Genomic DNA, 230,686 nt, shown 5'->3' with positions numbered 1-230,686 from the left:
CTGAAGGGGGACTACACACAGGCCCTGGACACGCAGACGCCGGTCGCGGGGGAGCTCCGTTCCTGGTTGGGGCCGGACAACCCGTACACGTTGGAAGCCGAGCACGAACTCGCGCTCTGCGAGCTGCGCTGCGACCGCGTGACCGCCGGCCTCGACCGGCTCCGGGCAGCGCACAAGGGAGCGGAGAAACTGCTGGGCCGCCACGCACCGATCACCCTCATGGCCCTGGCCAACCGGGCGGCGGCGGAGAAGACGTACGCGGATCGGCAGGGCGCGGAAGGACTGACCTTGCGGGCGGTGGACGGCTACCGCGCCGCCCTCGGGGCGGGCCACCCGTACACGGTCGGGGTGACCGCGAACCACGAGAACCCGCTGCGCCCCACCTTCGAGGCGCTGCCCTTCTGAGCCCGGCCCCCGTACGCCGGAAGGCCCGGCCCGCGCGATGCGGGGCCGGGCCTTCCGTACGCCGTATGCCGTGGCGTCAGCGGACTCAGATCTCGAAGACCTCGTTGACCAGCGCCTGCTGCTCCACCTGGTGCCGCTTGTTCGAGCCGACCGCCGGAGACGACGAGTGCGGCCGCGAGACCCGCACCAGGCGCTCCGCCGGGGGCAGGTCGGCGCCCACCGACAGGTCCAGGTGGTCGATCAGGTTGAGCGCGATGAACGGCCAGGCACCCTGGTTCGCCGGCTCCTCCTGGGCCCACACGAACTTCGCCGCGTTCGGGTACTTGGCGATCTCGGCCTGGAGCTCCGCACCCGGCAGCGGGTAGAGGCGCTCCAGCCGGATGATCGCGGTGTCCGTGGCGCCGCGCTTCTCGCGCTCCGCCTCCAGGTCGTAGTAGACCTTGCCGGAGGTGAAGACGATCTTGCGGACCGCCGAGGCGTCGACCTTGTCGTCACCGATGACCGGCCGGAACCCGCCCGTGGTGAACTCCTCCGCCTTCGACGCCGCCGCCTTGAGCCGGAGCATCGACTTCGGGGTGAAGACGATCAGCGGCTTGTGGTGCGGGTTGTGGACCTGCCAGCGCAGCAGGTGGAAGTAGTTCGACGGCAGGGTCGGCATGGCGACCGTCATGTTGTCCTGCGCGCACAGCTGGAGGAAGCGCTCCGGGCGGGCGGACGAGTGGTCCGGGCCCTGGCCCTCGTAGCCGTGGGGGAGGAGCAGCGTCACACCGCTCGTCTGGCCCCACTTCTGCTCGGCCGAGGAGATGAACTCGTCCACGACGGTCTGCGCGCCGTTGACGAAGTCACCGAACTGGGCCTCCCACATCACCAGCGCGTTCGGGCGGGCCAGCGAGTAGCCGTACTCGAAGCCCATCGCCGCGTACTCGCTGAGCAGCGAGTCGTAGACGTTGTAGCGCGCCTGGTCCTCCGACAGGTAGAGCAGCGGGGTGTAGTCCTCGCCGGTCTCGCGGTCCACCAGCACCGCGTGGCGCTGGCCGAAGGTGCCGCGGCGGGAGTCCTGGCCCGCCAGGCGGACCGGGGTGCCCTCCATCAGCAGCGAGCCGATGGCGAGGGTCTCGCCCATGCCCCAGTCGATGGTGCCGTCCTCGACCATGGCCGCGCGGCGCTGCAGCTGCGGCAGCAGACGCGGGTGGACGGTGACCCGCTCGGGGATGTTGACCTGCGACTCGGCGATCCGCTTGACGACCTCCTGGCTGACCGCGGTCTGCACGGTCACCGGGAACTCGGGCTGCGGCTCGGGCACCTCGGCCGGGGCCGGCTGCGAGGCGACCTCGCGGACCTCGGTGAAGACCTTCTCCAGCTGGCCCTGGAAGTCCTGCAGCGCCTGCTCGGCCTCTTCCAGCGTGATGTCGCCCCGGCCGATCAGCGACTCGGTGTACAGCTTGCGCACCGAGCGCTTCTTGTCGATCAGGTCGTACATCAGCGGCTGGGTGAAGCCCGGGTTGTCGGTCTCGTTGTGACCGCGGCGCCGGTAGCAGATCAGGTCGATGACCACGTCCTTGTTGAACGCCTGGCGGAACTCGAAGGCGAGCCGCGCGACGCGGACCACGGCCTCCGGGTCGTCGCCGTTCACGTGGAAGATCGGCGCCTCGATCATGCGCGCGACGTCCGTGGCGTACATCGAGGAACGGGACGCGGCCGGGGCGGCGGTGAAGCCGACCTGGTTGTTGATGACGATGTGCACGGTGCCGCCGGTGCGGTAGCCGCGCAGCTGCGACATGTTCAGCGTCTCGGCCACGACGCCCTGGCCGGCGAAGGCCGCGTCGCCGTGCAGCGCCACCGGCAGCACGGTGAAGTCGGTGCCCGCCTTGCCGATGATGTCCTGCTTGGCGCGCGCGACACCCTCCACGACCGGGTCCACCGCCTCCAGGTGGGAGGGGTTGGCGGTCAGCGAGACCTGGATCTGCTCGCCGTCCAGACCGGTGAAGGTGCCCTCGGCGCCCAGGTGGTACTTCACGTCGCCGGAGCCGTGCATCGACTTCGGGTCGAGGTTGCCCTCGAACTCGCGGAAGATCTGCGCGTACGACTTGCCGACGATGTTGGCGAGCACGTTCAGCCGGCCGCGGTGGGCCATGCCGATGACGACCTCGTCCAGCCGCGACTCGGCGGCCGCGTCCAGCACCGCGTCCAGCAGCGGGATGACGGACTCGCCGCCCTCCAGCGAGAAGCGCTTCTGGCCGACGTACTTCGTCTGCAGGAAGGTCTCGAACGCCTCGGCGGAGTTCAGCCGGCGCAGGATCCGCAGCTGCTCCTCGCGCTCCGGCTTGGCGTGCGGCCGCTCCACGCGGTCCTGGATCCACTTGCGCTGCTTCGGGTCCTGGATGTGCATGAACTCGATGCCGGTGGTGCGGCAGTACGAGTCGCGCAGCACGCCCAGGATGTCGCGCAGCTTCATCATCGACTTGCCCGAGAAGCCGCCGACGGCGAACTCGCGCTCCAGGTCCCACAGGGTGAGGCCGTGCTCGACGATGTCCAGGTCGGGGTGCTTGCGCTGGCGGTACTCCAGCGGGTCGGTGTCGGCCATGACGTGGCCGCGGACCCGGTAGGAGTGGATCAGGTCGAAGACGCGGGCGGCCTTGGTGACGTCGTCGTCGTGGCTGACGTCGATGTCGCGGAGCCAGCGGACCGGCTCGTACGGGATGCGCAGCGCCTCGAAGATGTCGTCATAGAAGCCGTCCTCGCCGAGGAGCAGGTTCGAGACGATCCGCAGGAACTCGCCGGAGGCGGCGCCCTGGATGGTGCGGTGGTCGTACGTCGAGGTCAGCGTCATGACCTTGGAGACGCCCAGCTTGTTCAGGGTGTCCTGAGAGGTGCCCTGGAACTCGGCCGGGTACTCCATCGCGCCGACGCCCATGATCACCGACTGGCCGGGCATCAGGCGGGGCACGGAGTGCACGGTGCCGATGCCGCCCGGGTTGGTCAGCGAGACCGTGACCCCGGTGAAGTCGTCCATCGTGAGCTTGTTGGCGCGGGCGCGGCGGACGATGTCCTCGTACGCCTGCCAGAACTCGAAGAAGTTGAGCGTCTCGGCCTTCTTGATGGCCGCGACGACGAGCTGCCGGTCACCGTTGGGCTTGACCAGGTCGATGGCCAGGCCCAGGTTGACGTGCGGCGGCTTGACCAGCGTCGGCTTGCCGTCCTTCTCCGCGAAGGACCAGTTCATCGACGGCATCGCCTTGATCGCCCGCACCATGGCGTAGCCGATGAGGTGGGTGAAGGAGACCTTCCCGCCCCGGGCGCGCTTGAGGTGGTTGTTGATCACGATGCGGTTGTCGAAGAGCAGCTTCACCGGGACGGCGCGGACGGACGTGGCCGTCGGCAGCTCCAGCGAGGCGTTCATGTTCTTCGCGACGGCGGCGGACGGGCCGCGCAGCGTGACGAACTCCGGGCCCGCGGGTGCGGTGGCCGGCTCGGCCGCCTTGGCGGCGGCGGGCGCGGCGGCCGCGGGCTTGGCGGGTGCGGCCGGCTTGGCGGCGGCCGGGGCCTGCGCGGCGGGCTTCGCCGGCGCGGCGGGCGCCGGTGCCGCGGGGGCGGCCGGGGCGGCGGGTGCCTGCGCGGCGGGCTTCGCCGGGGCCGCGGGGGCCTGCGCGGCGGGCGCCGCGGACGTCCCGGTCACGGCCTGCGGGGGCGTGGCCACCGCAGAGCTCGTGTCCTGGCCCGGCTTGTAGTCGGCGAAGAAGTCCCACCAGGCTCGGTCGACCGAGTTCGGGTCCTGGAGGTACTGCTGGTAGATCTCGTCGACGAGCCACTCATTGGGACCGAAGGCGTCGGCAGGGCTCTTACCCTGCCCGTCCTGGTCGGTCGAGACGCTCGAGGTGTTGGGGGACTGTGGCGACACGGCGGCAACCGCCCTCTTCCGCTTCCTAAGGTGGTGGACAGCGGGAATAAAGGCTACGCCTCTTAGCCCCTTACGTGCAGGCCGCACAGGTCATCGTCGCGCAAGTCACATTGATCGGCGGGTTTCGGCGCATGACATGGCGGGAAACACCCGTGGTTCGGCCTGTCGGTGGGTACGTCGAGACGCGCCCACACCGCTGCGATGTGTGCTTCCGCAGTCGACCCTACGTCAACCGCGTCAACCCTGATCCCGAGCGGTCCCCGGAAGGGTGACCTTGATCCGGCAGCCGCGGGGTGATTCGGCCACACCGATCCGCCCGCCGTGCAGATCGACCGCCCAGCGGGCGATCGCGAGCCCCAGTCCCGTACCGCCGTCGCCGCCCGGGCCGGTCGGCTTCGGACCGCCCCGGTTGAACCGCTCGAAGACCCGGTACCGCTCGGGCTCCGGGATGCCGGGGCCCTCGTCCAGCACCTCCAGCTCCAGGCTCTGCGGGCCGTCGCCGCGCCGGGCGCGCACGGTGACCCGGCCGTGCAGCGGGCTGTGCTTGACCGCGTTGTCGATCAGATTGGCGACCACCTGGTGCAGCCGCTCTGCGTCGGCGTGGGCGGTCAGGTCGGACGGGAAGACGTCGAGGTTGAGGTGGACGTCCTTGCGGGAGTGGGTGCCCGAGCGGGAGTCGGCAGTGGCGCTGCGGGCCATGCTCGCCTCCTTGAGGATCCCGGCCAGGTACGGCCACACCTCGAAGCGCCGGGAGTGCAGCGGCACCACGCCGTTGTCCAGCCGGGACAGGTCCAGCAGCTGCTCGACCAGCCGGCCCAGCCGCTGGGTCTGGCGCAGCGCGACCCGCATCGTCTCCGGATCGGCCTCGGAGACCCCGTCGACCACGTTCTCCAGGACGGCCCGCAGCGCCGCGATGGGGGTGCGCAGCTCGTGCGAGACGTTGGCGACCAGCTCCTTGCGGTGGGTGTCCACCGCCTCCAGATCGGCCGCCATCCGGTTGAACGAGGCCGCCAGGTCGCCGAACTCGTCGCGGCGCTCGGCCGCGCTCACCCGGCGGCTGTAGTCGCCGTCGGCCATCGCCTGGGTGACCTCGGTCATCTCGTCCAGCGGGGCGGACAGCCCGTGCGCGACGAACTGGGTGATCAGCAGCGAGGCGATGATCGAGAAGATGGTGATGATGCGCCACTCGGTGTCCGAGTGCACCGCCACGAACACCAGCAGCGTCGTGATGATCACCGAGCCGATCACGAGCGCGCCGAGCGCGGCCTTCACCGAGCGGTACGGGTCGAACGGCCGCAGTGCCTCCCACAGGCGGTTCCAGGCCGCCCGCCCGGGGAACGGCCTCATGGCGCGGGGCATGGCGTCCGCCTCATGCGGCCGGGGTCTCCAGGGCGTAGCCGACCCCGTGGACCGTGCGGATGCGCTCGGCGCCGATCTTGCGGCGCAGCGCCTTGATGTGGCTGTCGACGGTGCGGGTGCCCGAGGCGTCCGCCCAGTCCCACACCTCCGCGAGCAGCTGCTCGCGGGAGAGGACCGCGCGCGGGGTGTTGGCCAGGCACACCAGGAGGTCGAACTCGGTGGGGGTGAGGTGCACGTCGCTGCCGCGGACCCGCACCCGGCGCTGCGCGTGGTCGATCTCCAGCTCGCCCAGCCGCAGGATGCCGCTGCGCGGGGTGTGGGCGGCCAGCGCGGCCCGCTCCACCCGGCGCAGCAGCACATGGACCCGGGCCGCCAGCTCGCGCATCGAGAACGGCTTGGTCATGTAGTCGTCGGCGCCGACCCCGAGCCCGACCAGCATGTCGGTCTCGTCGTCCCGCGCCGTGAGCATCAGCACCGGGACCGGGCGTCTGGCCTGCACCCGCCGGCACACTTCCAGGCCGTCGAAGCCCGGCAGCATCACGTCGAGGACCAGCAGGTCGGGCTGCCACGCCTCGGCGGTGTCCACGGCCGCGGGGCCGTCTCCCGCGGTCTGCACCTGGAAGCCCTCGGCGCGCAGCCGGGCCGCGATGGCGTCCACGATCGTCGGATCGTCCTCGACGACCAGCACGCGGCGCTGCGCCCCCGGCGTGGCCGCGGCGCCGCCGCCCTGGGTGGTGTGTGTCTGTTCCATACGCCCGCCCCTGCGTCGTCCTCGTACCCGCGGTCCCGTGCCTGGTCATGCGCGGCCGCCCTTACCGACAAGCAGCGTAAAGGCACGGTACGTAGCTCGGCTACGCACCCCGAACCGCGAGGTGGACCACGTCGGGGACACCGCGGGCAACGGGGATCTCTTCGGTCCGTACGCCGCTGAATCCGGCATTCCGGAGAGCGTCCTCGAAACCGGACGAGGGTCGCGCCGACCACACGGCGAGCACGCCGCCGGGGCTCAGCCGGGCGGCGCAGGCGGCCAGCCCGGCCGGGGCGTACAGCCCGCCGTTGTCCTCGGTGACGGTCCAGTCGGGGCCGTTGTCGATGTCCAGGCACAGCGCGTCGTACTCCGCCTGCGCGCCGTGCAGGTGGGCGATCAGGTCGGTGTGCGCGATCCGGGTACGGGGATCGGCCAGCGCCCGCGCGGAGACGGCCGACAGCGGCCCGGCACGGTGCCAGTCGATCACCGCCTGCTCGCGCTCGACCACCGTGATCCGGCCCCAGCGGGGCTCTGCGGCCGCCTCGGCGAGGGAGAAGCCGACCCCCAGCCCGCCGATCAGCAGGACAGGGGCGGGCCGGTCGGCGGGCAGCGCGTCGAGGGCGGCGCGGACCAGCAGCCGTTCGGAGCGGCCGTCGGAGGTGTCCATGAGGAAGCACCCGTTGGCGATGATCTCGTAGACCGGCGGGTCCGTGAGCGTGGGGCCCGCGCCCCGCCGCCGCAGCACCACCTCGCCGTACGGGCCGTCGCGGCGGTCGAGGACCACCGGCTGCTCGTCGGTGGCGATGGCGATGTCGTGCAGCGGCTGCATACGGGCCTCCATCGGTGGGGTGCGACGGCCTTGGCGCCGGACGGGTTGCGTGATGTGATGACCATCACAACGATCATGCGCCCGTCGCACAGGTTCATGGTCGATTGTTGTTCCTGTTCAGTGTGAGGGAGGTGCCGCGCGATGATCGGAACGCGTACGGCGGGCAGGTCGGACCAGGACGCTCCCGCGACGGCCTCGGCGCCCGCCTCGGCGCGGCCCCCGTGGTGGGCCGAGCCCACGAGCGGCCGCGGCGGACGCGTCCGCACCGCGGATGCCTGCGCGGCGGTCGTTGCGGCACCCCCGGTCGTGGTGGCACCTCCCATCGCAGCCGCGTCCTTGGTCGTGGCGGCGCCCCCGGCCGTGGCCGCGTCCTCGGCCGTGGCGCACCCGGCCGCAGCCGCGCCCTCCGCCGTGGCCGCGCCCGGCCTCGTCGCTCCCGGCGTCAGTACGCCGCAGCTCGGGGCCGCGGCCCGCACGCCGGGCGTGCGCTCCCGGCGCGCGCGGGTTCTGCGCGTGCCCGCGTGGGCCCGGGTGCCCTTCACCCTGGGCTACGCGCTCGTGCTGATCGCCACCAGCGTCTTCGCCGACCTCGGCGACCCCGGCACCGTGGACACCCTGCTGGCCGAGTCCAGCACGGACGTCTCCCACCTCGCCGAGCGGCCGCTGCTCGTCCTGGCCGCCAGCTGCGTCTGGGTCGCGGGCGGGCTGCTGTCGCCGTACCTCCTGCTGTTCCTGCTGGTCATCGGCTCTTTGGAGCGCCGCCTCGGCTGGCTGCGCACGGCCGGGGTCTTCCTGCTCGGCCACGTCATGGCGACCATGGTCACGGAGGCGTCGGTCGCCGTCTCCGTCGCTGTCGGCCACCTCCCCGGCAGCTCGCTGCGCCGGATGGACTACGGCATCAGTTACGGCCTGCTCGCCAGCGTCGCCGCGCTCGCCGGCCTGCTGCGCTTCCGCGCCCGGCTCCCGCTGCTCGCCGTCACCGGTGCCATGCTCGCGTACGCCCTGGTGCGGATGGACGACCCGCTCACCGACTGGGGTCACGTCCTCGCGCTCCTGACGGGGCTCGCCTGCTGGCCCTGGGTGCGGCAGGCGGCCCGGAGCCGCTCGTCGAAGGACGGTACGGTCACGCGCCGCACGGTCCCGCGCGGCGCGGGCTGAGACCGTCGCGGCCACCGGTGCGCGAGCGCGGGCCGGCGGCGCGGGTCAGCCGGTACCGCCCTCGCGGACCTCGCCGTGCCACTGCCATCCGCCGCGGCGGCCCAGGCCCGGCAGCGCCGCCCGGCCCGTGGCCCACAGCAGCGTCGCCGCCGCCCCGTGACCGGCGGGCGCGTCCGGGAAGAGCCGCTCGACGGCGGGCGCGCACAGGTGGTCCGGCGGAGTCCAGTCCAGCCCGAGGGTCCGCGCGATGTCGTGGCTGTGCATGGTCATCTCGACCACGCCCATGGCGGCGAACCCCGCCCCGTCGGAGTGGCCCCAGGGGTGCCAGGCCCGGACGTCCGGCGCCGCCTCGCGCACCGTGCCGGCCAGCAGGGTCGCCGCGATCCGGATGCCCTCCAGGCGGACGGGTACCGGCGCCTGCGCGTCGAGTGAGGCGAAGAGGGAGATGTAGCGGTCGGTGGGCCGGGCGATGAGCAGCCCGGCGTAGCCGACGACCCCCAGGGCGATGTGGTCAAGGGTGGCGCGGCAGCTCCAGTCGAGGTCTCCGGCGGCACGCGACCAGACCTCGTCGCCGCGGTCGGCGGTGCCCCTCTCCAGGACGGCGGTGCACTCGGCGGCGGCCGCGACCAGCAGATCGGGCCAGGAGGCCGGTGCGGCCGGCATGGTCGGCGCGACCGGTACGGCCGGCGCGGTCGTCATGGCGGTCACCGCCGTCCCTCCCCGGCGAGCACCCGGATCACCGCGGCGTAGCTGTCCGCCCCGTGTCCCGCGTCAACCGCCCGCCGGATCTGGTCGCGGAGGAGCTCCGGCAGCGCGGTGTCGACGCCCCGGGCCTCGGCGGCGTGCACCAGGTGCTCGATGGCCGCGGCCTGGACGTCGAGGGTGGCGTCGTCGCCCGGGTAGCGGCCCTCGTCGACCTGGGGCGCGTAGGTGGTCATGAAGCCCGCCACGGCGGTGAGCCACCGCACCGCGACCGGTGTGAAGGCCGTGGCGTCGACCTTTTCCGCGCCGACCAGGGCGGCGCCGTGCAGCCAGGCGCTCAGGGTGGACCACATCATGCCGAGCAGGGCCGTGTCGTACAGGGACGCGAGCCCCGGCTCCGCGCCGATGTCGAGGGGGTCGCCCAGGGCCGCGAGCGTCCGGCGGTGACGGGTGAACGCGGACCGCGAGCCGCTGTAGAAGATCATCGACTCGGGGTTCCCGATCCCGGGCGGGGTGATCATGATCGCCCCGTCGAGGTACTCGGCGCCCCGCTCCGCCGCCCAGGCGGCCATCTCACCGGCCTGCTCGGGGGAGCCGGAGGTGAGGTTCACCAGCACCCGGCCGGAGAGATCCCCGGCGCAGGGGGCGAGGACCTCGTACAGGGCGGGGTAGTCCAGGACGCAGGCCACCACCAGCTCGCTCGCCGCGACCGCCTCGGCGGGCGTGGCGGCCGGCCGGGCGCCCCGCGCGACCAGGTCCTCGGCCTTGTGCGGCGAGCGGTTCCAGACGGTGGTCGGGTGGCCGGCCGCCAGGAACGCCGCCGCCAGGGCCCGGCCCATCGAACCGAGGCCGATGACGGTCACGGGCGGGCGGGTGTCGTCGCTCATCTGCTGTCTCCTCGTGCGCGTGCGTCGTGTCGATCACGTTTGTGTCGATCGCGTTCGTGCTGGTCACGTTCGTGTTGATCACGTTCGTGTTGATCAAGTGCGCACCACGCTCGCAAACAAGTTCGGCGTGGGACAGCGGCACCGGTGCCGTTCTCCGCACCATTCGTGCCACCCCGGATCCGGACACCTTCTAGGCTCGCGATCATGAATCCCGGGTCCGTGGCCGTAGCCGTCGTCGACGACACCGACATACCCCTGTGGGATCTGTACGAGCTGGGCATCGCGTGCGCCGTGTTCGGCCGGCCGCAGCCCGATCTCGCCGACCCCTGGTACGAGCTGCGGCTGTGCGGCACCCGGCCCGGCGCCGACCGGGGCGGCCCCGGCTTCGGCGTCCGCGTCGACCACGGGCTGGCGGAACTGGCCCGCGCCGACACCGTGATCGTCACCTCCGTCCCCGAGGCGTTCGTCGAGGGTGCCGCGGACCTGCCGCCGGAGCTGATCACGGCGCTGCGCGAGGCCGCCGACGCCGGGGCGCGCATGGTCTCCCTGTGCAACGGCGCGTTCGCGCTCGCCGCCGCGGGCATCCTCGACGGCCGCCGGGCCACCGCCCACTGGATGCACACCGGCGACCTGGCCCGCCGCTACCCGCGGGTCCGGGTGGACGACTCCGTCCTGTACGTCGACGACGGCGACGTGCTCACCAGCGCCGGGATGACCGCCGGGCTGGACCTGTGCCTGCATCTGGTCCGCAGCGACCTGGGCGCGCATGTGGCCAACCAGCTGGCCCGGCGGCTGGTGGTGCCCGCGCACCGCCCCGGCGGGCAGGCGCAGTTCGTCGACCTGTCCGTCCCCGAGACCGACGACGGCGGCCTCGGCCCCGTACTCCAGTGGGTCAGGGAACACCTCCACGAGCCGCTGACCATCGACGACCTGGCCCGGCGGGCCGCGCTGAGCCGCCGCACCCTGTACCGGCGGCTCCAGGCGGCCACCGGCACCACCCCGCTGCGCTGGCTGCTCCATCAGCGGCTCGCCCGCGCCCAGACGCTGCTGGAGACCACGTCGCTGCCCGTCGAGAAGGTCGGCGAACTCAGCGGTCTGGGTACCGCCGCCAATCTGCGCCGCCACTTCACCCGGCACGTCGGCGTCTCCCCGACCGACTACCGGCGGTCGTTCTCGCGCTCCATCGCCCCCTGATCGCTCAGAGCGAACACCCCTCGGGGAACATCGGAGGCCGCGGCTGCATTGAGCCCATATAGCTCAACTTGCCTGCCGAAGGGGAGATCATGGCTTCGACGTCCACACCGCTCACCCTGCCCGTGCTGCCGCTCGACGACGAGGTGGTGCTGCCCGGCATGGTGGTGCCGCTGGACCTGTCCGATCCGGAGGTGCGGGCCGCGGTGGAGGCCGCCCAGGCCGCCGCCGGGTCGGCGGGCGCCCCTCCGGCCGACGGGAGCGGCGACCGCGGCGGAAAGCCGCGCGTACTGCTGGTGCCGCGGATCGAGGGCACGTACGCGGCGGTCGGCACGCTCGGCACCGTCGAGCAGGTCGGCCGGCTCTCCGACGGCGACCCGGGCGCGCTGATCCGCGGTGTGCGCCGGGTGCGGATCGGCGCGGGCACCACGGGACCCGGCGGCGCGCTGTGGGTGGAGGGCACCGCGGTCGAGGAGGTCGCGCCGGATCCCCTCCCCGGTTCCGTCGCCGAGCTGATGAACCAGTACAAGGCCCTGGCCACCAGCTGGCTGCGCAAGCGCGGCGCCTGGCAGGTCGTGGACCGCGTGCAGCAGATCGACGACGTCGCCCAGCTCGCCGACAACTCCGGCTACTCGCCGTTCCTGACCCTCGCCCAGCGCGTCGAGCTGCTGGAGACCGCCGACCCGGTCGCCCGGCTCAAGCTCGCCGTCACCCGGCTCAGCGACCACCTCGCCGAACAGGACGTCGCCGAGTCCATCGCCAAGGACGTCCAGGAGGGCGTCGACAAGCAGCAGCGCGAGTTCCTGCTGCGCCGTCAGCTGGAGGCCGTGCGCAAGGAGCTGGCAGAGCTCAACGGCGACCCGGAAGGCGAGTCCGACGACTACCGGGCGCGCGTCGAGGCCGCCGACCTGCCCGAGAAGGTGCGGGAGGCCGCCCTCAAGGAGGTCGACAAGCTGGAGCGGTCCTCCGACCAGAGCCCTGAGGGCAGCTGGATCCGCACCTGGCTGGACACGGTCCTGGAGCTGCCGTGGAACGAGCGCACCGAGGACGCGTACGACGTCCAGGGTGCGAAGGGTGTGCTGGATGCCGAGCACGCCGGTCTGGAGGACGTGAAGGAGCGGATCACCGAGTACCTGGCGGTTCGCAAGCGCCGCACCGATCGGGGCCTGGGTGTCGTCAGCGGGCGGCGCGGCGGTGCCGTGCTGGCGCTCGTTGGGCCCCCTGGTGTCGGAAAGACCAGCTTGGGACAGAGCGTCGCCCACGCCATGGGCCGCAAGTTCGTCCGAGTCGCCCTCGGCGGCGTCCGTGACGAGGCCGAGATCCGCGGCCACCGCCGTACGTACGTCGGCGCGCTGCCCGGCCGGATCGTGCGGGCCATCAAGGAGGCCGGTTCCATGAACCCGGTCATCCTGCTCGACGAGATCGACAAGGTCGGCTCCGACTTCCGGGGCGACCCGGCCGCCGCGCTGCTGGAAGTGCTGGACCCGGCGCAGAACCACACCTTCCGGGACCACTACCTGGAGGTGGAGCTGGACCTGTCCGACGTGGTCTTCCTCGCCACCGCCAACGTGCTGGAGGCCATCCCCGCGGCGCTGCTGGACCGTATGGAACTGGTGCGCCTCGACGGCTACACCGAGGACGAGAAGGTCGCCATCGCCCGCGACCACCTGCTCCCGCGCCAGCTGGAGCGGGCCGGCCTGGAGCCCGGCGAGGTGTCCCTCACCGACGACGCGCTGCGCAAGCTCGCCGGCGAGTACACCCGGGAGGCGGGGGTGCGGACCCTGGAGCGCGCCATCGCGCGGCTGCTGCGCAAGGTGGCCGCCCAGCACGAACTGGGCGAGCGCGAGCTGCCCTTCGGCATCGGCGTACCCGAGCTGCGGCCGCTGATCGGGCGCCCGCACCACACGCCCGAGTCCGCCCAGGACCCGGCCGAGCGGCGCACCGCCGTCCCCGGCGTGGCCACCGGGCTCGCGGTCACCGGCGCGGGCGGCGACGTCCTGTTCGTCGAGGCGTCGCTGGCCGATCCCGAGACGGGCGGCGCTGGGCTGGCCCTCACCGGCCAGCTGGGCGATGTGATGAAGGAGTCGGCGCAGATCGCACTGTCCTTCCTCCGCTCCCACGGCGCCGAACTGGAGCTGCCGGTCGGCGACCTGAAGGAGCGCGGCGTCCACCTGCACGTGCCGGCCGGGGCGGTGCCCAAGGACGGTCCGAGCGCGGGCATCACCATGACCACCGCTCTCGCCTCTCTGCTGTCGGGCCGTCAGGTGCGGCCGGAGGTGGCCATGACCGGTGAGGTCTCGCTGACCGGCCGGGTGCTGCCGATCGGCGGCGTCAAGCAGAAGCTGCTGGCCGCGCACCGGGCCGGGATCACGACGGTGATCATCCCCAAGCGCAACGAGCCGGACCTGGACGACGTCCCGGCCGAGGTGCTGGAGAAGCTGGAGGTGCACCCGGTCTCGGACGTGCGCACGGTCCTGGAACTGGCGCTCCAGCCCGCCGCCACCGAAGCGGTCGGCCGGGTCCCGGTCGCGGCGGCCTGACGGAGGCGGGCCGGACGCCCTTCAGCGGCGGGCCGAGGCCGGCACCCGCTCCATTGACAGGCAGACAGGTCTGTCTGGTACGTTCCTGACACCGCACCAGACAGACCTGTCTGCATGAAGCTCACGAGGAGACACCGTGTCCACCCTGGTCGTACTCGCCCACCCCGACCTCGCCGCATCGCGAATCAACGCCGCCCTGGCCAAGACCGCCGAGGGCGTCGAGGGCGTGACGCTTCACGATCTGTACGCCGCCTACCCCGACGGCCGCATCGACGTCGCCCACGAGCAGCGGCTGCTCGTGGAGCACGACCGCATCGTGCTCCAGTTCCCCTTCTACTGGTACTCGGGCACGCCGCTGCTCAAGCAGTGGCTCGACGAGGTCTTCGCGTACGGCTTCGCGTACGGCTCGAAGGGCACCGCGCTGCACGGGAAGTCCCTGCGGGTGGCGACCTCGGCGGGCGCCCCGGAGGCCGCGTACCGGCCCGACGGGTTCAAGCGCTACGCCGTGGCCGAGCTGCTGCGGCCCTTCGACGCCACCGCCCACTTCAGCGGCATGCGCTATGAGGAGCCCCTGGTCGTCTACGGCACCCACGAGCTCGATGACGCGGGCCTCGCCGCGCACCAGGACCGCTACCGCGAGCTGCTGGGATCCGAGGCGCAGGGGGATCCCGAGGCGCAGGCGGACCCGGACCTCGCCGTCGCCTGAGCACGCCCGGTCGACCGCCCGGCCCGCCGCCCGATCCACCGCGCGTCCCGCCGCCCGTCCTCCTGCCCGGCCCGCCGTCCTGACCCCGCCACCGGCGTCAGGCGCGGGCCGGGCACGCCTGTTCCACCAGGCCGCGCGCGGCCTCGCGCGCGGCCCTGGCGATGGCGGGGACCGGCTCCAGCGCGGCGGCCGCCATGCAGCCGTCGATGAGAACGGAGAGCTGGCACGCGAGCAGTTCCGGGTCGGCCGCCCCGGCCGCCGTGGCGAGACCGGTCAGCCACGCGCGGACCGCCTGCTTGTGCTCGACCGTCGCGGCGTGCGGGGCGGTGCCCGGCGCAGTCTCGCCGGCGGTGTTGGTGAACGCGCAGCCGCGGAAGCCGTCGCGGACGGTCGTCTCGTGCAGCGCGTCGAAGACCCCGACGAGCTGATCCCGCGGGGCGTCCCCGGCGGCCGTCGCCGCGTCCCGCAGCGCGCCGCGCCAGTGCTCGTCCGCGCCCTGGAGATACGCGACGACCAGGTCGTCCTTGGAGCGGAAGTGGGCGTACAGCGTCGCCTTGGCCACGCCGGACTCGGCGATGATCCGGTCGACGCCGACGCCGCGCACGCCGTGGGCGGCGAACAGCTCGGTGGCGGTGGACAGGATGCGCTCGCGGGCAGAGGGGCGGGCGGATCGCGCGGTGGTCGTGGCCATGCCCCCCAGCGTAGCGACAGGTGGACAGACCTGTCCGTACGCTGGAGGGCGGGAAGCTCGACGGTTGTCGATCGGTCGTTGCCGATCAGTTGTTGTCGATCAGCCGTTGGCGAGCGCCTGGAGCCGGTCGTAGGCGCCGTTGAAGCGGTTGTGGTCACCGACGATCGGGCCGGTGGAGGTGTACTGCCAGATCGTGTGGAAGGACCAGCCCGCCGGGAGCTCGCCGACGGACGAGCCGTAACGCGGGAGCCACAGCGGATTGACGCTGCCGAAGGCGGAGCTGTTGCCCGTGCACGCCTTCCACCAGTTGGTGGAGGTGTAGATCACGGGGTCGCGGCCGGTGCGGGCCTTGTAGGTGCTGGTGAAGTCCTTGATCCAGCTGACCATGGCGCTCTGGCTCTTGCCGTAGCAGGACGAGCCGTAGGGGTTGTACTCGATGTCGAGCGCGCCGGGCAGCGTCTTGCCGTCCCGCGACCAGCCGCCGCCGCTGCTGACGAAGTAGTTGGCCTGGGTGGCGCCGCTGGAGACGTCGGGCAGCGCGAAGTGGTACGCCCCGCGGATCATGCCGACGCCGTACGAACCGGTGTACTGCTGCGTGAAGTACGGGTTCTTGTACGTCGTGCCTTCCGTCGACTTGACGTAGGCGAAGCGGACGCCGCTGCTCCACAGGCTCGACCAGGCGACGTTCCCCTGGTGGCTGCTGACGTCGACGCCTTCGACGGACGCGAGGGACGGCGGAGGGTCGCCCTGGCCGCCGGGAGCGGCGGCGCCGCCCTCGTGCTTGAGGATCTGGGAGCCCGCCCAGTGGTCCGCGCCGGGGCGGGGGGAGGGGTGCCGGTCGGCGGCCGATGCCGTACCGGACAGTGCGGCGGTCATGGCGAGGAGCGCGGCGAGCGCGCCGGCGATCGCGATCAGCGTGCGCCGGAGCGAGCCAGGTCTGTGAACGAGCATGGGATGCCTCCGAAAGCCTCGGGGCGGTTTGGGTGGGGGGAACCGCTCGGGTGGGGGGCGGAGTCGGCATGGCGTTGGTGTGGCCATGTCATATCTATGACGCTACGGGCGTAGACCACGCCGCGATAGGGGGCCCGGGTGCTGCCGTTGGTCTAATCCTGCGAAATACTGTCGGAGCTGCGGCGACGGGCGCGGCTGAAGGAAAGTTTCATCCAGATGAAAATCCGGAGAGGCGCTGACGTGCACAATACCGGGGCCGAGCCGCCCGCGAACGGGGCTTCCCAGGCCGAGGGCGCGATGGGTGTGGACCAGGCGTTCCTGGCTCTCGAACGCGAATTGGCCGTGTTTCTCCGCCGGGCCCGCGCCACCTCGGGGGATATGGCGCGCGAGGTGCACCCGGACCTGGAGCCCGCCGCGTACGGCCTGCTGGTCCGGCTGGCGGACGCGGGGCGGCAGCGGGCGACGGACCTGGCGGGCTACTTCGGCGTCGGCAAGGCGACGATGAGCCGCCAGCTGCGCGCCCTCGAAACGCTGGGGCTGGTGACACGGGCCCAGGATCCCGCCGACGGACGTGCCTTCCTGGTGCAGCTGACCGACGAGGGCAGGGAGCGGTTCCGCCGGGTGCGGAGCGCGCGTCGTGCGCAGTACGCGTGTCGGCTCGCGGCGTGGGAGCGCAGCGAGGTCGCCGAACTGGCCCGGCTGCTCCACCGGCTGAATGGTTCGCAGGACGTCGAGGAGTAATGCGCGCCGCTCCCGGATTCGTTGGTTCACCCGGTTTCTTTTGATCACCCGGTCATTACGCCATACAAATGCGACAGGGCCCGGGATCCCCGGCGCGCCTTTCTCAGAGTTCCGCGAGAATCGCCGCCGCGTCGTCATGCACCTTTCCTCCCCCAGCGCGGCCGCTGGGAGGTGCCCCCAGCTCCCCCGCCAGCTCCGGGTCCGCGTCCTCCGCCGCCCGCACCCGGTCGATCAGCCCCTGCGGCCCGTCCTTGCGCAGTACCGCGAGCGCCTCGGTCCAATCGCCCTCGCGGAACACCTCCACCCACCGCGTGGCCCCGTCGGTGAGCGCCGCCAGGGCGCGGACCTCCGCGCGCGGGGCGGAACCGGTGACCGCCCTGTCCGCGACGGCGGGGTCGGCGGCGGCGGTGAAGAAGCCGCCCGGCGCGTTGCGCAGCGGGGCCAGCTGGTGGCCCGCCGCGCGCAGCCGCTCGATCCGGTCGTCCAGTACGGGCGTCACGGTTCCGTCGGCACCCTCGATGAGCAGGACGGAGTCGGACAGGACCAGGTATTCGACGCGGTCGTCGTCCCAGCGGGCCGCGACGACGGTGGCCTGCGGAGTGCGTACGTGAGAAAGGTCACAGGCTTGACAATGTGCGTCGGCCGTTCTTTCAATCGCGGCCGCGAGGCAGGCCGTCAGCGACATATCGCGGCGCGAACCGGACAGTTCGAGAACGGCCCCGCCGAGCCGGGCGGTGAACCACGGCACCCCGTGGACGCAGCCGTCGTCACCCTCGGGTGGGGTCACCCCGTCCAGGAGTACCAGGGCCCCGCCCTGCCCCGATGCTGGTAGCGCTACTGACGCGTAGTCCTCGTTGGGTCGTTGGGGATCCCCGGGGGCGGTCGCGAGTTCGATGCGCATTCGGCCAGTCTGCCGGACCGCGGCGCGCGGTGGCCGGTTCGGGGGTGGCGGGCGCCGAGGGGTCCACCCCAGAGCGTCAGATGTCGGATTGAGGTCGGAATTGGCACTTCCGTGCAGTTGTGGGTGCGAATACTGCCAGGACCGGGAAGTGTTTTCCAACTGCGGGGGACTTTCTGGCCGCTGTGGACGACAAGCGGAAGTTGATGGTCAACTTCGCAATGATGTTCACTCGTTCAGGTGGCCGGGCAAGTGTTGCGCGTCCGCTTCACAGAGGTACTGGAATGGTCGGATTCCGTGCCAGGAGTGAGGTCAGACAATTGTTGAACCGCCGTCACCTCCTGGTTCCCCAGTGGGTCGGGCGAGAATAGATTGTGAGCACCGGTGCGGAAGAAGCGGCTTCGGGGCAGCAACAGCGAGCACAGCACACAGGACGGGCACCGCGAGCAGGACGCCGCACCGCGGCGCCGGATCGCCCGGGTCCGTAACCGGCTGGTCATCTCCGTCGCGGTGGTCGCCATCGCGATCGCCGGGGCCGGCGCCCCCGGTATCGCCGCGGCCATCGACGACACCCATGACTCGCAGCGGCTCGTCGACCTCGCCGGGACCAACCGCGAGGCCGTCGTGCTCGCCCACTCCCTCGCCGACGAACGCGACGCCATGACGGAGTTCGTGGCCGCGGGGCGCACCACCGCCTCCGGTGCCGGGGTCTCCGAGGACCAGCGGGCCCGCGTCGACCGCCAGATCAACGAGCTGCGCCCCGACGCGCCCGGCTCGGTGGGCCGGCTGCTGGACTCGCTCCCCAAGCTGCGGCAGCGGGCCCTCACCGGCCACGGCTCCGCCCTGGACGTCTTCCAGGACTACACCGCGACCATCCAGGCGCTCCAGGGGCTCGCCGACACCCTGGCCCGCCGGCTGCCCGAGCGCGCCGACACCGGCAGCACCGGGGCGCTCGCCACCCTCGGCCGCGTCACCGAGCAGGCGTCCGCCACCCGCGGTCTGCTGCTCGGCGCGCTCACCGCCGACGGCGGCCGGTCGGCCCTGGTCTCCACCGCTCAGCGGACGAACGTCCGCGAGCAGTCCGCGGTCGCCGACTTCAGCCAGCTCGCCCCCGCCGCCGTGCGCGAGCGCTACATCAGCACCGTCAACGGCACCGAGGTGACCTCCGCCGAGCGCTATCTGGGCCGGCTCACGGACAGCTCGCAGCTCTCCGCCGGCGACCTGCTGCTGGACAAGGGCCGCGTCGCGGCGGCCCTGACCGCCCGGATCGACCGGATGCGCGGCGTGGAGTCGGCGCTGGCCACCGCGGAGGTGGCCCGGCTGGAGGAGCTGCGCGACGAGGACGTCACCGCCCTGGAGATCCGCTTCGGGCTGGTGGGCCTGTGCCTGCTGCTCGCCCTCGGCGCCGGGATCTCCGGCGCCCGGTCGATGACCCGCCCGCTGGCCGTACTGCGGCTGGGTACGCAGCGGATCTCCCAGGACCCGGTGGCGCAGGAGCCGATCACGTACCGGGGGCGGAACGACGAGTTCGCCGCCACCGTCCGCGGCGTCAACGAGCTCCAGCGCTCCGCCCGCTGCGAGCACGAGCGCGCCGCCAAGCTCGACGCCGACCGCACCCGGCTGGTCGAGGAGCGCCGCCGACTGGCCGAGGAGCGCGCCGACCTGCGCCGCGACGGGGACGACCTGCGCCGCGAGCGGGACGAGCTGTGCCGTGAGCGGGACGGCGCGATCCGCGAGCGGGACGAGGCCGCCGCCCGGCTGGAGGGGATGCGGGCCCGCGTCAACGGCGGCTTCGTCAGCCTCGCGCTGCGCAACCTGGGGCTGATCGAGCGGCAGCTCGCCGTCATCGAGGGCCTGGAGGAGCGCGAGACGGACCCGGACCGGCTGGAGACCCTCTTCCAGCTCGACCACCTCGCCACCGGCATGCGCCGCTACAGCGAGAACCTCCTGGTGATCGCGGGTTCGGAGAACAAGGCCACGCACCAGGGGCCGGTGCCGCTGCTGGACGTGCTCCGCGCCTCCATCAGCGAGGTCGAGCGGTACGACCGGGTGCGGATCCAGTCCCTGCCGCCGCACTCCTACGTCGCCGGGTACGCGGCCGACAGCGTCAGCCACCTGATCGCCGAGCTGATGGAGAACGCCACCTCCTTCTCCCCGCCCGAGGCCCCGGTCGAGGTCTCCGCCTGGCTGGTGGAGAACGGCGAACTGATGCTCTCCGTCCAGGACGAGGGCATCGGGATGACCCCCGCCCGCCTGGAGGAGCTGAACAACCGGCTGGCCGAGCCGGTGCCCGAACACTGCCAGGGCCCGAACGCGGAGGACCCGCTGGGCCTCGGCCTCTACGTGGTGACGAGGCTGGCCGCCCGGCACGGTGTCCGCGTCCAGCTGCGCGAGCAGCCGCAGGGCGGCGTCGCAGCCGTGGTGATCCTGCCGGCGAAGATCCTGCCCGCCGTGCCCGCCGAGGCGGGCCCGGGGCCCGACCCGGTGGCCCCCGGCCCCGGAACCTCCGACACCGGAACCTCCGGCGCGGGGACTTTCGTCGCGAGCCACGCATTCCCCGGCCAGACGGCCGAGGCCAACTCCCACACGCTGCCCGGCCAGGACCGCGCGGCCGCGGCCGGCTCAGTACCGGGCGTCCCCGGGCACGACGCCGCGGAGGCGGCCCGGATCGGCGGCCACGCGCTCCCCGACGACGGCCTCCCACTGGACCGCGACCCGCTGTACACGGGTGAGGCCGCCCCGGAGGGGCCGGACTTCGGCGCGGGCGACCTGGACTTCGTCGCGGACATCGAGGTGGACGTCGCACCGGGCGTGGACCCGCTGGTAGCCGCCGCGGAGCGGACCATCCAGCTCGCGGCCATCCGCGGCGACCTCAAGCCGTCGCAGCACCCGGACCGGGACCGGGGCCGGACCCCGGACCGGGAAGCGCCCACCTCCGCCCCCGCCGATCGGGACGTCTCCGGCGAGGAGCACTCCGGCGCGCCGGATGTGTCGTACGCCGACGACGACGCCCTGTCGGGCACCGGCCCGGCCACGTTGCCGCTGCTCCCGTCCCGTCGGAAGCGGAGCTCCGACGACGGCGACGCCCAGGCGGAGCTTGGGGCGGGCCCCCTCGGCGACGCGCTTGACGGGCCGTATGCCGACGAGGTCTCGGCGGGTACCGGTACGGCCGACGGGGCGTACGCCGACGCGGTACATCACGGCGACCACCCCACGGATACCCCGAGCGGCGGTGTGCCGATCGCCGGTCCGCCGGCTCCCGGGCACGCGTGGGCCACGGGTACCGCGCCGGAGCCGGGACCGGAGCAGGGAGTGGACGGCGCCGCCCGGTCCGGCGCGCCCGTCGGCCCCACGGCCGGACCGGTCGCCGGATTCATGGCCGAGCCGTCCGTCTCCGACGGGACCCCCGCCAGGGGCGTCGCCTGGCGATCGGCCCCCGCATCCGCCGGGACCGGCGCGCCGGACGGGCCGCACGGGCCGGACTCCGGTCCGCACGCGGCCGGCGCCGACGAGTACGAGCTTGTCGCCCCCCTGTGCCCTGGGGGCGTGGGGGAGGACGAGGTACCGCCGCCGCTGCCGTCCCGGCGCACGCCGGGGCGCGACGGCGACGCCGTCCGCCAGGTCGACCACCTGGCGGACTCTCCCCCTACCCCCGCGAGTGGGGGGACCCCCACTCGCGGCGGTGTGCCCGTCGGCGCACCGTCCCTCGGCCGCCCGGGCGGTGAACCGTCGCCCCCCGGCGGGCCGGTCTCCGAACGGCCGCTCACCGGCAAGGGGCTGCCCAAGCGCACCCCGAAGACGGTGTCCCTCCCCCTGGGCCCCGGGGGCGTGGGGGGACCACCGGCACCCGCCGCGCGGCGGAGGGCCCGCGGTGTCAACGCCGACGAACTGCGCCGCAGGTTGGGCGGGTTCCAGCAGGGTGCGCGGGACGGCCGGCGCGACGCCGCGGCGGAGATCGTGGAACAGAGCGGCCCGCAAGGACCGACGGGGGTGCAGGACGAGGGTGGCACTGTTGAGGAGGCACGCGAGTGAACGCGCCCAGTAGTACCTATGGACTGAGTACCGAAGCCCGCAATCTGCATTGGCTGCTCGCCAATCTGGTGGAGGAGGTGCCGGGCGTCCGTTCGGTGGCCGTGGTCTCGTCCGACGGCCTGCTGCTGCTCTCCTCCGATCCGCAGGCCAGGGCTTCGGCGGTGGGCGACCCGACGGCCCAGGACGGGCCGAAAGGTTCCAGCGCCGACCTGGCCACCATCGTCTCGGGCCTGGGCAGTCTGACCCTCGGCGCCTCCCAGCTGATGGACGGCGGCGGGGTGAAGCAGACCATGGTCGCGATGGACGAGGGCAGCCTCTTCGTCATGTCGATCAGCGACGGCTCGCTGCTGGGCGTGCACGCCACCCCGGACTGCGACATGAGCGTGATCGCCTATCACATGGCGCTCTTCGTCGGCCGGGCCGGGCATGTGCTCACCCCCGAACTCCGGAGCGAGCTGCGCAGATCGCTGGAGTCGGGGCAGTGACCGCGAGCCCCGTACTGCCGATACGCGGCGCGCTCGGCCGCAAGCCGGGCCGGGTGCGCCCGTACTCGCTGACCGGCGGCCGCACCCGGTTCGGCCATGTGCTGCTGGTGGAGACCTTCGTGGCCGCGCTGGACGGCCCGGACGACCTCCGGGGACCGGCGGCGGCCGACCGGACGCGTGTCCCGCGGGTACTGCCCGAGATCCGGGCGATCGTCCAGCTGTGCCGTCGCATGCGGTCGGTCGCCGAGATCTCCGCGCTGCTCAAGATCCCACTGGGCGTGGTGCGGGTCCTGCTCAGCGACTTGGCCGACCAGGGGAAGATACGCGTCTACGGCACCGGGCGGGGCCCGGGGCAGCCGGACCGCGCACTGCTCGAAAGGGTGCTCGTTGGACTTCGCGGACTCTGAGGCGAACGGCGCGGCGGCGGCGAAGGACACCACCACCGTGGCGGCAACCAAGGACACCGCCACCGCGGTGGCGGCGACGGCGGTGGCGGAGCCGGACGCCGAAGAGGGGCTCCAGGGCTGGCAGACGGACCGTTCGCGCGCGCCGATCGCGACCAAGATCGTGATCGCGGGCGGCTTCGGCGTCGGCAAGACGACCTCCGTCGGCTCGGTCTCGGAGATCACTCCGCTGCGGACCGAGGCGCTGATGACGCAGGCCGGCGAGGACGTCGACGACACCGCCGCGATCCCGGAGAAGCTGACCACGACCGTCGCGATGGACTTTGGCCGGATCACCCTCGATTCCGACCTGGTGCTCCATCTGTTCGGCACCCCCGGCCAGCAGCGGTTCTGGTTCATGTGGGACGACCTGGTGCGCGGGGCGATCGGCGCCGCGGTGATGGCCGACACCCGGCGGCTGGAGGACTGCTTCCCCGCGCTCGACTACTTCGAGAGCTGCGGACTGCCGTATGTGGTGGCGGTCAACCACTTCGAGGGGACGCCGCGTTACGAGGCGGAGGACGTGCGCGAGGCGCTCTCGGTGCCCGCGGACGTCCCCGTGGTGATCATGGACGCGCGCAAGCGGGACACGGTGATCGAGGCGCTGCTCGCTCTGGTGGCCCACGCCCTTGACCTCACCCCCGAGTGACGTAACGTCTGGCTCACCCCTGATACGGAACTTCTCGTTCCTCTTGATGTCTTGAGCTGGAAGGCAGTCGTCATGCGGAAGATCCTCATCGTCGGAGCCGGGCAAGCCGGCCTCCAACTCGCCCTGGGCCTACAGGCCCAGGGATACGAGATCACCCTGATGTCCAACCGCACCGCCGACGAGATCCGCACCGGGCGGGTGATGTCGACCCAGTGCATGTTCGCCACCGCGCTCCGGCACGAGCGCGATCTGCGGATCAACTTCTGGGAGAGCCAGGCGCCGCGGATCGAGGGCCTGGGCGTCTCGGTGACCGGGCCGGAGAGCGCCCGCGTCATCGACTGGGTCGGCCGGCTCGCGGGCGGCTACGCCCAGTCCGTCGACCAGCGGCTGAAGATGGCCGGTTGGGTGGACACCTTCACCCAGCGCGGCGGCCAGCTCGTCATCCACGGCGCGACCGTCTCCGACCTGGACTTCTTCGCCGACCGGTACGACCTGGTGCTGGTGGCCGCGGGCAAGGGCGAACTGGTGTCGATGTTCGGCCGGGACGCCGCCCGCTCCCCGTACGACAGCCCGCAGCGCGCGCTGGCCGTCAGTTACGTCCACGGGCTGGGCCCGCGCCCGGAGCACCCCGAGTTCGACGCGGTGCGCTGCAACCTGGTGCCGGGCGTCGGCGAACTCTTCATCATGCCCACCCTCACCACGTCCGGCCGCGCCGACATCCTGTTCTGGGAGGGCGTGCCCGGCGGCCCGCTCGACGTCTTCCAGGGCATCAAGGACCCGGCCCAGCACCTGGCCACGACGCTGGAGCTGATGAAGACCTTCACGCCCTGGGAGTACGACCGGGCCGCCAAGGTGGAGCTGACCGACGCGGGCGGCACCCTGGCCGGCCGCTACGCCCCGACCGTACGGAACCCGATCGGCAGGCTGCCCGGCGGCGGCCTGGCGCTGGGTGTCGCGGACGTCGTCGTCGCTAACGACCCGATCACCGGGCAGGGCTCCAACTCCGCGGCCAAGTGCGCGGCTTCCTACCTCGCCAGCATCGTCGAGCACGGCGACAGGCCCTTCGACGCCGACTGGATGCAGACCACGTTCGACCGCTACTGGGCCACCGCCCAGCACGTCACCAAGTGGACGAACGCGATGCTGGCCCCGCCGCCGGAGCACGTGGTGGGCCTGCTCGGCGCGGCCGGCGAACTGCCGCCGGTGGCCGAGCGCTTCGCGAACGGCTTCGACGACCCTTCGGACTTCGAGGACTTCTTCTACGACCCGGAGAAGACGGCGGCGTACCTGGCGGAGGTCACCTCCGGCCTGTCCTGACCTTGAGGGCCGGGGCCGGGGCCGCGGGCGGCTCCCCCGGGGCGGGAAGGGGCTTCGCGGGGTCGGGGACCTTCGCGGGTTCGGGCTTGTCCGGGGCCGGTTTCTCCGGTGCGGGCTTGTCCGGGGCGGGGTTCTCGGGTGCGGGCTTGTCCTGAGCGGGCTTCTCGGAGACCGGCTTCTCGGGCGCGGGCTTCTCAAGAGAGGGCTTCTCGGGGACGGGTACGGGCATCCCCGGGTCGGCGGCGGGCTTCCCGGTGTCGGGGAGGGGCGGTGCGGCGTCCGGCCGCACCACACCCCGGATCGGGTACGTGGCCAGCGGGGCCATCCGCACCCGGTTGCCCGGTCGCGGCGCCTCCACCATCACTCCGTCGCCCGCGTACAGCGCCACATGCGTCGCCTTCGGGTAGTAGACCACCACGTCGCCGGGGCGCAGCTCGCTCAGCGGCACGCGCGGCACGGTCCGCCACTGCTCCTGGCTGGTGCGCGGGATGATGTGCCCGGCTCGCAGCCACGCCTGCTGGGTCAGCCCCGAGCAGTCGAAGGCGTCCGGCCCCTCGGCGCCCCACGCGTACGGCTTGCCGATCTGCCGCATGGCGTAGCGCAGGGCCCGCGCGCCCTTCTTGGACGGCCTGCGCTCGGGTGCGGCGAGGGCCCGGGTGGAGAGCAGCGTGCGCTGGGCGGCGGCCGTCTCCCGCTTCTCGCGCTTGCGCAATGCGGCGAGCTGGTCGGTGCTCAGCGAGGCGAGGGCGCGTTCGATGTCGGCGAGCCGTCCGGTGACCTTCTCGTGCTGCTCGCGGCGCTCGTCGGCCAGGTCCCGCCGCTTGTCCAGCGCGGCGTCGGCCCGGGCGGCGACGGCGTCCGCCCGCCGCTCGCCGCGCTCCAGCCGCCCGATGATCAGAGCCTGCCGGTCGGCGGCCCGGCGCAGCTCGTGGCGCTCGTCGGCGACCCGCCGCAGATCACCGCTGAGCAGCGTGTGTACGGAGTCGGACAGGCCGCCGGCGCCGCCCCGGTACTGCTGCCCGGCCAGCAGCGCGGCCCGGGCCCGATGTCCGGCGAGCGCCCGCCGGACCCTGGCGAGCTCGCGGTTCAGCCGCTCGGTCCGGGCCTGCTGCTTGTCGAGTTTCGCCTCGGTGTCGTTGTACGCCTCGGTGGCTTCCTCCGCCTTGACGTAGAGCGTCTGCAGCCGGGTCAGCAGCTCGGCCACGGAGGGATCGGCCGCGGCTCCCGTCGGGGGCAGGGCCACGGCGGCAGCGGCCAGGGACAGCGTGCAGACCGTACGGACCGTGCGGCCGAAGCGCCGTGACACGCACACCACCTCCGGCGGGATCGCGGGGGCCTCAAGGGCCTCGGGAGGATCGTGACACGTGTAGTCGGACTATTGGTTTATATGCGCGCGTATGGGGCGCGGGGTCACCCGTCCGGGCTGCCGGTGTTCTTGGGGCCGTCCGGGGTGTCGGTGTTCTTCGGGGCGTCCGGGTTGCCCGGGCGGTCTGGGTCGCCCTGGTCATCCGGGGCGCCCGGGCCGTCCGGGTTGCGCGGGCTGTCCGAGGTGCGCGGGCCGTTCGGCGCGCTCGGCTTGCTCCACGGCCACTTGGGGCCGCCCCACGGCTTCGCGTCCGGCGCGTACTCGTACCGCCAGCCCCGCACCAGCCCCAGCCGCTTCGACGTCGCGGCGGGCACCCGGTGGTAGACGTACACCGTCGGCGGGCCGCCGTCGTCGTCGGGCACCGGGACCTCGTACGTCTTCGGAGGGTGCCCGGTCACCCCCAGCAGCACCGGCAGCACCCGGCCGTCCAGCGGGCCGCCGGTGAACAGTACGTCTTCGCTTCTCACGCCCTCAGTCTCGCGTGCCGTCGCCGGAGCCGCCCGCCCGGGTGGCCGAGGCCGAGGCGGCGGGCGGTGCCGGCGACGGCCGCGGGCCGGCCAGCAGCCGCGGCGCGTCCAGCAGCAGCGGCGCCAGCCGGCGCGCCAGCTCGCCGACCGGCCCGTCCGCCGGTTCCAGGGGAAGCGCCCGGCGCAGCACCTCGGCGGCCTGCGGCTCGGTCGCCGACGTGGCCGCCAGCAGGGCGACGAAGTGGTCGACCATCCAGCCGCGCAGCTCGGCCGCCGGTTGCTGCTTCTGCTCGTCCAGCCAGATCAGCGAGGCGGCCTCGACCGCCGCGATCCAGGTGCGCACCATCATCCGCAGCCGGGGGCCCGGATCGGCCACGTCCAGGTGCCGCAGGATCTGCTCGGCGGCGGCCCGGCGCACCCCGTCCACGATCGCGCTCGTACGGGAGGTCTCGGCCACACTGCCGCCCTGCAGCAGCGCGCTGAACCCGGTGCTGTGCTCGGCCACGAACGCCAGATAGCGGTCCAGCGCGCGGGTCAGCCGCCGGGTGAGCGGACCGGTCTGCGGCTCGGCGAAGCACAGCTCCAGCTCGTCGACCGCGCTGCGCAGCGCGGCCTCGTACAACTGCTGCTTGCCGCCGGGGAAGTAGCGGTAGACCAGTGGCCGGGAGGCCCCGGCGGCGGTGGCCACGTCGTCCAACGACACGTCCTCGGGGGCGCGCTCGGCGAAGAGCGTGAGCGCCACGGAGATCAGCTGCGCGCGCCGCTCCTCGACGCTGAGCCTGCGGTACGCGCCGCGCCGCGCGGCTGCCGGGACGCTGCCTGTCGTCATGCCAGGCAGCGTAACCGCCCCCACAACAGGGCCCGCGCCCCAGGGCCCGGGACCACGCGAGCAGCCCGGAACGCTTGGCGCGCGGGTCAGGCGAGCAGCCCGGAGCGCTTCCACAGTCTGCGCCCGACACCCCGCAGCACCCCGATGTCGTCCAGGAAATCCGTCAGTCGCTTCGCGCCGGACTGCATGACCTCGCGCCGGTGCCCGCTCGCCCTGACCTGTGCCACGGCCTCCCGCCGGTCCAGGCCCACGTTCTCGTACACCTGCGGATTGACGAACGCGACCGCGAAGACCCGTGCGGCCTGGCCGGAGCTGACCCGGGTCAGCTCCGCCTCCCAGCGCGGGCAGGTGGCCATCTGGCGGCGGAGCTCCTCGCGCGCGTACCGGACATGGCGAGCCTCCTCCACCACATGGATCCGGGTGACGCCGCGCACCAGCGGCTGGACGCGCTCGTCCGGGAACGTCAGCCGCTGCATCCAGTCCAGGATCTCCTCGCCGAGCAGCGTCGCCGCGAACGAACCGGGCGTGGTGGAGACGGTCTTCAGCACGCGCGCGAGGTTGTGGTGCAGCGGCGAGACCGGGTATGTGGGCGTGCCGCCCTTCTGTATCAGCCGCGCGAACATCTTGGAGTGCCGGCACTCGTCGGCAATCTCCGTCAGTGCGTACCGCACATGCGCGCTGGTCACCGGCCGGTCGTAGATGTGCCGTACCAACAGCTGCATCAGGATGATCTCGAACCAGATGCCGAGCGAGGCCAGCGCGGCGGCCTCGTGCCGCGCCAGGTCCAGCCGCTGCTCCTCCGGCATGCGCCTCCACAGCGGGGTGTCGTACAGCGAGACCAGCTCCGGCGGCCAGAACCACTTGCCGTCCTCGTACGGGGCGTCCCAGTCCAGTTCCGTGTCGGGGTCGAAGGAGTGCTTGGCCGAGGACTCCAGCAGCCGCTCGGCCACCTGCTCGCGATCCTTGAGCAGACCGAGCGCGTCCCGGAGCGCCGCCGGTTCGATCGTGGACGTCATGGCTGAGAACACCTCGCGTGTGGGCAGTCCGGGCCACCGTTACCCGGGGTCTCCCCCTTATGAGACTCCGCGTCAGCAAGCTCGTCAATCCCTTGCGCGGAATGTTGACCCTTCAAGTCGGGAGTGTGAGCCTGCCCGTGCCGCCCGTGTGACAGGAACCGGGATGGCAGACCAGCGAAGGAGGCGTCGGTGGGGACGGCAGAACTCTACGCACGGCAGCCCGAAGAGCCGATCTGGCAGGTGCCCGCCGCCGGGGCGGCCCGGTTCACCTGGGAGTACGACGACCACCGCGAACGGCTTTTGGCCCTGTACCAGAAGGGCAAGGACAAGCAGTGGGATGCGGCCAAGCGGATCGACTGGGACCTGGAGGTGGACCCGGACGACCCGCTGGGCACCCCTGACGAGTCGCTCGTCCTCCACGGCACCCCGCACTGGGCGAAGATGACGGCGAAGGACAAGGCCGAGCAGCGCAGGCACTTCACGGCCTGGCAGTTCAGCCAGTTCCTCCATGGTGAGCAGGGCGCGATGGTCTGCGCCTCCCGGATCGTCGAGGCCGTCCCCGACCTCGACGCCAAGTTCTACTCCGCCACCCAGGTCATGGACGAGGCCCGGCACGCCGAGATCTACAGCCGGTTCCTGCACGAGAAGCTCGGGATGCTCTACCCCGTCAACACCGATCTCCAGGCCCTCCTCGGCGACACCCTCCGCGACTCCCGCTGGGACATGCCCTACCTGGGCATGCAGGTGCTCATCGAGGGCCTGGCGCTCGCCGCGTTCGGCATGATCCGCGACACCACCGACAAGCCCTTGCCCAAGCAGATCCTCACGTACGTGATGCAGGACGAGGCCCGCCACGTCGCCTTCGGCCGGATGGCGCTGCGCGACTACTACCGCGAACTGTCCGATGGCGAGCGGCGCGAGCGCGAGGAGTTCGTCATAGAGGGCTGCTATCTGATGCGCGACCGGCTGCGCGGGGTCGAGGTGCTGGAGAACTTCGGCATCCCGAAGGCCGAGGCGGCGGAGTACACGGAGCGGTCGGATTTCCTGCACCTGTTCCGCAAGCTGCTGTTCAGCCGCATCGTGCCGTGCGTGAAGGACATCGGGCTGTGGGGGGAGCGCTTGCAGCGGGCGTACGTGGACATGGGCGTACTGGAGTTGGGCGACAGCAACCTGGACCTGCTGATGGCGGCGGACGAGGAGCAGGCGGAGCGGCTGGACGCGGAACGCTTCGCGGCGGAGGAGGCGGCGCGGAGGGCGGAGGTGGCGGAGACGGTGGCCGCCGCCGAGGGCTGACCGGCTGGACCCTGCGGTCGGCCGGACCCTCCGGTCGGCTAGGCGAGTTGGCGTGCGCCGAGTTCGAACCACGTGGCCTTGACGTGCCCCGGCCCGTGCTCGCAGACGCCCCACGCGTCGGCACCCCCGGAGATGAGCGCCATGCCGCGCCCGCACTCGTCGTCGGGGGTCACGGTTGTCCGGCAGGCCGGGCGTCCCGGGGCCTCGTCGTGCACGAGTACGCGGAGGTAGTCGGCCTCGGCGTGCGCCGCCCACTCGGCGAAGAGGGTTACGGGTGTTGAACAGCCGCTGTTCAGGCACGCGTTGACGGAGTTGGTGACGGCCTCGGAGGTGAGTAAGAGGGCGGTGTCGGTGAGGTCGCCGCGGTCGGCGGCGAGGAGCAGGGATCGCACGGTTTCCCTGGCGGCGCGGACCCAGACGGGTTCGGGCGGGAAGACGAGGGAGACGAGCATGGCGGACCTCCCGGGTAGGGGCTTGCCGATGGCGCCCCGACGCTATGAGCACGCGTGAAGCGGTAGCAACCGTGAACGGCGAGGTTCCCTCGTGTGGGTGATGTGCAGCCCAGTTGGTGGACCCGCGTTTAGGCGGCGCGACACACTGCGGGTATACGAGGAGGAGTCGCATGCCGCCGAGGGTCAACCCAAGCGAACGCCAGCGCCGATTGGGCGCCGAACTGCGCAGGCTGCGAACCCGTGCACGGATGTCCGGCGACGACGTTGGGGCGCTGCTCGATGCCGACCGCACCCGGGTCAGCCACATCGAGGCGGGGCGCGTTGACGTCCCGCGCAACGGTTTGTACAAGTTGCTACGCGCGTTCGGTTGCGATGACGGGCCGCTCTTCGACGCGCTGATGGACATGGCGCACGATCGAGGCAAGGGCTGGTGGGACGAGTTCCGGGATGTGGTCGCGCCTGTGGGGTGCGACCTGGCGGAGTTGGAGTTCCGGTCGACCGACATCCGGATGCATGAGCCCTTGTTCGTGCCCGGGCTGTTGCAGACGGCGGACTACGCCCGCGCTGTGATCGCGGAGTCGGAAGGCGATGCCCGGCGCGTTGACCGCTTCGTGGCGTTTCGGCTCGCACGGCAACGCGTCCTTACGGCGGAGCTTCCGGTCACCTTCCGTGTGATTGTCCATGAGGCGGCGTTGCACGCCCAGATCGGCGGCCCCAGAACCATGCGCAGGCAGCTGCTTCGGTTGATTGAGGCGGCTCGGCTACCCAATGTCACCGTGCAGGTATTTCCGTTCGAAGCCGGTGCGTACTCGTCGTACAGCAGTTCCTTCGGCATCTTTGCAGGTGCCGTGCCCGAACTGGCCACCGTGATCCTGGAACAGCCGCTGGACTCCGTGTTCCTCCGGGATGGCGGTCACATCGACGAGTACGCCAGAATGTTTGAACGGCTGTCCGAATTGGCGCTGGCTCCTGTTGATCCGGAGGCCCCACCGGAGTCTCACGACTCCCGCGACTCGCTGAGTCTCATCCAGCACGTGATGTACAAGCTGTGAGAGGGAGTGAAATGTCCCAGCTCGTGTGGCGCAAGTCTTCGTTCAGCGGCGGTGGCAACGGCAACTGCGTCGAGGTGGCGACCGGCTCCGACGGGCTGATCCGCTTCCGCGAGAGCGACGACCCCGACGTCGTCGCGGTCACCGCCCCCGCGTCGCTGCGGGCCTTCCTCAGGGGCGCCAAGGCCGGGGCGTTCGACCACGTCACGTACAAGCCTTGAGGAGGGCGCGATGTCCCGGCTCGCGTGGCGCAAGTCTTCGTTCAGCGGCGGTGGCAACGGCAGCTGCGTCGAGCTGGCCACCAGCGCCAACGGGCTGATCCGCTTCCGCGAGAGCGACGACCCCGACGTCGTCGCGGCCACCGCCCCCGCGACGTTGCGCGCCTTCATAAGGGGCGCCAAGGCCGGGCGGTTCGACCGCATCGTGTGACCCGCCCTGCCGGGCGGACGGGCTGACCGGGTGGTGCGGCGACGTTCGCGGCGCGCGGCGAGTTGGATGGCCTCGCGCATGATCTCGGCCTCAGGCACACCTCGCCGTGCGGCGGCCTCCTTGATCGTGGAGAGGTCTGCGGGGTCTGCGTAGATCACCGTTCGTTTCAGGGGCACGCGTCTATGTTGCTGCACGCGTACCCGTGAAGGACTCCTTCGGCTACACCAAGCCGAGCCGGTCCTTGTCGAGGAGGGGGAACCTCTCCTGGGCCTCACGCAGGGCCCGCTCGCGCGCGTACTCCGCCCCCGACTCCGTGGGCTTGCCCCAGGCTTCGGGGTGGAGATATGTACCGCGCTCCGCCTCCGGCTTGGGCTCCTCCGCCGTGAAGGGGTTGGCCCGTGCGAAGTGGTCCCGGCGGACGCCGGTGACCTGCCAGGAGACCTTCGTTTCGGGGCGGTCGGTGGCGATGGTGAAGCGGTTGTCGCGGACCTCTTCGGAGACCGCCGCCTGGGTGAGGGCGCCGATGACCGTCAACTGGTAGCGGAAGTCCTCGTTCAGCTCCTCGAAGTACTCGGGGAGGGTGACGACGGCCGAGCCGTCCGCGTCCGTCACGACCGTGCCGCTGTAGACGTTCAGCTGCTGGTCGGACTCGACGAAGGAATGGCGCAGGAAGCGGTTCTCCGGGTCGAGGGGGTGGTCGATCTGGAAGCCGCCGCCGGACTTGTACAGGAAGCCGCTGACGTAGACCGGGCCGCTGAAATAGCCGGCGTACCCCTGGGCCGCCTTGCCCCAGACGCCGATGGCGGCGGTGCCGTTGTTCGCCTCGCCGACGACGCCCACGCTGTCCGTGCCGGAGGCCGTCCCGCACACCGCGCTGACGGCGGGGCCGTCGCGGTCGGTCAGGCCCCGTACGCCGAAGACGCCATGGGACCAGCCGTTCGTGCCGGTTCCCTCGTCGCTGCCGCCGATCACCCCGTGACCGGCGTAACCCCACAGGCCCACATTCCCGTCCGCTTGCGAGGCGATACCGAAGGCCCCGACCCCTTTGACCCCGGTCGCCTCGGCCATGATCCCGATCAACCCCGCCGCGGTAACGGCGAGCGTCTCCTTGGGCGCCGAGGATTTCAGCTCGGTCTTGTCCGCCCCGGCGTCGTTGGTGGAGCCGAGCTTCATCGGTTGTCCTGAGGCCATGCCACGTCCCTCCGTGCAGAGTCGTCACGGCCATGGAACCGCGTGACCCGGGCCACGTCGCGCGGGAGCGGGCTGATCGGCGTACTGCCCGTGAGCCGTTCCACAGCCCCCGAATCCGGCGTAAAACGGAACCGCGCCATGATCCCGCCCCTCTACAGGGGCATGGCACGACTGACCGACTCGCAGCGGCGCATCGCGATCGCCTTCTCCTCCGTCCTGGCGCTGATAGCGGTGATCGCGGGGACCCTCGCCCTCACCGGGGGGCGCGACGACGACCGGGCCCAGCGGGACGGGCAGGCGAACGAACGGCCGGCGGGGGAGCGCGGCAAGCCGCACGGCGGCTCCGAGGACGACGCCGCGGGCCGTGTGCCGCGCGACATCGTCCACGCCACCGAGTCCGGCGGCAAGGCCGTGAACGTCACCATCGACGACGGGCCCGACCCGGTGTGGACCCCGCAGGTGCTGGACGTTCTCCGCACCTACGGCGTCAAGGCCACCTTCTGCATGATCGGCCCGCAGGCCCAGGCGCACCCGGACCTCGTCAAGAAGGTGGTCGCGGCCGGGCACCGGCTGTGCGACCACACGGTGAGCCACGACGTCACCATGGACCACAAGCCGGTCGCGTACCAGGAGAAGGAGATCCTGGACGCGAAGAAGATGATCGAGGACGCGGCGGGCGGCGCGAAGGTGCAGTACTACCGGGCGCCCGGTGGCGCCTTCACCCCCGACAGCCGCCGGATCGCCGCCGATCACGGCATGCGGCCGCTCGGCTGGAACGTCGACACCAAGGACTTCGAGCTGCCCGGCGCCGCCGGGATCGTCGCGGCCGTCAAGAACGAGCTGGCGAACGGGCCGACCATCCTCTTCCACGACGGGGGCGGGCCGCGCGGCGAGACCGTCGCGGCGCTCCGCGAGGTGCTGCCGTGGCTGAAGAGCCAGGGGTACGGGTTCAGCTTCCCGCAGATCACGCAGCCGAGCCGGTAGGCCGGAACTCCCAGCCGGGCGGGTACGCCGGTCCCCGGCGGTACGCCGGATTCCCGGCCGGGGGCAAGCCAGCCCGAGTCGGCCGTCCCACGGGGCGGCCGACACGGCGGGCGGTTGGCGTGACCACCTCGGCTCCGCTGCTACGCGAAGAACTCGACGGCGACGTCGTACAGGCCCGGGCTTGACGTGATCGGCGTTTGCGGGTCCTCGCCCGCCGCTCGGGTGCGCTCCCGGAACTCGGTGTCCGCAGTGGCGGCCTCCCACGCCTCCCGGCTTTCCCAGTGGGACACATTGACGAGCTGGAACCGGGTCTCCGACGAACGGGCCCGGTGCAGCCGGGAGTCGAGGAATCCGGGCTTGGTGCTCATGAGTGCGGCGCGCTGCTCCCATTGGGCGATGAACGCATCGAGGTGCTCGGCGGCTACTTCGAAGATGTTGATGAACGTGACGGACGAGCCCGGCGCGTTCACCGGCTGGCTCTCTATGGTCATGGGGACTCCAAGATCGGGTGGCGCGGCCTGGCCCGCTCGGCGCGGGCCGGGTAGCGGTGGGTCAGGTCGTGCCGCGCAGTGCGGCGAGTTGCAGGACGGTGAACACCGAGACGGGGACGGCTTGCAGGATCGTCCACGCCGTGCCGGCGGCGTTGGGGTCCCACCAGTCGAGGACGAGGGAGGCGACGCTCGCCGCCACCCACGCGACTCCGATCGCGACGACAAGCCGCACCCATGCGGCGGGCGGACGAGCGCGGCCCGCCAGCACAGCGACGCCCATGCCGATCGTCAGCATCAGGCCGCCGGAGGTGAGTACCAGCTCGCCGCCGACGCCGAGCAGCCGGGCGAGGGGGCCGGAGGCGAAGACGTAGACCAGCCCGAACACGATCATTCCGGCCGCGTCCATGGCGAGGATCCGGCGCAGCGGAGTATGCGCCGACAGGTGGGGATCGGTCGGGGCGACGTCCGCGGATGACGGTGTCATGAGGTCTCCAAGCGGTCGACGTCACCGGGTGGTGCGCGGCGGGATGTTGTAGTTGAGGCGGAAGACGTTCCGGGGGTCGTAGTCGGCCTTCAGCGCGGTCAGCCGCCTGTGGTCGTCCGCGGTGTAGGCGGTGCGTATCCGTTCCTGATCGGCGGTGTCGCCGTGGCCCATGAAGTTGAGGAACCGGCCGCTGGTCCAGGGCTCCAGGTCCTTGAACACGCGCTCCAGGAACGCGTGCGCGTCGGTGGCGGAGACGCCGATCAAGGGGGTGAGGACCGCCAGCATGAAGCGTGCGTCGCGATGGCCGACGGCGTTCGGGTGTACGGGCCGGCGGGCCAGCGCACCGCCCAGGTGGCGCAGTTCCACGATGGCCGGCAGCGCCGTGCCGGGGCCGGTGTGGTCGAGGAGCGTACGGACCGTGTCGCCGTCCAGGTCCGCCAGGAAGGCGTTGTCGGCGGCCCACGGCATCGGGACCGGGGGATCGTCGTGGATGTCGGCGCTCTGCTCGTAGGGCATGTCGCGCAGGTTCTCCAGCAGCCGGGGACCGGCCTGGCGGAGCGGTTCGACCATCCGCTCGCCGGCCTCGGGGGAGCCGGTGAAGGCGATCCGCACGTGGCAGACGTGGCGTCCGCGCATCGGCTCGGGCACTTGGGGGTCGTCCGGGAAGGGAATCAGTGCGACCGACGAGTTCATCTCATCGGGCACCGTGGCGGTCCACTGCCGGTACGCCTCCAGGATCCCGGGGTTCTGCTCGACGTCGAAGAAGAGCCCGCCGCCGTACAGCCGGGCCACCGGGACCAGGCCGAACTCCATGCCGGTGACGATGCCGAAGTTGTCCCGCCCGCCCAGCAGCGCCCAGTACAGCTCCGGGTCGGCGTACGGGGTGACGTGGCGCAGCCGCCCGTCGGCGGTCACCACGTCCATGGCCAGCACCTGGTCGGCCGCCCAGCCGTGGCTGCGTCCGAGCAGCGGGAGCCCTCCGCCCAGGGTGTAGGAGACTACGCCCACGTGCGGGGCGGAGCCGTTCAGCGGTGCCAGGCCGTGCCGTGCCGCCTCGGGGATCACCTGCTCGAAGCGGGCGCCGGCCGCGACGTGCGCGCTGCGGGTCTCGGGGCCGACGCGGACAGCGGCCATGCGCCGGGTGGTGACCAGCAGTCCGCCCTCGGCGGCCACCGAGAAGCCGTGCCCGGTGTTCTGTACGGCTACCGGCAGGCCGTGCGCCGCGGCGAAGGCGACGGCCGCCGCCACGTCCTCCGCCCGCGCGGCGCCGACGATCACCTCCGGACGGTGCCGCGCGGCGAAGTTGAAGCCCGTCCGCTCCTCGTCGAAGCCCTCCTGGCCGGGCAACAGCACAGGTCCCTCGATACGGGCGGCCAGGGTCTCGATGTCGTGACGCTCCACGATCCTGCTCCTTCGTCGGTGCCAACGGGAGCGATCTTGACGGGCTTATATGACATCCGCCGTCATATTCTGCGCGGGTGAAATTCGACCGCCTGCTCTCGATCGTGCTGCTGCTCCAGCACCGTGACCTGGTCCCGGCCAAGGAGCTCGCCGAGCGCCTGGAGGTGTCGCGGCGCACCATCTACCGCGATGTCGAAGCGCTGTCGGCGGCCGGCGTCCCGGTGTACGCCGAGCGTGGCCAGGACGGCGGCATCGGGCTCTTGGACGGCTTCCGCACCGACGTCACAGGCCTGACCACCGACGAGGCGCGCGCTCTGTTCGTGCTGGCGTCGCAGAGCGCCCACTCGGCGCTCGGCCTCGACCAGGCCCTCGGCTCCGCGCTGCGCAAGGTGATGGCCGCGCTGCCCGCCCCGCACCGCCCGGCGGCCGAGTCGACCAGCCGCCGCATCCTCGTCGAACCCGACCGCTGGCATGCCGCACCCCGCCCCGAGAGCGACCTGGAGGCCCTGTACGCCGCGGTCCTCAGCGACCGCCGGCTGCGCGTCCGCTACCGCCACAGCGGCCAGACCGCGCTGCGCACCTACACCGTCGACCCCTACGGGCTGGTGGCCAAGGCCGGCACCTGGTATCTGGTCGCCGACCACAGGGGCAAGCCGCGGCTCTTCCGCGCGGACCGGCTGTCGCAGGTCAGCGTCGTCGAGGCCGCAGCGCGCCGCCGACCCGGCGCGGAGCTGACCCAGGTCTGGTACGACCTGCGCCGCGAGGTGGAAGACCGCAGCGGCGGCGTCACGATCGCCGTCCGGATGCGCCGGGAACGGCTGGACATGGTGACCCGCATCGCCGGCGGCTACTTCACCGGGCCACCTGTCCCCGAGGCCGGCACCGACGAGTGGCTGCGGGTGGAGGTCGTCTACCCCGTCGTGGAGGCGGTCCGCCACCTGCTGCAGTTCGGCGCCGACGTCCAGGTCGTCGGCCCTTCCGAGGCGCGCGAGGAGATGACCCGCGCCATCGCCGAGTTGGCCGGACTCTACGGCACTGCCTGAACCACGGCTTCGGGGTTCGCCCTGTTGAGGACGGTCAGCCGGTGTCGGTGCCCGGCTGCGGGCACGGTGCCCTGCTACGGGCGTGTTCCGCGCACCGCCGCCCGCAGCACCGGTCCCGCCACCCGTGCCGCCTCCGTCGCCCCGTCGGTCTCCCGGTCCGCCGCCGGGGCCTCCACCACCGCCGCCATCGCCACCGCGGGCAGCGGCGCGCCCTCCTTCTGCGCCCAGCCGATGAACCAGGCGTACGGCGTGCCCCCGTCCCGTGCCCCGTCCCGTGCCCCGCGCCGCGTCCCGTCCCGCGCCGTGCCGGTCGTGCCGCCCACCGTGGCCCCGGGCACCGCGGCCGGCCCGGCCGTGCCGTCGGTGACCGCGCCGACCATCATCCGCCTGAGCTCCGCCGCCGTCCGCCGGCTGATCGGCTGGTGCGCGACGGCGTGCGGGGTGACCGCCACCGTCGCGCCGTCTCCGTCCGTCAACCGGTCCACCAGGTGCGGCCGCGGCACATTGCCGCCGCCCGCGACCGCGGCGGCGACCATCGCCATCTGGAGTGGAGTGGCGGCGACGCCCGCGTGCCCGATGGCGGACAGCGCCAGCCGCCCCGGGGGCGTCCGCCGGTCGAACGTGCTCGTGGCCACCGGCGACGGAACCGCCGGACCGGGCTCGTTGAAGCCGAAGCGTTCGGCGGTGGCCACCATCGCGGCCGGCCCGGTCCGCACGCCCAGCGCGGCGAAGACGCTGTCGCAGGAGACGGCCAGGGCGCGGCGCAGCGAGGCGTGGGCGCACTCGCGCGGCCGGTCGCGGACCATGAGGCGGGTACCCGGCAGGTGGTACGGGTTGGGGGTGCCGGTGCGCGCGTCGGCGTCGGCGGCGGTGCCGTGTTCCAGCGCCGCCGCGGCCGTGACGACGTTGAACGTGGAGCCGGGCGGATACGTCCGGCCCAGGGCCCGGTTGAGCATCGGCCGGTCGGGATCGGCGGTCAGCCGCTGCCACGCGCGGGTCACGGCCGCCCCGTTGCCCGACAGCCGGCCCGGATCGTAGGAGGGGGTGCTGACCAGGGCGAGGATCCGTCCGGTGCCCGGATCGAGGGCGGCGACCGCGCCCTTCCGCCGGCCCAGCACGGCGAACGCGGCGCGCTGGAGGGCGGGGTCGATGGTGGTGGCCACGGCGCCGCCGGGCTGCCGGGCCCGGGTGAGGTCGTCCCACAGCGGCAGCAGGGCCAGCCGCGGATCGGTGCCGGTGAGGACGGCGTCCTCGGCGTGTTCCAGGAGCGAGGCGCCGTAGCTCTGGGAGGCGTAGCCGGTGACGGGCGCGTAGAGGGGTCCTTCGCGGTAGGTGCGCTCGTACCGCAGCCGCTGGCCGGTGTCCGTGGAGCCGGTGACGGGTACGCCGCCGACCAGGATGTCGCCGCGCGGCTGGCTGTAGCGGGCGATGGTCCGGCGGCGGTTGGCCGGGTTGTCGTCGTACTCGTCCGCTTTGAGGGCCTGGATCCGGGCGGCGTTGACCAGGGGCGCGAGCAGCAGCAGAAGGCAGAAGACGGCGGTGTGCCGGACGCAGCGGGTCACGCGGCGGCCCCCGACACGCGGCGGGTCACGCGGGGCCCGCCGACTGCCGCGGCTCCGCCGACAGTCCGGAGCGGCCCGGGCGTCCCGGCCGCCCCGGCTCCTCGGGCCGTCCGGGCTGTCCGCGGGCGCTGTCGCTGAGCCGCATGAGCAGCGCGATGATGATCCAGTTGGTGATCACCGAGGAGCCGCCCTGGGCGAGGAACGGCATCGGCATCCCCGTCAGCGGGATCAGGCCGGTCACCCCGCCCGCGATGACGAAGACCTGGAGCGCGAGGATGGCGGCGAGACCGGCGGCGAGCAGCCTGCCGAACGGGTCGCGGAGGACAAGCGCGGTTCGGAAGCCGCAGGCGATCAGCAGCGCGTACAGCAGGAACAGCGCCGTCAGACCGGCCAGCCCCAGCTCCTCGCCGACCGTCGCCAGGATGAAGTCGGACTTCATGGCGAAGCCGATGAGGGAGGAGTGGCCCTCGCCCAGACCGGTGCCGAGCACGCCGCCCGCGGCGAACGCGAAGAGGGACTGGGCGAGCTGGTTCGCGCCGCCGGCACCGGACTCGGTGCCCGCGAACGGGTGCAGCCAGTCCCGTACCCGTTCGTTGACATGCGGTTCCACGGACGCGACGGCCGCCGCCCCGGCCGCCACCAGCAGCAGGCCGACCGCGATCCACCCGAGGCGGCCGGTGGCGACGTACAGCAGGACGACGAAGAGCCCGAAGAACAGGATCGAGGTGCCCAGGTCCCGCTCCAGGACCAGTACGCCCACGCTGACCAGCCAGATCGCGACGACCGGGCCGAGCACCCGGCCGGGCGGCAGCCGCAGCGGGCCGATCGTGCGGCCGAGATGCGCCAGCGCGTGCCGCCCCGCCGCGAGATAGGCCGCGAAGAACACCGCGAGCAGGACCTTGGCGAACTCGCCCGGCTGGAACGACAGCCCGGCGACCCGCACCCAGATCTTGGCGCCGTTGATCGCGGGGAAGAAGACCGGCAGCGTGAGCAGGGCCAGGGCGGTGGCGACGCACACGTACGCGTAGGCCTGGAGGGCCCGGTGGTCCCGGAGGCTCAGCACGGCGGCCATGAACAGCGCCATGCCGAGGGTGGACCAGACGAGCTGGGTCGGGGCGGCGGGGTCACCGGGCGTGGCGAGATCCAGCCGGTAGATGAGGACCAGCCCGAGGCCGTTGAGGAGGAAGGCGATGGGGAGGAGGAGCGGATCGGCGTACGGGGCGCGGAGCCGGACGGTGAGATGGGCGGCGAGCGCGAGCACACCGAGCCCGGAGCCGTACCGGGCCGCGTCGGGCGGGAAGGCACCGCGGACGGCGAAGCCGACGGTCATATAGCCGAAGACGCAGATCAGGACGGCGCCGACGAGGAGCGCGAGCTCCGTGCCACGGCGCTTGGGGGGCCGGAGCAGCACCGGGGGAGCGGTGGTGGTCGGTGCTGCGGCGGCGGTCATGGCGGGGAATGTAGCGGCTCGGCTCCGGCGAGGGCCTCAGACGCGCGCGCCCGCCCCCACGCCGCGACCACCCGGCGGAACGCTGCCCGCGCCATGCGGCGGAACGCCGTCCGCTCCGCGTGATGGGAGGGCGTCCTCGCGGCGCGGTGGAAGGCTGACCTCGCCATGGGGCGCCACGGCGTCCGTATGACGCGGCCCTGTGGCGTCCGCGTCACGCGGCCCTACGGCGTTCGCGCTACCGGGTGGATCGGCGTCCGTATGACGCGGCCGAACGGCGTCCGCGAGCGTCCGGCTGAACGTCCGTATTCGCTCGGTCTCGTGGGAACGCCGCCACACCAGGCCCAGGACCGAGTCCGGCGCGCCGGTGACCGGCACGAACGCGACATCCCTGCGCCCCTGGTGCAGCGCGGTCGGGGCGCAGCACAGCATCGTGCCCCGGTCCGCCGCGACGTACGTCAGCCCCTCCTGGAGTGTGCGCACCTGAGGCCCGCGCGGGATCGGCCGCCCGCCCGGCGTCACGGTGGGGGCCATGGCCTCCCGCCAGTAGTCCGGCGCGGGCGCCGTCGGGCCGATCAGCCGGGAGTCCGCCAGCTCCTCCACGGACACCGACGCCCGCGCCGCGAACGGGTGCCGCACCGAGACGGCCAGGGTCTGCGGCTGCCGTGAGAAGGCCGGACCCGGTATCAGGTCCGGCTCGGCGACCGGCAGCAGGACGATGGCCGCGTCCACCGCGCCGGAGCGCACCGCGCCGAACGGGTCGCCCAGCGGGATCTCGACCGTCTCCACCTCGCAGCCCGGGTGCCGGTCGCGGAAGTCGGCGATCACCCCCATGACGCACTCGTCCGCCGTGCCCAGGAAGCCCAGGCGCAGCGGCTCCTCAAGGCCGCGGGCCGCCGCCCGCGCGGAGTCCACCGCGCCGCGCAGGGCGGCGTACGCGGGCCGCAACTCGGCCAGGAAGCGCTCGCCGAGCGGGGTCAGCCGGACACGGCGGCTGGTGCGGTCCAGCAGCCGGGCGCCGATCCGCCGCTCCAGCGAGCGAAGGAGCTGGCTCACCCGGCTCTGTGTGACGTACAGCCGCTCGGCGGCGCGCCCGAAGTGCAACTCCTCGCTGAGGGCGAGGAAGCACTCCAGCTCGCGCGTCTCCAGGCCGCCGCCGCTCCGGTCGGTGGCTGCCACCCCTGAGTTCCCCTCCCTCCGCGCCTGCGTGAAACAGATCGATGACTCTCACTCATAGAAGGCTGAGCGGTTGGCCGTTGTTCCCGGACAGGCACGGTTGTTCGCTGGAGACATGTCCGAAGCTACGGAAATCACCCTCGCGGCGTCGCGTTCCGACGACGCGTCACGCCGGTCCCGAACGGCGTGGCTCGCCGTCGGCACGGTCGCCGTCGGCATCTTCTCCGTCGTCACCACCGAGATGCTGCCGGTCGGCCTGCTCACCTCCATCGGCGCCACCCTCGGGACCTCCGACGGCACGGTCGGGCTGGCCCTGACCGTCCCCGGCCTGGTCGCCGCGGTCGCCGCCCCGCTGCTGGCCGTCGCCGTCGGCCGACTGGACCGGCGGCTGGTGCTGTGCGGACTGATGGGCCTGCTGGCCGTCGCCAATCTGGTGTCGGCCCTCGCGCCGACCTTCCCCGTTCTGCTCGCCGCCCGGGTCATGGTCGGCGTCAGCATCGGCGGCGTATGGGCCATCGCGGGCGGTCTGGCCGCCCGGCTGGTGCCCGAGCGGTCCGCGGGCGCCGCCACCTCCCTGATCTTCAGCGGCGTCGCCGTCGCCTCGGTGCTCGGGGTGCCCGCCGGGACGCTGATCGGCGACCTGGCCGGCTGGCGGGCGGCGTTCGGATGCGTCTGCGCGCTGGCGCTGGCCGTCACGGTCGCCATGGCCGTCCTGCTGCCTCCGCTGCCCGCCGACCGCCCGGTCCGGCTCGGCGAGGTGTCCGCGCTGTTCCGCAACGCCCGCCTCCGGGCCGGGCTGGTCACCACCGGGCTGCTGGTGGTGGCGCACTTCGGCGCGTACACGTACGTGCGGCCGGTGCTGGAGGACGTGTCCGGCGTCGGGGCGGGCCTGATCAGCACGCTGCTGCTGGTGTACGGAGTGGCGGGCGTCGCCGGGAACTTCCTGGCCGGTTCGGTGGCCCACCGCGACCCGCGCCGGACGCTGATGGTCCTGTGCGCGTTGCTGGCCGCGGCCGAGCTGCTGGTCCCGCTCCTGGGCCGGACCACCGCCGGGGCCGTCGTGCTGCTGGTGCTGTGGGGTCTGGCGTACGGAGGCGTCTCCGTCACCGCCCAGAACTGGGTGCTGCGCTCCGCACCGGAGGCGCCCGAGGCGGCCTCGGCCCTGTTCGTCGCGGTCTTCAACCTGGCCATCTCACTCGGCGCGCTGCTCGGCGGCCGGGCCGCCGACCAGATCGCGCTCTCCAGCGTGATGTGGTGCGGAGGAGCGCTGGCGGTGCTGGCGCTGGTCAGCGCGGGGGTACTGGGCCGGGTGGGGCGTGCGGAGCGCGGGTGACACCGTCGGTACCGGAACGCCTACGTTCCGGTACCCGGATCCGCCCGTATGGCGCAGACGGCGGGAGGCCGCCCCCCATCGGTGGGATCATGAAGGACAGGGGACCTTCAGGGGACTCTTCTTCGGGGAGTGAGCCCGATGACAGCGAGCATGTACGTGGTCTGGAGCGCGGTGGAGCCAGGGCGCGTCGTTTACGAGACGCACTCGATCGAGGCGATCACGGACACCGCGGGCGTGCACGCGGAGGTCAAGAGCGAGACCCATGAGGTCGCGCTCCGCAGCCGGGCGCACGCGCGGTCGATCGCGGAAGCGGGAGGCTACGAGCTACGGGCCGAGGGCGAGGCGTGGGAGAGCCTGCCCGAGGAGGGCCCCCCGGAGGACGGCCTCCCCGAGGAGAGCCCCCCACAGGAGTGATGTCCCACCCGGGAAAGTCCGACGCCCGAGGCGTCCGGCGCCGCAGGGGGGAAGTGCGGGCCGGAAGCCTCGGGCGTGGGTCTTGTGACGACGCGGGAGCGCTGTCTGATCGACGTCGGCTGGTGCCGGGAGGATCAGATGCTGACGCCGTGCGCGCGCAGGTAGGCGATCGGGTCGACGTCCGAGCCGTAGCCGGCGGCGGTGCGGATCTCGAAGTGCAGGTGCGGGCCGCTGCTGTTGCCGGTGGTGCCGGACAGGCCGATCTGCTCGCCGCCGTTCACGGTCTCGCCGACCGTGACGGACAGGGACGACAGGTGCGCGTACTGGCTGTACTTGCCGTCCTCGTGCCGGATGACGACCTGGTTGCCGTAGGCGCCACCCCAGCCGGCGGAGACGACCGTGCCGGAGCCGACGGCCTTGATGCCGGTTCCGGTGCCGACGGGGAAGTCGACGCCGGTGTGGTAGCCGCTGGACCAGGCGCTGCCGGCCTGGTGGTACGGGGTGCCCATCGCGGCGTCGACCGGGGCGGTCCAGCCGGTGGCGGCCGGGGCCTCGGTGTGCGCCGGGGCGGGCTTGGGGGCCGTGGGCTTCGGGGCGGCCGGCTTCGGCGCGGCGTGCTTCGGGGCGCGCGGCTCGGCGGCCTGCTCGGTCAGGGACAGGTCCTGACCCGGGAAGATGAGGTTCGGGTTGCCGCCGACGACCTCGCGGTTGGCCTCGTAGACGGCCTGCCAGCCACCCTCGACGCCGTGCGTCTGGGCGATCTTGTACAGCGTGTCGCCGCTGACGACGGTGTAGGTCTCGTCCTGCGCCGGCGCGGCGGGCTTCGCGTGCTTCGGGCCGGCCTTGGGCGCCGCCTTAGGCGCCTCGGCCTTCGGAGCCGCGGCCTTCGGGGCAGCCGCGGGGGCGGCCTTCGCACCGTCGGGGGAGATCGCCGGGGCGGGACCGCCCTGGGCCAGCCCGGCCTTGGCGGAGCACACCGGCCAGGCGCCCGGGCCCTGCTCGGCGAGGACCTTCTCGGCGATGGCGATCTGCTGGTCCTTGGTGGCCAGGTCGGCGCGCGGCGCGTACTTGGTGCCGCCGAAGGCCTCCCAGGTGGACTGCGTGAACTGCAGGCCGCCGAAGAAGCCGTTACCGGTGTTGATGCTCCAGTTGCCGGTGCTTTCGCAGTCCGCGACCTTGTCCCAGGTCTCTACGGAGGCGGCGTTGGCCGACGTGGCGCCGACGAGGGGAAGGGCCACACCGGCACCGCTCGCGGCGAGCGCGAGCGAGACCTTGGCGATTCGGCCGGGGTTATAGCGACGGTGACGTCCGCGAGCAGACATAGGGGTGTTCCTCTCCTACGCCTGCGAGGTGAGCTGTCGGGTTCGGGCTGGAGTTGCCCGGCCGCGTCATCGGGCGGCATTCACCGCCACCGCAACGCGTCTTCACCCCAAGCCGGTTCGCGGGTTGTCCGCGACTCGGCACTTACCTGGTTCCCCCGCTCCTGCCGTGATGCGTCGTCGTTTCTCCTTGGCCGGCGGCAGGATTCGGCGCTCCGGCTTCGGGTCTCCCGAGCCTCTATGGCTGCGGGAGCGGCGGCCACCGTAAGCGGAAGAATTTCGCGGTCACAAGCCGCGTGACATGCGCCGGTGATCCATTTCCGATTTGACTCGGTATTTATGTCACGCTGCGCTTTGGATCTCTTTCGCAGCGAAATGGAGATCTTGCACAATGGCGTGACGGAAAAGCATGGGGTAACCGAACTGACGCAATGCTTATGCGGCGCCACGATGTGGTCACCGGTTCATCGCTATTCCTGTGACCTCGGCCACGGCGGCCCGCTATAACGGCATGAGGTGTTAAAAGTCCGGTTTGAGCTGCGGGTTGGGGATCCGGCCCGCGGTGGCCGGCCGTGTCGCCGGTCGCCGCGCCGCTCGGCCGGTCCTGGTCGCCGTGGCGCACGTGGTGCCACTATGGCTCGCCATGGCGCCACGACTGTGCCATGATGGCGGCATGGACCTCACGCCGTACGCCGGCTGTCTCCGCCCGGCCCAACCACGAGGATGAGGCAGCCGTGCCCATGTTTGACACCCCAGAACCGATCAGCGCCACGGTCCATATCGAGGTCGGCGCCGCCCGGATCACGGCGGGGGACCGCGCGGAGACCGTCGTCGAGGTGTACCCGGGCTCAGATGACAGCAAGGCCGACACGCGGGCCGCGGAGCTGACCCGGGTCGAGTACGCGGGCGGCAGGCTGCTGGTCAAGGCCCCGAAGGGGCCGACACCGCTCAGCGACCCCGGCGCCGTCCACGTGGAGATCGCGCTGCCGCGCGGCTCGCGGCTGGACGGCACCGCCGGCAGGGGCGACTTCACCTGCGAGGGGCCGTTGGGCGAGTGCAGCCTCAAGGTCACGGCCGGTGACATCGTGCTCGACGAGGCGGGCGCGGTGCGGCTGCGCACCCAGCACGGGGACATCACCGTGGGCCGTGCCGCGGGCGACGCCGAGGTCACCACCGGTTCCGGCGAGGTGCGGATCGGGGAGATCGTCGGCACCGCGGAGATCAAGAGCTCCAACGGGAACGCCTGGATCGACGACGTCGCCGGCGAACTGCGGCTGCGGGTGGCCAACGGGAACGTCTTCGTCGGCCGCGCCCACGGCGCCGTCTCCTCGAAGGCCGCCAACGGCAGCACCCGGATCCACGAGGTGATCCGGGGCACCGTCGAACTCCAGACCCAGGCCGGCGACTTCGAGGTCGGCATCCACCCGGGCACCGCCGCCTGGCTCGACATCAACTCCCGGGCGGGCTCGGTGCACACCTCGCTCGGCGCCGCCGACGGGCCGGGCGAGTGCGCCGAGACCGTCGAGGTGCGCGCCCGCACCGTACTCGGCGACATCGTGATCCGCCGCGCGTACCGCTCATGACTTCCAGAGAACGACCTTCGCAACAGTTACGAAAAGGAGGGGCGCGATGACCGCCACCAGCACCATGACCGCACAGACCAAGGGGATCAGCGCCGTCGGACTGCGCAAGGCGTACGGCGAGAAGGTCGTACTCGACGGGGTCGACCTGGAGGTGCCCGAGGCGACCATCTTCTCGCTGCTCGGCCCCAACGGGGCCGGGAAGACCACCACCGTGCAGATCCTGTCCACGCTCATCGCCGCGGACGGCGGTCAGGCACAGGTCGCGGGGCACGTTGTGGACCGGAACCCGGACGCGGTGCGCGCCGAGATCGGCGTCACCGGGCAGTTCGCCGCGGTGGACGGCCTGCTGACCGCCGAGGAGAACATGCTCCTGATCTCGGACCTGCTCCACCTGCCGCGCCAGGAGGGCAGGCGGCGCACCGCCGAGCTGCTCGAGCGCTTCGAACTGACCAAGGCGGCCAACAAGCCCGCCTCCACCTTCTCCGGCGGCATGCGGCGCAAGCTCGACCTCGCCATGACCCTGGTCGGCAAGCCGAGCATCATCTTCCTCGACGAGCCGACGACCGGCCTCGACCCGCGCAGCCGCCGCAACCTGTGGCAGATCACCCGCGACCTCGTCACCGACGACGGCACCACCATCTTCCTCACCACCCAGTACCTGGAGGAGGCCGACGTGCTCGCCGACCGGATCGCCGTCCTCGACGGCGGGAAGATCGTGGCCGAGGGCACCGCCGACGAGCTCAAGCGCCGCGTCCCCGGCGGGCACATCCGCCTCCAGTTCACCGACGCGCACCGCCTCGATGCCGCCGCCCGCGCCCTGGGCCAGCCCATGCGCGACGACGAGGCGCTCACCCTCCAGATCCCCAGCGACGGCAGCATCCCCGCGCTGCGCGCCGTGCTCGACCGGCTGGAGGACGCCGCGGTCGAGGCCGAGGCGCTCACGGTGCACACCCCCGACCTCGACGACGTCTTCCTGGCCCTGACCGGCAGCAGCATTCCCGGCCAGGCGCGGGTCACGGAGCCCGCGCGATGAGCTGACTCGCCGCGACCGTCCCGTCAGCGGGACACCCAAGGGTGGGGCCCGGTGCTGGAAACAGCACCGGGCCCCACCCTTTTCCCGGCTCGCGGAACGCGGTGTCGTCGGCGATGAGTTGACGCGGGACTCGATCGCCGAGGAAGGTGCACTTCGACCTGGTGGAGTACGCGGAGGCAATTCACTGCCCGCAGGTCGGCGAATCCTCAATGACGTGAATTGGAGTGGACGATGAGCAGCAATCCGTTCGACGACGCCGATGGCCGCTTCTACGTTCTGGTGAACGAGGAGGAGCAGCACTCCCTGTGGCCGTCGTTCGTCGAGGTTCCCGACGGCTGGCGGATCGTGTTCGGCGAGGATGGCAGGCAGGAGTGCCTGGACTACGTGGAGCGGAACTGGAGCGATCTGCGGCCGAAGAGCCTGCGCGAGGCGATGGCCGCGGACGCGGCCGCCGCCGGCACGGCGTGAGACCGCGGGGCGCGCGCCGTACGGCGTGAGAGCGCACGCCGTGGGACTCCTGGCGTCAGAGACCGTGCGCCGTCAGACCGCACGACTGAGGGCCTCGTCGGTCCGCCGGTTTCGGCGGTCCGACGAGGCCCTCGCGCCACGTCCGCAGCCCGGAGCCCGAAGGCTCCGGGTGTCCTCTCTCAGCGCTTGACCGCGCGGCTGAACGTCGCCTGGGCCCACACGTAGCCGACCACGATCAGGCCGACGCACCAGGCCAGGGCGGCCCAGCCGTCGTTGCCGATCTCCGTGCCGAGGAGCAGCCCGCGGAGCGTCTCGTTGATCGGGGTGAAGGGCTGGTACTCGGCGAACCAGCGCAGCCCGGTCGGCATGGAGTCGGGGGTGACCACGGCGCTGCCGAGGAAGGGCAGGAACGTCATCGGCAGCGGGGCGTTGCTCGCGGTCTCGATGGTCTGGGCGTGCAGGCCCATGGCGGCCGAGAGCCAGCTGAGGGCGAAGGCGAGCAGCACCAGCAGGCCCGCGGCGGCGACCCATTCGACGGGCGAGGCGTTGGGCCGGAAGCCGATCGCGACGGCGATGCCGATGACCAGGAGGAGGCTGATCACCGTCTGGATGACGTTGCCGACCACATGGCCCGTCAGGATCGAGGGCCGGAAGATCGCCATGGTGCGAAAGCGGTTGATGATGCCTTCGGTCATGTCGATGCACACGGACACGGCGGTCGTGATGGCCGCGGAGGTGACGGCCATCAGGATGATGCCGGGCGTCACGTAGTTGGTGTACTCATCGCGGTCGTTCTGGAGTCCGATGCCATTGCCGAGCGCTCCGCCGAAGACGTATACGAACAGCAGCAGCATCAGGATCGGCATCGCGACGAGCGCGACCGTCTGGGACGGATAGCGCGCCGCGTGCTTGAGGTTGCGGCGCAGCATCGTCATCGAATCGCGCATCGCATACGTAGGGGTGCTCATCGGAGGCTCTCCTTCTGCGGATGGACGGGAACCGTCGGGTTGGACTGGCCGGTGAGGGCAGGGAAGACACCGTCGGGAATCGGGGTGTGCACCCTCGGCGACCCGGCCTCACCCGAAGCCCCATGCCGCCATGATGGCACAGCTACGGCGCCATGGCGAGCCGCAATGGCGCCATGCGTGGCACATCGGTGGTCGATCCGCTGGTCAGCCGGGATTTCCGCGGCTGCGGCGACTTTTCGGCGCCGTAGTAGGAGGTGCTCGTGCACCGCCAAGGGTGTAGGGTGGCGCCGCGTCGGCGAGCCGGTGACGGCACAGGCGCCAGAGTGGCGCACCATGGCTGGCCAGGTGCGCGGCCCGCGGGTGCGGGTGTTTCGGCGCGGATCTCGCGGCTTGTCCGCCGCCGCGTCCCCGGGACGCTCCGGGGCCACGCGGAGCAGGCCGCCCGGCCGCCGGGCGGCTATCGCCAATGCGCTGGAGCGGCTATTCGCAATTCCGTTCCATCGCGGGCGTGGCTGTCCTGTCAACGGGACGGCGGCGCGGTGGGCGGGGCAATGCAGGATCGCACGCACCACAGGCCTCTCAAATGGCTTGAATAAGTAGCCGGATGAGCGGTCCCGCCTCTAATCTTCGCAGCGATGCCCGTAGTTTTTCCGGGTGTTGCGGGTGCGCGCCCGAGTGCGGCGAGAATATTGCTCCACTTTTCGGCCGCGGCGGTTCCGGACGTCATGTTCGCCGGGTTTCGACGTCGGCTCCTGAACGACCTTGCACCCCGTACTCACCGAAAGACCCAAGGAGAGGACGACCATGTCTCGGCCTGCCGTTGAACTGACCCCCGAGCAAGTGAGTGACCCGATCCACGGCTATACCGCCCTGCGCGAGGAGGGCCCGCTCGCCCGCGTCGTCCTCCCCGGCACCGAGACTCCGGTCTGGCTGGCCACGCGTTATGAGGACGTCAAGGCGCTGACGAACGACCCCCGGTTCGTCCGGGATGTGAGCAAGCTGAACCTCGAGGGCCCGAACCCCCACGAGGAGATGGTCAAGGCGTACGGCCTGCCCCTGGAGTACCGGGAGTACCTGACCAGCCTGGTCATCCTCGACGGTCCCGAGCACGCCCGGATGCGGTCCAAGGTGACGCGGACCTTCACGGTGCGCCGCGTCAACGCGCTGCGCGCGGGCGTCGAGGAGACCGCCGACGAGCTGCTCAACAGCCTCGCCGGAGGCGAGCAGTTCGACCTGATGCACGACTTCGGCTACCTGCTGGCGAACCGGGCCATCTGCGACCTGATCGGTGTCGAGCGGGCCGACCAGGACCAGATGCGCACCTGGATCCTGCAGTACGCGTTCGGAAGCGATCCGGCCGAGTGCCTCGCCGGCCTCGAAGGCATCATCGGGTACACCAAGGAGCTGATCAAGCGGCGCCGGGCCGAGCCCGCCGACGACATCATCTCCACGATGATCGCCGATGAGGACCCGACCACCGACGCGGAGATGGTCGCCATGGTCATCCTGCTGATCAACACCGGGCACACCCCGCCGGTGACGTATCTGTGCGAGTCCCTCCTCACCCTGCTCGACCACCCGGACCAGCTGGAACTGCTGCGGTCCCAGCCGGAGCTGCTGCCGAACGCCATCCACGAGCTGCTGCGCTACACCACCCCGGTGAACATCGGCGCGACCGTGTACGCGACCGAGGACCTCGAGTTCGCCGGTGTCAAGATCAGCCGCGGCGAGGCCGTCACCAGCGCCCTGCTCGCGGGCAACCACGACCCCGACGAGTTCCAGAAGCCCGAGGAGCTCGACATCAGCCGGGCGCCCAAGCACGGCGAGCACCACGTCGCGTTCGGCGGCGGCGCGCACTACTGCCTCGGTGCCGCGCTCGGCCGGATGGAGGCCGAGGTGGTCTTCGACCGGCTGCTCATCAAGCGGGACACCCTCCGCCTCGCGGTGGGCCGCGACGAGCTCCAGTTCGGCGCCTGGCCGGGCGAGGGCAACCACCTGATGAGCTTCCCGGTCCGGCTCTGAACGGTCCGGCCCTGAGCGGCCCGGTGCAACGGGCCGCTCCGTGCTCTCGCGAACCCGCCATCACGACAGACTCTAAGGACGCACCATGACCGAACAGACCGCACCGGCCGAGGAGACGATCCCGTTCCGCCGGGAGTGCCCCTTCTCCGCGCCCTCCTCCTACATGAAGATGCTGGCCGACGACCCGGTCTCCAAGGTCCGGATGCCCAACGGCGACCACATCTGGGCGGTGACCCGATACGAGGACGTCCGGGCCGTTCTCACGGACAAGCGCTTCAGCTCGGACAACACCCAGCCGGGATACCCGGTGTTCACGGTGGAACGGCCGGCCGAGCAGCCCACCAGGACCATGATCAACCTGGATGGCGAGGAGCACGCCGAGTCCCGGCGCGACGTGATGGCGGAGTACACCGTCAAGCGGGTCAAGGACCTGCGGCCGCAGATCCAGCAGATCGTCGACGAGCGGATCGACGCGCTGCTGGCCGGTCCGCGCCCGGTCGACCTGGTGCAGGAGTTCGCCATCCAGATCCCCGCGCTGGTGATGTCCAAGCAGCTCGGCGTCCCGATGGACGAGACCGACTTCTTCCTGTCCCAGGCCGCCCCGCTGGTCGACGTCAAGACCTCGGAGACCGACCGGGCCCAGCACATGGGCCAGCTCGCCGGGTACCTGATGAACCTGATCGCGCAGAAGGAGGAGAACCCGGGCGACGACCTGCTCAGCCGGCAGATCGCCAAGGGCCGTGAGAACGGCACGTACAACCAGGAAGCACTGGTGTACATGGCCTTCCTGCTCCTGGTGGCCGGGCACGACACCTCGACCAGCATGATCTCGCTCGGCACCCTGGCGCTGCTCCAGCACCCCGAGGAGCTGGCCAAGGTCACCGCCGACCCCGCCAAGGCCCCGGCCATGGTCGAGGAACTGCTGCGCATGTTCACCGTCGGCGAGCTGGCGGGAGCCCGCGTCGCCACCGAGGACGTCGAGATCGGCGGCAAGGTCATCCGCGCCGGTGAGGGCCTCCTCGCCCTGAGCAACGCGGGCAACCACGACCCCGAGGTGTACCCGGAGCCGGAGAAGTTCGACATCGACCGGCCGGCCCGCAGCCACCTCGCCTTCGGCCACGGCGCACACCAGTGCATCGGCCAGAGCCTCGCGCGCCTGGAGCTCGAGATCGTCTACACCACGCTCTTCTCCCGCATCCCGGGCCTGAAGCTGGCGGTGCCGTTCGACGAGCTGAAGTTCAAGGACTACTCGCCCGGCTACGGCCTCGAGGAGCTTCCGGTCACCTGGTGACCCGACCGCCGTCCTCGTGAGTGAGCCGCCGTCCCCACCGGGGCGGCGGCTCTCGCGTCTGCCGCGGTCGCGCACCGCTCACTCGGCTTCCGGCTTCACTCCCCGCCGGTCACCCGTTCTCGGTCCTCCTGCGCAACGCGGGGCGGGCCTTGCGCTGCGCCGTCGCGGGCCGCAGCTGGCCGGAGAGCTCCGCGATCGTCGAGTACTGGAAGACCGTCCGGATCGACGCCTCGATCCCCAGCGTCCTGCGCATCCGGCCGATGAGCCGGGTCGCCTTCAGCGAATTGACGCCCAGGGAGAAGAAGTTGTCGTCGATGCCGACCCGGTCGACACCGAGGACCTCCGCGAACAGGGCGCAGAGCGCCTCCTCCTGCGGCGTGCGGCCCGGCCGGTACCCGCCGGCGGATCCGGATCCGGACCCGGCCATGGACCCGGCCTCGGCGAGCGCGCCCCGGTCCACGGCCCCGTCCGCCGTCCACGGCAGCTCCTCCAGCGTCACGAAGGCGGCCGGCGCCATGTACTCCGGCAGCCGCCCCGCCAGATACGCCCGCAGCTCCTCGGCGTCCGCGCCGCCACCGGTGCGCAGCGGTACGACATGGGCGACGAGCTGGTCCTCGCCGTCCGTGCCGCCGCTCTGCCGGACCACGACCGCGGCCTGGGAGACCCCGGGGTGCTCGGCCAGGACGGCCTCGACGCCGGCCGCCCGGACCCGGTGGCCGCGGATCCGCGCCAGCGGGCCCTCCTGTCCCACGTACTCGACGCGGCCGTCACCGTGCCACCGGGCCAGCTCGCCGGTGCGGTACATCCGCGTCCCGGGCGGGCCGTAGGGGGCGGCGACGAACCGCCGCGCGGTCAGGGCGGTGCTGCCGTGGCAGCCGCGGGCCGGCTCTTCGGAGACGTACAACTCGCCGGTGACGCCGGCCGGTACGGGGCGCAGCGCCGGGTCGAGGATCCGGACCCGGGAGGTGCCCAGCGGAGCGCCGCCCGCTTCCGTTCCGTCCGGGTCGGCGGCGAGTACGACGGCTCCGGCCGTCGCGGCGGGCCCGTGGAGGCCGATCACGCGGGCGCCCGGCACGGCCTCGCTCACCCGCCGCGCGAGCGACGCGGGCAGCGTGCCGCCGGTGCTCACCACGGTGGCCGCCCGGATCGGGCCGGCCGACCGGTTCAGCAGATCGGCGAGGAGCGGGGCAGGGGCGCAGATCACCTCGCCCGTCCAGCCGTCCCGCTCGGCGAGGGCCCGGGCGTCCGGGACCACCTCGACGGCGGCGCCGGCGCACAGCGCGGCGAGGATCTCAAAGGCCGCCGCGTCCGCCCCGGGCGAGGCCGCCAGCAGCCGGGCGCCGGGCGTCACGCCCGCGTCGGCCGCCAGCCTCGACACCCGCTTGGCCAGATCCTGGTGGCCGACCGCCAGCTCCCCCTGGACGCAGGCCAGATGCCGCGGCAGCAGCGGCGCGACACGGTCCGCGTCGCCGGGGTTCGCCTCCCCGGCCCCGGTGGGCTCCAGCGCCTCCACGGTCGCCTGGGTGACCACCGACGCCCACCCGGGTGCGCGTTCCTCGGCGGACGCCGGGTCGGCGAGCGCGTACGCGGCCCCCGACTTCAGCGTCCCGAGCAGCGCCACCGCCAGGTGCGCCCCGCGCGGCACGGCGAGTCCGACCACGGACTCAGGGCCGGCGCCGCCGCGGATCAGCTCGTACGCGAGCTGGTTGGCCCGGGAGTTGAGCTCCCGGTACGTCAGCGACGCGTCCCCGAATGCCACCGCGACCGCGTCCGGCGTCGCCGCCGCCCGCCGCTCGAAGAGGGCGGGGAGGGTCTGCTCGGAGAGTGCCCCGGCCTCCGTGCCGTCCGGTGCGCCGGTCAGCCGGTCGCGTTCGGCCGGCAGCAGGACGTCGACCGCGCCGATGCGCCCGGCGGCGTCGTCGGCCAGCTGGCCCAGGACCGAGCGGAACCGGGCGGCGACGGACTCGGCCGCGCCCTGGCCGAACACGTGCCGGTGGTACTGGAGGGTCAGCCGGTCGGCCTCGACGATCAGCGTCAGCGGGTAGTTGGCGGCGCCGAGGGAGTCGACGCCGGTCACCGCGATCCCGGCGGCCGCGGCCGCCTCGGCGTCGCCCTCGTGGTCCGCGGGGTAGGACTGGAACACCACCAGGGTGTCGAAGAGCGCGTCGACCCCGGCGGCCTGGTGGATGTCGGCCAGGCTGTGGTGGTGGTGGTCCAGCAGGTCGGTCTGCCGGCTCTGCAAGCGCGTCAGCAGCTCGGCCCGGGTGTCGCCGGGCGCGCACCGGGCGCGTACCGGAACGGTGTTGATGAACAGCCCCACCATCGACTCCACCCCCGCCAGGGCGGCGGACCGGCCGGAGACGGTGGCGCCGAAGACCACGTCCGTGCGGCCGGTCAGCGCGGAGAGCAGCACCGCCCAGGCGCCCTGTACCAGCGTGTTCGAGGTGACGCCCAACGCCGAGCAGCAGCGCGCCAGCCGCGCGGACTCCTCGGCCGACAAGGTCAGCACGACCTCGCCGGTGCCGGTGACCTCGGCGCGGGAGGCGCCGACGGGTGCCACGACGGTCGGCTCGTCCACACCGGACAGTTCCTCGGCCCAGGCACGGGAGCTCTCCGCGGCGTCCTGCCGCGCCAGCCACGCCAGGAAGTCCCGGTAGCCGCGCACCGGTGCCAGGTCCGGTGCCCCGCCTTCGGCGGCGTACAGGCGCAGCAGATCGCGCGCGATGATCTGCTCCGACCAGCCGTCGATGAGCGCGTGGTGGGCGGTGAGGACGAGGACGGAGCGGTCGGGGCCGAGGCCGACCAGGGTCAGGCGCAGCAGCGGCGGTTCGGCCAGGTCGAACCGCTCGGCCTGGTCCTCGGCGAGGAACCGCCGCAGCGCCTCCTCGCGTTCGGCGTCGGGCACGCCGCCGAGGTCGGCCTCCCGCCACGGCAGCTCGACGCCGTCCACCACGAGCTGCACGAGCTGCCCGGCGGCGTCGGGCACGAAGGCCGTGCGCAGGTTGGCGTACCGGTCGAGGAGCGCCTGGCCCGCCGCCCGCATCCGGGCAGCGTCGACCGGGCCGGACAGGTGGAACAGCGTCTGCATCCGGTATGCGTCGTAGCCGGTGCCGCTGAGCATCGACTCGAAGAGCATCCCGGACTGCATCGGGGTCAGCGGCCAGACATCCGCCAGCCCCGGGTACCGCTGCCGCCAGGCCGCCAGGTCGTCCTGCCCCGCGGTCACCAGCGGCGCCGAGGTGTCCTCCGCGGCATCCGCCGTCGCGTCCGCGCGGGTCGCGGCCAGGGCGAGTTCGGCGACGGTGCGCGCCCGCAGGATGTGCCGCGGGGTGATCTCGATCCCGCGGGTCCGGGCACGGGTCACCACCTGGATGGAGCGGATGCTGTCGCCGCCGAGGACGATGAAGTCGTCGTCGAGGCCGATCCGGTCCCGGCCGAGCACCTCCGCGTAGACCTCGGCCAGGGCCCGCTCCTCGGCGGTCCGCGGCGCCCGGTACGCGGGTCCTTCGACGTCCGGCTCCGGCAGTCCCTTGCGGTCCAGCTTGCCGTTCGGCGTGAGCGGCAGCTTCGGCAGCGCCACGAGCGAGTTGGGCACCATGTACTCCGGCAGCCGCTCCACCGCGAGCGAGCGCAGCTCGTCGAGGTCGAGGTCGTCGGCCTGGACGCCGTCCACCGGGACGACGTAGGCGACGAGCCGCCCCGAGCGGGCGACGACCGCGGTCTGCTGCACCTTGGGGTGGGAGCGCAGGACGGACTCGATCTCGCCGAGCTCCACGCGCATGCCGTTGATCTTGACCTGGAAGTCCCTGCGGCCGATCAGCTCGATCAGGCCGTCCGCGCCGAACCGGGCCATGTCGCCGGTGCGGTAGAGGCGTTCGGACACCTCGCCGTGCGACCACTGGAGGAACCGCTCGGCGGTGCGCTCCGGCTGGTCCAGATAGCCGCGGCCGAGGCCGACTCCGGCGTAGTACAGCTCGCCGGTGACGCCCTGCGGCACCGGCTGGAGGGCGTCGTCGAGGATGTAGGCGCGCTGGTTGGCCATCGGACGGCCGTACGGGATGCTCGTCCATTCCGGATCGACTTCTTCCACTTCGAAGAACGTCGAGTGGATGGAGACCTCGGCGGCTCCGCCGAGCGGGATGAAGCGCAGCGCGGGCGAGGCCTTGCGGATGCGGTCGAACAGCGTCACCGGCACCCAGTCGCCGCCGAGGATCGCCACCCGCAGGGTCGGCAGCGGCCCGGCGCCGGTCTGCTCCAGGTGGTCGACGAGCAGGTCGAGCAGGGCCGGGGCGGAGTTCCAGACGGTGACGCCCTCGGCGAGGAGCAGCTCGGTCCAGTGCGCGGGGTCCATCGTCCGGTCCCGGTCCGGGACCACCACGGTGGCCCCGGCGGTCGTCATGCCGAGGAACTCGTAGGCGGACATGTCGAAGCTCGGCGAGGAGATGGCGAGGACCGAGTCCCCCGGACCCACCTGGAAGCGGGTGTTGAGGTCCGCGATGTTGTTCATGACGCCGCGGTGGCAGAGCGCGATCGGCTTGGGCGTGCCGGTGGAGCCGGAGGTGTGGATGATGTAGAGGAGGTTCTCCGGCCCGGCGACGGCCTCGGGGTTGTGCTCGGGCTGGGCGGCCAGGAGGTCGGCGTCGCGATCGATCAGCACCAGGGGCGCGCCCCCGTCGGTGTCCGCGTCCGGCAGGTTCCCGGTCAGCCCCTCGCGGCTGATCATCGCGGCGCACGAGGTGCCCTCGACCATGGTGGCGATCCGCTGCGTGGGGTACGCCGGGTCGATCGGCACATAGGCGCCACCGGCCTTCAGGATGCCGAGGGCACAGACCAGCAGCTCGGGCGAGCGGTCGAGGCACAGGCCGACCCGCACGTCCGGGCCGACCCCGAGGGACCGCAGGTGGTGGGCGAGGCGGTTGGCCGCGGCGTTGACCCGGCCGTAGGTCCAGCGCTCGGCGCCGTGGACCACGGCGACGGCCTCCGGGGACCGGTCGGCCCAGGTCTCGAACGCCTCGTGCAGGCAGACGTCGTGCGGCAGGTCGGCCTCGGTGCGGTTCCACTCCACGAGCATCCGCCGCAGCTCCGCGTCGGTCAGCAGCCTCAGCCGAGCCACCTCGCGGTCCGGATGCCGCGTCCCGTCCTCCAGGAGCGTCACGTAGTGGTCGAGCATGCGCGCGGCCGTGTCGGCGTCGAAGAGCCCGGCGTCGTAGTGGAGTTCGAGGCCCGCGGGTCCCTCGTCGCCGGCCCGTACCACCAGCCGCAGCTCACCGGGGAGCTCCGCCTCGGCGGGCGCTCCCGGAGCCGGGAAGGAGATGCCGACGGGAGAGGGCCCGTCGGTGCCGGCCACCCGGTCGGCCGCGGCGTCGCGCGCCAGCTCCCGCAGCGTCCGCGCACCGGTCACCGGCAGGCGCGCCTGCCGGGTCGCGTCCGTGCGGTCCACCACGTCGAGGACGATGCGGTCCTGTTCCGTGTAGCGGTGCAGCAGCGCCGCGAAGCCGGCGAGCAGCACCTCCTCGCGCGGCCGGTCGAAAGGCTGGGCGGGCACGTCGAGTTCGGCACGCGCCACAGCCGTGCACCGGGGCGGCGTCCCCGGTCGGCGCGGCCGGTCCGTCGGCATCAGCGCCGGCGGCCAGGTGGCGGAGGCAGTGCCCTGGGGAAGGGCGTGGTTCACAGTCCGGCTCCCATCGGGACGTCGTGGTTGCTGTCGCGGCCGTCGAAGGGCAGCGGGTACCGGGCGCACAGGGTCCTGACGGCCTCACGGACCTCCGCGGCCGCGCCGGGCTCCATGCGGTACTCGGTGTCGCCCAGCGCGGTGGTGATGGCGAGCGCCGCGTGCAGCAGGCGCGCGCACTCCCGCATCTGCTCCGGGCCCATGCCGCGCTGCGCGAGGATGTTGGTCCCCAGGCGGAGGCCGCTGGTGACCAGCGGCGGCTTGTCGTCCCCGGGTATGCGGTTGCGGTTGGCGAGGATCCCGCACTCCTCCAGGGCGCGCTCGGCGACCACCCCGGTCATGCCGCGGTTCTTGATGTCCACGAGGACCATGTGGTTGTCGGTGCCGCCGGTCAGGATCCGGAAGCCGAGTTCGGACAGCTCGGAGGCGAGCGCCTTGGCGTTGTCGACGATCAGCCGCGTCGTCTGCTTGAACTCCGGGGCGGCCGCCAGCGTGAAGGCCCGTGCCTTCGCGGCGATCGTCGCCGGGCTGGGGGTCCCCTGCGACTGCGGGAAGACCGCCCGCTGGATGAGCCGGCTCAGCGGGGTACGGCCGTCCGGGCCCAGGGTGCGGTGTTCCTGCCCGCTGAGGATCAGCCCGCCTCGGGGGCCGCCGAGCTGCTTGTACGTACTGGTCGTGGTGATGTGGGCCAGGTCGATCGGGCTCGGGTGCTCGCCGGTGGCGACCAGGCCCGCGATGTGCGAGATGTCCGCGATCAGGTACGCGCCGACGGAGTCGGCGATGGCCCGGAACCGGGCGAAGTCCAGGGTGCGGGGGTAGGCGCTGGCCCCGGCGATCAGGACCTTGGGCCGGTGCTCCTGGGCGAGCTGCGCGACCTGCGCGTAGTCGATCCGGCCGACGTGGTCCAGGCCGTAGTGGACCGCGCGGTAGTGGCGCCCGGTCACCGACGCCGGAGAGCCGTGGGTGAGGTGGCCGCCGCTGTCGAGGTCGAGGCCGAGCAGGGTGCCGCCCGGCGGGACCAGCGCGGCGAGGACCGCGAGGTTGGCCGAGGAGCACGAGTGCGGCTGCACGTTCGCGTACCGCGCGCCGAACAGTTCCTTGGCCCGCTCCACGGCCAGCCGCTCGACATGGTCGAACTGCTCGGCGCCAGGGTGGTATCGCGCCCCCGGATAGCCCTCGGCGGTCACGTTCGACAGCGCCGCGCCGCCGGCGGCCAGGACCGACGGATCGGCGATGCTCGCCGACGCGACCATCGCGAGGGTCGTCTCCTGCTGGCGCACCTCGGCGTCCAGCAGGGCGGTGAGCTCGGGATCGGCGCGGCGCAGGGCGTCCATGCCCAGGCGCAGCAGCTCCGTCTGCGCGCCCGGCGCTTCCCGACCCTGCGTCTCGTGCGCGCCGTCGGTGGTACCGCTGAGCGTCGCCGCCACCGCAGCGGGGGTTCTCGACTGACCGGCCATCTCCTGCACCTCAATCTCTGGCTTGATACAGCTGACTCAGACTGGAAGGACGGATTCCGCCTGTCGGCCCGTGACCACCACGGGTGCCAGGCCGGACCAGTGGCGCGTCATCGGGCCGAAGGGCGGCGGCCGGGGCACGGGCGGAACGTGGCGACCGAGACACGGGGTCCGCGGTCCGGACGTGGCCGGACCGCGGACCCCTGGGACGCGTCTCAGTCGGTGGTGATGGTGGCCGCCAGGGAGGCGACCGTGGGGTTCTGGTAGAGCTCGTGCGTGGAGAGCCGGACGGACAGCTCGTCGCTGACCCGGGCGAGCAGCCGGGTCGCGCGCAGCGAGTTGCCGCCGAGTTCGAAGAACGAGTCCTCACGCCCGACCGACTCGCGGCCCAGCACGTCCGACCAGATCGCCGCGATCTGGCGTTCGAGATCGTTGGCCGGGGCGATGTACTCCGTACGCCGGTGGCGCTTGGGGGCCCCGTCGAGCAGCAGCTGCGCGAGGTCGACGCGGCCACTGGCGTCCCTGGGGATGTCGGCCACCTCGGCCAGCCGTACCGGGACCGGGCAGCGTCGGATGGCGGGCTCCAGCGCCTTGCGGACCGCCGCCACGTCGGTGCCGTCGGCCGTGTAGGCCACCAGGACCTCCTGCGCGCGCAGCTCCTCCGCGTCGAGTTCGCTCACGATGAGCGGGTTGGCCAGGTCGAGGCCGATGAGGAGGTAGCCGTGCGGCAGCGCGGTCGCGGTGAGGAACGACCGCAGGCCCTCCTCAGGGCTGATGGGCAGGAACCCGCGGCGGCGGGCCGGCTCGGTCGACTGGCCCTGGTTCATGCCGACGTTGGTCCACTGGCTCCACGCGAGGCAGCGGACGTCGCGGCCGCGCTCGTGCCGCCAGTGATCGGCGAAGCCCACCAGGAAGGTGTTGGCCGCCGAGTAGGCGCCGAACGAGTGGCCGCCGAACTCGCCGTTGACCGAGCCGAACAGCACCAGCGACGCCTTGGGCCGGCTCTCGAGGACCTCGGCGATGGCGAGCGTGCCCGCCACCTTGGCCCGGTACAGGTCGGCGAAGGTCTCCGCGGTCTCGCGGGCCAGGGTGTGCCGCTCCAGCTCCGCCCACTGCCCGCTGGGGTCGCCCCCGGCCAGGTGCAGGACGCCGTCGAGCGGGCCTCCCCAGGCCTCCTCCGCCTCGGCGACCGCCGCGGCGAGGGCGCGCGCGTCCGCCACATCGACCTGCTGGTACCGCACCTGGCCGAGGTCGGCCAGCTCCGCCAGGCGGTCGGCCTTCTCCCCGGTCGCGGGCGAGCGGCCGACGAGGAGCAGCCGGGCCCCGTACGCCGCCAGCAGATAGCCGGCGAGGTCGTGCGCGATGCCGCCGAGACCGCCGGTCACCAGGTAGGTCCCGCCCGCGGTCACCGGCGCCTCCGGGCCCGCGTCCGCCTCGGCCACCGGCCGCAGCCGGGGCTGCCAGCGCGAGCCCTCGCGGACGGCGAGGACCCCGGTGCTCGTCCGGTCGGCCACCTCGGTGCGCACGGCGGCCGCCCACTGGGAGCGGTCGTCCGGCAGGTCGGCCTGCCGGATCACGGAGTGCGGGTCCTCGGTGACCGCGGTCCGGATGAGGCCGGGCAGCGCGCAGACGGCCAGGTCGATCCGGTCCCCGGGGCGCGTGTGGACCGCGCCGGTGCTCAGCGCCAGCAGCAGCGGACGGCCGAACTCCCCGTCGGCGAGCGCCTGGACCAGGGAGGACAGCTCCGCCGAGACCGCGGTGAGCCGCTCCGCCGGATCGCCCGCGGCGGCGGCCGCGGGCAGCGGCCAGCCGAACACCACCGTGCCGATCGGGCCGTAGACGGCGCTGACCCGGGCGAGGACCCGGCGGACGTGGTCGGGGTCGCCCGCGACGACCCGGAACCTGTCCGGCGCCTCCTCGGCGAACTCCGCACCCCGGCCGACGGCGACGACCGTCCCGTCCAAGCCCAGGTGCGGCAGCACCTCGTCCTCGGCGAACACCACCCTGACACCGGCGTCACCGGCGTCACCGGCGTCCCCGGGCTGCTCGGGCAGGCGGGCCCACCGGCGCTCGAAGAACCAAGTGGCGGGCTCCGCCGCCGCGTCGTCGGCGGCGGCGAGCCGGTCGGCGAACCGCCCGGCGCGCAGGTCGGCGACCAGGATGCCGCGCTGGATCTTGCCGCTGCCCGTCTTGGGGAACTCGTTCGCGGTGACCGGCACGATCAGGTCGGGGGCGAGGCCGACTTCGCGCACCAGCGTGGAGCGCACGTCCTGGACGATCCCGGCGAGGTCGTCGGCCTCCCAGCGCAGCGGTACGAAGAAGATGGCCAGGCGGTCGGAGCCCTCGCCGGGCTCGCGCAGGCCCGCCGCGGCCACGTGCGTCAGGCGGACCCCGTCGACCTGCTCCACCACGCTCTCGATCTCGTGCGCGATGTAGTTGATCCCGCGGACCACGATCTGGTCCTTCTTGCGGCCGGCGATCACCACACCCCGCTCGTGCACGAACGCGAGGTCTCCGGTGCGGAACCACCCCTCGGAGTCGTACGACTCCTCGTTGGCCTTGGCGTTGTTGTGGTAGCCGCGCATCATCGTCACGCCGCGGATCTGCAGCTCGCCCATGCGGTCCTCGGGCAGCACCGCCCCGTCCTCGTCGACGATCCGCATCTCGACACCGGGAGTGGGCGGGCCCACGGAGGAGAACGGCACCGCGTCGGTGTCGTCGGCGGCCTCCGCGGGATCGACGAAGCGGATGTCGGCGCCGAGGGACGACTGCGCCACGACGACGGTGGCCGCGGCGGGGTCGTCGCGGTGCTGGCACGCGCACGTCACCGCGGAGCAGGTCTCGGACATGCCCCAGGCCGGCCACATCGCGTCCGCCGGCAGCCGGTGCGGGGCCAGCACCTCGAGGAACCGGCGGCTGGTCGCGGCGACGACCGGCTCGGCGGCGTTGCAGATGTCGCGCACGCACGACAGGTCCCAGCTCCGCCCGGCGATCTCCTCGGCGCGGTCATTGATCATCGCGCAGGCGAAGTTGGGGGCCAGGGTGTTGGTCCCGCGGTAGGTGTCCATCCAGTCGAGCAGCGCCAGCGGATCGGCCAGGAAGTGGTCGGTCCGGGCGTTCACGTGCAGACAGCGCAGGAAGGTGTCGCGGACGTTGTACATGATGATCGCGACATGGTCGAGCGGCATCCAGTTGACGGTGACGTCGTCCTCGGTGTACTCGCGGGCCTGCGCCCACGACCAGGTCCGGGCCGCCACGCTCGCGTTGGTGTGCTGCACGCACTTGGGCACGCCGGTGCTGCCGGAGGTGAGCAGGTGGACCACCGGGGTGTCGGGGGCCGTCGGGAACCAGTCGCCGTCCGGCGCGTGCTCGGCCAGCTCCTCCAGGACCAGCAGCCGCACGTCCGGCTCGTCCCACAGCGTGCGCACCTCGGCGAGGGCGGGAGCGGTGGCGCGGGTGGTCAGCATCGCCGGGTGATCGAGGAGCTTCCAGGCGTTGTACAGCCGGCGGTTGATGGCGTTGTCCGACTCGTACGTGGCCGCCACCGCCACCGGCGTCGGGACGAAGCCGCCCAGAACACAGGCCCAGAACGCGGTGAGGTAGGCCTGGTTGTCGTCGAACTGGAACAGCACCGCGTCACCGGGGCGCAGCCCCGCGGCCCGTAGCCCGCCGAGCACCCGCTCGGCCTCCGCGAGCAGCTCGGGGTAGGTCTGCAGGACGGCGTCGCTGTCCCGGCTGACGAAGACCGTCCCCTTGTCCGGGGCCAGTTCGGCCGCCTGGCGCAGGGCCTCCTGGAGCGTCATGGGCGCGCCGTCCGGTATGCGCAGCTCACCGCCGACGACGTGGGAGGACGGCTTTCCCGTGTCCGCCGGCGCGGCCGGCTCGGGAGCCCGCGCCGGCTGCGCGGCGACGGAGGCGTCCGCCCGGGCGCCGTGCCGGACCACGGCGACGGCGTCCCGTACACCCGGTACGGCGCGGGTCGCGTCGGCGAGCTCGGTGACCAGTGCGGGGTCTACTGTTTCCGGATTTGTCATCAGATCCTCCCCGCCAGTTCGGGCGCCTGCACTGTGCTGCCGAGGAACTCGACGACCTCGGCCTCGCGCTCGCCGACGAAGTAGAAGTGCCCGCCGGGGTAGAGGCGGGTCTGGAAGGGGGCGGTGGTCTGCTCGCGCCAGGCGTCGAGAGAGGCCAGCGGCGCCCGCGGATCGTCCGTCCCGGAGACCACGGTGATCGGGGTGTCGAGCCGGTGCTTCGGCTCCATCCGATGGCGCTCCCACAGCACGAAGTCGGCCCGCAGCGTGTACAGCAGGGCCTCCATCACGTCCTCGTCCTCGGCGACTTCCTCGTCGACGCCGCCGAGCGCGAGCACCTCGGTGGCGAACTCGTCATCCGGCAGCTCGTGCAGGTGCCGGATGGTGTGGGACTGGCCCGGCGCCGGCTGCCCGGAGAGGATCAGGTGGTCCGGTCGCGGCCCGCCGCGCGCGTGCAGCGCCTGGGCGACCTCGAACGCCAGGATCGCGCCCCCGGAGTGGCCGAAGAAGGAGAAGGAACCAGTGAGCACCGGCCGCAGCGCCTGCGTCAACACCTTGACCAGGGGCCCCACTTCGGTGGCCGGGTCCTCGGCTATGCGGTTCTGCCGGCCGGGCAGCTGGACCGCGGCCACCTCGATCTCGGGCGGCAGCAGGGAGGGCCACGCGGTGAACGCGGCGGCGCCCGCGCCCGCGTGCGGAAAACAGATCAGCCGGTGTCGGGGGTTGTCGCGCCTGGCCCGCCAAAGATACGGGGTCTCGACTGCCAGATCCGCGCTGTCGACGGTCATACGCTCACTACCTCACTGAGGGTCGGATCGGTGCACCACTCGTCATCAACGAGCGTCTGCGACGGCGCACGGGTGAAGGTGGAAACTCGCATTCGGCCAGCCTGCCGCAAAGGCATCCCGTGCCGCCTGTGGAACACTCACGAGGGGGCTCTGCGGGGGGAATGCGGGGTTTTCCAGGAATTCTTCGATCGCTTTATACCGTACTGGTCGGCGGTGACCAACAGGTTCTGCTGGTGTCCCGTCGACGGGACGGGCAGGGCCGCGCGGACGCCGTCGCGCCAGGGCGTGCGGAGGTCCGGCCCGCCGGTGCGGTGGGCGCCACGAATCGGCTTGACCCTGTCGCCGGGAGACCGGAAGCTGGCAAAGGTGCTTGGGTCAGCGGCGAATTCCGACGTCATAGCTTCCCGTTACAGGGTTTTTCTGTGTTTCCGGTACAACGACTGACGTCCGGCACGCATGCCGCTCTTCGGTATCGGTTTCCTGACGTCAATTGTCAAGGCACGGCCGCGTCAAGCCGGTCCCCTCTACGAGAGATGACCTAAGGAAGTAGAGACGAAATGATCCAGTTGTCGTTCGCGCAGCGCCGGTTGTGGTTCCTGCACCGTTTCGAGGGGCCGTCCGCCACCTACAACATCCCGGTGACGGTGCGGCTGACCGGTGCGCTGGACGCGGACGCGCTGGCGGCGGCCGTGCGGGACGTGGTGGTCCGGCACGAGGCCCTGCGCACGCTGGTCGATGTGGACGACGACGGCGTGCCCTTCCAGCAGGTGGTCCCGGTCGCCGAGATGGACTTCGGCGTGCCGGTGGCCGACGTCGCGCCGGACGCGGTCGCCGACGCGGTGTCCGCGCTGGGCGCCTACGCGTTCGAGCTGTCGGCGGAGATCCCCCTCCGCGCGGAGCTGCTGCGGTGTGCCCCCGACAGCCACGTCCTGGTCCTGGTGGTGCACCACATCGCGGCCGACGGCGAGTCGATGGTGCCGCTGGTGCGCGACCTGTCGCAGGCGTACGAGGCCCGCAGCGCCGGCCGGGCGCCCGAATGGGACGAACTGCCCGTGCAGTACGCCGACTACACCCTGTGGCAGCGGGATTCCCTGGGCGAGGAGAGCGACCCGGACAGCGAACTCTCGGCCCAACTTTCCTACTGGACAACAGAGTTGGCCGACACGCCGCAGCAGATCCAGCTGCCGGTGGACCGCTCCAGGCCGGCTGTGGCCAGCCACAAGGGCGGCCTCGTGGAGTTCGCGGTCGAGCCGGCCGACTGGGCCGCGGTGCAGGCACTGGCCGAGGCCAGCGGCGCCTCGGCGCCGATGGTGCTCCAGTCGGCCCTCGCGGTGCTCCTCAACCAGCTGGGCGGCGGCGACGACATCTCGATCGGCTCTCCGATCGCCGGGCGCACCGACGAGGCCCTCGCCGACCTGATCGGCTTCTTCGTCAACACCTGGGTGCTCCGCGCCGACCTGTCCGGCGACCCGACCTTCGCCCAGGTTCTCGACCGGGTGCGGGACAAGGCGTTCGCGGCCTACGACAACCAGGACGCCCCGTTCGAACGCCTGGTGGAGCTGCTGAAGCCGGAGCGGTCCCGGGCCTACCACCCGCTGTTCCAGGTGATGTTCGCCTGGCAGGACAAGACCGTCCACATCGACTTCGAGCTGCCCGGCGTGCGGGCGACGCTGGAGATCCCGTCGACCTTCACGGCCAAGTTCGACCTGGAGTTCAGCCTCGGCCTCGACGCCTCCGGCGAGGGCGTCGCCGGCGTCCTGGAGTACGCCACCGACCTGTTCGACCAGAGCACCGCCGAGGCGATCACGGACCGCTTCGTCCGGGTCCTGAAGCAGGTGGTGGCCGACCCCGGCGGCCGGATCGGCACGGTCGACGTGCTCTCCGCCGCCGAGCGCGAGCAGCTGCTGTACGGGGCCAACGACACCGCCGCACCGACGCCGGAGCTGACCGTGGCGGGCCTGGTGGAGCGGCAGGTGGCCGCCACCCCGGACGCGGTCGCGGTCGAATGCGGCCCGGTGACGTGGACGTACCGGGAGGTCAACGAGCGGGCCAACCGGCTCGCGCGCGAACTGGTCCGGCGCGGCGCGGGACCGGAGTCCCTGGTGGCGCTGGCGCTGCCGCGCTCCGCCGACCTGGTCGTGGGGCTGCTCGGCATCCTGAAGTCGGGCGCGGGCTATCTGCCGATCGACCCGCGCTACCCGAGCCAGCGCCTCGACCTCATCCTGTCCGAGGCGCGCCCCGAGCTGGTCCTGACCGATGCCGAGACGGTGGGCGCCCTGTCGGTCGGTGACACCCCGCGGCTCCTCCTGGACGAGGTGGACCTCACCGCCGGCGACGGCACCGACCTGGCCGACGCCGAGCGGGCGGCGGCGCTGCGCCCGGACAACGTGGCGTACGTGATGTACACCTCCGGCTCCACCGGTACGCCCAAGGGCGTGGCCATCACGCACCACGGAGTCGTCAACGGCGTGCTGCGCCTGGCGAAGTCGGTCGAGGTCTCGGCCGGTTCGCGCATGCTGGGCGGCACGTCGATCAACTTCGACGTCTCGGTGTTCGAGATCTTCACCGCGCTGTCGCACGGCGCTTCGGTCGAGGTGGTCCGGGACGTCCTGGAGCTGGGGGAGCGGGACGCCTGGAACGGCGCCGTGATCAGCTCGGTGCCGTCGGTGTTCGCGGAACTGGTCGACGAGATCGCCGACCACACCGAGGTCGGCACGTTGATCTTCGCCGGTGAGACGCTGTCCGCGGCCCTGGTGGAGCGGGTACGCACGGCGATGCCCGGCGTCCGCGTCGTGAACGGCTACGGCCAGAGCGAGAGCTTCTACGCGTCGACGTTCGAGCTGGCGGCCGACGAGTCGTGGGACGGCACCGGCAACGCGCCGATCGGCCGGCCGCTGGGCAACATGCGGACCTACGTCCTCGGCCCGAACCTCGCTCCGGTCGCGCCCGGTGTGGTGGGCGAGCTCTACGTCGCGGGCGCGGTGGGCCGGGGCTACCACAGCCGCGCCGGGCTGACCGCCGAGCGCTTCGTGGCCGACCCGTACGGGCCCGCGGGCGACCGGATGTACCGCACCGGCGACCTGGCGCGGTGGACCGCCGCCGGGGTCCTCGAGTGCGTCGGGCGCGACGACACCCAGGTCAAGGTGCGGGGCTTCCGCATCGAACCGGCGGAGATCGAGACGGCGCTGGCCGCCCACCCGAGCGTGGCGCAGGCCGTCGTGCTGGTCCGGGAGGCGGCCGGCACGGGCGGCAAGCAGCTCGTCGGCTACATCGTGCCCGCCTTCGAGGGCGTCGGCGCCGTGGAGACGGACTTCCGGGCCGGAGTCGACGTGGCCGAGCTGCGCCGGTTCGCGGCCGCGCGGCTGCCCGAGTACATGGTGCCCGCGGCCCTGGTCGTCATCGACCGGCTGCCGCTCGCGCCCAACGGCAAGCTGGACCGGCGTGCGCTGCCGGAGCCGGAGTTCACCGGCGGCGAGTACCGCGCGCCGCGGTCGCCGGAGGAGGAGGTCCTCGCGTCGGTGTACGCCGAGGTCCTCGGTCTCGACCGGGTGGGCATCGACGACGACTTCTTCGCCGTCGGCGGCGACAGCATCCGGTCGATCCAGGTGGTGACGCGGGCCCGGGCGCAGGGCGTCGAGGTCAGCCCCCGCGAGGTCTTCGAGCGCCGCACCGTCGCCGAACTGGCGGAGGCCGCCGTCGCCCGCGGGCTCGCCGGTGGCGGCGTGGTACTGGAGGAGTTCGAGGGCGGTGGCGTCGGCCCGATGCCGCTGCTCCCGGTCGGCGCGTACCTGATGGAACTCGGCGGCGGGATCGGCCGGTTCACGATGGCGACCGGCCTCGACCTGCCCCTGGGCATCGACGAGGCGGGCCTGACGGCCACCCTCTCGGCGGTCACGGACCGGCACGACATGCTGCGCTCGCGCCTGGTGGCCGACGGCGGCGACGCGTCCGGGCGGCGCCTTGAGGTGGCGGAGCCCGGCGCGGTCCCGGTCGAGGCGCTGATCCGGCGGGTGGAGTGCACCGGCCGCTGGGACACCAAGCGCTGGCGCGCCCTGGCCGCATCCGAACTCGACGCCGCGATGGACCGGCTGGACCCGGCCGCCGGTGTCATGGCGCAGTACGTGTGGTTCGACGCCGGCGCCAAGGCGGCGGGCCGCCTCTTCGTGGTGCTCCACCACTTCGTCGTGGACGGGGTGTCGTGGCGCATCCTGCTGCCGGACTTCGCGGCGGCGTGGGCGGCGGTACGCGACGGCCGCCGGCCGGAGCTGCCCGAGGTGGCGACCTCCGCGCGGCGCTGGACGCACGCGCTGGTGGACGAGGCGTCGGCCGAGGCCAGGATCGCCGAACTCCCGCTCTGGCAGGGCATGCTGGAGGGGCCGGACCCCGTCCTCGGCAGCCGCCCGCTGGACCCGGCCGTCGACACCATGTCCACCATGGAGACGGTGCGCCTCGAGGTGCCGGTGGAGGTCACCGAGGCGCTGCTGACGGCGGTGCCCGCGGCCTTCCGCGGCGGGGTGAACGACGGCCTCCTCGCCGGGTTCGCGATGGCGGTGGCGCGCTGGCGCGAGAGCCGCGGCGTGAGCGCGTCCTCGACGCTGGTGCGCCTTGAGGGGCACGGGCGTGAGGAGGAGGTCGTGCCGGGCGCGGACCTGTCGCGCACGGTGGGCTGGTTCACCAGCATGTTCCCGGTGCGCCTGGACGTGGCGGGCTTCGAGCTCGCGGAGGCCTTCGCCGGTGGTGCGGCCGCCGGCGGTGTGGTCAAGGCGGTCAAGGAGCAGCTCCTCTCCGTGCCCGACAAGGGCCTCGGCTTCGGTCTGCTGCGGTACCTCAACGAGCGGACGGCGCCGGTCCTCTCCGGCTACGCGGACCCGCAGATCGGCTTCAACTACCTGGGCCGGTTCTCCTCCACGGACATGCCCGAGGACCTGCGGGGCCTGGGCTGGACCCAGGTGATGGACACCGACGACCTGGAGGTGGGCCTCGACGCGGACATGCCGACCCTGTCGGCCCTGGAGGTCAACTCGTTCGTGACGGACACGGCGTCCGGGCCGCGCCTCGACGCGCAGTTCTCCTTCCCCGGCGGGGTCCTGAGCCGCGACGAGGTGCGGGAGCTGGCGGACCTGTGGTGCGCCGCGCTCACCGCGCTCGCCCGCCACGTCGCGGAGCCGGACGCGGGCGGGCTGACGCCCTCCGACCTGCCGCTGGTCTCGGTCGGGCAGCGGGAGATCGAGCTCTGGGAGCAGCGCTACCCCGGCCTGTCGGACGTATGGCCGCTCACGGCCCTCCAGTCCGGCCTGCTCTTCCAGTCCCTGCTCACCGAGTCCGACCTGGACATCTACCAGGTCCAGCTGGCCTTCCACGTCGACGGACAGGTGCGTCCCGAGCGGATGCGGGCGGCGGGCCAGGCCCTGCTCGACCGCCACGCCAACCTGCGCACGGCCTTCGTCGCGGACGCGGACGGCGACTGGGTGCAGCTCGTACTCGACGGCGTCCAACTGCCGTGGCGCGAACTCGACCTGCGCGCCCTGCCCGAGCGGGAGCGCGACGAGGCCTTCGAGCGGTTCCTCGCCGAGGACCACACCGACCACTTCGACGCGGCCGCGCCGCCGCTGCTGCGCCTCGCGCTGGTGCGGATGGAGGACGAGCGCTCCGAGCTCGTCATGACCGCCCACCACGTGCTCTTCGACGGCTGGTCCATCCCGCTGCTCATGCAGGACCTGCTGCGCCTGTACGGCTCCCACGGCGACGGCACCGCGCTGCCCAAGGTGCGCGGCTACCGCGACTTCCTGGGCTGGCTCTCCGCCCAGGACCGGGACGCCGCAGGTCAGGCCTGGCGGGCCGAACTCGCCGGCATCGACGAGCCGACCCTGCTGGCGTCCTCGGCGCCCGCCGCGCCGACCACCGACGCGACCGGCTTCGACCAGGTCGAGATCGCCCTCAGCGTGGACGAGACCCGCGAGCTGGTCCGCCGGGCCGGTGAGCTCGGCGTCACCGTCAACACCGTCGTCCAGGGCGCCTGGGCGCTCCTGCTCGGCCAGTTGACCGGACGCCAGGACGTGGTGTTCGGCACGACCGTCTCCGGCCGCCCGCCCGCGGTGTCCGGCGTGGACTCGATGGTCGGCCTGTTCATCAACACCCTGCCCGTGCGGGTGCCCCTCACCGGCGCGGACACCCTGGCCTCCCTGGTGTCCGGGATGCAGGAGCGGCAGACCGCGCTGCTCGACCACCACCACTACGGCCTCGCGGACATCCAGCGGGCCACCGGACTCCCGACGCTCTTCGACACCCTCTTCGTCTACGAGTCCTACCCGGTCGACCAGACGGGCCTGGCCGAGGCCAACACCGAGGCCGGGATCGTCTTCACCGGCATCCGGCCGTTCTCCGCCACCAACTACCCGCTGACGGTGGCCATCGACGTCGGCCAGCGGGCCCAGCTGTCCCTCCAGTACCAGGACGACGTCTTCGACCGCGCGTACATCGAGGACACCGCGCAGCGGCTGCTGCGGATCCTGCGGCAGCTGACGGCGGAGCCCGGGCGGGTGCTCGGCACCCTGGACGTGCTGACGCCCGAGGAGCGCGAGAACCTCCTGAACGGCCTCAACGACACGGCGGAGGAGGTGCCCGGCACCACCGTGCCGCAGCTGTTCGAGCGCCAGGTCGCGGCCGCCCCGGACGCCCTCGCGATGATCGCCGGCGAGCAGTCCCTGTCGTACCGGGAGCTGAACGCCCGGGCGAACCGGCTCGCGCACTGGCTGATCGGGCGCGGCGTGGGCCCGGAGACCGTGGTCGGCGTGGCACTGCCCCGCTCGGGCGATGTGATCGTCGCCCTGCTCGCGGTGATGAAGGCCGGCGGCGTGCACCTGCCGATCGACCCCGCCTACCCCGCCGAGCGGATCTCCTTCCTGCTCGAGGACGCCCTGCCCACGCTGGTCCTGACCCGCGCCGAGTTCGCCGCCGGCCTGCCGGCGGACGCCGAGATCGTCGAGCTCGACGACCCCGCCGTCCTCGCGCACCTGGCGGAGCGGCCCGACCACGACCCGACGGACGCGGACCGGGTCGGCCCCCTCGACCCCCGCAACCCGGCGTACGTCATCTTCACCTCCGGCTCGACCGGCCGGCCCAAGGGCGTGGTCATCCCGCACAGCGGCCTGCCCAGCCTCGCGCGCAAGGAGGTGGAGCACTTCCGGGCGACGGCGCGGTCGCGGGTGCTCGCCTGTGTGTCGCCGAGCTTCGACGTCTCGGTGATGGAGTGGCTGGTGGCCTTCGCCGCCGGCGGCACCCTCGTGGTGCCGTCCGAGCAGCAGCTGGGCGAGGCGCTGGGCGCGACGCTCGCCGAGTCGAAGATCAACATCGCCCTGCTGCCCACGGCCATCCTCGCCACCGTGCCGCCGGACAACCTGGAGCACCTGCACACGCTCGGCGTCGGCACCGAATCCGTCCCGACCGGCATCGTGGAGACCTGGTCGCCGGGCCGCAGGCTGATCAACGGCTACGGGCCCACGGAGACCACCTGCGTCGCGACCCTGAGCGACCCGATGACCGCCGACGGCACGGCGCCGCCGATCGGCCGGCCGGTGCTCAACGCCCGCCTGTACGTCCTGGACGAGTGCCTGCGCCTGGCGCCCCCCGGCGTCGCGGGCGAGCTGTACATCTCCGGCGCCGGCGTCGGCCGCGGCTATCTGAACCGCCCCGGACTGACCGCCGACCGCTTCGTCGCGGACCCGTTCGGCGAGCCGGGCGCGCGCATGTACCGCAGCGGCGACCAGGTGCGCTGGCGCGCCGACGGCCAGCTCGAGTACCTCGGCCGGATCGACGACCAGGTGAAGATCCGCGGCTTCCGGGTCGAGCCCGGCGAGGTCGAGACCGTCCTGGACGCCCACCCCGGCGTGGCTCAGGTCGCGGTGGTCGCCCGCACCGGTCGCGGCGCCGCGGGCAAGCAGCTGGTGGCCTACGTCGTGCAGGGCGCCGACGCACCCGGCGTCGAGGAACTGCGCGCCCACGTGGCCCGGAACCTGCCCGAGCACATGGTCCCGGCCGCCTTCGTCCTCATGGACCGGCTGCCGATCTCGACCAACGGCAAGCTGGACCGCAAGGCCCTGCCGGAGCCGGAGTTCACCGCGGCGGAGTACCGGGCGCCCCGCACCGAGCAGGAGCAGCGGCTCGCCGAGCTGTTCGCCGACATCCTGGGCGCCGAGCGGGTCGGCATCGACGACAACTTCTTCACCCTCGGCGGTCACTCGCTGCTGGTGACCCGGCTCGTCAGCCGCGTCCGCGAGGCCCTCGGCGTCGAGCTGAAGCCCCGTGCCGTCTTCGACGCGCCGAGCGTCGCCGAGCTGTCCGCGCGGCTGGACGAGGGCGGCCGGCCGCGGCCCGCGCTGCGCCGCCGCGACGACGGCACGGGCGTGGTGCCGCTGTCGTTCGCACAGCGCCGGCTGTGGTTCATCCACCGCTTCGAGGGCGCCTCCGCCACCTACAACATCCCGGTGGCGCTGCGGCTGACCGGCGACCTGGACGCGGACGCCCTGGCGGCGGCCGTGCGGGACGTGGTCCACAGGCACGAGAGCCTGCGCACCCTGATGGACGAGGACGCCGCCGGAGTGCCCTTCCAGCGGATCGTCCCCGCCGACGAGGTCGCACTCGACCTGCCGGTGACCGACGTGGCGCCGGACGCCGTCGCCGAGGCGGTGTCCGCCGTGATGGGCCACGCCTTCGAGCTGGCGACGGACATCCCCGTGCACGCGGAACTACTGCGCTGCGCGCCCGACGAGCACGTCCTCGCCCTGGTGCTGCACCACATCGCGGCCGACGGCGAGTCGATGGGCCCGCTGGTGCGCGACCTGTCGCAGGCCTACGCGGCCCGCCGCGAGGGCCGGGCGCCCGAGTGGGACGAACTGCCGGTGCAGTACGCCGACTACACCCTGTGGCAGCGCGAACTCCTCGGCGAGGAGGACGACTCCGAGAGCCTCGTCGCCGCGCAGCTCGACTACTGGCGTGCCGAGCTCGACGGCGCCCCGCAGCCGCTGCGACTGGTCACGGACCGGCCGCGGCCGCCCGCCGCCAGCTACCGCGGCGAGATGCTGGAGTTCCCCGTCGCACCGGAACTCGTCGCCTCCGTAAGGGAGCTGGCCCGCAGGCACGACGTCACGATGAACATGGCCCTGCAGGCCGTGTTCGCCGTGCTCCTGAACCAGCTGGGCGGCGACGAGGACATCTCGATCGGCACCCCGATCGCCGGGCGCACCGACGAGGCCCTCGACGACCTGGTCGGCTTCTTCGTCAACACCTGGGTGCTCCGCGTCGACCTGTCCGGGAACCCGTCCTTCGAGGACCTCCTCGGCCGGGTGCGGGACAAGGCCATCGCGGCGTACGAGAACCAGGACGCTCCGTTCGAGCTCCTGGTGGAGCTCCTGAAGCCGGAGCGGTCCCGCTCCTACCACCCGCTGTTCCAGGTGATGTGCGCCTGGGACGACAACGCGGCGCTCGGCTTCGACCTGCCCGGGGTGCGCACGGAGCTGGAGATCGTCCCGACCCGCACCGCGAAGTTCGACATGTATCTGACCCTGGCCGCCGACCAGGAGGGCGACGGCGCCCGCGGCTACCTCGAGTACGCCACCGACCTGTTCGACCCGGGCACCGCCGAAACCATCGCGGACCGCTTCGTGCGCGCCCTGGAGCGGCTGGTGGCCGACCCCGGCGGCCGGATCGGCACGGTCGACGTGCTCTCCGCCGCCGAGCGCGCGCGGCTCCTGTACGACATCAACGACACCGCCGCTCCCACGCCCGACACGACGCTGGTGGGGCTGGTCGAACAGCAGGTTGCCGCGACTCCGGACGCGGTCGCCGTGGTGCACGGCGATGTGTCGTGGACGTACCGGGAGCTCAACGAGCGGGCCAACCGGCTCGCACGCGAACTGGTCCGGCGCGGCGCCGGCCCCGAGTCGCTGGTCGGCATCTCGCTGCACCCCTCGGCCGAGCTGGTGGCCGGACTCGTCGGGATCCTGAAGTCGGGCGCGGGCTACCTGCCGATCGACCCGCGCTACCCGAGCCGCCGCCTCGACTTCATCCTGTCCGAGTCCCGTCCCGGGCTGGTGCTCACCGACGCCGCGACGGCGGGGGTGCTGCCGGAGGGGGACACCCCGCTGCTGCTCCTGGAGGAGCTGGACCTCACCGTCGGCGACGGCACGGACCTGACCGACGCCGAGCGCTCCGCGCCGCTGCGGTCGGACAACCTCGCATACGTGATGTACACCTCCGGCTCCACCGGAAACCCGAAGGGCGTGGCCATCCACCACGGCAACCTGGTCAACGGCGTCCTGCGGCTCGGGGCCGTGGTGGACGTGGTGCCGGGTCAGCGGGTGCTCGGCGCCACCTCGATCAACTTCGACGTCTCGGTGTTCGAGGTGTTCACCTCGCTGAGCCGGGGCGCCGAGGTCGAGATGGTCCGCGACGTCCTGGAGCTGGCCGAGCGCGGCGGGTGGACCGGCGGCGTGATCCACGCGGTTCCGTCCGTGTTCGCCGAGATCCTCGACCAGGTCGCCGGGAAGATCGACGTGGACGCGGTGGTCCTCGGCGGCGACGGACTGTCCGCGGCGCTCCTGGAGAGGGTGCGGACCGCGATCCCGGACACCCGGATCTTCCAGGCCTACGGGCAGACGGAGGACTTCTACGCCACGACCTACCCCGTCCCCGACGACTGGTCGGGCACGGGCAACGTCCCGATCGGCATGCCGCTGGGCAACATGCGGACCTACGTCCTGGGGGCGGGCCTGTCCCCGGTCCCGGTCGGCGTCGTGGGTGAGCTGTACGTCGCGGGTGCGATCGGCCGTGCCTACAACCAGCGGCCCGGCCTGACCGCCGAGCGGTTCGTGGCGGACCCGTTCGGGCCCGCGGGCGACCGCATGTACCGCACCGGCGACCTGGTCCGCTGGACCCCCGAGGGCGCCATCGAGTACGTCGGCCGCGGTGACTCGCAGATGAAGATCCGCGGGTTCCGCGTCGAGCCCAGCGAGGTCGAGGCCGCGATCGTCGCGCACCCCGCCGTGGAGAAGGCGCTCGTGCTCGTCCGCGAGGGACGCGGAGGGGGCGGCAAGCAGCTCGTCGGCTACGTGGTGCCGGTCGGGGCCGACGAGGTCCTCGGCGGAGACGACGTCGACTTCAACGCCCAGCTCGACGTGGCCGAGCTGCGCCGGTTCGTGGCCGCGCGGCTGCCCGAGTTCCTGGTGCCCGGCGCGTTCGTCGTGCTGGACCGCTACCCCCTGGACCCCAACGGCAAGGTCGACCGGAAGGCGCTGCCGGACCCGGACTTCGCCGGAGGCGAGTACCGGGCCCCGCGGTCGCCGGAGGAGGAGATCCTGGCGTCGGTCTACGCCGAGGTGCTGGGTGTGGACCGGGTGGGCATCGACGACGACTTCTTCGCCGTCGGCGGTGACAGCATCCGGTCGATCCAGGTGGTGACGCGGGCCCGGGCGCAGGGCGTCGAGGTGAGCCCGCGGCAGGTCTTCGAGTGCCGCACCGTCGCCGAACTGGCGGCGAACGCCCGGATCGGCACCAGCGTGGTCCTCGAGGAGCTGGAGGGCGGCGGCGTCGGCACGATGCCGCTGCTGCCCGTCGGCGCCTACCTCATGGAGCTGGGCGGCGGTATCGGCCAGTTCTCCATGTCCACCGTCCTGGACCTGCCGGTGGGCATCGACGAGGCGGGCCTGACGGCGACGCTGTCGGCGGTGGTGGACCGGCACGACATGCTGCGGTCGCGGCTGGTGGCCGGGGACGGCGATGGTGCCGGCTGGAGCATCGAGGTGGCCGCGCCGGGCGCCGTCCGGGTCGGCGGGGCGATCCGCCGGGTGGAGTGCACCGGCCGTTGGAACACGAAGAAGTGGCGCGCCCAGGCCACGGCCGAACTCGGCGCCGCGATGGACCGGTTGGATCCGGCCGCCGGGGCGATGGCGCAGTTCGTGTGGTTCGACGCGGGCCCCAAGACCGCGGGCCGGTTGTTCGTGGTGCTGCACCACTTCGTCGTGGACGGGGTGTCGTGGCGGATCCTGCTGCCGGACTTCGCGGCCGCCTGGGCCGCGGTGCGGGAAGGCCGCGATCCGGAGCTGCCGGAGGTGTCCACCTCCGCCCGCCGCTGGACGTACGCCATGGCCGACGAGGCGTCGAGCGAGCGGCGTACGGCCGAGCTGCCGCTGTGGAAGGGCATGCTGGAGGGCCCCGACCCGGTCCTCGGCAGCCGTGCGCTGGATCCGAAGGTCGACACCATGTCCACCCTGGAGACGGTGCGCCTCGAACTCCCCGTGGAGGTGACGGAGGCGCTGCTGACGGCGGTGCCCGCGGCCTTCCGCGGCGGTGTGAACGACGGCCTCCTGGCGGGCTTCGCGATGGCGGTGGCGCGCTGGCGCGAGAGCCGCGGCGTGAGCGCGTCCTCGACGCTGGTGCGCCTTGAGGGGCACGGGCGTGAGGAGGAGGTCGTGCCGGGCGCGGATCTGTCGCGCACGGTGGGCTGGTTCACGAGCATGTTCCCGGTGCGCCTGGACGTGGCCGGGTTCGACCTGGCGGAGGCGCTCGCCGGTGGCGCGGCGGCCGGTGGTGTGGTCAAGGCGGTCAAGGAGCAGTTGCTGGCCGTACCGGACAAGGGCCTCGGCTTCGGGCTGCTGCGCTATCTGAACGAGCGGACGGCTCCGGAGCTGTCCGGTTACGCGGATCCGCAGATCGGCTTCAACTACCTGGGCCGGTTCTCCTCCTCCGACATGCCCGAAGAGCTGCGCGGCCTGGGCTGGACCCAGGCCACGGACGCCGACGACCTCGACCTCTCCGTGGAGACGGACATGCCGGCGATGTCGGCGCTCGAAGTCAACTCGTTCGTGACGGACACGGCCTCCGGGCCGCGGCTGGACGCGATGCTCTCCTTCCCGGCCGGTGTACTGGGCCGCGACGAGGTGCAGGAGCTGGCCGACCTGTGGGCCACCGCCCTGACCGGGCTGGCGCGGCATGCGGGCGAGCCGGACGCGGGCGGTCTGACACCGTCGGACCTGCCGCTGGTGTCGGTGAGCCAGCGGGAGATCGAGGGCTGGGAGCAGCGGTACCCGGGCCTGACGGACGTGTGGCCGCTGACCGCGCTCCAGTCCGGCCTGCTCTTCCAGTCCCTGGTCGCCGACAGCGACTCGGACTTCGACGCGTACCAGATGCAGTTCGTCTTCCACCTCTCCGGGCACGTGGAGCCGGAGCGGATGCGGGCGGCGGGCCAGGCCCTGCTGGACCGGTACGCCAACCTGCGTACGGCGTTCGTGCCGGACGCGGACGGCGGCTGGGTGCAGCTGGTGCTGAGCGGCGTCGAGCTGCCCTGGCGGGACCTCGACCTGCGCGGGCTGTCCGAGGAGGAGCGGACCGAGGCGTTCGAGCGGTTCCTCGCCGAGGACCACACCGACCACTTCGACCCGATCGCGCCGCCGCTGCTGCGGCTGGCCCTGGTGCGGATGGAGGGCGAGCGGTCCGAACTGGTCCTCACCGCCCACCACGTCCTCTTCGACGGCTGGTCCGGGCCCCTGCTCATGCAGGACCTGCTGCGCCTGTACGGCTCCCACGGCGACGCCACCGCCCTGCCCAAGGTGCGCGGCTACCGTGACTTCCTGACCTGGCTCTCCGCCCAGGACCGGGACGCCGCCGCCCAGGCGTGGCAGGCCGAACTCGACGACGTCGACGAGCCCACGATGCTGGCGCCGGCCATGGTCTCCGCCGACGGCGAGGCAGCCGAGATCGGCCACGCCGAGGTCGCGCTCAGCCTGGAGGAGAGCCGGGAGCTGGCCCGCCGGGCCGGTGAGCTCGGCGTCACGGTCAACACCGTCGTCCAGGGCGCCTGGGCACTCCTGCTGGGGCAGTTGACCGGACGCCAGGACGTGGTGTTCGGCGCCACCGTCTCCGGCCGCCCGCCCGCGGTCACCGGCGTGGACTCGATGGTCGGGCTCTTCATCAACACCCTGCCCGTCCGCGTGGGGCACCGGCACGGGGAGACCCTGGCCGAGCTGCTCACGGAGCTCCAGCGGCGCCAGACGGCGCTGCTCGACCACCACCACTACGGCCTGACCGAGATCCAGCAGGCCACCGGACTCCCGACGCTCTTCGACACCCTGGTCGTCTACGAGTCCTACCCGGTCGACCGGATCGGGCTGGCCGAGGCCAACACGGCCGCGGGCCTGACCTGCACCGGCATCCGGCCGTTCTCCGGCACGCACTACCCGCTGACCCTGATGGCGGTGGGCGAACCCCAGCTGCTGTTCTCGCTCGACTACCGGCGCGACGTGTTCGGACACGACACCGTGGCGGGTATCGGCGCCCGGCTGCTGCGCGTCCTGCGGCAGCTGATCGCCGATCCGGGGCAGCCGGCCGACACGGTCGACGTCACCGACGAGGCCGAACGCACCTGGCTGCTGGAGGAACTGACGGCCACCGCGACCGGCGCACCCGAGCTGACCGTGCCGGAGCTGGTCGAGCGGCAGGTCTCGCTGACCCCGGACGCCGTCGCCGTCGAGTCCGACGGCGTGTCGTGGAGCTACCGGGAGCTGAACGAGCGGGCCAACCGGCTCGCCCACGAGCTGATCCGGCGCGGCGCCGGCCCGGAGACCGTGGTCGGCCTCGCGCTGCCGCGGTCGGCGGACCTGGTGGCGGCGATGCTCGGCATCCTCAAGTCCGGGGCGGCGTACCTGCCGGTCGACCCGGCCTATCCGGGCCACCGCCTCGGGTTCGTCATGGCGGAGGCGCGTCCGCTGCTGGTCCTGACCGACAGCCGGACCGCCGAGGGGCTGCCGCTGGGCGATCTGCCGCGGTTGCACCTCGACGAACTCGACCTCACCACGGGCGCTGACGGCGACCCCCGCGACGAGGACCGGAGCTGCCCGCTGCTGCCGCGGCACCTGGCGTACGTGATGTACACCTCCGGCTCCACCGGGACGCCCAAGGGCGTGGCCATCACCCAGCACGGCGTCACCAACGGCGTGACCGAGCTGGTCAAGGCCCTGGGCGTGCCGGCGGGCTCCCGGACGCTCGCGGGGACATCGGTCAACTTCGATGTCTCGGTGTTCGAGATCTTCACGACGCTGGGCACCGGCGGCACGGTCGAGGTCGTGCGGGACGTGCTCGCCCTGGGCGACCGGGAGCGCTGGAGCGGCGGCGTGATCAGCGCCGTGCCGTCGGCCTTCGCCGAGCTCGTGGACCGCGTCGCCGGGAGGGTCGACGTCCACACGGTGATCTTCGCCGGCGAGGCCCTGCCCGCGCAGCTCGTCCGACGGGTGCGCGAGGCGCTGCCCGGCGTGCAGGTCGCCAACGGCTACGGGCAGAGCGAGAGCTTCTACGCCAGCGCGTTCGCGCTGCCCGCCGCGCAGGAGTGGACCGGCACCGACAGCGCGCCCATCGGCACCCCCCTGGGCAACATGCGGGCGTACGTGCTCGGGCCCGGTCTGACCCCGGTCCCGCCGGGCGTGGTCGGCGAGTTGTACGTCGCCGGGGCCATCGGCCGCGGCTACCACGGCCGCACCGGGCTGACCGCGGACCGGTTCGTCGCCGATCCGTTCGGGCGGCCGGGCGAGCGGATGTACCGCACCGGAGACCTGGCCCGGTGGAGCCCCGAGGGGCGCCTGGAGTACGCGGGCCGGGCCGATGCCCAGGTGAAGGTGCGCGGCTTCCGCATCGAGCCCGGGGAGATCGAGGCGGCGCTCGCCGGCCACCCGGGCGTCGGTCGGGCGGTGGTCATCGCCCGCGACGCCGCCGGCTCCAGCAAGCAACTGGTCGGCTACGCGGTGCCCGCCGCGGACGGCGCCGAGCTCGTCGGCACCGAGCTGCGGGCGTATCTGGCGGAGAAGCTGCCGGAATACATGGTTCCGGCGGCGGTCGTCCCGGTGGAGCGGCTTCCGCTGATGCCGAACGGCAAGCTCAACCGGGCGGCCCTGCCGGAGCCGGAGTTCCTCGGCACCGAGTACCGGGCGCCGCGCACCGAGCAGGAGGAGCGGCTCGCCGAGCTGTTCGCCGACGTGCTCGGCCTGGAGCGGGTGGGGATCGACGACAACTTCTTCACCCTGGGCGGGCATTCGCTCCTCGCGGCCCAATTGGTCGGCCGGATCGGCAAGGACCTGGGGGTCGACCTCCCGATCCGCACGGTGTTCCAGTACGGCACCGTCGCCGAGCTGGCCGAGCAGCTGAGCACCGGTGAGGCGCCGCGCGTCGAGGATCCGTACGCGCGGGTGCTCCAGATCCGGACAGGCGGGTCCAAGGAACCGCTGTGGTTCATCCAGCCCGGCTTCGGCCTCAGCTGGCTGTACCTCAACTTCGCCCCGCACCTGCGGGACCGGCCGGTCTACGCCTTCCAGGCCCAGGCCTACAGCGGGGCGCCCAACCCCGAGTCACTCGAGGAGATGGTCGACGACTACATCGAGCGGATGCGCGCCGTACAGCCGGAGGGGCCGTACCACCTGCTCGGCTACTCCTTCGGCGGCACCGCGGCGCACGCCATCGCCGCCGAACTGGAGCGCCGCGGGCACCAGGTGGCGCTGCTCGGACTGCTCGACTGCGCACCGGCCGCCTTCTTCGAGGACGCCGAGTCCGCATCGCAGGAGGATGTCGAGCGCCAGATGGAGGACTACATCGGCCACCTGGTCGGTGCGGACGACTACCAGAGGGTGCTGGAGACATCGGCCTCGGTGGTGATCAACCACGTGGGGATCCTGAAGAAGTTCAGCACGCCGGACTTCTCCGGGGACGCGCTGTTCTTCAACGCGACGCAGAACCCGACCGATTCGTACGCCGGACAGTGGAAGCAGCACATCCGCGGCTCCATCGAGGAGTACGACATCGAGACCGGCCACACCGAGCTGTGCAGCCCGGTCCACGCCGCGGAGATCAGCAGGATCATCAACGAGAAGCTGGGGGAGGGGCGGTAGACGGAAGGCCCCGGCCGTGAGGCCGGGGCCACGCATCCCCATGGCCGGAAGCGGCCATGGGGATGCCTCTGGTGCGCCGCTGCGCGGAACGGCGGTGTGGAGGATCAGTCCTCGGTCGCCGCCAGCGCCTGGACCGGACAGAGCTTGACGGCCTCGCGCACGTCACGGTGCAGCTCCTCGGGCGGCTGCTCATCGAGGAGTACGACCAGGCCGGACTCGTCGTCCTGGTCGAAGACCTCAGGGGCGGACAGCACGCACTGGCCGGCCCCGACGCAGGCCTCTTGGTCGACGGCGATGTGCACGTCTTTTCTCCGTTCCGTATCTGACCCAATGGACAAGGGGATTCGCCCCGAGGCTGTCCGAGCATGGTGCGCGTCGTCAACGCGAAAGCGATCAGGCGGCCGTGGGAGACTCTTCTCGAACTCCATTCCATGTCGGTCCTGTTGACAGGACAGGAAACTACGCAGGACGAACAAGGAGTAGGCACGCATGATCCCGTTGTCGTTTGCGCAGCGCCGGCTGTGGCTCATCCAACGGATAGAGGGCCCGTCGGCGACGTACAACATTCCGCTGGTATTGCGGATGGCCGGGGCATTGGACGTGCCCGCTCTGGCGGAGGCCGTATCCGACGTCGTGGCCCGGCACGACAGCCTGCGCGCGATATGCGCCGAGGACGATGCGGGATTGCCGCACCAGCGGGTCGTGGCCATGCGGAACACCGGTTTCGAGGTGCCGGTGATCGAGTCGGCGCCACACGAGGTGCCGGCCGTGGTCCAGGAAGTGACCCGCCGCCCCTTCGACCTGACCGCGGATATTCCGGTACGGGCCTGTGTGGTGAAGTGCGCGCCCGAGGAACACGTCATGGTGATGGTGGTGCACGGCATCGCGGCCGACGAGGAATCACTGATTCCGCTGACCCGTGATCTCGCGACCGCCTATGCCGCACGGCAGACGGGCGAGGCGCCCGAATGGCGCGATGTGCCGGCCCCCTATGTGGATTTCGCCCGCTGGCAGCTGAAGGCCGTGGGCGAGGAGAACGGCCCGGACAGCGCGCCCGCCCGGCAGGAGGCGTACTGGCGGTCGGAGCTGGCGGGCGTGCCCACCCCGCTGGCGCTGCCGGCGGACCGGCCCCGGCCGCCGGAGGCGAGCCACCGGGGCGACGGCGTGGAGCTGGCCCTGGAGCCCGCCCTGATGGACGCGGTGCGGGGCCTGGCCGAGGACCAGGACGCGACGCCGGCCATGGTGCTGCAGTCCGCGCTCGCCGTGCTGCTGCACCAGTTGGGCAGCGGCGCCGACATCCCCCTCGGGGTGCCGGTCGCGGGCCGGCCCGGCCAGGCGTGGGCCGACACCGTGGGGCTCTTCGACGACACCTGGGTGCTGCGGGCGGACCTGGCGGGCAACCCGCCGTTCACGGAACTGCTCCGCCGCGTACGGAGCAGGACGCTGACGGCCCAGGACCATCGCGACGTGCCGTTCGCCCGCCTGGTCGAGGCACTCGACCCCGAACGCTCCCTGGCCCACCACCCGCTGATCCAGGTGATGCTCGACTGGCGGGACGGCACCGCGCCCGGCGTCGAGCTGCCCGGCCTGACGGTGACCGCCGCGCGGACGGGCTCGGCGGGCGCTCCACTGGATCTGCTCGTCCGCCTCCGGGACACCGCGGTTCCGGCCGGGCGGGCCGCGGTGGGCGAACTCGCCTACGCCACCGACCTGTTCGACCGGGCGACCGCGGAGCGGCTGGCCGCGTGCTTCGTACGGGTGGTGCGGCAGGTGACGGCCGACCCCGGAGTGCGCGTGGGCGGGGTCGACGTCCTGGACTCCGCCGAGCGGCGGCGGCTGCTGGTGGAGCTGGTGGACACGGCGGCGCCGACGCCCGAGCTGACCATCCCCGAGCTGGTGCGGCGGCAGGTCCTGGCGACCCCGGACGCGGAGGCGGTGGTCTGCGGCGACGTCTGCCTGACCTACCGCGACCTCGACGCGCGGGCCGACCGGCTGGCCCACGCGCTGGTGCGCGCCGGGCTCGGGCCGGAGGCCGTGGTGGGCCTGGCGCTGCCGCGCTCGGCCGATCTGGTGGTGGCCCTGCTGGGCATCCTGAAGTCCGGCGCCGGCTATCTGCCGATCGACCCCCGCTACCCCAGCCAGCGCCTGGGGTTCCTGCTCTCGGATGCCGCTCCCGGGCTGATCCTCACCGACGCGGAGACCGCGAAGACCCTGCCGGAGCACGACGTTCCGTGCTGCCTCATCGAGTCGCTCGACCTCGACGGCCCCGGTACGGGCGGAGAAGACGGCTCCGGAAGCGCTCCTGCGGTGCCGCCGCGGCCGGAGAACCTCGCCTACCTGATGTACACCTCCGGTTCGACGGGGACACCGAAGGGCGTGGCGATCACCCACGCGAACGTGGTCAACGGGGTGACCCGGCTGGCGTCCGTGGTCGGCATGAGGCCCGGGGCCCGGATGCTGGCGAGCACGTCGGTCAACTTCGACGTGTCGGTCTTCGAGGCGTTCACCGCGCTCAGCACCGGCGCCACCGTCGAGGTGGTGCGCGACGTGCTGGTCTTGGGCGAGCGCGGCGGCTGGACCGGCAGCGTGGTGCACACCGTGCCGTCGGTCTTCGCCGAGATGCTCGACCAGGTCGCGGGGCGGATCGACGCGGAGACCGCGGTGTTCGCCGGCGAGAAGCTGTCGGCCGCGCTGGCCGAGCAGGTCCGCGCGGCGATCCCGGGAATCCGGCTCGTCAACGCCTACGGCCAGACGGAGAGCTTCTACGCCACGACGTTCACCGTCCCCGACGGCTGGCACGGCGAGGGGGGCGTGCCCATCGGCCGCCCACTGGGCAACATGCGCACCTATGTGCTGGGGCCGGGACTGACCCCGGTTCCGCCGGGCGTGACGGGCGAGTTGTACGTCGCGGGCGCGGTGGGCCGGGGCTATCACGCCCGGCCGGGGCTGACCGCCGAGCGGTTCGTGGCCGACCCGTTCGCCGGCGCGGGGGAGCGGATGTACCGCACCGGTGACGTGGCCCGGTGGAACGCGGACGGACAGCTGGAGCTGCTCGGCCGCGGCGACACCCAGATGAAGCTGCGCGGGATCCGCATCGAGCCCGCCGAGATCGAGACCGCCCTGACCGGCCACCCCGGCATCGCCCATGCCGTGGTCTCCCTGCGCCCCGGAGCGGGCGGGAGCGGACAGCGCCTCGTCGCCCATGTCGTCCCCGCCGAACCGGGCGGCGCCGAGGCGGACGCCGAGATCACCCCGCGCCGACTCCGCCGCTTCGTGGCCGACCGGCTGCCCAACTTCATGATCCCCTCCGCGTTCGTCGTGCTCGACCGGCTCCCGCTGACCCCCAACGGAAAGCTCGACCGCGCCGCGCTCCCCGAGCCCCGGCAGACCACGGGCGCCCACCGGGAGCCCCGCACCGAGCAGGAGCGCGCCCTTGCCGAGCTGTTCGCCGGCGTACTCGACCGCGACCGCGTCGGCATCGACGACAACTTCTTCGACCTCGGCGGGGACTCGCTCCGCGCGCTTCGGCTCAGCAGGCGCGCGACGGCCGAACTCGGCATCGAGCTGTCCGTCCGCGCACTGTTCCGCGCGCCCACCGTCGCGCATCTGACCGACCATCTGCGCACCCGCCCGCAGACGGCGGCCCGCCTGGGCGCCGGAGCCGTGGCGCCGGACGGGGCGGCGGTTCTCTGACGGCACCGGCCACCGGACAAGCGGCGGGCCCCGGTCTCCCAGGAGGGAGGCCGGGGCCCGCCGCACTTGCCCGCGCGTACGCCTTCCTACGAGGGCGACCCGGCGAGCTCCCGCTCCCGCTCGTGCTCCGCCGTGGTCTTCGGGATCTGCCGCGTGGCGTGCCGCAGGAACGGCGGAGCCATCATCGAGGTGGCCACCGCGATCAGCACGACGATGGTGTACGTGGCCGTGGTGAGCACACCGAGGTTGAGCCCGACCGTGGCGATCACGATCTCGACGACGCCGCGGGCGTTCAGGCCGGCGCCGATGGCCAGCCCCTCGCCGTGGCCGAGCCGGCCCATCCGGGCCCCGAGGTATCCGCCGGCGAACTTCGCCAGGGTGGCCACCAGCAGCGTGACCACCGCGGCGAGCAGCACCGTGGGCTTGCCCAGGGCGGACAGGTCGACCTGGAGTCCGGCGGTGGCGAAGAACAGCGGGGCCAGCGTCGACATCACGAAGGACCGCATGGAGTCGAGCGACCGCCGGCTCGCCGGGCCCAGCGAGCTGATCACGATGCCGCACAGGAACGTGCCCAGGATGGGCTCCATGTCGAGCGCCAGCGTGCCCGCTCCGGCCAGGACGATCATGGCGGCGATCGCGGTGACACTGACCTCGGGCTGCGAGGACCGCTCGGTGAGCCGCAGCACCTGCCGGGCCACCGGCCGGGCCACCAGGGCGGCGAAGGCGAGGACGAGGACCAGGTAGCCGACGGACTCCAGGACCATGCCGGTGTCCAGACCCTTGGTCACCATCGCGGAGACGATCGACAGCAGCATCCAGCCGACGATGTCGCTGATCGCGGCCGCGCCGATGATGAGCTGGCCGACGTTGCGGTGCAGCAGCTTCATGTCGAGGAGCGTCTTGGCGATCACGGGAAGCGCGCTCACCGCGATCGCGACCCCGACGAACAGGGCGAAGGTGCCGCGGTCGGCGCCCGCCGCCATCATCGAGTCCGGCATCACGTACCCGAGCCCGAAGCCGAGGGCGAGCGGCAGCAGCACGCTCGCCGTGCTGACGTAGCCGATGACCTTGCCCTTGCTGCGGATCAGGCGCAGGTCGATGTGCGCGCCCGTGATACCGACCAGGAGCAGTACGCCGAGCTGGGCCACCGCGCTGAGCAGATGCATCTGCGCGGCGTCGTGGGGCAGCAGCCAGTCCCGCACGTCCGGCAGGGCGTTGCCGAACACCGACGGTCCGAGCAGCACGCCCGCGCTGAGTTCACCGACCACGGGAGGCAGCCGCAGTCGTACGGCGAGCCGGCCGAGCAGCACGGCGACGCCGAGCAGCAGGCCTATCTGCAGCAGGAAGACGAGCATCTGATGGTGGCTGATCGCGGGGACGGGTGCTTGGGACAGCACCATCGTGATTCCTTTCCAGTACGGACTTGGGGACAGGTTCGCGGCCGCTCGGCACAGCGCTCAAGCGGCTCGCGGACGGTTGCTCTTTCGGTGGACGGGGGAGGGGATGCCCCCCGTCACCTCGCGGAACGCTCAGGGGTCGCCGACCACCGGGCCAGGGATTCCAGGACCACGCCGGCGACGCCTGAGGGGTTGCTGGAAGAAAGGAGGTGCCCGCCCGGCAGGCGCGCCACCTCGCAGCGCCCCGTGGTGTGGTCCGCCCAGGACTCGAGTCGCGTCAGCGCGGTGTCGGCGTCCCCGGCCACGACCTGGATGTCCCCGGCCACCGTCGCGCCGCGCACCAGGTCGATGCACGACTGGGACAGGAGCAGGTCGGCACGGATCAGCGGATAGGCGCGATCGGCCAGTTCCGGGTCGCTGACCACCTCGGCGGGGATCTCGCCGCCCATCTCGGTGAGCGCGGCGACCGCGGTCTCGATGGAGCGCACCTCCTCCGTCCTGATCCGCTGCCGGACCGAGGGCGGTGAGTTGGAGGCGGCGAGCAGCAGCGGGTGGCGGGACTGCCCGAGGGCCGCGGCCACGCCCAGGCCGAGATAGGCGCCGAGGCTCTCGCCGTAGAGGGCGTCCACCGGCCCGTCGAGCTGCCGGACGATGTCGTCGACGGCGGGCCCGGCCTCGGTGAGGAAGGGCTCCTGATAGCGGCGGCCGTGGCCCGGCAGCTCGACGGCGCGGAACGAGACCCGGTCGCCGAGCGCCCGCCGCAGTCGGCGGAAGTATCCGGCTCCGCAGCAGGACGGCGGTATGAACGCGACCACCGGTCGGTCGTGATGAGGTGTCACAGGGCCTCGGGCTCTCTTGCTCGTGCTGCTCACCGGGATCGCGCAGGCGTCACCAACTCGCCATCGCTGACGGCGAGTTCGGCATCTTAGTGGTAGCGGGAACGCCGCCGCGCCCTGCCGGGCGTCGGACGCACGGCTCGGCAGGGCGCGGCGGCACCGGACTCACGCCGTACGGAACTCGGTCCCGCGCAGCGTCTCCGTGGTGATCTTGTTGTGGCCGTAGGTGTCGCGGCCGCGGGCCAGGACGGCGGACCACTTCTCCAGCGAGATGTTCCCGCCGTACTCCTCGATGTGGTCCGTGTCCGGGTAGATCCGCACCTTGGTCGGCACGTAACGGGTGGCGAAGCCCATGCGGTAGTTCTTGCCCGTGCTGATGTTCGGCAAGGAGGCGTGCATCAGCGTGGACCAGAAGATGATGCACTGGCCCTTCTCCATCACGAAGGAGACGGCGTCCTCTTCGTTGGGCTTCCAGTTCGGGTCCTTCTGCAGCTGGCGGTAGTCGTACCCGAAGAAGCCGCGCGGAACGCCGTCCTTGACCTCGGAGTTGATGCGCTCCTCGTTGTAGTCCATCTGCTTGGTCTCGTCATAGTTCATCTTGTTCTGGGTGCCCGGAATGACCTGCAGGCACCCGTTCTCACGGGTGGACTCCGTGAACGCGGTCCACACCGTGATGGTGCCGGCGCCGAAGTCGGTCTCGGACTCGCCGGGCCACAGCAGCTGCGGCTTGCCGCTGGCGTTGGCGAACGTGTCGGCCTGGTGCCAGTCGGTGCCCTCGTCGCCCGGGTACTTGGGGAAGAACTCGGAGCGCCAGCACAGCAGGTCCGGGCCGAGAATCGAGGCCACCCGGTCGACGATCGCCTGGTTGCACACGTGCGTGGCGAGGGCGTCGATGTCCAGGTGCCGGTCGTAGTTGAAGATGTTCGGCGCGCCGACGCCCTTGTCGACCTCGGGGTACGCGGCGTATGACCGGTCCAGCGCCTCGCGCTGAACGGCCTTCCACATCTGGTCCATCTCTTCGGGGGTGTAGATGGTCAGCGGACCGATGTAGCCGTTCTTGTGGAAGAACGCGAGTTCCTCGTCCGAGAGCGCGAAGTCCGTGCGCTCGGGGCTGCTGGTCATGTGGTGACTCCCTTACTTGCTGGTCGACTTGGAGTTGTCGAGTGGCTGCTGGGCGGCCACTGCCGCACTGAGCGACTCCCCGTACGTGGTCTTCATGTCGAGGATGATTCCGAAGGAATCACCGAGGAACTGGTTCAGCTTCGAGAAGGTCAGTGAGTGGCCGCCGACGTCAAGGAAATTGTCGGCACCGGTGATCTCCGGGTCGTCCAGCTCGGTGCGCAGCCACTCGAGAGCCGATTTCTCCACGTCCGCTGTGCTCACTTCGCGAGCTGCCTCTTCGTTTGTCGCTGAATCCTGCATGGGAGCGCCCTTCTCTTGATCTTTCTGTGTGGCGTGAGCGGTCCTTAGCCGCGAGGAGCCGGAAACAGCAATCGCAGAGACAATGTCTGGGAGAAGTGCATGACTGATTCCGGTACATCTGAGCCTGTCCCCGAATTTCCAACCGCAGGCGCAAATGGCGCTTCGCCGAAGAACACGGCGTGGCCACGCTAGACCGGCGAGCGGAATCTGTTCAAGACCTTGCGAGCGACACCGCGAGAGTGCTGACGTGCCGTTTCCGTGGCCGAGAATTGTCCTGTTGACGGGACGGCATGGGCGGGTGTGCCCTAGCTTCGGTCCCCTGTGACGCGACGTCAGGTCACCCGCTGGTCCCGCGGGTGACGCCGGGTGCGGACGACCAGGTGGCATTCCCTTCGTCCGGCCGGCCCCGAGGCGGCCTCGCCGCCCCCCTGACCTGCAACAAGAAGCCTTCGAAAATCACTGCGCGAGGCGAAGACGGCAGGAAGCGGTCACCCTTCTTACACGCCCGGAACACAGATGGTGTGATGTGCGCGGTGAACCTAGACTCATCGACTGGCACCCGCCGCTAGGGATGTCTGGGAGGGACTGCAACATGGTTGCGACCTGCGCGTTTGCCACATCGGCCCCGGTCGACGTGGTGCCCGTCAACGATATTCATTCGCCCTTGAAGGACTTCACCGAAACGCTCTTCGGAAACCTGCGGCGAGCCGACCAGCGCAGGTGGGCACAGGCCTATCTCGCGGCGCTGCTCATCACCCCCGGCAAGAAGTCCGTCCGCCGCCTGGCCGACGCCGTCTCGGCCTCTCCCACCGCGGTGCAGTCACTGCGCCAGTTCGTGAGCCTCAGTCCCTGGGACTGGGATCCGGTCCTGCACGAACTCACCCGCTGGGCCGACGGACACGGCCCCGCCCCCACGTGGACGCTCGGCCGCGCGGTGCTGCCCAAACGCGGCCAGCGATCGGTCGGCGTGCACCGCTGCTTCGACCCCTCCTCGGGCCGCACCCTCAACTGCCAGCTGGGGCTCGGCGCGTTCCTGAGCATCGGCGCCGTACAGGTCCCCGTCGACTGGCGCCTGTTCCTGCCCGCGCCATGGACCGACGACGTACAACTACGCAAACGCGCACGCATCCCGGACACCGTTCAGTACCGCCCCCTGTGGGCACACGCCCTCGATCTGATCGACACGCTGACGGCCCGAACCGCCTCCACCAGTGCCCCGATCGTGGCCGACATGAGTGACGATCCGGATGTCGGACTCCTCCTGCGCGGACTCAGCCAGCGGGGGCGTGACTTCGTGGTTGCCGTACCGCAACACCTGAAGGTACTTCCCGCCGGGGAACGGATCTCAAACGTCCCGGCGGTCATCAGTGCCAAGGACTGCGCGTCGTCCGGCAGCGCCCCCGAGACCGTGCTGATCGGCCTGCCGGACGGTCAACAGCAGCGCGTTCGCGTGCAGTCCGCGCTGGTCCATCTCCCCGGGGTACGGACGGGACCGGCCGCGGAGTACCCCTACCGGCTCTTCACCGAGGTGCTCCCGGACAACCGCACCGGCGCCATGTGGGTCACCAGCCTGACCCATCGGCGCCTGGACAACGTTGCCTCACTCGCCGCGTTGCGGACCTGCACCGGCACCGCGGTCGCCGCCATGGAGCGCGACTTCGGGCTCCTCGACTTCGAGGGCCGCTCCTTCCCCGGCTGGTACCACCACATGACTCTCGTCTCCGCGGCGTACACCTACCAGAGCCTGTCCCAGAGAGCGCTCTCCCAGCCCTACCCGTGCTGCTCGCCCGACATCTCCGGCAGCGCGTCGCAACGGCCTGACCGGGCCGCGCTGAGGGGGTGAGGATGCGGGCCCCGGAAAACCGCCGGGGGAACAGTCCCCGGGGCCCGCGGTGTCGGCGCCGGTGCGCGGCTGAGCCGCGGTGCACCGGGCCGTGGCCTTCGGCGCCGTGCGAGGCCGTTTCTCGCCGGCGGCCGCGGTCAGGCTCTGCGGATCACGACGTCGCCGGCCGTGGTGCTGGCACGCACCTCGACGGTCTCGTCGAACGACCCGGGGCCTTCGGCCGCCGACATCAGGTTGCGGACGTTGCCCGACCTGGTGCGCACGTCGAGCAGTGCGGCGGTACCGGGGCTGATGCCGACCTCGACCTGACCGGTCGCGGTGCCGAGCACGATCGAGTCGCGCACGACCTCGCCGATCCGGATGTCGCCGTTGGCGGTCTTGGCTTCCACCGCCGTGTGCGCCTTGTCGACGGAGATGGCGCCGTTGGCCGCGTTGACCCGCAGCCGTCCGGTCACCTCGCCGACCCAGCTGTCGCCGTTGGAGTTCTTGATCAGTCCCGGGCCCGCCAGCTCGCGGATCCGTACCGTGCCGGAGCCGGTCGCCACCTCGGCCGGGCCCTCCACCCGTTCCACCGCGATGTCCCCGTAGGAGGTGGCCAGATGGACCGGGCCGGTCTCCTCCAGCTGGATGTCGCCGGTGGAGGTCTTGAGTCGGCACTCGCCCAGCCGGCCGCTGCCGCGGAAGGTCACCCGCTGTGAGAGCCCCCCGCCCCGGACGTCCGAGCCCGACGGCAGGTCGATCGACACGTCGACCGATCCGTGGCCGAAGGGGCCGCGGCGCGGCCCCTTGATGAGCAGCTTGCCGTTCGCGTACTCCACACGGGTACGCTCGGCGGCCTTGGCGTCCGCGTCGTTGTCCGGGTCGCTCGGGCGCACCTCGACGACGGTTTCGGTGCGTTGGTCCGCGTCGAGACGGGCGTCCCCGACCGCGAGGTCGATGGTCAGGGAGATGGGTTTTGGCGTCTCGAAGGCCGGCATGTCTGCCCTTCCTGATGGACCGGTTGAGCGTCCCCGCTGGTAGGGCGGAGGGTGGGGCTGTGGCGCCCGGTGCAGGATACGGGTCAGGTCACCCAGCCCGTGTAGCGCTGACTGCTCCGCTGCGGAGCGCGCTGTTCGGGGCGGCGGCCGCGGTCGTCGAACTCGAGCATCGCGGAGACGGCTCGGACCAGCCAGGCGTTGACCGACAGCCGTTCCCGGCCGGCGGCCTCCTCGATCCGGGCCTTCAGGTGCTCCGGGGGGCGGAAGTTGATGCGGGAGGTCGCGCCCTCCTCTCCGGTGACCGGCACCGACGCCATGGCGGACAGCGATGGCGCGACGCCGTTGCGTGAGCCGTCGAAGCCGCCTCCGGCCTCGTCGTCGAAGGTGTGGTCCGAGGGGGGTAGCGTCACCACGAAGGTCGGGTCGAGCCCGCGCAGCCGGATCTCGACCGACCCCGGTGCCAGCTCCTGGGTGATCTCGGCGGCGGCAGCCGACAACGCGTCCAGCAGAACCAGCCGGACGGCGGAGGAGAGCGGTGTCACGAGGCGTTCGGCGAGTTCGCGTGCTTCCTCGTCGCCCGCCTCGACCGCGACCGACAGCTCTTGTCGGAGGTTGTCGACGTACCGCATGAGTTCCATGGCGCCATTCTCGCACCACTATGGCGCCATGTGCAAGTGTGACGGCCGCCGTGTTGCATCCGGGTGGCCGCGAGGCGTCCGGCCCGCGGCCCCCTCGGGAACGGAATCGCCGGGCACCTGATCGGCCCGCCCGTCGCCGCGGTCGTCCTTTCCGCATTCTGGCGAACTGGGACCGTCCCGTTGACAGGACAGCCGTGCCCGGTCCGGCTTTCAGCGGGTGCCTTCCGGTTCACCGTTTCCCGGGCGGAGGGTATGTTCGGGCTCAGCCAGAAAGAGAAACCTCCTCGGTGCGGACCAGCAGGGGTTTTCCGCCGGCTGACCCGGCTTGGGTACGGGGCGTTCGAGGTGAAAGCGGGGGGCTTACGCCATGTTCGAAACCGTGCGGCCGTATCGCGCTTGCGATCGAGGCGGTCGGTATCGATATCGTCGGGACTGAGCTGGTCAGCTCGTCCAGTAATGGAATTCGACCACGTGTGGACCACGGCGATCTGATGGCGAGACCCGCCTTCTACCAGGAATAGCGGACGGGCTCCTTGAGTCACTCGGGTACCCGTCCGTCGCCGATGCGCTCACCGACTACGTGAAACCGGCCGCCAGTTCGCGCCTCCGCGCCACTTCCGCTCCATGCGCCCCGGGGCGTTCCGGAGGGCTCACCCATGCCCGACGGGCGCCGGCGGAGCTCGGCCACGTGGCACCAAGCGACTCGCCCGGCTCGATTAGGGCACTTCGAAGGACCCACCAGCAGGAGGATCGGACATGACGCACTCTCCGGGCCACAGGTCTCCCGTCTCGGCACGGGCGGCACAGTTGTCGGGCACCGGCCTGCTCGAACTGTTCTTGCTGGCGCGCGCCCGCGGCGCCGTCGACCTCGCGGTCGGCACTCCCGGCTACCCGGAGACCTCCGGGGACATGATCGAGGAGGCGGTCCGCGCACTGCGGGACGGGCACAACCAGTACGAGCACCCCGCGGGTCACGCGCCGCTGCGGCAGCGGATCGCCGAGTCGCTCGGCACCCCCACCGACCCCGACACCGAGATCACCATCACCGCGGGGGCCACCGAGGCCCTGTACGTCGCGCTCATGGCGACCGTCGACCCCGGTGACGAGGTCGTCCTCCTCACCCCCGGTTTCGAGCAGTTCACGTCCGCGGTCGGGCTGGTCGGCGCCACCGCGCGGTTCGTCCCCCTGCACGGGCCCGACTGGCGTTACGACCCCGCCGAGCTGGCGGCCGCCTTCGGTCCGAGGACGCGGGCGATCGTCCTGAACACGCCGGGCAACCCGACCGGCCGGGTCCTCACCCGCCAGGAGCTCGACGAGATCGCCGAGTTGTGCGAGCGGTGGAACGTCACGGCCATCTGCGACGAGGTGTACCGCGAGTACGTCTTCGACGGGCGCCGCCACATCTCGGTCGCCGACGTGCCCGGGCTCGCCGAGCGCAGCGTCGTGGTCGGCTCGCTGTCCAAGAGCCACGCGGTCAGCGGCTGGCGCCTGGGGTTCCTGCGGGCCGACCGGACGCGTACGGAGGCGTTCCGGCGCGTACACGAGCTGACCACACTGGGCGCAGCGGTTCCGCTGCAGGTGGCCGCCGGCCGGGCGGCGCTGTCGGTGGACCTGGGGACCGCGGCGGCGGAGATGGGCAAGCGGCGCGATCTGGCGCAGGACATCTTCTCCCGTATGGGGATGAAGTTCGCCCCCGTGGAGGGTGGTTGCTTCCTGTTCGCGGACATCAGCCCGCTCACCGGAGGCCGGCAGGACGGCATGGCGTTCGTCCGCGAACTCCTTGACCGCTCGGGGGTGCTGCTCGTCCCCGGCGCCGACTTCTTCTCCGACCCCGCCCGCGGGGAGCAGTTCGTCCGTGTCGCGTTCAACCGGCAGGCCGAGGTGCTTCGCGAGGCCGAGCGCCGACTTCTGGCCGCCTGACAACCGCCTACCAGGGGAGGGAATACGTCCATGAGTCAGTGCCCCGTCCAACGGTTGGGCCCGCTCCCGGAGTTCATGGAACAGGGACCCGAGGACGTCGTACGGATCGTCACGCCGGCGGGCGACAAGATGTGGCTCGTGCGCGACTACGCGCTGGGGCGCATGGTCCTCGCGGACAAGCGGTTCAGCAGGGCCGACGCGGTCAGGCCGAACGCCCCGCAGTTCACCGACGCCCAGCCCGTACCGGACTCGATGATGAGCATGGACGGCGCGGAGCACGCGCGGCTGCGGCGCATCGTGACCGGGGCGTTCACCAACCGCCGGGTCGCCGCGATGGCCCCGGACATCGAGCGCCTCGCCGACCAGTACCTCGACGCCATCGCCGCGGAAGGGCCCGGCACGGACCTCGTCGAGGGACTCGCGGCCCCGCTGCCGCTCGTCGTCCTGTGCTCGCTGCTCGGCGTCCCGCTGGAGGACAGCGCCCGGTTCCGCGACTGGGTCGAGGTGCTGTTCGACATCTCCGCCAGCTCGCCGCGGGAGAAGGGCCGCCGCCGTCTCGAACTCGCCGACTACATGGCCGACCTGATCGACCGCAAGCGCCGCCGCCCGGGGGACGACCTGCTCTCCTCCCTGATCAAGGCGCACGACCAGGGTGACCTCTCCATGGGAGAGCTGATCACCCTGGGGCTCACCCTGCTGATGGCGGGGTACGAGACCACCGTCGGCCAGATCGGCCTGTCCGTCCTCGTCCTGCTGTCGGACCCCCCGGCGTACGAAGAGCTGGTCCGGCAGCCCGAGGGGGTGGACGCCGCGGTCGAGGAGCTGCTGCGGGTGACTCCCACCACCCCGCTGAGCTTCTCGCGGGTCGCGACGGAGCCGGTGCCGCTCGGCAGCGTCACGATCCAGGCCGGAGAGGGCGTCATGGTCTCGCTGCTGCACGGGAACCGGGACGGCAACGTGTTCGCGGAGCCCGAGCACCTGGCGTCGGACGGCCGCGACGCCGTCCACCTGACCTTCGGCCACGGTCTGCACCGCTGCCTGGGTGCCCCGCTGGCCCGGCTCCAGTTGCAGATCGTCCTGCACCGTCTGCTGCGCCGGTTCCCGACGCTGCGCCTGGCCGCCGTCCCCGAGCCGGTGGTCTGGAAGGACGGCATGGGCACCCGCGGGCTGTCCCGGCTCCTCGTGGAGTGGTAGTCCGCCGCCGGCCGGTCCCGGCCCGTGTCCCGCCCCTGGAAGTAGAGCTCCGAAGAACGCCTCTGATCTGAAGTGAGGAACCGCGTGTCGCCCGTTGAGAACACCCGCAACGATGCAGGTCCCGCCGGGGAGCCCATCGCCGTCATCGGGCTGTCGTGCCGCTTCCCGGGCGCCCGGGACCCGCAGGCGTACTGGCAGTTGCTCGCAGGTGGACGGAACGCCGTGACCGGGATGCCCGCCGCCCGCGCGGAGCTGGTCCCGGGCGCGGAGCGCGACGCGGTCCGCAAGGGCGCCTTCCTCGACGACATCGACCGCTTCGACCCCGGCTTCTTCGGCATCGCGCCGCGCGAGGCCGCGACGATGGACCCGCAGCAGCGGCTGATCCTCGAACTGAGCTGGGAGGCGCTGGAGGAGGCCGGTATCGTCCCGGCCGACCTGCGCGACGGCGACACGGGGGTGTTCCTCGGCGCGGCGGCGGGCGACTACGCCGACCTCGTACACCGGGCGTCCGGTGGCGCCGGCGTGACCCACCACTCCTTCACCGGCCTGGACCGCAGCCTGATCGCCAACCGCGTCAGCTACGTGCTCGGCCTGCGCGGCCCGAGCCTGACCGTGGACGCCGGGCAGGCCGCCTCCCTGGTGGCCGTGCACATGGCATGCCAGAGCCTGCGCAACGGGGAGTCCGAGGTCGCGCTGGCGGGCGGTGTCGAGCTCAACCTCGCGCCCGAGAAGGCCGCCGTGGCCGAGCAGTTCGGCGGGCTCTCCCCGGACGGGCAGTGCTTCACCTTCGACGCCCGCGCCAACGGCTACGTACGCGGCGAGGGCGGAGCCGTCATCGTCCTGAAGACCCTCGCCCGGGCCCTGGCCGACGGCGATCGCGTGCACGCCGTGCTGCGCGGCAGCGCGGTCAACAACGACGGGGGCGGCGCGGGCCTGACCGTGCCGCACGAGGAGGCGCAGCGCGACCTCCTGCGGCGCGCCTACCAGCGGGCCGGGACCGACCCGGCCGACGTCGGCTACGTGGAGCTGCACGGCACCGGGACCCCGGTCGGCGACCCCGTCGAGGCCGCCGCGCTGGGCGCGGTGCTCGGCGCCGCCCGTCCGTCGGACGCGCCGCTGCTCGTCGGTTCGGCCAAGACGAACGTCGGGCACCTGGGAGCCGCGGCGGGCATGGCCGGGCTGCTCAAGGTCCTGCTGTCCCTCACCCACGGCCAGCTCCCGCCGAGCCTCAACTACGCCACTGCCAACCCCCGCATCCCGATGTCCGAGCTGAACCTGCGGGTGCACGACACGCTGGGGGCCTGGCCGCGGCCGGACCAGCCGCTGGCCGGCGTCTCCTCGTTCAGCGTCGGCGGCACGAACTGTCACGTCGTGGTCGCCGCGGCGCCGCAGGACGCGCGGAAGCGGCGGGAGGCGGGGACGGACGGCCGGACCGCCTTCCGTACCGCCACGACTCCGTGGGTCCTCTCCGGGCGCACCGCGACGGCCCTGCGCGCGCAGGCGGAGCGGCTGCTCACGCACCTCGACGACCGCGCGGACGGCGCCGGCACGGTCGCCGACCTCGGCCTCTCCCTGGCCGTGACGCGTACCGCGTTCCGGAACCGGTCGGTCGTGCTGGCCGAGACCCGCGAGGAGTTCACCGCCGAGCTGACCGCGCTGGCCGCCGGACGGCGGACCGCGGGCCAGATCGGCGGGGTGTCCGCGGCGCGTGAGCGCGTCGTGTTCGTCTTCCCCGGGCAGGGCTCCCAGTGGGCGGGCATGACGGCCGACCTGCTGGACAGCTCGGATGTCTTCCGAGCCGCCATCGACGCCTGCGCCCAGGCCCTGGCCCCGTACATCGACTGGTCCCTGGAGGACGTGCTGCGCGCGGCGCCCGGGGCGGCGTCGCTGGACCGCGACGACGTCGTACAGCCGGCGCTGTTCGCGGTCATGGTGGGCCTCACCGACCTGTGGAAGTCCTTCGGCGTCGAGCCCGCGGCGGTGGTCGGGCACAGCAACGGCGAGCTCGCCGCCGCCGTGGTGTCGGGCGCCCTGTCCCTGGACGACGGCGCCCGCGTGGTGGCGCTGTGGAGCAAGGCGCAGGCCCGGCTCGCCGGGCAGGGCGGGATGATCTCGGTTCCGCTGCCGGTGGCGGAGGTCGAGGCGCGCCTCGCGGCCTGGGACGGGAAGCTGACCGTCGCGGCGGTCAACGGGCCGCGGTCGGTGGTGGTCTCCGGCGACCGGGACGCCATCGACACCCTGCTGGAGCAGTTCGCCGCCGAAGAGGTCCGGGCGAAGCGGATTCCCGTGGACGTGGCGGCCCACTCCGCGCACATTGACCCGTTGCTGGAGGAGCTGCTGGAGGAGCTGGCGCCCGTGGCGCCGCGCCCGGCGACCGTGCCCTTCCACTCGACCGTGGCGGGTGAACCGGCGGACGGGCCCCACGTGCTGGACGCCGGGTACTGGGTCCGCAACCTGCGCGGGACCGTCGACTTCGAAGGGGCCGTGCGCGCGCTCGCGGACCACGACGCCTTCATCGAGATCAGCTCCCACCCGGTGCTGACCTACGCCCTCCAGCAGACGCTGGACGACACGGACTCGGACGCGGTCGTGGTCGGTTCGCTGCGCCGCAGGGAGGACGGCCCGCGCCGCTTCCTGACCTCGCTGGCCGAAGCGCACACCAGCGGTGTCGCGGTCGACTGGCGCCCCGCCTTCCCGCACGACGCCTCGGTGGTCGGGCTGCCCACGTACGCGTTCCAGCGCCGCGCCCACTGGCTGGACGGGGCAACGACCGGAGCCGATGACTCCGCGGAGCGGAACGGGACCGACGCGACCGGCACTGTGGCCCAGCCGGCCGCCCCCGACGCCCCGGACGCCGCCGGGGAGCGGGAGCCGTCCGGCCAGGACCGGGAGGAGACGGTCCGCGAGCTCACCGAGCTCGTGCGCGCCGAGATCGCCCTGGTCCTGGGCCACGACACGGACAGCGCCGACGACGAGCTCGACCTCGCGGGCTCGTTCAAGGACCTGGGCTTCGAGTCCGTGACCGCGGTCGAACTGCGCAACCGGCTCGTCGCCGCCACCGGCCTGCGGCTGCCGGCCACGGTGGTCTTCGACCACCCCACCATGGAGCGGCTCGTCGGCCACCTCGCCGACAAGACGCTCGGCACCGAGTCCGCCCCGGTGGCCTCGCGCAGGGCGGCCTCCGCGGCCGCCTCCGAGGAGCCCGTGGCGATCGTCTCCATGGCGTGCCGCTTCCCGGGCGACGTGGCCTCGCCCGAGGACCTGTGGCAGCTCCTGGTCGACGAGCGGGACGTCATCTCCCCCTTCCCCGACAACCGCGGCTGGTCCCTGGACGACCTCTTCGACGGCGGCTCGCAGGGTACGGGCCGCTCCGCCACCCGCGAGGGCGGATTCCTGCACGACGCCGACCAGTTCGACGCCGAGTTCTTCGGCATCAGCCCGCGCGAGGCCCTGGGCATGGACCCGCAGCAGCGGGTGATCATGGAGACCGTGTGGGAGGCCATCGAGCGGGCCGGCCTCGACCCGGCCGCGCTGCACGGCAGCGCCACCGGCGTGTACCTCGGGGCGATCGGGCAGGACTACGGCCCGCGGCTGCACGAGGGGGACGACGCGGTCGCCGGATACCTGCTCACCGGCAACTTCACCAGCGTGCTGTCCGGCCGCGCCGCCTACACCTTCGGCCTGCGGGGCCCGGCCGTCACCGTCGACACCGCGTGCTCCTCCTCGCTGGTGGCCCTGCACATGGCCGCGCAGGCGCTGCGCAACGGCGAGTGCGACCTGGCCCTGGCCGGCGGCGTCACCGTGATGTCCAGCCCCGGCATCTTCGTGGAGTTCAGCCGCCAGGGCGGGCTGTCCTCCGACGGCCGCTGCAAGGCCTTCTCCGACGACGCCGACGGCACCGGCTGGGCCGAGGGCGCGGGCGTCCTGATGCTGGAGCGGCTCTCCGACGCGCGCCGCAACGGCCACGAGGTGCTGGCCGTCATCCGCGGCACGGCGCTCAACCAGGACGGGGCCAGCAACGGACTCTCCGCTCCCAACGGCCCCGCCCAGGAGCAGGTGATCCTGGATGCCCTGGCCGCCGCGGGCCTGACCACCGCCGACGTCGACGCCGTCGAGGCGCACGGCACGGGCACCAGGCTCGGCGACCCCATCGAGGCCCACGCCATCCTCGCCACGTACGGACAGGGCCGGGACGCCGAACGGCCGCTGTACCTGGGGTCGTTGAAGTCCAACATCGGGCACAGCCAGGCCGCCGCCGGCGTGGGCGGCGTGATCAAGATGGTGATGGCGATGCGGCACGGTCTGCTGCCGCGCACCCTCCACGCCGGCACGCCGTCCTCGCACATCGACTGGAGCGCGGGGGAGGTGTCGCTGCTGACCGAGGCGAGGCCGTGGCCCGAAGGCGGCCACCCCCGCCGGGCGGGTGTCTCCTCCTTCGGCGTCAGCGGCACCAACGCCCACGTCGTTCTCGAGCAGGCCCCCGCCGAGCGGCCCGCGGAGCCGCGGGCCGCGGCCGCCGCGCCCGCGGGCGTACCGATGGCGCCCTGGCTGCTCTCCGCGCGCACGGAGGACGCCGTACGCGCGCGGGCCGAGCGCCTGCGGGCCTTCGTGGCCGAGCACCCCGAGCACGAGCTGTCCGACATCGGCCTGTCCCTGGCCTCGGCGCCCGCGACCTTCGCGCACACGGCGGCCGTGGTCGCGCCGGACCGGGACGGGTATCTGAGCGCGCTCGCCGCACTGGCGGCGGGCGAGGACTCCGCCGACGTGGTCCATGGCCCGACCGCCGGGACCGGGGCCGCGGGCAGGACCGCGTTCCTGTTCACCGGGCAGGGCAGCCAGCGCCTGGGCATGGGCCGCGAACTGTACGAGAGCTGCCCGCCGTTCACCGAGGCGTTCGACGCCGCCTGCGCCCACCTGGACAAGCACCTCCCGCGCTCCGTCAAGGACGTGGTCTTCGCAGCCGAGGCGGAAGACACCGACAGCGCCGAGACGGACGGCGCGCCGCTGCACCAGACGATGTACACCCAGGCGGCGCTGTTCGCCGTCGAGGTCGCGCTCTTCCGGCTCCTGGAGCACTGCGGGCTGACCCCCGACTACCTCCTGGGCCACTCGGTCGGCGAACTGGCCGCCGCCCACGTCGCGGGCGTCCTCACCCTGGAGGACGCCTGCACCCTGGTGGCCAACCGGGGACGGCTCATGCAGTCCGCCCCCGCCGGCGGCGCGATGGTCGCCCTCGAAGGCGGTGAGGAAGAGATCCGCGAGGCCCTGGCCGGCCACCCGGGGCTCGCCGTCGCCGGGATCAACGGACCGGCCTCGGTGGTCGTCTCCGGTGACGAGGACGCCGCCCTCGAACTGGCCGCCCTCTGGAAGGAGAAGGGCCGCAGGACCTCCCGCCTGAAGGTCAGCCACGCCTTCCACTCGCCGCACATGGACGGTGTCCTCGACGAGTTCCGCCAGGTGGCGGCGAGCTTGACCTATGCCGCCCCGCGCATCCCCGTCGTCTCCAACCTCACGGGGAAGATCGCCACTGCCGAGGAGCTGGCGTCCCCCGACTACTGGACGCAGCACCTGCGGCAGGCCGTCCGGTTCGCCGACGGCGTCCGCACCCTCGAGGGCGAGAACGTCACCACGTACGTGGAACTGGGCCCCGATCCCGTGCTGTCGGCCATGACGCGTGCCTGCCTCGGCGAGGAGCGCGCCGTGGCGGCGGCGCCGGTCGCCGTGCTGCGCAAGGGCCGCTCCGAGACGCACACCCTCGCGACCGCCCTCGCCACCGCCGCCGTGCGCGGCGCGGCGCTGGACGACGCGCGGCTCTTCCCCGGCGCGCGGCGGATCACCCTGCCCACCTACGCCTTCCAGCGCCGCCGCTACTGGCTCGACACCCCGGTCGCGACCGGCGACGCGACCGGCCTCGGCCTCACCTCCGCCGACCACCCGCTGCTCGGCGGCATGACCACCCTGGCCGACGGCGACGGGCTGCTGCTCACCGGCCGCCTCTCCCGCCGCACCCACCCCTGGCTCGCCGACCACGCGGTCGCCGGTACCGTGCTCCTGCCCGGCGCCGCGATCGTGGAGGTCGCGGTGGCCGCCGGGGACCGGGTCGGCTGTGACCGGCTGCGCGAAGTCGTCCTCGAAGAGCCGCTGACCATCCCCGACGACGGCGGCGTGCGCCTCCAGGTGACGGTCGGCCCCGCCGACGCCTCCGGCGAGCGCCCCGTGGCCGTCCACTCGCGCCGCGAGACGGCCGAGGGCGGGGAGCCGTGGGAGGACGGGCAGTGGACCCGGCACGCCGCGGGCGTCCTCGCCGTCGGCGGCCACCCGGCGCCCGCCGGTCAGGAGGCCTGGCCGCCACCGGGGGCCGCGCCGCTGCCGGCGGACGGTCTCTACGAGCGTCTGACCGACCTCGGCTACGCCTACGGACCGGCCTTCCAAGGCCTCGGCAGCGCCTGGCAGTCGGGCGAGGAGCGGTACGCGGAGGTGTCGCTGCCCGAGCCGCACCACGCCGACGCCGCCGGGTACGGCATCCACCCCGCCCTCCTCGACGCCGCCCTCCACCTCTTCCTGATCGAGGGGCCCGACGGCGCGGTGGGGGCATCTTCTGAGGGAGAGCCCGCGCGGCTCCGCCTGCCGTTCTCCTTCGACGGCGTCACCCTGCACGCCTCGGGCGCCACGGCACTGCGCGTACGGTGGACCCCCGCCGGCCGCGACAGCGCCACGCTGACCGCCACCGACCTCAGCGGCGAACCGGTCCTGTCCATCGACTCCGTGGTGCTGCGGCCGCTCCCCGCCGACCGAGTGGGCGGGCGCCCCACCGCGCACCACGACGGCCTCTACCGCTACGGCTGGAAGCCGGTCCAGGCCGCCGACGCCGCTCCCGCCCCGGCCGACGCCGGCCGGTGGGCCGTACTCGGCGCCGACCCGCTCGGCCTCGCGGCGGCCCTGGCCGCCGCCGGCGTGCCCGTCGACAGCCACCGGGACGCCGACGCCCTGGACGCCGCGCTCGGCGCGGGCGGGCCGGTCCCCGACGTCCTGGCCCTCGCGTCCGTGGCACCCGACGGGCACCGCACCGGCCCGACCGCGGCCCACACCGCCGTCCTGCAAGCCCTCGACGCGGCCCAGCGCTGCCTCGCCGACGAGCGCCTGGCCGCGGCCCGCGTCCTGCTGCTGACGCACGGCGCGGTGGCCGTCGCCCCCGACGAGGAGGTCCGGGACCTGCCGGGCGCCGCGGCACGGGGCATGCTGCGCACCGCGCAGAGCGAACACCCCGGCCGTTTCGCGCTCGTGGACAGCGACGGCGGCGACGGCCACCAGCTGGCCGCGGCGGTCCTCGCCGCGTTCGCCGGCGAGGGGCAACTGGCCCTGCGTGACGGGCAGACGTACGCACCGCACCTGGACCGCGTCCCCGTCGCCGCCGGCTCCCCGGAGCGCACGTCGGCGCAGGAGGACGCTGTCCGGGAGGGCGCCCCCCTGGAGGAAGAGCCGTCCGCTCTCGACCCGGACGGCACCGTGCTGATCACCGGCGGGACCGGCTCCATCGGCCGGCTGCTCGCCCACCACCTGGTCGCCCGGCACGGCGTACGGCACCTGCTCCTCACCAGCCGCCGCGGCAGGGACGCCGAGGGCGCGGACGAACTCGCCGCCGCCCTGGCCGAGTCCGGTGCCCACGTCACCATCGCCGCCTGCGACGTCGGCGACCGCGCCGCCCTCGCCGAACTGCTGGCCACCGTCCCGGCGCGGCACCCGCTGACCGCCGTGATCCACACCGCCGGGGTACTGGCCGACGCCACCGTGGCGAACATCGCCCCCGAGAGCGTGGCCAAGGTGCTGCGCCCGAAGGCGGACGCCGCCTGGCACCTGCACGAGCTCACCGAAGGAGCACCGCTCGCGGCCTTCGTGCTGTTCTCGTCCATCGCGGGCCTCATCGGCAACCCGGGCCAGGGCGGCTACGCCGCGGCCAACGCCTTCCTGGACGCCCTGGCGCAGCACCGCCGCGCCCGCGGGCTGCCCGCCGCCTCCCTGGCCTGGGGGATGTGGGACGCCTCGGACGGCAGCATGGCCGCCCAGCTGAGCGGCGCCGACCTCGCGCGGTGGGCCCGCAACGGTGTCCTGCCGCTCTCCGCCGAACGCGGCATGGAGCTGTTCGACGCGGCACTCACCACGGGAGAGCCGCTGCTCGTACCGGCCGAGTTGGACCTGGCCGTACTGCGCGACCCGGACCGGTCGGCGTCCGCGCCCGCGCTGCTGCGCGGCCTGGTGCGCGCCCCGCGCCGCCGCGCGGCGGCCGCCGCGGCGGGCACCGACGCGTCCTCGTGGGCACGGCGCACGGCCGCACTGCCCGAGGCCGAACGCCGCAGGGCGGTCGCGGACCTGGTCCGCACCACGGTGGCCGCGGTCCTCGGCCTCCCGTCCCCGTCGGCGGTGCCCGACGACGGGGCGTTCAAGGTCCTCGGCATGGACTCGCTGACGGGCCTGGAGCTGCGGAGCCGCCTAGGATCGGCGACCGGTGTCCAGCTGCCGGCCACCGTCGTCTTCGACCACCCCAGCCCGTCCGCCCTCGTCGACCACCTCCTGGCGGAGCTCTCCCGGATGTCCGGGGACGACCCCGCCGAACAGCAGCGCGCCGCCTCCAGCACGGCCACACACGACGACGACCCGATCGTCATCATCGGCATGGCGTGCCGCTACCCGGGCGACACCCGGTCCCCGGAGGACCTGTGGCGCCTGGTCAGCACCGGCACCGACGCGATCGGCCCCTTCCCCGAGAACCGCGGCTGGGACACCGAGGACCTCTACGACCCCGACCCCGACCGGGCCGGGAAGTCGTACAGCCGGCACGGCGGCTTCCTCTACGACGCCGACCGGTTCGACGCCGAGTTCTTCGGCATCAGCCCCCGCGAGGCCATCGGCATGGACCCACAGCAGCGGCTGCTGCTGGAGACCAGCTGGGAGGCCGTGGAGAGCGCGGGCATCGCCCCGACGGCGCTGCGCTCCACCCGCACCGGCGTCTTCTCCGGCGTGATGTACAGCGACTACACGTCGCGGCTCCAGACCACCCCGGAGAGCGTGGAGGCCTACCGCTTCATCGGGAACTCCCCGAGCGTGGTCTCCGGCCGGGTCTCCTACACCCTCGGTCTGCAGGGGCCCGCCATCACGGTCGACACCGCGTGCTCCTCGTCCCTGGTCTCCCTGCACCTGGCCGCGCAGGCGCTGCGCGGCGGCGAGTGCGACTACGCGCTCGCCGGCGGCGTCACGGTCATGTCCGCGCCCCAGACGTTCATCGAGTTCAGCCGGCAGCGCGGGCTCGCCCCGGACGGACGCTGCAAGTCGTTCTCGGACTCGGCGGACGGCACCTCGTGGAGCGAGGGCGTGGGCGTGCTGCTGCTGGCGCGGCTGTCCGACGCGCGCCGCAACGGACACCGGGTGCTGGCCGTCGTCCGCGGCTCCGCCGTCAACCAGGACGGCGCCAGCAACGGCCTCACCGCCCCCAACGGCCCGTCCCAGGAACGCGTGATCCGCAGCGCGCTGGCCGACGCGGGCCTGACCGCCGCCGACGTCGACGCCGTCGAGGCGCACGGCACCGGCACCAAGCTCGGCGACCCGATCGAGGCGCAGGCCCTCATCGCCACCTACGGACAGGGCCGCGACCCCGAGCAGCCGCTCCACCTGGGCTCGTTCAAGTCCAACATCGGACACGCCCAGGCGGCCGCCGGAGTGGGCGGCGTCATCAAGATGGTCATGGCGATGCGCCACGCCACCCTGCCGCGCACCCTCCACATCGACGAGCCCTCCAGCCACGTCGACTGGACCGCGGGCGCCGTCTCCCTGCTCACCGAGGAGACGGCATGGCCCGACCGCGGCCGGCCGCGCCGCGCCGCCGTCTCCTCCTTCGGCATCAGCGGCACCAACGCCCACGTCATCCTCGAACAGCCCACCGAGGCCAAGGCCGAGCCCGCCGCGGCCCCCGCTCCGGCGATACCCGGCCTGCTGCCGTGGCCGGTCTCCGGCCGTGGCGCCGAGGGGCTGCGCGCCCAGGCGGCGCGGCTGCGGCCGCTCGCCGCCGGCACGGACTTCGAGCGCGCGCACGTCGACACCGGCTTCTCCCTGGCCACGACCCGTTCGGCACTCACGGACCGAGCGGTCGTCCTCGGCTCGGGCCCCGAGGAGCTGCGCGCCGGTCTGGACGCGCTGGCCCGCGGGGAGTCGGCGGCGAACGTGGTGACGGGTCAGGCCGGCGGCCCCGGCGGGACCGCCTTCCTCTTCACCGGCCAGGGCGCCCAGCGCCCCGGCATGGGCGGCGAACTGTACGCGGCCCACCCGGCGTTCGCCGAGGCGCTCGACGCCGTCTGCGAACGGATGGACCCGCACCTCGACGTGCCGCTGAAGGACCTGGTCTTCGCCGAGGAGGGGACCGAGCACGCGGCCCTGCTCCACGAGACCCGCTACACCCAGCCCGCCCTGTTCGCCGTGGAGGTCGCCCTCTTCCGGCTCCTGGAGAGCCACGGAGTGCTCCCGGACCACCTCCTCGGCCACTCCGTCGGCGAACTGGCCGCGGCCCATGTGGCGGGCGTCCTCACCCTCGACGACGCCTGCGCGCTGGTGGCGGCCCGCGGACGGCTGATGCAGTCCGCGCCGCAGGGCGGTGCGATGGTGGCGATCGAGGCCACCGAGGCCGAGGTCCTGCCGACCCTGGAAGGCCGGGCGGGGCAGGCCGTCATCGCCGCGGTCAACGGTCCGCAGTCGGTCGTGGTCTCCGGCGACGAACAGGCCGTGCTCGAGGTGGCGTCGCACTGGCGGGACGCCGGACGGCAGACCAAGCGCCTCCGCGTCAGCCACGCCTTCCACTCGCCGCACATGGACGGCATCCTCGACGAGTTCCGCCAGGTGGCGGCCGGGATGGCCTTCAACGCCCCGGCCATCCCGATCGTCTCCGACCTCACCGGACGGCTCGCCACCGCCGAGGAGCTGGCCGACCCGGAGTACTGGGTGCGCCAACTGCGCGAGGCGGTGCGCTTCTTCGACGGCGTGCGCTTCCTCCAGGACAGCGGCACCGCCGCCTACCTCGAACTCGGCCCGGACGGCGCGCTCACCGCCATGGTCCGCACCAGCCTGTCCGACCAGGACGCCGAGGCGCCGGTCGCCGCCGCCCCGCTGCTGCGCCGCGGCCACAGCGAGGCCCGCACCTTCGCCGCGGCGCTGGCCCAGGCGTACGTGCGCGCAGCGGCGGTCGACTGGAGCGGGTTCTTCCCCGGCGGCCGCGCCGTGCCCCTTCCCACGTACGCCTACCAGCGCGAGAGCTACTGGCTGAGCGCACCGGCCGCGCCCGCCCCCGCCCCCGCCACGGACGCGGACGGGCACCCGCTGCTGGACCGCGGCGTCGAACTGGCCGGCGGCCAGGGGTGGCTGTTCACCGGGCGGCTCGATCCGCGCGCCCACCCGTGGCTGAACGAGCACACGGTCATGGGCCGCCCGCTGCTGCCCGGCGCGGCCGTCGCGGAACTCGCGCTGTGCGCCGCCCGGCGCACGGGCGCGGGGCAGGTGGCCGACCTGACCCTGGAACAGCCGCTGTTCCTCGGGGAGCCCGTCGGCGTCCAGCTCATGGTGGGCGCCCCCGGCGACGGCGGCACCCGCCCAGTCACCCTCTACTCCCGGCCCGAGAGCGCGCCCGCGGGGGAGTGGACCCGGCACGCCACCGGCGTACTGGGCACGGACGGACCGGCGGCGGCCGGTGCCCCCGGCGAGCCCGCGGACGCCACCGCCCTGACCGTCTGGCCGCCCCGGGAGGCGACCGCCGTCCCCGTCGACGGCCTCTATCCCCGGCTGGCCGACCGCGGCTACGCGTACGGGCCCGCCTTCCAGGGGCTGCGCGCCGTGTGGCGCGACGGAGCGGACCTGTACGCGGAGGTCGCCCTCCCCGAGGACGCCCGAGCAGACGGCGACGGCTTCCTGTTGCACCCCGCCGCGCTGGACGCCGCGCTGCACGCCCTGCTCACCGGCGGCGGCGACAGCGACGGTGACGACAGCCGGATGCTCGTGCCGTTCGCGTGGAGCGGCCTGACCCTGCGTACGCCCGGCGCCACCGCGCTGCGCGTACGCCTCCGCCGCGGCGAAGGCGACACCTTCTCCCTGCTCGCCGCCGACGACACCGGTACGCCGGTGCTCGGCGCGGACGCCCTCGCGCTGCGCGAGATCCCGGCGGACGCGGCACTCGCGGCCGGCTCGCCCCACAGCGACGCGCTGTTCACGCTGGACTGGGCGGAGCGGGAGACCGCGGGAGCGGCACCGGCGGACCCGTGGGCCGTCGTGGGCCGCGACGGCGACGGCGTGGCGGACGCGGTACGCGCCGTCGGCGTGGCCGTACGCGCCTACCCCGACTTGGACGCTCTGCTCCACGCGGTCGACGACGGCGCGCCGGTGCCCGCCGTCGTCATCGCCACCGAACCCGGTGGGCCCACCGCACCCCAAGGGCCCATCGCACCCGGCGAGCCCACCGCACCCGGTGGCGCCGCCACGCCCGGTGGGTCCACCGAACCCGGTGGGCCCACCGAGGCGGCAACCCGTGCCGGCGACGCGGTCCTGGACCTCGCCCAGCGCTGGCTCGCGGACGAGCGTTTCGGCGGCTCCCGGCTCGCCCTGGTCACGCGGGGCGCCGTCGCGGTCGCCGACGCCGAGCGGCCGGACCTCGCCGGGGCACCGGCGTGGGGCCTGATCCGCTCCGCCCAGTCCGAGCACCCCGGGCGCTTCACGCTGATCGACACCGACGGCCGGCCGGAGTCCGTCCGCGGGCTCGTCCAGGCCGTCGCCTCGGCAGAGCCGCAACTGGCCATCCGGGCCGGGCGGACCTCGGTGCCGACGCTGCGCCGGCACCGGCCCGCCCCGGGCGGCACCGCCCCGTTCGACGAGCACAGCCATGTACTGATCACCGGCGGACTGGGCACGCTGGGCCGCCTGGTGGCCCGGCATCTGGCGGACGAACACGGCGTACGGCGGCTGCTGCTGACCGGTCGCCGCGGCATGCGGACGCCGGGCGCCGAGCAGTTCACCGCCGAGCTGGCGGCCACGGGCGTCCAGGTGACCGTCGCGGCCTGCGACGCCGCCGACCGCGAGGCCCTGGCCGCCGTCCTGGCCTCCGTACCCCAAGCGCATCCGCTGACCGGCGTGGTGCACACGGCCGGGGTGCTGGACGACGCCGTCGTCGAACGGCTCACCCCCGCCCACATGGACCGGGTCCTGCGGCCCAAGGCGCACGCCGCCGTCCACCTCCACGAGCTCACCCGGGACCTGGACCTCTCGGCGTTCGTGCTGTTCTCCTCGTTCGCCGGCATGCTGGGCACCGCGGGCCAGGGCAACTACGCCGCGGCCAACGCCTTCCTGGACGGCCTGGCCCAGGTACGCCGCGCCGAGGGGCGGCCCGCGCTGTCCCTGGCGTGGGGCCTGTGGGCGGGCGAGGGCGCGATGACGGGAGACCTGGGCGAGGCGGACCTGCGCCGCCTGTCCCGCTCCGGTGTCGCGGCCATGACCGCCGAAGAGGGACTGGCGCTGTTCGACCTGAGCGTCGCCGACCCGGCTCCGGTCCTCGCGGCCGCCCGCCTCGACCTGAGCGCGCTGGACGCGGCGACGGCCCCGGCCATCCTGCGCGACCTGGCCCCGGCGCCGCGCGCCGCCGCTGCCGCGCCGCCCAAGGACCTGGCCGCCGAGCTGCGCGCCCGACTGGCCCGGGCACCCCGGCACGAGCACCGCCACCTGCTCCTCGAAGCCGTGCGGGCCGAGGTGGCGGCCGTCCTGGGGCACACCGGCCACGACCGGGTGACGGCCGACCGCCGGTTCCAGGACCTCGGCTTCGACTCGCTGACGGCGGTCGAGCTGCGCAACCGCCTGGCCGCGGCGACCGGCGTCAAGCTGCCGCCCACGCTGGTCTTCGACCACCCGAGCCCGGGGGCGCTGGCGGACCGGCTGCGCGCCGAACTCGCCCCCGAGCCCGAGGAGCACGAGCCGCACGGCACGCCCCAGGACGCCATGGACGGCACTGACCTGCCCGACGGCGACAGCCTTCTGGACACGATGACCACCGACGATCTGGTCCGCCTGGCACTAGGCGACAGCGAGTCCTGACCCAGCCCTAGCAGGGAAGTACGGAGAGAGACACGATGGCGTCCACAACCCCCCAGCAAGTCGTCGACGCGTTGCGGGCCGCGCTGAAGGAGAACGAGCGGCTCAAAGCCGTCAACGCCCGCCTCTCGGAACGCGAGGACGAACCGATCGCGATCGTCGCGATGGCCTGCCGCTACCCCGGTGGAGTCGGCTCCCCGCAGGACCTGTGGCGGCTGGTCGCCGACGAGGTGGACGCGGTCGGCCCGTTCCCCGCCGACCGCGGCTGGGACCTTGCGGGCCTGTACGACCCGGACCCCGACGTCCCGGGCACCTCGTACGCCAAGGAAGGCGGTTTCCTGCACGACGCCGCCCGGTTCGACGCCGAGTTCTTCGGCGTCTCGCCGCGCGAGGCGTACGCGATCGACCCCCAGCAGCGGCTGCTGCTGGAGACCGCCTGGGAGGCCTTCGAGTACGCCGGCCTCGACCCGGCGTCCCTGCGCGGCAGCCGCACCGGCGTCTTCGTGGGCACCATGTACGACGACTACGCCTCGCGGCTGTCGCCCGCCCCGGAGGGCTACGAGGGATATCTGGGCACCGGGAGCGCCGGCAGCGTGGCGTCCGGGCGCGTCGCCTACACCTTCGGTCTCGAGGGCCCCGCCATCACCGTCGACACGGCCTGCTCCTCGTCGCTGGTGGCCCTGCACCTGGCCTGCGCGTCGCTGCGGCGGGGCGAGTGCTCGCTGGCCCTGGCGGGCGGCGCGACGGTCATGGCGACCCCGACGCCCTTCGTGGAGTTCAGCCGCCAGCGCGGGCTGGCCTCGGACGGCCGCTGCAAGTCCTTCGCGGCGTCCGCGGACGGCACCGGCTGGTCCGAGGGCGCGGGGCTGCTGCTGGTGGAGCGCCTCTCGGACGCCCGCCGCCTCGGCCACCCCGTACTGGCGGTGATCCGCGGCAGCGCCGTCAACCAGGACGGTGCCAGCAACGGCCTGACCTCGCCCAACGGCCCCGCCCAGGAACACCTGATCAAGGCGGCGCTGGCCGCGGCCAAGATCACCGCCGCCGACGTCGACGCGGTGGAGGCGCACGGCACGGGCACCCCCCTGGGCGACCCCATCGAGGCCCAGGCGCTGCTGGCCACCTACGGGCGCGGCCGCGACACCGAACGACCGCTGTACCTGGGGTCGTTGAAGTCCAACATCGGGCACACCCAGGCGGCGGCCGGAGCCGGCGGCATCATCAAGATGGTGATGGCGATGCGGCACGGCGTCCTCCCCAAGACCCTGCACGCGGACGAGGCCACCCCGCACGTGGACTGGTCGAGCGGCGCGCTGGCGCTCCTGACCGAGGCGACGCCGTGGCCCGCCGGCGACCGGCCGCGGCGGGCCGCCGTGTCCTCGTTCGGCATCAGCGGCACCAACGCCCACGTCATCCTGGAGCAGGCCCCCGAGCTCGAACCCCCGGCCGTGGTGGAGCCGTCGGCGCCGCTGCCGGCCGTACCGCAGGTGCTGTCCGCGAGCAGCGAGCCCGCCCTGCGCGAGCAGGCCGACCGGCTCCACCGCCACCTGACCGCCGAGGAGTCCGCCGCCCCCGCGAGCCCCGCCGACCTCGGCCTCTCCCTGGCCACCACCCGCGGCCACCTCGCGCACCGCGCGGTGCTGCTCGCCGCGGACCGGGAGGGTCTCCTGGAGGGCCTGCGCGCGTTGGCCGACGGCACCCCGGGCCCGGACGTGGTCCGTGGCACGGCGGCCGAGGGCAGGACCGCGTTCCTCTTCGCCGGGCAGGGCTCACAGCGGCCCGGAATGGGACGGGAGCTGTACGGGGCGTTCCCCGCGTACGCCTCGGCCTTCGACGCCGTGTGCGCGGCCGTGGACGCCCACCTGGACAGGCCGCTGCGGGAGGTGGTCTTCGCGCCCGAGGACTCGGCCGAGGCCGAGCTCCTGAACCGTACCGAGTACACCCAGCCCGCGCTCTTCGCGTGCGAAGTCGCCCTGTACCGCCTCTTCGAGTCCTGGGGAATCCGGCCCGACGCGGTTCTCGGGCACTCCGTCGGAGCCCTGGCCGCCGTACACGTCGCGGGGGTCCTCTCGCTCGAGGACGCCGCCGCGCTGGCCGCGACCCGGGGCCGGGTCATGCAGCAACTGCCGTCCGGCGGCGCGATGGTGGCGCTGCGCGCCTCCGAGGAGGAGGCCGCCGGGCTGCTGGCCGGTTACGAGGACCGGATCTCGCTGGCCGCTGTCAACGGGCCCGCCGCCACCGTGCTCTCCGGCGACCGGGACGCGCTCGCCGCCGCCGTCGAAGGATTCGAGGCGGCCGGCGGGAAGGCCACCTGGCTGCGGGTCAGCCACGCCTTCCACTCGCCGCTGATGGAGCCCGCGCTCAAGGAGCTGCGAGCCGTCGCGGCCAGCCTGACCTTCCACGAGCCCCGGCTCACGGTGGTCTCGGACCTGACCGGGCGGCCCGTGGAGCCGGCGGAGCTCGCCGACCCCGCGTACTGGGTCCGCCACGCGCGCGAAGCGGTCCGCTTCCAGGACGGCGTGCACAGCCTCGCGGAGCTGGGCTGCGTCCGGTTCCTGGAGATGGGGCCCGCCGGCGACCTCACCGCGATGGCCGCCGACTGCCTCGCCGATGAGGCGGGCCGCGGGCGTCTCCCCCGCGCAGGCCACCAGCTGATCCCGGCGCTGCGGCGGCGGACCCCGGAGCCCGAGGCGCTGCTGACCGCCCTCTCCCGGACGCACGCCTGCGGCGGCGACGTCGACTGGGCCGCGGTCTTCGCGGGCCAGGGCGCCCGGCGGATCGAGCTGCCGACCTACGCGTTCCAGCACCGCGCCTACTGGCTGGAGCGCCCGCGGTCCTCCGGCGACGTGCGCGCGGCCGGGCTCGGCGCGCTGGACCACCCGACCCTGACGGCGGTCGCCGAACTGCCGGAGCCGGAGGGGCTGCTGCTGACCGGGCGGCTGTCCCTCGCGACGCACCCGTGGCTCGCCGACCACCGGGTGGCGGGCCAGGTGCTGGTGCCGGGCACCGCCCTGCTGGACCTGGCGGCGCGCGCCGCCCGCGAGGCGGGCTGCGACCTGGTGGAGGAGCTCGTCCTGGAGGCCCCGCTGGCCGTTCCGGAGGACACCGAGATCCAGCTGCGGGTGTTCGTCGCGGCCGCCGACGCCTCCGGCGGCCGGGCCGTCACCGTCCACTCCCGTCGCGCGGACGGCACCGAGCCGCAGGACTGGACACGCAACGCCCACGGCACGGCCGCGCGGGAGGGCGCCGACCCGGCGGCCGACCTGGCGACCTGGCCGCCCCGGGACGCCGAACCCGTCTCCGTGGCCACCGCCGACCTCTACACCGGCCTCGCCGCGAAGGGACTCGTCTACGGACCGGTGTTCCGCGGCGTCCAGGCGGTGTGGCGGCGCGGACAGGAGCTCTTCGCCGAGGTGGCGCTGCCCGCCGAGGGGCAGCCGGGCACCGGCGGCTACCCGCTGCACCCGGCGCTGCTGGACGCGGCGCTGCACCCGATCGACCTGGGCGGTCCGACCGGTGACGGCGGCGAGAGCGGCCGGGGGATGCTGCCGTACGCCTGGTCCCGGGCGCGCACTCACGGCACCGCCGGCACCGGCGTCCGTGTCCGCCTCGCGCCCGCGGGCCCGAACGCGGTGGCCGTGGACGTGGCGGACCTCACGGGCAAGCCGGTGGCCTCGATCGGCTCGCTGGCGCTGCGCCCGATCCCCGCCGGCGGCACCGCCGGCGACGAGCGTGACGGCCTGTACCTGCCGTCCTGGGAGCCGATGCCCGAACTGCCCGCGCCGGCGACCGGCCGCTGGGCGCTGCTCGGCCGGCACGGCGACGAGGCGTCGGCGGACCCGGGCCAGGAGCTCCTCGGCACGGCCGCGCACTCCTACCGCGACCAGGCCGCTCTCACCGACGCGCTCGAGGTGGGCGAGGAAGCGCCCGACGCCGTCCTGCTGTCCTGCCCGGTCCCGCCGCCGGGAGCCGGGACGGACGCCGACGCCGTGCGCGAGGCCCTGCGGCACGTCCTGACCGCCGCCCAGTTCCTCCTGGCCGACGAGCGGTTGGCGCGCACCCGGCTCGTGGTGCTCACCCGCGACGCGGTCGCCGTGGACGGCGAGCAGCACACCGCCGAGCTCTCCCACCGCGCCGTATGGGGCCTGCTGCGCGCCGCCCTGGCGGAGCACTCGGACCGCTTCGCGCTGATCGACGTCGACGGTACGCCCGGCTCCCGCGACGCCCTGGCGGCCGCGCTGGCCACCGGAGAGCCGCAGCTCGTCCTGCGCGGCGGCACCGCGTACCGCCCGGTCCTCACCGCGTCGAACCCGGACGCGACGCTGCGCCCGCCGGCCGACGCCCCGCACTGGCGGCTGGACTACGTCGCCAAGGAGTCCTTCGCGAACCTGTCCCTGGAGCCCTGGCCGGAGGCGGACGCACCCCTGGCGCCCGGTCAGATCCGGGTGCGGATGCGGGCGGCGGGGCTGAACTTCCGCGACGTCCTGCTCGCCCTCGGTGTGATCCCGCCCTCGGTGGACGCCAACGCGGCCGAGGCGGGGCAGGGCGGCGAGGGCGCCGGCGTCGTCCTCGAGGTCGGCCCCGGCGTGACCGACCTGCGGCCCGGCGACCGCGTGATGGGCCTGTTCTCCGGTATCGGACCGGTCTCGGTGACCGACCGCCGGCTGGCGTGCCCGATCCCCGAGGGCTGGTCGTTCCGCCAGGCGGCGGCGGTCCCCGTGACCTATCTGACCGCCTACTACGGCCTGGTGGACCTGGCGGGGCTGCGCGCGGGCGAGTCGGTGCTGGTGCACGCGGCGGCCGGCGGCGTCGGGACCGCGGCCCTGCAGATCGCCCGCCACCTGGGAGCCGAGGTGTACGCCACCGCCGGACCCGCCAAGTGGGACGCGCTGCGCGCCGCCGGCCTGCCCGACGAGCGCATCGCCTCCTCCAGGACCCTCGACTTCGAGCGGCGGTTCCTCGACAGCACCGGCGGCGCGGGCGTCGACGTGGTGCTCAACTCCCTCGCGGGGGAGTACGCCGACGCGTCGCTGCGGCTGCTGCCGCGCGGCGGCCGGTTCCTGGAGATGGGCAAGACCGACCGGCGCGACCCCGCCGAGGTGGCGGCGCGGCACTCGGGCGTCTCCTACCAGGCCTACGACGTACGCGAACCGGGCCCCGACCGCATCCAGGAGATGCTCACCACCCTGCTGGACCTGTTCGAGCGGGGCGCGCTCCAGGCGCCGCCGGTCTCGGCGTGGGACATCCGCCGCGCTCCGGACGCGTTCCGGTACCTGGGCGAGGCCCGGCACATCGGCAAGGTCGTGCTGGACCTGGCCGCCGACGACGAGCTGTGGGACACCACCCGGGCCGTGCTGATCACCGGCGGCCTCGGCTGGCTGGGGCGGCTGGTCGCCCGGCACCTGGTGGACCGGCATGGCGTACGGCAGCTGGTCCTGATGGGCCGTGGCGCGCCCGGCGAGGACGCGGCACGGGACATCGCCGACCTGCGCGGCCTGGGCGCGGAGGTGCACACCGTGGCCTGCGACGCGGCCGACCGGGACGCGCTGGCCGCCGCCCTGGACCAGCTGGCCCGCGACGGCGTCCGCGTCGGCGGCGTCGTCCACGCGGCGGGCGTCCTGGACGACGGCGTGCTGGCGTCCCTGACACCCGAGAAGCTCGACCGGACCCTGCGCCCCAAGGTCGACGCGGCGCTGAACCTGCACGACCTGACCGAGTCTCTCGGCCTCTCCGCGTTCGTCGCCTTCTCCTCGCTCGCCGGAACGCTCGGCTCCGCCGGGCAGGGCGGCTACGCCGCCGGGAACGCCTTCCTCGACGGCCTGATGGAGTACCGGCGCTCGACGGGCCGGCCCGGCGTCTCGCTGGTGTGGGGCTTGTGGGAGGGGACCGGCGGCATGGGCACCGGCCTGACCGACACGGACATCGCCCGCATGGGGCGCCTCGGCGTGGCACCGCTGACCGCCGGTCAGGGGCTCGGCCTGCTGGACGCCGCGGTCCGCCGCGACCAGGCCGTGGCCGTGGCCGTGAGCTGGGACCTCGACGGCCTGCGCGCCCAGAGCGCAGGCGGCACCCTCCCCGCGCTCCTCAAGGCCCTCGTGCCCGCCACCGCGGCGCCGGCCGCCGGCCCCGGCGCGGGGACGGACGGCGCGGCGGGCGACAGCGCGGCCGGCGACGGCCCCGGGACCGGCGACCGTCTCCTGGACCTGGTGCTGCACGAGGTCGCGGCGGTCCTCGGACACGCGTCGGGCACGGCGATCGACCCGGACAGCGTCTTCGACCAGATCGGGTTCGACTCGCTGACCGCCGTGGAACTGCGCAACCGCCTCGCCACGGCCACCGGTATCCGGCTGCCGGCCACCTTCATCTACGACTGGCCGACACCGGCCGATCTGGTGGATCATCTGAGGGAGGAGCAGCAGGACGCCGACGGGGGCGACGCTGACACCGCCCTGGCCCTGCTCGCCGAGATCACCAAGCTCGAAGCCGCGGTCGCCGACGCGTCCCTCAACGACGCCCTGCGCGGCACCGTGACCGACCGACTGCGCGACCTGCTGGCCAAACTGGGCTCTACCGCGGAGGACGAGACAACGTGGGCATGACCGACACCGAGGCCGCCGCACCGGCCGACCGCACCACCCGGCCGACCGGCGCCGCCCAGGCGCCGGTCCGCGCCGCCCAGTGGATCCGCACCTTCCACGCCAGGGAGCACGGCACCGCGCGGCTGGTGTGCTTCCCGCACGCGGGGGGCGCCGCGAACGCCTTCACCGCGCTGTCGGCCGCGCTGCCGGACGACATCGAGCTGCTCGCCGTCCAGTACCCCGGCAGGCAGGAGCGGCGCGCCGAGCCCTGCGCCGAGGACATCGCGACGCTGGCGTCCGGCGTGGCACAGGCCCTCGCCGGATACGCCGACCGGCCGCTGTTCCTCCTCGGCCACAGCATGGGGGCCCTCGTGGCCTTCGAGACGGCCCGTCTCCTGGAGGAACGCGGCACGGTGGCCCGGCTGTTCGTCTCGGCCGCCCGGCCCCCCTCGCAGGACTGGGAGGAGCCCGACCTGGACGACCTCGGCGACGACGAGATCGTCGCCGAGCTGCGCCGCCTGGGCGGCGTCCCCGAACCACTGCTGAAGGACCCCGACATCCTGCGCGAGGTGCTGCGCCTGCTGCGCGCCGACCACCGCCCGCTGCGCGGCTACCACTGCGCGGACGACGCGGTCCTGGCGGCGCCCATCACCGTGCTGCTCGCGGACGCGGACCCCAAGAACAGCGTCGAGCAGATGCGGGACTGGGCGCGGCACACCACGGGCGACCACGGCCTGGAGGTGCTGCCGGGCGGCCACTTCTCCCTGACCGAACGGGACTCGGGAGCCGCGCCGCTCCTCACCCGCTACATCCGCGAAGCACGCGAAGAGCCGCGGGAGGACGGGGACACGGCGGTGCCGCCCGCCCGCTCCGAGTTCGTGCGCGACATCTATCTGGCCGGGCTCGGCGGCCGCAGGCCGGCGCTCTCCACCGACCTGACGACGCTGGAGGACGCGGCCCGCGTGGTGATGACCCCGCACGCGCACGCGTACGTGGCGGGCAACGCGGGCACCGGCGCGACCGGGCGCGCCAACCGCGAGGCGTTCGACCGGTGGCGGCTCCTGCCGCGCATGTGGCGGGGCGTCGACCGGCGCGACCTGTCGGTGTCCGTCCTCGGCCAGCGTCTCGAGGCGCCGGTGCTGCTGGCGCCGGTGGCCGCGCAGACGGTGGCGCACCAGGAGGGCGAGCTGGCCGCGGTCCGCGGCGCGGCGGAGGCGGGCGTGCCGTTCGTCCTGTCCTCCTTCTCCTCCCACTCCATGGAGGACGTGGCCGCGGCGGCCGGTTCCCAGCCCCGCTGGTTCCAGCTGTACTGGCCGAACGACCGGGAGGTCGCCGAGTCCCTCGTCCGCCGGGTCGAGGCGGCCGGCTACACGGCGATCGTCGTCACGGTGGACAATCCGACCTTCGGCTACCGGCCGTCGGATCTCGACACCGCGTACCTGCCGTTCGTGCACGGCGAGGGGATCGCCAACTTCACCAGCGACCCGGCGTTCCGGTCCCAACTGCCCGAGGGCTCCGACGGCACGGCGGCCGTCCTGCACTGGGCCAAGATCTCCGCCAACCCCACGCTCACGTGGGACGACCTGCCCTGGCTGCGCGAGCGGACGAAGCTGCCGATCCTCATCAAGGGCATCCAGCACCCGGACGACGCCCGCAGGGCGCTGGCGTCCGGCGCGGACGGCGTGGTCGTCTCCAACCACGGCGGGCGCCAGCTGGACGGCGGCGTGGCCGCGTTGGACGCCCTGCCGGCGGTGCGCGCCGCCGTCGGGGAGGGCGTCCCCGTGCTGATGGACTCCGGTGTCCGCACGGGCACCGACGTGGTCAAGGCACTCGCCCTGGGCGCGGACGCGGTCCTGTACGGCAGGCCCTATCTGTACGGGCTCGCACTGGACGGGCAGCGGGGCGTCGAGCACGTCCTGCGGTGCCTGCTGGCCGACCTCGACCTGGCCATGACCCTCACCGGCTGTGCTGCGGTCGCCGACATCACCAGCGACCTGGTCGCCCCGTCGGGGCCGCTCACCGCGCCGCCCGTCGGCTAGACGACACAAGGCCGCGTGTGCCGCGATCAGGCGGCGCACGCGGCCTTGTGCTGCCCTGCGTCACCTTGCCACCTTGCGGAATGGGCCATCCTCACGATGTAGTTGGCCGAGTTCCGCCTTCCAATGGCGGGTGTGGAGTTGTAGCTCCGCGCGCCACGGTGCGGCGCATCCTATGGAATCTGGAAGTCCATTTGTGGGGTGGCAGCCACCGTATTAACGATCTCTTGTTCGGACTTCGAAAAGTCGCGGCGTGCGACGGCCTCGTCCTTGAACCTCCAACGGCTGTCGGGCTCTACTGGAGGACCACTTCGAATCTGGATCTTCGGCACCGGGGGCGACTGCCCGCCGGGGGCCGACTTGACACGGGGGATGTGTGCTCGAGGTGAACGGGGCGAGTTGTTGAGACACCTATCCGCATCTGTACGGATGCCGACTGAATGCCTTCTGCGCGCTACTCAGCCGTCAGTTGACTGAAGTGCGGCCATGAACTGATGGGGCGCGCACGGCTGCGACGGCCGGCGAGAGCTCTCGCCCAGCCGACCGGCCGTGCCGGACAGCTCCACTGCGTACCGGAATGCCGGAGGCCGCCGAGCCGCTGGATCCCGGAAATGGCTGCCAGAAATCCCATGGCTTTTCTTCCCGTGCGGGCACGGGCTCCGATGCCCACCGTCCGTTCGATGTACATTCACATGGAGGCATGATGACCAATCAGGCCGGCGATCCCGACACCAGCTCGAAGGTCGTGCTGTTCCGGAGGAACCCGGACGCGGTGGCGCGGCAGCGGAGGGGCGGCGACGAGCTGCGCCGCGGCCAGGTGCTGACGACCAACGTGGGCCTGCAGATGCCGGCCGGGCTGACCTTCGAGGACTGGGAGCGGGCCGGACGCCAGCTCTCCGGAATCGTGAATTCCTCTTCATGGTGGCTCGGTGACTGGCTCGTGTACGGCAAGGATCACTACACCGACCGGTATCAACGGGGCATTCGTGCCGCCGGGTTGCAGTACCAGACTCTGCGGAACTACGCGTGGGTCTCCCGCCGGTTCGAATTCAACCGGCGGCGCCCGGCGCTGAGCTTCCAGCACCATGCCGAGTTGGCCTCCCTGCCCGTCGATGAGCAGGAATTATGGCTGGACCGTGCCGAGCAGATGAAGTGGACCACCAAGCAGCTTCGCACGGCCATCCGCGTCGCGCGCGAGGACGAGACGCCGGACGAGAAGCAGGTCGAATCGGTGCGGCGGCTCGCCGTGCCCGGCAATCGTCTCCAGTGGTGGCACAAGGCCGCGGCGCAGTCCGGTATCGATTTCGAGCAGTGGGTGCTGGCGACGCTGGACACCGCCGCCGAACGGGCCCTGGAAGAGGTCGAGGAACAGGCCGGCATCAGCGCCTGACCACGTGAGATCCCGATCGGACGCGGAGCCGCGTCCGCGCCGGACCCGCCACCGCCACAGGGCCCGCACTCCACCCGGAGTGCGGGCCCTGAAGGTCAACGGGCCCGCTTCGCGGGCAACTGGCTCATCATCTCGGCCGTCGCGCGGTGGCGGGTGCACGGGCTCTCGCTGAACGACTCCCGCACCAGGGCGCTGACCTCGGGCTTCTGCTCCTGGCTGAGCTTGAACATGCCCTCGGCCCCGGTCACCGAGACCCGGAACGCGCCCACGGCGGGCACGATCTTGCGGAAGTAGTCAAGCGATTCAGTCATGTCCCAGTCGGTGCCGAACCCGTCCTCGAAGGCCCGCACGGTGGACTTCACCACTTCCAGCGTCTTCTCGATCCCTTCGATTTTCTCCACCACGCCGTGCACATGCACCGAGGTGAAATTCCACGTCGGAGCGGCCGGCGTCTTCTCGTAGACCGTCGGCGAGACGTAGGCATGCGGGCCGGTGAATGTCAGTAGGATGACGCTGCCTGTCTCAAGCGCCTTCCAGTGGGGATTGGCGCGGTTCATGTGCCCCAGCAGGGTGCCCCCCGACAGGTCGGCGGACCATTCGCCGGTCATCTGCGGGTCCTGAATCACGGGCAGATGTGTGGCGAACGGGCCGTCCTCAGGACTGCCGTTGCTCACAGCCAGTCCCAATGGATTGTTGCGGATCAGGTCGACCATCCACGAACCATCAGGTGCGCGATAGTGGCTGGGAACGAACATCCGGCATTCACCCTTTCGGCGAGCTCGCCCACGGTATGGCTCCAAGTTGTCCGACGCTACCAGTGCTTTGAACGGCCCAGGGAAAATTCCGGACCCAGCGGCGTCGCTGTCCTGTCGGCAGGACAGCGACGCCCGGCGCGCGGCGTGCCGGGCCTTGAAAGGTCTGCCCGGTCCCTCTAAGTTGACGTCGCGGTGTTCTCCAGCGCAATACTGAATGCGTGTCTCCCGGACCACCGGTCGAGATGTCCGAGACCATCAGCCGCATGCTTTGACGAGGGTTAACGATAAATCCCGACCAGGGTCCTCTTGGGTTACCGCAATTGACCCATTGAAGATGCGGAAGTCCCAGTCGCAGCTACGCCAGCGGGAGAATTTTCTATGGGTACTCGTGAACACGAGATCTACGACGTGGTGGGCATCGGGTTCGGCCCGTCCAACATGTCGCTTGCCGTCGCCCTGGAAGAACACCAGGCCAACGTTCCGGCACGTCCGATAACCGCCGCGTTCTTCGAGCGGCAGCCGGCGTTCGGCTGGCACCGCAACATGCTGCTGCCGTCGACGACGATGCAGATCTCCTTTCTGAAGGACCTGGCCACCTTCCGCAACCCGATGTCGCGGTTCAGTTTCGTGTCGTACCTGCACGAGTCGGGCCGACTCGCGCAGTTCGTCAACAACCAGGACTTCTTCCCGACGCGCCAGGAGTTCCACCAGTACCTGGAGTGGGCCGAGGCGAGCCTGGCCGACAAGGTCACCTACAGCTCGGAGGTCACCGCGATCCGGCTGCCCGCGGAAGCCGGCCCCGGCGCGCCCGAGTACGTGCAGGTCGAGGTCCGCAGCGCCGCCGGGGCGGGCACCAGGGTGGTCAACGCGCGCAACGTGGCCATCTCGACCGGGCTGGTGCCGCGTATGCCCGACGGCATCCCCAGCGATGAACGGGTCTGGCACAGCTCGGAATTCCTGGAGAAGTACAACAGGATGGACCCCGACCAGCTCAAGAGTGTGGCGGTGGTCGGCGCCGGCCAGAGCGCGGCGGAAATCACCAGGTTCCTGTACGACATGCTTCCGCACGCGCAGGTCTCCGCGATCATTCCGTCCTACGGATACTCCGTCGCGGACGACACGCCTTTCGCCAACCAGGTCTTCGACCCCAGCGCGGTCGACGACTACTACTTCGGCACCGAGCGGACGCGGGAAGCGTTCTGGCGCTACCACAAGAACACCAACTACTCGGTGGTCGACGACGAGGTCATCAGGGATCTGCACCGGCGCTCGTACGAGGAAGAGGTACGGAACAACAAGCGCCTCCACTTCCTCAACCTGACCAGGGTCGACGAGGTGAAGCGGGCCGGGAGCGACACCCGCGTCGTGCTGCACTCACTGCTGGACAGCGAGCCGCAGGAACTCGACGTCGACGCGCTCGTCTTCGCCACCGGCTACGACACCATGGAGCCGACCAAACTCCTCGGCGACCTGGACCGCTACTGCCTGCGCGACGAAGCGGGGCGGCACCGGGTGGAGCGTGACTACCGGCTGGTCACCACCTCCGACCTGCCCGTCGGCATCTACCTCCAGGGCGGCACCGAGCACACGCACGGCCTCTCCTCGTCCCTGCTGTCGAACATCGCGGTACGCAGCGGCGAGGTGGCCGATTCCATCATCTCCCGGCGCACCGACCGGGAGCTGGAGCAGGAAATCGCCGAGACGGTCTCAGAGACCGTCTGAGGCCCCCACCACGGCAAAGGGTGGGCCCGGTGCTGGCGACAGCACCGGGCCCACCCTTCGTTCGCTCAGGAACCCGCCGCGTTCAGGCCTCAGGCCTTGTCCGCGGCCATCGCCTCGCGCAGGCTCTTCGGCCGCAGATCGGTCCAGTTCTGCTCGACGTAGTCCAGGCACTCCTGCCTGCCATCCTCGCCGAACACGATCCGCCAGCCGTCGGGAACCTCGACGAACGACGGCCACAGGGAGTGCTGCTCCTCCTCGTTCACCAGAACGTAGAAGCGGCCGTCGGCGTCGTCGAACGGGTTGCTGCTCATCGTTCACTCCAATTCAAGCCGTGCCCGATTGGCCACCCGGCGGGAAGCCAATCGGGATGGGTGGAAACCTTGTTCTCAAACATTGCCAGATATCTGCCCGGAGAAGGGCTGTTGCACGCGACCCGACCGGGCATCATGCTCATTGCATCGTCATCGATACCCCCGCGTCCTGTGGACAGGACAGTTCGGTGCTGAAATCCTGAAATGCCGCTAGTTTATTGCGCGGTGCCGGGAAGTCGGCCGTCCGCCTCCCCGAGAAACTGGGATCTTCCACTATAGGAGTTGCGCCATGAGCGTCACGGCAGCACAAGGTTTCTCGGCCGCGGGCATCGCGGCCGGAATCAAGTCCGGCGGTAGGCCGGATCTGGCTCTGGTGGTCAACCACGGTCCGAGCAGGGCCGCCGCCGGTGTCTTCACGTCCAACCGGGTGAAGGCCGCCCCCGTGGTGTGGTGCGAACAGGTCCTCAAGGGCGGCGCGGTGAGCGCCGTGGTCCTCAACTCCGGCGGCGCCAACGCCTGCACGGGCCCGCTGGGACTGGAGGACACCCGGGCCACCGCCGCGAAGGCGGCCGAGGTCCTCGACGGGCACAGTGCCGACCAGGTCGCCATCGCCTCCACCGGGCTCATCGGCGTCCGACTGCCGATGGACAGCCTGCTCACGGGGGTCGGGAAGGCGGCGGCCGAGCTGTCCGCGGACGCGGACGGCGGCGAGAGCGCCGCGATCGCCATCAAGACCACCGACTCGGTGCACAAGACCGCCGTCGTGCGGAGCCCGGCGGGCTGGACGGTCGGCGGTATGGCCAAGGGTGCGGGCATGCTCGCCCCCGGCCTGGCCACGATGCTGGTCGTCCTGACCACGGACGCCGACACCGGTGCCCCGGCGCTGGACGAGGCGCTGCGTGCGGCGACTCGTACGACCTTCGACCGGGTCGACTCCGATGGCTGCATGTCCACCAACGACACCGTGCTGCTGCTGGCTTCGGGTGCCTCTGGGCTGGCGCCGGACGCCGGCGAGTTCGCGGAGGCCGTCCGGGCCGTCTGCGACGATCTGGCCCGGCAGCTGATCGGCGACGCCGAGGGCGCGTCCAAGGACATCCGGATCGAGGTCGTCAACGCGGCCAGTGAGGACGACGCCGTCGAGGTGGGCCGCTCCATCGCCCGGAACAACCTGCTCAAGTGCGCGATCCACGGCGAGGACCCCAACTGGGGCCGGGTGCTCTCCGCGATCGGCACCACCACCGCCGCCTTCGAGCCCGACCAGCTCAACGTCGCCATCAACGGCGTGTGGGTCTGCAAGCACGGGTCGATCGGCGAGGGCCGCGACTCGGTGGACATGAGCGGCCGGGAGGTCGCCATCACCGCCGACCTCGCGGCGGGCGGGGAGTCCGCCGTCATCTGGGCCAACGACCTGACCGCCGAGTACGTCCACGAGAACAGCGCGTACTCCTCATGAGGACGAGCACGCGCCGGCATCCCGCGCTGGCACACGCGCAGTCCGTCATCCAGGCGCTGCCCTGGCTGACCCGCCATCAGGGCAAGGTCTGTGTCGTCAAGTTCGGTGGCCACGCCATGGTCGACGACGAACTCAAGGCCGCCTTCGCCCAGGACATCGTCTATCTGCGGCTCGCCGGCCTCCGGCCGGTGGTCGTGCACGGCGGCGGTCCCCAGATCAGCGCCGAGCTCGAACGGCACGGCCTGGTCAGCGAGTTCAAGGCGGGCCTCAGGGTCACCTCGACGCGGGCGATGGAAGTGGTCCGGATGGTGCTCGCCGGTCAGGTGCAGCGCGAACTGGTCGGCCTCATCAACCAGCACGGCTCGTTCGCCGTCGGCATGACCGGCGAGGACGCGGACACCATCACGGCGACCAAGCATATGCCGGAGGTCGACGGCGAGCCGGTGGACATCGGCAGGGTCGGCGAGATCACCGAGGTGAAACCCGGCGCCATCCGGGCGCTCCTTGCGGACGGCCTGATTCCGGTCATCTCCTCCATAGCCCGCAGCGCCGAGGACGACTACGTCTACAACGTCAACGCCGACACCGCGGCCGCCGCGGTCGCCGCCGCCCTGCGCGCCCACGCGCTCGTCGTGCTCACCGACGTCGAGGGCCTGTACGCGGACTGGCCGAACAGCGACGAGGTGATCAGCAGGCTCAGCGCCAGCGAGCTGGAGAAGCTGCTGCCGGAGCTGGCCGACGGCATGGTCCCCAAGATGGCCGGCTGCCTGCACGCGGTGCGCAACGGCGTCGGCAGCGCACGGGTGATCGACGGCCGGGTCCACCACTCGGTCCTGCTGGAGATGTTCACCCGCGAGGAGATCGGCACGCTGGTCATGCCGGACATCGAGGAGGAGTTGCGATGAGCGGGACCGCCAACGGGGAGCTGATCCAGCGCTGGCAGGCATCGCTGATGGACAACTACGGCACCCCGCGGGTGCCGCTGGTGCGCGGCGAGGGCGCCGTCTTCTGGGACGCCGCCGGCAAGCGGTACCTGGACTTCGTCGGCGGCATCGCCGTCAACTCCCTCGGTACCGCGCACCCGGCCGTCGTACGGGCGGTCAGCGAGCAGATCGCCCGCCTCGGCCATGTCTCGAACCTGTTCATCGCCGAGCCACCGGTCCAGCTCGCGGAGCGGCTCCTGCGCCTGTCCGGCCGTGCCGGACGGGTCTACCTCTCCAACTCCGGAGCCGAGGCCAACGAGGCGGCGTTCAAGATCGGCAGGCTGACCGGCCGGAGCCACATGGTCGCGACGCGGGGCGGGTTCCACGGCCGCACCATGGGTGCCCTCGCCCTCACCGGACAGCCCGCCAAGCAGGACCCGTTCCGGCCGCTGCCCGGCGACGTCACCCATGTGCCCTTCGGCGACGCCGGGGCGCTGGCCGCGGCCGTCACCACCGACACCGCGCTGGTGGTCCTCGAGCCGATCCAGGGCGAGAACGGCGTCGTCGTGCCGCCGCCCGGGTACCTGGCCGCGGCCCGGGAGATCACCCGGGCCGCCGGAGCGCTGCTCGTCCTGGACGAGGTGCAGACCGGCATCGGCAGGACCGGCCACTGGTTCGAGCACCAGGCGCAGGGGGTCGAGCCCGACATCGTCACCCTCGCCAAGGGGCTCGGCGGCGGGCTGCCGATCGGAGCGACGCTCGCCTTCGGCGAGGCCGCCGAGCTGCTGACGCCCGGCACGCACGGCACCACGTTCGGCGGCAACCCGGTCGCCTGCGCCGCCGCGCTCGCCGTACTCGACACCATCGCCGCCGACGGCCTCCTGGACCACGTGAAACAGCAGGGCGAGAGGCTGCGGCAGGGCATCGAGGCGCTCGGCCACCCGCTGGTCGACCGGGTGCGCGGAGCGGGCCTGCTGCTGGGCATCGTCCTCACCGGGCCGCTCGCCGCACAGGTGCAGCAAGCGGCCCAGGACGCGGGACTCCTGGTGAACGCCGTCGCGCCGGAGGTGGTCCGGCTCGCCCCGCCGCTGATCGTCGGCGAGGACGAGGTGTCGACGTTCCTCGGTGCCCTGCCCACCGTGCTGGACCGGGTGGCTCAGTCCACGAGGTAGGGCTCGCGCTCCCGCCGCTGCTCCGGCACCTGGTGCGGGGCGGCCGGCGCCGCGGACAGCTTCGCGCCCTCCACGTCCATGTTCGGCAGCAGCCGGTCGAGCCACCTGGGCATCCACCACGCCGACCTGTCCAGCAGGGCGAACAGGGCCGGCACGATGGCCATCCGGACGACGAAGGCGTCGAACAGGACGGCGAGGGCGAGGCCGAAACCGATCATCTTCACCATGGTGTCCTCCTCCATGATGAAGCCGGAGAAGACGCTCGTCATGATGATCGCGGCCGCGGCGACCACCCGGCCGCCGTGCCGGAAGCCGGTGACGACCGCCTCGCGGGTGTTCGCCCCGTGGACGTACGCCTCGCGCATCCGCGTCACCAGGAAGACCTCGTAGTCCATCGCGAGACCGAACACCACACCGATCATGAAGATCGGCATCGTGCTCATCACCGGGCCCGGCTGGTCGACGCCGAAGACGTCGGCGAGCCAGCCCCACTGGAAGACGGCCACGACGGCGCCGAGCGCCGCGGTCACCGAGAGGAGGAAGCCGAGCGCCGCCTTGAACGGTACGAGGACGGACCGGAAGACCAGCATCAGGAGCAGGAACGCCAGGCCGACCACCAGGCCCAGATACGGCAGCAGCGCGTCGTCGAGGGTCTTGGAGAAGTCGATGAACATGGCCGTCTGGCCGGTCACCAGGATGTCGGCGCCGCTCTCGGCCCGGCTGCCGCCGGCGATGTCGCCGCGGATGGACCTGACCAGTGCCTCGGTCTTGTCATCGGCCGGGCCCGTGGTCGGCACGACGGTCAGGATCGCGGTGTCGCCCGCCGGGTTGACGGTGGCCGGGCTCACCGAGGCGATGCCCTCCACCTTGGCCAGCCTCCTTCCCACCTGGCCGGCCGCGGCCGCCGCGTCCTCGCCCTCGACCGTGACCATCAGCGGCCCGTTGAACCCCGGGCCGAAGGAGTCCGACAGGATGTCGTACGCCTTGCGCTGGGTGGTGTCGGCCGCCATGGTGCCCTCGCCGGGCTGGCCCAGCTCCAGGCTGGCGGCCGGCACGGCGACGGTGCCCAGGCCCAGGACGCCGACGATCAGAACGGCGGCGGGGCGGCGCAGCACGAAGCTGGCCCAGCGGACCCCCAGGTTCGGCCGCGGCGAAGCCGCCCGCTTGTCTGCCTTGCGCTGCTGGCGGGCGTTGAGCGGCTTGCCGTAGAACGCCTTGCGGTCCCGGCGGCGCAGGACCTTGACGGGCGCGAAGCCCAGCAGCGCGGGGACGAGCGTGATCGCGATGAGTACGGCGACCGCGACCGTGCCCGCGGCGGCCAGGCCCATCTTGGTGAGCAGGGGCACGTTCACCACGGCGAGGCCCGCGAGCGCGACGATGACCGTGAGGCCGGCGAAGACGACGGCCGAGCCGGCGGTGCCGACGGCGCGCCCCGCGGCCTCCTGGCGTTCGCGGCCCTCGGCCATCTCGGCGCGGTAGCGGGAGATGACGAACAGGGCGTAGTCGATGCCGACCGCCAGTCCGATCATCATGGCCAGTGTCGAGGTCGTCGGTGACACGCCCAGGGTGCTGCCGAGCGCGGTGATGCCGGAGAGGCCGATCCCGACGCCGATGATGGCGGTCAGCAGCGGCATGCCGGCGGCCACGAGCGAGCCGAAGGTGAGGATCAGGACGATGGCGGAGACGCCGATGCCGATGGCCTCGGCGGAGCCTCCCATGCTGCTCTCCACCTCGACGGCGTCGCCACCGGCCTCGACGGTCAGCCCCGACTTCCGCGCCCGCTCGGCCGCTTCGGCGAGCGCGTCGTGCGCCTCGTCGGTCAGCTCGGCGGCGGCGACCTTGTAGGTGACCGACGCGTAGGCGGTGGTGCCGTCCTTGCTGACGGCCTTGCCCTTGAAGGGGTCGGCGACGCTCGCGACCTGCGGAGCCTTCGCCAGATCGGCGACGAGGCCGTCGACCTTGTCCTTCTGAGCGGGATCGGAGATCTTCTCGCCGGCGGGCGCGCGCACCACGACGCGCGCCTGGGCGCCGTCGGCACTGGCGGCCGGGAACTTCTCCTCCAACAGGTCGTATGCCTTCTGCGATTCGGTGCCCGGCATCGAGAACGTGTCGGCGGGGGGAGTGGGGGCGGACTTGGCGGCGAAACCCATCCCGACGAAGACGAGCACCCACAGCAAGGTCATCAAGCCGCGCCGCCGGAAGGCGAAGCGGCCTAGTTTGGAGAGGAACGTAGCCACAGCTGAAGAGACTCCTGTTCGGATGTTCGGATGGGCGGGAAGCCGCAGGGGAGGGAGGCCGCGCGGGAAGGCCGCAGGGGAGAGAGGCCGGGAGGGCAGGCTGAAGGGGGAGGGAAGGCGGGCGAAGGCCGCAGGGGGAGCGAGGTCGAGCGGGAAAGCCGCAGGAGGCGGGCGAAGGCCGCAGGAGGCGGGAGAAGGGGACGGGGCGAAAGCCCGTCAGAGGGTGCGCCAGGGCCGGCCGCCGCCCAGGTCGCCGGGGTGAAGCGGCCCGGTGAGGGTGAGGAAGACGTCATCGAGGTCGGAGGTGTGCACCGTGAGCGTCTCGGCCTCGATCGACGCGCTGTCCAGGACGGCCAGGACGGCCCGCAGGGCGGGGATGCTGCCGTCGCTGGGGATGTGCAGGGCCAGCGTCTCGTCGTCGCGGGTTACGGAACCGAAGAGGCCGGCGGCCGAGTTGAGCATGTTCGCGTCGGCGAACTGGAGGCGGATGTGGCCGGCGGCACGGGGTGCGGGCTTGGCCGAGGCGCCTGAGGCGACGACCGGCTTCTTCCCGTGGCCCGGGGAGCCGGGGCGCCCGACAAGCGCGGGGCGCCCGGTGGAGGGAACGCCGGCTTGCGCGGGGCGCCTGGTGGAGGGCCCGTCGGCTTGCGCGGGGCGTCCGGTGGAGGGCCCGGCGTCGACACGTGCCGTGCCACTCTCGCCGCGACCTTGGCCGCCGCCCGCGCCCGCGCCCTCGTCTTCACCCTCACGCTCGTCTTCGTTGAAGCGCTCACGCGCCATGGGCGCCCGCTCATCTCGCGGAGTGCCCGAAACCTCCCGCTCCGCTACCCCGTACGTCTCCCCGGCTGGCGGTGGCGTCACCACGAACTCGGGGTCGAGTCCGCGCAGTTGTACGACGACCGAGCCGGGTGCCAGATCGCGGGTGACCTGATCCATGGCGGCGGACAACGCGTTCAGCAGAGCGAGCCGGGCCGCCGCCTCCAGAGGCGCGGTCAGCCGGTCGGCCAGCGCGCGTGCTTCGTCACCGCCCGCTTCCGCGGCGACGGCGAGCTCGTGCCGGAGGCTCTCGACGTACGGCGTAAGGTCCATGACGCCATCATGGCACATGAATGGCGCCACATGTGAGCCATGGGGGTGGGGGAGCAGGGCAGTTGACCGAAACACGTCTTCTCCTCATCGGGATGTGTCCGTTCGAAGGCGGGCGCGCGCCGGGCCCGGGTCAAGCCGTCGGGCTTGCGCCGCGTACTGCTGAGAGGTCGGCGTCGGGCCGGAGGGCGAGCGTCCGCGTCCCGCGGCCGCGTCGTCGGCGGCACGGCGGTATCGACGCACCTGAAGGCGTCCCTGGTGACGCACGGACGCCGGGCGGTGTCGCTCCGCCCGGCGTCAGTCGGCGCTAGTCGTCGTACGTGGCGGCCATCGGCGTCCTCGGCGCGGACATGGGCCGTCGTGAAGAGGGGAACTTCATTCCCTAGAAGCCCCAAGGCGCCTTTCAGGATGGCCCGTTGGCCAGACGCCGCACTCAGGCGGGGCGGATCACGACGTCGCCGCTACCGGTGACGGCCTGCACCTGGACGGTGGCCTCGGACGGCACGGAGGTCTCGGCCGCGCCGAGGGAGTTGTGCACGCTACCGGTCTTGGACCGGGTGCTCACGTCGAGCCAGGCGAGGGAGCCCTTGCCGACGCCGACTTCGAGGTCGCCGGCGGCGGCCTTCAGGTCGACCAAGCCGCGCGTCACCTCGCCGACGCGGATGCTGCCGTGCGTCGAGTGGACGGTGACGTCGCTGTGCGCACGGCCGACGGTGATGTCGCCGTTGGAGGCGTTCGCACGCAGCGAGCCGGTGATCTCCTTGATGTTGGTGGCACCGTTGGAGTTCCTGAACGTCAGCGTGCCCTCGATGCTGCCCAGGCGCACCTCGCCGGAGGCGCGGACCTCCGCCTCACCCGTGGCGCAGCCGACGGTCACGTCGCCGTGCCCGTTGTTGAGCCGCAGCCGCCCCGCCTGCTCCACCTTGATCTCGCCCTGCTCGGTCTTGAACTCGCATGCGCCGAGCTCGCCCACGCAGTAGAGGCTGCCCATGGCGCTGTCGCCGACCAGGTTCGACCCGGCGGGCAGCTCGATCGACACGTCGATCGCGCCCACCGACCCGAAGAGGCCGCGTTTCTTGGGGGCCCGAACCAGCAGTTTGCCCCCGGAGAACTCGACGAGGGTCTGCTCCGCGGCGGTCTTGTCCGCGTCCCCGGGCCCGCCCGGGCTCACCTCGACCACGGTCTCGGCGCGCCTTCCCGCGGTGATCCGGGCGACGCCCACGTTGAGGTGCAGTTCCACGGAGATGGGTCCGGGCGTGTCGAAATTCGGCATGGCTGTCCCGTCCTCTTGGGGTTGCCAGGTGTCCCCGCCGGTGGGGGCACCAAGTGGTCGGTGAAAAGGGTTGGTTGTGCGGTCGTACGGCTGGGGTGCCGCCAACGCGCCCAGCCACCATGGCTCCGGCCGCAGCGGACCCCGGAACCCGGGCGCGCCGAGGCCACCTGCCACGGCCGTCGGCTTCCAGGCGGCGGAAACGACCCGCACGAGCCGGGCCCTGAGCGAGCCTCTTGCGGCGGGCTTCATGACGCCATGCTGGCATCATGGTGGCGCCATTGCAACCCGGATGTGGCTCGGCTTGGCGCAAGTTCCCGATTCACGAGCCAGCACGCGGCGCCACACCCCGCCGAGCGCGCCCTCCCGCACCAGCCCAGAGCCCTCAGGGCGCCTTACGACTCCCCGCACGGCACACGTGTGCAGAGCATCCGCACCAACACGAGGACCGGCGATCGCTCAGTCGCTGATGCCTCCTGTGTGGGTTGGGTGGTTGGCGTGGCTCGCCACACCGGTCACCGACAAGGTCGCTTTCCCGGCGGATCGTCGGACTGGGCTGACTGGTGGTCGTAGGCTGACGGTCGTCACAAGCAGGGCCAGGGCAGGGCGGAAAGAGTCGTGGACAACCGCACCGGCTGGGCCGAGACGTACCTGATGGAACGCCTGGCCAAGGTGGGAGGCGATGTCGATGCGGTGATCGCCGTGCATGCGGCCGACCTCGCGCCAGACGGCCGCACCCACCTGGTCATCGCCCGGGAGCTGGACGCCGCGGGGCGGTCCGACGAGGCCCTGGCCTGGGCGGAGCGCGGTATCCGGGATATCCGGGACCTCGCCGCCGTTGACACTGCCGTTGTCGACTACCTCTCCGACCACTACACGCGGGCCGGCCGGCTCCCCGATGCCGTCGCCCTGCGCCGCGACCACTTCGGCGCCCGCCGCACCCTGCTCACGTACCGTCAACTGCGCGTCGCCGCGCAGGCCGCCGACTGCTGGCTGGCCGAGCGCGGGAACGCACTGGCCCTCTTGCGCGCCGACGCCGGGCGGAAGGAAGTCCATGGCGCCCCCGTCCTGGTCGACGCCCTGCTCGACGACAAGGACGTCGGCGCCGCCTGGCAAGCCGCCACCGAAACCGGCGCCCACGACGGCCAGTGGCTCACCCTCGCCGACCAGGCCCGCGACGCCCGCCCCGCCGACGCGCTCGCCGTCTACCTGCGCCTGGTTGTCCCACTCACCCGACAGGCCGGCAACGCGGTCTACGGGCAGCTCGTCAGCCTGCTGAAGCCCTTACGGACGCGAACGCGACACCTCAGCGTGCACAAAAGTCGGCCGGTCGGGGGAACCGGGGTTCGTGAACACGGATCCGCGTGCCGACGCGTGCCGGTCAGATCTTGAAGACGGTGACGCGTCCGCCGCACAGTGCGGTGAGGTCCTCCGGGTCGGAGGTCAGCACGGTGACCGGACCGGGAGCGGAGAGGGCGGTGGCGCTGAGCATGGCGTCGATCGCGTACTTGTGGCCGTGCAATCCGGCGTCGGCGAGGAGAGCGGCGGCGTGACGGGCGATTTGCTCGGTGACGGGTTCGATGACGAGGCGGGAGAGGGTCCACTCCAGGGCCGGGCGGTTGATCCGTGGGTGGACCACTTCGACGAGGGTGGCGGCGGACGTGATGACGCGCATGTCATCGGCGCGGGCCAGAGCGAGCCACCCGGTGACCGTGCGGTCGCGAAGCACGGCCTTGGCCAGTCCCTCGCTGTCGAGGACCAGCGTGCCGCCGGGCACGGCCGAGGCTCGCGTCACGCTGCTCCCGCCCCGCTGCTCGTCTGCTCGCGGCGGGCCTGGTGGAGCTCGTCGCGCAGGGCCTGAATCTCCTCATCCGTGACCGGCCCGTGCTCGGCCTCGGCAACCGCGATGAGTTCGTTGAGGTTGTCGCGCTCGATCTGGCGGGCGACGGCGGCGGCGACGTAGGCGGACAAACCGGAGGGACCGCTGCGGGCGCGGGCCGCTTCCGCGATGTCGCGCGGCATGGTGATCGAGTACTTGCCAGTAGGCTCACTCATGCTAGCTATCCTACCTCTGATCCTCCTCTGGGCGGGGATGGCTCGACTGGGACCTGCCGTGACGCAAGGTATGCCGCGGAGACAAGCGCGCACCCTGCCGCGCTGGATACCTGTGGCTCATCACGCCTTCCGGCCATGCGTTGCAAAGCCGGGATGGAGGCCGTGTCGTCCAGGGATCGGTCGCGAATTCGGTTCAGGTAGCGCGACGTCTCGGCGAGTCCGAATTCCACGGGTCGTCGCAACACGGTGATCAACTGGTTGTGGCCAGGAGCTTAGCGAGACGCTCGGCTGGGGTTTTTCGCCAAGACCTGTGGCGGGCCATGCGTCGGGGCGAGGCGTTCGACGTGGATACGGGTCTGCCGGAGTCGGAGATACGAGCGGCTGCTGCGAAGGCAAATGCCAAGCCCGATCCGTCGTGGTGGGACTTCTGCCGCGAGTACATAGCGGCGCGGTGGCGGACTACCGCAGCGAAGACCCGCGAGGGCATCGCGGACAGTCTTGCCGCGGTGGCCCTCGCCATGATGGGCGACGGCGCGAAGGTGCCGACGCCAGAGGAAGTGCGACTGGCGGTCCGCTGGGCTGTCGTACCCGCCCACAAGGGCGAGGAGCCCCGCCCGAGCTGGTAGCCGCCTGCATGTGGCTCTCAGGCCGTTCGCTGGCTGTCCGCTCTCACGGATCCGAAGGTTCTCCGGGATGTCCAGTACCGGCTCTCCTTCAAGCTGACGAGACACCTGCGGCGAGGGAGACCTACAAGCGGCGCCGACGCGGCTTCAACACCGCCATGGAGTACGCGATCGAGTCGGGCTTGGAACAGAGTCCGCTGTTGGGGGTGAGACGGTCCGGCTCCCAGGGCGACGATGTGGTGGACACTCGGGTCGTGGTGAACGCGACGCAGGGGACCCAGCTCCTCACCGCCGTCACCTATGTGGGGTCCGTCCACCGCAACCGCGGGCGTCGGCTGGTCGCCTTCTTCGGCTGCCAGCTCTACGCGGCGCTGCGGCCGGCGGAAGCGTTCGGGCTTCGAGAGAAGGACTGCTACCTGCCTGGAAAGGGGTGGGGCACCCTCACTCTCCGCGAGACGAGACCGGTGTCCGGCAAGAGGTGGACCGACTCCGGGAAGCGCCACGACAAGCGGGGGCTCAAGTCGCGAGAACCCAAGGCTGACCGGCCTGTGCCGATACCGCCCGCTGCTGGTTGCCATGCTCCTGGAACACATCAAGGAGTTCGGCACGGCCGCGGACGGCAGGCTCTTCGCCAACGCGCGCGGCGGTGTGCTCGGGACTTCCAGCTACTGGCGGGTGTGGCAGGAAGCGCGTCCCATCGCGCTCCCGCCGGACAGAGTGGGCTCGCCGCTCGCGCACCGGCCGTACGACCTGCGGCACACCTGCATCACGAACTGGCTCAACGCGGGAGTCCCAGTCGCCGAAGTAGCTCGGAGGGCGGTAACTCGCCAGTGGTCATCCACCGCCGGTACGAGGGCCGCATAGACGGGACGAAGAGCTGAACAACAAGAAGATCGAAGAAGCAATGGGGTGGAGGTAGACGAGGGAAGAACTGGCAGTGCGCGAGCCAACAATTTTTGGCTCGCGCACTCACTGGTCGTTCAGCCATCTTTCCAATTCCGCTGGAGTCGCGACCACCTCGGTCTGCTGGCCTTCCGGGATGCGAGCGGTTCGCAGTACATGACATGCGTGGCGTTCGGTGACGACCAGGTCGCAGTAGGGGACTGCGATGCTCAATGCGTCGACGTCGTAGATGTCATTGGGCTCCCATGACTTATCTCGGTTGCGGTGTGCGGCTTCCATGAGAGCAACGTGGACGTCAGCGCTCGGCATGGATTCCGCAAAGCTCATCGACGCCTCCCTGTCGGTGAAGACCTGTTCGATCGTGTTGCCACGGTCGGCGAGTGCCTGGGTGAGGATGTCGATGATTTCGATTGTCAGGTATCGAACTTGGACAACGTCCCGTAGGCGGGATCTCCGCCACCGTGGTTCGTTGTCCAGTCGGGTTGCCTGTTGACGTTCCACCTCTGCGCGCTCTTCGGCGATGGCCCGGGCCACGGTTGGATCCCAGCCCATGGCTCTCAATTGGGGCACCTCAGCATCCGTGGGCCCTCGTAGAGAGGCCCGCTCAAGATCTCGACGTGCATTGGCGAGCCACGCATCGAAGTCTGCTGGACCGCCAGGCCAGCCATCTCGGACGCTGGCGGTGACGTCACCGTCAGCAGAGCGGAAGCGCAAACCTCTGCGCATACCCATCGCATGACCCACGCCATGCCCCAGTAGCTTCAGATCTGCGATATGTGGAGAACTTGCGGACAGGGCTCGGTCAAGAGCCGCTTCAATTTCCAACCGCACGATGTGAGATCGGGCGAGGATGGCCGTGAACCCGGAGACCTCCTCCATCACATCAGCAATATCAGCACGCTGACTGGGGTCCCGAATGCCCGCCATCTCCATGTAGTGGGTCAAGGAAAGGGGAAAGGAGACGAACCAGAGGCAGCTGCCTCCTGCACCGCAGTGAGAGCCGACGCGTATCGGCCGCCGTCTCGGTGCCCCGTCGCCGCCTTGGCTAGGCCGATCCAGTGATTGAGATCTAGGTAGACGAGGCGCAGTCCTGTGGCCGGGCGGACCAGGTGGTCGGGCCAGGCGTAGGGGCGTGCTCGCCGTCGTGCCATGGTGGCCATCATCCCAGCCCGCCGGAAGGAGCACCTCCGTTTTTCGATGTCGCGCAGGGAGCCTTGATCGTCGGGTGAAAACTCACTCGCTACTCACTCGCGATCAGTGACACACAACGACGAAGAGCCGGACTCAGTGGGACTGAGTCCGGCTCTTTGTGTTTGGCACTTCAGCAGGTCAGCGGCCTGATCGCGCTGTCCCAGCTTCTGTGCCCCCGGCAGGATTCGAACCTGCGCACACGGCTCCGGAGGCCCCGTGCGAGTCACACGTCTCCGCAGTTCAGGGGCCTAGTGGACGCTTTCTAAGCTGTGCCAGTCCACGAATAGGCCGCACCCGGCTAGGGCGGCTACGGCTTAGGGAAGCTCTGCTCCAGCCACTGGCGGACGGCGGGGACGGTTGTGCGGCCGTCCCGGCGCAGTGCGTCGATGATGTCCCGGCCGGAGACGAGCACGATTGGATGGCCGTCCTCGTGGACCTCTTCTTGGACCTGCTTGTGAAAGTAGGACGTGGTCACAAGGACGCCGAAGTTCCGGTGCCGGATCCTGGAGATCAGCCGCGAGACCTCCCGCACACCCACCGAGTTGCCGGCCCCGTAGCACTTCGCTTCGAGGGCGAAGTCGATCGCAATGCGACTGGAGGTAGGCCCCAGACCGTACGTGCCGACGGCATCACGTCCCCCATCACGGCTGGGACGCGTGACGTCTACCGGCCCCGTGTTCCGTGCGATCAGTCGCCAGATGGCCACCGCACAAGCCTCGAAATCGTGCTCCCAGCCCCGGAAGTACTCCCGGATCTCTTCCAGCATGGCCGTCCCCGCGGCATCGTCCGGGAGCTGATCGGCCTTGGACCGGATGACAGTCGTCACCGGAGCCAGCAGCGGGCGGTATACGCGGCCCTCGACCCAGGTCCTCCAGACGTCCGGACACTCGCCACCGAGAGGATCCCCGCCAGCAAGCAGGTGCTGAAGCCAGCTGCGGGGAATCAGGTCGTGATCAAGGACCGTGAAGTGTGACCGGTAGTTCTGAAACCGCAAGCCCGAAGTCGCGCGCCAGATGGCAGCCAGCTCATCGTCCGACGTAAGTGTGGGGCCACCCGGCGCCAGCAAGCCGCGGAAGAGCACGGAACGGCCCGATGCTCCAGCCTTCTCGAACAGGAGGAACGGAGGAACCTTGGCTCGATCAGCCGCGGTTCCATGGGAGGCGGCGAACACATCCCGAAGCAGGACGTTGCCGGCCCTCGGAGTGCCGTGGAGACTCTGCCCCGGCTTCTTGTTGTCGCCGTAGTAAGTGAACGTGCCGGATTCCACATCCAGATGGTCGGGCCAGTCCACCTCGCCGCCGCTCGTGTAGAGCACGGCCAGCCTGACGGTGCCCTTCGCCGGCGATCCGGCGTACCGGAAGCCTCCCTGATTGCCAACGCCCTTTATGAGCTTGGATACCGGGTCATCCCCCGTGTTGCCGCTGGTGCCGCCCGCGTAGAGCGCATCGACGATGAGGTCCGCGGTCTCCAGGTCTGAGAACGCCACGTGCGGTTCAGAAGCGGCAGGAAGAGTCATGCTTCAAGATCTACCAGCCTGCACTGACAGCCGGGCTGGCACGGGCAGAGAGCGCAACTGGAGTCTGGCAGGGGGAGTGTCAGTGGTCCGCCATAGGATCCGCTTGGTGGGGATGAGCGATCTCGGGGGAGGGCTGATGGAGCCGCTGCGTGTGATGGACCTCTTCGCCGGCTGTGGTGGGTTTGCTGAAGGCTTTCGCACCTTTCGGGCAGAGGAGACGCAGGGGCAAGCAGTGTTCCACACCATCGCGGCCGTTGAAATCGACCGCGCGGCGCTCGCGACCTTCGAGGCCAACCACCGTCCCGCTTCGCCTCTGTGCCTCGACATCGGTGACTTCGAGCCGAGTTTCTTCGCAGGAACAGTGGACGTCATTACCGGCGGACCGCCCTACTACGGGTTCTCTGGCCTCGGCAAGGAGGACCGTAACGACCCTCGCAACGAGCTGTGGGAGGACTACACCCGCATCGTGCGCAAGGTCCAGCCCGCGGTGTTCGTCTTGGAGAACGTCGACCGCTTCTTCAGGTCGGTGGAGTACACGCGCCTCCTGGAGGCCGTGGCTCCCGGCGGGATGCTTGAGGACTACACGTTGGAGACGGGGACTCTCAACGCGGCGGACTATGGCGTACCGCAGGTGCGTCGGCGCGCCATAGCAATCGGGACACACCGCTCCGTGGGTGCGCCGGCGGGTCTGCCGACGCCGACCCACTCCAAGGCGCCGCGGCGACTTGACGGCCCTGCGTTGTTCGACTCGGAGCCGACCCTCGATGGTTGGCTGCCTGTGGACGCGGTCTTCGACCAGTCCTCACAGCTCCAGATCAGTGGGACCGAGCTCCCACAGCGCAGCGGCCCCGGGATCGCTGGACCGTTCCGCACAGACGAACTCCACATCGGGCGCACACCAACGGCCCTGTCGCTCGCTCGATACCGGGTGATCCCACCAGGGGGAAATCGCAGGGACCTTAGCGGCAAGATGGCGGTGATCGACGGCCAGGAGATGTATCTGAGCACGGCGTCCTGGGACAGCCATCGCAGCGGTTCTGCTGACGTGATGGGGCGGCTTCGTCTCGGCCTGCCGTCCGTCACGATCCGCACTGAGTTCTTCAAGCCAGAGAAGGGCCGATACCTCCACCCTTCCGAGCATCGCCCGATCACCCATTACGAGGCCGCCCTTATCCAGGGGTTTCCCGAGGACTACTACTGGTATGGGAACAAGATCGAGATTGCCCGCCAGATCGGCAACGCGGTACCGGTTGGATTGGCGCGAGCCATTGCCGGCGCGATCCACGATCGTCTGACGGTCGACGCCGGTGACTCCCCGCGGTAAGAAACACCCCATCTTGCCGTACGACAAGCCCGCGAAGGAAACCCGTAGATCAGGGCACCGGTCCTCGGCTCTGACCTGCGGCTGGCCTATCGACGTCCCGTCGCTGTCTGTCAACGTTGGTCACCCGTGAGCGGCCTTCCACGGCCCAGGGACGGCCCGAGTCGACGGACCATGCCGGGACGCTCTACCCGCCGTAGGGCGACGTGGACACGGCTCCGTAGGCACGGTTCCCTGTGGGCCCCCACTGCCGCAGGCGATCACGCGCGCAGCGCATCAGCACTATCCCTTTGGCGGATAAGGATCTGCCCCGTATGTGGCCTCCGTTTCGAAAGTTCCATCTGCGTGCATGATCAGCAGCTGGCTTGGGGGATTTTCCCTGGCTATTCGTCGCCCTTCAGCCACTGCCTGCGCCTTGTAAGCATGCGATGAAAGGTATGTCCGCTCCCTGCGGAGCTCCCAGATACCTTCGTCTGGAACTACCCAGTAACGGGTGCGCGCCATTCGACGCCTCCGGTGTGAGAAGACCGCTCGGCCCCCGCCTTCACAGTATGGGCACTGAGTGGGCTTCGCCTACCGCGGTCGGCGGAGCTGTTAGCGGGCGGGCGACCATTGGGGAGATCGGGCACTGACCAGCACGACTCACTGCGCGGCGCGCTCATGGCCTTCGACCGTGATGGCTTCGACATGCAGGTACGCGCTATTCAGGCCGTGAGTCCCAGTAACGATCAACCCTTGATCTCCCAGCGAGACGAGGGCCGCACGAGCACCCTCCTCGCTCAGCCCTGCCGTGCCCACTAGATCTCCCTCGTGCGCATATATGCCAGATTGACCCATTACTTCGATGATCTTACGCAGAACTGGTAGATCCCGTTCTATCCATGAATTGCCCATGACCGAAACGTATGACTGGGAAGTGTTGAGTGCACGTCAGGAGGAGTTCACGAGGTCGATCGTGGCGCCCGCAGGGCACTTCACCGGGTGGCCGCCCCCCTTCCCCTCCACCTCTCTCACCACGGCGACGGGCAGCAGGCTGCCCTTGATCACGGGAGGCATCGCGGTGACTCCGGAAGTGGCGGGGACACGACGATCAGCTCATGGATGGCACGCCTGCCCGAGTCGGCTCCGCGGCTTTGGCCGGTGTCCTGCCCGGTTTGGGGCTGAGCATGGTCAGGGGGCCGTGCGCTGGCCAGGCAACTCGGGCAGGTTTGCCCCTGCCCGCAATGAGCACGAGTGGCCCCCTGGCCTTGCCCGACGCGGGACCCGAATCGGGGAGGTGGGTAAAGCCGTGGAGCCGACCCCCAGCCACGACGGCGCCCTCTCCTCAGCCAAGGTGATTGCTGCTGCCGCGCGGCCTGGTGGACCGGGCTGGAGCGGGGCGGAGACAGGAGCGGCGGCCCGGGGAGCCGGGCCGCGCGCGGCGAGCTTGCGAGCCGCCTTGAACCTGTAGAGATGGTTGTAACTCAACCGTCGTGGGGCTGGTTCCGCCCCATCTTGTGCGTGGTGGGGCACGCGAACTGATACGCGCATTCAGGCAGGACCACGACTTCGCGGTGGGCGAGAGGTAAGAAGGTCACCGGCCGGAGGATCCGTTCGAGGCGGGTGTCCTCCTGGGGGGGGCGGCGAACGTGGCCGCTTCACCGTTGGTCAGGGCGTCCTCGGCCTCCTTGTAGCCGTGCCTGACCCAGTCCCACGCCTCGTGGGCCGGTCCCCGGTCGAGTGCCGATGCGATGGTCCTGATCGTGACGCGGACCCATCGGGTGGCCTGGCCGGGGCTGTCGTGCTCGATCGAGGCGAGCAGTGACGGGACGCTGCCCTGTGGACGGTGAGAGCGTCCAGCATTCGCACGAGTAGCCGCGGCGCAGACGCAGGTGGGGTTTCAGCATGCTGTGGCTCCTGCCGCGGGGGAGTGGAGTTCGGCCGTGACGGTTCGGTCGTGCTGGTTGCCGGTGATGCTGAGGCGGCACGCGAGGGTCATGACGATGCTGAGTCCGCGGCAGTGGGTGTCGTCCTCGTCGGCCTCGGTGGCCTTGGGCTCGTCGGGATGGCCGCCGGAGCCGGTGACGGAGACCGCGACCCGCTGCGGCGACAGGGACAAGGTGACGTGGAAGGTGCCGGCACCTCCGCCGCTCGCCGTGTGGACGAGGGCGTTGGCGCCCAGCTCGCCGACGATCAGTTCCGCGTCGTCCGCGCACGGGTGCCCGCTGAGGATGTCGCGGGTCCAGTGGCGGGCTCTGGCGACCTCTTCCAAAGAACCTGGGCACATCAGGCCCAGACTCGCGGGCTACTCATATACTCGTCCATACAACTTCCTCGTGCTGGTGGGTGGCCATGGACAGTGGTTTTGCGCTAGACGAGTCGCACGCCGTCGTGGGCGCGGACGGCCGGCGGGGATGTGTTGTCCAGCGCGTCCTGGACGCGGATCGCGTACGCCTCGTCGGCAAGCTCGGCGACCTCGTCACGGGTGACCCAGCGCAGTTCGCGGGTCTCCGCTCCGGTGGTCGGGGTGCCGTCGATCGCCTCGCAGCGGAAGACCATCGAGACGATCAGGCCGGTCATGTTCTTGTAGACGCCGGTAAGGGTCGCGGGAAGCGCGATCTTGAGGCCGGTCTCTTCGAGGACTTCGCGCTGCAGGGCGTCGGGAATGGTTTCTCCGCGTTCGAGCACGCCGCCGGGTGGTTCCCACTTACCGTTGTCCCGCCGCTTGATCAGCAGAGCGCGGCCCGCGTCATCGACGATGACCCCGGCGACGCTCACGGAGTGCGGGCGATCAGTGCTCACGTTCCTCTGCCCTCTCGGCTGGCCAGGCTCTCCACCGTAGCAACACGGGTCAGCCGCTCGTCTAGACATCTAAAGGAGTACGTACATGCCTCCTCTCGCCTCGGGGCTCCTGGGCGCGCTGGACCCGACCAGCGACCGCGCGGTGTTCCGGCAGATCGCCGACCAGCTGCGCGAAGCAATCGACAAAGGACGCTTCCGGGAGGGTGACAAGCTCCCTTCGGAGACTGAGCTGGTCGAGCACTTCGGCGTGTCCCGGATGACCGTCCGCAACGCGCTCTCCCTTCTCCAGCAAGAGGGGCTGGCCGTTTCCGAGCACGGCAAGGGTGTCTTCGTCCGGCCCCGTCCGCCAGTTCGGCGCCTGGCCTCTGACCGCTTCGCCCGGCGCCATCGCGATCAGGGGAAGTCGGCGTTCACCGTGGAGGCCGAAGCCGCAGGGAGTCGTCCCGAGGTGGACAGCTTGGAGGTGATGGAGGAGCGGCCGTCTCAGGACATTGCCGCCCGGCTCGGCTCGCCGCGCAAGGTTCTGGCCCGTCGGCGCCGGTACCTGCTCGACGGCCGCCCGGTCGAGTTCGCGACCTCGTACCTTCCGCTCGACATCGCACGAGGCACCCTGATCGCTGAACCGAACCCCGGCCCCGGCGGCATCTACGCCCGGCTGGAAGAGCTGGGGCACCACCTGGACCACTTCGACGAGGAGATCCGGTCCCGGATGCCCTCCCCTGCAGAGGTCCGGACCCTGCGGCTGGCCTCTGGTGTGCCGGTGATCCACCTGGTCCGTACGGCCTACGACGTGCAGGGGCGCGCGGTGGAGGTCTGCGACACGGTGATGGCGGCGGATGCGTACGTCCTCGCCTACCAGCTGCCCGCCACCTGACCTCGGGTGCCCGAGTCTTCTCCGGACTCGTACAGACACATGCTCGCGTGGACCAGTGGGCAACTCGTGTCGCGGTGTTCCGCGTTGCCCTTGTCCGGCTGTACATACGCGAAGACCCCGCATCCAGCGACTTGCTGGTGGCGGGGTCTTTTGGCACTTCGAGTGAAGTGCCCCCGGCAGGATTCGAACCTGCGCACACGGCTCCGGAGGCCGTTGCTCTATCCCCTGAGCTACGGGGGCGTCGTCGCCGTTGTTCTCTCGGCGACGGGTAGAACACTACCAGCTCCGGGAGGGTGATCAGGAACGCGTATCTCGCGGTGGGGGCAGCCGGCCCGGGGTGGGTCCCTACCCCATCGGATGATGGTGCGGTGGCCGGTCGGGGAAAGGTCCCCCGCACGTGGCGGAAGTGGGCAAAACCCGGACGCGGCCGTGGTGGCGCGCCTACTCTTCCAGATGTGCCTGGCTTGACCGGCCGGGTCCTTGTGGTCGACGACAACAAGGTCATCCGGCAGCTGATCAGGGTCAACCTCGAACTGGAGGGCTTCGAGGTCGTGACCGCGGCTGATGGTGCCGAGTGCCTGGAGATCGTGCACCAGGTGAGGCCTGATGTGATCACCCTCGACGCTGTGATGCCGCGACTCGGCGGTGTGCATACGGCCGCTCTTCTGCGGGCCGATGCCCGTACGTGTCATGTGCCCGTCGCGATCATCAGCGCCTGTACGCAACTGGAGGGGCAGGGTGGCCGGGCCGTCGGCGTGGACGCGTTCCTGGCCAAGCCCTTCGAGCCCGCCGATCTGGTGCGCCTGGTGGAAGAGCTGATGCGGGGCAGAGGCCCCGGGCGGCCCGGGGCCAGCACACCCGGGGACGCGGCACCGCTGCTGGGACCATCCGGCTGATGGCTGATGGCTGATGGCTGACGGCGGTCAGTTTGCGGCGGTCGGCTGACGATCTGCCTTGTGAGCCTCGGCCGTGCTCCGGCGGCCGTCGGTCCTCACGCCGCTCCGTCCCCGGCCGTTCTCCGACCCCGTCCGTCCGCCCTCGCGCTGCGGTGTCTCTGTCCGGTCCCGCCTCGTCCGCCCGCCCTCCCGCCGCGCGTCTCGGTCGGTCCCATCCCGTCCGCCCTCCCGCCGTGCCTCTCTGGCGGTCCCACCCCGTCTGCCCTCCCGCTGCGCGTGCCCCCCGCCCAGCCCGCCGTCCCGCAGAGCGAAACCGGTTCGCGTAGCCACCCCCCTTCTCCCATACGCTTGTCCCGTGACCCCCGCCCAGCTCTCCCGTACCGTGCTGCACGCCGTGCGACGTGCGGTCGAGGAGGGCGCGTTGCGGGTGCCGGTGCCTGAGCGGGTGCCGGTGGAGCGGGCGCGGCCTGGGGGGTGTGGGGATTACGCCAGCAGCGTCGCGCTGAAGCTCGCCCGGTCCGCGGGGCTGCCGCCGCGGACCGTAGCGGAGATCCTCCAGAACCGGGTGGCCGGTCTCCCCGGCATCGACCGGGTCGAGATCACCGGGCCCGGGTTCCTCAACTTCACCCTGGCGCGTGCCGGGCATCGGGAGCTGGTCCGTGCCGTGCGCAGCGCGGGGATCCGGTACGGGCACGGGGCCGTGCTCGCCGGGACCCGTGTCCGCTTCGCCGCCACCGACGAGCTCCGGGCCGACCTGGTGACCCGCACCGCCGTCCGGCTGCTGGCCAGCCAAGGGGCCGTGGCCTGTGTCGCGTCCGGCGAGGGGGAGCCGCCGAGGGAGCGGGAGCGACTCAGCGCGGAACAGCCGCCGAGTGAGCGGGAGCCGCTGAGTGCGCGGGAGGCACCGAGTGTGCGGGAGGCACTCAGCGAGCCGGAGCGGCTGATCGTCGTCCCCGTGCCCGCCGGCGCCGGGGACGTCGTCGCGCGGCTCGGGTCCGACGCCGCCCGCTGGGCGCTGCTGCGGCCCGCCGCCCACGACGTGCCCGATCTCGACCCCCACCGGCTGCTCGCCCAGCGGGAGGCCAACCCGCTCTTCCGTATCCGGTACGCCCACGCCCGCACCCGGGCCCTCCTCCGCAACGCCCGCGATCTGGGGTTCCAGCCCGACACGGGGGCGGGGAGCGGCGCGCAGACCCTCACCGCTTCCTACGCCGACCCCCGCGAAGCCGCGCTCATCGCCCTGCTCGCCGACTACCCCCGCGTCCTCGAAGCCGCAGCCCGGCACCGCGCTCCCGACCGGCTCGCGCGCCACCTCGAAGCCACCGCTGACGCCTTCTTCCGCTGTCACGACGCCTGCCCGCCGCTGCCGCGCGGCGAGCAGAAACCCTCGGCCGCCCACCGTGCCCGGCTGGCTCTCGCCGACGCCGCCGGGGCGGTGCTCGCCGGTGGCCTGTCCCTGCTCGGCATCAGCGCCCCTGACATTCTCTGAGAGAGCAGAGTTACGAAATGAGCCGTTCCGCCCACCCCGCCGGGCCCCGCTACGCCGACGTCCTCCCCGAGGGGCACTACGTCGCTCCGCCCGCCGACCTCAACGCGCTCGACCCGCGCGTGTGGTCCCGTACGGTCAGCCGTGGAGAAGACGGAGCCGTCACCGTCGGCGGACGCGACGTACGAGCGCTCGCCGAGGAGTTCGGGACCCCCGCCTACATCCTCGACGAGGACGACTTCCGCGCCCGCTGCCGGGCCTGGCGTGAGGCGTTCGGCGACGAGGCCGACGTGTTCTACGCGGGCAAGGCCTTTCTCTCCCGCGCCGTCGTCCGCTGGCTGCACGAGGAGGGGCTGAACCTCGACGTCTGCTCCGCGGGTGAGCTGGCCACCGCCCTCGCGGCCGGGATGCCCGCCGAGCGCATCGCCCTGCACGGGAACAACAAGACCACGGACGAGATCCGACGGGCCGTGGAAAGCGGTGTCGGGCGGATCGTGCTCGACTCCTTCCAGGAGATCGCGCGCGTCGCGCACATCGCCGAGCGGCTCGGCCGGCGCCAGCGCGTCCAGATCCGGGTCACCGTCGGCGTGGAAGCGCATACGCACGAGTTCATCGCCACCGCCCACGAAGACCAGAAGTTCGGGTTCTCGCTCGTCGGCGGGCAGGCCGCCGAGGCCGTGCGGCGCGCCCTCAAGCTCGACGGCCTGGAGCTCGTCGGCATCCACTCGCACATCGGCTCGCAGATCTTCGACACCTCCGGCTTCGAGGTCGCCGCGCACCGTGTCGTCGGGCTGCTCGCCCAGATCCGCGACGAGCACGGCGTGCAGCTGCCCGAGATCGACCTCGGCGGCGGCCTGGGGATCGCGTACACCTCCGAGGACGACCCGCGCGAGCCGCACGAGATCGCCAGGTCGCTGCGCGCCATTGTCACCCGGGAGTGCGAGGGAGCGGGGCTGGCGGTGCCGCGGCTGTCCGTGGAGCCCGGCCGCGCGATCGCCGGCCCGACCACCTGCACGCTGTACGAGGTCGGCACGGTCAAGGAGCTGCCCGGGCTGCGGACGTACGTCAGCGTGGACGGCGGGATGTCCGACAACATCCGCACCGCGCTGTACGACGCCGAGTACTCCGTCGCGCTGGTCTCCCGCGCCTCCACCGCCGAGCCCATGCTGGCCCGCGTCGTCGGCAAGCACTGCGAGTCCGGCGACATCGTCGTACGCGACGCCTTCCTCCCGGCCGACGTGGCGCCCGGCGACCTGATCGCCGTCCCCGCCACCGGCGCGTACTGCCGCTCCATGGCGAGCAACTACAACCACGCGCTGCGCCCGCCGGTCGTCGCGGTGACCGGCGGCGAGGCGCGAGTGATCGTCCGGCGCGAGACGGAGGAGGACCTCCTGCGGCTCGATGTCGGTTGAGCCCACGCCGTTCGGCCAGGGCTCTGGGCATGTCCGGCCAGGGCCCCGCGCAGCCCCTTTGAAGTGCTTGTGGAAGTAGCTGTTTAAGATTTCTGAAAGAAGCGAGGCTCAATCTCGGATACTGGACCCGGCATCGCGGGTCCTGTCCGGCGAGTGAGACTGGTGCACCACCTGACTGGTGCAACCACCTAGATGGATGAGAAACGAGGTCGGATGATGCGTACGCGTCCGCTGAAAGTGGCGCTGCTGGGCTGTGGAGTGGTCGGCTCAGAGGTGGCGCGCATCATGACGACGCACGCGGACGACCTCACGGCCCGTATCGGCGCCCCGGTGGAGCTGGCCGGGATCGCCGTGCGGCGGCCCGACCGGGTGCGGGAGGGCGTTCCCGCCGAGCTGATCACCACCGACGCCACCGCGCTGGTCAAACGGGGCGACATTGATGTCGTCGTCGAGGTCATCGGCGGGATCGAGCCGGCCCGCGGGCTCATCATGACCGCCTTCGAGCACGGCGCCAGCGTCGTCTCGGCCAACAAGGCACTCCTCGCCGAGGACGGGGCCGCCCTGCACGCCGCCGCCGTGCAGCACGGCAAGGACCTGTACTACGAGGCCGCCGTGGCCGGTGCCATCCCGCTGGTGCGGCCGCTGCGCGAGTCCCTGGCCGGTGACAAGGTCAACCGGGTCCTGGGCATCGTCAACGGCACCACCAACTTCATCCTCGACAAGATGGACACCTCCGGTGCCGGGTACTCCGAGGCACTGGACGAGGCCACCGCCCTCGGCTACGCGGAGGCCGACCCGACCGCCGACGTCGAGGGCTTCGACGCCGCCGCCAAGGCCGCGATCCTGGCCGGTATCGCCTTCCACACCCGGGTCCGGCTGGACGACGTGCACCGCGAGGGCATCACCGAGGTGACCGCCGCGGACATCGCCTCCGCCAAGCGCATGGGCTGCACGGTCAAGCTGCTCGCCATCTGCGAGCGCGCCGCCGACGGCCGGTCGGTCACCGCCCGCGTCCACCCGGCGATGATCCCGCTGACGCACCCGCTGGCCTCGGTCCGCGAGGCGTACAACGCGGTGTTCGTGGAGGCCGACGCGGCCGGTCAGCTGATGTTCTACGGTCCGGGCGCGGGCGGCGCGCCGACCGCCTCCGCGGTCCTCGGCGACCTGGTCGCCGCCTGCCGCAACAAGCTGGCCGAGACCACCGGGCCGGGCGAGTCCGCGTACACCCGGCTGCCGGTCAGCCCCATGGGCGATGTCGTCACGCGCTACCACATCAGCCTGGACGTCGCCGACAAGCCGGGTGTGCTGGCGCAGGTCGCCAGGGTCTTCGCCGAGCACGACGTGTCCATCGACACCGTCCGGCAGCAGGGCAAGGACGGCGAGGCCTCCCTCGTCGTCGTCACCCACCGCGCCACCGACGCCGCGCTGACGGCGACCGTCACGGCGCTGCGCGGCCTGGACACCGTCCGCGACGTCGCCAGCATGATGCGGGTCGAAGGCGAACGAGGCGAATGAGGCGAGTGAGTCTGCCCGAGGAGTCCGGTCCGCCGGGGGAGTCCGGGGCGTACGGCCCGCCCGGGGAGTATGGGGAGTCGAAGGAAATCATGAACGCTATGGCAGATCGCCCGCGAATGGCCGGCACCCGCTGGTCCGGCTGGCGGGGCATCATCGAGGAGTACCGCGACCGTCTTCCGGTCAGCGAGACGACGCCCGTGGTCACTCTGCGTGAGGGTGGCACCCCGCTGGTGCCCGCCCAGGTGCTCTCCGAGCGCACCGGGTGCGAGGTCCACCTCAAGGTCGAGGGCGCCAACCCCACCGGGTCCTTCAAGGACCGCGGCATGACGATGGCCATCACCAAGGCCAAGGAGGCCGGTGCGCAGGCCGTCATCTGCGCATCCACCGGCAACACCTCCGCGTCCGCGGCCGCCTACGCGGTACGGGCCGGGATGGTGTGCGCCGTCCTGGTCCCCGAGGGGAAGATCGCGCTGGGCAAGATGGGCCAGGCGCTGGTCCACGGAGCCCGCATCCTCCAGGTCGACGGCAACTTCGACGACTGCCTGACGCTGGCCCGCGGGCTCTCCGAGAAGTACCCGGTGGCCCTGGTCAACTCGGTCAACCCGGCCCGTATCGAGGGGCAGAAGACCGCCTCGTTCGAGATCGTGGACATGCTCGGCGACGCCCCGGACATCCATGTGCTGCCGGTCGGCAACGCGGGCAACATCACCGCCTATTGGAAGGGCTACACGGAGTACGCCGCGGACGGTCTCGCGTCCCGTACGCCGCGCATGTGGGGCTTCCAGGCGTCCGGAGCGGCGCCGATCGTGCGCGGTGAGCCGGTCAAGGACCCGCACACCATCGCGACCGCGATCCGGATCGGCAACCCGGCCTCCTGGGCACAGGCGGAGCGGGCCCGGGACGAGTCCGGCGGCCTCATCGACGAGGTGACCGACCGTCAAATCCTGGCCGCCTACCGGCTGCTCGCCGCCCAGGAGGGCGTGTTCGTCGAGCCGGCGTCCGCCGCGAGCGTGGCGGGTCTGCTGAAGGCCGCCGAGCAGGGCAAGGTCGACCCCGGGCAGCGCATCGTCTGCACCGTCACGGGGAACGGTCTGAAGGACCCGGAGTGGGCCGTCGCGGGCGCCGGGCCGGCCACGCCGGTGCCGGTGGACGCCGACGCGGCCGCCGAGCGGCTCGGGCTGGCCTGAGGGCCTGGTCCAAGGGGCTGTGGTGCCCGCCTGAGGGCCTGGTCGCGGCGGACTCGGTGGCTGGCCGGGAGTCGCCGGTCCGGCTGGTGCCGTCGGGGCCGTTGTCACCCCGTGTAAATGGTGACCAGGACATAAAAGGAGCACAGGGCGGCGTGCGACACGCATCGTGCGCCTCCCGTGCGCCCTATGTCGCCACTGAACCATCCTTCGATAGGCTGTACTGAATCCGCCCCGACGCAGAGCAGCAGCGGAGCCACGTCTGTTGACGTCTGCTGCCCTCTCTGCGCGGTGTCGCCGTACTCCGCGTCCCGGCCCCTGGCGGTGTTCCGGACTTCTTTGAAAAATTCGCAGTCACACAAGGAGAGTCATCGAGCGATGGCCGGTCCAGCGTTCCGCGCCGCCGCCGTCCGGGTGCGCGTCCCCGCCTCCAGCGCCAATCTCGGCCCCGGGTTCGACACCCTCGGCCTGGCCCTGGGGCTCTACGACGACGTGGTGGTCCGCGTCGCCGACTCCGGTCTGCACGTCGACATCGCAGGTGAGGGGGCGGACACCCTGCCGCGCGACGAGAGCCACCTGCTCGTACGGTCCCTGCGCACCGCTTTCGACCTGCTGGGCGGGCAGCCGCGCGGCCTGGAGGTGGTCTGCGCCAACCGCATCCCGCACGGCCGCGGGCTGGGCTCCTCCTCCGCAGCCATCTGCGCCGGCATCGTCGCCGCCCGGGCCGTGACCATAGGCGGCGCCGAGCGGCTGGACGACGCGGCGCTGCTGGAACTGGCCACCGAGATCGAGGGCCACCCCGACAACGTCGCCGCCTGTCTGCTCGGCGGCTTCACCCTCGCCTGGATGGACGCGGGCGCGGCCCGGGCGATCCGGATGGATCCGGCGCGTTCCATCGTTCCGGTGGTCTTCGTGCCGAGTAAGCCGGTGCTGACCGAGGCCGCTCGCGGACTGCTGCCGCGGACCGTCCCGCATGTGGACGCGGCGGCCAACGCCGGCCGGGCGGCGCTGCTCGTGGAGGCCCTGACCAGGCGTCCTGAGCTGCTGCTCGCGGCGACGGAGGACCGCCTGCACCAGGAGTACCGGGCTCCCGCGATGCCGGAGAGCGTGGCCCTGGTGGGCAGACTGCGCGCGGACGGCGTCCCCGCGGTCATCTCCGGCGCGGGCCCCACGGTGCTCGCGCTGGTCGAGGACGGCGCGGCCGACAAGGTCGCGCTGCTGGCGGGCGAGGGGTGGGCCGCCAACCGGCTGGCTCTCGACGCCCAGGGAGCGAGCGTCCTGCCGCTGACCTGACAGGCGGCGGGCCCGGGGGGAGCCCCGGCCGGCCGCGGAACGCGATCGCCGGAGTTGGAGAGGGGGAATGTTTGTTGGATCCGGTAGTGTTAACCTCAAGTCTGCACTTGATGCCTCACGATGCCGAAGGGAAGCGGCCTCGAAGGTGCGGTGCTCAGTGTCCCCCTCCGGGACCACCCTTCTTCCGGGAGCCTCCTCAACTGCGCTGAGCAGTGCCGAGCACGCTCCGGAACATGGCGTGACGGACCCCATGAAACTCTTGCCGCCGCGCCGGAACCATGAATTGATCTTTCCGCCGTACCCGGCGGACCACCGCCCCGGCCCGGTCCGCACGACCAATGACCACAGCCGGACAGCACAACCGGTCGCCGAGCCAGACAGGCCGACGCCCGCTCCAGGGAAGGACCCTTCGTGAGCGACACCACCGATCTGATGGGCGTGAACGCCGACAACTCCGTCGGTAATGCCGCCGCGCCCGCCACGGACGCTCCTGCCGCGCCTGCCAGCGGTGCTGCCACTGGTAGTGCCCCGCGGCGCCGCCGCTCTGGCACCGGCCTCGACGCCATGGTCCTGGCCGAGCTCCAGCAGCTCGCCTCCAGCCTCGGCATCAAGGGCACCGCGCGGATGCGCAAGAGCCAGCTGATCGAGGTCATCAAGGACAAGCAGGCGCAAGCGTCGGGCGGCGCCGCCGCGGCGCCCGCCGATGCCGCCGCCGAGGCGCCGGCCAAGCCCAAGCGCCGCGCGACCTCCAAGGCCCGTACGGGTGACGCCGACGGCACCGCCGCCAAGGCCGCGAAGGCGGACAAGGCGGCCGACCGGGCGGAGAAGGCCGTGGGCCAGCAGCAGATCGACATCCCGGGCCAGCCGTCCAAGCTCTCGGCTTCGCCGGAGCAGGGCGGCGCCCCCAGCGAGGACCAGCCGGCCGGTGAGCGCCGCCGGCGCCGGGTCACCGCGCCCACCGGCAGCCCCGAGGCGGCGACCGCCGAGGCCAAGGCCGAGGCGAAGTCCGACGTCAAGGTCGAGACCCGTACCGAGGCCAAGGCCGAGGCCGCGGTCGACACCGCCGAGGGCCGGGCCGCCAAGGGCGAGCGCCCGGAGCGCGGCGAGCGCGGCCAGAAGGGCGAGCGCCGTGAGCGTGGCCAGCGTGAGCGCGGTGAGCGTGAGCGCGGCGAGCGCGGCGAGCGCCGGGGCGGCAAGGGCGACGAGGGCGGCCGTCAGCAGCGCGAGGGCCGCGCCCAGGGCGGCGCCCAGCATGGCCAGCAGGACGAGGACGACTTCGAGGGCGGTCGCCGCGGTCGCCGCGGCCGCTACCGCGACCGGCGCGGTCGCCGCGGCCGCGACGAGTTCGCCGGCGGCGAGCCGCAGCTGGCCGACGACGACGTCCTGATCCCCGTCGCGGGCATCCTGGACATCCTCGACAACTACGCCTTCATCCGGACCTCCGGCTACCTGCCGGGCCCGAACGACGTCTACGTCTCCCTCGCCCAGGTCCGCAAGAACGGCCTGCGCAAGGGCGACCACGTCACCGGTGCCGTGCGCCAGCCCAAGGAAGGCGAGCGCCGCGAGAAGTTCAACGCGCTGGTCCGCCTGGACTCGGTCAACGGCATGGCGCCCGAAACCGGCCGCGGGCGGCCGGAGTTCGGCAAGCTCACCCCGCTGTACCCGCAGGACCGGCTGCGCCTGGAGACCGACCCGGGCGCGCTGACCACCCGGATCATCGACCTCGTGTCGCCGATCGGCAAGGGCCAGCGCGGTCTGATCGTGGCCCCGCCGAAGACCGGTAAGACCATGATCATGCAGGCGATCGCCAACGCGATCACCCGCAACAACCCCGAGTGCCACCTGATGGTCGTCCTCGTCGACGAGCGTCCGGAAGAGGTCACCGACATGCAGCGGTCGGTCAAGGGCGAGGTCATCTCCTCGACCTTCGACCGCCCCGCCGAGGACCACACCACCGTCGCCGAGCTGGCCATCGAGCGCGCCAAGCGCCTGGTGGAGCTGGGGCACGACGTGGTGGTCCTGCTGGACTCGATCACCCGTCTGGGCCGCGCGTACAACCTCGCCGCCCCGGCCTCGGGCCGCATCCTGTCCGGTGGTGTCGACTCCACCGCCCTCTACCCGCCGAAGAAGTTCTTCGGCGCGGCGCGCAACATCGAGGACGGCGGCTCGCTGACCATCCTGGCCACCGCGCTGGTCGAGACCGGCTCGCGGATGGACGAGGTGATCTTCGAGGAGTTCAAGGGCACCGGCAACATGGAGCTCAAGCTCGACCGGAAGCTCGCCGACAAGCGCATCTTCCCGGCGGTCGACGTCGACCCGTCCGGCACCCGCAAGGAGGAGATCCTCCTCGGGTCGGACGAGCTGGCCGTCGTCTGGAAGCTCCGCCGGGTGCTGCACGCGCTGGACTCCCAGCAGGCCATCGAGCTGCTGCTGGACAAGATGAAGCAGACCAAGTCCAACGCCGAGTTCCTGATGCAGATCGTCAAGACCACCCCGACCCCGGGGAACGGCGACTGACCGGGAAAACCGCTCCTGACCAGGGCCCCGCCGTCACCGACGGCGGGGCCCTGCTCCGTCTGGGATCCTGAGATGTACGACACAGCGGTGTCCGGCCGCAGCCAGCACGGCGGGCAGCGCCCACCGCCCCGAGATCCGCAGGTCAGAGCAGATCGGCGGGGCCGAGAAGGGAAGGCGGCGGAGAGCGGGAGCTGGACGGCCTCTGAGCGGGCCCCGAACGGCCCATATGCAACCCTGGCGCTCGGCTCGTCGTCTGTCAGGACGACGGACAAGACGATACGAAGCGACACGATGCCTGACCGTAACGGCAGGGGGCGCCGGGGCAGCGGGAACAGAGGAGCGCATGGGCGACCAGAGCAAGGGCACGCGGGGCGCGGTGCGCCGCCGCGGGAAAGGCGCCACCGGCCGCCGCCGCAGGACCCCCAGCACGCGCCGCAGGGCGTTCGTGATCACCGGCTGGTCACTGCTGGGCGCGCTCGTGCTGGCCGGGGCGGGGCTCGGCTATCTGTACCTCAAGCTCAACGGCAACCTCACCAGCGTCGACATCAACAACGCACTGGGCCGCGACCGCCCCAAGAACGTCGACAACGGGTCCATGGACATACTGGTCCTCGGCTCCGACTCGCGGGCCGGTAAGAACGGCAAGTACGGCAAGGACGAGGGCACCTCCCGCTCCGACACCGCGATGGTCGTCCACGTCTACAAGGGCCACAAGAAGGCCACCGTGGTCAGCATCCCGCGCGACACCCTCGTCAAGCGCCCCACGTGCACCAAGGACGGCGAGGAGACACCGGCCGCCCGGCGCGCCATGTTCAACACCGCCTACGAGGTCGGCGGCCCGGCCTGCGCCGTGAAGACCGTGGAGGCCATGACCGGCATCCGCATGGACCACTACCTCGAGGTCGACTTCTCCGGCTTCAAGAACCTCGTGGACGAGCTCGGCGGCGTGGACCTGACCACCACCGAGCGGATACGGGACAAGCAGAGCCACCTGAACCTGCCGGCGGGCAAGCACAACCTCGACGGGGAGCAGGCCCTGGGCCTGGTGCGCACCAGGCACGGCGTCGGCGACGGCAGCGACCTGGGCCGGATCAAGCTCCAGCAGGCGTTCATCAAGGCCCTGATCGACCAGATCAAGGACATCGACCTGTTCAGCAGCCCGAAGAAGCTCTACGGCCTGGCCGACACCTCCACCAAGGCGCTGACCACCGACTCCGAGCTGGCCTCCGTCGACAAGCTGCTCGACTTCGCGGACGGGCTCAAGGGCATCGACTCCGACGACATGCGGATGATCACGCTGCCGGTGATGTACGACCCGCAGGACCCCGACCGGGTGTCGCCGATGGAGTCCAAGGCCAAGCGGGTGTGGCAGGCGCTGCGCGACGACAAGGACGTCCCCAAGTCCGCGACGAAGGGCTCGGCGGGCGACGAGACGGACGCCGGCAAGGTCGTCGCGGCCGGCTGAGAGGCCGCTTAACGGGCCGCCGGGGCAACCGCGTGGGAGCTGCGGGAATACCAGGGCGCCACCCCCGGTTTTGGGGGATACGGCCAGTGCTGGCAAACTGGTACGTCGGCCCCGGTTCACGTCAGGCAAACGGCCTGTCGACCCGGTGCCCTCCCGAACCTAGGAGAATCCCTTGAAGCGCGACATCCACCCGGAGTACGTCGAGACGCAGGTCAGCTGCACCTGTGGCGCCTCGTTCACCACCCGTAGCACCGTTGCGGACGGCGCCATCCGTGCCGACGTCTGCTCCGAGTGCCACCCGTTCTACACGGGCAAGCAGAAGATCCTCGACACCGGTGGCCGCGTGGCGCGGTTCGAGGCCCGCTTCGGCAAGCACGCCGGGTCCGCCAAGAAGTAGCGACCCACACCGCGCCGGTCTTCGGCCGTCCAGTTCCGGCTGGACGACCGGACCGGCGCTTTGTCGTCCAGCAGGCCGGTCACGTCCGGGCCCGTCACTTCCGCTTAAGGAAACTTGATGTTCGAGGCAGTCGAGGAGCTCATCGGCGAGCACGCCGACCTGGAGAAGCGGCTCGCCGACCCCGCTGTGCACGCGGACCAGGCCAACGCTCGCAAGCTCAACAAGCGCTACGCCGAGCTGACGCCGATCGTCGGCACCTACCGCGCCTGGAAGCAGACCGGGGACGACATCGACACCGCGCGCGAGCTCGCCCAGGACGACCCCGAATTCGCCGCCGAGGTGAAGGAGTTGGAGGCGCACCGCGAGGTGCTCACCGACAAGCTGCGGCTGCTGCTCGTCCCGCGCGACCCCAGCGACGACAAGGACGTCATCCTGGAGATCAAGGCGGGCGCGGGCGGCGACGAGTCCGCGCTGTTCGCCGGCGACCTGCTGCGCATGTACCTGCGGTACGCCGAGCGGGTCGGCTGGAAGACCGAGATCATCGACTCCACCGAGTCCGAGCTCGGCGGCTACAAGGACGTCCAGGTCGCGGTGAAGACCAAGGGCGGCAACGGCGCGACCGAGCCCGGCCAGGGCGTCTGGGCGCGGCTGAAGTACGAGGGCGGCGTGCACCGCGTCCAGCGGGTGCCCGCCACCGAGTCCCAGGGCCGCATCCACACCTCCGCCGCCGGGGTGCTCGTCACCCCCGAGGCCGAGGAGATCGACGTCGAGGTCAACCCCAACGACCTGCGGATCGACGTCTACCGCTCGTCGGGACCCGGCGGGCAGTCGGTCAACACCACCGACTCCGCGGTGCGCATCACCCACCTGCCCACCGGCGTCGTCGCCTCCTGCCAGAACGAGAAGAGCCAGCTGCAGAACAAGGAGCAGGCCCTGCGTATCCTGCGCTCGCGGCTGCTGGCCGCGGCCCAGGAAGCGGCGGAGCGGGAGGCGGCCGACGCGCGCCGCAGCCAGGTGCGCACCGTCGACCGGTCCGAGAAGATCCGCACGTACAACTTCCCGGAAAACCGGATCTCGGACCACCGGGTGGGCTTCAAGGCGTACAACTTGGACCAGGTGCTCGACGGCGAGCTGGACGCGGTGATCCAGGCGTGTGTCGACGCCGACTCCGCCGCGAAGCTGGCGGCCGCCGGCGACGGAAGCTGACCGTCCGGCCCGTTTCGGCCGCGCACGGAAGAACCACAGGAACGACGGGAGAGGACGATCGTGAACCTGCTGCTCGCAGAGGTGGCGCAGGCCACTCAGCGGCTGGCCGACGCCGGCGTGCCCTCTCCGCGTTTCGACGCAGAGGAGCTCGCCGCCTTCGTCCACGGGGTCAAGCGGGGTGAACTGCACCTGGTCGCGGACGGCGATTTCGACGCCCGCTACTGGGAGGCCATCGCCCGCCGCGAGGCCCGCGAGCCGCTCCAGCACATCACCGGCCGCGCCTTCTTCCGCTATCTGGAACTCCAGGTCGGCCCCGGTGTCTTCGTGCCCCGCCCGGAGACCGAGTCGGTCGTCGGTTGGGCGATAGACGCCGTGCGCGCGATGGACGTCGTCGAACCGCTCATCGTCGACCTGTGCACCGGCTCAGGGGCCATCGCCCTGGCCCTGGCGCAGGAGGTGCCCCGGTCCCGGGTGCACGCCGTGGAGCTGGACGAGAACGCTCTCCAGTGGGCCCGGAAGAACGTCGAGGGCAGTCGCGTCGTTCTGCACCATGGCGACGCGCTGACCGCGCTGCCGGAGCTGGACGGCCAGGTCGACCTGGTCATCAGCAATCCGCCGTACATCCCGCTGACCGAGTGGGAGTACGTCGCCCCGGAGGCCCGCGACCACGACCCCGAGCTCGCGTTGTTCTCCGGGGAGGACGGCCTCGACACCATCCGCGGCATCGAGCGCACCGCCCACCGGCTGCTGCGCCCGGGTGGTGTCGTGGTCATCGAGCACGCCGACACCCAGGGCGGCCAGGTGCCGTGGATCTTCACCGAGGAGCGGGGCTGGGCGGACGCGGCCGACCACCCCGACCTGAACAACCGGCCCCGCTTCGCCACCGCACGCAGGGCCATGCCGTGACCACGGCCCGAGAACACCCAATGGCCACGTATGAGGAGGACCGCTGAAATGGCACGGCGATACGACTGCAGCGACGCGACCGATCGCAAGACCGGTCTGCGCGAGGCCGCGTCCGCCGTCCGCCGGGGCGAGCTGGTCGTGCTGCCGACCGACACCGTCTACGGGGTCGGCGCGGACGCCTTCAACGCGGAGGCCGTCGGCGATCTGCTGGAGGCCAAGGGCCGCGGCCGCGGCATGCCCTCGCCGGTCCTCGTCGGATCCCCGAACACCCTGCACGGCCTGGTCACGGACTTCTCCGAGCAGGCGTGGGAGCTGGTCGACGCCTTCTGGCCCGGCGCCCTCACCCTGGTCGCCAAGCACCAGCCGTCGCTGACCTGGGACCTCGGCGAGACCCGCGGCACGGTCGCGGTGCGGATGCCGCTGCACCCGGTGGCCATCGAGCTGCTCACGGACTTCGGCCCGATGGCCGTCTCCAGCGCCAACCTGACCGGCCACCCGGCCCCGCAGGACTGCGACGCCGCCCAGGAGATGCTCGGCGACTCCGTCTCCGTCTACCTCGACGGCGGCCCGACCCCCGCCGACGTGCCGTCCTCGATCGTCGACGTCACCGGCAAGGTGCCGGTCCTGCTGCGCGCCGGCGCGATCTCGGCCGAGCAGCTCCGCGAGGTCGTACCCGACCTTGAGGTGGCCAATTGACAGCCCCTGAGGGGCGTGGCATAGCGGGACGACACGTCAGCGGCACCAGCGGCTCCGGCGTCAGCACCTTCCGCATCCTCCACGTCAGCACCGGCAACGTCTGCCGCTCGCCCATCACCGAGCGGCTGACCAGGCATGCCCTCACCCACCGGCTGGGGAACGCGCGCACCAACGGCCTGATCGTGGAGAGCGCCGGCACCTGGGGGCACGAGGGCGCCCCGATGGAGGCGCACGCCGCCACCGTCCTGTCCGACTTCGGCGCCGACCCGCAGGGCTTCCTCGGCCGCGAGCTGCTGGACGAGCACGTCATCCGCGCCGACCTGGTCCTCACCGCGACCCGCGACCACCGCGCCCAGGTCATCTCGATGGGCCACTCGGCGGGCCTGCGGACCTTCACGCTCAAGGAGTTCACCCGGCTGGTACGGGCCATAGACCCCGCGACGCTGCCGGACCCGCAGGCGGCGGGCGGCGTGGTCGAACGGGCCCGCGCCCTGGTGCAGGCCGCCGCGGCACTGCGCGGCTGGCTGCTGGCCCCGAGCGAGGACGCGGACGAGGTCCACGACCCGTACGGCGCCCCGATCACGTACTTCCGCAGCATCGGCGACGAGATCCATCAGGCGCTGGACCCGGTCGTCACGGCCCTCACCGGCGTCCCGGCCCCGGCGTAGGCCCACGGCGCGCACGGGGCCGGTCCGGGGCCTACATTGGGTGGTGACGCCCGGTGTATCCCTCCCAAGGCTGTGAGCGCGATGGCCGTCAGCCCCGCACCCGCCAGACCCAGCACCGCGGCGGGAGCCGCCGCCGCGCCCTGGGGCGCCGATCTCGACGCGCTGCGCCGCGAGGACCCGGTCCTCGCGGACGTGCTGCTGGGCGAGCTGGACCGGCAGAGCAGCGGGCTGCAGCTGATCGCCGCCGAGAACTTCACCTCGCGGGCGGTGCTCGCCGCGCTCGGCTCGCCACTGGCCAACAAGTACGCCGAGGGCTACCCCGGCGCCCGGCACCACGGCGGCTGCGAGATGGTCGACATGGCCGAGCGGCTCGCCGTGGACCGGGCCGCCGAGCTGTTCGGCGCCGAGCACGCCAACGTCCAGCCGCACTCCGGCTCTTCGGGGATGCTCGCCGTGTACGCCGCGCTGCTGCGCCCCGGCGACACCGTGCTGGCGATGGCCCTGCCGCACGGCGGCCACCTCACCCACGGCTCGCACGCCAACTTCTCCGGGCGCTGGTTCGACTTCGTCGGCTACGGAGTCGACCCCGCCACCGGACTGATCGACTACGACCGGATCCGCGAGCTGGCGCTCGAACACCGCCCCAAGGCGATCGTGTGCGGATCGATCTCCTATCCCCGGCACCCCGACTACGCGGCCTTCCGGGACATCGCCGACGAGGTCGACGCGTACTTCATCGCGGACGCGGCCCACCCCATCGGCCTGGTCGCGGGCGGGGCCGCGCCCAACCCGGTGCCGTACGCGGACGTGGTCTGCGCCACCACCCACAAGGTGCTGCGCGGCCCGCGCGGCGGACTGATCCTGTGCGGCGCCGAGCTGGCCGGGCGCGTCGACCGGGCGGTCTTCCCCTTCACCCAGGGCGGCGCGCAGATGCACAGCGTGGCGGCCAAGGCGGTCGCCTTCGCGGAGGCGGCGACCCCCGCCTTCGCGGCGTACACCCATCAGGTGGTCGCCAACGCCCGGGTGCTCGCGCGGGCCCTGGCCGACCTGGGACTGACCGTGACCACCGGCGGTACCGATACCCACATGATCACCTTCGACCCGGCGCCGCTGGGTCTCGACGGCCCCGCCGCACGGGCCCGCTGCGCCGCCGCGGGAATCGTGCTGGACATCTGCGCGGTCCCGGCCCGGGGCGCGCCGGATGGCTGCGTCAAGGGGATCAGGCTGGGCACGGCCGCCGTCACCACCCAGGGCATGGCGGAGGCGCAGATGACGCGGGTGGCGGCGCTGCTGGGGGCGGCCCTGGGGGAGGAGCCGGCCGGCCCGCGGATGCGGGAGCTGCGGGCGGAGGTGCGGTCGCTGACCGCCGATTTCCCGCCGTATCCGGCCGGCGGTGCGCAGGAGCGGGCCGGGTCCTGAGCCGCCCGGGGCACACACCACCGCCCGTGGCTGGCTACGCTGGGGCAGGACCGGATCACAGGTGACCGGTCCGCTACCCGGCGTGCCCGTAGCCCGTGGTGCTCGCGGTGCCCGGTCGGCGCGGTGGTGCCCGGTGGGGTGTGGACGGGACCGTACCGCGACCGAGCCGGTACATCCGTGGCCTAGGGTGAGGTGTCCTAAGGTGTGGCCCTGGCACGCCGCGAGAGATCTGGGGATTAGGTGCGTGAATACCTGCTGACTCTGTGCGTCACGGCCGCGGTCACGTACCTGCTGACCGGGCCGGTGCGGAAGTTCGCCATCGCGGTCGGCGCCATGCCGGAGATCCGCGCGCGCGACGTGCACAGGGAGCCGACGCCGCGGCTCGGCGGTATCGCGATGTTCGGCGGACTGTGCGCGGGCCTGTTGGTCGCCGCGCACCTCACCGAGCTCAGGAAGGTCTTCGAGCTGTCCAACGAGCCGCGCGCGCTGCTGTCGGGCGCGGGGCTGATCTGGCTGCTGGGCGTCCTGGACGACAAGTGGGGCGTCGACGCGCTGGTGAAGCTGGGCGGTCAGATGATCGCCGCGGGTGTGATGGTCCTCCAGGGGCTCACCATCCTGTGGATTCCGGTCCCCGGAATGGGCACGGTCTCCCTCACGCCCATGCAGGGCACCCTGCTCACCGTCGCCCTGGTCGTCATCACGATCAACGCCGTCAACTTCGTTGACGGACTGGACGGGTTGGCGTCGGGGATGGTCTGCATCGCCGCCGCCGCGTTCTTCATGTACGCGTACCGGATCTGGTTCGGGTACGGACTGGAGTCGGCCGCGCCCGCGACGCTGTTCGCCGCCATCCTGATGGGCATGTGCCTGGGGTTCCTGCCGCACAACATGCACCCGGCGCGGATCTTCATGGGCGACTCCGGCTCGATGCTCATCGGGCTGGTGCTGGCGGCCGGGGCGATCTCCATCACCGGCCAGGTGGACCCGGACGCCATGAAGCTGTTCGCCGGCTCGGAGCGGGCCGCGGTGCACGCGACGGTGCCGGTCTACATCCCGCTGCTGCTGCCGCTCACGGTGATCGCGGTGCCGATCGCCGACCTGATCCTGGCGATCGTGCGGCGCACCTGGCGCGGTCAGTCGCCGTTCGCCGCGGACCGCGGCCATCTGCACCACCGGCTGCTGGAGATCGGTCACTCGCACAGCCGCGCCGTGTGGATCATGTACTTCTGGTCGGCGCTGATCGCCTTCGGCGCCGTCGCCTTCTCGGTGAACTCGACCAGCATGTGGATCGTGTTGGCGATCGTCGCGCTGAGCGGGGTCGGCCTGGTGCTGCTGCTGCTCCCGCGCTTCACCCCGAGGGCACCGCGCTGGGCCGAGGCCTTCGTGCCGCCGCGTTACCGCCGGTCGGCCCGCGCCGCGAAGGCGGCGGCGGAGTCGGCCCCGGTGCCCGCCGGGCTGCACGGGTCCACCGCCATCGGCGACCGGTCGCGGTTCACCCAGCCCACGAAGATCGACGCATAGCAGGCAACGCATGTTTCGTCACTTCACCGCGCGCTGACTAACCCTCACGTGTGACGGGCGGCACACCAAGTAGGTAAAGACCTCATCAAATAGTTTGTGATACCGTTCACGAAACCCGGTGCTAGAGCTGAAGGGCCGTAGTGCGACGGCCTTTCGCGCGCGACGTTCCTGTCCTGCCCGGGGATACGCTCGTCAACGACGAATCGTTTGCTTCCGACCCTGAGCCGGAGAACCCCTCATGCAGTCCAATGACGCCCGGACACTCCTGCACTGCGCCGTGCCCACCGCCGCCGTCGGTGTCGTCGCTGTCGCCGTCAGCGCGGTGCTCGCCGGCGGAAAGGGTGCCTTGGGGGCCGCGTTCGGGGTCGTCCTGGTGTGCGCGGTCATGATCGCCGACCTCTTCGCTCTCCAGCACACGGCCAGGCGCTTCCCGCAGCTGTTCCAGATGATGGGCCTGGCGCTCTACATGGTGCAGTTCCTGCTGATCGCGGTCGTGCTGGCGGTGTTCAAGGACACCACGCTCTTCAGTACCAGGGCCTTCGCCTTCGCGTTGCTGGCCGCCACCCTCGTGTGGGTCGCCGCTCAGACGCGAGCCCACCTGAAGGCCAAGATTCTCTACGTGGAGCCGGAAGCGGAGCACGAACGCAAGCCCGAGGGTGCGCAGAACGTCGCGCCCGCCGGGTCCCCGACGTGATTCGTAGGGGCGGTATAAGGGCTTCCGCGCTCACCTGCTATCGTCCGGTGCCATCTGAGGCACAGCGGGCTCAGGCGGCTGAACACCCGATTTCTACGGGACGGAATCGGCCGGCCGAGCCGCTGATACCCCACACGCCGCCCGGTCGCGCGCCGACCAGCCGCACCCATACCAGTAAGACCAGTCCAGTGCCGTCCCTCGGCCTTGTGCCGCGCCGACACAACGAGGTTGCCGTACCCATGCGCCACGATGAAGGAGCTCGCGGTGAGTTCTGACCAGACGCTCGCCTTCGAGACTGACTGCCACCTCTTCGACGGGTGCGGCTTCTCGGACGTATCCCCGGGGCTTCACTCGTTCACCTTCGAGCCGCTGTTCACGGTGGGCGGTTTCGACTTCAACAAGCCGATGCTGCTGGCGCTGCTGGGCACCGTCGTTGTCGTGGCCTTCTTCTGGGCGGCCTTCGGTAAGCCCAAGGTCGTCCCCGGCAAGCTGCAGATGGTCGGTGAGGCCGGTTACGACTTCGTCCGGCGCGGCATCGTCTACGAGGCCCTCGGCAAGAAGGAGGGGGAGAAGTACGTCCCCCTCATGGTCTCGCTGTTCTTCTTCGTCTGGATCATGAACCTGTGGTCGGTCATCCCGGTGGCCCAGTTCCCGGCGACGTCGATCATCGCGTTCCCGGTCGCCCTCGCCGCGATCGTCTACATCCTGTGGCTGAGCCTGACCTTCAAGAAGCACGGCTTCGTCGGCGGCCTGAAGAACGTCTCCGGCTATGACAAGTCCCTCGGCTGGGTCCTGCCGCTGGTGATGGTGCTGGAGCTGTTCTCCAACCTCCTGATCCGGCCCTTCACCCATGCGGTCCGGCTCTTCGCCAACATGTTCGCGGGCCACGTCCTGCTGCTGATCTTCACCATCGCCAGCTGGTACATGCTGAACGGAATCGGCATCGCCTACGCCAGCATCTCGTTCGTGATGGTCATCCTGCTGACCGCCTTCGAGCTGTTCATCCAGGCGCTTCAGGCGTACGTCTTCGTCCTCCTGGCCTGCTCCTACATTCAGGGCGCTCTCGCCGAGCACCACTGAGTCGGCTGACACCACCAACTAACAGACGTCCGGTGGCCAACCCCCACCGGTCCGTGAAAGAGAAGGAAGAACGAGCATGTCTGCTGCTCTCCAGACGACCCTCGCCGTCACCGAGATCAAGGGCAACCTGGGTGCGATCGGCTACGGTCTCGCGGCCATCGGCCCCGGCGTCGGCGTCGGCATCATCTTCGGTAACGGCACCCAGGCGCTGGCCCGCCAGCCCGAGGCGGCCGGCCTGATCCGTGCCAACCAGATCCTCGGCTTCGTGCTCTGTGAGGCGCTCGCCCTGATCGGTCTGGTCATGCCGTTCGTCTACCCGACCAGCTGATCGCGGCGTACGACGAGCCGTTTTCGACGAAAGGCACTGACGTGATCGACCTGGTACAGCTGGCGAACGAGGGGGAGGCGGAAAACCCCCTCATCCCGCCGATCCCAGAGCTCGTCATCGGCCTGATCGCCTTCGCCATCGTCTTCATCTTCCTCGCCAAGAAGCTCCTCCCGAACATCAACAAGGTTCTGGACGAGCGTCGCGCGGCGATCGAGGGCGGCATGGAGAAGGCCGAGGCCGCGCAGGCCGAGGCCCAGCAGGTCCTCGAGGACTACCGCGCTCAGCTCGCCGAGGCCCGGCACGAGGCCGCGCGCCTGCGCCAGGAGGCGCAGGAGCAGGGCGCCGCGCTCATCACCGAGATGCGCGCGGAGGGTCAGCGGCAGCGCGAGGAGATCATCGCCGCCGGCCACGCGCAGATCGAGGCCGACCGCAAGCAGGCCGCGGCGACGCTGCGCCAGGACGTGGGCAAGCTCGCCACCGACCTGGCCGGCAAGCTTGTCGGCGAGTCCCTCGAGGACGCCGCCCGGCAGAGCCGCACCATCGACCGTTTCCTCGACGAGCTTGAGGAGAAGGCCGAGGCCGCCCGATGAATGGAGCGAGCCGCGAGGCACAGGCCTCCGCACGCGAGCGCTTCGACGCGCTGACGGACAACACCGCCGTCGACGCCGTGAAGCTCGCCGAGGAGCTGGCCGCCGTCACCGCGCTGCTCGACCGTGAGGTGTCGCTGCGTCGGGTCCTCACCGACCCGGCGCAGGCCGGCGAGGCCAAGGCCGAGCTGGCCGGGCGCCTGCTCGGCGGCCAGGTGGGCGGCGAGACCGTCGATCTGGTCTCCGGCATGGTCCGGTCGCGCTGGTCCAGCTCGCGTGACCTGGTGGACGCGATCGAGGAACTGGCCAGCAGCGCCGACCTCGTCGCGGCCCAGCGGGCCGACGTGCTGGACGACGTCGAGGACGAGCTGTTCCGGTTCTCCCGGATCGTCTCCGGGACGACCGAGCTGCGTGCCGCGCTGACCGACCGCGTGGCCGGCAACCAGGCCAAGGCCGAGCTGCTGAGCCGCCTGCTGGGAGGCCGGGCCAACCCGGCGACCGAGCGGCTCGTGGTCCGGCTGGTGGCACACCCGCGGGGACGTAGCCTGGAAGCGGGCCTCACCGCCCTGTCCAAGCTGGCCGCGGAGCGCCGCGACCGGATGGTCGCCGTGGTCACCTCCGCGGTGCCGCTCAGCGACCGCCAGAAGCAGCGCCTGGGCGCCGCCCTCGCCAAGCTGTACGGCCGGCAGGTCCACCTGAACCTCGACGTGGACCCCGCGGTCCTCGGCGGAGTCGTGGTACGGATCGGCGACGAGGTCATCAACGGCACCATCACGGACCGTCTCGCCGAGGCGAGCCGCCGGATGGCCGGCTGACTTCAGCCACCAACTCAACAAGCATGTAAGCGGCCCGAGTTGGGCCGACGCAGTCCTGGGGGGAAAGCCCCCGGACCCCCCAGAAACACTTCGGGCCCAACAAGGAGAGCAGGGAACCCAGATGGCGGAGCTCACGATCCGGCCGGAGGAGATCCGGGACGCGCTGGAGAACTTTGTCCAGTCGTACAAGCCGGACGCGGCCTCGCGCGAGGAGGTCGGTACGGTCAGCGTTGCCGGCGACGGCATCGCGAAGGTCGAGGGTCTTCCCTCGGCCATGGCGAACGAACTGCTGAAGTTCGAAGACGGAACGCTCGGCCTCGCCCTCAACCTCGAGGAGCGCGAGATCGGTGCGATCGTCCTCGGCGAGTTCAGCGGCATCGAGGAGGGCCAGCCGGTGCAGCGCACCGGAGAGGTCCTCTCCGTCGCCGTCGGCGAGGGCTACCTGGGTCGCGTCGTCGACCCGCTCGGCAACCCGATCGACGGCCTCGGCGAGATCGAGACCGAGGGTCGCCGCGCGCTGGAGCTGCAGGCACCGGGCGTTATGGCCCGTAAGTCCGTGCACGAGCCGATGGAGACCGGCCTCAAGGCCGTCGACTCGATGACCCCGATCGGCCGCGGCCAGCGTCAGCTGATCATCGGTGACCGCCAGACCGGCAAGACCGCCCTGGCGATCGACACGATCATCAACCAGCGCGACAACTGGCGCACCGGCGACCCGGAGAAGCAGGTCCGCTGCATCTACGTCGCCATCGGCCAGAAGGGCTCCACCATCGCGGGCGTGCGCGCCTCGCTGGAGGAGGCCGGCGCCCTGGAGTACACGACGATCGTCGCCGCCCCGGCGTCCGACCCGGCCGGCTTCAAGTACCTCGCCCCCTACACCGGCTCGGCCATCGGCCAGCACTGGATGTACCAGGGCAAGCACGTGCTGATCGTCTTCGACGACCTGTCGAAGCAGGCCGACGCCTACCGCGCCGTCTCCCTGCTGCTGCGCCGCCCGCCGGGCCGTGAGGCCTACCCGGGTGACGTCTTCTACCTGCACTCCCGCCTGCTGGAGCGCTGCGCGAAGCTCTCCGACGAGATGGGCAAGGGCTCGATGACCGGTCTGCCGATCGTCGAGACCAAGGCGAACGACGTCTCGGCGTTCATCCCGACCAACGTCATCTCCATCACCGACGGCCAGTGCTTCCTGGAGTCGGACCTGTTCAACGCGGGCCAGCGCCCGGCGCTGAACGTCGGTATCTCCGTCTCCCGTGTCGGTGGCTCCGCCCAGCACAAGGCCATGCGCCAGGTCTCCGGCCGACTCCGCGTGGACCTCGCCCAGTACCGCGAGCTGGAGGCGTTCGCCGCCTTCGGTTCCGACCTGGACGCGGCCTCCAAGTCGGCGCTGGAGCGCGGTAAGCGCATGGTCGAGCTGCTGAAGCAGGGCCAGTACGCCCCGTACGCCACCGAGGACCAGGTCGTCTCCATCTGGGCCGGCACCACCGGCCGGATGGACGACGTTCCGGTCGAGGACATCCGCCGCTTCGAGCGCGAGCTGCTGGACTACCTGCACCGGGAGCACCAGGGCCTGATGACCTCGATCCGCGAGGGCGCCAAGATGTCGGACGACACGCTCCAGGCGATCGGTGACGCCATCGCCTCGTTCAAGCAGCAGTTCGAGACCTCGGACGGCAAGCTGCTGGGTGAGGGCTGAGCATGGGCGCCCAGCTTCGGGTTTACAAGCGCCGTATCAAGTCCGTCACCGCGACCAAGAAGATCACCAAGGCGATGGAGATGATCGCCGCCTCGCGCATCGTCAAGGCGCAGCGCCAGGTGGCGGCCTCCAAGCCGTACGCGACTGAGCTCACCCGCGCGGTGACCGCGGTGGCGACCGGTTCCAATACGAAGCACCCGCTGACCACCGAGGTGGACAGCCCGGCCCGCGCCGCGGTGCTGCTCATCACGAGCGACCGCGGTCTGGCCGGCGGCTACTCCTCCAACGCCATCAAGGCGGCGGAGCGGCTCACCGAGCGGCTCACCGGCGAGGGCAAGGAGGTCGACACGTACATCGTCGGCCGCAAGGGTGTCTCGTACTACGGCTTCCGCGGCCGCAAGGTCGCGGACTCGTGGACCGGCTTCACCGACAGCCCGACGTACGCGGACGCCAAGAGGGTCGCGGGACCGCTCATCGAGTCCGTGGTCAAGGAGACCGCCGAGGGCGGCGTCGACGAGCTGCACATCGTCTTCACCGAGTTCGTCTCGATGATGACGCAGACGCCGGTCGACAACCGGCTGCTGCCGCTGTCCCTCGCCGCTGACTCGGCGGAGCCGGTCGGCAAGAGCGAGCTCCTGCCGCTGTTCGACTTCGAGCCGTCGGCGGAGGACGTCCTCGACGCCCTGCTGCCCCGGTACGTCGAGAGCCGTATCTACAACGCCCTGCTGCAGTCGGCCGCCTCCGAGCACGCCGCCCGCCGCCGGGCGATGAAGTCGGCGACCGACAACGCCGAAGAACTCATCAAGTCGCTCACGCGGCTTGCCAACGCGGCCCGCCAGGCCGACATCACCCAGGAAATCAGCGAGATCGTCGGTGGCGCGAGCGCCCTGGCCGACGCGACCGCGGGGAGTGACAAGTAATGACGACCACTGTTGAGACGGCCGCCGCCACGGGCCGCGTCGCCCGGGTCATCGGCCCGGTCGTCGACGTGGAGTTCCCCGTCGACGCGATGCCGGAGATCTACAACGCACTGCACGTCCAGGTCGCCGACCCGGCCGAGGACGGCGCGCTGAAGACCCTGACCCTCGAGGTCGCCCAGCACCTGGGTGAGGGTGTGGTCCGCGCCATCTCCATGCAGCCGACCGACGGCCTGGTCCGCCAGGCGCCGGTCACCGACACCGGCAAGGGCATCACCGTGCCGGTCGGTGACTTCACCAAGGGCAAGGTGTTCAACACCCTCGGTGAGGTGCTGAACGTTCCCGAGGAGAACGGCAAGGAGTCCGAGCGCTGGACGATCCACCGCAAGGCCCCCGACTTCGACCAGCTCGAGTCCAAGACCGAGATGTTCGAGACCGGCCTGAAGGTCGTCGACCTTCTCACCCCGTACGTCAAGGGTGGAAAGATCGGTCTGTTCGGTGGCGCGGGTGTGGGCAAGACCGTCCTCATCCAGGAAATGATCATGCGTGTGGCCAAGCTGCACGAGGGCGTTTCCGTGTTCGCCGGCGTCGGTGAGCGCACCCGTGAGGGCAACGACCTCATCCAGGAGATGGAGGAGTCCGGCGTTCTCGACAAGACCGCGCTGGTCTTCGGCCAGATGGACGAGCCCCCGGGCACCCGTCTGCGCGTCGCCCTGGCCGGTCTGACCATGGCGGAGTACTTCCGCGATGTGCAGAAGCAGGACGTGCTGTTCTTCATCGACAACATCTTCCGCTTCACCCAGGCCGGTTCCGAGGTGTCCACCCTGCTCGGCCGCATGCCGTCCGCGGTGGGTTACCAGCCGAACCTGGCGGACGAGATGGGCCTCCTCCAGGAGCGCATCACCTCGACCCGTGGTCACTCGATCACCTCGATGCAGGCGATCTACGTCCCCGCGGACGACCTGACCGACCCGGCCCCGGCGACCACCTTCGCGCACCTGGACGCCACCACCGTGCTGTCGCGTCCGATCTCGGAGAAGGGCATCTACCCGGCGGTGGACCCGCTGGACTCGACGTCCCGCATCCTGGACCCGCGCTACATCACGCAGGAGCACTACGAGGCCGCCTCGCGCGTCAAGGGGATCCTGCAGAAGTACAAGGACCTCCAGGACATCATCGCCATTCTCGGTATCGACGAGCTCGGCGAAGAGGACAAGCTGGTCGTGCACCGCGCCCGTCGTGTGGAGCGCTTCCTGTCGCAGAACACCCACGCGGCGAAGCAGTTCACCGGCGTCGACGGCTCGGACGTTCCGCTGGACGAGTCCATCGCCGCGTTCAACGCGATCTGCGACGGTGAGTACGACCACTTCCCCGAGCAGGCCTTCTTCATGTGTGGTGGTCTTGAGGACCTGAAGAAGAACGCCAAGGAGCTGGGCGTCTCCTGAGCCTCGCAGCTCTGGGAGAGGGGCGGCTCGGCCCCGTCAGCGGGGCCCGTCCCCGCCCCTCTCCGTACGCCCGTTATTCTTTGACAGAACACCTGCCATACCCGGCAGGTGGAGACCCGAGGAGCCACGTTGGCTGCTGAGCTGCACGTCGAGCTGGTCGCGGCGGACCGGAGTGTCTGGTCCGGCGAGGCCACCTTGGTCATCGCGCGCACCACATCGGGTGACATCGGCGTCATGCCCGGCCACCAGCCGCTGCTCGGTGTGCTGGAGTCCGGCCCGGTGACCATCCGTACGAGCGACGGCGGCACGGTCGTCGCCGCGGTGCACGGTGGCTTCATCTCGTTCGCGGACGACAAGCTCTCGCTGCTCGCCGAGATCGCGGAGCTGTCCGACGAGATCGATGTCGAGCGCGCGGAGCGGGCATTGGAGCGTGCGAAGGGCGAGGCAGACGCCGCCGCCGAGCGCCGCGCCGAGGTCCGGCTCCGTGCGGTGGCGGTCGTGCACTGAGCCCGTCACGGACAGTACAGATCCTCAGCCGCGGATCGCGCTGGAATTCTCCAGGGTGGTCCGCGGCTGAGGCAGTGCAGGTGCGGTTTTTCCGGATGACGCGAGGAGGTCGGTGAAGATGGTCCTCGCCCTGCTCGTGAGCGGCGTGGTCGTCACGCTGGTTCTGGTGGGACTCTTCGTCTTCGGTCTGCGTCGGCGGCTGATCCAGCGGTCCGGCGGGACGTTCGACTGCAGTCTGCGGTGGAACGCGCCGGAGGACGGGGTCGAGCCCAGCGGCAAGGGCTGGGTGTACGGCGTGGCGCGCTACAGCGGTGACCGGATCGAGTGGTTCCGGGTCTTCTCCTACGCGCCCCGGCCGCGCCGGGTCCTGGAGCGTGCCTCCATCGAGGTGCTGGAGCGCCGCACCCCCCAGGGCGAGGAGGAGCTGGCCCTGCTCTCCGACGCCGTGGTGCTGGCCTGCCTGCACAGCGGTACGCGCCTGGAGCTGGCGATGAGTGAGGACGCGCTGACCGGGTTCCTGGCCTGGCTGGAGGCGGCGCCGCCCGGCCAGAGAGTCAATGTGGCGTGAGCAGCCTGCAGAAACGTTGAGAGGCCGGGGAGGCGGGGGCGACACCGCCTCCCCGGCCGGTTCATGGCCGGGCCGCCGAACGGCTAGCGCAGTCCGCTGTCGATCGCCGCGGCCAGCTCACCATTGCCGGTGTCGCCGCTGAACTCCCAGAAGAACGCGCCGCCGAGGCCCTGCTGCTTCACGTATTCCATCTTTTTGGCGATGGTGGCCGGGGTGTCGTAGCTCCACCACTGGGTGCCGCAGTGGGCGTACGCCGTTCCTGCGACCTCCCCGTTGGCCGGGCATCTGCCCTTGAGCTGCTTGTAGTCCTCGATGCCCTGTTCGTACGTGCCGGGCGCGGGGCCGGTGGCCGTGCCGCCGGGCTCCTTCTGGGTGACCCCGGTCCAGCCGCGTCCGTAGAACCCGATGCCCAGGTTCAGCTTGGCCGACGGTACGCCCTTGCCCTTGAGTTTCCGCACAGCGGCGTCGGAGTCGAAGCCCTCCTGGGGGATGCCGCTGTAGGAGGTGAGCGGCGAGTGCGGGGCGGTGGGGCCCTGCGCCGCCCAGGCGCCGAAGAAGTCGTACGTCATGACGTTGTAGAAGTCGACGTACGTGGCGGCTCCGGCGTAGTCGGCGGCGTCGATCTTGCCGCCGTTCGAGGCGTCGGCGGTGATGGCCGCGGTGACCAGTTGCTTCCCGAACTTGGCGCGCATCGCCTGCATCATGTTCCGGAAGGCCGCCGGGCCGCTGGTGTCGCAGGACAGGCCGCAGGCGTTGGGGTACTCCCAGTCCAGGTCGATGCCGTCGAAGAGGCCGGCCCAGCGCGGGTCGTTGACCAGGTCGTAACACGACTGGGCGAACGCGGCCGGGTTCTGTACGGCCTGGCCGAAGCCGCCGGACCACGTCCAGCCGCCGAAGGACCACAGGATCTTGAGGTGCGGGTACTTCGCCTTCAGCTTCTTGAGCTGGTTGAAGTTGCCGCGCACCGGCTGGTCCCAGGTGTCGGCGACGCCGTCGACGCTCTGGTCGGCGGTGTACGCCTTGTCGTAGGCCGCGTAGGAGTCACCGATGGCGCACTTGCCGCCCTGCACGTTGCCGAACGAGTAGTTGATGTGCGTGATCTTGGCGGCCGTTCCGGAGGTGACCAGGTTCTTCACGTGGTAGTTGCGGCCGTAGACGCCCCACTCGGTGAAGTAGCCGAGCTTGACCATGGCGCTGGGGTCCGGGCCCGGCCCGGGATCCGGATCGCCGGGGTCGGGGTCGCCGGGGTCGCCCGGGTCCGTACCGCCGTCGCAGGAGCCGCCGTTGAACGTGCAGCCGGTGGGGCTGCCGCCGCCGGTGCCGTTGAAGCCGAAGGTCACGGAGGCTCCGGGGGCGAGGGAGCCGTTCCAGCTCTTGTTCCTGGCGGTCCAGTGGTTTCCGGCGCGGGTGACGTCGGCGTTCCAGGCGGACGTCACGGTGGTGCCGGAGGGGAAGTCCCACTCGACGGTCCAACTGCTCAGCGTCGTGGTGCCGGTGTTCTTCACCGTCCACTTGCCTTCGAAGCCGCTGCCCCAGTCGGAGGCCTTGGCGTACGTGGCGGTCGCGGACTCGGCCGCGTGGGAGGGGGCCGCCGATGCCAGGCCGAGGAGCCCGGCGAGGGGGAGGACGAGTGCGGCCAGAGCCGCGGTGGCTCTGTGCCGCGCGGGCTTGGTGCGTAGGGAGGTTCCAGATCTCACGGATGCTCCTCGTACGGGGGAAGGGGAGGTACGGGGGAACCTGCGCCGCCCGGTGAGCGTGGTGCCGTGGGGAGCTCACCGCAGTGAGGGGAGCGTAGAAAGGTCTGGACCAACGGTCAAGAGGTCTGGACCACTTGATCAGCTCAGACGCCCAACTCCTGGGCCAGCACCGCGGCCTGCACCCTGCTGCGCAGCTCCAACTTGGCGAGCAGCCTGCTGACATGCGTCTTGACCGTGGCCTCCGCCATCGACAGCCGCTCGCCGATCTCCGCGTTGGACAGCCCCTGCCCCAGGCAGCCGAGGACCTCCCGCTCCCGGCGGGTGAGTGCCTCCAGGACGGCGGGGTCGGGCGCGCCGGGGGTGCGCACGGCCCGCGGGCGGGCGAACTCGGCGATCAGCCGCCGGGTCACGGCCGGGGCGATCAGGCCCTCGCCGCGCGCCACCGTCCGTACCGCGTCGACCAGTTCATCGGCCTCGCAATCCTTGAGCAGGAACCCGGCGGCGCCCGCCCGCAGCGCCCCGAAGACGTACTCGTCCAGGTCGAAGGTGGTCAGCACCAGGACGTCGGCCAGCCCTTCGTCGACCACCTGGCGGGTGGCCGAGACCCCGTCCAGGCGCGGCATCTGGACGTCCATCAGCACCAGGTCGGGCCGCAGCTCGCGGGCCAGTCGCACCGCCTCCTCGCCGTCGGCGGCCTCGCCCACCACCGCCACGCCCTCGGCCGAGCGCAGGATCAGTACCAGTCCGGCACGGACCGCGGTCTGGTCCTCGGCGACGAGTACCCGGATCGTCATGGGTGGTTGCTCCCTTCGTCGACGGGCAGCACGGCCCGCACCTGCCAGATCTCGCCGTCCGGCCCGGCGGCCGGTCCGGCCTCGAACTCCCCGTGCAGCAGCGCCACCCGCTCCCGCATGCCGATCAGCCCGGCGCCCGACCCCGGTGCCCGAGGGTCGGGACGGTCCCCCAGCGGGTTGGTCACCCGCACCCGCAGCGGACCGCCGTCGCGGGACAGCTCCACCACCGCCTCGCCGGGCGCGGCGTGCTTGAGCGCGTTGGTCAGCGATTCCTGGACGATGCGGTACGCGGCCAGCTCCACCGGCGCGGGCAGCTTCCCGGATCCCGGCGGCCGCGTGTCGTCCAGCCGGAACCGCAGCCCGCTGGCCGCCCCGTTGGTACGGGCCTGCCGCAGCAGCGCGTCCAGCGCGTCGAGGGTGGGCGCGGCGGCGGGCTCCGCTTCGGCGCCCGCGTCCCGCAGCAGCCCGATGAGGCGCCGCATCTCTGCCAGGCCCTGCACGCTGTTCTCCCGGATGACGCCGAGTGCCTGCTGGGAGGCGGCCGGGTCCTTGATGGACAGGGCCGCGGTGGAGTGGATGGCGATGGCCGAGAGGTGGTTGGCGACCATGTCGTGCAGCTCGCGCGCCATGCGGGCGCGCTCGGCCGTCACCGCCTGGACGCGGTCCATCTCGGCGAGCAGCGCGGTCTGTTCGGCGCGCAGCCGCGCGGCCTCGGCCGCCTCCCGGTGGTTGCGGATGATCGCACCGGTCCAGGCGGGCGTGACGGTGAGCACGGCGGCGCCGACGCCGATCAGCAGCGCCTCGGGCTCCCGCATCAGCGCCAGCGGGACGACGGTGGCCAGTGCCGTGAACAGCTCGGTGGCCCGGGGCAGTAGACGGGCCGCGGCGGGCGGCCCGTACAGCACGGCCGCGTACACCAGATCCGTGAACATCGCGATGTTGGCGATGAGGGAGCCGGCGCACAGATCGAGCGCCAAGGCCGCCGTCCCGATCGCCAGGCCCGTGCACGGAGCCGTATGCCGCAGCAGCTCGCAGCCGGACATCACGGCCAGCGAGACCAGGAGCAGCCACCCGGGCAGCCCCGGCAGGCCGCCCCCCGCGTTGGTCAGCCCGAGGCCGTACAGCACCAGTCCGCCGAGCAGCCCGGCGGCGCAGATCAACACGTCGTCGCGGTGCGGACGGCGGGCGGCGGGTGGCGGCATGGGTCCATCACAGCACGTGGGGCGAGGTGCCGGCGTCCGCTCACGGGCGGGCGGGGCGCCGGGCGCAGTACATCGAAGGATGCAGTCCGGGTTCGTCAGTGGCGACGACGCGACGGGGGTGGTGCGTGCGGGACGGTGGCGGGGAGGGAGAGGAGAACCGCTGTGATCGTCACGCTGGTCATCATCTGTGAGGTCGGCTTCTGGGTGCTGCTGGCCGCCGGGCTGGCGCTGCGCTACCTGGCCAGGATGCCGAAGGCGGGCGCCGCCGTGCTCCTGTGCGAGCCGCTGCTGGAGCTGGTGCTGCTCGTGGCGACCGCGATCGATCTGAAGAACGGCGCGGAGCCCGACTGGAAGCACGGGATCGCCGCGGTCTACATCGGCTTCTCGGTGGCCCTGGGCCACCGCACCATCAAGTGGGTCGACGCCCGCTTCGCCCATCGCTTCGCGGGCGGTCCGCCGCCGGCGCGGAAGCCGAAGTACGGCACCGCGCGCACGGTGCACGAGTGGAAGGAAGCGTCCCTGTGGATCCTGGCGGCGTGCATCGCGATCGGCCTGTTGCAGGGGGCGATCTGGTACGTGGGCGACGAGGGGGACATCGGGTCGCTGCGGGAGTGGCAGCACAGGATGCTCTTCGTCATCGGCATCAACGTGATCATCGCACTGAGCTACACGCTCTGGCCGAAGAAGGAGCGGGGGAGCGGCGAGAAGGCGGTATCCGGGACCGACGCGGGGGAGCTGTCCCGGACACCGGCCGAGCGCTGAGTCAGCGGTTCTCGCCCGGGACCCAGAGGACGTCCCCCAGCTCCTTGTTGGCCGTGCGCGCGAGGATGAACAGCAGGTCCGACAGCCGGTTGAGGTACGTCGCGGTGAGGGGGTTCATGACGTCCTCGTACTCGGCGAGCGCCGCCCACGTGGAGCGCTCGGCGCGCCGCACCACCGTGCACGCCTGGTGCAGCAGCGCCGCCCCGGGCGTGCCGCCGGGGAGGATGAAGCTGCGCAGCTTCTCCAGGTCGGCCAGGAACCGGTCGCAGTCGGCCTCCAGCTTGTCGATGTAGCTCTGCTCGACGCGCAGCGGCGGGTACTTGGGGTTCTCCACGACCGGCGTCGACAGGTCCGCGCCGACGTCGAACAGGTCGTTCTGCACGCGGACCAGGACCTTGGTGACCTCGGCCGGCAGGGAGCCGAGGGCGATGGCCACCCCGATCGTGGCGTTCGCCTCGTTCGCGTCGGCGTACGCGGAGATCCGCAGGTCGGTCTTGGCGGTGCGGCTCATGTCACCGAGGGCGGTGGTGCCCTTGTCCCCGGTACGCGTATAGATGCGGGTGAGATTGACCATGCTCCGAGCCTACGCGCCGGTGGCCCGCCGGGGCCGCCCGCGTACCGCCGTGCGCCGGGCCGCTATGCCCCCGCCTTCCGGAACAGCCGGGTGCCGATCGTCACGGAGACCAGGGCCAGCGCGGCGGCGACCAGGGCGGCGAGCGCGACCTTCCCGTCCCCGTAGTCGCCGACGAAGGCCGCCCGTACGCCGTCGACGAGGTAGCGGAACGGCACGAAGTGGGAGACGGCGTCCAGCCAGTCCGGCGCGAGCGCCATGGGCAGCAGGATCCCGGAGAGCAGCATCGCGGGCAGGTTGACGGCGTTGATGACGGGGGCGAACTCCTGCGGGGTGCTGACGCGCATGGCCAGCGCGTACGACAGCGAGGCCAGTGAGATGGTCAGCGCGCCGACGAAGAGGAAGCCGAGGAACACGCCGAACAGCGGGGCGCGCAGCCCCATCGCGACGGCGACGAGCACCAGCAGCAGCGACTGGACGAAGAGGGCGACGACGTCCTTCAGCACCCGCCCCATCAGCAGGGCCAGCCGGCTGACGGGTGTGACCCGCATCCGTTCGATGACGCCCCACTGCTTCTCGATGAGGATGCCGAAGCCCGCGAAGGCGGCGGAGAACAGGCCGAGCTGGATGAGCAGACCGGGCACGAGTGTCTGCCAGGAGTCGCCGCACCCGCCGAGCGGCACGTCCTTCAGCAGCGGGCCGAAGAAGACGAGGAAGAGCAGGGGTTGCAGCAGTCCGAAGACGAGGCCGAGTTTGGAGCGCAGCGTCTGGCGGCCGTAGCGGCCGAAGACCAGAAGGGTGTCGGAGGCGACGTGGGCCATCGGTGGTGACTCCTGTGCGGTACGGGCCGGTGGGCGGCGGGCGGGTCAGCGGGCGGGTCAGACGGCGACGGGGGCGGCGTCCCGTGGCGCGGCGCGGCGCCCGGTGATCGCGATGAAGGTGTCCTGGAGGCTGACCTGGGGTGAGCCGCCGTACTCCGTCTTCAGCCGCTCGGGGGTGCCTTCGGCGATGACCCGGCCGCCGTCGACCACGACGAGCCGGTCGGCGAGCGCGTCCGCCTCGTCGAGGTAGTGGGTGGTCAGGAAGACGGTCATGCCCTGCTCGGCGCGGAGCCGGCGGATCAGCTCCCACAGGTCGGCGCGGCTGCCCGGGTCCAGCCCGGTCGTCGGCTCGTCCAGGAAGAGGATCTCGGGCCGGTGGGTGAGGCCCATGGCGATGTCCAGGCGGCGGCGCTGACCGCCGGACAGGGCGGCGCACTTGCGGTCCAGCAGGTCGGTCAGGTCCAGGTCGGCGGCGAGTTCCAAGGCGCGGGCGGCGGCCCGCGCCTTGGTCAGCCGGTACAGGCGGCCCTGGGTGACCAGCTCCTCCCGTACGGAGACGTCGGGGGCGACGCCGCCGGACTGGGCGACGTATCCGATCTTCATGCGCACCCCGGCGGGGTCGCGGGCCAGGTCGTGCCCGGCGACGGTCGCGCTGCCGCCGGTGGGGGCGAGCAGCGTGGTGAGCATCCGCAATGTGGTGGTCTTGCCCGCTCCGTTGGGGCCGAGGAAGCCGAGGATCTCGCCGCGCTCGACGGTCAGGTCGATCCCGCGGACCGCTTCGACGGGGCCGCGCTTGGTCTGGAAGGTCCGGGCGAGCCCGGAGGTGGTGATGCAGGGCTGGTTCGGCATGCGGCCAGAAAAACATAGCCACTGAAAATTTGCAATGACTCCAAAGATTGAGTGACTCCAATGCGGATAGCATGGAGGCATGACCGGCACGGCGCGCGCAGCAGAAGAGGGGCTCAGGGAGCGGAAGAAGCGGCAGACCAGGCAGCACATCTCGGACATCGCCACGGGGCTGTTCCTGGAGCGCGGCTTCGAGGCCGTGACCATCGCCGAGATCGCCGAGGCGGCGGAGGTCTCCGTCAATACGGTCTACAACTACTTCCCCGCCAAGGAAGACCTGTTCTTCGACCGCCAGGAGGAGAAGGTCCAGCACCTCTCGCGTGTCATCGAGGCGCGCGAGGTGGGCGAGTCCGCCGCCCGTGCGGTCCTGCGCGACCTCCGCGGCAGCCTTGAGGAGGGGACCAGCGACGGGCTGCGGCCGGAGTTCAGGCGCTTCATGCGGGTCATCCGCGAGTCGGCTGCCCTGACGGCCCGGGTGACCGTCATTCACGAGCTCATCTGCCACGAGGTGGACGCCACCCTCCGGCGGGAGACCGGCGCCGGTCCGGACGATCCGCTGCCCAGGCTCGTGGCCAGCCAGCTGTCCTGGGTCGCGTCCGTCGTCCACAGCAGCGTGATTCGGCTCATCGCGGCCGGCCGCGATCCCGAGGACGTGGCCCGGGAGGTCCTCGGCAGACTCGACCTCGTGGAGGCGATGCTGGGCGAGCTCACTCTCAACTATGCGGTGAAGAACACACCGTGACGCGCCTTACTTCCTGATGCGGCCGGGGGTGAACGGACGTTAAGGTCCGGCCAATAGCGTCGAGGAGAGGTGTGTGTCGTGGCGAAGAAGCTCGCCGTCATCGGAGCCGGACTGATGGGGTCCGGCATCGCGCAGGTCTCGGCCCAGGCCGGGTACGACGTGGTCCTGCGCGACGTCACGGACGAGGCCCTCGCCCGGGGCATCGGCGGCATCGAGGCGTCGTACGAGAAGTTCGTCTCCAAGGGCAAGCTGGCCGCCGACGCCGCCGAGCAGGCCCTCGCCAGGATCACCACCACCACCGACCTGGACGCGGCCGTCGACGCGGACATCGTCGTCGAGGCCGTCTTCGAGAAGATCGAGGTCAAGCAGGAGATCTTCCGCACCCTCGACGGCCTGGTGAAGGACGAGACCGTCCTCGCGTCCAACACCTCCGCCATCCCGATCACCAAGATCGCGGCGGCCACGCAGCGCCCGGAGCGGGTCGTCGGCACCCACTTCTTCTCGCCCGTGCCGATGATGCAGCTGTGCGAGCTGGTGCGCGGCTACAAGACCAGCGACGAGACGCTCGCCGCGGCCCGCGCGTTCGCCGAGGGCGTCGGCAAGACCTGCATCGTGGTCAACCGCGATGTCGCGGGCTTCGTCACCACCCGGCTGATCTCGGCGCTCGTCGTGGAGGCGGCCAAGCTCTACGAGTCGGGCGTCGCCAGCGCCGAGGACATCGACGTCGCGTGCAAGCTGGGCTTCGGCCACGCCATGGGGCCGCTGGCCACCACCGACCTCACCGGCGTGGACATCCTGCTGCACGCCACGGGCAACATCTACACCGAGACCCAGGACGAGAAGTTCGCGCCGCCGGAGATCATGCGCCGGATGGTCGACGCGGGTGACATCGGACGCAAGAGCGGGCAGGGCTTCTACCAGTACTGATATCCCCCGTTTGGGGGATATCCCGGGCGGGTGGGACCCCGCCCCCGCGGCCTGATCCCCGCTGCTCCAGCCGACCGGTCACCGTTGCGGTGGAGGGCCCGGAATCCCCGGAAGCCCCCTGTTCCAGCGGGCGGCGCCCTCATCTGATGAAGCATCAGATGGGGGCGCCTCACCCTCACGGGTGAATTCGGTATCGGTTCGCTTACAGGCGGCAACTTTGCCGTGTGAGAGGCAGTCAGTTCTGTAGACACATAGGCGCACCAACGACCGCGTCGCAGCACATCAGGGAGCGCATATGTACATCAGGGGCGACCACGCCGAGCTGGTCGTCGGGGGCCGCCTCGACGTCCGAAGCGCGGCGGACGCCCGTACGGTCCTGCACCGCGCCGTCGACTCCGGCCGCGGCGACCTGGTGCTCGACCTCTCCGCACTGGACTCGTGGGACGCCACCGGGCTCGGCGTCATCATGGGGGCGCATCGCCGGGCCGGACGAGCGGGCCGCAGGCTCGTCCTGCGCGGGGTGCCGCCCCAGATGCAGCGCCTGCTCGTGGCCACAAGGCTGCACCGCATCCTCGCGATCGAAGGCGGCCTGGAGGCGGAGTCCCTGCCGCGCGCCTGACCGGGTACCCGTCGACGTATGACCGAGGACTCGTCCAAGAGGTGACCGGGACCGTCCCGCAGATATGACCGGGGACTCGTCCGGGTATGACCTGGGACCCGTCCGGCAGATACGACTGCGACTCGTCCGGGTATGACCGGCGACCCGCTCGCGCATGACCGCGGACTCTCCGAAGAGCGGCGGGGCGCCGCCACAGCGGCCCCGGTCGCTGGATAACCTGAGACGGTCTGGGGTTCGGTTCTCCGCCGCATACCCAATGCCCTCGGCGGGCACCGGACCCGGAAACGGTCGGAGGGATACCCTCTTGCACCGGCCCCGGGGGGTGCCGACGGGCCGGGGAGGCAGACAGCACGCCACGCATCTGGGGGCTTGAACCATGGAGCCGACGAATATGGGACCGGACGAGCACGGGCACGACGACCCGGGCCGCGCAGACGACGACGGCGGCCCCGCGCCGCTGCCGCCCCGGGACCTGTCGCCGCCACCCGGCGTCGCCAGAACCGCACGGATCGTCAGCGGCGACCACGTCCTGACGGTCAACCCCGTCGACGGCAGCGAGATAGAGCCCTGCGCTCCCGGGGAACGCCCCGAGCCGCCCGGCCGCCGCGGCGCCCGGGAGCGGGCCGAGCACAGACGCGCCGCCACCCCGCCGCCGCTGCCCTCGGGCACCCCCGGCGCCCCCGGCCCCGACACGCCGATGCTGGAGCGGAACGAGGAGCGCGTACGCCTGGGCCGGCTGCTCTCCCGAGGCCGCTCGGTACGCGTCACCGGGCCCTCCGGAGCCGGCCGCACCGCCCTGCTGGACGCCGTCGCCGCCGACTGCGACGACCTGGCACCCGACGGCGTCGTACGGCTCTGCGGCCGCCACCGCACCCCCACCGACCTGCTGTACGAGCTCTACGCCACGGTCCACGACGCCCCCACCTACCGGCCGGACCGGGACGGGCTGCTGGCCGCCGTCGCCGAGATCGGCGCGGTCGTGGTCCTGGACGACATCGAATTCGGCGGCACGGCGCTGGACGAGTTCCTCGACGCCACCCCCGAGTGCGCCTTCCTGATCTCCGCCACCCCCGACGTCGCCGCCCCGTCCGCCGACTCCCACCTGGAGGAGGTCTTCCTCGGCGGCCTCAGCCGCACCGCCTGCCTGGAACTGCTGGAGCGGGCCGCGCAGCGGCCGCTGACGGAGGACGAGGCGAACTGGGCCGCCGACCTGTGGTTCGAGTCCGAGGGGCTGCCGCTGCGCTTCGTCCAGGCCGGTGCCCTGCTGCGGTTGGGAGCATCCGCCGGCGCCGGAAACCCCCGCGGCGGCCTGCCCTCCCTGGCCGACGGCGCCGCCCCCGCCGTGCTGCTCGCCTCCCGGCTCAGCGAGGCGGCGCGCGACACCCTGCGGCTCGCGATCGCGATCGGTGGCGAGGTCCCGGCCCAGGCGCACCTGCCCGCCCTGTCCGGCGACACCCACGCCGACGCGGCCATCGCCGAACTCGCCGCGTGCGGCCTGATCACCTCCGCCGGTCCCGGCTACCGGCTCGCGGCCGGAGTGGCGGCGCGGCTCAGCGACGCCGGACACGCCGACAGGGCCCCCGCACACGCGCAGCGCCTCGCCCAGCACTACGCCTGGTGGACCGGGCACCCCTCGGTCACCCCCGACCGGGTCGCCCGGGAGTCCGACGCGATCCTCGCCACCCTCACCGCCCTCATGGCCGGGCAGGAGGCCGGGCACTCCAGCGCCGCCGTGCTGCTGGCCCGTACGGCGGCGCCCGCGCTGGCCACCGCGCTGCACTGGAGCGCCTGGGAGCGCACCCTGCGGCACGGCCAGGCGGCCGCGCGGCTGGCGGGCGAGGTCGCCGAACAGGCCTACTTCCACCACGAACTGGGCGTGCTCGCCCTGTGCACCGGCAACCTGGACCGGGCGCGGGCCGAACTGGAGGCGTCCATCGGGCTGCGCGGCGTACTCGCCGACAAACGCGGCGCGGTCGCGGGCCGCCGGGCCCTCGCGCTGGTGGCCGACCGCACGGCCCGCCCGGCGCCGCCGGCCCCCGCGGGCGTACCCGGTGACGCGCCCACCGAAGAACTGCCGCCGATGCCTCCCGCCCCCGCCCCCGCCCCCGCGTACCCGGCGTCCGCGAAGGAGACCACGGCCGCCACCGAGCCGCTCGGCGCCGTGCCCGCCCCGGCACCCGGCACCGCTCCGGCACTCGGCACCACCCCGTCGTCCGCGGCGGCCGCCGCGGGCGGCGGCGCGCCCGGCGGCACCGGGAAGCGCGGCCGCGGCCTGCCACTGGCCGCGGCGCTGGGCGGCGCCCGGCGCAACATGGTCGCGGCCGGAGCGGGCGCCCTGCTGGTGGCCGTCCTCGGCACGGTCGTCACCCTCGGCGCCACCTCGGACGACGACGAGTCGCCCTCGAACACGACCCGGCCGGACAGCACGACCTCCCAGCCGGACGACGCGAACAACTCGGGGCTGCCCGAGGAGACCACGCCCCCCGGCACCACCGGCGGCCCCCGCCCGGGCACGAGCGGCAACCCGACGACGCCGGCGTCCCCCGGGGCGACCGGCAGCGCCGGAACCAGCGGTGCGCCGACCACCGGCGCTCCGTCGACGAGCGGAGACCCGTCCTCCCCGAGCACGACCCGCCCGCCGTCGTCGTCCCGGCCGCCGTCCACCACGAAGCCCCCGACCACGACGAAGCCCCCGACCACCACCAAGCCTCCGACGACGACCAAGCCGCCGACGACGAAACCGCCGACGACGTCACCGACGGAGCCGACACCCACCAACACCGCCACGTCCGCGCCCACGAACGGCGCCTCGACGACAGCCAGCGGGGCCCCCTCGGCCTCCGCCACCACGGCGGACTCAGGCTCCCCGGCCTGACCGCCACCGCACGCGAAACGCCGGACGGGCTCGTGTCCACGAGCCCGTCCGGCGTTCAACTGGCGACCGGGGTCCGCAGCGCCCCGAAGGACGCCGCCTCCGGACGGCGGCCTAGAAGAGCCGCAGTTTGTCGTCCTCGATGCCGCGCAGCGCGTTGTAGTCCAGCACCACGCACCCGATGCCGCGGTCCGTCGCCAGCACCCGCGCCTGCGGCTTGATCTCCTGCGCCGCGAAGACGCCCTTCACCGGCGCCAGGTGGGGATCGCGGTTCAGCAGCTCCAGATAGCGAGTGAGCTGCTCCACGCCGTCGATCTCGCCCCGCCGCTTGATCTCCACGGCGACCGTCGCCCCGTCCGCGTCCCGGCAGAGAATGTCCACGGGGCCAATGGCAGTGGCGTATTCCCGCCGAATAAGCGTCCAGCCGGCGCCGAGTGTCTCGATCCGATCGGCGAGCAGTTCCTGAAGGTGCGCTTCCACGCCGTCCTTGATCAGGCCCGGATCCACCCCGAGTTCATGCGAGGAGTCGTGCAGGACTTCCTCCATGGTGATGATGAGCTTCTCGCCCGCCTTGTTCACAACCGTCCACACAGAGCCGTCCCCCTCCTTGAGGGTGCACGGCGGGGACATCCAGTTCAGGGGTTTGTAGGCCCGGTCGTCCGCATGAATCGACACACTGCCGTCGGCCTTGACGAGGATGAGCCGGGGGGCCGAGGGGAGGTGGGCCGTGAGACGGCCCGCGTAGTCCACGGAGCAACGGGCGATGACGAGACGCATGGTCGGCAACGCTACTCGACGGCGGGCGGTGCACGCGATTCGTCCACCGATGGTGCTGTTCGACATTGGCTGGTTGTGTGTGCATTCTCCTGGTGTCGACGCTGTGGCCGAATTACCGTTGAAGCGGGCGGTCGTCGTACGGGCACGCTGCGTGAGTCGACCGCTCGCCCATCCCTGAGACCCTGGTCCCCGGGGTCGCGAGAGGAGAACCCAATGTCGCTGGACGTCTCACCGGCCCTCCTCGAACAGGCCGAGCGAGGCGAGGTCGACGAAGCGGCTTTCGTCGACTGCGTCCGGACCTCCCTGCCGTACGCGTGGGAGATGATCAGCTCTCTGGTGGCCCAGCTCAAGGTTGACGGCGGCGACTTCGCCGACAACCAGACGCCCCCGCCGGACGAGCGCGCGCGCGGTCAGCTGCTGCGGGCACTGGCGAGCGACGCGATCCGTGGTGCGCTGCAGCGGCACTTCGGAGTGCGGCTCGCGTTCCAGAACTGCCATCGGGTGGCGGTGTTCCCCTTGGACGCCTCGGCCGACGAGCGCCTGGCCCGGTTCACGTCCATACGAGGGCAGCTGCTCAACCAGTCACCCGAACTGCGCGACTGCTGACGTACCTTGGCTGCCGCTCCGGGGTGGGAGGTGCTTTTCAAAGCAGGAGCGGCAGCAACCCACGACAGCGCCACACCGCCTTCGGCGGTCGGCGGCGCGCGTCAGCCCAGCAGGGGCAGCACATCCTGCCCGAGCCGCTGGACGTTCTGCTCGGTGGTCGCCAGATCCCCCGAGCCCTCGACCAGCAGGGCGAACCGACGGATGCCGGTGCGCTCCGCGGTGGCCGCCAGCCGGTCCGCGCACAACCCCGGCGGCCCGACCGGGTGCAGCCCGCACAGCATCTCCGTGTACGCCTGGGGGTCACGCATCGCGCGGTGCCGGCCGTCGACGGTCGTATGCGCGGCCAGTCCCTGGCGCAACCAGCCCGGCATGGCCTTCGCCAGCGTCTCGGCGGCCTCGGCCCGGCTGTCCGCGATCTGCGCCACCCCGGCCGAGACATGCTCCGCCGTCGCCACCGCCTCGGTCGGGTGGCCCGCCGCCCGCGCGCACTCCCGCCACAAAGCGACCATGTCGGCCTTCTCCTCGTCCCCGCAGTGCATCCCCAGCAGCATCGGCAGCCCGCGCTCGGCCGCGAGCCGGACACTGCCGGGCGAGGTGCAGGCCACGACCACCGGAGGCCCGCAGACCTCCTGCCCCTCCAAAGGCTCGTCGGAGCGCGGCACGACCGGCACCTCGCGGAAGGCGAAGCGCTCCCCGTCCGCGCCCACGCGCGGCTCCCGCAACCAGCGCAGCAGCAGGTCCAGCGATTCCGGGAAGCCCTCCTCGTACGCCTTCAGACCCGTGCCGAAGACCTCCAGGTCCACCCACGGCCCGCCGCGCCCGACCCCCAGGGTGAAGCGGCCGCCGGAGGCGAGATGCAGCAGCGCCGCCTGCTCGCCCAGAGCGACGGGATGCGCGGTGGACAGCACGCTCACGGCCGTGCCGACCCCTATCCGCCGGGTACGTCCGAGCATCAGCGCGGCGAGGGTGGCGGCGGACGGGCACACTCCGTACGGAACGAAGTGGTGCTCGGCGAGCCAGACCGCGTCCAGCCCCGCCGCCTCCGCGACGTCGGCGGACCGGATCGCCCGGTGCAACGCCTCCGCCTGGCCCTGGCCCGGGAATTGAGCGGCCAGGATGAATGCCCCAACGCGCATGTCGCTCTCTGCCTCCTCTTACGGCTCGGCGCTCCGAACGCGCACCCCCTTACTGGCAACAACGCCTGACACGTGCCAAGGGCACGGCCTGGTACGGAAGTTTTCAGATGATCACAGAGGGCCTGTGGACATCGCGCTCCGGCCCTGTGACGAAGCCGCGTACGCTGGTCACAGTCCGTAGCCCAACAGCCCTTCCGAGGTGCCCCATGTCACCACGCCGGAACCGCCCGCAAGGCGGTGGAACAGCCCCCGCCCATGATCCCGGGCCCCGAGACCGCCACGGCCTGGAGCAGACCGAGACCTGGCAGGACGAGGAGTGGGTGGTGCGGCGCATCGCCGGCGGCGGCGCCGCCAAGCACTACCGCTGCCCCGGCTGCGACCAGGAGATCCCGCCCGGGAGACCGCATGTCGTCGCCTGGCGGCAGCACTCCGGGGCGGACGACCGGCGGCACTGGCACACGGCCTGCTGGAACGCGCGAGACCGCCGGAGCGCGCGGCTCCAGCGGTCTCGTAACGCGCCGAGATATTGAGCGGCGGGGGACCCGGCGGGCGTACCGGACCCGGGCCCCGGCCACGTGCGGTTATACGTCGCGCTTGTCCAGCAGCGCGTACGCGGCGACCAGAGCCGCCCCCGCCACGCCTGCCGTGATCAGCAGGGGCTCCCAGCCGGACGGACCGGAGTCCGTGATCTCGTTGCTGTACATCACGCCCAGCTGGCTGGGGACGGAGTACTCCAGCAGCGCCATCCGCAGGTCTTCCAGGCTCTCGCCCTGCATGAACATCGCCAGCACGAGCGGCAGCAGGACCACGCCGATCATGATGGTGATCGCGCCCGCGGAGTGCCGGATCAGCGAGCCGACGGCGAGCGAGAGCAGGCCGAGCGTCGCCACGTACAGGCCGATGCCGACCGTCGACTTGAACCAGTCCTCGCCGGTGGTCTCGGCGGCGCCGCTGAGATCGCCGAGCATCGAGTCGTCCATCATCGCGACCAGGGTGGTGCACACGGTCGTCACGACGAAGGTCAGCAGGAAGAAGACGATCGCCTTCGCGGTCAGGACGCGCGATCGGCTCGGGCAGGCCGTCAGCGTGGTGCGGATCATGCCGGTGCCGTACTCCGAGGAGATGGCCATCACGCCGAGCGTCATGACGGGGATCACGCCCAGCAGTACGCCGAAGAAGCCGAACATCAGCGGCGAGTTGCCGTCGAGGTCGGCGCCGTCGGACACGGAGGACGCCACGATCAGGCCGATGCCGACGATGAGGGCGATCGTCACGCCGAGTGTCCACATGGTCGAGCGGACCGACTTGATCTTGGTCCACTCGGAGGCGAGGGCGTGCCCGAGATGCGTCCGCTGGATCGGGATCGGCGAGACGTAGCCGGGAACGGCACCGCCGCCGTGGGCCTGGGCCTGCGCCGGGGCGGCCGCGGCGTACGCCTGCTGCTGGGCGGGGGCCTGGGCGGCAGCGGCATACGCGTGCTGCTGCTGCGGTGCCGGGGCCTGGACCTGCGGTGCCGCGCCGTGCGGCGGCGCCGGGTGCTGGTGCTGCGGTGGGGTCGGCGGCGGTCCGGCGGGCGCGGTCGGCGGCTGCGGGTGGCCGGGCGCCTGGGGCTGCTGCGGGGTGGTCATCGGGCGTCCTCGCTGTCGCGCTTGTTCAGATCGGCGGGGGCGGCGGGCGGAGCCGGCGGGGCGGACTGCGCCAGGGGAGCGGCGGGGGAGGGGGAGGGGGAGGGCCCCTGACCCGGCAGCACCGGCGCGCCCGCACCCGGCTGCGCCCCCGGCCCGTACGGCCCCGGCGCCGCGGCGTACGGGTTCGGCTGCTGGCCGGGCACCGGAGCGCCCGCGTGCGGCGGTGGCGGTGCCGTGAACGCCCCGGGCGGCAGCGGCGCCACCGCCGGCTGGCCTGCCGGCATCCCGAACGGCTGCCCCGGCATGCCCGGCATCCCGCCCGGCACCTGCTGCTGGAGACCGGCCCGCTGGTCCGCCGTGGAGCGGTAGTCCACCGCGCCCTGCGTCATCCGCATGTACGCCTCTTCCAGCGAGGCCTGATGCGGGGACAGCTCCCACAGCCGCACGTCCGCGCCGTGGGCCAGGTCGCTGATGCGCGGCAGCGGCAGACCGGTGACGCGCAGCGCGCCGTCCGTCTCCGGCAGCACCTGGCCGCCCGCCTCGCTCAGGACGGTCGTCAGCTTCTCGCGCTGCTGCTGCTCGCCGTCGGGCACCCGCACCCGCGCGAAGTCGGCGGAGTTGTACGAGATGAAGTCCCGGACGCTCATGTCGGCGAGCAGTTGGCCGCGGCCGATCACGATCAGGTGGTCGGCGGTGAGCGCCATCTCGCTCATCAGGTGGCTGGAGACGAAGACCGTACGGCCCTCGGCCGCCAGCTGCTTCATCAGGTTGCGGACCCAGAGGATGCCCTCGGGGTCGAGGCCGTTGACCGGCTCGTCGAACAGCAGCACCTGCGGGTCGCCGAGCAGCGCCGCGGCGATGCCCAGCCGCTGCCCCATACCGAGAGAGAAGCCCTTGGACCGCTTCCTGGCGACGTTCTGCAGGCCGACGACGCCGAGCACCTCGTCCACCCGGCGCTCGGGGATGCCGGACAGCTGGGCCAGGCACAGCAGGTGCTGGCGGGCGCTGCGGCCACCGTGCACGGCCTTCGCGTCCAGCAGCGCACCGACCTGGCGCGGCGCGTTCGGCAGCCGGCGGAACGGGTAGCCGCCGACGGTCACATGCCCCGCGGTCGGCTCGTCGAGCCCGAGGATCATGCGCATCGTCGTCGACTTGCCGGATCCGTTGGGGCCGAGGAAGCCGGTCACGGCACCCGGCCGGACCTGGAAGGACAGGTTGTATACGGCTGTCTTGGCGCCGTAGCGCTTCGTCAGGCCGACTGCCTCGATCATTCTCCGCCCTTCAACGAAATTGCCAGGGCGTTCGTGCCCCCGTGCGGGTAAGGAGAATAACTGTGCGGCGCCGGTTCCGTGCCCCCGGAACCGAGAGCGGACCGTGACCTGAGAGCGGACTGTGACCTGGGCGCGGACCGTGACCTATCGCCCGGAGAGGCGTCCCAGAGCGGCGAACGCCTCCTGCGGCAGCGCCCAGCCCTCCTCGCGGAAGACCGCCCGCCCCGCGGCGCGCACGGCCGCGTCCGCGCGCGCCCGCCGTACCCAGCTCTCCGGATCGGGCCCGAGCAGCTCGCGCAGCCGTCCCGAGGCCGCGAGCAGCGCGGCGAGCAGCGCGCTCTGGTCGCCGCCGCCGGGCCGGGGCGCCCCGTCGGGCCCGCTGAGTACGCCGTGTACTCCCGCGTACACGAAGGCGGCGGCCAGCGGTTCGGCGGACGGCAGTGTCATCGGGAAGTCAGCGCCCGGAAGCAGCAGGCGCCGGTAGTTCGGGTGCTCGGTGTCGTCGACGACCCTCAGCTGCTCGTCGTCGTACCAGCCGACCACCACCTCCGTCCGCGCGAGCGGGTCCGCGTACGGCGCGGCCGCGACGTACCCCGCCGTCCCGATGTGCGCCGAGACCCCGATCCCGATCCCGTGCACGGTCACCCGCGCCATCGGCAGCGTCATCCCGACGCCGCGCCGGGTCAGCTTGCGCCGCAGCTGGGCGGGGGAGGCGTTGGAGCCGACGGCGATGACCGGGTGGCGGGCCGCGATGACCGCCGTGCCGAGCCGGGTGAGGACCGCGTCCAGAAGGTCGCCGCCGCCGTCGCGGGGCCCGTCGCCGTCACTGTCGACGCCGTTGCCGTCGGGCCCGGCGACCGGCCAGCCGCCCAGCGGCCCGGGCCGGGCCGTCAGCGGCCACAGTTCGCCGTTGTGGAGCAGCACCGGGCCGGAGACGGGGCGGCCGGGGTAGGTGAGCGGCTGGTCGAGGGGCACGTCCGTGAACCCCAGGGACTCCAGACTGCGGTCGGTCACATCGCCCATGCCATCGGTCCCCTCGTCCGCGTCATCGTCGTCTCACCCGCGTCATCGGCCGCCACGCCTGTCGTCGGCACGTGTGTCGTCGGCCGCGGCGCCCGCGCCGTCGATCACATCTCCCGAGGCTACGCGTCGCGCTTCCTCAGCAGCAGGTATCCGGCGGCCAGCACGGCCACCACCCACAGCGCCATGATCGTGAAGCCGCCCCACGGCCCGTACGGCGCGTCGTCGCCGGCCGTCACCACCTGCATGATCTTCTGGCCCGCCTGGTCGGGCAGGTAGTCGCCGATCTTCTCGGTGGCGGAGACGTTGCCCAGGATGTTGGAGACGAGGAAGAAGAACGGCATCAAGATGGCCAGCGAGAGCAGCGGGCTGCGCAGCATGGTGGCCACGCCCATGGCGAAGACCGTGATCAGCGTCATGTAGAGCCCGCCGCCGAGCACCGCGCGGAGCACGCCGGGATCGTCCAGAGTCGCCTTGAGATCGCCGAGCATCGCCTGGCCGGTGAAGAACGCGGCGAAGCTGGTGACCATGGAGACCGCGAGCGCGAGCAGTGTGGCGATCGCGACCTTGCTGAAGAGAAACGTGCCGCGCTGCGGGACCGCGGCCAGTGAGGCGCGGATCATCCCCGTGCTGTACTCGTTGGAGACCACCAGCACCCCGAAGACGATCATCGCGAGCTGGCCGAGTCCGGTCCCGGCGAAGCTGACGAAGGTCGGGTCGAAGGTGAGCTTGTCGTGTGCCGACAGGTTGTCGTAGTCGTTCTTGACCAGTGCGCTGATCAGCCCGCCGAGCGCCACCGTGATCACCACGGCCAGCCCTAGGGTCCACACCGTGGAGCGCACCGACCTGATCTTGGTCCACTCCGAGCGCAGGACCTGCGTCACCACCGGCATGCTCAAGGCCCCTTCCGCTTCCGCCAGTCGTGCCCCCAGCCGCCGTGGACCGCGACGGGTCCGGCACCCGGCCCGGTCGCGGGACCGGGTTCGGGCCCGGGGCCGCCACCGGGCCCGGCGCCGCCGCCCGGACCGGCGGTCGTCGCGGCGGCGTGCGCGTGGTACTCCACCGACTCGGCCGTGAGCCGCATGAACGCCTCCTCCAGCGACGCCTGCTGAGGGCTGAGTTCGTGCAGCGTGATCCGGCGCTCGGCGGCCAGTTCGCCGAGGCGCGCCGGATCCGCCTCGTCCACCTCGATGCTGCCGTCCGCTCCCGCGGACACCTTGTAGCCGCTGGCGGTGAGCACGTCGTGCAGCCGCTCCCGGTCCGGTGAGCGCAGTCGTACGTACGCCCGTGAGTTCCGCGCGATGAAGTCGGACATGGAGGTGTCCGCGAGCAGCCTGCCCTGCCCGATGACGACGAGATGGTCGGCGGTGAGCGCCATCTCGCTCATCAGGTGGCTGGAGACGAAGACCGTACGGCCCTGGCCCGCCAGTGCCTTCATGAGGTTGCGGATCCAGTGGATGCCTTCGGGGTCGAGGCCGTTGACCGGCTCGTCGAAGAGCAGCACCTGGGGGTCGCCGAGCAGGGCCGCGGCGATGCCCAGCCGCTGCCCCATGCCGAGCGAGAAGGCCTTGGTGCGCTTGCGCGCGACGGGGGTGAGGCCGACCATCTCCAGCACCTCTTCGACGCGGGCGAGCGGGATGCCGTTGCTCTGCGCGAGGCACAGCAGATGGTTGTACGCGCTGCGGCCGCCGTGCACCGCCTTCGCCTCCAGCAGCGCCCCGATGTACCGCAGCGGATCGGTGAGCTGGCGGTAGTGCTTGCCGTCGATGAGGACGCTGCCCGCGGTCGGGTTGTCCAGCCCGAGCATCATCCGCATGGTGGTGGACTTGCCCGCGCCGTTGGGGCCGAGGAAACCGGTGATGACGCCGGGTCGGACGGTGCAGGTGAGTCCGTCGACGGCCAGCTTGTCGCCGTACCTCTTGGTCAGCCCCGCCAGCTCGATCATGCAGCCACGCTAAGTGCGGGCAGCGGCCGTCGCCACTGGAGGGAAACCGGAAAGGAGCCGTGGAGAAGGCGTAGAGAAACTGGCGGGAAACCGGCGATAAACGTGTGCGGCGGGTCCCACAGGAAGTGGGAGCCCGCCGCACACGTTTATCGGAAAATGGGTGACTATCCCCGGAACCTCCGGGACTTCACCGGCTCTGCTGGGCCGGGACACCCCGCGAGGACGACTCCTCGTCGGCCGGGGAGCCCGCCGCGGCCACCGCCGCGCCGGTCAGCGTCGCCAGCATCTCGCGGACGTTGGTCAGCTGCGCGTTGATGCTGTCGCGGCGGTTGGTGAGCGCCGCCAGCTCGCGCTCGGACTCGCTGCGCACCCGGTCCGCCTTGGCGTTGGCGTCGGCCACGATGTCCTCGGCCTGGCGCTGCGCGGTCTCCACCGTCTGGCGGGCCCGGCGCTCCGCGTCCGTCCGCAGCTTCTCGGCCTCCAGGCGCAGCTGCTCGGCGCGGTGCTCGATCTCGGCCAGCCGCTTCTCGGCCTTGGCCTGACGCGAGGCCAGGTCGCGCTCGGACTGCTCGCGCCGCTTGGCGAGGTTCGTCTCGAAGTCCGCCGCCGCCTGCGCGGCCTTGGCCCGGGTCTCCTCGAACAGCGAGTCGGCTTCCTCGCGCTTGGACTGCGCGTCCTTCTGCGCCTCCGCCCGCAGCGTGGCCGCGTCGCCCTTCGCCTTCTCGACGATCCGGACGCCCTCGTCCTCGGCCTTGGACTTGCGCTCCGCGGCGAAGGACTCCGCGTCGTTGCGCACCTGCTGGGCCGCGGACTCGGCGAGCTCGCGGTGCTGCTCGGCCGCCCGGCGGGCCTCCTCGCGCAGGTCCTTGGCCTCCTCCTCGGCGAGCCGGAGGATCTTCTCGACGCGCGCGCCGAGTCCCGCATAGGACGGCTCGGCGTCGGTGACCTGGGCCTGAGCGTTCTGCGTTTCGAGGTGCAGCTCCTCGATGCGCTTTTCCAGAGAGGTGATACGGGCCAGTGCACTGTCACGGTCGGCGACGAGCTTGGTAATGCGGTCGTCCACCTGACCGCGGTCGTATCCACGCCGCACGAGCTCGAAGCCGAAGGGGGAGGAAGTGTCGCTCATGGGGTTCCTGTCGAAAGAGACCGGTGAGGTGATAGAGGGAATCCTAGGGGGCCGACCGGCGTGTCATCGAGTCAATGCCCGTTTGATCTGGAGAATGTCCAGCCTTTTGAGTGGAGTGTCAACCGAACGCTTGTCACCCGCGAGAGGGATAGTCATGGCGCAAAACTGACGTAGTGGCAGAGTTGGACCACTCCGTACCGCCTTCGCGCCACGCCATACCACCCCGGGACCCGCGAGCATAGGGCGCCCGGCGCCTACGAACCCGACGACTTGCCGCCCGAACGGGCCGCGCCCGCCCCGGCCGCGGCCTTGACTCCGCCGCCGTCCTTCGCCGCGCCGGCACCCTTCGCCGCGCCGCCGCCCGGTGCCTCCAGCGAACCCAGCGCCTCCAGCACGTCCTGGACCCGCGAGATCTCCGCGTTGATGTCCTCCTGGCGGCGCATCAGCACCTCCAGCTCCCGCTTGCCCTCGTCGACGATGGCCTGCGCCTCGTCCCGGGCCTCCGCGCGCATCCGCTCCGCGTCCCGCGTGGCGTCGGCCTTCTTCTGCTCCGCCTCCTTGAGCAGCCCCTCGGCCTTCTTCACGGCGGCGATCCGCACCTTGCTCGCCTCGCTGCTGGCGTCCGAGAGCACCTTCTCGGACTTCTCTTTGGCCTCCGCCAGCTGTGCCTCGGCGGCCGCCGCCAGCTTGTCGACGCGCTCGCCGGTCGCCTTCATCTGCTCCGCCGACTCCCGCCGGGCCCGCTCGTGCAGCTCCTCGACCTCGGCCTCCACCCGGGTCCGCAGCTCCTCGGCACGCTCCCGGATGGCCGTCGAGTCCCCGCGCGCCTCGCCGAGCATCGTGTCGGCGTCCGTACGGGCCTTCTCCACCAGAGCCGCGCCCTCGGCCGTGGCCTCCTTGATGAGCCGTTCGGCCTCCTTGCGGGCCGCGCCGACCATGGCGTCCGCCTGCTCCTCGGCGGAGGTGGCGGTCCGCAGCGCGGTTTCCCGCGCCTCCTTGGTGAGCTTGTCGGCCTCACTGCTGGCCTTGCTGACCAGCCGGTCGGCCTGCTCGGCCGCGTCCGCGCGCCGCTTGTTGGCGTCCTGGCGGGCCTTGTCGACCGTGCGCTCGGCCTCCGCCCGCGCCTCGCCGCGGACCCGGTCCGCCGTCGCGGCGGCCTCCGCCGCGGCCTTCTCCGTCTCGGCACGGGTGCGCGTCGCGTGCTGCTGCGCCGAGTTGACCGTCTCCGCGGCCTCGGTACGCAGCCGCTCGGCCTCGCCGGCCGCCTCGGAGGCCAGCCGCTCCGCCTCGGCGGTGGCCTCGGTGATGAGCCGGTCGGCCTGCTCGGCCGCGTCGGCGCGCCGCTTGTTGGCGTCGTCCCGCGCCTCGGTGGTCAGCCGGTCCGCCTCTTCGCGGGCCTCGGTGAGCAGCCGGTCCGCCTGCTGCGCCGCCTCCGACCGGATGTTGTTGGCGTCCCCGCGCGCCTCCGCCCGGGTCCGCGACGCGTCCTGCTCGGCCGCCGCCCGCGCGTCCGTCGCCTCCGTGCGCAGCTGCTGCGCCCGCGCGTTCGCGTCCGTCACCAGCCGCCGCGCCTCCGCGGTGAGCCGCTCGGCCTCCGCGGTCGCCTCGCCGACCAGCCGCTCCGCCGTCGCCGTGGCATCGCCGACCCGCCGCTCGGCCTCCGCGGTCGCCTCACCGACCAGCCGCTCCGCCTCCGCGGTGGAGTCGCCGGCGAGCCGCTCGGCCTCGGCGGTCGCCTCGGTGACGAGGCGGTCGGCCTGCTCGGCGGCGTCGGTGCGGCGCTTGTTGGCCTCCTCGCGGGACTCGGTACGGAGCCGGTCGGCCTCGTCCCGCAGCCGCTCCGCCTCCTCCGTCGCGTCGCCGACCAGCCGCTCCGCCTCGGAGGAGGCCTCCGACACCAGCCGGTCGGCCTGCTCGGCCGCGTCCGCGCGCCGCTTGTTGGCGTCCTTACGGGCCTCCGCCCGCAGCTGCTCGGCCTCCGCGAGCGCGTCCGAAACCGTGCGCTCGGCCAGCTCCTTGGCGGCCTCGGACGCCTCCTGCGCCTCCGTACGGATCCGCGTCGCGTCCTGCGCGGCCCGCTCCCGCTCGTCGTACGCGTCGGTGCGGACCCGGCCCGCCTCCTCCTGCGCCTCCGTGCGGGTGCGCTCCGCCGCGTGCTCGGCCGCCGAACGCAGCCCGGCGATCTCCTCCTCGGCCTGCTCGTGCAGCCCCGCCACGGAGTCCCGTACCGCCTGCGCCTTCTGCTCGGCCCCGGCGACGAGCTCGGACGCCCGCTGATCGGCCTCCTCGCCCAGCCGCTGCGCCTCGGCCTGCGCCTCCGCGACCCGCTTGCGGGCCGACGCCAGCAGCTCCTCGCTCTGCTCGTGCGCCCGCTCCCGCTCCTGCTGGGCCTCGCCGCGCGCGTCCCCCAGCAGCTCCTCGGCCTCGCGGCGGCGCCGGGTGGCCTCCTCCTGCGCGGCGGCCAGCGCCTCCGCGGCCTCCTCGCCCAGCCGCTCGGCGGCGGCCTTCGCCTCCGCGCGCGTCCGGTCGGCGGCCTCCTGCGCCTCCGCGCGCAGCCGCTCGGCCTCCGCGGCGACCTCGCCGCGCAGCCGGGCCGCCGCGGCCTCACTCTCGGCGCGGGTGTCCGCCGCCTCCTCGGCCGCCTCGCCGCGCAGCCGCTCCGCCTCGGTCTCGGCCTGCTCCTGAAGGGCCCGCAGCCGCTCCGCGGACTCCGCCCGCAGCCGCTCGCTCTCCTCGGCGGCCTCCTTGCGCAGCCGCTCCGCCTCGGCGCGCGCCTCGCGCAGCGCCTCCTCGGCCGCGGCGATCCGCGCTTCCGCCTCCTCGTGGCGGCGGGTCAGCTCCTCCTCGGCCTCGCTCCGCCGCTCCGCGAGCGCCTGCTCGGTCTCCTCGCGCAGCCGCTCGGCCGCGTCGGCCGCCTCGGACCGGACCGTCCCCGCGTGCTCCTCGGCGGCGGACACCAGCTCCTCGGCCTCGCCGCGCGCCCGCTCCAGGGCCTCCTCGGACTGCTTGCGCAGGCCCGAGGCGCGCTCGACGGCCTCGGTCCGTACCCGCTCGCTCTCCGCGGTGGCGCCCGAACGCGTCTCCTCCGCGTCCGCCTTGGCCTTGGTCAGCAGCTCCTCGGCGGTCTTGGCCGCCTCCTCGATCTGCTGCACCGCCTCCCGGCGCGCCTCGCCCCGGATGCGCTCGCCCTCCGCGACCGCCTCGGCGCGCAACTGCTCGGCCTCGCCGCGCAGTCGGCGGGCCTCCTCCTGCAGTTCGACGGTCTTGGCGCGGTACTCCTTGGTGTCGTCCTGCGCCGCGCCCTTGAGCTGCTCGGCGGTGTCGTGCGCCTCGCCCCGCAGCCGGTCGGCCTCCGCCTCCGCCTCCCGGCGGATCCGCTCGGCCTCCTCCGTCGCCGCCTTGGTGGTGGCCTGCGCGTCCTGGGACGCCTTGGACAGCACCTCCTCGGCGCTCCGGGCGGCCTTGGCCAGCTGCGCCGCGGAGTCCTCCACGGCCTGGGCGCGCGCCGTCTCCCGCGCCTCGGCGATCTCCCGCTCCGCCTCGGCGCGCGCGTCGTCCCGCAGTTGCTCGGCCTCGGCGCGCAGCGCGTCGGCCTCCTTGGTGGCCTCGCCCACCAGCCGGGCGATCTCCGCCTTGGCCGTACGGGTGCGCTGCTCGTTGTCCGACTCCGCGGCCGAAAGCCGCTTGGCCGCCGCGTCCTTGGCCTCGGCGAGGACCCTCTCGGCCTCGGCGCGCGCCGTACGCAGCGCCTCCTCGGCCTCCTGCATGCGCCGCTCGGCGTCCCGGGTCAACTCGGCGGCCTGCTGCCGCGACTGCTCCGACTCGGTGGCCGTACTGGTGCGCAGCTGCTCGGCGTGGTCGGTCGCCTCCTGCGCCTGCGTGGACGCGGCGTTCAGCAGCCGCTCGGCGTCGCCGCGGGCCCGCCGCTGGATCGCCTCGGCCTCGGCGCGCGCCGCCTCCGCCTCGGCGGCGATGCGCTGCCGGGTCTGGTCGGCCAGCCGCTGCGCCTCGGCGCGGGCGGCGCCCAGCGACTGCTCGGCCTCGGTCCGCGACTCGTCCAGCAGCCGGCGGGCCTGCGACTCGGTGCGGGCGCGCAGTTGCTCGGCCCAGGCGACGTTCTCGTTGACGTGGCTCTCGACGGTGGCGCGGCGCTCGGCCAGCTCGCGGTCCAGCTCCTGGCGGCGGGCGACCGCCTCGGCGTGCAGCTCCGCCTCCAGCCGGGCCTGCCGCTCGGCCTGCTCCTGGAGCAGCCGCTGGGTCTGGGCACGGGCCTCGCGCAGCTCGCGCTCGGCGTCGGTGCGCAGCTGGTCGGCCTGGATCTGGGCGTTACGCAGCAGTTGCTCGGCCTGGTAGCCCAGGTCGGCGCTGTCGTACGCGGGGCGGGACATGAGCGTACGGCGCGCCTCGTGCAGCTTGGCGCGCAGCACCTCGACCTGGTAGCCGAGGTCGTCGGCGTGCTGGACGGCCTTCTCGCGCTCCGTCTTCAGCCGCTCCATCTCGGCCTCGAACTTCGCGAGGTGGTCGTCAGGCTCGTAGCGGTCGTAGCCCCGCACTGCGCGGTCCCATCCGTCCCCTGGTCGCGTCGGCAGCCTGCTCCGTCCTGCGTGGTCGTACCCGGAGCCGGCCCTTCCGAAGAAATGGTGTCAGATCATCGGCAAAGCCTGGACCGGGCCCCGTGCATTCTCCCGTTCCCGTGACCCCGGCCGCGCCTGCACTCTACCGGCCGGGGAAGGGGAAGGTCAGTGGTCCGCCTCGGCGGGTGGTGCCGCGGTGACCAGTTCGGTGAGTACGCCGTGGCAGTCCTTGGGGTGGAGGAAGGTGATGCGGGAGCCCATCGACCCGCGCCGCGGCGCGTCGTACAGCACCCGGACGCCCTTGTCGCGGATGGCCTCGGCGTCGGTGTCGACGTCCGCGGTGCCGAACGCGATGTGGTGCACACCCTCGCCGTTCTTCGCCAGCCACTTGCCGACCGCGGAGTCCTCCCGGGTGGGCTCCAGGAGCTGGAGGTAGGAGGCGCCGCCGTCGTCGGTGCCGTTGATCCGCAGCATGGCCTCGCGGACGCCCTGCTCCTCGTTGACCTCGCTGTGGAACACCTCGAATCCGTACGTGGCACGGTAGAACTCGACGGTCTTGTCGAGGTCGAAGCAGGCGATCCCGATGTGGTCGATTCTCGTCAGCATGTGTTCAGTGCACCGCTCGCGGGATGGTTACGCAACGTGCGCGCGATCACACCCACGGGCCGGTGACCGGGAGGGTACCGCTCAGTACATTGCAGGTAACCCTCGTTAACTTCCTTCCTTCCCGAAGGGGCAGCACCATGACTCGTACGACCGGCTCCACCTCAGTGATCGTCGCGGGCGCGCGTACGCCCATGGGCCGGCTGCTCGGCAGCCTGCGCTCCTTCTCCGGGGCCGACCTCGGCGGCTTCGCCATCAAGGCGGCGCTGGACCGGGCCGGGATCGGCGGGGACCAGGTGCAGTACGTGATCATGGGGCAGGTGCTCCAGGCGGGCGCCGGGCAGATCCCCGCCCGCCAGGCCGCCGTCAAGGCCGGGATCCCGATGAGCGTCCCGGCGCTGACCATCAACAAGGTGTGCCTGTCCGGGCTCGACGCCATCGCGCTGGCCGACCAGCTGATCCGCGCCGGCGAGTTCGACGTGGTCGTCGCGGGCGGCCAGGAGTCCATGACCAACGCCCCGCACCTGCTGCCCAAGTCCCGCGAGGGCTACAAGTACGGCGCGATCGAGATGCTCGACGCCATGGCCCACGACGGCCTGACCGACCCCTTCGAGGGCATCGCCATGGGCGAGTCCACCGAGAAGCACAACACCCGGCTCGGCATCGAGCGCCCGGCGCAGGACGAGATCGCCGCCCTGTCGCACCAGCGGGCCGCCGCCGCGCAGAAGAACGGCCTGTTCGAGGCCGAGATCACGCCGGTGGAGATCCCGCAGCGCAAGGGCGAGCCGGTGCTCTTCGCCAAGGACGAGGGCATCCGCCCCGAGACCACCGCGGAGTCCCTGGGCAAGCTGCGCCCGGCGTTCGCCAAGGACGGCACGATCACCGCCGGCACCTCCTCGCAGATCTCCGACGGCGCCGCCGCGGTCGTGGTGATGAGCAAGGCCAAGGCCGAGGAGCTGGGCCTGGAGTGGATCGCCGAGATCGGCGCGCACGGCAACGTCGCCGGCCCGGACAACTCCCTCCAGTCCCAGCCGTCCAACGCGATCACGCACGCGCTGGGCAAGGAGGGCCTGGGCGTCGAGGACCTCGACCTGGTCGAGATCAACGAGGCGTTCGCCGCGGTCGCCGTCCAGTCCATGAAGGACCTCGGCGTGTCCACCGAAAAGGTGAACGTCAACGGCGGCGCCATCGCCCTGGGGCACCCGATCGGCATGTCCGGCGCGCGGATCGTGCTGCACCTGGCGCTGGAGCTGAAGCGGCGCGGCGGCGGCGTGGGCGCGGCGGCGCTGTGCGGTGGCGGCGGCCAGGGCGACGCCCTGATCATCCGCGTCCCCGCCAACGGCAAGTAGCGCCCCGTCCGGGCGCGGGGCGAAGAAGGCCGTACGGAACGACGGAGCGGAGTGCTGACGATGGTTGACGTCCCCCAGCTGGTGGAGCAGGCACGGCAGGGGCGGCCCCGGGCCGTGGCCCGGCTGATCTCCCTGGTGGAGGGGGCGTCGCCGCAGCTTCGCGAGGTCATGGCCGCGCTCGCCCCGCTGACCGGCAACGCGTACGTCGTCGGGCTCACCGGCTCTCCGGGCGTCGGCAAGTCCACCTCCACCTCGGCGCTGGTCACCGCCTACCGCAAGGCCGGGAAGCGCGTCGGGGTGCTGGCCGTGGACCCGTCGTCCCCCTTCTCGGGCGGCGCGCTGCTCGGCGACCGGGTCCGGATGAGCGACCACGCCTCGGACCCGGGCGTGTACATCCGCTCCATGGCCACCCGCGGCCACCTGGGCGGCCTGGCCTGGGCCGCGCCGCAGGCGATCCGGGTCCTGGACGCGGCCGGCTGCGACGTGATCCTGGTGGAGACCGTGGGCGTGGGCCAGTCGGAGGTGGAGATCGCCGCCCAGGCCGACACGTCCGTGGTGCTGCTCGCCCCCGGCATGGGCGACGGGATCCAGGCCGCCAAGGCCGGGATCCTGGAGATCGGCGACGTGTACGTGGTGAACAAGGCCGACCGGGACGGCGCCGACGCGACCGTGCGCGAGCTGAACCACATGCTGGGCCTGGGCGAGGCCCGCGGGCCGGGGGACTGGCGCCCCCCGATCGTGAAGACGGTGGCGGCGCGCGCCGAGGGCATCGACGAACTCCTCGAGGCGCTGGAGAAGCACCGCGCCTGGATGGAGGAACGGGGCGTCCTCGCGGAGCGGCGGCACCGGCGGGCGGCGGTCGAGGTGGAGACGATCGCGGTCACGACGCTGCGGGAGCGGATCGGCGACCTGCACGGCGACCGCCGGCTCGAAGCGCTGGCGGATCGGATCACGGGCGGCGAGCTGGACCCGTACGCGGCGGCGGACGAACTGGTGGCGGGTCTGACGACATCGCCTCCCGGCGAGGGGCCGTAGGGCGCGGGGTCGTCTCCCGGCGAGGGGCCGTACACGTACGCGGGCGTCTGTCGGCCGGTGGCCGGGGCGCCCGCGTCCGTGCGTGGGTCGGGGCCGCCGCCGGGTTCCCCCAGCGCGGCCGCTGGGAGGTGCCCCCACTCGGTCGGCGAACCTACTGGTCGACCGCGGGGTACGGGGCGAGATGTTCGCCGCGCTGCGGGGGCACCCGCCACGTCCCCTCCGGCCGTCCGGCGGCTGACCGGCCCGCTGCACACCCGTACCGGCAGCACGCGCAGAGGACGCCAGCCGGGGCCCTCCCGGCTGGCGCCCCCGGGTGTCAGTCCTCGTCGTCGTGCGCGTCGTCGTCGGAGTCGTCGTGGTCCGCCGGGGCGGCCGTGACCTTGCCGGTGTTCAGGTCGACCAAGAGCTCCCGCTCCTTGCCGTTCCTGCCCAGGACCTCGACCTCCCAGCCCTTGTCCTTGCCGTCGTCGTCGAGGTCGACCGAGACCACCGTGCCGTGCGCGGCGGCCGCCTTCGCGGCCTCCGAGGCGTCGATCTCCGCGCCCTTCAGCGCGTCGCGGACCGCGCGGGCGTCGGCGGCGTCGTCCTGTGCGTCCTCGTGCGCGTCGTCGTCGCGGTCCGCCACGCCCACGCTCGACGCCGTCGCCGTGGCGGCGTGGGCGTCGTCGTCCGCGACCGCGAACGCCGTGGCCGTGCCGCCGCCTATCAGGGCCAGGGCCGCGACGGCGGTGATGACGATGTTGCGCTTCATGAGTGTTCCTCCGGGTCGTTGTCGAAGGCCCTCGTCGGGCTGACGTGATCCACCATCGCCGGGCGATGCTGAAGGCAGCCTGAAGGCACCTGAAGAGCTCTTCAGGTGCGCTCTGCGATCGTTGGACCATGCGCGTGCTGATCGTGGAGGATGAGAAGCGGCTCGCCCTGTCGCTGGCCAAGGGGCTGACGGCCGAGGGCTTCGCCGTCGATGTGGTGCACGACGGGCTCGAAGGGCTGCATCAGGCGGGCCAGAGCGCGTACGACCTGGTCATCCTCGACATCATGCTGCCCGGCATGAACGGATACCGGGTCTGCTCGACACTGCGCGCGGCCGGAAACGACGTCCCGATCCTGATGCTGACCGCCAAGGACGGCGAGTACGACGAGGCCGAGGGGCTGGACACCGGCGCGGACGACTACCTGACCAAGCCGTTCAGCTATGTGGTGCTGCTGGCGCGCGTCCGGGCCCTGGTGCGGCGGCGCGGCCAGGGGGCCTCGCCCGTGCTGCGGGCCGGCGGGCTGACCGTCGACCGGGGCGCGCGACGCGTGGCGCGCGACGGCGCGGCGGTGGCGCTCACCGCCAAGGAGTTCGCCGTACTGGAGCAACTGGCGCTGCGGGCCGGGGACGTGGTGTCCAAGCCCGAGATCCTGGAGCACGTGTGGGACTTCGCCTACGAGGGCGACCCCAACATCGTCGAGGTGTACGTGAGCACGCTGCGCAGGAAGCTGGGCCCCGGACTCATCGAGACCGTGCGGGGCGCCGGATACCGGCTGGTGACGCGTGCTTAAGGCGTTCGGTTCGGTACGGGCCCGGGCGGCGCTCGGCGCGACGCTGGTGGTGGCGGTCGCCCTGGTGGCCGCCGGTGTCGCGGTGCTCCAGGTGCTCCAGGACCATCTGCGGAACCAGGCCGAGCTCAAGGCCCAGGTCGCCGCGCGCGAGGTCGCCTCGCGGCTGGCGACGGGCACGGCGTTCGACCGGCTCGATCTGGACGACGACCCGCCGGTGCAGGTCGTGGACGACCGGCGGCGGGTACGGGCGGTCAGCGACGACCTCCAGGCGCTGACCGGCACCGGGAGCACCTCCGTCAAGGTGGTCACCGTCCCGCCGGCGCCGTCCGGCGACGATGACGACGATGACGACGACGAGGCCGAGGAGTTGGGGCCCGGGAAGATCTCCGCCGAGCCCCGGTTCGCCACCGGCACCGCCCGGGTCGAGGGGAAGACGGCCGACTACCGCTTCGCCGTGGTCGACGTCACCACCCCGCGCGACGAGGAGGTCACCGTCTACGCGGGCGCCCCGCTGGCCGCCGAGCGCGGTGCCGTGCGCACCGTGCGGCAGGCCATGCTGATGGGGCTGCCGCCGCTGCTCGCGGTGGTGGCCGCGGTGACCTGGCTGGTGACCCGGCGCGCCCTGCGGCCGGTTGAGGGCATCCGGCGCGAGATGGCCGCCATCACGGCGAGTACGGACCTGTCCCGGCGGGTGCCGGAGCCCGCCTCGCGGGACGAGGTGGCCCGGCTGGCCCGTACCACCAACGAGACCCTCGCCGCGCTGGAGACGTCCGTGGAGCGGCAGCGGCGGTTCGTCGCCGACGCCTCGCACGAGCTGCGCAGTCCCATCGCCTCGCTGCGCACGCAGTTGGAGGTGGGGGTCGCTCATCCGGAACTGCTGGACGTGGACGGGGCCGTGGCGGACGTGGTGCGGTTGCAGCGGCTCGCCGCCGATCTGCTGCTGCTGGCCCGGCTGGACGCGGGGGAGCGGCCGCCGCCGACGGCCCGGGTGGAGCTGGCGCGGCTGGTGCGGGACGAGTTGGCCCAGCGCACGGGGGACCGGCTGCCGGTCACCGTGGATGGACTGGCCGAGGTGACGGTCGCCGGGTCGCGCGGGCAGCTGGCGCGGGTGCTGGGCAACCTGCTGGACAACGCGCAGCGGCACGCCGCCACCGGGGTGCGGGTCGAGCTGCGGGCCGAGGACGGTCAGGCCGTGCTCGCGGTGGCCGACGACGGTGCCGGGGTGCCCGAGGACCAGCGCGAGCGGATCTTCGAGCGGTTCGTCCGGCTGGACGAGGCGCGCACCCGCGACGATGGCGGGGCCGGGCTGGGCCTCGCCATCGCGCGGGACGTGGTGCTGCGGCACGCGGGCTCGCTCACCGTCGGCGTGGCGGCGGGCGGCGGCGCGCTGTTCGAGGTGCGGCTCCCGTCGCTCTAGGGCTCGTAGCCACTTTGCGGTCGGGCGCGCCCTAGGGCTGGTTGCGCTGGGTCCGCAGATGCTCGGCGACGGGGGTGAGCGAGCTGCGCAGCGCCGCCAGGTCGGCCGGGTCCAGCAGGTCGATGAAGTGCTTGCGGACGGAGTCGACGTGGTGCGGGGCGACCTTGCGCATGGTCTCCCACCCGGTCTCGGTGAGCACCGCGTACAGTCCGCGGCGGTCCGACTCGCAGTTCTCCCGGCGGACCAGCCCGGCGTTCTCCATCCGCGTGATCTGGTGGGAGAGCCGGCTCTTGGACTGCAGGGTGGCCGCGGCGAGGTCGCTCATCCGCATCCGGTGCTCCTGCGATTCCGAGAGGTTGACCAGGATCTCGTAGTCGTTGATGGTCAGACCGAACGGTTGCAGGTCCCGTTCGAGCTGGTACGTCAGCAGTCTGCTGACGTCCAGGTGGGTGCGCCACGCACACTGTTCCTCGTCGCTGAGCCAGCGGGTGCCGTTCTCGGTCTCCATAGGATGTATTCTACCCAAAGAAGTTGAATTTCGAACCAATGGATGTGTCGGACTAGAGGTCACCCGTTCGACGTTACACTCCGCACCGTCGCGCTTACGAACCGGTACCCCCGGTACTCCCCGTCGGCCGCTCCTCCAGCACCTGCTCGGTCGACTGGAGCAGCACCGTGCCGGCCCCCACGAACTCGAACTGGTGCTCCTCGCCCGAGGTGCCGCCGATGCCCGTACGCGCGCGTACGGCGCCGAGGAACCCGCGCAGATAGCGGTGATCGTAGTGGTGGCAGGGGGACGGGCAGTCCGCCCAGCCGACCAGGGCCTGCGGGTCCACCCGGATCGGCGGCTCCATGAAGACCACCGGACCGTTGGACGCGGCGACGAACTTCCCGGTCCCGATGAGGGTGTAGAAGCCCGGCACAATCGACTGTTTGAGTGACAGCGACGGCTCGAAAGCGAGCAGGTTGCCCGACCGGATCGTCAGGTTCCCGTCGTCCAGATCGTAGGAGTTGACGTCGAAGGCCCGGTCCGCCAGCACCATCTTGCCCCGGCCCTCGGCCACCACCCAGTCCGCGACGTGCAGCGGGGAGTGGAAGCTGTGCGCCACCAGCCGGTCCAGGTGGCCGTGCCCGAAGCCGTGGAAGTCGATCTTCCCGTAGTAGGCGACCATCTTCCCCTTCTGGAGGAACCACTGGCCGTCCAGATCCACGCTGAAGGCGTAGGGATTGATGTTGTCGTTGACCGGGAGCGTGTCGGCGTCGTGGATGACGGGGCCCTGCTGGCCCATGCCGGGGTGGACGCTCAAAGCTTCTCCTCCGATGCCTGGACGTACACCGTGCCCGTGCCGGACAGCTCCAGCTGGAACGCCTCACCCGAGCCGCGCCCCACCATTTCCCGCCATCCGATGGAGGCCGAGACCTTGCTGCGGACCTCGCCCCGGTGCGCCACGTACGCCTGCGGATCCACATGCACCGGGCGGCCGGGAGCGATCGGCAGCTCGATCACCCCGCCGTGCGCCATCACCGCCGCCGAGCCGTGTCCTTCGAGGGTCGTGGTGAACAGCCCCTGCCCGGTGACCTGGCCGCGCACTATGCCCATCACCCCGCCCTGCGAGCCCATGAACATCGTGCCCTGCCGCAGCGTGCCGTCGAAGGCCAGCAGCCGGTCCGCCTCGACGTACAGGGTCTCGCCGGTCAGCTCTATCACCTCGACGTGGTGGCCGCCGTGGCCGAACATCACCGTGCCGCTGCCCTCCACCGTCATCAGCGGGGTCGCCTCGTTCGCGATCCGGCGGCCGATCATGCCCAGTACCCCGCCCTGCCCGCCGGTCATGCTCGGCGTGAAGTGCACGTCGCCGGTGTACGCGAGCATCGCGCCGCGCTGGCTGAACAGCTTCTGACCCGGCGTCAGCTGTGTCCGCACCATCCGGGTGTTGATCACCGTGAACGCCATCAGAGATCACCCCCCACGGTTTCGCGCTCACTGGGCTGGATGTACACGAGCCCGTCGCCCTCGAAGCGGATCTGGAACGCTTCCCCGGAGCTCTCGCCCATGAACGTGCGAAAGTTCACACCGGACTGGAAGTGCTGTTTGAGGTTCCCGGTGTGCGCGATGTACGCCCCGGGGTCGACCTGGAGCGGCGTCTGCGGGGTCACTCGCAGCACCACCGCCGTGCCCTCGGACAGGAGCGCCGCCTGCCCGCTGCCCTCCACCGTCGTGGTGAACAGGCCGTTGCCCTGGGCCGAGCCGCGCAGCCCGGTGAAGGTGGTGCCGGTGCGCAGCGCCGCGTCGGTGCACAGCAGATTGCTCGCCTCCACATACAGCTTCTCCCCGTGCAGCGTGACCAGGCTGATCTCGTTGGCGTCGTCGGCGAAGTAGCACGTCCCGTGCCCCTTCACCTCCATGACCGCCATCTGCTCGTTGGTGAGTCGCCGCGTCACCACCCCCCGCAGCCCCTCACCTCCACCGGTCTTCTTCTTGAAGGACATCTCGCCGTCATACGCGACCATCGACCCTTTCTTGGCCTTGACGGAATCGCCGGCCAGGTCGACGGCGAGGACCTTGCTCCCCTGAAGTCGAAAGTGAGCCACGGGACAGACGTTAGCCCCCCGGCGTTGATCGTTGGCGCTCCTGCGACAATGAGACAGAGCTTGTGAACCCAAGCACAAGCTCGCCTGCTGTCCGCCCCCAAGCCCCGAAGGTTCCCCTCCATGGACTTCAAGACCGCCACCGCGCTGCGCCGCCTCCGCCTGGTCTCCGCGCCCGAGGCCGTGTCCTTCCTGCTGCTGCTCGTCTGCTCGGTGCTCAAGCGCACGACCGACTTCAACGCGGTGCCGGTGATGGGCGCGGTACACGGCGTCCTGTTCATCCTGTACGTGATCTTCTGGGCGGACGCCTGGAACCGCACGAAGTGGCAGTGGAAGACCGCCGCGCTGTACTTCGTCCTCTCGGTCCTGCCCACCGGCGGCTTCTTCGCCGAGCGGATGCTCAAGCGCGAGGCCGAGGCGAGCGTCATTGCCGCGCGCGCCCGCAAGGAAGGGATCGTCAACGCGTGATTGTCGCCTTCTCGGTCACCCCGCTCGGCGTCGGCGAGGACGTGGGCGAGTACGTCGCCGACGCGGTCCGCGTGGTCCGCGATTCCGGCCTGCCGAACCGTACGGACGCGATGTTCACGTCCGTCGAGGGCGAGTGGGACGAGGTGATGGACGTCGTCAGGCGCGCCGTGGCCGCCGTCGAGGAGCGCGCGCCGCGCGTCTCCCTGGTGCTCAAGGCCGACTTCAGGCCGGGGGTGACCGACGGGCTGACGTCGAAGGTCGAGACGGTGGAGCGGCACCTGTCCGCGTAGGCGCCCGTCAGCCGGGGCGGCGAGGCTCCTCCCCGGCGGCGAGCGCGATCCCCAGCGGGGTGCGCTCGTACAGCACCTGGTGCCCCTGGCGGCGCGAGGTCAGCAGACCCGCGGCGCGCAGCACCGACAGATGCGCCGACACCGACGAGAGCGCCAGCCCGTGCCGGTGCGCGAGGGCCGTCGTGGACGCCGGCTCCGCGAGATCGCAGAGGATCGCCGCGCGGTTCGCTCCCAGCAGTCGTACGAGCGCGTCGGCGGCGCCCCCCGACGGCTCCCGCCACAGCCCGCCCACGCCGCGCGCCGGATAGATCACGGTCGGCTGCCAGGGCGGGGCGAAGCCGCTCACCACGTCCGGCCACACGAAGACGCTCGGCATCAGCAGCAGCCCCCGCCCGTCCAGCTCCTGCCGCGCGGGCGGGTGGCCGGGCGTACGGACGGTCAGCGTGCCGTCCGCCCAGGCCAGCCCTGGATGCAGATCCGCGAACAGCCGCTCCAGACCGCCCTCGGCCAGCTGCCGCGACCGGAAGCCGATGTCGGCGTCGAGCAGGGCGCGCAGCCGGGGCCAGTCCGGGGCGAGCAGCGCCCGCCAGGCCCGCTCGGTGACGTCCGCGAGCCGCTGGACGGCGGCCGCCGGATCGTCGAGCGCGGCCCGGCCGAGCGGTGACGCGGCCGCGCCGGGCGTGCAGGCCAGCGACTGGGCCATCTCCGCGCGGGCCGCCGCCGGATCACTGGCCCGCATCCGCTCCAGCTCGTCCTCGAAGGACGCGTACGGCACGTCCGGTGGCGCGCCCAGGAAATCGGGCGTGTAGCCGCCGCGCAGCGGCATGAACAGCCACAGCTCCGACAGGTCGAGACCGGCCAGGGCGCTGCGGATCCGGCGCAGCCAGGGCAGGTGGTAGCCGTGCCGCTCGCGTCGCCGCAGGGTTCGTACGGCCTCGTGGGTCTGGCACAAGGGGGACACGGCGAACCGGCACCGCAAGAGGTCGTCGGCGCCGACGTGCATGTGCAGTGGCATGTGGGCCCCCTCGGTTGCCGTCGAGGTTCGGCTGGACCCGAAAGAATAGTGACGGGGCGGGCGGCCTCGGCACGCTGCGGACATGCCAATGCCCTCCGGGCCCGGGAATCCGGGCCCCGCCGAAGCGCGCCCACCCGCGGGTGCCTCACGACCCGAGCCCATTCCCGGCCCCCGGAGGAGCGTCGAAGGTCGCCCCGGTGAGGGGACCGGCGGCCACCCCGGCGAGGGGACCGGCTACCGGGCCGTGTTCGCCGTCAAGGAGTTCCGCGCCGTCTTCGCCGCGCATCTGATGTCGATGCTCGGCGAGGTCGTCTGCGCGATCGCGCTGTCCGTCCTGATCTACCGGCTCACCGGATCGCCGCTGATGAGCGCCCTGGCGTTCGCCCTCGCCCTCCTGCCCTACATGATCGGCGGCACCCTGCTGTCCGCCGTCGCCGACCGCTACCCCGCCCGCCGCGTCCTCGTCGTCTGCGATCTGCTGAGTGCCGTCTGCACGGCCGCCATGGTGGTGCCGGGCATGCCCGTGGCGGCGCTGCTCGCGCTGCGCTGCGTGGCGGCGGCCGTCTCGCCCGTGTTCAGCGGGACGCGCGCCGCGACGCTCGGCGACATCCTCGGGGAGGGCGACCTGTTCGTGCTGGGCCGGTCCGTCATCCGGATCACGGCGCAGAGCGCGCAGCTCGTCGGCTTCGCGGTCGGCGGGCTGCTGCTGTCCGTCGTGGCGCCGCGCGCCGTACTCGTGATCACCGCGGCGGCCTTCGTCGGGTCCGCCCTCGTGCTGCGCCTGGGGACCCGCCGCCGTCCGGCGCGCGGGGGAGCCGGGAGCGGCGGCGCGCTGCTCGGTGAGTCGCTGCGCGTCGTCCGGCGGCTGTTGGCGCACCGCCGCATCCGTGCGCTGCTCCTGCTGAGCTGGGTCCCGCCGATGTTCGTGGTCGCCCCGGAGGCGCTGGCGACGCCGTACGCGGACGACCTGGGCCTCGGTCCGGCCGGGCTCGGGCTCCTCATGATCGCGATGCCGGTCGGCGCGATCGCCAGCGAGGTCCTGGTCGGCTCGTGCCTCAGCCCGCGCGCCCGCGCCGCGCTCACCCTCCCCGTCGCCGTCGCGGCGATGCTGCCCGCCCTGGCCTATCTGTTCCGGCCGTCCCTGCCCTGGGCGCTGCTGTGCCTCCTGCTGGCCGGCTGCGGCAGTTCGTACACCCTGGGTCTCGACCAGTGGTTCATCGCGGCGGTGCCCGAGGAGGAGCGCGGCCGGGCCATGACCGTGCTGACCGCCGGGCTGATGACGACGCAGGGGCTCGGTATGGCGCTGGCCGGGGCCGCCGCCGAGTTCGCTCCCGTCCACCATGTGATCATGGGCGCGGGCGTGCTCGGTACGGTGTCCGCCCTGGTCGTAGCGGCCGAGGCGCGGCGCACCGCGCGCTGAACGGCCGTGTGAACCGGTCCGATTGTCGAGACTCCGCCGCCCGCTATATGGGCCTGCCGATAGGGTCGAGGTGTGGCCAAACCTCTCAGTCTGACGTTCGACCCCATCGCCCGTGCCGATGAGCTCTGGAAGCAGCGATGGGGTGCCGTGCCGTCCATGGCCGCGATCACGTCGATCATGCGGGCCCACCAGATCCTGCTCGGCCAGGTCGACGCGGTGGTGAAGCCGTACGGACTGACCTTCGCGCGCTACGAGGCGCTGGTGCTGCTGACTTTCTCCAAGGCCGGTGAGCTGCCGATGTCCAAGATCGGCGAGCGGCTGATGGTCCACCCGACCTCCGTCACCAACACGGTGGACCGCCTGGTCCGCTCCGGCCTGGTCGACAAGCGCCCGAACCCGAACGACGGGCGCGGCACGCTCGCCTCGATCACGGACAAGGGGCGCGAGGTCGTGGAGGCGGCCACCCGCGACCTGATGGCGATGGACTTCGGGCTCGGGGCGTACAGCGACGACGAGTGCGTGGAGGTCTTCCGGATGCTGCGCCCGCTGCGCGTCGCGGCCGAGGACTTCGAGGAGTAGGCGGAGCGCCCACCCGCGCGAAGATCGCGCAAAACGGACGGTTAGGCTCAGCGCCATGAAGAAGAGCGTGCTGACCCGCTACCGGGCGATGGCCTACGTCACCGCCGTGATGCTGCTGGTGCTGTGCACCTGCATGATCTTCAAGTACGGCTTCGACAAGGGCGAAGACGCCACGCTCGTGGTCTCCCAGATCCACGGTGTGCTCTTCATCATCTACCTGGTCTTCGCCTTCGACCTCGGCTCCAAGGCGAAGTGGCCGTTCCCCAAGCTGCTGTGGGTGCTGGTCTCCGGGACCATCCCGCTCGCGGCGTTCTTCGTCGAGCGCAAGGTCGCCCGGGACGTCGAGCCGCTGTTCGCGGACGCCGCCCCGGCGGTCGCCAAGGCGTAGTCCGGCCGCCGCGCGAAACACGTGCGGCGGCTTACCCATCGACATTTACTAGGACGTCCTAGTAAATTCGAAGACATGGACGCTGACGCGATCGAAGAGGGCCGCCGCCGCTGGCAGGCCCGGTACGACGCCTCCCGCAAGCGGGACGCGGATTTCACCACGCTCTCCGGCGATCCCGTCGACCCCGTCTACGGACCCGCGCCGGGTGACGCGTACGAGGGCTTCGAGCGGATCGGCTGGCCCGGCGAGTTCCCGTTCACCCGCGGCCTGTACGCGACCGGCTACCGGGGCCGCACCTGGACCATCCGCCAGTTCGCCGGCTTCGGCAACGCCGAGCAGACCAACGAGCGCTACAAGATGATCCTGGCGAACGGCGGCGGCGGGCTGAGCGTCGCGTTCGACATGCCGACCCTGATGGGCCGGGACTCCGACGACCCCCGCTCGCTCGGCGAGGTCGGCCACTGCGGTGTCGCCATCGACTCGGCCGCCGACATGGAGGTCCTGTTCAAGGACATCCGGCTCGGCGACGTCACCACCTCCATGACGATCTCCGGCCCGGCCGTCCCCGTCTTCTGCATGTACCTGGTCGCCGCCGAGCGGCAGGGTGTCGATCCCGCGGTGCTCAACGGCACGCTCCAGACCGACATCTTCAAGGAGTACATCGCGCAGAAGGAGTGGCTCTTCCAGCCCGAGCCGCATCTGCGTCTGATCGGCGACCTGATGGAGCACTGCGCGCGCGGCATCCCCGCGTACAAGCCGCTCTCGGTCTCCGGCTACCACATCCGCGAGGCGGGTGCGACGGCCGCGCAGGAGCTGGCGTACACCCTCGCCGACGGCTTCGGGTACGTCGAGCTCGGCCTCTCCCGCGGCCTGGACGTGGACACCTTCGCGCCCGGCCTGTCCTTCTTCTTCGACGCCCACCTCGACTTCTTCGAGGAGATCGCCAAGTTCCGTGCGGCCCGCCGCATCTGGGCCCGCTGGATGCGCGACGTGTACGGCGCCAAGACCGACAAGGCGCAGTGGCTGCGCTTCCACACGCAGACGGCCGGGGTCTCCCTCACCGCGCAGCAGCCGTACAACAACGTCGTACGCACGGCGGTGGAGGCCCTCTCGGCCGTGCTCGGCGGCACGAACTCGCTGCACACCAACGCCCTGGACGAGACCCTGGCCCTGCCCAGCGAGCAGGCCGCCGAGATCGCCCTGCGCACCCAGCAGGTGCTCATGGAGGAGACCGGCGTCGCCAACGTCGCCGACCCGCTGGGCGGCTCGTGGTACGTCGAGGCGCTGACCGACCGGATCGAGGCCGACGCCGAGAAGATCTTCGACCAGATCAAGGAGCGCGGCCGCCGCGCCGTCCCGGACGGCCGGCACCCGATCGGCCCGATCACCTCCGGCATCCTGCGCGGCATCGAGGACGGCTGGTTCACCGGCGAGATAGCGGAATCGGCCTTCCGCTACCAGCAGGCCCTGGAGAAGAACGAGAAGCGCGTGGTCGGCGTCAACTGCCACGAGGGCTCCGTCACCGGCGACCTGGAGATCCTGCGCGTCAGCCACGAGGTCGAGCGCGAGCAGGTGCGCGTGCTCGCGGCCCGCAAGGCCGCCCGCGACGACGCGGCGGTCCGCGCCTCCCTGGACGCGATGCTGGCCGCGGCCCGTGACGGCTCGAACATGATCGAGCCGATGCTGGACGCGGTCCGCGCGGAGGCGACGCTCGGCGAGATCTGCGGGGTGCTCCGCGACGAGTGGGGCGTCTACACGGAGCCCGCGGGGTTCTGACATGAGGTCAAGGTCCGCCTGAGCGACGTATGGGAACATGCGGGCCATGCGACGGCCTCCTTATGACCAGCGCGTCCTGGCACTGATCGAAGTCCGTGGCGGTGTGCGCGAGTGGAAGGAGGCCGAAGCCCTCTTCGCGACCCACGGCTGGCCCGTCGTCGAGTTCTTCCCCTGCGGGCAGGGCCCGTCGCTTGACGTGCTGCCCGCTGATGCCTCGTCGCGCTTGTACGCCGTCGAGGTGCGTCTGCACGGCGCGGCCTATCGTGCGGAGCGGGGTGCGGTCTGGCGCGTACAGCGGGCGGCGAGGACAGCACGGCTGACCATGTACGTGCGGCGCGCCGCACGGCTGGTCCGGGAGCGGGACCAGCTCCCGGAGTGGCGGGTCCACACCACGGCCCACCGGGTCTCGGGCCCGCGACTGCGCACGCGCGTCGCCCGACGGATGGGCCGCTACGACACCGGGGCCATCACGTTGGGCACGCCCAGGGAGGCGTTACGACTGTCCCGGATCGCGGTGCCGGGCGGCCCGGGTGCCCGCACCGACGTCGCCGTACGCCCGTTGGACGAGCGGTGGAGCGACCCTCGGGGCCGGCTCGCCGACCCCGAGGACAAGGTGATGGCCTTCCTCGCGGTGGTGTGCTCCTGCCTCCTCGCCGCGGTGAGCGTGGGCACCGACCGGTTCCCGTGGGCCGTCCTGTGCGCCCTGGCGACGTGCGCGGTCATGTGGGCGGGAAGCGCTCTGCAGCGCGGCGGCCGCGACAACGCCGGTGCGGTCACCATCGTCCTCGGCGCCACCTGCTTCCTGGCCTCCCTCGCCGTGGTGTCGGGTGGGCGCCTCCCCGAGAGGACCGGCCCCGCGGCGTCGGAGATATGGGTCGTTCCCCTGATCGCCGTGGTGGGCTACGGCCTGTGGCTCATGGCCCGGCGCTGGACCTGGGGCGAGTGGGTGGCCTGGGCCGTACCGCTGGTCGTGTCGGTGGTCGTCTCCACGCTCCTGGGTGCGGGCTCCGTCCTCCACGCGCTCTATGCCGAATCCCTCTCCCTGACCGCGGACGATCTCGACGTCCCGGGGGTGTGGCAGGCCCTGTCGGCGGCCAAGCTGCTGACGTACCTGGTCCTGGTGCTGGTCGTGCCCGCCCTGTGGGGCGTCGCCAAGCATCTGCACTACGTGGGTCCGACGGAGCGGTTCAACGGCTTCTTCTACATCGTCATGCTCGTCCTGTGCGTCTCCGGCGTCTCCGCACTCGCCGCCCACTACGCCGACAGCGGTGCGCAGGCGACCATCGCCGCCGCCAAGCAGCGCAGGCCCGCGCCCGCCTACCTCGGCGTCGAGCCCGAGTGGACCTGCGTACAGCCGACCGTTCCGGTCGAGCGGCTACCGGGCGAGGGCGGTCGTCTCGATCCCGCGCGGCCGTATCTGCTCATGGGGGTCGGCGGCGGCAACGCCGTACTGCTGAGCCCGGGTACCGGGGAGCCGCTCAAGCTGCCCGCGTCCAAGGTGCGGCTCGTTCCGGCGAAATCGGCCCGCGTCACGTGCGGGAGGTAGGCCCTTCGGCGGCTGCCAGCCCGTGCAGCAGCACCGTGGTGAAGCCGCGCGCCCACTCCGCGTCGACGCGCTCGCCGCTGACCAGCGCGCGGTGCACCACCGCGCCCGCGATCACGTCGAAGATCAGGTCGGCGGTCCTGGCCGCCGTCGCCGGGTCCGTCTCGCGGGGGAGTTCCCCGCGGGCCTGGGCCCGCTCGCGGCCGAGCAGCACCAGGTGCTTCTGGCGGTCCACGATCGCCGTACGGATGCGGTCGCGCAGCGCCTCGTCGCGGGTGGACTCCGCGACCACCGCCATCAGCGCCGTGCGGGTCTCGGGGCGCTCCAGCAGGCTGGCGAAGCGCAGCACCACCGCTTCGACGTCGGCTCGGAGGCTGCCGAGGTCGGGCAGCTCCAGGTGCTCGTCGAAGACGGCCGCCACCGCGTCCACGACCAGCTCGTTCTTGTTCGCCCAACGGCGGTACAGCGTGGTCTTGGCGACGCCGGCGCGGGCCGCGACATCCCCCATCGACAGCTTCGACCAGCCCAGTTCCACCAGCGCGGCGCGGGTCGCCCCCAGGATGGCGCGATCGGCGTCGGCGCTGCGGGGGCGGCCGGTGCGGCGGGGGGACGAGCTCATGGCGGCGACGATACCCGCCGGTAAGGCCACCGGCCGGGGTGAGGCAGATCACCGTCGCGCCCTGGCGGGCCGCGGTCGCTTGCAGTTACGCTACGACGCGTAGCGAAAGAGTGATGACCACTGGCGCCAGGTGGGGACCCGGCGCATTCGTTTGGGATTTCACCATCGTGGTGCGTGTCCGGTACCGCGATGCGTATCAGAGTGTGCGGGCATCGACCACGGTGTTTTTCCGATCGCCGCGTGGAGGGGGGAGGATAGGGCCATGCAGCCACGGAACATGTCCATGAGTGGAGTGGTCGACCTCGCCGCGGTGAAGGCGGCCGGGGAGGCGAGGCAGAAGGCGGAGCAGGCGCGCGCCCAGGCAGCGCGCACCGGTGCCCCCGCGCCCTCCCGTCTGGTGGTCGACGTCGACGAGGCGGGATTCCAGCAGGAGATCCTCCAGCGCTCCACCGAGGTCCCGGTCGTGATCGACTTCTGGGCGGAGTGGTGCGAGCCGTGCAAGCAGCTCGGTCCGCTGCTGGAGCGGCTGGCGCAGGAGTACGCCGGCAGGTTCGTCCTCGCGAAGATCGACGTCGACGCCAACCAGATGCTCTTCCAGCAGTTCGGCGTGCAGGGCATCCCCGCGGTCTTCGCGGTGGTGGCCGGGCAGCCGATCCCGCTGTTCCAGGGGGCGGCCCCCGAAGCGCAGATCCGGCAGGTGCTGGACCAGCTGATCCAGGCCGCCGAGCAGCAGTTCGGCATCGTCGGTGCGCCGGTGGACGCGGAGGCGCAGGGCGTGGAGCCCGCGGCGTCCGGTCCGGCGTCCCCGTACGACGGCGCGCTCGCCGCCGCGCACTCCGCGCTGGACGCGGGTGACCTCGGCGGAGCGGTGCAGGCGTACAGCAATGTGCTGACCGACGACCCGGGCAACACCGAGGCCAGGCTGGGCCTGGCCCAGGCCAAACTGCTGCAGCGGGTGCAGGGCACGGACCCCCAGGTCGTGCGCAAGGCGGCGGCCGACGCGCCGGCCGATGTGGCGGCGCAGATCGCGGCCGCAGACCTGGACCTGGTGGGCGGTCATGTCGAGGACGCCTTCGGGCGGCTGGTCGACACCGTGAAGCGAACGGCGGGTGACGACCGGGAGGAGGCCCGGGTGCATCTGCTGGACCTGTTCGAGGTGATCGGCGCCGAGGACCCCCGGGTGGTCACGGCCCGTAACGCCCTCGCTCGCGTCCTGTTCTGATCGATCGCACCACTGACGGCCGAGCGGCCGCGCTTTACCAAAACTTGGTAAACGCGGCCGCTGTTACTTGCAGTAAATGACAGCGGACCATTTGCCCTACCATGCTGGACATGTCCGCTTCTTTCCTCCCGCCTCTCGGCGACCCTGCGTGCCGGGCCTCAATCGCCCCGCAGCAGTCCGGTTATCCGGCCGTTACTCGCTAGTAACGAACCCCTTGTGCCCCGAGCGTGAATGCACGACGATCGGCCACGCTCGGTCCTTTCCCCAAAGCTCGGCACCCGGTCGGCGCTTGTCCCAGGGGAACGGGTCCCCACCGGGCAGGCCGGCGGCAGTGTCGCCGGCCTTGGACAGGGGGGTCTCTGCCGGAACGGCAGGGCCTGTCCAGGAGGTTGCGCGAGAGCGTGGCCAGTGGTTGTCGCTCGGGGGTGATCGCCGGCTTCTCGGTTCGCCTGCTTCGGTTCGCCGCAGGCACCCGAGGTGGGCGCTCTCCTTCCCGAGGACGTAGCACTTCTCCCATCCCAGGTTCGAGGTCCGTCAGGGCCCGACCGGAGATGTACGTCCGAGAAGGAGGAAAGTCATGGAGTCCGTGGCTCGTGGCGGAACCAGATGGAAGCGGTTCGCCGTCGTCATGGTGCCGAGCGTCGCTGCTACGGCCGCGATTGGAGTCGCCCTGTCCCAGGGTGCGCTCGCGGCGTCGTTCAGCGTGTCCGGCCAGCAGTTCAAGGTCACCGCGAAGCAGCTCGACGGTGAGGGCTTCGTCCAGTACGGAGCCATGGAGGCGCAGCACGGCGGGAAGAACATCCCGGTCGCCGTGTCGGGATTCAAGAGCGCCAAGATCAAGGGTCTGTGCCAGTCGGTGGTGGTCCCGGTCCCGCTCTTCGGCGACGTGTCGCTGAAGCTGAAGGCCGGCAACGGCGACAAGCCGGTCGAGGCCAAGAACCTCTACATCGACCTCGACCAGCTCGACGCGGACGCGGTGTTCCGCGACATCAACATCGGTGTGTCGGCGAACGACACGTCCAAGGGTCCCGGCATCAAGAAGGGCGACCGGGTCGTCCCCGGTTCCTTCGCACAGGAAGCCGACTCGGCGACCCTGACCGACGTCAAGCAGACCGCCTGGGCCACCAGCGCGGGTACGTTCAAGCTCTCTGGCCTCTCCATGTCGGTGGCCAAGGGCAAGCACGAGTGCTTCTGACGCGTTGAGTGCGGTGCGGTGAGGGGCAGGCGACACCCGGGCCCCTCACCCGTACCCACTCACCCGTCGCAACGCATGAACAACTTGCGATCGACAAGATCGCCAGCCCCAGGGAGCTGTTTTCGATGAGTGCCGAGTCGCCGGGGGCGCGTGTCCGTATCAGTGGCTGGCGCCAGTCCTACCGTGAATGGCGCTGGCAGCGCCCGTTCTGGGCGGGAGTGCTGACGCTGCTGGGCGGACTGCCGATCGTGTACTTCCCCTACGCCAACCTCACCGTGGGCCAGCTGACCGTCCGGATGGCCACCACCACCGGATCCGCGTCTCTGATCATCGGCGTTCTGCTGATCGTGCTGGGCCTGAGCATGTGGTTCCAGCCCGTCGTACGGGTCTTCGCGGGAGTCGCCGCGATCCTGCTCGCCCTCGTCTCGCTGGTCGTCTCCAACTTCGGGGGCTTCCTCCTCGGCTACCTCATGGCGCTCTTCGGCGGCGCCCTGGCAGTGGCCTGGGCCCCGGGCGAGGAGCCGAAGGCCCGGCCCGTGGAGCGAGCGGAGCCGGAGCCGGCGGGCGACGGGGGCGGCGAGGGTACGCCGGAACCGGCCGGGGCCGGGACCGCGTCGGACCAGGAATCCAGGAATGGGAGGCACCGTGCGGGGTGAACAGGAGCGGGGCGCTCGGGAGGAGGCCACCGGCAGCCCGCGCCGAGGGAGAACAGGACCGCGGCACGCGGCACCGAAGAAGTCGGTGCTCACCCGCCTCCAGTTGCCCGCGGGCAAGGCGATAGCCCTGGCCGCCATGCCGACGGCGGTGCTGATGGGCATGGGGCTCACCCCCCAGCTCGCCAACGCCAGCCCCCGGGGCGCGGAGGGCTTCAAGCCCGGTCCCTGCGTCACCCAGTCCGACGAGCCGGACCAGGGCGACCAGCAGGACAAGTCCCAGAGCGACACGTCCAAGAACGACAAGAGCGACAAGGGCGGCGACGGCAAGGACGACGCCGGTACGTCCGGCGGGTCGACGGCGGAGCCCAGCGCCTCGCCGAGCCCGTCTGCCGACAAGGCCACGCCGAAGCCGTCCGAGCCGGCGAAGCCGGAGCCGGAGCCGGCGCCCACCCAGCCGTCGGAGCCGACGGAGCCCAGCGCCGAACCGAGCCCCAGCGAGAGCACCAACCCGCTCGACCCCCTGGGCCTCGGCGAGAAGCTGGAGGACCTGCTCGGCGGCGGGGACGACGACGAAGCGCCGGCGGAGCCGAGCGCCTCGCCGAGCCCGACCCCCACACCCAAGCCGTCCGACTCCGACGCCAAGAGCCCGGCCGACCAGGTCGACAAGGCGACGGACGACGCGGCGAAGGCGGCCGACGACGCCACCGACAAGGCGGAGGACGCCGCGGACAAGGCGAAGGACACGGCCGAGGAGACGGCCGACAAGGCGAAGGACACGGCCGACAAGGCCACGCCCACGCCGTCGCCCTCCGCCACCTCGGAGCCCGGTGCCGACGGCGAGGAGGGCTACCCCTGCCCGAAGTTCGACGCCGACGCGTACAACAACGCCAAGGCCGACCGGGTGGAGGCGCTGCTCCCCGAGGACCCGTGGATCCTCAAGTCCAGCCGGCTGGGTCTGCACGGCCTCGAGTACGACGGCATCGTCGAGGTCAAGACCCAGAGCGGGAAGGTCAAGAAGGTCCTGAAGTTCCGCGCTTCGGGCGTCGACATCGACGATCTGCACCAGCTGGTCAAGGGCCCCGGCGGTTCGACCCAGCACGTGGAGGCCCGCAAGGGCAGCCGCTCCACGATCCGCAACGGCGAAGTGACGATGTACACCGAGTCGCTGAGCGGCAAGCTGCTCGGGCTCATCCCGGTGACGTTCACCCCCAAGGCCCCGCCGCCGCTGACCCTGCCGGAGCTGTTCTTCACCGATGTGACGGTCATCCAGGCCGGCCAGTTCGGTGGCGACCTGACGGTGCCGGGCATGCACGGGTATCCGACGTACGACTGACGTCCCGTCGACGACCGTTCGGGAGCCGCAAGCCCCTCCTCAGGGAGGGCAACGCCTGTGGGCGCCACCCCCAGTTGGGGGCGGCGCCCACAGGCGCGTGGGGCGCGCTTGACGCGCGCGGAGCGCTCTATGCTGACCTGATGCGGAACTGGATATCGGTGGCAGGCGCCGACGCGGACCGGGTCGACCCGGTCACGGAGCTCGAGTCGCTCGGCGACTGGCTACGCGGCGAGCCGGAACTGGCCGGACGGGTACGACGCAAGGCGGCCCGCCCCACGCCGGGCGAGATGGGCGCGCTCCCCGACCTCCTGATCGTCTCCGGCGCCGCACTGCCCGTCCTGGCAGGCTCGCTGCGCGCCTGGCTGATCCACCGCCGCAGGTCAGGAATCGCGATCAAGGTGCATCGGGCCGACGGCGGGACGGTGGAGATCGACGCGAAGAACGTGAGCAACACCTCGGTGGAGGAGATCCTGCGGCAGGCGCTGCGGACCGACGAGCCCGCCGGTGGACAGGACGGGGAGCAGGCGTAACCATGCGGCTGCCCGACCCCGAGCGCTCGCGGGCGGTGCTGATCGGTACGAGTTCGTATACGGACGAGGAACTGCCGGACCTGCCGGTGGTCCGGCGCACGGTGGCGGACCTGGCGTCGGCGCTGACCGACTGGTCTTACGGCATCCTCGACGTGCCGCACTGCACGGTGCTGCTGGACGGCGACGACCTCATCGAGACCCAGCGGGCGCTGAAGTCCGCCGCCCAGTCGGCGGAGGACCTGCTGCTGGTGTACTACGTCGGCCACGGCCTGATCGGGGCGCGCCGCCACGACCTGCATCTGGGGTTGAAGCACAGCGAGTTGGAGGACCCTGAACTCGGTTCGCTGTCGTTCGACCGGGTACGGGACATCGTCCTGGACAGCCCGGCCGCGTCGAAGGTGATCATCCTCGACTGCTGCTTCTCGGGCCGGGCGCTGAACGGGACGATGACGGCTCCCGCGGCCGTGGTGAGCGGCCAGATCGAGGTGGCGGGTTCGTACGTACTGACGTCCTCGCAGCGCAACCAGGTCTCCCTGGTGCTGGACGGTGAGGAGCACACGGCGTTCACGGGGCGGCTGCTGCGGCTGCTGCGCGAGGGGGTGCCGGACGGGCCTGAGCTGCTGGGTCTGGACGAGCTGTACCGCGAGTTGGCGCGGACGATGAAGGCGGAGGGGCTGCCGACACCGCTGAAGCGGGTGACGCGGACGGCGGAGCTGCTGGCCCTGGGCCGCAACCGCGCCCAGCGGGCGGCCACGTGGGAGTCGCGGTACGCGGCGGCGGTGGCGCTGTGCGAGGAGGCGCGGTTCCCGGAGGCGGTCGAGGAACTGCGGAGCCTGTTGGCGGAGCAGGGGGAGCGGCTGGGCGCGGATCACGAGCACGCCCTCCGCGTCCGGGCGCTGCTGGCGCACGCGATGGGCGGCGCGGGCGATCCCAGGGCGGCCGTGGCTGAGCTGGAAGAGGTGCTGGCGCGGCAGACCTGGATCCTGCGGACGGGCCACCAGGACACCCTGCGCACGCGGCAGTTCCTGGCCGTCAACCTGGGCGAGTCCGGTAACCGGCAGACGGCGATCCGGATGCTCCGGGCGCTCCTGATCGACCGCCGGCGGGAGCTGGGCCCCGAGGACGAACACACCCTCCGTACGACGCATGTGCTGGCCCACAACCTCGCCAGGGCAGGAGAGGAGGCCGAGGCGGCGGAACTGCTGCGGGAACTGGTCGGGAGCCGGAGACGGGTCCTGGGGGAGGATCATCCGCACACACTGCGCGCGGAGCGGGATCTGGAAATGCTGCGGGAACGCGCCGCCGACGAGATGTGGGAGGCGTGACCGGTGGCCGAAAGACTCACCATGGAGGCGCGGTTCGTCCTCGTCCTCGCCGAGGACGAAGCACGCGCCCAGTTGCAGAGCTCAGTGGACGTCCACCATGTGCTGCTGGCGCTGCTGACCCAGGACGAGAACATCGGGGTCCGGGCTCTGCGGCGCCTGGGCGTCCCGCTGTCCGCAGTGCGCATCCTCCTCACCGAACCCAAGGGCTGGGGCCGGCCGAACCCCCCGGCAGACCCGCTCCCGTTGACTCCGGGCGTCCAGCGGGTGCTGGAGCTGGCGCTTCGGGAGGCCGACCTACTCGGACACGAGCCGGTCGGCCCGGAACACCTCCTGCTGGGACTGATCCGGGAGGGTGAGAGCCGGTCGGCCCGGATCCTCATCGAGCACGGTGCGGAACTGAGTTGGACGCGGCAGCGGGTGGCGGACCTGGTGAGCGGCACGCCGGAGTCCGCCGTGCCCGCACCCGAGGCGCCTCAACCGCCCCTTCGGCCGGAGCTCGCGGAGTGGCTGCGCGATCTCACCCAGGAGGCGCGGGACGCCGCGTCCCCCACGGTCTGCGGGCGGGACCGGGAGATTCAGCGTGTGATGCAGGTGCTGATGGACGGGGCCGATCCGCTGCTGGTTGGCCGACCGGGCACGGGACGCACCTCGGTGGTCGTCGGGATGGCCGAACGTATGGCTCGCGGCGAGGCACCGGGGGAGTTCGCGGGGGCGCGGATCTGGGCGGTCGACCTGGCGGCCTTCTGCCGCATGTACGGGGACGCGCGCGGTAACCTCTCGGCGACTGGTCTCCACATGGGGAAGTTCCGTGAGGCACTGGACGCCATGCGTGAACGCGGTGCGCCCGTGCTGTTCGTGGACGATATGGACCGCGACCTCCTCGCCGCCACCACTCCCCTGCGATGGGACGTTCCGGTCATCGGCGTCATCGACCCCAGCGGATACGAACGGTTTCAGCTTGACTTGTCCGGGCTTGCGAGCCGGATGCGGCAGGTCCCCATCAGCGAGCCCTCCCACGCCGACACGGTCGAGATCCTCAAGGCACACCGCACCAACTGCGCCGCCCACCATCAGGTCGCCATCACCGATGACGCCCTGGAGGCCGCCGTCGCCTTGTCCGTCCGGCATCTGCCTGACGAACCGCTGCCGGGCAAGGCGATCGATATGCTGGACGAGGCAGGGGCCCGCGCTAGCGACCCGTGGGCCGAGGAGGCCATACCCGTCGTGGACGCGGTGCTGGTCGCGGAGGCGTACGCGGCGCTGGTCGCGGAGACGTACGGACCGGAAGCCGCCGAGGAAGCCCCGCAGCCACCCCCGGAGTACCCGCCCCCGCTGGATGACGACCCCGGCGACCGCTACCTCTGGGCCATGAGCTGAGCTGGTACGAACCGCAACGGCCGCGGCCGCCGGCCCCCAACGGGAACCGGCGGCCGCGGCCGTGGCAAAGGCGCGCGAGCGCGTCAGCTCAGCCCTCGTTGCCCAGGTGGTGCACCCGCACCATGTTCGTCGTCCCCGGCACACCAGGCGGCGAACCCGCCGTGATGATCATCGTGTCGCCCTCGTTGTACCGGTTGAGCTTCAGCAGCTCCGCGTCGACCAGGTCCACCATCGCGTCCGTGGTGTCCACGAACGGCACGACGAAGGACTCCACGCCCCAGCTCAGGGTCAGCTGGTTGCGGGTGGACGCGTCGGTGGTGAAGGCCAGGATCGGCTGGTTCGTGCGGTACCGGCACAGCCGGCGGGCGGTGTCGCCGGACTTGGTGAAGGCGATGAGTGCCTTGCCGCCCAGGAAGTCGGCGATCTCGCAGGCCGCGCGGGCGACCGAACCACCCTGCGTACGCGGCTTCTTGCCCGGCACCAGCGGCTGGAGGCCCTTGGCGAGCAGCTCCTCCTCCGCGGCCTGGACGATCTTCGACATCGTCTTGACCGTCTCGATCGGGTACTGGCCGACCGAGGACTCCGCGGAGAGCATCACCGCGTCCGCGCCGTCCAGGATCGCGTTGGCGACGTCGGACGCCTCGGCGCGCGTGGGGCGCGAGTTGGTGATCATCGACTCCATCATCTGGGTCGCGACGATCACCGGCTTGGCGTTCCGCCGGCACATCTCCACCAGGCGCTTCTGCACCATCGGGACCTTCTCCAGCGGGTATTCCACGGCCAGGTCGCCGCGGGCCACCATGACGCCGTCGAACGCCGCGACGACCTCCTCCATGTTGGCGACGGCCTGCGGCTTCTCGACCTTGGCGATCACCGGCACCCGGCGGCCGACCTCGTCCATGACCCGGTGCACGTCCCGGACGTCGGAGGCGTCCCGGACGAAGGACAGCGCGACCATGTCGCAGCCGAGCCGCAGGGCGAACTTCAGGTCCTCGATGTCCTTCTCGGACAGCGCCGGGACGTTGACCGCCGCACCGGGCAGGTTGATGCCCTTGTGGTCGGAGATCACTCCGCCCTCGATGACGATGGTCTTGACCCGCGGACCCTCGATGTCCGTGACGCGCAGCTCCACGTTGCCGTCGTTGATCAGGACCTGGTCGCCCTTGGCGACGTCGCCGGGCAGCCCCTTGTAGGTGGTGCCGCAGATCGTCCGGTCCCCGGGGACGTCCTCGGTGGTGATGGTGAACTCGTCACCGCGCACCAGCTCCACCGGGCCGTCGGCGAAGGTCTCCAGGCGGATCTTGGGGCCCTGGAGGTCGGCGAGCACGCCCACCGCGTGGCCGGTCTCCTCGGTCGCCTTGCGGAGTCGGTGGTACCGCTCCTCGTGCTCCGGGTGGGTGCCGTGGCTCATGTTGAAACGGGCCACGTTCATGCCGGCCTCGATCAGCGTCTTCAGCTGCTCGAAGGAGTCGACGGCAGGGCCCAGGGTGCAGACGATTTTGGAACGGCGCATGAGGCAGATCCTATCCGTTTGTTTCGGGGCGGAATATTTGAGCTGTGTGAACGAACAATGATCAGTCGCTGACCAGGGCGTACGTCTGCGTGGCGATCTCCAGCTCCTCGTCGGTCGGGACCACCGCCACGGCGACCCGGCTCGACGGCGCCGAGATCAGCCGCGCCGCGGAGCCGCGGACGGCGTTGCGCACCGCGTCCACCTCGATGCCCAGCGAGGTCAGGCCACCCAGCGCCGCCTCCCGCACCGCCGCCGAGTTCTCGCCGACCCCGGCCGTGAAGGCGATGGCGTCCACGTGCCCGAGCACCGCGGTGTACGCGCCCACATACTTCCGCAGCCGGTGGATGTAGACGTCGAAGGCGAGCTGCGCGGCCTCGTCGCCCTCGCCCATCCGGCGGCCGATCTCCCGCATGTCGTTGTCGCCGCACAGGCCGAGCAGCCCGCTGCGCTTGTTCAGCAGGGTGTCGATCTCGTCGGTGGACATCCCGCCCACCCGCGCCAGATGGAAGATCGCCGCCGGGTCCAGATCGCCGGAGCGGGTGCCCATGACCAGGCCCTCCAGCGGGGTCAGGCCCATCGAGGTGTCGACACACACGCCGCCGCGGACGGCGGACGCGCTCGCGCCGTTGCCCAGGTGCAGCACGATCGTGTTGACCTCGGCCGGGTCCTTGCCCAGCAGCGCTGCGGTGGCCCGCGAGACGTACGCGTGCGAGGTGCCGTGGAAGCCATAGCGGCGCACCCCGTACCGGTCCGCGGTGTCGACGTCGATGGCGTACCGCGCGGCGGACTCCGGCATCGTCGCGTGGAAGGCGGTGTCGAAGACCGCGACCTGCGGCAGGTCCGGGCGCAGGCCCCGGGCGACCTTGATCCCGGAGATGTTCGCCGGGTTGTGCAGCGGGGCCAGCGGGACCAGCTTCTCGATCTCGGCGACCACCTCGTCGGTGATCAGCGTCGGCTCGGTGAACCGGGTGCCGCCGTGCACCACCCGGTGCCCGACCGCCGCGAGCGCGGGCGAGTCGAGCCCCAGCCCCTGCCCGGCCATCTCGTCCGCGACCTGCTTGAGCGCGGCCTCGTGGTCCGCGACCGGGCCTTCCCCGATCCGTTCCACGATCCCGGAGGCCAGCCGCGACTGATCGGCCATGTCCAGCAGCTGGTACTTGAGGGAGGAGGAGCCGGAGTTGAGAACCAGTACTCGGGAGGCGTTCACGCGGAGGGTGCTTTCTGTGTCGGGTCGGCCTGGGTGGGCGTCTGGGCCTGGATCGCGGTGATCGCGACGGTGTTGACGATGTCCTGGACGAGCGCGCCGCGCGACAGGTCGTTGACCGGCTTGCGCAGACCCTGGAGGACCGGGCCCACGGCCACCGCGCCCGCCGAGCGCTGCACCGCCTTGTAGGTGTTGTTGCCGGTATTGAGGTCCGGGAAGACCAGGACGGTTGCCTTTCCGGCGACCTCGGAGCCCGGCAGCTTGGTGGCCGCGACCGCGGTGTCCACGGCCGCGTCGTACTGGATCGGCCCCTCGACCAGCAGGTCGGGGCGGCGCTCGCGCACCAGCTCGGTCGCCCGGCGCACCTTGTCGACGTCCGCGCCCGAGCCGGAGGTCCCGGTGGAGTACGACAGCATCGCGATCCGCGGCTCCACCCCGAACTGGGCGGCGGTGCCCGCCGACTGGATGGCGATGTCCGCGAGCTGCTCGGCGCCCGGGTCCGGGTTGACCGCGCAGTCGCCGTACACCAGCACCCGGTCCGCCAGGCACATGAAGAAGACGGAGGAGACGATCCCGGCGCCCGGCGCCGTCTTGATGATCTCGAAGGCGGGCCGGATCGTGGCGGCGGTGGAGTGCACCGCGCCCGACACCATGCCGTCCGCGAGCCCCTCCTGCACCATCAGGGTTCCGAAGTACGAGACGTCGGCGACGACGTCGTACGCCAGCTCGTAGGAGACGCCCTTGTGGGCGCGCAGCTGCGCGTAGCGCTCGGCGAACCGCTCCCGCAGCTCGGACGTCTGCGGGTCGATGATCTGGACGTCGTCGATCCGCAGGCCCAGCTCCGCGGCGCGCTTGCGGACGACCTCCTCCTCGCCCAGCAGCGTCAGGTCGCACACGTCGCGCCGGAGGAGGACGTCGGCGGCGCGCAGCACCCGCTCCTCGATGCCCTCCGGCAGGACCACCCGGCGGCGGTCGGAGCGGGAGCGCTCGATCAGCTCGTGCTCGAACATCATCGGCGTGACGCGGCTGGAGCGCGCCACCGAGATGCGGTTCGTCAGCTCCGCGGTGTCCACATGCCGTTCGAACAGGCCCAGCGCGGTCTCCGCCTTGCGCGGCGTGCCCGCGTGCAGCTTCCCCTCCAGCGCGAACAGCTGCTCGGCGGTCGGGAAGCTCTTGCCGGGCACCGACACCACCGGCGTGCCGGGGGCGAGCCGCGAGGCCAGCGCGAGGATGTCGGGGCCCGGCCGCTCGTCGAGGGTCAGCAGCACGCCGGCGATCGGCGGGGCCCCGGCACTGTGCGCGGCCAGCGCGCCGATGATCAGGTCCGCGCGGTCCCCGGGCGTCACCACCAGGCAGCCGTCGGTCAGCGCGGGCAGGAAGGTCGGCAGCATGGCGCCGCCGAAGACGAAGTCGCGTACGTCCCGGGAGAGCCCGGAGCCGTCGCCGAGCAGCACCTCGGCGCCGAGGGTGCGCACCACCTGGTCGACGGTCGGCGCGGACAGCGAGGTGTCCTCGGGGAGCGCGTAGCAGGGGACCGGGAGGCGGGCGGCGAGCCGCTCGGCTATGGACGCCCGGTCGGCGGGGGCGACCCGGTTGACCACCAGCGCCACCACGTCGCAGCCCTGCGCCCGGTAGGCGCGGAAGGCGTTGCGGGCCTCGGCCCGCACCGAGTCCGCCTCCTGGTCCTGGCCGCCGACGACCGTGATCACCGAGGCGCCGAACTCGTTCGCCAGCCGGGCGTTCAGCCCCAGCTCGTCCGGGAGGCTGGTGTCGGCGTAGTCGCTGCCCAGCACCAGGACGTACTCGTAGTCGCGGGCCACCTGGTGGAAGCGTTCGACCAGCTGCGCGACCAGTTCGTCGGTGCCCCGCTCGGCCTGGAGGGTGGCCGCCTCCTGGTAGCTGATGCCGTACGCGGTCTCCGGCGCCTGGCTGAGCCGGTAGCGCGCCCGCAGCAGGTCGAAGAGCCGGTCGGGGTTGTCGTGGACCAAGGGGCGGAAGACCCCGACCCGGTCCACGTGGCGGGTCAGGAGCTCCATCACTCCCAGTTCGACGACCTGGCGGCCGTCGCCCCGGTCGATCCCGGTCACGTACACGCTGCGTGTCACGCGCGCTTCTCCGATCCCTTGACGTGTGCTGACGGTGTGACTGTGCGCATCCGGCCGGAAAAAGACCGGAAAAGGCCAGAAGAATGCCCCTGTCCCCTTGACAATACCTGCGCGCCCGGATAGGGCGCTCCCCCGGGATGGGGGACGCGGCATGCCTCCACCCATGAAACAATCGGACCGGCTCACATGTACCGGTCAGCGAGCAGGAGACACAGCACGATGCGCATCGGAGTTCTCACCGCGGGCGGAGACTGCCCCGGCCTCAACGCTGTGATCCGGTCGGTCGTGCACAGAGCAGTCGCCGGCCACGGGGACGAGGTCATCGGTTTCGAGGACGGCTTCAAGGGCCTCCTGGAAGGCCGCCACCGCAAGCTGGACCTGGACGCGGTCAGCGGCATCCTGGCCCGCGGCGGCACCATCCTCGGCTCCTCGCGCCTGGAGCGCGCCCGGCTGCGCGAGGCATGCGAGACCTCCAAGGAGCTGGCCCGCGACTACGGCATCGACGTACTGATCCCGATCGGCGGCGAGGGCACCCTGACCGCCGCGCGGATGCTCGCCGACTCCGGCCTGCCGATCGTCGGCGTGCCCAAGACCATCGACAACGACATCTCCGCCACGGACCGCACCTTCGGCTTCGACACCGCCGTCGGCGTCGCCACCGAGGCCATGGACCGGCTCAAGACCACCGCCGAGTCGCACCAGCGCGTCATGGTCGTGGAGGTCATGGGGCGGCACGCGGGCTGGATCGCGCTGGAGTCCGGCATGGCGGCGGGCGCGCACGGCATCTGCCTCCCGGAGCGCCCCTTCCAGGTCGACGACCTGGTGGAGATGGTCGAGGAGCGGTTCTCGCGCGGCAAGAAGTTCGCGGTTGTGTGCGTGGCCGAGGGCGCCCACCCGGCCGAGGGCAGCATGGAGTACAAGAAGGGCGAGATCGACCAGTACGGCCACGAGCGCTTCGCCGGCATCGGCAACCGCCTCGCGGTCGAGCTGGAGCGCCGCCTGGGCAAGGAGGCCCGCCCGGTCATCCTCGGCCACGTGCAGCGCGGCGGCACCCCCACCGCGTACGACCGGGTGCTCGCCACCCGCTTCGGCTGGCACGCGGTCGAGGCGGCGCACCGCGGCGACTTCGGCATGATGACGGCACTGCGCGGCACGGACATCGTGATGGCGCCCATCGCGGACGCGGTCGCCGAGCTGAAGACCGTGCCGGTCTCGCGGATGGACGAGGCCGAGTCGGTCTTCTGACACACGTCGGTCTTCTGACACCGCCGTGGCGGTCGCCGCCGCGGCGTTACGGCAGGAGCCGCGGCGTTACGGCAGGACCTGTTCCCAGAAGCGCTCCAGCACGCCGTCCAGGAACTCCCGTCCCGAGTCGCCCGACGCCGCGGCGCTGTCGCCCTCGCCCCAGTTGAGGGAGGCGACCATGCGGGCCTGGTACTCGCCGTGCAGTTGCTGGAGTACGGCGTCGATCCGGGTGCGCGGCAGCGGCACCAGCTTCGCGACCGGGCGCGTGTAGGCCTGCCAGCGGGTGGTCGCCGCGCTGCGCAGCAGGTCCGCCAGCTTCCCGTCGCGCCCCGTCAGCTCGAACTGGTCCGGCAGGGAGAGCCCCAGCACCTCGCCGAGCAGCACGTCCTGCCGCTCGTTCCCCGGCCACCGGCCCGTACGCTCCGCCTCCTGGTACGCGGGCAGGTCCATGCCGACGAGACGGGCCACGTCCTCGGCCGCCAGTCCGCGCGCCATGCGGTGCTCACGCAGCGTGGTCGGCGTCGCCATCAGATCGCCCGGGGCGCACCACAGGGCCCCGGCCAGTGCCGCCAGCTCCGCCGTGCCGGGCGCGGCCTCGCCCCGCTCCCAGGCGGCCACGTCCGCCGGGGGCACCCTGAGCCCGTAGGCCGCCCACATGCCGTGGGACACATGGGCATGTGTCATGCCCAGGGCCTCGCGCAGACGACGGGCGGCCAGGGCGTTGAACGGCGGTGGTGGCTGGTGCACGCGCACAACGTAAGGTCGGCCACCGGGCTGGGCATAGCCTCCGATCGCCCAAGCCCGCACGTCGTACGAAGGTACGGGGACGGGGCCTGGCGGAGGTACGGACGGGAGGCTCGGGCAAAAACCCCGACTACCGCGAGGCGCCCTCGACCCGGTCCCAGAAGTGCTGCACGATCCCGTCCAGGAACTCCCGCGCCTGTGCCGCCGCGTTGTCCGCCACCGCGCCCCGGGTCAGCGTCGCCGCCATCCGCACCTGGTAGTCCCCGTACAGGGACTTCAACGCCCCTTCCAACTGGGGCTTGGGCAGCGGCACCAGCTTGCCGACCTTCTTCACGTACGCCTGCCAGCGGGTGTCGACCGCCGACCGCAGCAGCTCGGCCAGGGCCGCGTCCCGCCCGGTGACCTCGAACAGGGCGCGCAGCGGAAGCCGGAGCACGTCGGCGAGATGAGCGGCCTGGGCGTCGTTGCCGGTCCACTTGCCGGACTGCTCCATGCGCTCGTACTCCTGCGGGTCCATACTGATCCGCATCGCCACGTCGATCGGCGCGAGCCCCTGTGCCACCCGGTGCTCGCGCAGCGTGCTCGGCGACCCCAGCAGGTCGCCCGGCGAACACCACAAGGCCCCCGCCAGCGCGATCAGTTCGGTCTCCGTGGGGAACGCCTCGCCGAGCTCCCAGGCGGCGACGGTCGCCGGATGCACCTGGAGGCCGTACGCGGCCTGGATGCCGTAGGAGACGTGGGCGTGCGTCATTCCCAGCGCCTCGCGGAGTCGGCGTGCGGCACTGGGGTCAAACGACGGGGGGCGGGGCTCGGCCGTATTGGACGGGTGCACAAGCGAACCGTAGCGGCACATCCGTACGTTTGCATGATGCCTTCGTGCATCGTCCCTACATCGTCATGACCCTGCCATTAACCCTTGACCGACCCGCTGAGTGCGAAGCCCCCGCCCAGCCGCCGGGCGATGAGCACATAAAGCAGCACAACCGGGGTCGAATACAGCAGGGAAAAGGCCGCGAGCTGGCCATAGGCGATCGAACCGTAGTTGCCGAAGAACGTGAAAATGCTGACCGAGGCCGGAAGCTGGTCGGGTGAGAGCAACAGCATGAAAGGGACGAAGAAATTGCCCCACATCATGATGAAGCTGTAGATCGTCACCACGGTGATGCCCGGCCCCATCAGCGGCAGGATGACCCGCGTCAGCGTCTGGAGCCACGACGCCCCGTCCGTCCACGCCGCCTCCTCCAGGGCCACCGGCACCCCGTCCATGAAGTTCTTCAACAGCCAGATGGCGAACGGGAGTTGCGAGGCGGCCAGGAAGAGTGCCGTGCCGTACAGGGTGTCGATGAGATCGGTCTGTACGAACAGGCCGTAGACCGGCACCATGATCGCCGTGATCGGCAGGCACGTGCTGAACAGGATCGTCAGCAGATACGGCCGCACCAGCCGGGACCGGAACCGGGAGAGCGGATAGGCGGCCAGCGCCGCGCAGCCGACCGTGACCACCGCCGCGCCCCCGCACATCAGCAGGCTGTTGAGCATCGGCGTGAAAGTGATCTCGTCCGTCCACACGGCGGAGAAGTTGTCGAGGGTCGGCGAGCCGGGTGCTTCGACGCGCAAGGACGCCTCCGAGTCCACGGAGGCGAACAGCAGCCACAGCAGCGGGACGAGGAAGGCGGCGGCGACGGTCAGGAGCGCGAGGTCGGCGGCCAGTCGGCGCCGCATGCGGCGGGAGGACCGGGCACGGCGGGCGGGGGCGGCGGCGGGCGCTGCGGGCGCGGCGGGAGTTGCGTGCACGGCGGGCATCCGTCCATGGAAGCGCCCACCGTGCCGATGGGGAAGACGGCACGCGCCCGCCGATACGCGGCGCCCGACGCCTGCGCGGCCGGCTATCCCAGGAACGCCGCGACGGTCGCCGTGAACCGGTCGGGATCGTCGAGCCACGGGAAGTGCCCGGCACCGGACTGAACGACGAACTCGGCGTTCGGAAACAGCCCGGCGAATTCGGCCATCGCGGGAGGCGGGGAATTCAGATCGACCTCCCCGGCGAGCAGGAGCACCGGCGAGCCGAACCGCGCCAGCGCCGCACGGGTGGCGTCCGGGTCGAAAGCGCCCTCTGCGCCGAAGACAGCCGCGGCGCCCGCGTTCGTCTGCCCTTCCTCGGCGGCCAGATGGGCTTGCGCCGCCTCGTCCCAGCGGCCGTAGCAGAACGGCGCGATGGCCTGCCAGGATGCCTCGGTCGCCTTTCCGGCGACGATCGCTTCCAGGGCCGCGAATGCCGCCGGGAACCACGGCTCGTCCTTGCGGAGCAGCGCCGTCTCGCGCCGGACGTCGCCGGTGACGGGGACCCCGACGGCCATGACGCTCGGCGTGATCAGCGCGAGCCTGGCGACGTGCTGCGGATGGCGGCCGACGTACAGTGCGGCCAGATTCGCGCCGGCGGAGTGCCCGAGCAGGTCGATCCGGTCGAGGCCAAGGTGCTCGCGCAGGGCCTCCACGTCGTCGACGAGCCGGTCGCAGCGGTACGAGGCGGTGTCCTGCGGCACCGCCGACTCACCGGTGCCCCGAAGGTCCAGCGTGATCAACTGCCGGTGCGCGGAAAGGCCGCCGAGGTCGCCGAGGTATGCGGAGGCCTGCATCGGCCCTCCGGGCAGGCAGACCACGGGGGCGCCGTTTCCCGCGACGTGGTAGGCGAGCTTGGTTCCGTCGTGCGTGGAGAAGATGGGCATGGCGATGACCTTGTCACGAAGAGGGCCAGTCAACCAGGGAGTGGAAGATCATATAAGCGAGGATCAGTGAGCACGGCGCGAGGACGGCGAGAAGGCTGCGGCGGAGGCGATGGCGCAGCCGCCAGGGCAGGAACCAACTGGCCAGGAGCAGCCCCAGGGGGAGTAGGAGGCCGTAGAGATAGACCGTGGTGGCGGTGGGGACGTCCGCATTGCACCGGTCGATCTCGGTCTCGGTGCCGACGTCACACGACATTCCGGCGAATCCGACGCCTATGGAGCAGAGGTAGGCGATGGGGAGCGTGACCAGGGTGGAGAGCAGCGGCGCGATCCAAGCACCACGGTGGCGGGAATGCGGCGTGTAGTCGGACATACGTGCCACCCAACCCCGTCGCGGGGGCGGTCGCATGAGTTGTCGTACTCAGATGGTCGAGGGCCGTGGGCCCCGCTCACCGTGTCGGGTGGGCGGGGCGTGGCGTTCGCCCTCTGGGCTCAGAGGTTCTCGCATACGTTGCCGAAGGTCGGATTGAGCGCCCCGATCACGGTGATGGTGTTCCCGCAGGCGTTCACCGGCACGTGCACGGGTGCTTGCACGAGGTTTCCGCTGACAATGCCCGGCGAGTTCGTGGCTTTGCCGTTTGCGTTGGCTCCACCGTGCGCGAGGGCGGTGCCCGCGCAGGCGAGGGTGGCGGCGGAGGCCAGTGCCGCGGCGGCGACGGCGGTACGAGCGAGCATGTCATCTCCTACGGGTAGAGGATCGTCGGACAACCCAACTGCCCGGTCGTCCGGCAGGACACGGCACCTGCGGGTGACCTGCCGAACGAGCGCGTCATCCATCCGTGGTCGACGTCCCTTTACCTCGACCTACCTCGAAGCCGGGGCCTCGACGAGGAGTTGGTCCGCGTCCGGCAGGAGATCCGTGATCTTCTGCCAGAGTTCCTTGGCGGTCGTGCGCCGGACCCGCAGTTCGCTGTGCTCGTCGACTTCGCCCTCACGCACGGGTTCCGCGGGGGATTCCCGGATCCAGTAGCCCTCGATCCCGCAGTCCCAGGCAGCGAGCGCCGAGATGGACATGCCGTTGTCCTGTGGCTCGCTTCCGCGCCATGCCACCGTCATCCGCCACATGCAGTTCAGGTTGGCGAGGACCTCCGCGAGGCGGTGCGGGGCGCCGGCCGCCGCGGCCGCTTCGCCGAAGTCCTCGACCCGCCCGGACTCGATCCGCTCCAGCGCGCCGTCCAGCGCGCCCATGGTCGACACGATCTCTTCGCTCGCGTCAGGGGTCTCCGCTGCCTCGCGGTGCAGATCCACCATGCGCGAGAGCGCCCACACCAGCATCGGGGGCTCGACCGGTACGTATTCCGACTCGTCCTCACCCGGCCAGCCCTCGTGGGTGAACATGAAGTCGTCCCCGATGACGGCGCCGCTGCTCACGACGCCCTGGGAGCCCGTGACCTCGATGCGGACGATGACGTGCGGCTCCATCAGGGTCGACAGGAGCGGGTAGAGGTCGGCCGCCAGGCCGCCCTCGTCGTCGACGATCCCCGCTTCCTTGAGTTCGGCCAGCGGCAGGGACAGCTCGTCGGGCAGGTCTTCCTCCTCGACGAGGAATCCCAGGACGCTGACGTGCGAGTCCGCCAGCCGAAGGCGTCGTCGTGCGGTATCAATGGCAGGCATGTTCATTTCCTAGTAAGCGAAGAATCGGGTTGCCGGCGGCAATTGAGCTATTCGCTCAGTCGGCTCAAAACGCGCCCGGGCGCGGAGACCAGCGCGCCACGGACGGACAAGTTCCGCGTGTATACGCTCTCCAGGAGAATCGCCAGGCTGATGTCCAGTCCATCCGCCGCGCCTTGGCAGATTCCGGAGATCGTCTGCGGATTCTTCCAGTGTGAGCGTGTCATCCGGACTCCGGCGCCGCTGCGCCGAAGCTCGTGGCCGCGCCTGTTCCGGTGCTCCGCGTAGACGTATTCCCGGCCCTCCGCCGCGATGCGAAGTGCCCGCCCTCGTCTGGTGAGGCCCCAGGCATTCCGGGACAAGGAAGCGGGATTACCGGCGACGCTCAGTTCACCTTCGGCCAGCGACGGGCGTCCGGCGTACTCGCGGCCGAAGTACGAGGTCGCCGGAAGGTACTGCCCCGTGACGGAGGCCCGGAAATGAAGCCCCCGATAGTCGGCGCGCTCGGTGGGGTACGCCACCTCGACGGCGCCCAGGCTGCCCACCGTCCCGGACCATGTGAACACCTGGTCGCGGAGGTTGATCCGGTTCGTGCTTCCAGTGCGTTGCAGCTCGAAAGAGAGTTCGCTCATGTCTGTCGTGCACCTCCTCTCGGACTCGTTGCCGTCAGTCGAATGGATTGAGCGCGCTGCCCAGCTTCTTCGCGCCTTCCACGGCCTTCCCGGCCCCTTCGCCGATCTTGTCCTTGGCCCAGCGCCCGGCGTCGGCCACCTTTCCGGGAAACTTCTTCACCGTATCCCAGTTGTCGACGATGAGGGCGACGCCGTAGACCGCCCCGGTGACCGCGGCGGCGCCGATGGTGATCGGGTTGGGGGCGACCATCGCGGCGGTGAGCGAGGCGTTGAACGCGACGCCGGAAACGTCCGCGACGTACCCGGCCTTGTCCCGCTTGAACGCCTCTACCGGGTTCCCCTTCTGATAGAGGTCCCAGGCGCCCATGGCGGTGGACGCCACGCCGCCCACGACACCGGTGGCCCGCCAGAACCCCGCCGTGCGCCCCGCCGCCCCCACCCCGGAGGCGAGCTGCGCCATCTTCCCCGCGCCCGCCACCTTCTTGGCGTCGGCCACGTTCTTGCCGACCTTGAGGAGGTTCGCCTCCCACGCCCACAGCTTTCCGCCGTGCAATTGCGCGAGCTTGTCCGACCCTGCCAGTGCGTTGAGGATCGGCGCGG

174 protein-coding genes, 2 tRNA genes, 2 pseudogenes and 1 riboswitch (2 of these 179 running past the window's edge) are annotated in these 230,686 nt (G+C 71.8%); of the genes and pseudogenes, 93 read left to right on the top strand and 85 right to left on the bottom strand.

Translation table 11 applies throughout. The annotated features are described in order from the left end of the window. A protein-coding gene (gene fxsT, locus ACQUSR_RS10300; RefSeq protein WP_431042263.1) for an FxSxx-COOH system tetratricopeptide repeat protein crosses the window boundary here: on the top strand, positions 1 to 405 show its final stretch. It extends 3,249 nt beyond the left edge of the window; the window shows 405 of its 3,654 coding nt (coding positions 3,250-3,654); its start codon lies off the left edge, out of view; the stop codon is at positions 403 to 405. Positions 406 to 490: 85 nt separating this feature from the next. On the opposite strand, the gene ACQUSR_RS10295 is transcribed toward fxsT, so the two are convergent. From ACQUSR_RS10295 to ACQUSR_RS10280, 4 genes are all read right to left on the bottom strand, one after another. Beyond that, on the bottom strand, positions 491 to 4,303 hold the full coding sequence (locus ACQUSR_RS10295; RefSeq protein ID WP_431042262.1) for a multifunctional oxoglutarate decarboxylase/oxoglutarate dehydrogenase thiamine pyrophosphate-binding subunit/dihydrolipoyllysine-residue succinyltransferase subunit: 3,813 nt from the start codon (positions 4,301 to 4,303) through the stop codon (positions 491 to 493). 237 nt (positions 4,304 to 4,540) lie between these two features. Then, the gene (locus ACQUSR_RS10290; RefSeq protein ID WP_431042261.1) at positions 4,541 to 5,650 is read right to left on the bottom strand and encodes a HAMP domain-containing sensor histidine kinase; all 1,110 of its coding nucleotides are present in this window, start codon (positions 5,648 to 5,650) and stop codon (positions 4,541 to 4,543) included. Positions 5,651 to 5,672: 22 nt separating this feature from the next. Beyond that, positions 5,673 to 6,413 carry a response regulator transcription factor gene (locus ACQUSR_RS10285; RefSeq protein WP_431042260.1) on the bottom strand — a complete coding sequence of 247 codons (741 nt, stop codon included), beginning with the start codon at positions 6,411 to 6,413 and terminating at the stop codon, positions 5,673 to 5,675. 100 nt (positions 6,414 to 6,513) lie between these two features. Further along, on the bottom strand, positions 6,514 to 7,239 hold the full coding sequence (locus tag ACQUSR_RS10280) for a spermidine synthase (RefSeq protein WP_431042259.1): 726 nt from the start codon (positions 7,237 to 7,239) through the stop codon (positions 6,514 to 6,516). Between the two features lie 141 nt (positions 7,240 to 7,380). Between ACQUSR_RS10280 and ACQUSR_RS10275 the strand changes: the two genes are divergently transcribed. After that, positions 7,381 to 8,397 (top strand): rhomboid-like protein, encoded by a 1,017-nt coding sequence (locus ACQUSR_RS10275; RefSeq protein WP_431042258.1) that lies wholly within the window; start codon positions 7,381 to 7,383, stop codon positions 8,395 to 8,397. A gap of 45 nt (positions 8,398 to 8,442) precedes the next feature. Here the strand turns inward: ACQUSR_RS10275 and ACQUSR_RS10270 are convergent, their stop codons facing one another. Beyond that, a complete protein-coding gene (locus tag ACQUSR_RS10270) occupies positions 8,443 to 9,096 on the bottom strand; it encodes a maleylpyruvate isomerase N-terminal domain-containing protein (protein WP_431047487.1) in 654 nt (217 codons plus the stop codon). Between the two features lie 5 nt (positions 9,097 to 9,101). Next, complete coding sequence (locus ACQUSR_RS10265; RefSeq protein WP_431042257.1) at positions 9,102 to 9,986, bottom strand: NAD(P)-dependent oxidoreductase; 885 nt, start codon at positions 9,984 to 9,986, stop codon at positions 9,102 to 9,104. A gap of 204 nt (positions 9,987 to 10,190) precedes the next feature. On the opposite strand from ACQUSR_RS10265, the gene ACQUSR_RS10260 reads away from it, so the two are divergent. The 3 genes from ACQUSR_RS10260 (at position 10,191) to ACQUSR_RS10250 (ending at position 14,423) form a co-directional block, all read left to right on the top strand. Then, positions 10,191 to 11,180, top strand: coding sequence for a helix-turn-helix domain-containing protein (locus tag ACQUSR_RS10260; RefSeq protein WP_431042256.1), 990 nt, complete (start codon positions 10,191 to 10,193; stop codon positions 11,178 to 11,180). Positions 11,181 to 11,269: 89 nt separating this feature from the next. Continuing rightward, on the top strand, positions 11,270 to 13,717 hold the full coding sequence (gene lon / locus ACQUSR_RS10255) for an endopeptidase La (RefSeq protein ID WP_431042255.1): 2,448 nt from the start codon (positions 11,270 to 11,272) through the stop codon (positions 13,715 to 13,717). 136 nt (positions 13,718 to 13,853) lie between these two features. Further along, positions 13,854 to 14,423 (top strand): NAD(P)H-dependent oxidoreductase, encoded by a 570-nt coding sequence (locus ACQUSR_RS10250; protein WP_431042254.1) that lies wholly within the window; start codon positions 13,854 to 13,856, stop codon positions 14,421 to 14,423. Between the two features lie 97 nt (positions 14,424 to 14,520). Here ACQUSR_RS10250 and ACQUSR_RS10245 read toward each other — a convergent pair whose 3' ends face one another. Both ACQUSR_RS10245 and ACQUSR_RS10240 read right to left on the bottom strand, forming a co-directional pair. Further along, positions 14,521 to 15,114, bottom strand: coding sequence for a TetR/AcrR family transcriptional regulator (locus ACQUSR_RS10245; protein ID WP_431042253.1), 594 nt, complete (start codon positions 15,112 to 15,114; stop codon positions 14,521 to 14,523). A 99-nt stretch (positions 15,115 to 15,213) separates the two neighbouring features. Beyond that, positions 15,214 to 16,065 carry a lysozyme gene (locus ACQUSR_RS10240; protein ID WP_431042252.1) on the bottom strand — a complete coding sequence of 284 codons (852 nt, stop codon included), beginning with the start codon at positions 16,063 to 16,065 and terminating at the stop codon, positions 15,214 to 15,216. Positions 16,066 to 16,305: 240 nt separating this feature from the next. Between ACQUSR_RS10240 and ACQUSR_RS10235 the strand changes: the two genes are divergently transcribed. Then, on the top strand, positions 16,306 to 16,806 hold the full coding sequence (locus ACQUSR_RS10235) for a MarR family winged helix-turn-helix transcriptional regulator (protein WP_431042251.1): 501 nt from the start codon (positions 16,306 to 16,308) through the stop codon (positions 16,804 to 16,806). Between the two features lie 103 nt (positions 16,807 to 16,909). Here the strand turns inward: ACQUSR_RS10235 and ACQUSR_RS10230 are convergent, their stop codons facing one another. After that, positions 16,910 to 17,707: a hypothetical protein gene (locus tag ACQUSR_RS10230; RefSeq protein ID WP_431042250.1), complete on the bottom strand. Its 798-nt coding sequence runs from the start codon at positions 17,705 to 17,707 to the stop codon at positions 16,910 to 16,912. Between the two features lie 381 nt (positions 17,708 to 18,088). Between ACQUSR_RS10230 and ACQUSR_RS10225 the strand changes: the two genes are divergently transcribed. The 5 genes from ACQUSR_RS10225 (at position 18,089) to ACQUSR_RS10205 (ending at position 24,630) form a co-directional block, all read left to right on the top strand. Further along, entirely contained in the window at positions 18,089 to 21,736 is a 3,648-nt protein-coding gene (locus ACQUSR_RS10225) for a nitrate- and nitrite sensing domain-containing protein (protein WP_431042249.1), read from the top strand. After that, positions 21,733 to 22,221, top strand: a complete 489-nt coding sequence (locus ACQUSR_RS10220; RefSeq protein WP_304463914.1) for a roadblock/LC7 domain-containing protein — start codon at positions 21,733 to 21,735, stop codon at positions 22,219 to 22,221. Before ACQUSR_RS10225 ends, ACQUSR_RS10220 begins: the two co-directional genes overlap by 4 nt. Further along, entirely contained in the window at positions 22,218 to 22,628 is a 411-nt protein-coding gene (locus ACQUSR_RS10215) for a DUF742 domain-containing protein (protein WP_431042248.1), read from the top strand. The genes ACQUSR_RS10220 and ACQUSR_RS10215 overlap by 4 nt, the downstream gene beginning before the upstream one ends. Positions 22,629 to 22,695: 67 nt before the next feature. Further along, complete coding sequence (locus tag ACQUSR_RS10210) at positions 22,696 to 23,313, top strand: GTP-binding protein (RefSeq protein ID WP_431047485.1); 618 nt, start codon at positions 22,696 to 22,698, stop codon at positions 23,311 to 23,313. Between the two features lie 72 nt (positions 23,314 to 23,385). After that, on the top strand, positions 23,386 to 24,630 hold the full coding sequence (locus tag ACQUSR_RS10205) for a styrene monooxygenase/indole monooxygenase family protein (protein WP_431047483.1): 1,245 nt from the start codon (positions 23,386 to 23,388) through the stop codon (positions 24,628 to 24,630). Here the strand turns inward: ACQUSR_RS10205 and ACQUSR_RS10200 are convergent. The 4 genes from ACQUSR_RS10200 to ACQUSR_RS10185 all read right to left on the bottom strand — a co-directional run bounded on the left by ACQUSR_RS10200 (position 24,611) and on the right by ACQUSR_RS10185 (position 28,308). Continuing rightward, complete coding sequence (locus ACQUSR_RS10200; protein WP_431042247.1) at positions 24,611 to 25,936, bottom strand: NlpC/P60 family protein; 1,326 nt, start codon at positions 25,934 to 25,936, stop codon at positions 24,611 to 24,613. The genes ACQUSR_RS10205 and ACQUSR_RS10200 overlap by 20 nt on opposite strands. Before the next feature lie 104 nt (positions 25,937 to 26,040). Then, a complete protein-coding gene (locus ACQUSR_RS10195; RefSeq protein WP_431042246.1) occupies positions 26,041 to 26,463 on the bottom strand; it encodes a hypothetical protein in 423 nt (140 codons plus the stop codon). 4 nt (positions 26,464 to 26,467) lie between these two features. Then, on the bottom strand, positions 26,468 to 27,292 hold the full coding sequence (locus ACQUSR_RS10190) for a TetR/AcrR family transcriptional regulator (protein WP_431042245.1): 825 nt from the start codon (positions 27,290 to 27,292) through the stop codon (positions 26,468 to 26,470). A gap of 86 nt (positions 27,293 to 27,378) precedes the next feature. Continuing rightward, positions 27,379 to 28,308, bottom strand: coding sequence for an AurF N-oxygenase family protein (locus ACQUSR_RS10185; RefSeq protein WP_431042244.1), 930 nt, complete (start codon positions 28,306 to 28,308; stop codon positions 27,379 to 27,381). A gap of 189 nt (positions 28,309 to 28,497) precedes the next feature. Between ACQUSR_RS10185 and ACQUSR_RS10180 the strand changes: the two genes are divergently transcribed. Next, positions 28,498 to 29,601 (top strand): ferritin-like domain-containing protein, encoded by a 1,104-nt coding sequence (locus ACQUSR_RS10180; RefSeq protein WP_431042243.1) that lies wholly within the window; start codon positions 28,498 to 28,500, stop codon positions 29,599 to 29,601. Between the two features lie 38 nt (positions 29,602 to 29,639). Here ACQUSR_RS10180 and ACQUSR_RS10175 read toward each other — a convergent pair whose 3' ends face one another. Then, positions 29,640 to 30,053: an ATP-binding protein gene (locus ACQUSR_RS10175; RefSeq protein WP_431042242.1), complete on the bottom strand. Its 414-nt coding sequence runs from the start codon at positions 30,051 to 30,053 to the stop codon at positions 29,640 to 29,642. Positions 30,054 to 30,223: 170 nt separating this feature from the next. On the opposite strand from ACQUSR_RS10175, the gene ACQUSR_RS10170 reads away from it, so the two are divergent. The 3 genes from ACQUSR_RS10170 to ACQUSR_RS10160 are packed head-to-tail and all read left to right on the top strand — an operon-like array spanning position 30,224 to position 31,531. Beyond that, positions 30,224 to 31,105 carry a helix-turn-helix domain-containing protein gene (locus ACQUSR_RS10170; RefSeq protein WP_431042241.1) on the top strand — a complete coding sequence of 294 codons (882 nt, stop codon included), beginning with the start codon at positions 30,224 to 30,226 and terminating at the stop codon, positions 31,103 to 31,105. Positions 31,106 to 31,116: 11 nt separating this feature from the next. Beyond that, positions 31,117 to 31,323 carry a DUF397 domain-containing protein gene (locus tag ACQUSR_RS10165; RefSeq protein WP_431042240.1) on the top strand — a complete coding sequence of 69 codons (207 nt, stop codon included), beginning with the start codon at positions 31,117 to 31,119 and terminating at the stop codon, positions 31,321 to 31,323. 10 nt (positions 31,324 to 31,333) lie between these two features. Continuing rightward, positions 31,334 to 31,531: a DUF397 domain-containing protein gene (locus ACQUSR_RS10160; RefSeq protein WP_431042239.1), complete on the top strand. Its 198-nt coding sequence runs from the start codon at positions 31,334 to 31,336 to the stop codon at positions 31,529 to 31,531. 219 nt (positions 31,532 to 31,750) lie between these two features. On the opposite strand, the gene ACQUSR_RS10155 is transcribed toward ACQUSR_RS10160, so the two are convergent. After that, on the bottom strand, positions 31,751 to 32,722 hold the full coding sequence (locus ACQUSR_RS10155) for a hypothetical protein (protein WP_431042238.1): 972 nt from the start codon (positions 32,720 to 32,722) through the stop codon (positions 31,751 to 31,753). A gap of 162 nt (positions 32,723 to 32,884) precedes the next feature. On the opposite strand from ACQUSR_RS10155, the gene ACQUSR_RS10150 reads away from it, so the two are divergent. After that, entirely contained in the window at positions 32,885 to 33,706 is an 822-nt protein-coding gene (locus ACQUSR_RS10150) for a polysaccharide deacetylase family protein (protein WP_431042237.1), read from the top strand. A 140-nt stretch (positions 33,707 to 33,846) separates the two neighbouring features. Here the strand turns inward: ACQUSR_RS10150 and ACQUSR_RS10145 are convergent, their stop codons facing one another. The 3 genes from ACQUSR_RS10145 to ACQUSR_RS10135 all read right to left on the bottom strand — a co-directional run bounded on the left by ACQUSR_RS10145 (position 33,847) and on the right by ACQUSR_RS10135 (position 36,082). Then, positions 33,847 to 34,197 (bottom strand): antibiotic biosynthesis monooxygenase family protein, encoded by a 351-nt coding sequence (locus ACQUSR_RS10145; protein ID WP_431042236.1) that lies wholly within the window; start codon positions 34,195 to 34,197, stop codon positions 33,847 to 33,849. Positions 34,198 to 34,258: 61 nt separating this feature from the next. Further along, positions 34,259 to 34,681, bottom strand: coding sequence for a hypothetical protein (locus ACQUSR_RS10140; protein ID WP_431042235.1), 423 nt, complete (start codon positions 34,679 to 34,681; stop codon positions 34,259 to 34,261). 21 nt (positions 34,682 to 34,702) lie between these two features. Then, on the bottom strand, positions 34,703 to 36,082 hold the full coding sequence (locus ACQUSR_RS10135; protein WP_431042234.1) for an FAD-binding oxidoreductase: 1,380 nt from the start codon (positions 36,080 to 36,082) through the stop codon (positions 34,703 to 34,705). A gap of 77 nt (positions 36,083 to 36,159) precedes the next feature. Between ACQUSR_RS10135 and ACQUSR_RS10130 the strand changes: the two genes are divergently transcribed. Continuing rightward, positions 36,160 to 37,125, top strand: coding sequence for a helix-turn-helix transcriptional regulator (locus ACQUSR_RS10130; protein WP_431042233.1), 966 nt, complete (start codon positions 36,160 to 36,162; stop codon positions 37,123 to 37,125). 74 nt (positions 37,126 to 37,199) lie between these two features. On the opposite strand, the gene ACQUSR_RS10125 is transcribed toward ACQUSR_RS10130, so the two are convergent. Genes ACQUSR_RS10125 through ACQUSR_RS10115 form a run of 3 tightly spaced genes read right to left on the bottom strand, consistent with a single transcriptional unit; the run spans position 37,200 to position 41,313 of the window. Beyond that, positions 37,200 to 38,687, bottom strand: coding sequence for a penicillin-binding transpeptidase domain-containing protein (locus tag ACQUSR_RS10125; RefSeq protein WP_431042232.1), 1,488 nt, complete (start codon positions 38,685 to 38,687; stop codon positions 37,200 to 37,202). A 25-nt stretch (positions 38,688 to 38,712) separates the two neighbouring features. Next, the gene (locus ACQUSR_RS10120) at positions 38,713 to 40,137 is read right to left on the bottom strand and encodes an FtsW/RodA/SpoVE family cell cycle protein (protein WP_431042231.1); all 1,425 of its coding nucleotides are present in this window, start codon (positions 40,135 to 40,137) and stop codon (positions 38,713 to 38,715) included. Positions 40,138 to 40,173: 36 nt separating this feature from the next. After that, positions 40,174 to 41,313 (bottom strand): LysR family transcriptional regulator, encoded by a 1,140-nt coding sequence (locus ACQUSR_RS10115; RefSeq protein WP_431042230.1) that lies wholly within the window; start codon positions 41,311 to 41,313, stop codon positions 40,174 to 40,176. 112 nt (positions 41,314 to 41,425) lie between these two features. Between ACQUSR_RS10115 and ACQUSR_RS10110 the strand changes: the two genes are divergently transcribed. Both ACQUSR_RS10110 and ACQUSR_RS10105 read left to right on the top strand, forming a co-directional pair. Beyond that, complete coding sequence (locus ACQUSR_RS10110) at positions 41,426 to 42,643, top strand: MFS transporter (RefSeq protein ID WP_431042229.1); 1,218 nt, start codon at positions 41,426 to 41,428, stop codon at positions 42,641 to 42,643. A gap of 138 nt (positions 42,644 to 42,781) precedes the next feature. Further along, entirely contained in the window at positions 42,782 to 43,057 is a 276-nt protein-coding gene (locus ACQUSR_RS10105; RefSeq protein WP_431042228.1) for a hypothetical protein, read from the top strand. Between the two features lie 134 nt (positions 43,058 to 43,191). Here ACQUSR_RS10105 and ACQUSR_RS10100 read toward each other — a convergent pair whose 3' ends face one another. Further along, positions 43,192 to 44,379: a transglycosylase family protein gene (locus tag ACQUSR_RS10100; protein WP_431042227.1), complete on the bottom strand. Its 1,188-nt coding sequence runs from the start codon at positions 44,377 to 44,379 to the stop codon at positions 43,192 to 43,194. A 5-nt stretch (positions 44,380 to 44,384) separates the two neighbouring features. Next, positions 44,385 to 44,566: riboswitch (cyclic di-AMP (ydaO/yuaA leader) on the bottom strand. A 550-nt stretch (positions 44,567 to 45,116) separates the two neighbouring features. Between ACQUSR_RS10100 and ACQUSR_RS10095 the strand changes: the two genes are divergently transcribed. The 3 genes from ACQUSR_RS10095 to ACQUSR_RS10085 all read left to right on the top strand — a co-directional run bounded on the left by ACQUSR_RS10095 (position 45,117) and on the right by ACQUSR_RS10085 (position 47,460). Next, positions 45,117 to 45,959 (top strand): DUF4097 family beta strand repeat-containing protein, encoded by an 843-nt coding sequence (locus ACQUSR_RS10095; RefSeq protein WP_431042226.1) that lies wholly within the window; start codon positions 45,117 to 45,119, stop codon positions 45,957 to 45,959. Positions 45,960 to 46,005: 46 nt separating this feature from the next. After that, entirely contained in the window at positions 46,006 to 46,992 is a 987-nt protein-coding gene (locus ACQUSR_RS10090) for an ATP-binding cassette domain-containing protein (RefSeq protein ID WP_431042225.1), read from the top strand. Positions 46,993 to 47,223: 231 nt separating this feature from the next. Beyond that, on the top strand, positions 47,224 to 47,460 hold the full coding sequence (locus ACQUSR_RS10085) for an MbtH family protein (RefSeq protein ID WP_431042224.1): 237 nt from the start codon (positions 47,224 to 47,226) through the stop codon (positions 47,458 to 47,460). A 179-nt stretch (positions 47,461 to 47,639) separates the two neighbouring features. Here ACQUSR_RS10085 and ACQUSR_RS10080 read toward each other — a convergent pair whose 3' ends face one another. Then, complete coding sequence (locus ACQUSR_RS10080; RefSeq protein ID WP_431042223.1) at positions 47,640 to 48,428, bottom strand: ABC transporter permease; 789 nt, start codon at positions 48,426 to 48,428, stop codon at positions 47,640 to 47,642. A gap of 804 nt (positions 48,429 to 49,232) precedes the next feature. Between ACQUSR_RS10080 and ACQUSR_RS10075 the strand changes: the two genes are divergently transcribed. Both ACQUSR_RS10075 and ACQUSR_RS10070 read left to right on the top strand, forming a co-directional pair. Further along, entirely contained in the window at positions 49,233 to 50,450 is a 1,218-nt protein-coding gene (locus ACQUSR_RS10075; protein ID WP_431042222.1) for a cytochrome P450, read from the top strand. An 85-nt stretch (positions 50,451 to 50,535) separates the two neighbouring features. After that, positions 50,536 to 51,741, top strand: coding sequence for a cytochrome P450 (locus ACQUSR_RS10070; RefSeq protein WP_431042221.1), 1,206 nt, complete (start codon positions 50,536 to 50,538; stop codon positions 51,739 to 51,741). A 109-nt stretch (positions 51,742 to 51,850) separates the two neighbouring features. Here ACQUSR_RS10070 and ACQUSR_RS10065 read toward each other — a convergent pair whose 3' ends face one another. The 4 genes from ACQUSR_RS10065 to ACQUSR_RS10050 form a co-directional block, all read right to left on the bottom strand. After that, the gene (locus tag ACQUSR_RS10065; RefSeq protein ID WP_431042220.1) at positions 51,851 to 57,412 is read right to left on the bottom strand and encodes an amino acid adenylation domain-containing protein; all 5,562 of its coding nucleotides are present in this window, start codon (positions 57,410 to 57,412) and stop codon (positions 51,851 to 51,853) included. Further along, a complete protein-coding gene (gene glyA, locus ACQUSR_RS10060; RefSeq protein ID WP_431047481.1) occupies positions 57,409 to 58,758 on the bottom strand; it encodes a serine hydroxymethyltransferase in 1,350 nt (449 codons plus the stop codon). The genes ACQUSR_RS10065 and glyA (ACQUSR_RS10060) overlap by 4 nt, the downstream gene beginning before the upstream one ends. A 323-nt stretch (positions 58,759 to 59,081) precedes the next feature. After that, complete coding sequence (locus ACQUSR_RS10055; RefSeq protein WP_431042219.1) at positions 59,082 to 62,900, bottom strand: SDR family NAD(P)-dependent oxidoreductase; 3,819 nt, start codon at positions 62,898 to 62,900, stop codon at positions 59,082 to 59,084. Next, positions 62,900 to 63,685: a thioesterase II family protein gene (locus ACQUSR_RS10050; protein ID WP_431042218.1), complete on the bottom strand. Its 786-nt coding sequence runs from the start codon at positions 63,683 to 63,685 to the stop codon at positions 62,900 to 62,902. The genes ACQUSR_RS10055 and ACQUSR_RS10050 overlap by 1 nt, the downstream gene beginning before the upstream one ends. 557 nt (positions 63,686 to 64,242) lie before the next feature. Here ACQUSR_RS10050 and ACQUSR_RS10045 point away from each other — a divergent pair. Continuing rightward, positions 64,243 to 80,607 (top strand): amino acid adenylation domain-containing protein, encoded by a 16,365-nt coding sequence (locus tag ACQUSR_RS10045; RefSeq protein WP_431042217.1) that lies wholly within the window; start codon positions 64,243 to 64,245, stop codon positions 80,605 to 80,607. A 104-nt stretch (positions 80,608 to 80,711) separates the two neighbouring features. Here the strand turns inward: ACQUSR_RS10045 and ACQUSR_RS10040 are convergent, their stop codons facing one another. Continuing rightward, complete coding sequence (locus ACQUSR_RS10040; RefSeq protein WP_431042216.1) at positions 80,712 to 80,909, bottom strand: ferredoxin; 198 nt, start codon at positions 80,907 to 80,909, stop codon at positions 80,712 to 80,714. Positions 80,910 to 81,096: 187 nt separating this feature from the next. Here ACQUSR_RS10040 and ACQUSR_RS10035 point away from each other — a divergent pair, with 187 nt between their 5' ends. Beyond that, positions 81,097 to 84,300, top strand: coding sequence for a non-ribosomal peptide synthetase (locus ACQUSR_RS10035; protein WP_431042215.1), 3,204 nt, complete (start codon positions 81,097 to 81,099; stop codon positions 84,298 to 84,300). A gap of 86 nt (positions 84,301 to 84,386) precedes the next feature. Here ACQUSR_RS10035 and ACQUSR_RS10030 read toward each other — a convergent pair whose 3' ends face one another. The 4 genes from ACQUSR_RS10030 to ACQUSR_RS10015 form a co-directional block, all read right to left on the bottom strand. Next, positions 84,387 to 85,700: a cation:proton antiporter gene (locus tag ACQUSR_RS10030; RefSeq protein WP_431042214.1), complete on the bottom strand. Its 1,314-nt coding sequence runs from the start codon at positions 85,698 to 85,700 to the stop codon at positions 84,387 to 84,389. A 113-nt stretch (positions 85,701 to 85,813) separates the two neighbouring features. Continuing rightward, positions 85,814 to 86,512 (bottom strand): thioesterase II family protein, encoded by a 699-nt coding sequence (locus ACQUSR_RS10025; RefSeq protein WP_431042213.1) that lies wholly within the window; start codon positions 86,510 to 86,512, stop codon positions 85,814 to 85,816. Positions 86,513 to 86,698: 186 nt separating this feature from the next. Further along, positions 86,699 to 87,655, bottom strand: coding sequence for a chlorinating enzyme (locus ACQUSR_RS10020; protein ID WP_431042212.1), 957 nt, complete (start codon positions 87,653 to 87,655; stop codon positions 86,699 to 86,701). Positions 87,656 to 87,667: 12 nt separating this feature from the next. Further along, the gene (locus ACQUSR_RS10015) at positions 87,668 to 87,916 is read right to left on the bottom strand and encodes a hypothetical protein (protein WP_431042211.1); all 249 of its coding nucleotides are present in this window, start codon (positions 87,914 to 87,916) and stop codon (positions 87,668 to 87,670) included. Positions 87,917 to 88,547: 631 nt separating this feature from the next. Here ACQUSR_RS10015 and ACQUSR_RS10010 point away from each other — a divergent pair. Beyond that, on the top strand, positions 88,548 to 89,798 hold the full coding sequence (locus ACQUSR_RS10010) for an IS701 family transposase (protein ID WP_431042210.1): 1,251 nt from the start codon (positions 88,548 to 88,550) through the stop codon (positions 89,796 to 89,798). A gap of 137 nt (positions 89,799 to 89,935) precedes the next feature. On the opposite strand, the gene ACQUSR_RS10005 is transcribed toward ACQUSR_RS10010, so the two are convergent. Continuing rightward, positions 89,936 to 90,775 carry a DUF4097 family beta strand repeat-containing protein gene (locus ACQUSR_RS10005; protein WP_431042209.1) on the bottom strand — a complete coding sequence of 280 codons (840 nt, stop codon included), beginning with the start codon at positions 90,773 to 90,775 and terminating at the stop codon, positions 89,936 to 89,938. Positions 90,776 to 90,858: 83 nt separating this feature from the next. After that, positions 90,859 to 91,413 (bottom strand): hypothetical protein, encoded by a 555-nt coding sequence (locus ACQUSR_RS10000; protein ID WP_431042208.1) that lies wholly within the window; start codon positions 91,411 to 91,413, stop codon positions 90,859 to 90,861. Between the two features lie 756 nt (positions 91,414 to 92,169). On the opposite strand from ACQUSR_RS10000, the gene ACQUSR_RS09995 reads away from it, so the two are divergent. From ACQUSR_RS09995 to ACQUSR_RS09970, 6 genes are all read left to right on the top strand, one after another. Then, a complete protein-coding gene (locus ACQUSR_RS09995; RefSeq protein WP_431042207.1) occupies positions 92,170 to 93,333 on the top strand; it encodes a pyridoxal phosphate-dependent aminotransferase in 1,164 nt (387 codons plus the stop codon). Positions 93,334 to 93,363: 30 nt separating this feature from the next. Beyond that, entirely contained in the window at positions 93,364 to 94,527 is a 1,164-nt protein-coding gene (locus tag ACQUSR_RS09990; RefSeq protein WP_431042206.1) for a cytochrome P450, read from the top strand. Between the two features lie 84 nt (positions 94,528 to 94,611). Beyond that, on the top strand, positions 94,612 to 108,636 hold the full coding sequence (locus ACQUSR_RS09985) for a type I polyketide synthase (protein ID WP_431042205.1): 14,025 nt from the start codon (positions 94,612 to 94,614) through the stop codon (positions 108,634 to 108,636). Positions 108,637 to 108,707: 71 nt separating this feature from the next. Next, a complete protein-coding gene (locus ACQUSR_RS09980; protein ID WP_431047479.1) occupies positions 108,708 to 115,229 on the top strand; it encodes a type I polyketide synthase in 6,522 nt (2,173 codons plus the stop codon). After that, positions 115,226 to 117,247: an alpha-hydroxy-acid oxidizing protein gene (locus ACQUSR_RS09975; protein ID WP_431042204.1), complete on the top strand. Its 2,022-nt coding sequence runs from the start codon at positions 115,226 to 115,228 to the stop codon at positions 117,245 to 117,247. Before ACQUSR_RS09980 ends, ACQUSR_RS09975 begins: the two co-directional genes overlap by 4 nt. Before the next feature lie 574 nt (positions 117,248 to 117,821). Then, positions 117,822 to 118,634 (top strand): LmbU family transcriptional regulator, encoded by an 813-nt coding sequence (locus ACQUSR_RS09970; protein WP_431042203.1) that lies wholly within the window; start codon positions 117,822 to 117,824, stop codon positions 118,632 to 118,634. A 95-nt stretch (positions 118,635 to 118,729) separates the two neighbouring features. On the opposite strand, the gene ACQUSR_RS09965 is transcribed toward ACQUSR_RS09970, so the two are convergent. Further along, positions 118,730 to 119,389 (bottom strand): FMN-binding negative transcriptional regulator, encoded by a 660-nt coding sequence (locus ACQUSR_RS09965; RefSeq protein WP_431042202.1) that lies wholly within the window; start codon positions 119,387 to 119,389, stop codon positions 118,730 to 118,732. Positions 119,390 to 119,767: 378 nt separating this feature from the next. Here ACQUSR_RS09965 and ACQUSR_RS09960 point away from each other — a divergent pair, with 378 nt between their 5' ends. Continuing rightward, a complete protein-coding gene (locus tag ACQUSR_RS09960) occupies positions 119,768 to 121,111 on the top strand; it encodes a lysine N(6)-hydroxylase/L-ornithine N(5)-oxygenase family protein (protein ID WP_431042201.1) in 1,344 nt (447 codons plus the stop codon). Positions 121,112 to 121,200: 89 nt separating this feature from the next. Here the strand turns inward: ACQUSR_RS09960 and ACQUSR_RS09955 are convergent, their stop codons facing one another. Then, the gene (locus tag ACQUSR_RS09955; RefSeq protein ID WP_431042200.1) at positions 121,201 to 121,422 is read right to left on the bottom strand and encodes an MbtH family protein; all 222 of its coding nucleotides are present in this window, start codon (positions 121,420 to 121,422) and stop codon (positions 121,201 to 121,203) included. Between the two features lie 289 nt (positions 121,423 to 121,711). Here ACQUSR_RS09955 and argJ point away from each other — a divergent pair, with 289 nt between their 5' ends. The 3 genes from argJ to ACQUSR_RS09940 are packed head-to-tail and all read left to right on the top strand — an operon-like array spanning position 121,712 to position 124,970. After that, a complete protein-coding gene (argJ, locus tag ACQUSR_RS09950) occupies positions 121,712 to 122,875 on the top strand; it encodes a bifunctional glutamate N-acetyltransferase/amino-acid acetyltransferase ArgJ (RefSeq protein ID WP_431042199.1) in 1,164 nt (387 codons plus the stop codon). Further along, positions 122,872 to 123,780, top strand: coding sequence for an acetylglutamate kinase (gene argB / locus ACQUSR_RS09945; protein ID WP_431042198.1), 909 nt, complete (start codon positions 122,872 to 122,874; stop codon positions 123,778 to 123,780). Before argJ ends, argB begins: the two co-directional genes overlap by 4 nt. After that, complete coding sequence (locus ACQUSR_RS09940) at positions 123,777 to 124,970, top strand: acetylornithine transaminase (RefSeq protein WP_431042197.1); 1,194 nt, start codon at positions 123,777 to 123,779, stop codon at positions 124,968 to 124,970. The genes argB and ACQUSR_RS09940 overlap by 4 nt, the downstream gene beginning before the upstream one ends. Here ACQUSR_RS09940 and ACQUSR_RS09935 read toward each other — a convergent pair. The 3 genes and pseudogenes from ACQUSR_RS09935 to ACQUSR_RS09925 form a co-directional block, all read right to left on the bottom strand. Further along, positions 124,955 to 127,207 carry an MMPL family transporter gene (locus ACQUSR_RS09935; protein WP_431042196.1) on the bottom strand — a complete coding sequence of 751 codons (2,253 nt, stop codon included), beginning with the start codon at positions 127,205 to 127,207 and terminating at the stop codon, positions 124,955 to 124,957. The genes ACQUSR_RS09940 and ACQUSR_RS09935 overlap by 16 nt on opposite strands. Before the next feature lie 833 nt (positions 127,208 to 128,040). Next, positions 128,041 to 128,296, bottom strand: a pseudogene (locus tag ACQUSR_RS09930) (hypothetical protein); the annotation flags it as partial. A gap of 430 nt (positions 128,297 to 128,726) precedes the next feature. Next, entirely contained in the window at positions 128,727 to 129,566 is an 840-nt protein-coding gene (locus ACQUSR_RS09925) for a DUF4097 family beta strand repeat-containing protein (protein WP_431042195.1), read from the bottom strand. A gap of 621 nt (positions 129,567 to 130,187) precedes the next feature. Here ACQUSR_RS09925 and ACQUSR_RS09920 point away from each other — a divergent pair. After that, a pseudogene (locus ACQUSR_RS09920) lies at positions 130,188 to 130,955 on the top strand (SWIM zinc finger family protein); the annotation flags it as partial. Here ACQUSR_RS09920 and ACQUSR_RS09915 read toward each other — a convergent pair. Together ACQUSR_RS09915 and ACQUSR_RS09910 are read right to left on the bottom strand one after the other, a co-directional pair. Then, positions 130,945 to 131,358 (bottom strand): PIN domain-containing protein, encoded by a 414-nt coding sequence (locus ACQUSR_RS09915; RefSeq protein ID WP_431042194.1) that lies wholly within the window; start codon positions 131,356 to 131,358, stop codon positions 130,945 to 130,947. The pseudogene ACQUSR_RS09920 and the gene ACQUSR_RS09915 overlap by 11 nt on opposite strands. Beyond that, a complete protein-coding gene (locus tag ACQUSR_RS09910) occupies positions 131,355 to 131,618 on the bottom strand; it encodes a CopG family transcriptional regulator (protein ID WP_431042193.1) in 264 nt (87 codons plus the stop codon). Before ACQUSR_RS09910 ends, ACQUSR_RS09915 begins: the two co-directional genes overlap by 4 nt. 344 nt (positions 131,619 to 131,962) lie before the next feature. On the opposite strand from ACQUSR_RS09910, the gene ACQUSR_RS09905 reads away from it, so the two are divergent. Both ACQUSR_RS09905 and ACQUSR_RS09900 read left to right on the top strand, forming a co-directional pair. Next, positions 131,963 to 132,244, top strand: a complete 282-nt coding sequence (locus ACQUSR_RS09905; protein ID WP_431042192.1) for a hypothetical protein — start codon at positions 131,963 to 131,965, stop codon at positions 132,242 to 132,244. Between the two features lie 573 nt (positions 132,245 to 132,817). Continuing rightward, positions 132,818 to 133,105 (top strand): hypothetical protein, encoded by a 288-nt coding sequence (locus ACQUSR_RS09900; protein ID WP_431042191.1) that lies wholly within the window; start codon positions 132,818 to 132,820, stop codon positions 133,103 to 133,105. A gap of 105 nt (positions 133,106 to 133,210) precedes the next feature. Here ACQUSR_RS09900 and ACQUSR_RS09895 read toward each other — a convergent pair whose 3' ends face one another. From ACQUSR_RS09895 to ACQUSR_RS09885, 3 genes are all read right to left on the bottom strand, one after another. Further along, positions 133,211 to 134,089, bottom strand: coding sequence for a hypothetical protein (locus ACQUSR_RS09895; protein WP_431042190.1), 879 nt, complete (start codon positions 134,087 to 134,089; stop codon positions 133,211 to 133,213). Positions 134,090 to 134,505: 416 nt separating this feature from the next. Then, a tRNA-Arg gene (locus ACQUSR_RS09890) sits at positions 134,506 to 134,583 on the bottom strand. A gap of 59 nt (positions 134,584 to 134,642) precedes the next feature. Beyond that, positions 134,643 to 135,821 (bottom strand): restriction endonuclease, encoded by a 1,179-nt coding sequence (locus ACQUSR_RS09885; protein WP_431042189.1) that lies wholly within the window; start codon positions 135,819 to 135,821, stop codon positions 134,643 to 134,645. 142 nt (positions 135,822 to 135,963) lie between these two features. On the opposite strand from ACQUSR_RS09885, the gene ACQUSR_RS09880 reads away from it, so the two are divergent. After that, positions 135,964 to 137,175 carry a DNA cytosine methyltransferase gene (locus tag ACQUSR_RS09880; RefSeq protein ID WP_431047477.1) on the top strand — a complete coding sequence of 404 codons (1,212 nt, stop codon included), beginning with the start codon at positions 135,964 to 135,966 and terminating at the stop codon, positions 137,173 to 137,175. 279 nt (positions 137,176 to 137,454) lie between these two features. Here ACQUSR_RS09880 and ACQUSR_RS09875 read toward each other — a convergent pair whose 3' ends face one another. The 5 genes from ACQUSR_RS09875 to ACQUSR_RS09855 all read right to left on the bottom strand — a co-directional run bounded on the left by ACQUSR_RS09875 (position 137,455) and on the right by ACQUSR_RS09855 (position 139,929). Then, complete coding sequence (locus tag ACQUSR_RS09875) at positions 137,455 to 137,676, bottom strand: DUF2188 domain-containing protein (protein ID WP_431042188.1); 222 nt, start codon at positions 137,674 to 137,676, stop codon at positions 137,455 to 137,457. Between the two features lie 138 nt (positions 137,677 to 137,814). After that, a complete protein-coding gene (locus tag ACQUSR_RS09870; RefSeq protein ID WP_431042187.1) occupies positions 137,815 to 138,066 on the bottom strand; it encodes a hypothetical protein in 252 nt (83 codons plus the stop codon). Between the two features lie 36 nt (positions 138,067 to 138,102). Beyond that, complete coding sequence (locus tag ACQUSR_RS09865; protein ID WP_431042186.1) at positions 138,103 to 138,228, bottom strand: hypothetical protein; 126 nt, start codon at positions 138,226 to 138,228, stop codon at positions 138,103 to 138,105. 823 nt (positions 138,229 to 139,051) lie between these two features. Continuing rightward, entirely contained in the window at positions 139,052 to 139,438 is a 387-nt protein-coding gene (locus ACQUSR_RS09860; RefSeq protein ID WP_431042185.1) for an ATP-binding protein, read from the bottom strand. An 83-nt stretch (positions 139,439 to 139,521) separates the two neighbouring features. After that, on the bottom strand, positions 139,522 to 139,929 hold the full coding sequence (locus tag ACQUSR_RS09855; protein WP_431047475.1) for an NUDIX hydrolase: 408 nt from the start codon (positions 139,927 to 139,929) through the stop codon (positions 139,522 to 139,524). Between the two features lie 109 nt (positions 139,930 to 140,038). On the opposite strand from ACQUSR_RS09855, the gene ACQUSR_RS09850 reads away from it, so the two are divergent. Next, positions 140,039 to 140,827, top strand: coding sequence for a GntR family transcriptional regulator (locus ACQUSR_RS09850; RefSeq protein ID WP_431042184.1), 789 nt, complete (start codon positions 140,039 to 140,041; stop codon positions 140,825 to 140,827). A 168-nt stretch (positions 140,828 to 140,995) separates the two neighbouring features. On the opposite strand, the gene ACQUSR_RS09845 is transcribed toward ACQUSR_RS09850, so the two are convergent. Continuing rightward, a tRNA-Arg gene (locus ACQUSR_RS09845) sits at positions 140,996 to 141,067 on the bottom strand. A 215-nt stretch (positions 141,068 to 141,282) separates the two neighbouring features. Here ACQUSR_RS09845 and ACQUSR_RS09840 point away from each other — a divergent pair. From ACQUSR_RS09840 to ACQUSR_RS09720, 25 genes are all read left to right on the top strand, one after another. Beyond that, positions 141,283 to 141,723 (top strand): response regulator, encoded by a 441-nt coding sequence (locus ACQUSR_RS09840; RefSeq protein WP_431042183.1) that lies wholly within the window; start codon positions 141,283 to 141,285, stop codon positions 141,721 to 141,723. 355 nt (positions 141,724 to 142,078) lie between these two features. Next, positions 142,079 to 143,212, top strand: a complete 1,134-nt coding sequence (gene nrtL / locus ACQUSR_RS09835) for an ArgS-related anticodon-binding protein NrtL (RefSeq protein ID WP_431042182.1) — start codon at positions 142,079 to 142,081, stop codon at positions 143,210 to 143,212. Between the two features lie 17 nt (positions 143,213 to 143,229). Then, positions 143,230 to 144,621 carry a diaminopimelate decarboxylase gene (lysA, locus tag ACQUSR_RS09830; protein WP_431042181.1) on the top strand — a complete coding sequence of 464 codons (1,392 nt, stop codon included), beginning with the start codon at positions 143,230 to 143,232 and terminating at the stop codon, positions 144,619 to 144,621. Positions 144,622 to 144,834: 213 nt separating this feature from the next. Next, positions 144,835 to 146,136 carry a homoserine dehydrogenase gene (locus ACQUSR_RS09825; RefSeq protein ID WP_431042180.1) on the top strand — a complete coding sequence of 434 codons (1,302 nt, stop codon included), beginning with the start codon at positions 144,835 to 144,837 and terminating at the stop codon, positions 146,134 to 146,136. A gap of 89 nt (positions 146,137 to 146,225) precedes the next feature. Then, positions 146,226 to 147,323 (top strand): threonine synthase, encoded by a 1,098-nt coding sequence (gene thrC / locus ACQUSR_RS09820; protein ID WP_431042179.1) that lies wholly within the window; start codon positions 146,226 to 146,228, stop codon positions 147,321 to 147,323. A 375-nt stretch (positions 147,324 to 147,698) separates the two neighbouring features. After that, positions 147,699 to 148,613: a homoserine kinase gene (thrB, locus tag ACQUSR_RS09815; protein ID WP_431042178.1), complete on the top strand. Its 915-nt coding sequence runs from the start codon at positions 147,699 to 147,701 to the stop codon at positions 148,611 to 148,613. 411 nt (positions 148,614 to 149,024) lie between these two features. Next, the gene (gene rho / locus ACQUSR_RS09810; protein WP_431042177.1) at positions 149,025 to 151,130 is read left to right on the top strand and encodes a transcription termination factor Rho; all 2,106 of its coding nucleotides are present in this window, start codon (positions 149,025 to 149,027) and stop codon (positions 151,128 to 151,130) included. A 343-nt stretch (positions 151,131 to 151,473) separates the two neighbouring features. After that, on the top strand, positions 151,474 to 152,595 hold the full coding sequence (locus tag ACQUSR_RS09805) for an LCP family protein (protein WP_431042176.1): 1,122 nt from the start codon (positions 151,474 to 151,476) through the stop codon (positions 152,593 to 152,595). A 172-nt stretch (positions 152,596 to 152,767) separates the two neighbouring features. After that, positions 152,768 to 152,992 (top strand): 50S ribosomal protein L31, encoded by a 225-nt coding sequence (gene rpmE, locus ACQUSR_RS09800; protein ID WP_431042175.1) that lies wholly within the window; start codon positions 152,768 to 152,770, stop codon positions 152,990 to 152,992. A 117-nt stretch (positions 152,993 to 153,109) separates the two neighbouring features. Beyond that, entirely contained in the window at positions 153,110 to 154,198 is a 1,089-nt protein-coding gene (prfA, locus tag ACQUSR_RS09795; RefSeq protein WP_431042174.1) for a peptide chain release factor 1, read from the top strand. Between the two features lie 60 nt (positions 154,199 to 154,258). Next, on the top strand, positions 154,259 to 155,104 hold the full coding sequence (prmC, locus tag ACQUSR_RS09790; protein WP_431042173.1) for a peptide chain release factor N(5)-glutamine methyltransferase: 846 nt from the start codon (positions 154,259 to 154,261) through the stop codon (positions 155,102 to 155,104). 48 nt (positions 155,105 to 155,152) lie between these two features. Next, complete coding sequence (locus ACQUSR_RS09785; protein WP_431042172.1) at positions 155,153 to 155,800, top strand: L-threonylcarbamoyladenylate synthase; 648 nt, start codon at positions 155,153 to 155,155, stop codon at positions 155,798 to 155,800. Further along, positions 155,797 to 156,468, top strand: coding sequence for a protein-tyrosine-phosphatase (locus ACQUSR_RS09780; protein ID WP_431042171.1), 672 nt, complete (start codon positions 155,797 to 155,799; stop codon positions 156,466 to 156,468). The genes ACQUSR_RS09785 and ACQUSR_RS09780 overlap by 4 nt, the downstream gene beginning before the upstream one ends. Before the next feature lie 81 nt (positions 156,469 to 156,549). After that, positions 156,550 to 157,887 carry a serine hydroxymethyltransferase gene (glyA, locus tag ACQUSR_RS09775; protein ID WP_431042170.1) on the top strand — a complete coding sequence of 446 codons (1,338 nt, stop codon included), beginning with the start codon at positions 156,550 to 156,552 and terminating at the stop codon, positions 157,885 to 157,887. Positions 157,888 to 158,127: 240 nt separating this feature from the next. Next, a complete protein-coding gene (locus ACQUSR_RS09770) occupies positions 158,128 to 159,408 on the top strand; it encodes an MraY family glycosyltransferase (protein WP_431042169.1) in 1,281 nt (426 codons plus the stop codon). A 238-nt stretch (positions 159,409 to 159,646) separates the two neighbouring features. Further along, the gene (locus ACQUSR_RS09765; RefSeq protein WP_431042168.1) at positions 159,647 to 160,102 is read left to right on the top strand and encodes a hypothetical protein; all 456 of its coding nucleotides are present in this window, start codon (positions 159,647 to 159,649) and stop codon (positions 160,100 to 160,102) included. Positions 160,103 to 160,351: 249 nt separating this feature from the next. Further along, the gene (gene atpB / locus ACQUSR_RS09760; RefSeq protein ID WP_431042167.1) at positions 160,352 to 161,182 is read left to right on the top strand and encodes a F0F1 ATP synthase subunit A; all 831 of its coding nucleotides are present in this window, start codon (positions 160,352 to 160,354) and stop codon (positions 161,180 to 161,182) included. Positions 161,183 to 161,258: 76 nt separating this feature from the next. Further along, positions 161,259 to 161,510 carry a F0F1 ATP synthase subunit C gene (locus tag ACQUSR_RS09755; protein WP_431042166.1) on the top strand — a complete coding sequence of 84 codons (252 nt, stop codon included), beginning with the start codon at positions 161,259 to 161,261 and terminating at the stop codon, positions 161,508 to 161,510. 41 nt (positions 161,511 to 161,551) lie between these two features. After that, complete coding sequence (locus tag ACQUSR_RS09750) at positions 161,552 to 162,100, top strand: F0F1 ATP synthase subunit B (protein ID WP_431042165.1); 549 nt, start codon at positions 161,552 to 161,554, stop codon at positions 162,098 to 162,100. After that, on the top strand, positions 162,097 to 162,912 hold the full coding sequence (locus ACQUSR_RS09745; RefSeq protein WP_431042164.1) for a F0F1 ATP synthase subunit delta: 816 nt from the start codon (positions 162,097 to 162,099) through the stop codon (positions 162,910 to 162,912). The genes ACQUSR_RS09750 and ACQUSR_RS09745 overlap by 4 nt, the downstream gene beginning before the upstream one ends. Before the next feature lie 121 nt (positions 162,913 to 163,033). Next, on the top strand, positions 163,034 to 164,605 hold the full coding sequence (gene atpA / locus ACQUSR_RS09740) for a F0F1 ATP synthase subunit alpha (RefSeq protein ID WP_431042163.1): 1,572 nt from the start codon (positions 163,034 to 163,036) through the stop codon (positions 164,603 to 164,605). Between the two features lie 2 nt (positions 164,606 to 164,607). Beyond that, entirely contained in the window at positions 164,608 to 165,525 is a 918-nt protein-coding gene (locus ACQUSR_RS09735) for a F0F1 ATP synthase subunit gamma (protein ID WP_431042162.1), read from the top strand. Beyond that, complete coding sequence (atpD, locus tag ACQUSR_RS09730) at positions 165,525 to 166,967, top strand: F0F1 ATP synthase subunit beta (protein ID WP_431042161.1); 1,443 nt, start codon at positions 165,525 to 165,527, stop codon at positions 166,965 to 166,967. Before ACQUSR_RS09735 ends, atpD begins: the two co-directional genes overlap by 1 nt. A 129-nt stretch (positions 166,968 to 167,096) precedes the next feature. After that, the gene (locus tag ACQUSR_RS09725; RefSeq protein WP_431042160.1) at positions 167,097 to 167,474 is read left to right on the top strand and encodes a F0F1 ATP synthase subunit epsilon; all 378 of its coding nucleotides are present in this window, start codon (positions 167,097 to 167,099) and stop codon (positions 167,472 to 167,474) included. Between the two features lie 118 nt (positions 167,475 to 167,592). Then, positions 167,593 to 168,042 carry a DUF2550 domain-containing protein gene (locus tag ACQUSR_RS09720; RefSeq protein WP_431047473.1) on the top strand — a complete coding sequence of 150 codons (450 nt, stop codon included), beginning with the start codon at positions 167,593 to 167,595 and terminating at the stop codon, positions 168,040 to 168,042. 83 nt (positions 168,043 to 168,125) lie between these two features. Here ACQUSR_RS09720 and ACQUSR_RS09715 read toward each other — a convergent pair whose 3' ends face one another. The 3 genes from ACQUSR_RS09715 to ACQUSR_RS09705 form a co-directional block, all read right to left on the bottom strand. Beyond that, positions 168,126 to 169,739: a glycosyl hydrolase family 18 protein gene (locus ACQUSR_RS09715; RefSeq protein WP_431042159.1), complete on the bottom strand. Its 1,614-nt coding sequence runs from the start codon at positions 169,737 to 169,739 to the stop codon at positions 168,126 to 168,128. Between the two features lie 143 nt (positions 169,740 to 169,882). Then, positions 169,883 to 170,533: a response regulator gene (locus tag ACQUSR_RS09710; RefSeq protein WP_431042158.1), complete on the bottom strand. Its 651-nt coding sequence runs from the start codon at positions 170,531 to 170,533 to the stop codon at positions 169,883 to 169,885. Continuing rightward, the gene (locus tag ACQUSR_RS09705; RefSeq protein WP_431042157.1) at positions 170,530 to 171,735 is read right to left on the bottom strand and encodes a sensor histidine kinase; all 1,206 of its coding nucleotides are present in this window, start codon (positions 171,733 to 171,735) and stop codon (positions 170,530 to 170,532) included. The genes ACQUSR_RS09710 and ACQUSR_RS09705 overlap by 4 nt, the downstream gene beginning before the upstream one ends. A gap of 162 nt (positions 171,736 to 171,897) precedes the next feature. Here ACQUSR_RS09705 and ACQUSR_RS09700 point away from each other — a divergent pair, with 162 nt between their 5' ends. Next, entirely contained in the window at positions 171,898 to 172,497 is a 600-nt protein-coding gene (locus ACQUSR_RS09700; RefSeq protein ID WP_431042156.1) for a hypothetical protein, read from the top strand. Between the two features lies 1 nt (position 172,498). Here the strand turns inward: ACQUSR_RS09700 and ACQUSR_RS09695 are convergent, their stop codons facing one another. The 3 genes from ACQUSR_RS09695 to ACQUSR_RS09685 form a co-directional block, all read right to left on the bottom strand. Then, positions 172,499 to 173,071 carry a cob(I)yrinic acid a,c-diamide adenosyltransferase gene (locus ACQUSR_RS09695; RefSeq protein WP_431042155.1) on the bottom strand — a complete coding sequence of 191 codons (573 nt, stop codon included), beginning with the start codon at positions 173,069 to 173,071 and terminating at the stop codon, positions 172,499 to 172,501. A gap of 62 nt (positions 173,072 to 173,133) precedes the next feature. Next, entirely contained in the window at positions 173,134 to 173,889 is a 756-nt protein-coding gene (locus ACQUSR_RS09690; protein ID WP_431042154.1) for an ABC transporter permease, read from the bottom strand. A 57-nt stretch (positions 173,890 to 173,946) separates the two neighbouring features. Beyond that, positions 173,947 to 174,738 carry an ABC transporter ATP-binding protein gene (locus ACQUSR_RS09685; RefSeq protein ID WP_431042153.1) on the bottom strand — a complete coding sequence of 264 codons (792 nt, stop codon included), beginning with the start codon at positions 174,736 to 174,738 and terminating at the stop codon, positions 173,947 to 173,949. Between the two features lie 79 nt (positions 174,739 to 174,817). Between ACQUSR_RS09685 and ACQUSR_RS09680 the strand changes: the two genes are divergently transcribed. From ACQUSR_RS09680 to ACQUSR_RS09665, 4 genes are all read left to right on the top strand, one after another. Continuing rightward, positions 174,818 to 175,477: a TetR/AcrR family transcriptional regulator gene (locus tag ACQUSR_RS09680; protein WP_431042152.1), complete on the top strand. Its 660-nt coding sequence runs from the start codon at positions 174,818 to 174,820 to the stop codon at positions 175,475 to 175,477. A 78-nt stretch (positions 175,478 to 175,555) separates the two neighbouring features. Then, positions 175,556 to 176,404, top strand: coding sequence for a 3-hydroxyacyl-CoA dehydrogenase family protein (locus ACQUSR_RS09675; RefSeq protein WP_431042151.1), 849 nt, complete (start codon positions 175,556 to 175,558; stop codon positions 176,402 to 176,404). A gap of 295 nt (positions 176,405 to 176,699) precedes the next feature. Beyond that, positions 176,700 to 177,023, top strand: coding sequence for an STAS domain-containing protein (locus tag ACQUSR_RS09670; protein ID WP_431042150.1), 324 nt, complete (start codon positions 176,700 to 176,702; stop codon positions 177,021 to 177,023). Between the two features lie 376 nt (positions 177,024 to 177,399). Beyond that, positions 177,400 to 179,898 (top strand): ATP-binding protein, encoded by a 2,499-nt coding sequence (locus tag ACQUSR_RS09665; protein ID WP_431042149.1) that lies wholly within the window; start codon positions 177,400 to 177,402, stop codon positions 179,896 to 179,898. A 111-nt stretch (positions 179,899 to 180,009) separates the two neighbouring features. Here the strand turns inward: ACQUSR_RS09665 and nucS are convergent, their stop codons facing one another. Next, positions 180,010 to 180,672, bottom strand: coding sequence for an endonuclease NucS (gene nucS / locus ACQUSR_RS09660; protein WP_304463992.1), 663 nt, complete (start codon positions 180,670 to 180,672; stop codon positions 180,010 to 180,012). 213 nt (positions 180,673 to 180,885) lie between these two features. On the opposite strand from nucS, the gene ACQUSR_RS09655 reads away from it, so the two are divergent. Beyond that, entirely contained in the window at positions 180,886 to 181,278 is a 393-nt protein-coding gene (locus tag ACQUSR_RS09655; protein WP_431042148.1) for an SCO5389 family protein, read from the top strand. A 101-nt stretch (positions 181,279 to 181,379) separates the two neighbouring features. On the opposite strand, the gene ACQUSR_RS09650 is transcribed toward ACQUSR_RS09655, so the two are convergent. Further along, positions 181,380 to 182,414 carry an LLM class flavin-dependent oxidoreductase gene (locus ACQUSR_RS09650; RefSeq protein WP_431042147.1) on the bottom strand — a complete coding sequence of 345 codons (1,035 nt, stop codon included), beginning with the start codon at positions 182,412 to 182,414 and terminating at the stop codon, positions 181,380 to 181,382. A 206-nt stretch (positions 182,415 to 182,620) separates the two neighbouring features. On the opposite strand from ACQUSR_RS09650, the gene ACQUSR_RS09645 reads away from it, so the two are divergent. Beyond that, positions 182,621 to 182,944 (top strand): ATP/GTP-binding protein, encoded by a 324-nt coding sequence (locus tag ACQUSR_RS09645; protein ID WP_431042146.1) that lies wholly within the window; start codon positions 182,621 to 182,623, stop codon positions 182,942 to 182,944. A gap of 51 nt (positions 182,945 to 182,995) precedes the next feature. Here the strand turns inward: ACQUSR_RS09645 and ACQUSR_RS09640 are convergent, their stop codons facing one another. From ACQUSR_RS09640 to mce, 8 genes are all read right to left on the bottom strand, one after another. Next, positions 182,996 to 184,042 carry an ABC transporter permease subunit gene (locus ACQUSR_RS09640; RefSeq protein WP_431042145.1) on the bottom strand — a complete coding sequence of 349 codons (1,047 nt, stop codon included), beginning with the start codon at positions 184,040 to 184,042 and terminating at the stop codon, positions 182,996 to 182,998. Beyond that, positions 184,039 to 185,313 (bottom strand): ATP-binding cassette domain-containing protein, encoded by a 1,275-nt coding sequence (locus ACQUSR_RS09635; protein WP_431042144.1) that lies wholly within the window; start codon positions 185,311 to 185,313, stop codon positions 184,039 to 184,041. The genes ACQUSR_RS09640 and ACQUSR_RS09635 overlap by 4 nt, the downstream gene beginning before the upstream one ends. A 144-nt stretch (positions 185,314 to 185,457) precedes the next feature. Next, complete coding sequence (locus ACQUSR_RS09630) at positions 185,458 to 186,336, bottom strand: hypothetical protein (protein ID WP_431042143.1); 879 nt, start codon at positions 186,334 to 186,336, stop codon at positions 185,458 to 185,460. 119 nt (positions 186,337 to 186,455) lie between these two features. Further along, positions 186,456 to 187,226 carry an ABC transporter permease gene (locus tag ACQUSR_RS09625; RefSeq protein WP_431042142.1) on the bottom strand — a complete coding sequence of 257 codons (771 nt, stop codon included), beginning with the start codon at positions 187,224 to 187,226 and terminating at the stop codon, positions 186,456 to 186,458. A gap of 2 nt (positions 187,227 to 187,228) precedes the next feature. After that, a complete protein-coding gene (locus tag ACQUSR_RS09620; protein WP_431042141.1) occupies positions 187,229 to 188,278 on the bottom strand; it encodes an ABC transporter ATP-binding protein in 1,050 nt (349 codons plus the stop codon). Between the two features lie 187 nt (positions 188,279 to 188,465). Next, positions 188,466 to 189,404, bottom strand: coding sequence for a cellulose-binding protein (locus tag ACQUSR_RS09615; protein WP_431042140.1), 939 nt, complete (start codon positions 189,402 to 189,404; stop codon positions 188,466 to 188,468). 254 nt (positions 189,405 to 189,658) lie between these two features. Continuing rightward, positions 189,659 to 193,957 carry a polarized growth protein Scy gene (gene scy, locus ACQUSR_RS09610; protein ID WP_431042139.1) on the bottom strand — a complete coding sequence of 1,433 codons (4,299 nt, stop codon included), beginning with the start codon at positions 193,955 to 193,957 and terminating at the stop codon, positions 189,659 to 189,661. Between the two features lie 186 nt (positions 193,958 to 194,143). Beyond that, a complete protein-coding gene (mce, locus tag ACQUSR_RS09605) occupies positions 194,144 to 194,584 on the bottom strand; it encodes a methylmalonyl-CoA epimerase (protein WP_431042138.1) in 441 nt (146 codons plus the stop codon). Positions 194,585 to 194,721: 137 nt separating this feature from the next. Here mce and ACQUSR_RS09600 point away from each other — a divergent pair, with 137 nt between their 5' ends. Both ACQUSR_RS09600 and meaB read left to right on the top strand, forming a co-directional pair. Continuing rightward, the gene (locus ACQUSR_RS09600; protein WP_431042137.1) at positions 194,722 to 195,930 is read left to right on the top strand and encodes an acetyl-CoA C-acetyltransferase; all 1,209 of its coding nucleotides are present in this window, start codon (positions 194,722 to 194,724) and stop codon (positions 195,928 to 195,930) included. 60 nt (positions 195,931 to 195,990) lie between these two features. Beyond that, complete coding sequence (gene meaB, locus ACQUSR_RS09595; protein ID WP_431042136.1) at positions 195,991 to 196,965, top strand: methylmalonyl Co-A mutase-associated GTPase MeaB; 975 nt, start codon at positions 195,991 to 195,993, stop codon at positions 196,963 to 196,965. A 316-nt stretch (positions 196,966 to 197,281) separates the two neighbouring features. Here meaB and ACQUSR_RS09590 read toward each other — a convergent pair whose 3' ends face one another. After that, on the bottom strand, positions 197,282 to 197,716 hold the full coding sequence (locus ACQUSR_RS09590; protein WP_431042135.1) for a PepSY domain-containing protein: 435 nt from the start codon (positions 197,714 to 197,716) through the stop codon (positions 197,282 to 197,284). 128 nt (positions 197,717 to 197,844) lie between these two features. Between ACQUSR_RS09590 and ACQUSR_RS09585 the strand changes: the two genes are divergently transcribed. Continuing rightward, positions 197,845 to 198,507: a response regulator transcription factor gene (locus tag ACQUSR_RS09585; RefSeq protein ID WP_431042134.1), complete on the top strand. Its 663-nt coding sequence runs from the start codon at positions 197,845 to 197,847 to the stop codon at positions 198,505 to 198,507. Continuing rightward, positions 198,500 to 199,924: an ATP-binding protein gene (locus ACQUSR_RS09580; RefSeq protein ID WP_431042133.1), complete on the top strand. Its 1,425-nt coding sequence runs from the start codon at positions 198,500 to 198,502 to the stop codon at positions 199,922 to 199,924. The genes ACQUSR_RS09585 and ACQUSR_RS09580 overlap by 8 nt, the downstream gene beginning before the upstream one ends. 31 nt (positions 199,925 to 199,955) lie before the next feature. On the opposite strand, the gene ACQUSR_RS09575 is transcribed toward ACQUSR_RS09580, so the two are convergent. The 4 genes from ACQUSR_RS09575 to ACQUSR_RS09560 form a co-directional block, all read right to left on the bottom strand. Continuing rightward, positions 199,956 to 200,432, bottom strand: coding sequence for a MarR family winged helix-turn-helix transcriptional regulator (locus ACQUSR_RS09575; protein WP_431042132.1), 477 nt, complete (start codon positions 200,430 to 200,432; stop codon positions 199,956 to 199,958). A gap of 94 nt (positions 200,433 to 200,526) precedes the next feature. Next, entirely contained in the window at positions 200,527 to 201,213 is a 687-nt protein-coding gene (locus ACQUSR_RS09570; protein WP_431047471.1) for an AIM24 family protein, read from the bottom strand. A gap of 14 nt (positions 201,214 to 201,227) precedes the next feature. Then, positions 201,228 to 201,878 (bottom strand): AIM24 family protein, encoded by a 651-nt coding sequence (locus tag ACQUSR_RS09565; RefSeq protein WP_431042131.1) that lies wholly within the window; start codon positions 201,876 to 201,878, stop codon positions 201,228 to 201,230. Beyond that, positions 201,878 to 202,516, bottom strand: coding sequence for an AIM24 family protein (locus ACQUSR_RS09560; RefSeq protein WP_431042130.1), 639 nt, complete (start codon positions 202,514 to 202,516; stop codon positions 201,878 to 201,880). Before ACQUSR_RS09560 ends, ACQUSR_RS09565 begins: the two co-directional genes overlap by 1 nt. A gap of 120 nt (positions 202,517 to 202,636) precedes the next feature. Here ACQUSR_RS09560 and ACQUSR_RS09555 point away from each other — a divergent pair, with 120 nt between their 5' ends. Both ACQUSR_RS09555 and ACQUSR_RS09550 read left to right on the top strand, forming a co-directional pair. Continuing rightward, a complete protein-coding gene (locus ACQUSR_RS09555; protein ID WP_304464012.1) occupies positions 202,637 to 202,981 on the top strand; it encodes a DUF3817 domain-containing protein in 345 nt (114 codons plus the stop codon). Beyond that, on the top strand, positions 202,978 to 203,271 hold the full coding sequence (locus ACQUSR_RS09550) for an MTH1187 family thiamine-binding protein (protein ID WP_431042129.1): 294 nt from the start codon (positions 202,978 to 202,980) through the stop codon (positions 203,269 to 203,271). Before ACQUSR_RS09555 ends, ACQUSR_RS09550 begins: the two co-directional genes overlap by 4 nt. Positions 203,272 to 203,278: 7 nt before the next feature. On the opposite strand, the gene ACQUSR_RS09545 is transcribed toward ACQUSR_RS09550, so the two are convergent. Beyond that, positions 203,279 to 204,286, bottom strand: coding sequence for a DUF5937 family protein (locus ACQUSR_RS09545; protein WP_431042128.1), 1,008 nt, complete (start codon positions 204,284 to 204,286; stop codon positions 203,279 to 203,281). A gap of 82 nt (positions 204,287 to 204,368) precedes the next feature. Between ACQUSR_RS09545 and ACQUSR_RS09540 the strand changes: the two genes are divergently transcribed. From ACQUSR_RS09540 to ACQUSR_RS09520, 5 genes are all read left to right on the top strand, one after another. Continuing rightward, positions 204,369 to 205,706 carry an MFS transporter gene (locus ACQUSR_RS09540; protein WP_431042127.1) on the top strand — a complete coding sequence of 446 codons (1,338 nt, stop codon included), beginning with the start codon at positions 204,369 to 204,371 and terminating at the stop codon, positions 205,704 to 205,706. A 72-nt stretch (positions 205,707 to 205,778) separates the two neighbouring features. After that, entirely contained in the window at positions 205,779 to 206,285 is a 507-nt protein-coding gene (locus ACQUSR_RS09535; protein ID WP_431042126.1) for a MarR family winged helix-turn-helix transcriptional regulator, read from the top strand. 55 nt (positions 206,286 to 206,340) lie between these two features. After that, positions 206,341 to 206,673, top strand: coding sequence for a DUF3817 domain-containing protein (locus ACQUSR_RS09530; RefSeq protein ID WP_431042125.1), 333 nt, complete (start codon positions 206,341 to 206,343; stop codon positions 206,671 to 206,673). A gap of 75 nt (positions 206,674 to 206,748) precedes the next feature. Continuing rightward, positions 206,749 to 208,449 carry an acyl-CoA mutase large subunit family protein gene (locus tag ACQUSR_RS09525; protein ID WP_431042124.1) on the top strand — a complete coding sequence of 567 codons (1,701 nt, stop codon included), beginning with the start codon at positions 206,749 to 206,751 and terminating at the stop codon, positions 208,447 to 208,449. A 46-nt stretch (positions 208,450 to 208,495) separates the two neighbouring features. Beyond that, the gene (locus ACQUSR_RS09520) at positions 208,496 to 209,995 is read left to right on the top strand and encodes a hypothetical protein (RefSeq protein WP_431042123.1); all 1,500 of its coding nucleotides are present in this window, start codon (positions 208,496 to 208,498) and stop codon (positions 209,993 to 209,995) included. Here the strand turns inward: ACQUSR_RS09520 and ACQUSR_RS09515 are convergent. Further along, complete coding sequence (locus ACQUSR_RS09515) at positions 209,979 to 210,611, bottom strand: TetR/AcrR family transcriptional regulator (protein ID WP_431042122.1); 633 nt, start codon at positions 210,609 to 210,611, stop codon at positions 209,979 to 209,981. The genes ACQUSR_RS09520 and ACQUSR_RS09515 overlap by 17 nt on opposite strands. Before the next feature lie 262 nt (positions 210,612 to 210,873). Here ACQUSR_RS09515 and ACQUSR_RS09510 point away from each other — a divergent pair, with 262 nt between their 5' ends. The 7 genes from ACQUSR_RS09510 to ACQUSR_RS09480 all read left to right on the top strand — a co-directional run bounded on the left by ACQUSR_RS09510 (position 210,874) and on the right by ACQUSR_RS09480 (position 218,249). Next, on the top strand, positions 210,874 to 211,833 hold the full coding sequence (locus ACQUSR_RS09510) for a tetratricopeptide repeat protein (protein WP_431042121.1): 960 nt from the start codon (positions 210,874 to 210,876) through the stop codon (positions 211,831 to 211,833). Between the two features lie 577 nt (positions 211,834 to 212,410). Beyond that, positions 212,411 to 213,028, top strand: a complete 618-nt coding sequence (locus ACQUSR_RS09505; protein ID WP_431042120.1) for a DUF6230 family protein — start codon at positions 212,411 to 212,413, stop codon at positions 213,026 to 213,028. Between the two features lie 125 nt (positions 213,029 to 213,153). Next, complete coding sequence (locus tag ACQUSR_RS09500) at positions 213,154 to 213,684, top strand: DUF6114 domain-containing protein (protein WP_431042119.1); 531 nt, start codon at positions 213,154 to 213,156, stop codon at positions 213,682 to 213,684. Then, complete coding sequence (locus ACQUSR_RS09495; protein WP_431042118.1) at positions 213,662 to 215,017, top strand: hydrogenase expression protein HypF; 1,356 nt, start codon at positions 213,662 to 213,664, stop codon at positions 215,015 to 215,017. The genes ACQUSR_RS09500 and ACQUSR_RS09495 overlap by 23 nt, the downstream gene beginning before the upstream one ends. A 140-nt stretch (positions 215,018 to 215,157) precedes the next feature. Beyond that, the gene (locus ACQUSR_RS09490; RefSeq protein ID WP_431042117.1) at positions 215,158 to 215,547 is read left to right on the top strand and encodes an effector-associated constant component EACC1; all 390 of its coding nucleotides are present in this window, start codon (positions 215,158 to 215,160) and stop codon (positions 215,545 to 215,547) included. A 2-nt stretch (positions 215,548 to 215,549) separates the two neighbouring features. Further along, the gene (locus ACQUSR_RS09485) at positions 215,550 to 216,872 is read left to right on the top strand and encodes a caspase, EACC1-associated type (RefSeq protein WP_431042116.1); all 1,323 of its coding nucleotides are present in this window, start codon (positions 215,550 to 215,552) and stop codon (positions 216,870 to 216,872) included. Between the two features lie 3 nt (positions 216,873 to 216,875). After that, positions 216,876 to 218,249 (top strand): Clp protease N-terminal domain-containing protein, encoded by a 1,374-nt coding sequence (locus ACQUSR_RS09480; RefSeq protein WP_431042115.1) that lies wholly within the window; start codon positions 216,876 to 216,878, stop codon positions 218,247 to 218,249. Positions 218,250 to 218,337: 88 nt separating this feature from the next. Here the strand turns inward: ACQUSR_RS09480 and pyk are convergent, their stop codons facing one another. The 3 genes from pyk to pta form a co-directional block, all read right to left on the bottom strand. Next, positions 218,338 to 219,762 (bottom strand): pyruvate kinase, encoded by a 1,425-nt coding sequence (gene pyk, locus ACQUSR_RS09475; RefSeq protein ID WP_431042114.1) that lies wholly within the window; start codon positions 219,760 to 219,762, stop codon positions 218,338 to 218,340. A gap of 61 nt (positions 219,763 to 219,823) precedes the next feature. Further along, complete coding sequence (locus ACQUSR_RS09470; protein WP_431042113.1) at positions 219,824 to 220,969, bottom strand: acetate kinase; 1,146 nt, start codon at positions 220,967 to 220,969, stop codon at positions 219,824 to 219,826. Next, on the bottom strand, positions 220,966 to 223,071 hold the full coding sequence (gene pta / locus ACQUSR_RS09465) for a phosphate acetyltransferase (RefSeq protein WP_431042112.1): 2,106 nt from the start codon (positions 223,069 to 223,071) through the stop codon (positions 220,966 to 220,968). The genes ACQUSR_RS09470 and pta overlap by 4 nt, the downstream gene beginning before the upstream one ends. Positions 223,072 to 223,290: 219 nt before the next feature. On the opposite strand from pta, the gene ACQUSR_RS09460 reads away from it, so the two are divergent. Continuing rightward, on the top strand, positions 223,291 to 224,316 hold the full coding sequence (locus tag ACQUSR_RS09460; RefSeq protein ID WP_431042111.1) for a 6-phosphofructokinase: 1,026 nt from the start codon (positions 223,291 to 223,293) through the stop codon (positions 224,314 to 224,316). A gap of 66 nt (positions 224,317 to 224,382) precedes the next feature. Here ACQUSR_RS09460 and ACQUSR_RS09455 read toward each other — a convergent pair whose 3' ends face one another. From ACQUSR_RS09455 to ACQUSR_RS09415, 9 genes are all read right to left on the bottom strand, one after another. After that, positions 224,383 to 225,069, bottom strand: coding sequence for an XRE family transcriptional regulator (locus ACQUSR_RS09455; RefSeq protein ID WP_431042110.1), 687 nt, complete (start codon positions 225,067 to 225,069; stop codon positions 224,383 to 224,385). 121 nt (positions 225,070 to 225,190) lie between these two features. Beyond that, entirely contained in the window at positions 225,191 to 225,811 is a 621-nt protein-coding gene (locus ACQUSR_RS09450) for a helix-turn-helix domain-containing protein (RefSeq protein ID WP_431042109.1), read from the bottom strand. 158 nt (positions 225,812 to 225,969) lie between these two features. Beyond that, a complete protein-coding gene (locus tag ACQUSR_RS09445) occupies positions 225,970 to 226,863 on the bottom strand; it encodes a carbohydrate ABC transporter permease (protein ID WP_431042108.1) in 894 nt (297 codons plus the stop codon). Positions 226,864 to 226,946: 83 nt separating this feature from the next. Beyond that, a complete protein-coding gene (locus tag ACQUSR_RS09440) occupies positions 226,947 to 227,786 on the bottom strand; it encodes an alpha/beta fold hydrolase (protein ID WP_431042107.1) in 840 nt (279 codons plus the stop codon). Positions 227,787 to 227,799: 13 nt separating this feature from the next. Continuing rightward, positions 227,800 to 228,156 (bottom strand): hypothetical protein, encoded by a 357-nt coding sequence (locus ACQUSR_RS09435; protein WP_431042106.1) that lies wholly within the window; start codon positions 228,154 to 228,156, stop codon positions 227,800 to 227,802. 119 nt (positions 228,157 to 228,275) lie between these two features. Then, the gene (locus ACQUSR_RS09430; RefSeq protein ID WP_431042105.1) at positions 228,276 to 228,518 is read right to left on the bottom strand and encodes a chaplin; all 243 of its coding nucleotides are present in this window, start codon (positions 228,516 to 228,518) and stop codon (positions 228,276 to 228,278) included. A 129-nt stretch (positions 228,519 to 228,647) separates the two neighbouring features. Continuing rightward, a complete protein-coding gene (locus ACQUSR_RS09425; RefSeq protein WP_431042104.1) occupies positions 228,648 to 229,457 on the bottom strand; it encodes a hypothetical protein in 810 nt (269 codons plus the stop codon). 47 nt (positions 229,458 to 229,504) lie between these two features. Then, positions 229,505 to 230,086, bottom strand: a complete 582-nt coding sequence (locus tag ACQUSR_RS09420; protein ID WP_431042103.1) for a hypothetical protein — start codon at positions 230,084 to 230,086, stop codon at positions 229,505 to 229,507. Between the two features lie 34 nt (positions 230,087 to 230,120). Continuing rightward, a protein-coding gene (locus ACQUSR_RS09415; protein WP_431042102.1) for a mucin-2 crosses the window boundary here: on the bottom strand, positions 230,121 to 230,686 show its 3' end. It continues 652 nt past the right edge of the window; only the last 566 of its 1,218 coding nucleotides appear in the window; the start codon falls outside the window, past its right edge; the stop codon is at positions 230,121 to 230,123.

Origin of the sequence: Streptomyces sp. P1-3 (assembly GCF_050613155.1) — a bacterium.
Taxonomy (GTDB): domain Bacteria; phylum Actinomycetota; class Actinomycetes; order Streptomycetales; family Streptomycetaceae; genus Streptomyces.
The sequence above is the reverse complement of the archived record's forward strand: the minus strand, read 5'-3'. Positions and strand labels throughout refer to the sequence as shown.

Bases quoted from the DNA above. Each gene is read 5' to 3' on its own strand.
- ACQUSR_RS10290 (WP_431042261.1), bottom strand. From the start codon at position 5,650: ATGAGGCCGTTCCCCGGGCGGGCGGCCTGGAACCGCCTGTGGGAGGCA.
- ACQUSR_RS10285 (WP_431042260.1), bottom strand. From the start codon at position 6,413: ATGGAACAGACACACACCACCCAGGGCGGCGGCGCCGCGGCCACGCCG.
- ACQUSR_RS10280 (WP_431042259.1), bottom strand. From the start codon at position 7,239: ATGCAGCCGCTGCACGACATCGCCATCGCCACCGACGAGCAGCCGGTG.
- ACQUSR_RS10275 (WP_431042258.1), top strand. From the start codon at position 7,381: ATGATCGGAACGCGTACGGCGGGCAGGTCGGACCAGGACGCTCCCGCG.
- ACQUSR_RS10270 (WP_431047487.1), bottom strand. From the start codon at position 9,096: ATGACGACCGCGCCGGCCGTACCGGTCGCGCCGACCATGCCGGCCGCA.
- ACQUSR_RS10265 (WP_431042257.1), bottom strand. From the start codon at position 9,986: ATGAGCGACGACACCCGCCCGCCCGTGACCGTCATCGGCCTCGGTTCG.
- ACQUSR_RS10260 (WP_431042256.1), top strand. From the start codon at position 10,191: ATGAATCCCGGGTCCGTGGCCGTAGCCGTCGTCGACGACACCGACATA.
- lon (WP_431042255.1), top strand. From the start codon at position 11,270: ATGGCTTCGACGTCCACACCGCTCACCCTGCCCGTGCTGCCGCTCGAC.
- ACQUSR_RS10245 (WP_431042253.1), bottom strand. From the start codon at position 15,114: ATGGCCACGACCACCGCGCGATCCGCCCGCCCCTCTGCCCGCGAGCGC.
- ACQUSR_RS10240 (WP_431042252.1), bottom strand. From the start codon at position 16,065: ATGCTCGTTCACAGACCTGGCTCGCTCCGGCGCACGCTGATCGCGATC.
- ACQUSR_RS10230 (WP_431042250.1), bottom strand. From the start codon at position 17,707: ATGCGCATCGAACTCGCGACCGCCCCCGGGGATCCCCAACGACCCAAC.
- ACQUSR_RS10205 (WP_431047483.1), top strand. From the start codon at position 23,386: ATGCGGAAGATCCTCATCGTCGGAGCCGGGCAAGCCGGCCTCCAACTC.
- ACQUSR_RS10190 (WP_431042245.1), bottom strand. From the start codon at position 27,292: ATGACGACAGGCAGCGTCCCGGCAGCCGCGCGGCGCGGCGCGTACCGC.
- ACQUSR_RS10185 (WP_431042244.1), bottom strand. From the start codon at position 28,308: ATGACGTCCACGATCGAACCGGCGGCGCTCCGGGACGCGCTCGGTCTG.
- ACQUSR_RS10175 (WP_431042242.1), bottom strand. From the start codon at position 30,053: ATGCTCGTCTCCCTCGTCTTCCCGCCCGAACCCGTCTGGGTCCGCGCC.
- ACQUSR_RS10170 (WP_431042241.1), top strand. From the start codon at position 30,224: ATGCCGCCGAGGGTCAACCCAAGCGAACGCCAGCGCCGATTGGGCGCC.
- ACQUSR_RS10165 (WP_431042240.1), top strand. From the start codon at position 31,117: ATGTCCCAGCTCGTGTGGCGCAAGTCTTCGTTCAGCGGCGGTGGCAAC.
- ACQUSR_RS10160 (WP_431042239.1), top strand. From the start codon at position 31,334: ATGTCCCGGCTCGCGTGGCGCAAGTCTTCGTTCAGCGGCGGTGGCAAC.
- ACQUSR_RS10155 (WP_431042238.1), bottom strand. From the start codon at position 32,722: ATGGCCTCAGGACAACCGATGAAGCTCGGCTCCACCAACGACGCCGGG.
- ACQUSR_RS10150 (WP_431042237.1), top strand. From the start codon at position 32,885: ATGGCACGACTGACCGACTCGCAGCGGCGCATCGCGATCGCCTTCTCC.
- ACQUSR_RS10145 (WP_431042236.1), bottom strand. From the start codon at position 34,197: ATGACCATAGAGAGCCAGCCGGTGAACGCGCCGGGCTCGTCCGTCACG.
- ACQUSR_RS10140 (WP_431042235.1), bottom strand. From the start codon at position 34,681: ATGACACCGTCATCCGCGGACGTCGCCCCGACCGATCCCCACCTGTCG.
- ACQUSR_RS10120 (WP_431042231.1), bottom strand. From the start codon at position 40,137: ATGACCGCCGCCGCAGCACCGACCACCACCGCTCCCCCGGTGCTGCTC.
- ACQUSR_RS10110 (WP_431042229.1), top strand. From the start codon at position 41,426: ATGTCCGAAGCTACGGAAATCACCCTCGCGGCGTCGCGTTCCGACGAC.
- ACQUSR_RS10105 (WP_431042228.1), top strand. From the start codon at position 42,782: ATGACAGCGAGCATGTACGTGGTCTGGAGCGCGGTGGAGCCAGGGCGC.
- ACQUSR_RS10100 (WP_431042227.1), bottom strand. From the start codon at position 44,379: ATGTCTGCTCGCGGACGTCACCGTCGCTATAACCCCGGCCGAATCGCC.
- ACQUSR_RS10095 (WP_431042226.1), top strand. From the start codon at position 45,117: ATGTTTGACACCCCAGAACCGATCAGCGCCACGGTCCATATCGAGGTC.
- ACQUSR_RS10090 (WP_431042225.1), top strand. From the start codon at position 46,006: ATGACCGCCACCAGCACCATGACCGCACAGACCAAGGGGATCAGCGCC.
- ACQUSR_RS10085 (WP_431042224.1), top strand. From the start codon at position 47,224: ATGAGCAGCAATCCGTTCGACGACGCCGATGGCCGCTTCTACGTTCTG.
- ACQUSR_RS10080 (WP_431042223.1), bottom strand. From the start codon at position 48,428: ATGAGCACCCCTACGTATGCGATGCGCGATTCGATGACGATGCTGCGC.
- ACQUSR_RS10075 (WP_431042222.1), top strand. From the start codon at position 49,233: ATGTCTCGGCCTGCCGTTGAACTGACCCCCGAGCAAGTGAGTGACCCG.
- ACQUSR_RS10070 (WP_431042221.1), top strand. From the start codon at position 50,536: ATGACCGAACAGACCGCACCGGCCGAGGAGACGATCCCGTTCCGCCGG.
- ACQUSR_RS10055 (WP_431042219.1), bottom strand. From the start codon at position 62,900: ATGACAAATCCGGAAACAGTAGACCCCGCACTGGTCACCGAGCTCGCC.
- ACQUSR_RS10050 (WP_431042218.1), bottom strand. From the start codon at position 63,685: ATGACCGTCGACAGCGCGGATCTGGCAGTCGAGACCCCGTATCTTTGG.
- ACQUSR_RS10045 (WP_431042217.1), top strand. From the start codon at position 64,243: ATGATCCAGTTGTCGTTCGCGCAGCGCCGGTTGTGGTTCCTGCACCGT.
- ACQUSR_RS10035 (WP_431042215.1), top strand. From the start codon at position 81,097: ATGATCCCGTTGTCGTTTGCGCAGCGCCGGCTGTGGCTCATCCAACGG.
- ACQUSR_RS10030 (WP_431042214.1), bottom strand. From the start codon at position 85,700: ATGGTGCTGTCCCAAGCACCCGTCCCCGCGATCAGCCACCATCAGATG.
- ACQUSR_RS10020 (WP_431042212.1), bottom strand. From the start codon at position 87,655: ATGACCAGCAGCCCCGAGCGCACGGACTTCGCGCTCTCGGACGAGGAA.
- ACQUSR_RS10010 (WP_431042210.1), top strand. From the start codon at position 88,548: ATGGTTGCGACCTGCGCGTTTGCCACATCGGCCCCGGTCGACGTGGTG.
- ACQUSR_RS10005 (WP_431042209.1), bottom strand. From the start codon at position 90,775: ATGCCGGCCTTCGAGACGCCAAAACCCATCTCCCTGACCATCGACCTC.
- ACQUSR_RS10000 (WP_431042208.1), bottom strand. From the start codon at position 91,413: ATGGAACTCATGCGGTACGTCGACAACCTCCGACAAGAGCTGTCGGTC.
- ACQUSR_RS09995 (WP_431042207.1), top strand. From the start codon at position 92,170: ATGACGCACTCTCCGGGCCACAGGTCTCCCGTCTCGGCACGGGCGGCA.
- ACQUSR_RS09990 (WP_431042206.1), top strand. From the start codon at position 93,364: ATGAGTCAGTGCCCCGTCCAACGGTTGGGCCCGCTCCCGGAGTTCATG.
- ACQUSR_RS09975 (WP_431042204.1), top strand. From the start codon at position 115,226: ATGACCGACACCGAGGCCGCCGCACCGGCCGACCGCACCACCCGGCCG.
- ACQUSR_RS09970 (WP_431042203.1), top strand. From the start codon at position 117,822: ATGCCGGAGGCCGCCGAGCCGCTGGATCCCGGAAATGGCTGCCAGAAA.
- ACQUSR_RS09965 (WP_431042202.1), bottom strand. From the start codon at position 119,389: ATGTTCGTTCCCAGCCACTATCGCGCACCTGATGGTTCGTGGATGGTC.
- ACQUSR_RS09960 (WP_431042201.1), top strand. From the start codon at position 119,768: ATGGGTACTCGTGAACACGAGATCTACGACGTGGTGGGCATCGGGTTC.
- ACQUSR_RS09955 (WP_431042200.1), bottom strand. From the start codon at position 121,422: ATGAGCAGCAACCCGTTCGACGACGCCGACGGCCGCTTCTACGTTCTG.
- argJ (WP_431042199.1), top strand. From the start codon at position 121,712: ATGAGCGTCACGGCAGCACAAGGTTTCTCGGCCGCGGGCATCGCGGCC.
- argB (WP_431042198.1), top strand. From the start codon at position 122,872: ATGAGGACGAGCACGCGCCGGCATCCCGCGCTGGCACACGCGCAGTCC.
- ACQUSR_RS09940 (WP_431042197.1), top strand. From the start codon at position 123,777: ATGAGCGGGACCGCCAACGGGGAGCTGATCCAGCGCTGGCAGGCATCG.
- ACQUSR_RS09925 (WP_431042195.1), bottom strand. From the start codon at position 129,566: ATGCCGAATTTCGACACGCCCGGACCCATCTCCGTGGAACTGCACCTC.
- ACQUSR_RS09910 (WP_431042193.1), bottom strand. From the start codon at position 131,618: ATGAGTGAGCCTACTGGCAAGTACTCGATCACCATGCCGCGCGACATC.
- ACQUSR_RS09900 (WP_431042191.1), top strand. From the start codon at position 132,818: ATGCTCCTGGAACACATCAAGGAGTTCGGCACGGCCGCGGACGGCAGG.
- ACQUSR_RS09880 (WP_431047477.1), top strand. From the start codon at position 135,964: ATGAGCGATCTCGGGGGAGGGCTGATGGAGCCGCTGCGTGTGATGGAC.
- ACQUSR_RS09875 (WP_431042188.1), bottom strand. From the start codon at position 137,676: ATGGCGCGCACCCGTTACTGGGTAGTTCCAGACGAAGGTATCTGGGAG.
- ACQUSR_RS09870 (WP_431042187.1), bottom strand. From the start codon at position 138,066: ATGGGCAATTCATGGATAGAACGGGATCTACCAGTTCTGCGTAAGATC.
- ACQUSR_RS09865 (WP_431042186.1), bottom strand. From the start codon at position 138,228: ATGCCTCCCGTGATCAAGGGCAGCCTGCTGCCCGTCGCCGTGGTGAGA.
- ACQUSR_RS09860 (WP_431042185.1), bottom strand. From the start codon at position 139,438: ATGTGCCCAGGTTCTTTGGAAGAGGTCGCCAGAGCCCGCCACTGGACC.
- ACQUSR_RS09850 (WP_431042184.1), top strand. From the start codon at position 140,039: ATGCCTCCTCTCGCCTCGGGGCTCCTGGGCGCGCTGGACCCGACCAGC.
- lysA (WP_431042181.1), top strand. From the start codon at position 143,230: ATGAGCCGTTCCGCCCACCCCGCCGGGCCCCGCTACGCCGACGTCCTC.
- ACQUSR_RS09825 (WP_431042180.1), top strand. From the start codon at position 144,835: ATGATGCGTACGCGTCCGCTGAAAGTGGCGCTGCTGGGCTGTGGAGTG.
- thrC (WP_431042179.1), top strand. From the start codon at position 146,226: ATGAACGCTATGGCAGATCGCCCGCGAATGGCCGGCACCCGCTGGTCC.
- thrB (WP_431042178.1), top strand. From the start codon at position 147,699: ATGGCCGGTCCAGCGTTCCGCGCCGCCGCCGTCCGGGTGCGCGTCCCC.
- ACQUSR_RS09805 (WP_431042176.1), top strand. From the start codon at position 151,474: ATGGGCGACCAGAGCAAGGGCACGCGGGGCGCGGTGCGCCGCCGCGGG.
- prfA (WP_431042174.1), top strand. From the start codon at position 153,110: ATGTTCGAGGCAGTCGAGGAGCTCATCGGCGAGCACGCCGACCTGGAG.
- ACQUSR_RS09785 (WP_431042172.1), top strand. From the start codon at position 155,153: ATGGCACGGCGATACGACTGCAGCGACGCGACCGATCGCAAGACCGGT.
- glyA (WP_431042170.1), top strand. From the start codon at position 156,550: ATGGCCGTCAGCCCCGCACCCGCCAGACCCAGCACCGCGGCGGGAGCC.
- ACQUSR_RS09765 (WP_431042168.1), top strand. From the start codon at position 159,647: ATGCAGTCCAATGACGCCCGGACACTCCTGCACTGCGCCGTGCCCACC.
- atpB (WP_431042167.1), top strand. From the start codon at position 160,352: ATGAAGGAGCTCGCGGTGAGTTCTGACCAGACGCTCGCCTTCGAGACT.
- ACQUSR_RS09755 (WP_431042166.1), top strand. From the start codon at position 161,259: ATGTCTGCTGCTCTCCAGACGACCCTCGCCGTCACCGAGATCAAGGGC.
- ACQUSR_RS09745 (WP_431042164.1), top strand. From the start codon at position 162,097: ATGAATGGAGCGAGCCGCGAGGCACAGGCCTCCGCACGCGAGCGCTTC.
- atpA (WP_431042163.1), top strand. From the start codon at position 163,034: ATGGCGGAGCTCACGATCCGGCCGGAGGAGATCCGGGACGCGCTGGAG.
- ACQUSR_RS09735 (WP_431042162.1), top strand. From the start codon at position 164,608: ATGGGCGCCCAGCTTCGGGTTTACAAGCGCCGTATCAAGTCCGTCACC.
- atpD (WP_431042161.1), top strand. From the start codon at position 165,525: ATGACGACCACTGTTGAGACGGCCGCCGCCACGGGCCGCGTCGCCCGG.
- ACQUSR_RS09720 (WP_431047473.1), top strand. From the start codon at position 167,593: ATGGTCCTCGCCCTGCTCGTGAGCGGCGTGGTCGTCACGCTGGTTCTG.
- ACQUSR_RS09710 (WP_431042158.1), bottom strand. From the start codon at position 170,533: ATGACGATCCGGGTACTCGTCGCCGAGGACCAGACCGCGGTCCGTGCC.
- ACQUSR_RS09705 (WP_431042157.1), bottom strand. From the start codon at position 171,735: ATGCCGCCACCCGCCGCCCGCCGTCCGCACCGCGACGACGTGTTGATC.
- ACQUSR_RS09695 (WP_431042155.1), bottom strand. From the start codon at position 173,071: ATGGTCAATCTCACCCGCATCTATACGCGTACCGGGGACAAGGGCACC.
- ACQUSR_RS09690 (WP_431042154.1), bottom strand. From the start codon at position 173,889: ATGGCCCACGTCGCCTCCGACACCCTTCTGGTCTTCGGCCGCTACGGC.
- ACQUSR_RS09685 (WP_431042153.1), bottom strand. From the start codon at position 174,738: ATGCCGAACCAGCCCTGCATCACCACCTCCGGGCTCGCCCGGACCTTC.
- ACQUSR_RS09680 (WP_431042152.1), top strand. From the start codon at position 174,818: ATGACCGGCACGGCGCGCGCAGCAGAAGAGGGGCTCAGGGAGCGGAAG.
- ACQUSR_RS09670 (WP_431042150.1), top strand. From the start codon at position 176,700: ATGTACATCAGGGGCGACCACGCCGAGCTGGTCGTCGGGGGCCGCCTC.
- ACQUSR_RS09665 (WP_431042149.1), top strand. From the start codon at position 177,400: ATGGAGCCGACGAATATGGGACCGGACGAGCACGGGCACGACGACCCG.
- nucS (WP_304463992.1), bottom strand. From the start codon at position 180,672: ATGCGTCTCGTCATCGCCCGTTGCTCCGTGGACTACGCGGGCCGTCTC.
- ACQUSR_RS09655 (WP_431042148.1), top strand. From the start codon at position 180,886: ATGTCGCTGGACGTCTCACCGGCCCTCCTCGAACAGGCCGAGCGAGGC.
- ACQUSR_RS09650 (WP_431042147.1), bottom strand. From the start codon at position 182,414: ATGCGCGTTGGGGCATTCATCCTGGCCGCTCAATTCCCGGGCCAGGGC.
- ACQUSR_RS09645 (WP_431042146.1), top strand. From the start codon at position 182,621: ATGTCACCACGCCGGAACCGCCCGCAAGGCGGTGGAACAGCCCCCGCC.
- ACQUSR_RS09640 (WP_431042145.1), bottom strand. From the start codon at position 184,042: ATGACCACCCCGCAGCAGCCCCAGGCGCCCGGCCACCCGCAGCCGCCG.
- ACQUSR_RS09635 (WP_431042144.1), bottom strand. From the start codon at position 185,313: ATGATCGAGGCAGTCGGCCTGACGAAGCGCTACGGCGCCAAGACAGCC.
- ACQUSR_RS09630 (WP_431042143.1), bottom strand. From the start codon at position 186,336: ATGGGCGATGTGACCGACCGCAGTCTGGAGTCCCTGGGGTTCACGGAC.
- ACQUSR_RS09625 (WP_431042142.1), bottom strand. From the start codon at position 187,226: ATGCCGGTGGTGACGCAGGTCCTGCGCTCGGAGTGGACCAAGATCAGG.
- ACQUSR_RS09620 (WP_431042141.1), bottom strand. From the start codon at position 188,278: ATGATCGAGCTGGCGGGGCTGACCAAGAGGTACGGCGACAAGCTGGCC.
- ACQUSR_RS09615 (WP_431042140.1), bottom strand. From the start codon at position 189,404: ATGAGCGACACTTCCTCCCCCTTCGGCTTCGAGCTCGTGCGGCGTGGA.
- mce (WP_431042138.1), bottom strand. From the start codon at position 194,584: ATGCTGACGAGAATCGACCACATCGGGATCGCCTGCTTCGACCTCGAC.
- ACQUSR_RS09600 (WP_431042137.1), top strand. From the start codon at position 194,722: ATGACTCGTACGACCGGCTCCACCTCAGTGATCGTCGCGGGCGCGCGT.
- meaB (WP_431042136.1), top strand. From the start codon at position 195,991: ATGGTTGACGTCCCCCAGCTGGTGGAGCAGGCACGGCAGGGGCGGCCC.
- ACQUSR_RS09590 (WP_431042135.1), bottom strand. From the start codon at position 197,716: ATGAAGCGCAACATCGTCATCACCGCCGTCGCGGCCCTGGCCCTGATA.
- ACQUSR_RS09585 (WP_431042134.1), top strand. From the start codon at position 197,845: ATGCGCGTGCTGATCGTGGAGGATGAGAAGCGGCTCGCCCTGTCGCTG.
- ACQUSR_RS09575 (WP_431042132.1), bottom strand. From the start codon at position 200,432: ATGGAGACCGAGAACGGCACCCGCTGGCTCAGCGACGAGGAACAGTGT.
- ACQUSR_RS09570 (WP_431047471.1), bottom strand. From the start codon at position 201,213: ATGGGCCAGCAGGGCCCCGTCATCCACGACGCCGACACGCTCCCGGTC.
- ACQUSR_RS09565 (WP_431042131.1), bottom strand. From the start codon at position 201,878: ATGGCGTTCACGGTGATCAACACCCGGATGGTGCGGACACAGCTGACG.
- ACQUSR_RS09555 (WP_304464012.1), top strand. From the start codon at position 202,637: ATGGACTTCAAGACCGCCACCGCGCTGCGCCGCCTCCGCCTGGTCTCC.
- ACQUSR_RS09545 (WP_431042128.1), bottom strand. From the start codon at position 204,286: ATGCCACTGCACATGCACGTCGGCGCCGACGACCTCTTGCGGTGCCGG.
- ACQUSR_RS09540 (WP_431042127.1), top strand. From the start codon at position 204,369: ATGCCAATGCCCTCCGGGCCCGGGAATCCGGGCCCCGCCGAAGCGCGC.
- ACQUSR_RS09530 (WP_431042125.1), top strand. From the start codon at position 206,341: ATGAAGAAGAGCGTGCTGACCCGCTACCGGGCGATGGCCTACGTCACC.
- ACQUSR_RS09525 (WP_431042124.1), top strand. From the start codon at position 206,749: ATGGACGCTGACGCGATCGAAGAGGGCCGCCGCCGCTGGCAGGCCCGG.
- ACQUSR_RS09520 (WP_431042123.1), top strand. From the start codon at position 208,496: ATGCGACGGCCTCCTTATGACCAGCGCGTCCTGGCACTGATCGAAGTC.
- ACQUSR_RS09515 (WP_431042122.1), bottom strand. From the start codon at position 210,611: ATGAGCTCGTCCCCCCGCCGCACCGGCCGCCCCCGCAGCGCCGACGCC.
- ACQUSR_RS09510 (WP_431042121.1), top strand. From the start codon at position 210,874: ATGCAGCCACGGAACATGTCCATGAGTGGAGTGGTCGACCTCGCCGCG.
- ACQUSR_RS09505 (WP_431042120.1), top strand. From the start codon at position 212,411: ATGGAGTCCGTGGCTCGTGGCGGAACCAGATGGAAGCGGTTCGCCGTC.
- ACQUSR_RS09500 (WP_431042119.1), top strand. From the start codon at position 213,154: ATGAGTGCCGAGTCGCCGGGGGCGCGTGTCCGTATCAGTGGCTGGCGC.
- ACQUSR_RS09495 (WP_431042118.1), top strand. From the start codon at position 213,662: ATGGGAGGCACCGTGCGGGGTGAACAGGAGCGGGGCGCTCGGGAGGAG.
- ACQUSR_RS09490 (WP_431042117.1), top strand. From the start codon at position 215,158: ATGCGGAACTGGATATCGGTGGCAGGCGCCGACGCGGACCGGGTCGAC.
- ACQUSR_RS09485 (WP_431042116.1), top strand. From the start codon at position 215,550: ATGCGGCTGCCCGACCCCGAGCGCTCGCGGGCGGTGCTGATCGGTACG.
- pyk (WP_431042114.1), bottom strand. From the start codon at position 219,762: ATGCGCCGTTCCAAAATCGTCTGCACCCTGGGCCCTGCCGTCGACTCC.
- ACQUSR_RS09460 (WP_431042111.1), top strand. From the start codon at position 223,291: ATGCGCATCGGAGTTCTCACCGCGGGCGGAGACTGCCCCGGCCTCAAC.
- ACQUSR_RS09450 (WP_431042109.1), bottom strand. From the start codon at position 225,811: ATGACGCACGCCCACGTCTCCTACGGCATCCAGGCCGCGTACGGCCTC.
- ACQUSR_RS09445 (WP_431042108.1), bottom strand. From the start codon at position 226,863: ATGCCCGCCGTGCACGCAACTCCCGCCGCGCCCGCAGCGCCCGCCGCC.
- ACQUSR_RS09440 (WP_431042107.1), bottom strand. From the start codon at position 227,786: ATGCCCATCTTCTCCACGCACGACGGAACCAAGCTCGCCTACCACGTC.
- ACQUSR_RS09435 (WP_431042106.1), bottom strand. From the start codon at position 228,156: ATGTCCGACTACACGCCGCATTCCCGCCACCGTGGTGCTTGGATCGCG.
- ACQUSR_RS09430 (WP_431042105.1), bottom strand. From the start codon at position 228,518: ATGCTCGCTCGTACCGCCGTCGCCGCCGCGGCACTGGCCTCCGCCGCC.
- ACQUSR_RS09425 (WP_431042104.1), bottom strand. From the start codon at position 229,457: ATGCCTGCCATTGATACCGCACGACGACGCCTTCGGCTGGCGGACTCG.
- ACQUSR_RS09420 (WP_431042103.1), bottom strand. From the start codon at position 230,086: ATGAGCGAACTCTCTTTCGAGCTGCAACGCACTGGAAGCACGAACCGG.